This is a genomic window from Alkalimonas amylolytica, assembly GCF_900107845.1.
Classification (GTDB): Bacteria; Pseudomonadota; Gammaproteobacteria; order Enterobacterales; family Alteromonadaceae; genus Alkalimonas; species Alkalimonas amylolytica.
Genome location: NZ_FNRM01000001.1, coordinates 272,433 through 503,118 on the forward strand (window position 1 = coordinate 272,433; position 230,686 = coordinate 503,118).

Below are 230,686 nucleotides of genomic sequence, written 5' to 3' on the forward strand. Positions count from 1 at the left end.
ATAAAAAACCTTGCACCTCATCACAGCCCATCGCCAGAATCACCCGTTCCTGCGCCACTGTTTCTACCCCCTCGGCAATGGTATGAAGACCTAAGCGCTTGCCTAGATTAACAATGGTTTCAGCGATAGCCGCGCCATTAGGTTTTTCAATATCATTGACAAAAGCACGGTCAATTTTGATGCGATCCAGCGGCAGCTGCTGCAAATAACTGAGCGATGAAAAGCCAATACCAAAATCATCAATAGCTACTTTGATGCCAAAACTTTGCAGCTCTTTTAAAGCAGAAATTACCACTTTAGGATCGTCCATCACGACCGATTCTGTAATTTCCAACTCCAGCAACTCCGGCTTGACCTGGTATTCAGTAACACAGTTGATCACCGACTCGACAAAATGTGGGCTGCGAAACTGCGGCATGGAAACATTCACTGCAATGCGTAACTCCTTGAAGCCCATCCTCTCCAGTTCTTTTAACTGCATACAGGCCTGTTGCAACACCCAGGCACCAATTTCGACAATCAGTCCGGAGTACTCAGCCAGCGGAATAAACACCGCAGGGGAAACGAAACCACCACCTTGCTGCGGCCAGCGCAACAAGGCTTCCATGCCTATCGCCTTGCGGCTTTTCAGACAGATCTGGGGCTGAAACCACAGCTGCAAGCGATCCTGAGCAAAGTCCTGCCGTAAAGTTCGCAGTAAAGCCAACCGTTCAGCGGTTTCGTCTTCCATCTGTTGCTGATAAAACTCATAATTACGGCTAATATTTTTCTTTGCCCGGTTCAGCGCAATATAAACATGCTTTAAGATGGTCAATCCCTGCTCGCTGCTTTCGGACAAGCGGCAAAAACCATAGGTGGCGTCTACCTGCAGGCTATGCTCCGAAGCCTGAAATGGCTCCAGGAAAAGTGCATCCAGCGCTTGCGGTGTTAATACCTGCTCCGAGCCAATCATACCGAACACATCGGCACCGATACGACCGATCTGAGCGTCATTGCCAAACTCCTGTACCAGGCGCTGGGTGATAGCAATCAGCAACTCATTGCCAACCTCCTGCCCCAAGCCATCATTGACATCCGAGAAGTGATTAATATCAATCAAAACAGCGACGCTATCTTGAGCGCCAAGCTGTCTTGTATCGGCCAGCAGGCAGGTAAATTCATTGCGATTGGGTGTTTTGGTTAGAGGGTCAATGTAGGCTGCATGCCGTAACTGCTGGAACAAAGTGACATTTTCATACCCAACAGAAATATTGCTCAGAAATACTTCGATCAACTGACGGTCAAAATCTTCGATAGCACGGTTGGTTTCAAGATATACCGCAGCACCATGGTGTTCAGCACCCAAATAAAGCGTCGTATCTTTTTCGGTAAAAATATTCCGCTTACTGCGCAAGCAATCGTTGATTTGATGAATGATGCGCTTATTGTCTATCCGTTCGAGCCGACATTTGATAAATGGAGCATAATGACCAGCAGCGCCAAGTACATAGATGCTATCGGCATTGCTACCATCATCTTCTATTTGCGCACAAAGTACCCCTTCAGCATCCAGACCAATCAAGGAAGCAATCTGTGTCACCACACCTTCAGAAAACTCATGCAGCGAGTGCTGCTCCAGCAGGTTGGCACCTGCATTGATAATTTTTTGCAAGCCAATGCGATTCTGGTTAATGGTACGAATTTGCTGATAGGAACGAATCGATGCGATAATAGTGGTAACGAGTTTACTTCGGGTCAGCTCTGTTTTGGTCTTGTAATCATTGATGTCGTATTCTTTGATCACACTTTCTTCTGGTGCATAACCTGGTTGACCGGTCCGAAGTATGATGCGGGTATCTTCCAGTTTGAGTTCATCCCGAATCTGCTCCACCACTTTCAGGCCAGCATCATCGGTTTCCATCACTACATCCAGCAGCACCAGTGCGATGTTGTCATGGTTCCGCAAAAACTGCACAGCCTCTTTACCGGAATAAGCATGGTGAAACACCAACTTACGGCCTTCCACAACCACATCAGAAAGTGCAAGCTTGGTAACTGTATGGATCTCCTCATCGTCATCAACAATAAGTAACTGCCATTCACCAACCGTATGGTCTGTTGCTTCCGATGCATCTTCATCGTCTGCCAGGAACAGGAAATCATCTGGGTTTGCTTCAGGCACCATGCACAATCCTTAGTTACTACTAGAATTAGATTTAGAGAGCATTCTCAATACGAAACTCCTCAATTAATAATATACAGAGTTCCGTCAATCGCAATGTATTACCGACTCTATCGTTATAAATATCACTGAATTACTCGCTTTGCCACCTTGCAGTACATCACAGGGCCAGAAAATAAGCTCAGCTGACAGAGCTTGCACTTCAGCATGACAACTGCCAGTATCAAGAACAGATCAATAAAACTGTGTGTTGTAATGAGTAAGCTGACAATACCCAAAACCAGCAACCAGCCCGTTGTTGTCTCAACCCCGGCACAGACTATCAACAAGCCAGCCAGTAAAAAAGCCACAGGCTCAACGAGCAGCGCAAAGCGATCGCAGCGTTTTTTTGCGAAATACCGACGACTCACTGCCTATGCGGGGGTACAACTCAGCCAGCAAACCGGGCTGGACTAGCTGCCTTTATCGCAACGCTTGCAACGTCGCTTACGGATGCAGCAAGAGCGTCAGCAGCTTAATTTGGAACGGATTATAGCGTTAAGTGCTGATTATGCACCCGAGCAAGTGATAGAAACAGAAGTAGATCCAGATTGGTTTCATCATTATTGTGAGCTGGCACTCAATATCGCCAACCCGAGTATGCAACAGCTGTGGGCAAAGATCCTGGCCTGTGAAATTGCAGCACCAGGTCAGTTTTCGTTAAAAACCCTGTATATGCTTAAGCAAATGAGCCACAAAGAAGCGCTGGCACTGCAACAGGCAGCAAGTTTATGCTGCCGAAATAGCAGCGAAGGATCGGGTCGTATCTATTTTGGTGTGTTTCGACGGCCATCGCTGTTCCAGTTACTGACTGGCCGTGGCAAGGCACTGCTTAATCTGAGCCAATATAAGCTCAGTTATCCGGCTATTCTCAGCCTGATGGACACCGGACTACTGCACCATGCTGAGATTGAAAGTGGTGAGCTGGCAAAAGGCGATAGCATTCAGCTCTGTATTCAGCAACAGCGATTGCATTGCACTGCCAGACACAATGGCTTGGTATTGCAATATTACAAATTCAGTCCGCTAGGGGATGAGCTATTACCCTTGCTTCATTTGCAACCACAACCGCACTACCTGGAGGCACTGCAACAGCTTCTTAGCAGTCACTTTGAAGTCAGCCGGATCCGGGCGGACGAGGACGACACCACTTCATCAGATTAGTCAATTTAGGTGCATCGAGCGGCTTTATTACCACATCATTCATGCCAGCTTGTTTGAACAAAGCAATTTCATCCGGTAATGCATGGGCGGTAAAAGCGAGGATAGGCACCTGCTGGTAATTCGCTAATTGCCGAAGTTGTCGGGTTACCTCTACTCCGGAAAGATCGGGCAACTGAATGTCCATCAAAATTAAATCGAATACTTGTTGCTGACATAACTCCAATGCTTGCAGCCCTGTCATAGCCGCAGTAAGTTGCAGCGGAAAGCTAGCCAGCATTGCCTGAATAAACGCTTGATTGGTTTCATTGTCATCGACCACCAGTAATCGCACCGCAGCAGGCGAATACGCCTCAAGCTGCTGCAAAGCAGTGGCTAATTCTGATGCCGTCTGTGGCAAAGGCAACACCGGTGATGAAGCGAAAGGCTGCCAGCTATCCAGTTGACTGGCCGTTGACAGAGCAAGACAGCCTGGCCTTGCTAATAGACTTTGGTAGCCATGGGCCTCCTGATGCTGTGGCTCAGGCAACACTACCAGCAGCGGCTCGGTGGGCTCAGATTGTGCAGCCTGCCATTCGCCAAGGCTGTGGTGATGCTGTAGTTGATGGCAAACCAGCTTCAGGCTTTGCAACTGAGCAGGGGATATCAGCTTAGGTTCAGCCAGCAGATGAACTTTAGCAATCTGACTGGGTGGCGCACAGGGCTCATAGCGGCAGGGGATACAAAGCTCAATCGAGCTACCTAACTCATCAAGACACGAGGCCGTCACCTGAGCAGATAACTGCTTACAACCAAAGCTAAATAGCTGAATATCAAGTGCCAGTTCCCTGGCAGGTAGTTCAGTTGCCATCTCCAGTTGCTGGCATACATCAGCCGGTAAGGACTCTCCTTTCAGTAACAACAGAAAGTGCAATTCCTGCTTTGCAACCGCCAGCCGCCATTGCAAACTCAACTGGCTATGGCAACTGTGCTGTGCAGCCAAACGTAACAATGCCCGACAACACAGCGCCAGGCTATCGGCTGCCAGATGCAGCTGATATTCACTTGCCAGATTGTCCTCTTCCAACAACAACGTCTGCTCAGGCTTTATAAGCTGACGCCATTGTTCAGCTTGCTGTGCCAGCCAGTCGGGCAAATAGCTCACCTGTACAGCCACAGAACCCTGCCGTGTATAGAGTACATCTTGCAGCAAGGAAGACTGCCAGGGTTGCGCTGTCTGCACCAGCAAGCGTAACAGCTGGTTGGTTTCTTGCTCTGTCTGGGCTTGCTGCTGGCTCAGTTGCTGCATGACCTGCTGCGCTTGCTGTTGTTGTTGCTGCAAGGCTACTCTGGATTGTTCGATGCCCTCCAGCTGCCTGGCGAGCTCCTCCCCTTGCTGTGCGTGAGCTTGTTGTTTCTGCTTCATCCGCTCTGTGAGCTGATTGAACAACCCAGTCATTGGATGCTGTTGCGTCAATGGCACGTCAGGCTCGCCTTCAAGCCAACATATCATTGCCTGCTTCAGCTCTTGATAGCTTTGCTCTAACAGCAGGCGCTGCCGGTTCGAGCGTCGCCAAAGCCACAGCAACAGCAAGCAAGGCAAACAGAGCCAGATAGCAAGCTGCCATAACCAAAGGGCCCAGGGGAATGGTGGATTGCCTGCTTCCAGCAGCAAATACCCCCTTACCTGCTGATCGAGCAATAAAGGCTGGCTGGAAAGGATCCGGCCGTGGTGCAACCACAGAATTTGGTGCTGGTCGGCAAACCAATCTTGCTCCGGCTGCTGCAATAAAGTACTTAGCCCAGTGGAGCTGATCACGTCTTTATTTGCATCCAGCAAAGTGATGGACAAAACAGGAAAACCAGCATGATGTTGTGCCGTGGAGTAGAAGGCATTGATATCCTGCTCGGTATCATCCAGCAGCAGCAAAGTCGTTGCTTTCACCAACAACTGATTCATCATCGCTAGTTGCTGCTGAAAATCTTGACGTACCTGATGATGCACCTGATAAAACGTCAAAAAGGTGGTAAACATCAGCACCGACAGCATTCCAATACCAAGCAATCGATTCATCGAAGCATCCCCACAAGCAGCATAACAGTGGCCGCTACACTCAGAAGCTCAGTTCTAGCCCTAAAAAGACGCCGGAGTAATCCATGGTGCTGGATAGCCCTTGCAAATTGTCGAGCTCCAGTTTGCTGTCACGATAACCAAGCCGCAAGGCTCCATCCATCATCATGGTATCCATAAACTGAAAAGCGAAGCCCGCCGATACATCGTGCGCCTGATGCCGGCCTGGCGTAACCCCACTGGCCTGTGCAAAGAATTGCCAGCTAGTACCAACCAGGTTCAGCCGTGTCGCAGCATACAACATCGGAATACTGCCTTTAACACTCTGCTCACTTCGAAGTGCGGTCTGATTGCTAACTTCCGCAGTTCCATCAATGCGCTTGACCATGGCACCAAAATCCAGCTCAAACAAATTGTTATCGAGTAATTCGTAGTAAAGCACCAGATCAAGGTGCGACAGGTCTAGTTTGGAACTTAGCTGGGAGCCAATCGGGAAACTTTGTCCGGCCAGCGCGAAGGTTTGCGCTAGCTCAGCCCGCCCCAGATGCTTCAGGCTCTGGTAACGTACAGCCAGGTTTGGCAGTAATGGTATCGGATGCTCCAGAGCCAATCCCAAGCTCAGCTGATTCTTACTGCTAAAATTTTGAGGCAGGCTGCTCCCGGTCTGGCCAAAAGCACCATCTGCGCTGGCTTGCCAGCTATCCAACTGCACTTTTACAGCAAGAAAATCTGCCTGAACCGGAGTGCTTAACAGCAAAGGCAAGGCTAAGAAAACAGCAAATTTAGCTTTCATAACACCTTCCTTTAACGCCTGGGCGGCATTACTAAACGGGCATCCAGCTGCAATTGGCTACCGTCATCAAATTGCAGTTGCAAGGGTACAGACTGATTCTCTTCCAGCGACTGCTGCGGCTCAAACAACATCAAATGCAAACCACCGGGCTGAAGCGCTACTTTGCCAGACGCTGGAATATCAATTGCATCGACCTGCACCATCCGCATCATGCCATCGACATGCGTATGCGTGTGCAGCTCAATCCGGGCAAAGGCATCCGATTGTACCGCGACCAGTTGGCGCATCTGCTCACTTGGGTTGCGCAAAGTCAGATAACCCGCAGTGACAGTCCGGCCAGGCATAGGCACACGCACCACCACCTCATCGGCTTCGATACTCACAGGTTGGACGGCGGCAACAGGGGGAAGGAAAAAAAGAAAACTGCCAAGCAGTAATAAGCCAAGTGCTTTCATAGAACCCTCTTTATGATGAAATACAGAGGACTACAGCATATCCTTTCTACTGTCAGGGTACTAGTCTTTGCCTTGGTACAGTGAAGAAAAAGTCAATCGGTTAAGCCCGTACTGCAATCATGGGCTTAACCTTCCCGATTTGATAACAGCCAAGAGCATACAGCGACCAAAGGGATCATGCTCAATACTGGCGTCAATAACAACAGTAACAGTTGGTCGGCAAAAGGCATTATTCAGCAGCCTCTTCTTTGCTTTGCTCAGTAGACAATTCAGCTGTTTCGGTAACTTTCGGTACCAACTGCTCCATCATTTGCTGCAGGTTTTCTTTCACGGAATTACGCAATTGCTCTTGCAGCTCGGCGGCTTGCTTTTGCAGTAAATCCGCCATAATCTGGCTGACAGAGACCTCATTCGCTTGCACAGGTGCAAAGGCAGTAGCGCAGAATACAACAGCAGCAGTTAGCATCATTTTGGTGTTCATGGTCGTTCTCCTTGGTTGTTTGGTCTAAATGACAACCTAGGTAATTCAAGAGGCGTGCCAAGTTTTTAAACTATTTTTTCCCTCTATAAATCAATAAGTTGAAACATGATTATAAATTCAGTAGTGAGCCTGAGGAGGCGAGCAGTTTCTTCAATAGCGAATTTAACCACTGAATTGGTCAAATTCACTACTGGATGGGGGTTTGCGGAATGCCAGGCTTAGTGGCGCACGTGAGTCAATGCGGATAACAGCAATTCAGGTCCTGATTCCGGCAAGTGGCCGCGCTCGGACAGGGTACGTCGCCACTGCCTTGCCCCTGGCACGCCTTGAAAAAGCCCCAGCATATGACGGGCAATCTGCCAGAAACGTGCACCCTGCTGCATTTGCCGCTCAATATAAGGGATCATCTGCTCTACCACCTCAAAAGGTGTTTTGGCAAAAGCAGCCTCGCCATAGAGCTGCTCATCAACCTGGCTTAACAACCAAGGATTGGTATAAACCTCACGGCCTACCATCACACCATCCAAATCGGTCAGTTGCTGCTGGCAGGCCTCGATGGTTTTCAGACCACCGTTTAATGAAAAGCTTAAATGCGGATAATCCCGCTTAAGCTGATGCACCCGTGGGTAATCGAGGGGTGGGATTTCGCGGTTTTCTTTTGGGCTTAAGCCCTTTAACCAGGCTTTACGGGCATGAATGATAAAGTGCTCACAACCGGCGGCAGCACACTGCTCGATTAAGGTGGTTAAAAACTCGTAGCTGTCTTGCTCGTCGATGCCAATGCGGGTTTTTACCGTCACCGGAATATCGGCCTGTTGCCGCATTTCAGCGACGCAAGCAGCAACCAGCTCAGGCCGCGCCATCAAACAAGCGCCAAACATGCCATTTTGCACCCTATCCGACGGGCAGCCGACATTGATGTTCACCTCGTCGTAGCCGCGCTCAGCAGCGATTTTAGCGCAGTGTGCCATATCGGCAGGATCCGAACCGCCCAGCTGCAGTACCAGTGGGTGCTCTTCTTCGTTGTAGGCCAGGTAATCGCCCTTGCCATGAATAATAGCACCAGTAGTGACCATCTCGGTGTAAAGCACCGCCCGCTGCGACAGCAAACGGTGGAAATAGCGGCAATGCCGATCAGTCCAATCCAACATCGGGGCAATGGAAAAGGTGTGGTTAATGGCGGCGGTCAAGGCAATCTCTCGGGCGACAACAAAACAGCTGGCTATTTTACCATTGAATGACTTGGTGCTAAAGCAGCTAAAATTGCCGGATGCAACTTTAGAGCACTATGTTAAACTGAATGGAGTGAAATACAGGAGCCTGCAATGTCTGTTGAAGTTCTGGTCGATAAAGCCCGTTTAGTGTGCATGCAAAAAGGCAGTCGTTTTACCGCTATCCGTGAGAAGGTGTTCCGCCTGCTGGCAAAAACTGAGAGTGGCGTTGGTGCTTACGAGCTGCTGGAAGAGCTAAAGCAAACCGAGCCAGGTGCCAAACCTGCCACCATCTACCGGGCACTGGACTTCCTGACTGAGCAAGGCTTTATCCATAAAATCGAATCCAGCAATGCGTTTATGCTGTGTCAGCACTTTGATCATCAACACCCTGCGCAGCTGCTGATTTGCGAGCAGTGCGGTCATGTCACCGAGCTGCACTCGCATAGCCTGGATCACGCTTTTACGGAACAAGCTGCTAAAGAAGGCTTTAGTATCAGCCGACAAACCATTGAAGCCCATGGCATTTGCAATCGCTGCAAAGCGAACCATTAAGCTGATTTTGCCGTATCTGAAAACTTGTGTATTGGCTAAACTCTATTACGCTTAACCAATAACTTGTTGTCAATTATCAACATTAACCTGACAGGCCTAATTTTCATGAACGTTGAATTCGTTAATCCATTTCTGTCGTCTCTGGTCAATGTGCTGGGCACCATGGCCAATACCAAGATCGTCCCTGGCCAGCCACGGCTGAAAAAAGATGAGGTGGCGCGGGGTGATGTCTCCGGCCTAATCGGCATGGTGGGCAGTGAAACCAAGGGCTCCTTTTCCATTACCTTTGAAGAATCACTGGCGCTGGAAATTATGTTTCGCATGCTGGGCGAGCGGCCAGCAAAAATTAATGAAGAAGTCACCGATATGGTGGGTGAAATCACCAATATGGTGACAGGTGGCGCCAAGCGGATTCTGGGTGAGAAAGGCTATGAGTTCTCGATGGCCACCCCTGTGGTCGTCTCTGGCAAAGAGCACACCATTACCCATAAATGCGATGGCCCTAAAATTCTGATGCCCTTTACCTCTGAGTTTGGCAAGGTGCATATTGAGGTTAGCTTTGACAATATGGGCGGTTAAGCACCGCCCTCGTAGACAAAATCTACTCTGGGGGTAATGTTGCACAGCAGCTCATAGGGAATGGTCCCAACCAGGGTCGCAATCTCTTCCACCGGCAAGCCCTGCCCCCATAACACCACTTGTTCGCCTGGCCTGATGATGGCATCCCCAATCTCGACGGTGAGCATATCCATGGAAACCCGCCCAACAATCGGAAAGCGCCGGCCTTGCATCAGGACCGGGGTGCCATTAGGAACATTGCGCGGATAGCCATCCCCATAACCAATTGCCACCACAGCCAAACGGGTTGTTTGCTGCGCCTGCCAGGCCGAGCCATAGCCAACAGTTTCTCCGGCGGCAATATCCCGCACTGCGATAACCCGGCTGCACAGCGTCATCACCGGCTGCAAGCCATGTTCAGAACCTTGCTTGCCAAGCAAAGGCGAAACACCATACAGCATTAGGCCAGGTCGTACCCAGTGGCCATGGCTTTGCGGCCAGCCAAGCACGGCAGCAGAGTTGGCTAAGGAAACCTCCCCGGCAAGACCTTGCGACCAGGTACTAAAGCGTTGCAGTTGCTCGATGGTATCCGGGCATTTTAGATCGTCCGCGCAGGCAAAGTGCGACATCAACCGAATGCCAGGTAAGCAGTTCGGGCTTTGCGACAAGGACTGCCAGGCGGCCTGGTAGTGCTCTGGCGGCAAACCAAGCCGGTGCATGCCGGTGTCCATTTTCAGCCACACCCGGATCGGTGCATCCAGTTCGGCGGCCAGGATAGCATCGATTTGTTCTTGTTGATGCACCACCACCTGCAAATTGCTGGCAACGATTTGTGGCAGCTCGTCGGCATCAAAAAAACCTTCCAGCAAGACGATGGGCTTCACAATTCCGCCAGCACGCAGTGCCAGTGCTTCGTCCAGTCGGGCTACGCCAAAGGCATCGGCTTGTTGCAACTGCTCAGCAACTTGCAGCATGCCATGACCATAGGCATTGGCTTTGAGCACCGCCAGCACCTTAGCCCCAGGTACAACCTCGCGCACCCGCGCCAAGTTGTGTTTTAGTGCTCCTACATCAATCCGCGCTACCGGTTTACGCAGCATGCTTAATCCTCGTCGAAACGGTAGGTGCCGGCATAATTGTCAAAGCGCGAGTACTGACCATGGAAGGTCAGTCGGACCCGGCCTATCGGGCCATTCCGCTGCTTACCAATGATGATTTCAGCCGAACCTTTGTCAGCACTGTCGTCGTTGTAGACCTCATCGCGGTAGATAAACATAATTAAATCAGCATCCTGCTCGATGGAGCCGGATTCGCGTAAGTCCGAGTTCACCGGTCGCTTATCCGCCCGTTGTTCCAGACTACGGTTTAGCTGCGACAGCGCCACTACTGGTACCTTCAGCTCTTTGGCCAGTGCTTTTAATGAGCGGGAGATCTCGGCAATCTCCAGGGTTCGGTTTTCACTCATGCCTGGTACGGTCATCAGCTGCAGGTAGTCGACCATGATCATACTAAGACCACCATGCTCACGTGCTACCCGCCGTGCCCGGGAGCGCACCTCGGTCGGTGTCAGGCCGGACGCATCGTCGATGTACATCTTGCCTTTGGTGTTGAGCAGCTCAATGGCGGAGGACAGCCTCGCCCAATCCTCGTCTTCCAACTGGCCGGTTCGGATCCGGGTTTGATCGATACGGCCAATGGAGGCCAGCATCCGCATCATGATTTGCTCGGAAGGCATCTCCAGGCTGAAAATAAGCACCGGTTTATCGCTGGTGATAGCGGCATGCTCGCACAGGTTCATGGCAAAGGTGGTTTTACCCATGGATGGCCGTGCAGCAACGATAATCAAATCCGAGGGCTGCAGACCACTGGTCATTTTGTCCAGGTCGACATAGCCGGTGGAGACCCCGGTCACGCCATTGTGGGGCTTGCTGAACAGCTCATCAATTTTTTCAATAGTCTTGCTGAGGATGTCATGAATGGGCTCTGGCCCTTCGTTGGCATTGGCCCGCTGCTCCGCTATTTTAAACACCCGGGTTTCGGCAAAATCCAGCAACTCGGCACTGGTGCGGCCTTGGGGATCATAGCCGGCATCGGCAATATCGTGCGCCACACCTATCATGTCACGGATCACCGCCCGTTCGCGCACAATGTCGGCATAAGCCAGGATATTGGCGGCACTGGGCGTGTTTTTGGCGATTTCGCCAAGGTATGCAAAGCCACCTACGTCATCCAGCTTCTGGTTTTGCTCCAGAGCCTGCGATACGGTGATCAAATCCATTGGTTGGTTTTGTTCGGCAAGCTTGGTGAGGGCATTAAAAATCAGCCGGTGCGCCCGCAGGTAAAAATCCTGCTCCACCACTTTTTCCGCTACCCGATCCCAGGCTTCATTGTCCAACATCAAACCACCTAATACCGACTGCTCGGCTTCGATGGAATGGGGTGGCATTTTTACCGCAGCAACCTGCTTATCTTTTTGCTTTTGCATAATTCCAAAATACGATGAAGTGACCCCGCCATCCTACCCTGACCTTAGAGGAATAAAAAGTAGAGACATAAGAATTATGTATTTTGGAATGCGCAACCTATCTGAGGCATTCCACAAATGAGCTAGTTAAAACAGAAAGTTAGGCGAGAAGGTAACATTCATGCCCGTTCCCGATCTGATTGCTCGCCAAAACTAAACAAAGCCACTAACAAATCCGCCTCCGAATTTACCGGTGTGATTCACACATTTATTTACAAACAACAAACACACATTAGTATTTTAACATAAATCTTATAGCTCAATAGAGTAACACCAAAGTCGTTTCAACCCTGTGCTCGTCTCTCTGCTATAAGTTATACACTCAGGTAGTAACATAGTTACACCCTTTCGAGCTTTCCCCTCAAACAGCCAGTAAATACTAAATCCTAGAGATTGAATCTTTGTAGATAACGGAGACAAATAGATATTAGCATCAGGATAGTTACGATCAATGGTATCAACTATCTCTGAGATAACACCAGCGGTGGTAAAGGGATCGTTAGCTGGTGCAAAGTAACGATTATTAATCCATGCACTATCTAAAGCCGCACCGCCGCCATCAGATGCTCGTAAAGCACTTTGCTGGTACATATCAGGGCTTAATGATGGAAATGAAAATATAGGGTAAATAATCGCCCCTTCCTTGTTATCAGCAACCTCACCTATAAGTTTATGATCATAGCCAACATTAATGATTAAAAATTCTTGCCCGCTTTTATTACCATACAAACCATTTACAGGACGAGGCTCCCCTGTTGTTGCAGTAGTGAAAGTAGTATCTTCCTGCTTAGAGTAATATTTCGGTTCAGAGTATAATGCTGTAAATTCTTTAACTTCAAGATACGATAGTTTAGCAGTAAGGAAGATTAAAACATGGCGCATAAAACCAGTTGTATCTATACATATCTTCTTACCTTCTAAATCTCCTAACTCAGCAAGAATTGCCGTTACTTGAGAAATTTCGTCAGTCGAAGGTGGCGTTACTTTAATGCCCTCTGATGGGTATTCACCAATCGTATACTTATATTCTGGATGTATAACCCAAACCTTCTTCTCAGAGCGCACATCTTCGAAAACTTTATTAACTCTGAAACTTGAGTTATATGCAGATAGAAAAATATCAAACTTAGGTAATTCTTCAGGAATTTTATCCGTCCGAATAGGACGCCGATAATACAAAGAGTAATCAAGCATTTAAAATAAACTCCTTTGCGGAGTTGAAACTTCCCTTGCTACTGGCTTAGGAATGCCGTTCCACTTCATATCTAGTTTATTCAAAATTCTATCGAAATCATTCGATCCTTCCAAATCGAAAACTGATAATAGGGTTTCTCTGTTAAGACTTAGGTCGCCACGTCTTGAAATTGGCAATGACCATTTGGGTGCAAGCAAGGGGTTTAGCTGAATTTTCCTGTTAAGTTTTTGACTATTTCTATCAGGTCTACCTTCGTTCATTTCAAAGATCAAAGAATAATTTAACGCGTCTTGCAAAATTTTTTTAGCCGACACTGTTAAATCATCGTCTGAAAAACTAAATGTCAAAGGAGAAACTTCTGGAATATTCATTGAAAAACGAGCTGTACGCAGAATAGATGCTAGACGACTTACCGATGCAAGTGCTGTGTCAGAGTCTTTACCAAAATTCGTATCTGATTCATACATAAAACGAGCAGCTTCCATCACAGCTTCAGTTTGAAACTCTATAGGAAGAGACTGGCCAGATATAAAATCTATCCCACGAAAAGTGGAAATTTCGAAAGCTTTGCTGAGAATTATCAATAAATTTCGGGGATTACCTGACGCCATTTTAACAAATGAGTCAAATCCAGCATAAACTACACCTCTGTTGGAATTAGCTTCTCTGCAAACCTGCGCAAACAAATCTGAAGCATAATGTCCATACGCATTAGTGTAATAGTTTCTTGTGGATTTAATTGTTGGCGAAATAAAATTGTCAGCGTCGGTTCTTATAGTTTCAGAGAGTGGTAAAGGTTGAACACCTTTCTTCATCTTTTTCATGAAGACCAATATATTAAGTTTTTGAATTACAATTGGCAGACCTAAAGTAAGGTTATTAATAACTTTATAGCATAATTCAGCTGCCTCTGGGTTATCACCATTGGCATTCATGAAAGCATTTTCAAAAGATTTTCTAAATGATACTTCATTTACCGACAGGTTTAAGCGACTTATGGCGTCAACATAAAAATTAGAACTCTGAACTTCTTCAAAACATAAAGATGGGTCAAATGCTTCATTAGGTCCGACTACATTCGACCGAGGTGAGATACCTGCAGAAATTAACCTCTTAATAACAAACCTTTTAGCGAAATCAGGAAACCTTATCTCATCACTAAGTAATATACTATCCAGATACGTAGTCTTAAATTCAGCACCTTCGCGATTTTCCTCTCCGTCAGCTAAAGTTGCCTGAGTCTTTACCGCATAACGCCGTCCTGTAACACGAAATGTTGCAAGGGATTCGCCGTAACGAATCAAAGTATTTACTACTTGCTGTTGTCGACTAGAGAAGTTTTCAATCTCATCTATAAGATAAATAAGAGGAATATTTTCTAACTCCCTGTTCCACTTTTGCATTGCTTTGCTAATTCGAAGGCAAAGAGAGCCAATTGAAAAAGGGGCTTTAAGCTCAAGGTTTCCGCTAAACGCAGCATCATTCACAGCTTCATCAATATTTCTTCTTTGGAGAATTATCCAATTCCTGAAATCTTTAATCGATTGGCAATTATCAATTCCATCTCCAAATAGACTCTGTTTAATCTCATTGAGGAAATTGCTGTCATTAAAAACTTCTTCTGTGGAAGTATCCCGGATGTCACATAAGGCATCTAAGACACCCTCCGCTAACTTTAACTCCAAATAGACGCCAAAAAGCTGTTGCCAGTTTATGGGAATATTGGAGCTTGCTTCGAATCTAGTTGCATCTACTCCAGTTGCTCTAAGGAAAATGGCTAGAAACTTGTGCTTTTTTAAGATTGAAACACCGCTTTCACCTTGAGAACGAAGTCTTACTACTGGGTAAGAATAATATCTAAGTAAATGAGTTTTCCCCGTTCCCTTGCCACCTAGAATAAATTTTGAGACTTTTGAAGTTGGCTCAATAATAGTATTTATAATTTTTGCTGAACCAAGATCTGTCCATAAAGAATTGATCTGCTTGTCTGTAAAATCTGAAGCTCTTGCAAGTGTAAATGGGTTATCTGTCACCATTAGAACCATCCAAATAATTAATACTCTTTATGATATCTAAGAAACGCTGGAGCCCAAGGTAGATCCTTAACGTCAGCCCAATAAATTGGCGGCACATTGTCCGGTGTATTGTGCGAGAAACCAATAAGCAACTGACCGTTTTTATAGCCCAGCGGATGATTAGGCCAGATCCTTTTACCGTAGCTCTCAGTTATTAATGACATTTTCTCTTTATCAAACCAATTTGGGCATGTTGCGAAATATCGAGAGCCTTCATCGAAGGCTTGAAAAGAGCTATCAAGTTCAAATAAACACATCGCCTTCCCATTAAAAAGTTTCTGATTATTTAATTTTTCTAATCCAGACGTAGTTGCAAAGAGTGACATAAATCGAATGTCTAAGGTTGGATTTGATTGCCGTAAACCACTCAAATATTCACTCAGATAATCAGTCACTTGAGTTCCAGAGCCAACTAAATCGTCAAAAAATACTAGCCTGGTAATATTTTGACCTCGAAAATCAAAAACAACTTCATTTCTATCTTGAGCCTTACGATAACTCAGAGTTGAAGCGAGATCTGCGAATAAATCTTTAGGTAAAGAGTTTACTTGTCGGAAATAGTACAGTAAATGAGCTCCACTTTCTGACGGATTACCAACACCTATAAAACGGGTACTTCGAAGTTCTGCATCGAACGCATTATCGATTATTTTTTTGTCTAGAGTTCCACCTGAGTTGCGACGGATTCGCTGTCTAATTGGTGAAAAAAAGTGATCCCTATATAAGGACTTGAGCATTTCACGCACTAGCCTTTTACCAAAATACATAAATCTTGAAATCGCGAAAATGGCGTACAACTGCTCTTCATCACGATCAAAAAAGCTTCCATCAAAGTTTTTTAGCCAAGCATCAATCCCAGCCCAAGAGACTTCCTGATCCCAAGCATGGTTTATTAGGTTTCGAAGCTTAGATTCGAGGATTTTCTTTTCCATAATACTAGTTATTCACTTTGAAAAAACCAGGACACTCTCTCGGGATATAACTGACGCAGTTCTGTTTCTTTTTGTCATCAATCCACGTGACTTAATATGATCTATTAGACTGAGCTCTAAATTTAGCCCAAGAGATGTCAAAATAGTCACTATAAATTCGTCATTTCGAAGAGTCTCATTACAAACTTGGTTATTACCTGTAACTATAACAATGTGACCATTCTCCGAAGTTACACGTGCCATTTCCGCAAGGGCATCTTTCATTTCAAGTAGATATTGACGAGTGATAAATCCTCTGAGCTCGTTTTTTGCTTTTATTTTCCCAACAACATCTTCATAAGAATCAGGAAGTTCACCTTGAGGCATAACTCTCCTAAACTTGGGCGCGTGTTCTCTACCAATTGATTGATCCTCTAAGACGGTAAGCTTATCAGGCTCTATAAGGCCAAGCCAATTGAGAGAGATGCTTGAAGAACGAATATATTTCTGAGCACTGCCGTATGGGGGAGAAGTAACAATCAATGGGACTTGAAAGTTTTTTGTACCTAAACTATCACAGGCGAGTCGCCTTGCATCCCTGCTAATAATTGATGCTGACGCCCTGTCACTATTAAAGCGATTAGCAGATGCAACTCGCTCAATGTTTGCTAACGATATCCTTACAAATTCTTGGAGTGGAGAGGATTCTTCTAACCATTTTAGTTTCGAAATTATTTTATTATTTGTTGCATCGCTAAACCGCTCTCTAGTTTTCAACCTAACAGGTACTGATATAGCGGGATCGGCATTACTAAAGCGTTTAGCGGTGACTGAGAAGCAGACTCTAAAGAAATCTCTAATTTCATTACCTTTTACTTCCATAACAGCTCTGAGAATAATTTCCAGAGCTTTCTTTCTCTCAGCTGAATACCAAAGATTACTATTAACTATAGCAATCTCTGGAGCACTCCTGTATCGCTTACACCTATAAGTAATCGCCTGAAGCTCCTCGGACAATTCCTGTACATCATAGTTAGTTGTCTTAACTTTAGTAATCAATAATGCTAAGGGATTAGAATCGGAAACATATGGGGTACAACCTGCTAAAGATGCCTCAAGAGCAACAGTACCAGAACCACAAAATGGATCTAAAACTGCTTTTTCATTTTTGAACAAAGTAGATGCTTTGACAAAAAAGTTGGCTATATGTGGAATTAACTTTGCGGGGTAGGTATGAATTTGATGAGTATACTGGTCACCTAACTTAACCCATTCTACTAGAGTTCTAAAATCGACCTCAAGAGGTAAACCAGAAGCACGAAACTTAGCTATTAAATCCCTGTAGATTTCCGAAGAATCCTTGATTAACGATTTGGTTTTTGGCACCACAACCTTACCTTCGTCATCTTCAAATTTCAAAACTGCTCGCCTATTAACCAAATTCATTCTCTGGAACGACGCAAAATAATATTATTGATGATTGTATCTAGTGCAGACGTACGAGACAAATGTATTCTGTCAATTAAAATTTGATAGTGCTTGCAAAAGCAATATTGCAGGAAAAATGGTGCCTAGGGTCGGACTCGAACCGACACGTTGTTTCCAACGGTGGATTTTGAATCCACTGCGTCTACCAATTTCGCCACCCAGGCACTGGGGGAAAACGCAGTCATTATACGATGGCTTTTGTCACACGCAAGCGAATTTATCCATCGCCTTCATTGTTTGGCTATAAAATCACCGCTATAACCGCTGTTGTATGCGCAATTGCGATAAATGCTATGCCTCTGGGTAAACCGTAGCGCGGGATCCTCTACCGATCGCTCACACCGGGCAGACCATTGTAGCGGTAGCCCCCTATCCAACCGGCTGCTAATCATCCGCTGCCGAGGGTATATCTATACCCGCTGGTTGCCAAAGCTCGATAGGGTTGCCCTCCGGATCATGCAAACGCGCAAAACGCCCGTTGGGGTAGGTTTCTGGATCCAGCTGGACTTCGATGGCACTGGCAGTAAGCTGCGCGACCATTTTATCCAGATCCAGCACCCGGAAATTGAGCATCCAGGCTTGCTCCGGCTTGCCAAAATAGTCGCTATCGGCCGGGAAAGGAGCAAATACGGTCGGGCCTTTTTGCTGCCACCAGGGCGATTGCTGATACGTATCAGGGACAGGATCAATCCCAAGATGCTCTGTATACCAGCGCGATAAAGCGGCTGGGTCTTTGGCTCTGAAAAAAATGCCTCCGATACCGGTTACTTTTTCCATGTCGCTGCTCACACCATTTCGATGCTTCTACTATAGACCAGTTAGCACCATCTGGCGGCTGATGACATCCATTAAGGCGCAGCCGACAACTGACTCTCTATCTGCTCCACAATCGCCTGCTGGCACACCGGACAAAAGTGGTTGTCGCCCATATCCAGCAACATAATGCAGGCCAGGGCCGGTCGGTAGTAATGCTCAGCGCTGTAGTTGGCGCCCAGAAAAGCACCCACGACGCCCTGATGCGGCTCGGCTGTTAAGGTCGACATCTGCCGGTTTTGCATAAACGCCTGCTGGTTCCAGGGTGTTGGAATGGGAATGCCTTCGGTGGCAAGATGCTGCCACTTTAAAGGGGCTAACCCCGCCTTGCTGGTAATATTGGGCTGGTAAGGCTCAATGGTCCCGTCACTGCCGGCATAACCCGGGGTATCGTGAAAGTATTCATCCGCCAGGCCAGCCAGTGAGTGCCCGAGTTCATGCAGTAATAAAAACTCCCGCCTTGGGTGAAACGCCGGGGCAATGGCGTAGGTTTGGAAAATGCCACTGCCATGATAATCACTCGAATTAGTCAGGATCACGATGCTGTGATAGGGCACAGCCATAGCGGCGTTACGAATGGCGTGAACTTCCATACTCAGTGCATAGCGCGGCATGCCCAGGGCATTGGGGTTAACGGCAAAACGGGTATCCAGCGGCTGCCCGCCGTTGCGAAAGCCAATGCCACTGTCGGTGGACGGCGTCATCACTGCATGCACCTGCATACGTGGCCGCAAACGATCAAAAGGGGCGTACTGAAACAACGCCTGGCTTAGTTCGCTGGCCGCCTGAAAAAATGCCTCGACCTCACCAGCCTGAAAGCCTTCGGCAAGAAATACCAGGCCATAGGCCTGCTCCTCCGTATTTGCCGCCTGCAACAGCCGGATGCTGTCTGTGGCAGGAGGCATAGGCGCAGGCTGCGCTTGCGAGGGTAAATCCAGTTGCCAGACAGCTTGAAAAGGTTGGCCGGGCTTATCCAACTGCCGGCGAAAAATTTGCAAACGTGCTGGCACCTCAGGGGCAGGAAAACGCAGTGACTCTTCAAAATAACGCTCGTTGTGACTGGTATCAGAGCTAAGCGACCAATCAGCAAATAAGGATGAATAGCTTTGAGCATAGAGCAGCTCCCCAGTAGCGGACTTTGTGATTTCAAAGCGGTAATCACCACGATTCAGCTTATCCTGTAAATCCACCGGGCCTTGCCATAGCAGGGGTTCTTGCCATAAACCGCTTTTCCGGAACTGTTCCTTACCACCCTCAAGGCCATGCAGCACATCCAATCTCCAGGTGGCTGGCGCAGCTGCATCCAGTTGTCCTGCCAGACACAATAATCCCACCAAAAACCAAAATTTCATCAATGCATCATCCCACACTGGCTATCGTTCATCTGTACCCAAGCTAGCCTGCATTTTCAGCAGCGCCAGCGACAAAGTCATCGGTAGCCGCCATAGATGCATAAGCGAAAAAAATCCCAGCCAAACCGTTTATAGCAAAGATACCGCGACTGATACCTGAAGCAGCACCAACCAGACCCATGACGCTGGTCGATATTTACTCAGTTTGCTATCAAAAGAGGCTGCTAAAAAAACAACACTATGCAGCACTAACAAAAACAAAATAACAACATCATAAGGAAGGAACAGCGATGCCCACAGTCAATAATCCATACCCGATCGTCCATTCCAGGCTTCGTTACCCCCGTTTGACGCTGGCCTGCTTGTCTGCCTTGCTAACCCTGCCAGCCCTCTCTGCCGAGAATGAAACCGGGCCAGATAGTGAAGCAAGGCCGGAAGTCATAACCATCACCGGCAGCCGTATCCGCCGCACCGACCTGGAAACCCATACCCCTGTGGTCAGCATCAGTGCCGAAGAGATCCTTCAGTCAGGGGCCGTAGATGTCAATCAGTTGCTGAATCAATTACCGGCAATGGTCCCCGCCAGCGGGACTGAAACCAGCAACGCCAGAGGCTATGCAGGAACCAGCACGCAGGACTTACGCGGTATGGGTTCCATTCGTACCCTGGTACTGGTCAATGGTCGTCGTCATGTACCATCCATTCCCGGCACCAGCACCGTGGATGTATCGTCCATCCCAACCGCTCTGATTGAACGGGTGGATGTGCTAACCGGCGGCGCCTCCTCAGTTTATGGCGCCGATGCAGTATCTGGCGTAGTGAATATTATTTTAAAACAGGATTTTACCGGCACACAAATGAGTGCTTCCTATGGTGCCACCACCAAGGGTGATGCCAATCGCTGGTACGGCACTCTGACTCATGGCCAAGCCTTTGCTGATCAGGCTGGCTTTTTTAATCTGCATGTGAGTTATCACACGTCCAAGCCAGTGGAAGGCAGGGATCGCCGTTACATTGCCAATGATTTAACCTACATCGACAACCCACTGGCAGGGCAAGAGGGGGAGTACGATTTTATTCTGGGCCGACGCACCCCACTATATTCCAGCAGTTATCGCACTTTTTTACTGGACGGTCGCCCCTACCGGCTGGATAGTTCAGCTCAACCTCAGCCGCTGTTACCAGACTCAGCCGAAGTGTTTGGCAACAGCACTACCCAGTTGGCCGCTTTATCGGTAGATGACACCTACGGCTCTTTCTATTCACGTTATGAGTGGGCACGCCTGGCCGTGCCATTGCAAAAACTGAACCTGAGCAGCAACTTCAACCGTGAACTCAGTGCCAATACCACCCTAACCGGTGAATTGAAGTATGTCCGTTCCAATTCAGAAAGCCGACTCAGCCCTCTGGTGGAGTATGGAGTGGCGCGACTGCCGGTTGATTATGCGTTTTACACGCCAGAGCAGCAGGCAGAAGTATCACAGAGCGGTCAGGGGTTATTGTTTGGTGGTTACTTTCCGGAAATGGGCCGGATGGGCAGCGACCTTCAGTACGATTTGTATCAGGCCGTATTGGTAATAGAAGGCTATACAAGCAACCAACATCGCTGGCAACTCAGTGCCCAGCATGGTGCAACCCGACTACAAACCACGCACCTGAACTCCTACCGGGAAGAGCATTGGCGTAAAGGCGTTTGGGGCAGCTTTCGGGATCCACAAAGCGGTGAAATCCGCAGTTGTGATAGCGATTGTGTCCCTATCAACGTGTTTCAGCCGCTGACAGAGGAAGCTATGAGCTACCTGAAACTGGATCCGCACCAGAGCAGCGCCAAACTGCAACAAAGCATCCTGGCAGCCAACCTGGATGGCGACTTATGGCAGTTACCTGCAGGTTACATTAGTTACGCAGCTGGCGTTGAACATCGTCGTGAACAAAGCCGCAGTACCCCATCGGATGTGCAATTGACTGGTATTGGCCCCAGCAGCATGCGCAGTGAACCGCTGATTGGTAAATACCATGTCAGTGAGGCCTATGCCGAACTGCGCCTGCCGCTACTTGATGGCCTGCCCGCAGCAGAGCGACTGAGTCTGGATACCGCATGGCGCACCGCCCGTTACAACCTGGCTGGTACCAACCACAGCTGGAGTCTGGGCCTGGACTGGATGCCATTCGAGACCTTAAAAGTTCGGGCATCGCGCGCTAAAGCAGTGCGAGCTCCGAACATCAATGAAATTTTCCAGCCGCAAAGCCAGTTCCGCAACTATGTGTTTGAAGTCTGTTTTTCCGCCTACCGTCAGCTGGGTTCCGAATACCGCGAAGCCAACTGCGATGCACTTGGTTTAACCGATCCGGCCAACTACTATTGGGATGCGCTCATTGTCACCACCGGCAATGATCAACTTCGCGCGGAACGGGCCTATACCTTTACCGGTGGTCTGGTGTACTCACCCGGCTTTATCGACAACCTTAACCTGACCGTGGATTACTGGGACATCAATCTGGTCGATAAAATTGGTACTTTACCCTGGGGTGAAGTCTACCCAAACTGCATGGACAGCAGCAGCCTGGATAATATTTTCTGTCAGTTGATTGAGCGGCGCGATGACCTGATGGTGCTGAACCTGTCTTATCTGAACCTGGCCCGCCACCAAACCCGCGGCATTGATTATGCGCTGGATTACCATTACCCCATCCAGCAGCTCGGGCTCACACTGGGCTTGAACAGCAACTGGGGCCGCCTGATTGAACGCAAACTCCAATCGGATCCGGCAGCCTCGGTTCTGGAGACCGTCGGCGGCATGGCCTTTCCTAAATGGCGTGGTCGCAATCGCTTGAGCCTAAGCTCCCAAAAAAGCAGCCTGAACCTGACGGCTCATTACATTGGCCGGCAAAAGCCCAGTATTTCCCGCGATCCGTCTCGGTATGAGGTCACGGAAACCGGCCGGGTTTGGTACCTTGATCTGACACTTAGCCACCGCCTGACCGAGCAGTTGTCACTGTCGGCTTCAGCCTTTAACCTGACGGACCGGCAAACGCCGCAGATCCCAGGTGCCAGCACCGGGGGCGCCAGCTGGGAAATGGGCTACACCGCAGGACTGTATAATACGCTAGGGCGCTACTACAGCCTTGGCATTCACTACAGTTTCTGATACATCTGGCCGGGGCTCTGATCCGCAGAGCCCTTATTTGATGAGAAAACATGAAAACTCTTGCCATACAGCAACCGATCAAACAATTACGCCAGCGTTTGCGCCTGCTCGGTCCGGCAGATATGTTGGTGATCGCGCTTCTTAGTACCAGCTGTGCTGTACTCAGCGCGCTGCATCAGCAAGTGTACCAGCCAGACATTAGTCTGAGTTATCTGCTGGCCAGCTTTACCGAATACGCCAAAGTTTTTAACCTGATTGGATTTTCTCTGGTCTTCATTTACCTGCTTCTGATGCCAGCTCCCAGCCAGTCAGTATCCTTTTATCGCATGGCAGCTATCGGAACGCTGACCTTTTTGCTCAGCTGGGCACTGAGCATGCTGCTGTTTCCCTGGGATAAAACCTTGCTGCCCCCGCTTTGGGAAGCAGCCACTTACCTCCTGCGCATTCTGCTGTCCTCCGTTTGGGTGATTTTTGTATTGCTGTATCTAAAAAACCGCTTTACCCAACCTCAGTTTCAGCAGCTGCAACAGCAGATTCACGAAACCGCTCAACAGCGGGATCAGGCCGAAATGGAGCTGCACCTGCTGCAGGCTCAGCTGGAGCCGCACTTTTTCTTTAATACCCTGGCCAATATGCACAACCTGATTGATTTGGATCCAGAGAAAGCCAAGCTGTTGTTGGAAGAGCTGACCAGCTATCTGCGGGCCAGCATTCCGCAATTTCGTCAGCCTTTTATTCCACTGGCCGAGGAGGTCAGCATCATTGAACGCTATCTGGCCATCCAGAAAATCCGCTTTGGCAGCCGCCTGGAGTACAAACTGAACATCAGCCCAAATGCAGCGGATGCGATGGTACTGCCGATGTCGGTACTAACCCTGGTGGAAAATGCCATCAAGCACGGTTTAGAAAAAATCACCGGCACAGGCCAGATCCAGCTGAGTGCTCGTATCGCCCAACAACAACTTCAGATTGAAGTCAGTGACAGTGCGGCCCAACCGCTGCAAACTCAGCAGGGTACCGGCCTGAATAATTTACAGGCCCGTTTGCAGGCAGCCTATGGCCAGGCCGGGCATTTTTCCATCCGGGTGCAACCAGGGCAATGCACAATAGCTCAGTTAGGAGTGCCACTGCATGGTTAAACTGCTGATCGCAGAAGATGAAGAGATCTTACGCCTTAGCCTGCAAAAAAAGCTGGCCAGGCTTTGGCCCCAAGCAAAGCTGGTGGCTCAGTGCAGCAATGGGGAAGACGCACTGGCGGCACTGGAACAACTGCAACCCGATGTCGCCTTTTTGGATGTACAAATGGGCAGCCTGTCCGGGCTGGATGTGGCCTGCTTAAGTTCGCATTTATGCCACCTGGTGTTTGTCACGGCCTATGATCAGTACGCGGTAAAAGCCTTTGAAGCCGGTGCCATTGATTACCTGTTAAAACCCTATTCCGATGCCCGCCTGCAACAATGCATTACCCGACTGCAGCAGCGGCTGCATCAACCTCCGGCGCGATTGGACCGAGCCTCGTTACAGCCAACCGGAGGCACTTATCTGAACCAGTTAAAGCTGCAATTAGGCAATAAAATCTGGTTGCAAAAAACCGAGAATATTTTGTACTTTCATGCCAGTGGTCGTTACGTCGAAGTGGTCACCACCGAGCGTGAATTTGTGGTACGCACACCGCTCAAAGAGCTGGAGAAACAGCTGGACCCTCAACTATTTTGGCGGATCCATCGCAGTACCCTGATCAATATTCAGCAGCTCGATCATGTCAAAACCCTGGATTCAGAGCAAATGCAAGCCTGGATGAAAGGCTGCACCAAGCCACTCGCCATCAGCCGAAGTGGTCAGCACCTGTTTAAGCCAACCGAATGGTCCAATGGATGAAACCTTGCATCCAGCTTACAGTCGCTCTGCTGCTGTGCGCCCTTTTGAGCCATTGCAGCCAGTTACCACCCACCCCGACATCAGAGCTGCTGCCCCCTTCCGCAGTAGCCGTTCAGCAGTTCAATCAAGGTTTTCGCGTACAGTTGACGTTAAACAGTATGGAAATGCAGTTGGCGCCCTGGGCGTTGCAGTTTGATGCTGTCTCGTTACATGATCAGGATCTATTGCCCTACATACGCATGCTCACGCAGGAGCTGGGCAAATACCCGACCGAGCTGCTTGAGCTATCCGGGCTGCAGCAGATCCTGCTGGTGCGAAATCTGTCGGTCGCCGGCCAGCCCAGATTGGCTGTGCCCGATTATGTGCACGAAGTGCTGATCTACGACATTGGTCACCACGATATGGCCTTCAACCGTCATGTGCTGCATCACGAGTTTTACCACATGCTGGAAGAAGAGCTGTATGGCTCGGCGTATTACCGCGATCCACTCTGGCTGCCACTAAAACCGGCTGATTTTCGCTACGGTAAAGGCGGGGCCTACGCCAGAGCCAGTGAGGATGCCGCTTTCTCCCATCCACTGCAGGGCTTTATCAACCGCTACGCCATGAGCGGCCTGGAAGAAGACAAAGCAGAGCTTTGGACCATCCTGTGGGCCGATGCCAGCTGGCGGCAGGTAAAACCCATGCTGCAGCAAGATCAGCTGCTACGCGACAAGCTGCAACTGCTGGTGTATCAAATTGGTTGTTTGGCACCAGAGATCCGTCCCAGACTAGCGCACCGGCTAAGTAAGCTCGATTTACCGTTTATCGCCTGCGCTCAAAAGGAGTAGCGCAGGCCCAGGCATGATTTGCAGCCCTAGCACCAAGAATACAGCCCGTAAGCTTAGGCGGTGGCTGTCGGCAAGTGAATACCGGCAATCATGCAGCGTGCAGAGCCACCAGCCGATTCAATGGTCGGTACCTGAATAGACACCAAGCGGGCTGTGTGTTCGATGCGCTGTATTTGTTCGCCCGTTAAGGCATTACTCGCCGTTTCGGACATCACCAGCAAAGGGCCTTGGCTGCCTGTGAGCTCAATGGCATTGGCGCAAAAAGATTGGATCTGCTGAAAGGATAAATCAATCACCTCACGACCACTTTGCTGAAAATAGGCCAGCAGTTCCGCACGCTCTGGCTCAGGCACCATCTGCAGGCAAATAAGGACAAACTGGCTTGCCACGCACATCATCACATTGGTGTGGTACACCGCCACCCCTTGCTGATCAAAGGCATTAAAAATCACCGGCGTCAGGTTAAGCTGCTGACACACCTTGCGCACCAGGGCCGGGCTGGTGCGTTTTGATACAGCGGCAAAAGCCAGGTGATTGAGGTGATCAATCACCAGTGAGCCGGTCCCTTCCAGAAACAGCTGTTGCTGAACGTAGCTCGTGTAATCAACCACTTCCGCGACCTGATACTGCGCCTTTAGCAGCTCAATGATATCCGGCCGAACCTCAAGCCGGCGGTTTTCAGCAAACATAGGGTAAATCACTACCCGGCCATCGGCATGGGTGGAAAACCAGTTGTTTGGAAAGACCGAGTCCGGTGTTATCTGCTGTTCATCCTCAAATAAGTGCACCAGCACGCCATGGCGTTCGAGTTGGCGGACAGCAGCACTGACTTCCGCGTAAGCTTGCTGTTTGGCATCGCGGTTGCTATTGCTGGTTTGATAAGCATTGTCCCGCATGGTCTGAGGGTTTGAACAAAAATGATGGGGCCGTACCATCACTACAGCAGCTGGGGCCTGCACAGAATTACGCATCAGGCATCACCTGCTTCGCTGAAAAAATCAATGACTGCATACCTTTCCTTTTCAATAAACCATAGTAAGCCCGGAAACTGCGCTATTGTATTCAGTTCAACTGCCAGACAAAATGGCAAAAATTACATTTTTTTGCAGCGCCTTGATCCTGTTTCAAATGACACTGCCAACCGGCCCTGCTGTGCGATATACTGAAGCACCATCAGCGGAGTGAACCATAAATATGCTGCGGTCATGTATTTTATTTGCAGTCTTATTGCTGCTTGTGAGTCTGGTGCCCGCCAATGCCGACAACCGGATCCTGGACGAGCAGCGCGAGCGCAACAGACAGCATCATGAAGACATGCTGGCGCACCCCGAGGTGGAGGTGTTGCCTTCTGGTCTGGGTTTTCAGCAGATTACCGAAGGCAGTGGTGCCAGACCATCGGAGCTAAGTTCAGTGCAGGTGTATTACCGCGGCCGGCTGCTAAACGGCGATACCTTCGATGCGCAGCTACCACCGGATGAGCCCATAGAGTTTATCCTGCATCAGGTGATCCCTGGCTGGCAGGAAGGCTTAAAACGAATGCGTGAAGGCGGCACCGCCCGGCTGCATGTGCCGCCACAGCTGGCTTATGGCGACCAATCGATGCCTGGTATACCGCCTTTTAGCCTGCTGATTTTTGATATCGAGCTGGTACGGGTGATCGGCTTTCGTCGTGATGAGCCCGTTCAAAGCCACGGAGCTTACCAATGAGCCGATTCCAACAACGCAATCACCCGCTGCGCGATCTGCTGGATCAGGAGTTGCGCCAGCGCACTTTCCCCGCCCTGCAGGCGCCTTGTCGGCTGTGTCAGTTTGTGCTGACGGTCAGCCCGAGCAGCCGCAGTGAAGAGTTTCAGCAAATGCAACAATTGGCGTTGCAGCAAGGGGCGCAACTAAAAGAAACCGACAATGATTTGAATTTGTCTTTGTACGGCACGACTTTACGCTGGGAAAAACATGGCGAATTCTCCAGCTATACCTTTATCCAGCCAGGCAGTGGCACTGAGTTATTTGATGATCCACTGGATTTCCTACCCGCCAAAGACTGGCTGGAACCTTTCCCTGGTCAGGTATTCCGGGTGATCCAGCTGAGTGTGCTGGACAGCAAGAGCTGCACCAAAGAGCAGGACATTGCAACGATGTTCAATCCGGATCATTGCATCAGCAGTTATCTGGCGGATCAAAAAGCCCGCATCTGGACCGATTTTCAAAAACATGCTGAAGGCGCTGGACGGATGCTGATGCAAGACCGCGGACTTAGTCCGGCTCAGCTCGGTCGTCTGGTGCAGCAATTGTTTGATCTGGGCAATTACCGCAAGCTCTCCTTGCTAGGCTGGCCGCTGGCCCGCAAAGCCATCGTTAAACTCGATACGCTGGAGAAACAACTGTCCTACATTACACAGCGCATTGAACAGGCCGAAGAGCACGACGAACCACTTTTGGCCGAAATGACCCGCATGGCAGCACAGACCGAACACCTGATTGCCGAGAACAGCTCACGGCTGCAAGCCAGTGCGGCCTACTACCAACTGGCGCTTGATCGGATCAAAAGCCTGAATGAAACACCCATTGATGGCCTGCTGTCGCTGCAGGATTTTACCGAGCGCAGGCTAACGCCGGCTTACCGCACCAGCGAGTCGGTGCTGTTTCGTCAGCAAGGTCTCTCCAACCGCCTGGGGCGCTGCACTGAGCTGCTGCGTACCCGTATCAGTTTGAAACTGGAACAGCAAAACCAGCGCTTATTGGCGTCGATGGATCAGCGCGCCCGGCTGCAACTAAAACTGCAGCATATGGTGGAAGGCTTGTCGGTGGTCGCCATCAGCTATTACGCCATGCAGCTGTGTCAGCATGGTATTCGCGCTTTGCAGTATTGGTGGCCTGATCTCAATAAAGAGCTTTGGCACAGTCTCAGCCTGCCATTGGTAATAAGTTTTGTCGCGCTGTTGCTGTACAGTTTTCGCCGACGATTAAAGCGTGCCGAAGCGAACTAATTTCGCAGCCAGAGCGGCTATGCTACACTCTGGCGCATCTAAAGCAGGTGAGATTGTGCATGTTTGAACAAGCGCCCAGGGCTGGTTTTGCCCGTCGTTTAGCCGCCATTATTTATGATGTACTGGTGCTGTGTGCGGTGATTATGGCCGCTGCTGGTATGGCCTTTGCGCTGGTGATTGGCCTGGAGCATACCGGCTTGCTGGATTTATCTGCTTATGAAGACACCGCCGCGTTTTTTGGTCAGGGCCTGCAGCGTTGGCTCTATTTGCTGTACTTATTGTCGGCCGGAGTTGGCTTTTATGCTTACTTCTGGCTACGGGCCGGCCAAACACTGGGCATGAAAGCCTGGCGCTTACTGCTACTGCAGCAAAATGGCCAGCAGCTGACGCCTGCGCAAGCCATACTTCGTGCCTTATTGGCTGTGGGTGGCCTAGGTAATTTCTGGCTGTTTCTGCGCTGGGGTAAAGGGTTGGCACTGCAGGATCAACTGACCAACACTCAGATGGTGCTGATCAGCAAAGAGCAAAGCAAGCAGTTGAATTTGTACAAAACAGCGCGTTGACAGCGGTTGTTGGATTGAGCCCCTGCTCTGCTGGCGGCTCAAACCTTTTTACGCATCAGATAAATCGCCAACACGATAAACAACAAACTCGGCAACACAGCGCCGAGCAGCGGCGGCATCTGGTACACCAGCGCCACCGGGCCAAAGACTTCGTTACTCATGTAAAAAGCAAAACCGGTCAGCACCCCCATGATGCCCCTGGCTGCCATGGTCACGCTGCGCAGCGGCCCGAAGATAAAAGACAGCGCCATCAGCAGCATGGCGATAATGGTAATGGGCTGAGTTAACTTACGCCAGTACGCCAGCTCGTAGCGGCTGGTATCCTGCTGATTGGCGCGCAGGTAGTCGAGGTAATCGCTTAAGCCCCGTAACGACAGCATCTCGGGTTTGATGGTCACTACCCCCAGCTTATCCGGCGTTAAGGTCGAGCGCCAACGCTGCTCCTGCCATTGATGCCGCTCTATCCGATCCGGATGAAAATGCAACCGGCTGACCTGACGAAGCACCCAGGCATCCTGCCTGAAACGCGCCGACTCGGCATAAATGATGGCTTCCAGTTTCAGCTCATCGCTAAACTCGTAAATCGCCACCCCGGCCAGATCGCCACTGTCTTTCACCTCTTTGATGTTGACAAAATCATCGCCATCTTTGGCCCAAATGCCCTGCTGCACCGCAAAGAGGTTGCCGCCAGAGATCGCTTTAATCCGCAGCTCTCTGGCCGCACGATCGGTCGCAGGTGCCCCCCACTCGGCAACCGCCATCACCACCAGCATCATCAGTACCGCTGTTTTCATCACCGCATTGATGATATTCAGTCGGGATAAACCCGCCGCCTGCATCACCACCAGTTCGCTGTTGCTGGCCAACAACCCCAAACCGACCAAACCGCCGATCAGAGCCGCCATCGGAAAAAACATGACCAGATCGCCCGGCATGCTGTACAAGCTAAACAGCACCGCATGCAGGGTATCGTAATTGCCCCGGCCAATGGCGCGCAGCTGATCCAAAAAGCGGAATAAACCGGACAGGATCATCAAAACCACCAGCGTCAGAGCGGTGGTGGCCAGAATGGTTTTACCCAGGTAAATATCCAGGATGCGGATCATGCGGTCGCCTCCCGCAGTCGACGCTGCCAGCGTCGCACCCAAGGGTGTTGCTGTGCCATTAAGGCCAGCCCCATCACCAAAGCACTCAGGTGGATCCACCACATGCCAAGCCAACCCGGCAACTGACCATTTTCCAACGCCGAGCGGGTGACAATCAGCAGCATGTAATACCCCAGATAGAGCCCAAGGGCAGGCAGTAACTTACCAAATTTACCCTGGCGCGGGTTCACCCGACTAAGCGGCACCGCAATCAGCGCCAGCAGCACAATCGATACGGGAATAGCAATCCGCCAATGCCACTCGGCCATGGCTTCAGGATCGTCCAGTTGTTGCAACAATTGCGGGGTGGTCAGGCTACTGAGTTTTCGACGACGATGTTCAACTTCCTGCTCACGGATTTGCAGCTGGTAACGGCCAAATTCGATCACTTCAAAGGGCGGTGACTGCAGTTGGCCAGCATAACGACGGCCTTGCTCCAGCACCAGCATCTGGGCGCCGCTGGCGTCTTCCTGCACAGCGCCACTTTGCGCATAAACAATGGAATGATACGGTTTACCGTCACGAATTTCGCTTTGCGCCACAAAAACGCGCGATAATTCACCGCTGCCGCGGGCAATATCATGCACAAACAGCACGGCGCGCTCATTGGAGGTTTGTTGAAAACGCCCTGGCACCAGCGAGTAGAGCCCAACATCGCTTTCCACCCGTTCCAGCACTTCGTATTCCCGCTCCATCGACCAGGGACTCAGCGCCATGCTGACCCAGGCCGCAGCAACAGCCAGCAGCAGCGACCAGCTTAATACAAAAACGCCGATGCGCCGCTCACTCAGACCGGTAGCATGCAATACCGTCATCTCGCTGTCGGCATAAATCCGGCCCAACGCAATGAAAATACCCAGAAAGGCACTGAGTGGCAGAATAATCAGCGCCAATTGTGGTAGCTTCAGCCCAACCATCGTGAATACCAGCTGCGCCGGCAAATCGCCTTCGGAAGCATCGGCCAGAATACGCACAAAGCGCTGACTCATGATGATGGTCATCAGGATCAGAAAGACAGCCAGCTGCGACTTGGCCACTTCTCCAATCAGATAACGGAAAATAATCAAAAAATGCCCCCTGAAAACCGGTCTTTTTGCTGAAACCTCGGCCGTTTTTGAGTAAACTTGGTGTTTATCACAATTATTATCGACGAAAGCGCCGCAAAATCCGAGCATTTTCTTACCCAGTCTGCATTTTTCATGGCTGCGGTTGCTTCGAGTCGGTCCAGTTAGAACCAGGAGTCAACATGGAGTTCAGTGTAAAGAGTGGCAGTCCGGAAAAACAACGTAGCGCCTGCATCGTGGTCGGCGTCTATGAGCCACGCCGTTTGTCCGCTGTTGCCGAGCAGCTGGATAAAATCAGTGAAGGCTATATCAGCAACCTGCTGCGCCGAGGCGATCTGGAAGGCAAGCCCGGCCAGATGCTGTTACTGCATCATGTACCCAATGTGCTGAGCGAGCGGGTTCTGCTGGTTGGCTGTGGTAAAGAGCGTGAGCTGGACGAGCGCCAATACAAGCAAATCATTGCCAAAACCATCAGCACCCTAAACGAAACCGGCTCGATGGAAGCGGTGTGCTTTTTATCCGAACTGCATGTCAAAGGTCGTGATATCTACTGGAAAGTGCGCCATGCGGTGGAAAGCGCCCAGGACTCGCTCTACGTGTTTGATCAGCTAAAAAGCAAAAAAGACGAAACCCGCCGGCCGCTGCGCAAAATTGTGTTCAATGTGCCAACCCGACGCGATCTGGCATTGGGCGAAAGGGCGGTTGAACACGGCCTGGCGGTTGCTTCAGGTGCCAAGCTGTGCAAAGACGTAGGTAATATGCCGCCCAATATTTGCACCCCGGCCTATCTGGCCGAGCAAAGTGTGCAACTGGCCAGCCAGCACAGCAAATTGCAAGTTGAGGTGTTAGGCCCAGACGAACTGTCGGAGCTGGGCATGAATGCCTATCTGGCTGTGGGCAAAGGCTCGGTCAATGAGCCGCGGATGACGGTGATGCGTTATCAGGGCGGTGCCGATAATGCCGCTCCTATCGTGCTGGTCGGTAAAGGCCTGACCTTTGACTCCGGCGGCATCAGCATCAAGCCAAGCGATGGCATGGATGAAATGAAATACGACATGGGCGGCGCTGCGGCGGTGCTCGGCGCGATGAAAGCACTGTGTGAACTGGAGCTGCCACTGAACGTAATCGGCGTGTTAGCCGCCGCCGAAAACATGCCAGATGCCAACGCCTATCGTCCCGGCGATATTCTGACCACCATGTCGGGTCAAACGGTCGAAGTACTGAATACCGATGCCGAAGGCCGTCTGGTGCTGTGCGATGCCCTGACCTATGTCGAGCGCTTTGACCCGGATGTGGTGATTGACGTGGCGACCTTAACCGGTGCCTGCATCATCGCCCTTGGCAAACACGCCACCGGCTTACTGAGCAATCACAACCCACTGGCGCACGATTTGCTAAATGCCTCAGACAGCAGTGGTGATCGCGCCTGGCGTCTGCCGCTGTGGGATGATTATCAGGAGCAACTGGAGAGCCCCTTTGCTGATTTTAGCAACCTGGGCGGACGTGCTGCTGGTACCATTACTGCCGCCTGCTTCCTGTCGCGCTTTACCCGTAAATTCCATTGGGCGCACCTGGATGTTGCCGGCACCGCCTGGCGCAGTGGTGGTAAAGACAAAGGCTCTACCGGCCGGCCGGTCCCCATGCTCACCCAGTACCTGCTGCACCGCTGCGGTCAGGATCAGGACTAGATGCAGGTCCGCTTTTACCAGCTGGCGGAGGATGCCAAATCGCCGCAGCCGGATATTCCGGCGCACTGGCAACTGGCTTGCCAGCTGTGCGCTGAGGCCTACCGTCAGCAACAACGTGTTTTTATCCTGACCGCCAACGAGCAGGATGCACTTACCCTGGATGAGTGGCTGTGGCAATTTGAACCCGAGCGCTTTATTCCACATAACCTGCCGGGCGAAGGCCCGGCCCGCGGCGCACCAGTTGAAATCAGCTGGCAGCCGCCACGTCAGCAACGGCAGTTGCTGATTAATTTAAGCCGCGATGTGCCGGATTTTGCCCGGCGTTTCGCGCAGATAATTGAATTTGTTCCGGCCGACGAGCAGTTAAAAGCCGAGGCCAGAACCCGCTATAAACACTATCGTCAGCTTGGCATCACCCCAGAGATGATGTCCACCCGCTGATTTGCAGGTAACCCGATGGAAAAAACCTTTAACCCGAGTCAAATTGAGCAGGCCATGTACCAGGCCTGGGAAAGCAAAGGCTACTTCAAAGCTGGCAGCGATGACAGCCAGGATAACTACTGCATCATGATCCCACCGCCGAATGTCACCGGCAGTCTGCATATGGGCCATGCTTTTCAGCACACCATTATGGATGCACTGATCCGCTATCAACGCATGCAGGGCAAAAATACCCTGTGGCAGGTCGGCACCGATCATGCCGGTATCGCCACCCAGATGGTGGTGGAGCGCAAACTGGCCGCTGAAAGCCAGCCCGATCGTCATGCACTGGGCCGTGATGCCTTTATTGAAAAAATCTGGCAATGGAAAGCCGAGTCCGGTGGCACCATCAGCGATCAGATGCGCCGGCTTGGCAACTCGGTCGACTGGCAGCGCGAGCGCTTTACCATGGATGAAGGCCTGTCCAATGCGGTGCAGGAAGTCTTTGTCCGGCTGTATCAGGACGATCTGATTTACCGCGGCAAACGCCTGGTGAACTGGGATCCGAAGCTGCACACCGCTATTTCCGATCTGGAAGTGGAAAACAAAGATCAAAACGGTCATTTCTGGCATCTGCGCTACCCGCTGGCCGATGGCGCTGTTACGGCCGATGGTAAAGATTACCTGGTGGTCGCCACCACCCGGCCGGAAACCATGCTGGGCGATACCGCCGTGGCCGTAAATGCTGAAGATCCGCGCTATCAGGCCTTAATTGGCAAAGAAGTGCTACTGCCGCTGGTCAATCGCCGCATTCCGATCATTGCCGACGACCACGCCGATATGGAAAAAGGCAGTGGCTGCGTCAAAATCACCCCAGCGCACGATTTCAACGATTACGAGGTGGGTAAACGCCATCAGCTGCCGATGATCAATGTGCTGAGCACGCATGCCGCTATTCTGACCGAGGGCGAATGCTTCCACAGCAATGGCGAAGCCAACAGCGACCTTAGTGCCGCCATTCCGGCCGAGTTTCAGGGGCTGGATCGCTTTGTCGCCCGTAAAGCCATTGTTGCGGCCTTTGACGCGGCCGGCTTGCTGGAGAAAGTTGAAGCCATTACCAATACCCTGCCTTATGGCGATCGCAGTGGCGTGGTGATTGAGCCCCTGCTGACCGATCAGTGGTATGTCCGCACGGCGCCTTTGGCCAAAACCGCCATCGAAGCCGTAGAAAACGGCGACATCCAGTTTGTGCCCAAGCAGTACGAAAACATGTACTACAGCTGGATGCGCGATATTCAGGACTGGTGTATTTCCCGTCAGCTGTGGTGGGGCCATCGCATTCCGGCCTGGTACGACGACAGCGGCAAGGTCTATGTTGGCCGCAACGAGCAGGAAGTACGCAGCCAGCATGGCCTGGACGACAGCGTCAGCCTGCGCCAGGACGACGACGTGCTCGATACCTGGTTCAGTTCCGGCCTGTGGACTTTCTCCACCCTGGGCTGGCCGGAGCAAACGCCGGAGCTGGCGCGCTTTCACCCGACCAATGTGCTGGTCACCGGCTTTGACATCATCTTCTTCTGGGTAGCCCGGATGATTATGATGACAATGCATCTGATTAAAGATGCCGATGGCAAGCCGCAGGTGCCTTTTAAAACCGTGTACGTCACCGGCCTGATCCGTGATGAGAACGGCGATAAGATGTCCAAGTCCAAAGGCAATGTCATCGATCCGCTGGACTTAATCGATGGCATTGATCTGGAAGCCCTGCTGGCCAAGCGCACCAGCAACCTGATGCAGCCCAAGCTGGCCGAGAAAATCGCCAAGCAAACCAAAACCCAGTTCCCGGAAGGGATCCAGGCCTGCGGCACCGATGCGCTGCGCTTTACCCTGGCAGCTTTGGCCTCGACCGGCCGCGACATCAACTGGGATATGAAACGCCTGGAAGGCTACCGCAATTTTTGCAACAAGCTGTGGAATGCCAGCCGCTATGTGCTGATGAACACCGAAGATCAGGATTGTGGCCAGCAAGGCGGCGCCATGACGTTGTCACTGGCGGATGAATGGATCCTGACCCAGTACCAGCACACAGTGAAAGCCGTGCGCCAGGCGATGGACCATTACCGCTTTGACTTGGCCGCCCACACCCTGTACGAGTTTACCTGGAACCAGTTCTGCGACTGGTACCTGGAGCTGACCAAGCCGGTGCTGCAGCAAGGCGACGAAGCCGCCCAACGCGGTACCCGCCGCACTCTGGTCACGGTGCTGGAAAGCTTGCTGCGCCTAATGCACCCCATTATGCCCTTTATGACCGAAACTATCTGGCAGCAAGTGGCTCCACTGGCGGGCGTGCACGGCGACAGCATTATGCTACAGCCTTACCCCGAGTATCAGGCTGATGAAGTCAACGAGACGGCGCTGCAGGATTTAGAGTGGTTAAAACAGGTGATCCTGGCAGTACGCACCATCCGCGGCGAGATGAACATTTCCCCGGGCAAGCCGTTGTCGATTTTGCTGCGACAGCTTAGCAGCGACGAGCTGCGCCGGCTGGAGCAAAACCGCAACTTCCTGCAGGTGATGGCCAAGCTCGACAGCATTACTGTGCTTAGCAGCACCGATACCGCGCCGGCCTGTGCCGCGCAGCAAGTCGGCGCCATGGACGTGTTAATCCCGATGGCTGGTCTCATCGACAAAGACGCCGAACTGGCCCGCCTTGGCAAGCTGCTGGAAAAAGCCAAACAGGAACTGGCCCGGGTGGATGGCAAACTTGGCAATGAAAAGTTTGTCAGCAATGCGCCGGAAGCCGTACTGGAAAAAGAAAAAGCCAAACAGGCCGAGCTCAAACTCAGCCTTGGTAAGCTGGAAGCACAGGTCGAGGAAATCGCTGCGCTATAAAGCTGGTTTCCTCCAACAGACAACGGCAGCCTCGGCTGCCGTTTTTATTGCATCATTCAATCTTCGCAACACCAAAATACATTCAACGCCCTCACGCTAAACGATGAACGCAAATCAATAAGAAAAAACTCATGTTAATTTTTTAATTCTATTTATTTACTGAATTTGATAAAGTTTCACAAATCACAATCCACAGAGGACGTTTTGTGTGGCACCTACAACGCAGCACCTTAGTGTGCATCTTAGTGGGGTTGCTGGCCCTGTTTACCCACAACCCTGCGGAGGCCGGTATGTTTGGCTGGTTTAAACGGATTGATGTGCAGGTATCCCCAGAAATTAAAGGTGCTATCACTCTGCACGATAAGCCGCAAGCGGATATGGTTATCAAGCGCGGTACCTTCTTTGAAGACAGCTGGAGCTGGGACAGCACCCGCACCGATGCGGACGGCCACTTTTATTTTGCGGAAAAAACCGTTAAAGCCCGCGAGGTACTGCATGAACGCCAGGTGGCGGTGCGATTGCTGGCGCTGGATTACCCCACTAAGGGGGATGAGGACCTGTTTTTTAGATTAAGCTCATCGCACAATTTAAAAAGCCGCTCCAGCGATTTATTAACCGATGGTATGCACTGCGAGCTGAGTGCTGAGTACACCATGAGTTATCTTAAATCACTTGAATACCCCAATATGGATTGGCATGGCTTTCAATCCAAATGCCGCTTTTTGCATGCCGATAAAGTTATTGTATCGCAGGCAGAGCTGGATGCGGCAGAGCTTGAGGAGACCTGGAGAGGGATTCATAGCCTGCTTGCCTATATAACGCAAAACGCATCCGAAATGGATACAGATGACTTTATTCGCTTTCACGTCCGTAGTAGTGCTGAGAGTGGCCTAGCCATGCTACACAAAATTCGAGAGCTCGAAACCGATATAGACAAACTTAACACCCTGCCTAATTTTGAAAAAAAATTTCAGCACTATTTGAATAAACTGAACAAGGAAGATCAACGATGAGCATCCCTGTTTTAACACCCAATATAGCCGCAGCTTTGGCTGCTGATGTCTATGACACCATAGAAATGCCTGCAGGTGCAGAATTTACTCCCGCAACTGGAGTTTTAAAGACATTCTTTGATTTTAGCCGTCAGGGCGGTGCTATCCATGGCCGCAGTGGGGGCCTGTTATTCCGGCGCGACTCGGGCTTTGCGGTGATTGGTAAAGGGAAGTCGCTCACGCCCTATGCCAACTCGATTGCCATCGCCTTTCGTGGCACCCAAACCGGCTACGATTGGCTGAGCAACACCAACACCCGCACCGTCACTATAGAAAACCAAACCCAGGCCCATAAAGGCTTTTACGAGCTGTTTAAAAGCATGCGCCCGGCAATGGAGCAGCAGTTAAACCCGTTATTGCGCAACAATGCCCATGCCATTGTGCATTGCGCCGGCCATAGCTTAGGCGGCGCCTTGGCGCAGCTGGCAGCCATTTGGATTAAAAAGTTTTATGGCAACAAAGTAGCTTTATACACCTTTGGCGCCCCACGGGTAGGGCTAAAAAACTTTGCCCTCCAGGCACCAGGCAGCGTGGACGCCACCTACCGCTGCATTCATGGTGATGACCCAGTGCCACTGGCCCCGGTATGGCCCTATTACCATGCACCTTACAATGGCCAGGTGGTGCGCTTAACCGCCGATACCGGCATTCGTGTAAGCTCGCATAAGATGCGGAAGGTACCCCATTGTTACCAGAACAGTGCCCGTGGCGATTGGGCCAATCTGATTAGCCGCGAACGGCTGCAGCGCCAGGTTTTTCTGAAGCGTGAAGATCACCATAAAGTTACCTTTAGCGAATACTGGATGAACCAAATCTGGGATGCACTGACCACCCTGCTGCGCCAGTCGGGAGGCGCATCTGCGTTTGTGTTTGGTTTACAAGGGCTGGGCGCTGGTGTGCATAGCTTTTACGATAATCTGGCCATAGAGTTGGAAAAAAGTGGCATGAACCAACAACATAGTGTGCATTTGGAAGGACTACTGGCCTGTATGCTGGCCTTTGCAGGTAAAAGGGTGATAAGAGCCATTGAACTTACCGCCCGCTTTATCCGCTGGGTATTCCGGCAGGTGCTCTCTGTACTGGACCGAGCTGTGCGCCAGGCTATTCAGCAAGTTAAGTAAAACCCTGGCTTTTTTAACAGCCTGACAGCATCACATGCTTTCGTTGGTAACGCTGCCCCGACACCGTTACCAACCTAAAAACCGATTTATTGCTGCAAAAAAGTAAAAAAACTTCGAGTAATCACTTTAAACAGTGTTCCTGCCATTTAACCAGCCAGGGCCTTTGTTCTCGCTTCGCTGTTCCGTTTTTACTGAAACGCACCACGGCTAAACACCCATGGTTAGCGGCTTTGACGCCAGTTTGGTGCCCTTGCAATCTGTGGCAGCTGCTCTAGATTAGACAGGTCGGACATCAAACCACCTGTTCAGGGAAGCAGTATCGAACAACAACAATAAACGATAGAGGCTTGCATGAAATACATACTCTCTACCGCTGTTTTAGCGGCCACGCTCTGGCACAGCTCAGCCGAAGCCAGCGATTACCCCATTGTACTGGTGCATGGTTTTCAACCCGCCCAACTGGCCAGCAGACCAAACCAAACGGAAGTCGAACAGGATGGTGCCAACTACTGGCAAGAATTCTGGTTGCCCAAAGCCAGCGCCCGTATCGACTGGCCTTCGCATGAGCGCATTACCGGCCGGATCATCAGCGACTATGCCTGGCCGGTGCTACAGCAACTTTCACAACAAGGCACCTGCCACAGCGGCTGCATCTTTGTCACCCACTCCACCGGTGATCTGGTGACCCGTTACATTCTGGATCATCAGGCTTTATGGCTGCAAAATGCCGGCCTGCAACCGCTGAACATTGTCGCCACACTGGATTTTGCCGGGGCGGGTGGCGGCTCTGAGCTGGCCGACTTAGCCATCAATGTTGCGAACGGCGGCAGTTGGATTGATGCCACCCTGCGCTATGCCATCTCGCTGTGGCTCGGTGAAATTCCTTCACCTGGTAATCTGGGAGTATTGAATGATTTGCGCGTGAACAGTGCCCGCCAACTGGCTGCCTTTCCGGATGCGCGCATCCCACGCATTCGTATGGTTGCAGCCAGCAATGATTACTTTGGCACCACAGGTTTGTTCTTGCCTGGCACCGACGACGGTGTGGTTGCCAGCCACTCCAGCTGTGGTGCTGCAAATGTGGCCGCCTTTAACAGCTGTGCCAGCCAGCTGGGCTTTGATGGTAAGCTGGCGGCGCAAAGTCAGCCGGTAACCAGCTTTATGCCCTACCACTACCCAATGCTGATGAGCGATAACTACAGCCACAATGGCATCCTGACCGATCGTCAGCGCGGCCAGGTGACACTGGCCAATGCGTCGGTCAATTTTACCGATCAGACTGGCTATGGCTTTGACAGCGACGATATCAGCTCGGGCTGGTGGCTTTTCCGTTCCACCTATCGGGTAGTGCGTGGCTCGGATCAGTTCAGTTTATCCGAGCTGGTGTATCAGGAGTTACTGGATTGAACAAAGCTCTGTTACTGGCAGCTGGAACCCTCAGCTGCCTGTTGTTGGCATGGTGGCTGTGGCCATCTGCTGCAAGCGCCCCTGCAGCTGCAGCAAATACCCCAGCCGCTATCACCAAGCCAAGCCAGGCAGCAAGCCCGGTAGCGGTGGCGCACCCTCTGCCCATTCAGGCAGAGCCTGAGCAAGCGCCGATGCAGCAGCAACTGCAGTGGCTGGCAAGTGCATACGCCGATGAGATCGCCATTCCGGCTTATTCGCGCCCGCTGACAACGGCAGATAGCCAGTTGCTGGAACCCAACCGATTTATTGCCCAGCCAGTACCGCTGAAACATGGTGCCAGCGTCAGCCTGTTTCCCAGTCAGTACCGTTTTATCTACCCGGAGCCCATCCACATCAAGCTGCAACTGCAGGGAGTTTCGGCCCAGGGCGCTACCTTGCGTTTGCTGCATGAATGGACAGGGGAACAGCTGGCCGAACAGGCGATGCAGCCAGCACAGGACGGCTTTCAGCTGCAACTGTCCAGTCAGCAAAGCTGGGATGGCAGTGTTACCGCCGAAGTGCAATTGCATGGCAGCACCGAGCCATTGTTGCTTCGTACCGGCTTTGAAATCAGCGCGCCGGTTGCGCACATCACCGGCATAGCAAGCAGCTATGGGGAGGGGCCCGATATGGTGATCCCGGTGCAATTGCAGGCAGAACTGGCCGGCCATTACCGGCTAAGAGCGAATTTATTGACGGCCGGACGTCAGCCAATAGCCGTGCTGACGGCCAGAGCAGAACTGCCGTCTGGTAACACTACGCTGCAGCTCAGAGCACACCGCTCGGTGCTGCCCGACACAGACGAGCCTTTCTGGCTCACCACCTTTCAACTGGAGCGGCTATCGCCAGCCCCGGGGCAACCTACCCGTTACGGCGACTCAGCCGAGCCGGAGTTCCTATTAGAACCCTTCTCGCTGCACCAGTTGAGTAACGATCCTTACCGGGCTGATGAGCAAGAGCAACAACGACTGCGCCTGCTGCAACAACTGGCACAGTAACGAGCACTCAGCTCTGTTTTGGCCCTCGAGTGCACACCGTTTTCAGGCGCAACCAGCCGCCATCCAGCGCAAAAGGCTGCCAGCTTACTGCAATTGTCATCGCAATGTCATAGACTGCCGCTAGCATCCATGGTTTTTCAGCGCAGCTTATGACTGCGCCTTTGCAGTTAAAAAGACAGGTAGCTTTTATGACCAAGGCATCCAAAAACCCCTTATTTGATTTATCAGGCGCAGAGCCGCAAGCCAACTTCTCTGCCAACCCGGACTTTTCCGAAGTGTTGGATAAACGCCTGAACCGCCGCCGTTTTTTGCAAGGCAGTGTAGCACTGGCTGTGTCCGGCTTTTTAGGGCAAGGCTTGCTTGGCTGCAGCAACCAAAGTGCAGCTCCGGCCCTGCTGCAGCAACCAGCCGGCTTGCTTGGTTTTGATGCCATCCCAATCAATCGTTTTGATACCGTCACCGTGCCCGCTGGTTACCGCACGCAGGTGTTTTTGCCATGGGGCACGCCACTCACGGCCGATGCGCCAGCCTACCGGGCCGATGCCAGCCACAGCGCAGCCGATCAAGCGAAACAAATGGGCATGCACCACGATGGCATGCACTTTTTCCCGATCGATCTTAAAAAAGGTGGCCAAAGCTCGGATGAAGGTTTGCTGGTGATGAACCACGAGTACGTCGATCCCAATATTTTGCATGCCTTTGGTGGCAAAGGGATCCCTCGCGATCACGAAGAAGTCCACAAAGAGCTGGCTGCTCATGGCGTCTCCGTAGCTCATATCAAAAAGCAGGCCGATGGCACCTGGCAGTTGCTGCAAGATAGCACACTGAACCGTCGCATTACCGGCCATACGCCGATGGAATTGACCGGCCCGGTACGTGGCCACGCCAAGGTAGTCACCAAGTACAGCCCGGATGGCACACGCACCCGTGGCACCCTGAACAACTGCGCCCATGGTGTCACCCCCTGGGGCACCTACCTGACCTGCGAAGAAAACTGGGCGCTGCTGTTTGTGAATCATCAGCAACCGATGCCGCGCGAGCATCGCCGCTACAGCATTGCCGATGAGCACAGTATTTTGCACTGGGAAACTGCCGGTCGTAGCGACGATGCCATCAGCCGTTTCAACGCTACCCCTTTTGCCGACAAGGCCAGCGACGATTACCGCAACGAACCGAATAATTTTGGCTGGATTGTCGAAATCGACCCCTTCAATCCCAAAAGCACGCCGGTGAAACACACCGCCATGGGTCGCTTTGCTCATGAAGGGTTGATTTTCGCTAAACCAGAAAGTGGCAAACCGCTGGTGGCTTATTCGGGTGACGATGCCCGTTTTGAATACATTTACAAATATGTTTCGGCCAAGCCGTACGATCCGGCTACTGCAGGGCCACACTTGCTGGATGAAGGCACTTTGTACGTGGCCCGCTTTAATGAAGATGGCAGTGGCGACTGGCTGCCGCTTAAGATTGAAGATGCGGATTTTCAGGCCAAAGCCAAGGCTGCCGGCCATGTCTTTGACAGCCAGGCCGATGTGTTGCTAAACACCCGGCTGGCCGCCGATATCATGGGCGCCACCAAAATGGACCGGCCGGAATGGGGCGCGGTGCACCCGATCACCAATGAGGTGTACTTTACTCTGACCAACAACAGCCGCCGCCATAGCCCGGATGCCGCCAACCCGCGCGCCAACAACCACAGTGGCCATATCATCCGTTGGCGTGAAGGCACCAGCCAGCGTTTTGACTGGGATATTTTTCTGTTATCCGGCGATGCCTATACCTACACCCCAGCACACAATGCCATGCTTACTGAGCAGAATCATCACGCCTCACCCGATGGCCTCTGGTTCGATCCCAACGGCTTGCTGTGGATCCAAACCGATATGTCCGGAGCGCAGATGCGCTCAGGCCCTTTTGGCAACAATGCCATGTTAGCGGCTGACGTGAACACTCACACCATCAAGCGCTTTTTGGTCGGCCCGGTCGATTGCGAAGTCACCGGGGTAGTGATGACACCGGATTGCAAAACCATGTTCGTCAATATTCAGCACCCAGGCGAAGGCTCTGGCCCCTACAGTTTCAGCAGCACCTGGCCGGATCGGCGCACCAACCGCCCCCGCTCCGCCACAGTGATCATCACCAAAGAGGATGGCGGCATTATCGGTAGCTAACCCCTTTAAATTGCTAAAGATTTAAGGCATAAAAAAACACCGGCTCTGGCAAGAAATTTTCACTTGTCAGCCGGTGTTTTTTTGCTATGATTGCCGCGCAAAAAATGGCCTTGGCCAGCTTGTACTTGCGCTGCATCTTTTTCCCGCAACTCATTGCAGTTCGCGTTGGATCTTGGCAGGATAGTCCGGTTAGCTTTTGAGATGATTGCAGTTTCTCAGAGTCCGTGGCTGGAAAGAGCAAGGTTTCGTTCCGTGCTCAGGATCCTGCATCCCAGTTCACGGTTTTTTCGATCTTTTTCCGCCCGCCGGAATCAAATTGAGAGACGTCCTATGTCCATAGAAACCACTGCAGAAGCGTTAGAAGAGGTTGTTGATCCCCTGGCCGCTGCCATAGAAGCAGCTGTGGTTGAACCAAGCGCCATTAGTTTGCTCCCCCCCCTGGTGGTATTGATTGTTGCGATTTGGCTAAAGCGGCCTATCTTTGCCCTGATCATGGGCGCAGTGGCCGGTTTACTGTTAATTTCCCCCAGTGAGAGTCTGTTTACCTTTGCCGAAACCACCGAACGGGTGATGCAGGACGAAACCATTGGTTGGCTGATTCTGGTAGTCGGTGGCTTTGGTGCCTTGATCGCACTGTTGGTGCATACCGGCGGTGCCTTTGCTTTTGGCCGGGTAGCCCAGCAGTATGCACAAGGTCGCAAGCCTTCGCTGCTGATGACCTACTTCCTTGGTATGCTGATTTTTATCGACGATTACCTCAATGCGCTCACCGTTGGTGAAACCATGAAGCGCATCACCGACAAATTCAAAGTGTCGCGCGAAATGTTGGCCTATGTGGTTGACTCCACCGCGGCACCTATGTGCGTCATTGTGCCGATTTCCACCTGGGCAGTGTTCTTTGGTGGCTTGCTGGTAGCCAATGGCGTGGCGCCAGATACCGATCCGAACGGCATTATGACCTACATCTCAGCCATTCCCTACATGTTGTATGCCTGGCTGGCGATGATTATGGTGCCACTGGTGATCTTAGGTGTGGTGCCGCTGATTGGCCCGATGAAAAAAGCCGAACTGGCCGCCCGTGGCGGCGCCATTCAGCAGGATGCGCCGCAGCAGGAAACCCACACCGGCGATGATTTCGCCATGCAGGCGATGGAAGAAGAATTCGAGCATGCCGATCGCAAGCACGGCAAGCTGATTAACTTTGTGCTGCCGATGGCGATGCTGGTTGGCTTTAGTATCTGGTTTGAAGCCGCCATTTGGCCTGCGCTGATCCTGACCTTTGTTCTGACTCTGCCACTTTATATGGCACAGCGCCTGATGCCGTTCAATGAAATGATGGATCAGATGATGCACGGCTTTAAAACCATGCTGCCGGCTATCTGCACCGTGATTGCCGCCTTTACCTTCAAAGATGTCTGTGATCAGCTTGGTTTGCCACTGTACGTCATAGACAACCTGGCGCCTTATATGTCGGCTGAGATGCTGCCGGCACTGGTGTTTGTTGCTATGGCGCTGCTGGCTTTTGCCACCGGCTCGTCCTGGGGGATTTTTGCCGTTTCCATCCCGATCGTGATGCCGATTGCTTTGGCGGTGGATGCCAATGTGCCGCTGGTGATTGGTGCGCTGCTCTCTGCCAGCTCGTTCGGCAGTCAGGCCTGTTTCTACAGTGACTCGACGGTACTGGCAGCACAGGGCTCAGGTTGTGATCTGATGAGCCACGCCCTGACTCAGTTCCCGTATGCCTTAATGGCTGCCATTCTGGCCTTCTTCGGCTTTATTGCCCTTGGCATGATGTAATCCAGCTATCGCCAGACAGACCTGCTGTTTCAGAGGTCTGTCTGGTGTTTATCGATTGCCCCCCTATTTTGGGCGCACATCTTTTAGACGCACAGATAAGGGCCTTGGTCCGACAAAGCCGCTGCACGGATTGGCATCCTTGCCCAGCTCAGGTAAAGTAGCGCCATTTTTGCACTCCAGGAAGACAGGGCCTTGAAACCTCTTCATTTTTTCATCTCGCTACTAACACTCGGCCTGCTGCTGTCTTCATCCCTGGTCCTGGCAGCAACAGATACCAGACTGCATATTCCTGTACTGACCGATGGGCCAGCCATGGTACTGGATGGCACCCTGGATGAGCCGCAGTGGCAACAGGCCCTGCAAGTTCCTATTTATTACCTGACCGCCCCGCTGGATGAAGGCAAAGCAGAGGTTTATACCATGGGCTATCTGTTTGAAGATGGCCACACACTTTATGTCGCTTTCGATGCCCATGACCCCAATCCACAGCAAATCAGGGCAGCCTATCGGAACCGCAACCAGATTTGGGGCGACGATGTGGTTGGTTTAAAGCTCGATACTTACGGCAATCAACAACGCGCCTATCAGTTTTTTGTCAATCCTTTGGGCAGCCAGGCCGATTCGATTGAAAACGCCGTGACCGGCACCGAATCATCAGCCTGGGATGGCCATTGGCAAGCGATTGGCCGTATTACCGAGCACGGCTACCAAGTGGAAATGGCCATCCCTTTGCACATTCTGAATATGCCCACCACCGAAGGTGTCAAGCAGATGGCATTTGAACTGGTGCGCTTTTTACCACGTGACCAACAGCTGCGGATCTCCAGCGCGCCAATTAAACGCAGCAATCGCTGCATGGTCTGTCAAATGACCCCCATCACCGGTTTTGCCAGTGCCGAGCAAAGCCGCTCATTGATCATTGCCCCGGCGCTGGTCACCGGCATCGCGCAACAGCGTGATCTGGCCAGCGACCAGGGCTGGCAAAGCGAAAGTAGCACCGACGTAAGCCTTGATGTGAAATGGGGCATCACCCCGGACATGACGTTCAATGCCACTTTAAAGCCGGATTTTTCCCAGGTCGAAGCCGATGCAGCTGAGCTGACCATCAACAACCCTTTTACACTGTTTTTCGCCGAAAAAAGACCATTTTTCACTGAAAATGCTGACTACTTTGCCACTCCACTTAATCTGGTACATACCCGCAATATTGCCGAGCCCAATGCCGGTGCCAAACTCACTGGCCGTATCGAGCAGCATACTTTCGGCCTGTTCAGTACCGACGATCAACAAAGCACCCTGCTGATCCCGGGCAACCTGGGCTCGCGGATTGCCCGGCTGGAAGGTAGCAGCCAAAATCATGCTCTGAGTTACAGCTATGCGCCCAGTGCCGATCTGACCTTTGGCTCCTTAATCACTCAGCGAAGCGCCAGCGATTACCGCAATACGGTGCTGTCGGCAGACAGCAACTGGCGCATCAGCCCGCACGATACACTGAGCATCCAGTGGGTGGGCAGCGAGACCCGCTATCCCGAAGCACTTTCAGCACAGTTAACGGCCGAAGCGGCACTGCGTACCACAGCCGATAGCGCACTGCAGGGCCAGGGCTATCGACTGAACTACCTGCATCAGCAACGCAACTGGCACGCCTATGTTCGCTACCAGCATCGGGATGAGGACTTTCGCGCTGACTTGGGTTTTTTGCCAGAAACCGACTGGCAACAACTGGCCATCGGCGGCGATTACACCTGGTTCTTCGACAACCCACAGCGCTTCCATCGCTTTCGCATTTTGCATCATGCTTTTTACACCGAGAATGCGGCCGGCGATTTGCTGGCCAAAGAGATAGAAAGTTATGCCATCCTGTCCGGCCAGATGAACAGTACGCTGGAGCTGGGCGGCTTTGTGCGGGATCGGGTGGGCAACCGGCTGGATACCAGCAGCCTTAGCATCGCTGGCAATACCGAGCGCTTTCGCGAGCAAGGCCTGCATTTTTTTGGCGAAATACGACCGCAGCGGGATTTATCCACCTACCTGTACTGGCAGGAAGCCAATATACTGGATCTGACCAATCAGCGCCTGTCCGATCAACGTCGGCTGATAGCCAATGTTCAATACAGCGCCAATCAACATCTGCAGTTGCGCTTACGCCATACCCATACCGCTATGCGGTATGCCGCCGCTCAGGTCTTTACCGCTGATCTCAGCGATGTGCGGCTAACCTGGCAGTTTAATAACCAAAGTTTTCTGCGTCTGGCGCTGATCTACACCCAGATCGACCGCAACCTGGCCAATTATGAGACCGGCTGGCAAGCTGTCTTGAACAGCAAACAACGCACTCTGACCAGCCAACTGCTGTATTCGTACCAGCTAAACCCGCAAACCGTGTTCTTTGTGGGCTATGGTGATAATGCCATCGAAAATGATGAGCAAACGGAGCTAAAACGCAATCAGCGCAGTGCTTTTATGAAGTTTAGTTACGCCTGGGTTTTGTAGCAGCTTCATAATAGTGTCACTGTATTCAAACGCTTTTTTCTGGTTTTATGGTAAGCTTATACCCTTTCATGCTGTTGGTTGTTTAAGGAGTGAACCATGCTAACCATGCTCGCGCGCATCCTCAAAGTGCTGAACTCGGAAGCCTCGCCCTGGCAAATTGGCTGGGCGGTGGCACTTGGCCTTTGTGCCGGCCTGTTGCCGTTCGGCTTGCTGACGGTGTTGATCCTGCTGATCGCCTGTTTGTTTACCGTCAATCTGTCGACCTTCTTGCTGGTCTGGGGCTTTAGCAAAGCCTTGCTCTGGCTATTGGCAGCGCCTTTAGAACAGCTGGGCTGGAACATCGGCCAACAAGACTGGTTACTTAGCGTACTGAGCCATAGCGAAACCCTGCAACTGCTGCACCTGCATCACAGCCTGGTGTTGGCGGCCTTTTTGCTCAGCGTGCTGATCCTGTTCCCGGTCGCCTGGCTCACCACCCGGCTGGTGCTGAAATACCGCCATGTACTGATGCCTCACCTCAATCAATGGAAAGTGGTGCAACTGCTGAAAGCCAGCAAGCTGGCACAGCTGTATCAGAAAATGAATTAAAGGAGTGCTGTGATGATCCGTAAATCCGGTTGGTTGATATTTTTAAGCATACTCGGCGCCATCTTCCTGTTGGTTTATGTGTTTGCCGGCACTGCCATTCGTTTTGGCATGGTCTACAGCCTGGAAAAAGCAGCCGGGGCCGAAGTAAACATTCAGCGGGTGTCGCTGGGGTTGTTTCCGCTGTCGCTGACCATTTCCGACCTACAAATCACCGATGCCAAAGCACCCGAGCAAAACCTAGTAAGCTTTGCCCGCGCCAATGCCGAGTTAGAGCTGTGGCCGGCCCTGCTTGGCTATTACGTCATCAGCGATGTGTCGGTCGAGCAACTGGCCTATGGCAGCGAGCGCCGCCGCCCCGGTAAGGTGTTTCGCGGTGAGCTGGCCGATACCGAAGACTCCGGTTTTGATTTTGCCAGCCTGTTTGCCATTGAACTGCCGGATGCCGATGAACTTTTGGCCCGGGCCAATTTAACCTCCGTCGCCAAAGGTGAAGCCCTGCAACAATTGGCACAAAGTGAACAGCAGCAAGTGCGGCAATTGCGCCAGCAACTGCCAGATAGTGAACGGCTGCGCGAGCTGGAGCAGCAAATTAAAGCCCTGACCGATGGCGATATCCGCGATGCGGCCGATTTAGCTGCCAAAACCGAGCAGCTGCGGCGGTTAAAAGCGGAGCTCGAGCAAGACAAAGCCAAGGTCGAGCAGGTGAAAACCGCCCTGCTGCAAAGCCGCGAGCAATTGCAAAGCGCGGTGCGCGATTTTCAGCAAGCCACTCAGGCCGACTGGCAGCAAGTGCAGTCCTACGCCAATCTGGCCGATGGCGGCCTGGCCGGTATCAGCCAGTTGTTATTAGGCGATTTGTGGACCGAGCGCTTGCAGCAGCTGTATACCGTCTATCAACTGGTTGCGCCCTACCTGCCGGAAGGGTCACGATTGGAAGAGCAGCCCGAGCCGCGCGAGCTACCAGGCCGGATACTGCCGCTTAAGCAGCAGCCTTACCCAAACTTCTGGATTAAAAATGCCAGCATCAGCCTGCTGATTGGTGGCGGCAATGCCGAGCTTCGTATCGAAGACATTACCGCGCAGCATCATATCATTGATGCCGCCACCCGCTTTGTGCTGGATGTGCAGCAACTGCCGATGCTGCAGCAGTTCCGGCTGGATGGCAACTTTGCCATCTTCGACCAGCTGCAATCGGAAGTAAACTGGCAGCTGCAGGGCCTGCAACTGGCTGAGCGGGTATTTGGTGAAGGCAGCACCCGCTTTGGCTTAGAGCAAGCCTTGCTGAATTCGCGTGGTGGATTAAGCCTAAGCGGCACAGCACTTAGCCAGCAAGCCAGTGTAGCGCTGCAAACCCCACGCTTTAGCAGTGGCGACAACCGCTATGTGCAGCAGCTGACCCAGCTGATGAACCAGCAAGCAGAAATCCCGTTTCAGCTACGCGCCAACGGCACCGTTACCCGGCCTAATGTCCGGGTCAGCTCACCGCTGGATCGCATTGTGGCTGACGCGGTGATGGGCGAAGCCCAGGCCCGCTTTGCCGGTTTTGAGCAGGATTTACGCAGTAAGTTCAATGCCAAGCTGCCAGATACCGCCGGCGATCAGCAAGCCCTGCTCAGCCTTTTAGACCGCGAACAAGCCAGCACCGAGCAAATGAGCCAGCAGATTGAAACCTTGCTGCAAGCCCAGCTCGGCGACTTACGTGACCGGGCGCTGGACCGCATCCGCGGCCGGATTGGCGGTTAATCAACGACAGGCCCCAATGGCTGACATGGTACAGTCATTGGGGTTTTGCTTCCGGCAACGATTAACTTTGCCAAACAACATCACCTTCTTTGAGCAAGAAACGGACGTTTAGTTAAGTTTTGTTCTAACAAAGTCTGTTCTCAAACTCAAAGGATATAGAGCTTGCGCAGCTATAGACTAAACCTCAAGGCTAGGCAGCTTTGCCCTGACACCAGTTTATTACAGAGTCACCTAACTCTATCAAATTCCCATGAGATTCCATATGGATATCATGTCGCCGCACAAATGCATAAAACTCCTCAAACTCCTTCTCTAATGATTCGAATGCTTCCTTTGATAAACCTTCACCGGGTAGTACAACGAAAAGAGCTGCACCTTTACTAATTTTATTCTTTAGCGCAATCTCGACAGAACGAAACCCTTCATATAGCTGACTCTTTACTCTATAGGGATCTGCATAAGCTGCAGAAGCCAGAGTCGCAACACCTTCTTCTTTTTGGAATGGTAAATATAGTTTTTCACGCCCGAAAGAATCATTAATTTCCAGAAATGGGTTCTTTGGAACATGTCGTTCATAATCTAACTTTAAAGATTTCTTTAGGTATACCTTTAAAGACTCATAAGCGGTATCACGAGAAACTGGAGAAAACGGTTTTCTTTTCCCTTTAACAGAACGAGGTTTGCCCAATGTAATAACTTCGGAGTAGAGTCGCCCAACAATGCTCTGATTATCCGACCCTTGCGCAAACCCCCGATCATCAATAGTAATACCAGCGAGTAATTTACCACGACGATATGGATTTGCGCGCAGGCACTCCTCAACTACCTGGCATGCGAGCTCAGCATGAAATGCTGCATTACTAGAATCGAATAGACACTCCAATCGACTAAAATCATTTAATAGTTTAAGAGTCAGATCGCCTTCGCTTGATACAAAACCTACACCAATATTAAGCATCTCTCCAGTCGCAATATCGGGTTGCCAGCGAGCGGCGAACCAAGTTCCTTGAATACCAGCTTTTGGAGCTGCTTTCTCAAAGAGTTCTTCGAGACCGTTCATTTTACACCGCCATGAGATAGAAATTTGAGCTCAGCCGACTATGTCCATCCGCAGCTCTTATACGTAAAAAGTCATCAATTGCCTTGCGCCTAGATGAATCAGCAGATAGAAACTGCTCCCACCAATACTCAAGCTCATCAATAATGTTATTATAAGCATCTGAATGCTGAGTTGCTGCGACCGCTATCGCACGCTTTTGCGGCAATTTACCGTCTTGAACTATCTGAAGTATATCAACAAGAATATTTCTGTATTTTTCATGTGGTTGCAGATCAGATGCAGACCAATTTGGTTTTACAGGTAAATTCGAGTGATCAATCAAATAGATCTTACCTGGTCCATCGACCACAATATTCTGGAGATTACGATCAGTATTCGCTGCCCAGTCATCAAAGGCAATAGTATCGTTTAACTTCGGCCAATCTCGTAGCATCCCCATGACAGCGTTCAGCTGTTGGTTTGTAATCGGATCAGTGAGCTGGCAAATAGTTGTTGGCGTTTTCCCTGGCGCTTCGCTCACAACAAACGCATGAGGAAGGAAATCATCTTGATTTTCTATCAACCCTTTCGGAACCTTAATGATCCCTGCATGGGTAGGAAGTGGTAAGCCACATGATTTGGCCAACAAATAACCAGTAATTTCATTTAGCAAACCAAGGGGTAACGACTTATGAAACATTTTGAAGTATGTACGCCGAGATTTTCCATCATCCCAAACAACTGAGACTAGCAGTGTAGACGCCGTGCGCCCTTCTCCAACAATTTCGAATACATTTGCTAAACGACTTTCGTGGAGAACTTCTATCATTCTTTCCATGAGCCAATCCTAATTCATCAAGGCATCCAAAAATCTCAATGCCATTGTAGACCTATATCTTACTAATCACCTAAGTCAATCTGAATATAAACAACCAGTAACATTACCTAAACTACGAAATAAGGGTCAGGCGAAAATAAAGTTAGAATCCATCGCGATTTAGTCGCTTGTAAACGGCCATGTGGCACTGGCGGCGCTTAAAAAATCGGGGTCATAAAGAAATCGGGGGCAGATGAAAATAATATTAAAATCAAACCCTTTCAAGTGATGAAAGGCCGCATCCGCCAGTAAAGAAATCGGGGTCAGATGAAAATAATATTAAAATCAAACCCTTTCAAGTGATGAAAGGCCGCATCCGCCAGCACAAACTCTGCAGTTAAAGGTAATTAAAATCCCTCGAGGTCTAATCGCGAGGCTGCAGCTTTTAAACGACTATATGGCACAGGTGGCGCTTCACAAACCTGCGTGAACTGACCAAACTGGGCTGACGTCAATTCAATAGCCGCCTGCGCCTGCAAAATCTGCGGAGCATTGTCTCGAATAAGCCCAACCATAAACTCGGCCAGGGACGCGCAGCCTGACGCAGCCGCAGTGCGCTCCGCCAACTGCTTGGTTTCTGCATCCACCCACATTTCTATCCGTTCTCGGGGCCCTGCTGCCATGGCTTTCGCTCCTGTACAAAAAAAGCCTAAACCAGTGTAGGGTTAAACGGCATCATGCCACAATTTAATAGCTACTATTCTACCGATCCAGGCAGTAGCGCACGCCATTACTGCGGATGAGTAGCCAGCCACTCTTTCAGTGCGTTATTCATCCGGGTTTGCCAGCCTTTGCCGGTGGCTTTAAAAGCGTTGATGACTTCAGCGTCGAACCGTACTGTGGTCGATATCTTGGGGTTGTCGGATACTGGCCGCCCTCCCCGCTTCATCTTGTCCATGAAACTGGCTGGCAACACTTCTTCAGCAGGCCGGAATCTGGCCAGCTCTTCATCGGATAAATCTTCCCGCAACTCGCCGTCTGGCGTGGTTAATGGTTTATTTGCGGTTGCCATAGGCTTGTACCTCTCGTTTATTCGCCTTGCGAAAGCTGATCACACGAATACCGTCCGTTGTTATGGTAAACACCAGCGCATGTACACGCCCATCTAGTAACCCTAAAGCGGAGTAACGTACTTCGCCGTACTCTTTACGGTCATCCTTGGCAATTAAGGCTGTCTCGAAATCAAAGTATGCCACGTCATCAAAGGACAAATCGCGCTCTTGAATGTTGCGCTGGTTTTTAGCCGGGTCGTAACTAATACGCAATCGTCGCATCCTGCCGATCTTTTATACGGTTATTGTAGTAACAAAAACACCTCTCTGCAAGCTACTCCATATGCCTGATTCATTCAACCCAGTCTTCGCAAGTAAGCGTAATATCAGCCTTTCAGAGCGTGGGCAAGCTAGTCATAGGAAAAAGCACGGGCAGCCGGCAAGGCGGTGGTTAATAACAGCACCGGCAAGGCGACCAGCTGGGTTGCGATGGGCAAGCTGGCGGTAAAGTTGATCCAGAATATGGCCGACCAGCTGACAGCAAGTAACAGCACACTTATCAGGGCACGATGTTGATTGTTCATGGTTGCTCCACAGTCACAATGAATACGGAGCTCAGTGTAAAACTTGCACAATTGAAACAGCAGTGTCACTATTGATAAAAATAAGGTCGATAGTGACAAAGCATGAAAACCATCGCCATTCTCGCTCATCCCAACAGCATCGCCAGTGATGTGCTGACCTTGCTGGATTATTTTGAGTTTAGCAATGCACTCTGGCGCTTTTTGCAGCCCGAAAGCCAACAACAGCTGTTTCATGCCTATGTGGTCAGTCCCGACGCGAAGCCGCTGCAACTGCGCCATGGCCTGCAACTAGCCGTGCAGCCTCATGACTGGAGCCAGGCCGATGCCGCTGTTTTTACGCCGGGCTATGCGTATGATGCCCAAGGCCTGCAGCAACTGGTTGAGCAGTCCAGCTGTTATTATCCGAAGTTGCCTGCGCTGCTGGCAAAGGGGGCTCTGCTTGCTGCCAGTTGCACCGGCACTTATGCGCTGGCCGGCAGCGGTTTACTCAATCATCGGCAAGCCACCAGCAGCTGGTTTTTTAAAGATGTGTTTAAAAGCATGTTCCCACAGGTGCATCTGCAGCTGAATAAAGTGCTGGTCATGGATCAGCAACTGCTAACAGCAGGTGCCACCACCTCGCATCACAATTTGTGCCTGGCCTTGACCGAAAAACTGGCCGGAGAACAATTTGCCCGCCAGATGGCGAAACTGATGCTGACCGATCCGAATCGCAGCTCGCAACTGCCTTACATGGATGCAGACCTGCTGCCCGCCAATCCAGTCTTGGATCCGCTGATGAAACAAGCCCGGCGCTATTTGCTGGCCAATCTGGCCGAACCTTTCTCGTTGCAGCAACTGGCCGACCAACTGCATCTGACCAAGCGTACCTTGCTGCGCCGCTTTAAAGCAGAGCTGCAAGACACGCCCTTAAACTACTTGCAGCGTTTGCGCATTGAGCAAGCGAAGCGCCTGCTGGAAACGAGCCGAATGCCGATTGAACAGGTGGTACTGCAAGTCGGGTACGAAGATGTTAGCTCGTTCCGAAAGTTATTTCTGCAGTACACTGAGCTGACGCCTAGTCAGTACCGACAGAAGTTTCTGCTTGAACCGAACTGGAGCTGTTGCCCGCAAAATCTCGACTAAACTAGCCAGCCCGGCATTCATCTTGATGCAAATTGCTACTATTGTGGCATTACGCTACAATTATTGAAAACTCTACAAGGAATTCATGATGTCCACTGCCAGCATACGTCTTGACCAAGAGCTTATCGAGAAAGCAGCGATAATGGCCAAAGCATTGAACCGCACTACCCCCAAGCAGATTGAGCATTGGGCTAAGATCGGTGAAATGATGGAAGACAATCCAGATTTACCCTATGAATTTGTTCGACAAGCCATTATCGCCAAAGCTGAAAAAGAAGCCGGTAAACTGGAGGCCTACCACTTTGGTTAAGATTACGCAGGTTCTTCAAACACCATCATTCAAAAAAACCGTTAAAAAGCTGCATCAAAACCAAAAAGCGGATCTCGACCGTGCCGTCAAAGCACTTATCGAGAATCCGCTTTTAGGTGAACAGAAAAAAGGCGACTTATCCTTTCTTCGGGTTTATAAGTTCAACATGGTGAAACAACTGACTCTGCTGGGCTACAGCTACCAGGATGGCACAGTCACACTTGAACTGATAGCACTGGGTAGCCATGAAAACTTCCATCGGGATATCAAATCGAGTTACTAGGTCGCAGCCTCTCCTTCAACCTGCCGCCATTTCTGAGCATCCAGCCCTTTCACAATCAGCCATAGCGCAAAGGTCAGCTCACCAAGAAACGAAAGCACCAGCATGGGAAATACCAGGCCGGACAGCGATGGTGTCCGGTCAGGCCAAGAGCGATCATCAACAGAGAGGAAAAACCAACACAGGTCTCAGCGTGCCGTGCTTGACTGGCTAACGCAAGAATCCCGCTCAATTACCTTAGGTTCAAACACCAATTGCAGCTGCAGCGACTGCTGCTGATAAATATGTTTTAACACCCAGCGGGCAGCCATTTGACCCATGGCGGCGATCGGATAATCGATGGTGGTGAGCTTGGGGTAGGTGTAATGACTGAGCATCACGTTATCAAAACCAATAATCGATAACTGCTGTGGAATACTGAGCCCCTGCTCGCGCGCTTCGGTCATGGCGCCGGAGGCCATTTCATCGTTGGCGCAAATCAGGCCGGTAAAAGCCAGTCCTTGCCCCAGCAAGTACTTGATGCCATCGCTGCCGCCACTTTCATGGAAGTCACCTTCAAACAAACGACGCTCATCCCAGTCAATGCCGGCTTCTTGCAACGCCAGTTTGTGGCCACGGTAGCGATCCTGGGCATCGGCCTTCCACAAAGGGCCAGAGATGTAACCCAGCTCGCGATGGCCTTGCTTAAGTAAAACCTGGGTGGCCAGATAGCCACCCAGCTTGTTGTTCAGGCTGATGCAGTGCCCTTCAATCGCCGGCACCTGGCGGTTAATCAGCACAAAAGGAATTTCCTTGGCTTTTAATTGCACCAGATACTCATCGGACACGGCTTCCACATGCAAAATCAAGGCATCGCAATTGCGGCTAAGCAAAAACTCAATGCCATCCCGCTCGGTCGCTTCTTCACTGTGGCCTGCAGCGATAATCACGTGCTTGCCGGCCGTGCGAAACTCGGCTTCGATGCTGCTGATCATGGCGCCATAAAAAGGACCATGCAGCTCGGACACCAGAATGCCAATGCTGTTGGAGCGGCTGGAAGCCAGCGACTGGGCAATGGAGTTGGGCCGGTAGCCAAGCTCGGCCATGGCCGCTTCCACTTTTTTCCGGGTTGACTCCCGCACCGGCGTATTCTTGTTCATCACTCTGGACACAGTGGCTAAAGAGACACCGGCCAGTTTCGAGACTTCGTAAATGGTTGCCATCAGTGGTCCCTGAAAAATCCCTGCACTAAGCGCTTTGAGTTAGCTTACCATGCCCGGTTCAAACTGAGCCAGTGCCAGCCTGACGTTGCTGCAAATCGTCCGCTACCTGGTGGACCCGCTGCCGGGTCAGGATGTAACGACTCATCACAGCCGCCACCAACAAAGAAGCAATGGCTGGCCAGATGGTAAAAGACCAGAGGATCCCTTGCTGCGTCTCCACCGTCTGGACCACATTGGGCTGGTACTGATGAAAAGCCAGCAGCCAGCCTGCCAGAGCACCACCGACCGCCAGGCCTAACTTAATGAAAAAGATAATGGATGAATACACCAGGCCGGTGATGCGGGTGCCGGTTTTCCAGTGACCATAATCAACCGTATCGGCCATCTTAGCCCACAACATCGGTGTTGCCATTTGCAAAAAGAAGCACCAGGCAAAGTACAAACCAAAGGCCAGCAGCCATTGCTCGGCACCAACAAAGAAACTGAGCAGGCAAATCAGCGCAGCGACGCACTGCAGACCAATGTAAGCGCGTACCTTATCCATGCGTTTACTGACAAACTGCGCACTGGCGCAGCCGAGGATATTGCCAATCATACCCAGTGTCATAAACCAGGTAATCCAGTCGTCCCGGCCGAGATAATACTTCACGTAATAAATCGCTAAAGTGTTGCGCAGCACCATGCCGGTTAAAAGCAGCACCGCGGCCACACAAAGTACCCGCCAGGCTTCGTTTTGCCAAAGCTGGCCTAGACTGCTGAAGAACTTCAGTTGCTGATCTTTGGGTGGCTGCACCCGCTCTTTGGTACCAAAGAAACACAACAAAAACAGCACCAGGCCAAAGATACTCATCAACAGCATGGTGAGCTGATAGCCGCGGGCGGCATCGCCCTGCCCCAGCCAGTTCACCATCGGAATGGTGCAGGCCGTCACCAGCAAGCCACCGAGCATACCAAACACAAAACGATACGACTGCACCGAGACCCGCTCATCCGGATCGCTGGTCAGCACACCGCCCAACGCGGAATAAGGAATATTAATAGCGGTATAAACCAGCATCAACAGGGTGTAGCTGACAAAGGCATAGATCACCTTGCCCTGCTCGCTGAAATCCGGCGTGGTAAAGGCAAGTACACTGACAAAGGCAAAAGGCAGCGCCAGCCACAGCAAGTAAGGCCGGTACTGGCCATGCCGGCTGTTGGTGCGATCAGCCAGCGCGCCCATCAAAGGATCGGTCACCGCATCGATCATGCGCACCAACAAGAACATGCTGCCAACGATGGCCGGCGAAATGCCAAAAATATCGGTGTAAAAAAAGGTCAGAAACAGCATCACCGTCTGAAAGATAATGTTGCTGGCGGTATCACCCAGGCCATAGGCCATTTTTTCTTTTTTTGTCAGCATACCCTGCCCTTACTGGCTTATCGCGCTGTGCGTTGTTGTTTATACCTGAACAGTTGCTGCAAGGCCAGACCACTGTCTTTGAGGATCCGTTGCTGGGTCGGGTAATCGACATAGACAATGCCAAAGCGCTTGGCATAGCCCTCGGCCCATTCAAAGTTGTCCATCAGACTCCAGGCAAAATAACCGGCCACCTGCACACCCTGCGCCATCGCTTGCTCGACGGCCTGTAAATGCTGCTGGAAATAAGCGACCCGCTCCGCATCCTGTACCCGGCCATCCAGCCCCCCACCCACCTGCAAAGTATCCACCATCGCCGCGCCATTCTCGGTAATGTACACCGGCGGCATCGCATACTGCTGCGGCAAGCCACAGAGGATCTCGGTCAAACCTTGCGGATAGATTTCCCAGCCCATATCGGTCAGGGGCGACACACTCGGCTTCACATCGCGAAACCAGCCGCTATTGGTCGCTTCGAACACGGTACGGGTGTAGTAGTTAATGCCAAGATAATCCAGCGGCTGGGCAATCAATGCCAGATCGCCTGGCTCAGTATCCGGCCGCTCCGTCTCAGGCAGTTCATCCAACAGAGCAGGATAACGCCCTTGCAGCAAGGGCTTAAGATACCAATGGTTGTGATAGGCATCGGCCATGGCCGCTGCTCGCTTATCGGCCTCGCTGTCCGATGCCGGATAGCAAGGGCTGAGGTTCACTACGATGCCGTTTTGTGCCGATGGGCAATTGCGTTGCAGGACCTGCATCGCCAACCCATGGGCCAACAACAAATGATGGGCTACCTGGCGGCCCTGCCGCCGGTTTTGCACACCGGGGGCATGAATGCCGGCTTCATAGCCGAGATAAGCACTGCAAAAGGGTTCATTTAAGGTGGCGTAAGAATACACTTTATCGCCAAATGCCCGGCTGACCTTATCGGCATAATCCTGAAACAGCCAGGCCGTTTTGCGGTTCAACCAACCACCTTGCTGCTGAATATGCTCGGGTAAATCCCAGTGATACAAGGTGACAAAAGCTTTGATATTGCGTGCTTGCAGAGCATCCAGCAACTGCAGATAGAAATGCATGCCTTCGTGATTGACCGAGCCATCGGCATGCAAAACGCGCGCCCAGGAGACCGAGAAGCGGTAGGCATCCACACCTAAACTTGCGATCAATGCGATGTCGTCTTGCCAGCGATGGATATGGTCACAGGCTATCTGGCCATCCGAGCCATCTTTGATACGGCCTGGCTGAGCACAAAAGGTATCCCAGATGGTCGGCAGCCTGCTACCGGCCCCGCCCTCAATCTGAAACGCGGCGGTAGCAACCCCAAAAATAAATCTAGAATCAAGTAGTTGCGATGATTCAGCTAAGGTTATTTTTTTCATAGTCTTATCGTTGTTCTCGTCAATGGCTGGCAAAAAAATCGACAAAAAGCATTGCCATCAGCCTGAGTTATGCTATAAATGAAAGCGCCTACATTTAGTCTAGACGGTCACCTGGTCAGCGTCAAATGCTTTGATGAACATTGAAACAATATCAGGTTACCAGCAACTCACCTCAGGGCGCACAGCCGCTGCTGGTGCATAACAATACAGAGACAGGGGGAACTTATGGCCACTGCACCAGTAATGGTTACCGAGGCTGAGCCGACAAAGCAGCCAGGGAATTTACGCTTTGCACTGACGTCACTTACATCGTTATTTTTTATCTGGGGCTTTATCACCTGCCTGAATGATATCCTGATCCCCTACCTGCAACTGCTGTTTGATCTCAGCTATACCCAGGCCATGCTGGTGCAGTTTTGCTTTTTTGGCGCCTATTTTGTCGTGTCTGTGCCAGCAGGCATGCTGGTGGGACGCATCGGCTACCAATCCGGCATTGTCACCGGCCTTTTAGTGGCAGGTGCCGGTTGTCTGCTGTTTTATCCGGCCGCCGCCATTCAGGTCTATGGCCTGTTTTTGTTTGCCTTGTTTGTGCTGGCGTCAGGCATCACTATCCTGCAGGTGGCAGCCAACCCCTATGTCAGTGTACTGGGTAAGCCTGAAACCGCCTCTTCCCGACTGACGATGACCCAAGCCTTTAACTCACTGGGCACCACAGTCGCCCCCTTCTTTGGGGCCTGGTTGATTTTCTCCGGCATGGACGTCTCGGCCGATACACAAGTCTCGTCCACCTCCGTGCAGCTGCCTTATCTGTTGCTGGCAGCATCCTTAATTGTGCTGGCGATTATCTTTGCTTGGATCAAACTACCCAAACTAGGCCAAAAGGACCGCAGCAACCCGATCCACTTGCAGGGCTCTGCCTGGCAGTACCGCCATCTGGTACTGGGTGCTGTCGGTATTTTTGTTTATGTGGGTGCTGAGGTGGGTATTGGCAGCTTCCTGGTCAGCTACTTAGCCATGCCCCACATTGGCGGCATGAGCGAAGCGCAGGCAGCCCATTACATTGCCTGGTACTTTGGTGGTGCTATGCTGGGCCGCTTTATTGGCGCCGCTGCCATGCAAAAAATCAATGCCGGTAAGGCGCTGGCGTTTAATGCTGTCTGCGCCGTATTCCTGCTGGCGATCACCATTTTAAGCGAAGGCAAACTTGCGATGTGGTCCCTGCTGTTGGTTGGCCTGTGCAACTCCATTATGTTCCCTACCATTTTCAGCCTGGCGATCCATGGTCTGAAACAGCACACCAGTCAGGGCTCCGGCATACTGTGCCTGGCCATTGTTGGTGGTGCTGTACTGCCTTTGTTGCAAGGCGTACTGGCTGATACCTTTGGCGTGCAGCAGGCGTTCTTACTGCCCCTGCTATGCTATATCTACATCGCTTATTACGGCCTGAAAGGCTGTATACCTCAATCGACCGCAGAGCAATCCTAAGGAGCTTCCATGACTTTTCTGCCGAACAATACCTCTGGCCGAATGCGGAGAATACCAATGGCACTTGTAACGGCCAGCATGCTGGCGCTGACTGGCTGTAGCCAGCAACAACCCAGTAGCGATGCTGCCCAGACGCAGCGAGGTGATCTCACCATCTGGCCAGTCATTGAAAGTCCGGTGGCCAAAGATCCGGCTATGGAACAAGCCATTGATGCGCTGCTGGCACAAATGACGCTGCCACAAAAAATTGCTCAGATGATCCAGCCGGAAATCCGCGATATTACTGTGGAAGACATGCGCAGCTATGGTTTTGGCTCCTTTTTAAATGGTGGTGGTGCCTTTCCAAATGACGACAAATATGCCACGCCGCAGGATTGGATAGCGCTGGCCGAAGCTATGTACCAGGCTTCCATGGATGACGCCATCAATGGCATCAGCATCCCGACCATGTGGGGCACCGATGCAGTGCATGGCCACAACAATGTGATTGGCGCAACCATTTTTCCGCACAATATCGGCCTTGGTGCAGCCAAGAACCCCGATTTGATTGAACGCATTGCAGAAGTGACCGCCCGCGAAGTGATGGCCACCGGCATTGACTGGGTGTTCGCTCCCACTGTGGCGGTCGCCCGCGACCCACGCTGGGGCCGAACCTACGAAAGCTACTCGGAAGATCCGGAGATAGTGCGCAGCTACTCAGCGGCTATTGTCAGAGGCTTGCAAGGCGCCGCCGATGCTGATTTTCTCAGTGATCGCCGGGTGATCAGCACAGTAAAACACTTTGTCGGCGATGGTGGCACCACCCATGGTATTGACCAGGGCGATGCCGAAGTGTCCGAGCAGGAGCTGTTCGACATTCATGCCCAGGGCTATGTCGGCGGTTTATCGGCCGGTGCTCAGACGGTGATGGCTACCTTTAACAGCTGGAATGGCAAGAAAATTCACGGCGATCATTATCTGCTCACCCAGGTATTGAAAGAGCGGATGGGTTTTGATGGCCTGGTGGTAGGAGACTGGAATGGTCACGGCCAGATCCCAGGCTGCAGCAACGCCGACTGCCCACAAGCTGCACTGGCCGGGCTGGATATTTTCATGGTGCCAACCGATGCCTGGAAACCACTGTACTACAATCTGATCGAGCAAGTAGAAAATGGCGTGATCCCAATGAGCCGAATAGATGATGCCGTGCGGCGGATTTTGCGGGTGAAAAAACGCGCCGGCCTGTTTGATAAACCAAGCCCGGCCAATCGCCCACTGGCTGGCCGACTGGAACTGATTGGTGCTGCTGAACACCGTGCGGTAGCGCGTGAAGCCGTGCGTCAGTCGCTGGTGCTGCTGAAAAACCAAAATCAGTTGCTGCCACTGGATCCACGCCAGCATTTGCTTGTTACCGGCCCTGGTGCCGATAACATCGGTCAGCAATCCGGTGGCTGGACCATCAGCTGGCAAGGCACCGGCAACACCAACGAGGATTTCCCGGGCGGCACTTCTATCTATGGCGGCATTGCTCGTCAGGTGGCAGCAGCCGGCGGCTCTGTTGAACTGAGCGAAGACGGCAGCTATCAGCAACGACCGGATGTTGCCATCGTGGTGTTTGGTGAAGAACCCTATGCCGAAGGCAATGGCGATATCGATAATCTGGAGTATCAGCGCGGCAATAAAACCGACTTAGCGCTGCTGCAACAACTGCAGGCCGAAGGCATTCCGGTGGTAGCGCTTTTTATCAGTGGTCGCCCAATGTGGGTGAACCCGGAGCTGAATGCCTCCGATGCCTTTGTCGCTATCTGGCTGCCTGGCAGCGAAGGCGAAGGGGTGGCGGATGTGATTCTGCGTGATGCCAATGGCGCTGTGCAGCATGATTTTCATGGCCGTCTGACCTTCTCCTGGCCAGCCACACCACAACAAGCCGTGGTGAACCGCTTTGATGCCGATTACCAGCCACTGCTGCCCTATGGTTTTGGCCTGCGTTACGGCGATGCCGACGTACTTGGCGACAGTCTGCCGGTTGAAGTCACTCAGGATGAAACCCTGAGCGATCTGGTGGTGTTTGAACGCGCCCCACGCAGCCCATGGCAGCTGTTTTTACACAGCGGTGAGCAGAGTGCTGCGGTTACCAGCAGTGTGCAGGAACTGCCGGGCCTGTACAGCCGTACCTTCGACCGACTGGTGCAGGAAGATGCCCGCCGCTTTGTATTTGACGGCGGCCAGCTGGCACGCCTGAGCTTTATCAGTGCCTTCCCGCGCGATTTACGCGGCTACGGTGAAGCCAACAGCCAGTTGGTGGTGGAACTGCAGCGTCAGGGCGCAGTACCGGATGAAGTCTGGCTGGGCATGCACTGCAACGCCGACTGCCAGGGCGCGGTGAATATTGCCAACGAACTCAAGGCTGCCGCTGACGGTGAATGGACTCAACTGGCAGTGCCGCTGCAATGCCTGCAACAGCAGGGGCTATCACTGCAGCAGGTGTTCTCTGCGATGTATCTGGAAACCGAGGGCGCACTGACACTCAGTCTGGCCGATGTAAGGATCGTCGCTCAGCAGCAAGCCGCTGACAACATCAGCTGCCCGTAAATGTAAAGTGCTCATGCTGAAGCGGGCTTTCGCATGAGCACTATTTTTAAATTGGTAACTTTTGAAATTTTTAACCGGCGCTGCATTGACCTTGGTCACAATTTGCACTACGCTCAATGTAAGCGCTTACATTTCAGCTTGTGTCACGATTGCTAATGACAGGTATGGCAACAAAACCAGGAACTCAAGTTATGACCACAACAACGATAAAATTAAAACAACTATCAGCCGCGTTGGTGCTTTGCGGCTTGATTGGTTGTGACGGGGATGTAAACACCAATTCCGACTTTACTGCGGTAGATCCGACCGAGCCAGTCAGTGACTGGCAGCTGGTCTGGAGCGACGAGTTTGAAGGCAACAGCATTGATTTGCGTAAGTGGACCTTCGAGGTCGATTGCCGGGGCGGCGGTAACGAAGAGCAGCAATGCTATACCGACAGCCCGGACAATGCTTTTGTTTCTGATGGCACCCTGAAAATTGTTGCCTTACCGGCGGAAGAAGCTGCAGCCAAACCCTACACATCCGCCCGCTTGAATACCAAAAACCAGGGCGACTGGCGCTATGGCCGCATTGAAGTGCGGGCCAAAATGCCCTACGGGCAGGGCAGCTGGCCGGCAATCTGGATGATGCCAACCGACTCCGTGTATGGTGGCTGGCCCAAGTCGGGCGAAATTGACATCGTTGAAGCGGTGAACCTGAAAGTCGCCGATGAAGATGGCACTATCGAGTCGCGGGTGCATGGTACCCTGCACTATGGCCGAGATTGGCCCAATAATGTTTACTCCGGCAAAGCATACACCCTGCCAAATGGCGCCAACCCGGCCGATGGTTTTCATACCTATGCCATTGAGTGGGAAGAAGGTGAAATTCGCTGGTACGTCGATGGCTATCTGTATCAAACGCAGATGGCCTCGCAACTGCGCTTTAACAGCCGCGGTGAAGTGGTCGGTTTACGTCACCGCGGTTGGTTTGCGGAGTACTACAATCAAATCACCGGTGCGCTGGAAACCCAGTACAACAATGCGCCTTTTGATCAGCGCTTTCACCTGATCCTGAACCTGGCAGTGGGTGGCAACTGGCCGGAAAACGTCAATAATGGCGGCATCGATGCCGATGCCTTTGCCAATGGCCAGGTGTTTGAAATTGATTATGTACGGGTGTACCAGTGTGCCTCCAACCCCAAAACGGGCAAAGGCTGCGCTACCGTGCGGGCTGGCTACAAAGATGAAAATACCCTGGTTACAGGCATGGCCCCAATCCCATCGCCACCATCGACCGGCATTCCGCAAAACCTGACCATTTTTGCCAATGGGACCACCAACCCTAGCTGGCCGGCCTGGGATTGCTGCGGCGGCTCAACGCCACAACTGGTTGAGGATAACGAACGTGGTAATGTCTACGAGTTCTTGGTAGGGGCTTCCCCAACTGTGAATGGCTTTATCAGCCGCTCCGCCTTTACTTCCAGCCCGGCAGCTTTTGATGCGTCGCCGATTCTGGAGACAGGCGCGATCCGCTTTGATATGAAAGTGGTCTCGATGCCCAACAACCCGTCAGCAGACTGGTTATTCAAAGTAGAAAGCAATGAGAATACCACCTTTGCCGAGCTACCACTGGATGCCAGTGTCGAAGGTATGATGCCGGTAAGCGGCCAGTGGCAGACCTATACCTTTTCACTGCAAATGCTGGCCGATATGGGCCTGGATCCAAGTGCCATTGATGTGATTATGGTATTCCCGGCCTGGGGAGCCGGCGAAGGCGCTGTTTACCTACTGGACAATGTTGAAATCAGCGGTGCTGACCAGAGCTTTCCTGAACTGGTGATCTTCGACAACGAGCAAAATCTGGATTGGCCAATGTGGGACTGCTGTGGTGGCAGCACCCCGCTTGAAGTGATGGATGATGAGCAAGGCCTGGTTGCTGAATTCCAGATTGGTGCAGCGCCCACGGTGATGGGCTTCATAGGCCGGGCGCCTCTGGGTGGTGGCAATCCATTTGATGCCTCAGCACTGCTGCACGAGGGTGTGGTGCAATTCGATCTGAAAGTGGTGAATGCACCAGCAAACCCGGATGCGGTCTGGAAGTTTAAAATCGAATCCGACAACACGGCCACCGAAGTCGAACTGGATTTAGCCGCTGGCAACGGTGGTCAGAACCCGGTGACTGGTCAGTGGCAAACCTATACCTTCAGCTTGCAAGCATTGTCCGATGCTGGCCTGGATCTGAGCGCCATTGATGTCATTATGGTCTTTCCGGCCTGGGGTACAGGAGAAGGTGCTGTCTATCGCATGAACCAGGTGCGGATATACAACCCCAATGCAGCTGGCAGTAACCTGGTGCTGTTTGGCAACTCGGTCCATGCAGACTGGTCCATCTGGGATTGCTGCGGTGGTTCCACACCAACCGTCGAAGTAGACGATGAAAAAGGTCCGAGCGCTCAGTTTGTGATTGGCAGCCAACCAACCGTGATGGGCTTCCTGGCCAATGAAGGCGTGTCTTTTGATGCCACCGCCCTGCTGGCCAATGGCGCTGTGAGTTTTGATTTGAAAATAGTTGACCTGCCGAACAATCCGGCTGCGCCCTGGCTGTTTAAGATTGAATCGGTTGGCGCTGCCACAGCCGTGGAGCTGCCTTTGATCGAAGGCGGTGATGCACCGGTTGCCGGTCAGTGGCAACGCTACAGCTTCCCGCTGCAGCGCCTGTTTGATGCCGGCCTGGATATCAGTGCCATCAATGTACTGATGGTATTCCCGGCCTGGGGTGAAGGCGATGGTGCTGTCTATCGCATGACCAACGTCGAAATCTCCAACAACTAAAACAGACCGACAAGAGTAGAATGATGATGAAAGCAAAAATCTTTTTGAAAAACCGCATCGCAGCCGCTGTCTCTGTCGTGCTGTCCACAGCTGCCCTCCAGCCAGTTCTGGCGGGCGAAAATGACGCTACCACGCAAGCCGACGCCATCGAGATCATTGAAGTACGAGGCATTCGTGGCAGCTTAGCGCGCTCCATGGATTTCAAACGGGAAAGCTCAGGCGTAGTGGATGCCATCTCTGCTGAAGAAATGGGTAAGTTCCCGGATACCAACCTGGCAGAATCGCTGCAACGTATTACCGGTGTCTCGGTTAGCCGTGCTAATGGCGAAGGCAGCCAGATCACGGTACGGGGTTTTGGCCCCGAGTTCAACCTGATCACCTTGAATGGCAGGCAAATGCCCGGCTCCGGTTTCAGCCGCTCTTACAATCTGGAGAATTTATCCTCCGAAGGGGTCAGTGCTCTGGAAGTGTATAAAACCGCTCGGGCTGAAAACCCAAGTGGTGGCTTAGGTGCAACCGTAAATATCGTCACCACACGTCCGCTGCAACGGCCAGGTGAACAGTTCGCTATCATGGGGAAGGCGCTGTACGATAGCTCCAATGAAAAAGGCGACGACATCACCCCTGAATTCGCTGCCGTGTACAGCAACACCTTCTTTGATGATCGTTTCGGTGCTGCCTTTACTTTTTCCCATCACCGCCGTGATTTTCAACGCCAACAAGCCAATATTCAGGGCTGGCAAGCCAATGTGCCTTTGCCATCGTTGGATAGTCAATTTGTTACTGATGCCCGGCCGCGGGATGCAGAAGGCAATCCAATCGGCAATCATTTCTTCCCGAAAGACATGAACTACAGCATCGAAGACTTACAGCGTGAGCGCACCAATGGTCAGCTTACTTTGCAGTATGCGCCTACAGATAATCTGACCTTGACCATGGACTACACCGCTAGCCGGGCAGTGACGGGCTTGGAAGTGATTGGTTGGGGGATTTGGAATGAATTTGGCGGTAACATCAATGCCTATGAGCTGGATGAGCGTGGCACTGCCATTTTTGCCGATATTGGTGGCAATGATGGCTCCTTTACTGCCAGCAAAGGCACCACCGAAGTAACAGCCCGCTCCATTGGTTTTAACGCCGACTGGCAGCTGCACGATGATTTCCGCCTGCAACTGGATTATCACGACTCCAACAACAAAACCGACAATGGCGCTGATAAAGGCAGCGGCAACTGGGGTCAGGTGATCTTAGGTTCAGACCAGCTGGTCACCAAGATTTACGATTACCGCACCGGTGATATCCCGCAGATGGAAATTTTGTGGCGTAACGGCACCAATGTACTGCAACCAGGTGAAATCGACTCCAACTTCGGCCAGTTTATCCACTCACCAGGCGAGTCGGAGATCAAGCAGCTGCAACTGGACGGCACCTGGTTTAACTCGCGCTTTAATCTGCCGCTGCTGGAAATTAAAGGCGGCGTTGCCCGTACCGAGCAAAACTTTGGCGGCTGGAATGCCTGGAGTGGTCTGCGCGGCGGCCCGGGTTTTAACCCCAGCTTTAAGGAAATTTTCCCGGACAGCATGTATACACTGAACAGCACCCGTAACTTCCTGGATCAATTTCAGGGCGGTGGTGCCAATATGTTGACCAACTATTACTACACTTTTGATTTTGACGAAGCGGTCGCACGGCAAATGGCTTTTTTAACCGCCGATGTGATGGGCAGCGATGTGTTTGTACCGGATGCCTACTTTAATGGCATTACCAGTCAAAGCTCGGTCAAAGAAGTCACCAACAGCATCTATCTGCAATCAGCCTGGGAGTTTGATATTGGCTCCTATCCGGTGCAATTAAATGCTGGCCTGCGCTATGAAGAAACCGATGTCACCAGCACGGTACGCCAACGGGTAGAACGTCAGGTGAACTGGGAAAGTGCATCCGAGTGGATCATGCAGTACCAACAGGGCGAAGATACCTTCTTGACCCTGACTGGCAAGCACGATGTGTTTTTACCCATGTTTGATCTGCGGGTGGAACTGACCGAGGATCTGATTGGCCGTTTCTCCTGGGGTAAAACCATTTCCCGGGCACCTTTGGGGGCTCTGGCTGGTGGCCGAAGTTTAAGCGGTAGTCCACGCCCTGGCGCGCGCAGTGGCGGCCAGGGCAACACCAATCTGCAACCCTTCGAGTCCAGCAACCTGGATCTGACCTTGGAGTACTACTACGCCGAAGGAAGCTATGCAGCCATTGGTTACTTTCGCAAAAACGTCGACAACTTCATTCAAACCACCATCACCGACATTACCATTGATGGCTTGCACGATATCCTGAATGGCCCGCGCTACAACCAGGCAGTGGCGGATATCGAAGCGCGTGGCGAGCAGGCCACCAGCACCGCCATTTTTGAGCAAATGCTGGCCAATGGTCATGGCAATGCCGATGGCCGGATTGAACCCACAGCACAAGATCCGCTAATCGTTTGGAGTATCAGCCAACCGCAAAATACCGACAGTAAGTCGGTCGATGGGGTCGAGATTGCCTGGCAACACCTGCTGGGTGACACCGGCTTTGGTTTTGGTGCCAATGCCACCTTTGTGAATGGCGATGTCAAGTTCGACACCGAAAGTTTGGAACAACAAGCGCCACTCAGTGGCTTGAGTGACTCAGCCAACTTGCAAGTGTTCTATGAGAAAGATGGTTTATCGGTGAAAGTGACCTACGCCTGGCGTGATAGTTATCTGATTGGGGTTGGTCAGGCGCAAGGATCCTCGGATGCACCACCACAATTCGCCCGCCAGTACACCCAATGGGATCTGAGTGTGAATTACGACATCAATCCGCAACTGACGGTATTCTTTGAAGGCATCAACATCACCAACGCCACCGAGCGTGGCTATGGCCGTTACGAAGAACAGTTCCTGTTTGCCCGCCAGTATGGCCCGCGCTACGCGCTAGGCGCACGCTATCGTTTCTAAGCTGCCGTCCCTGGCACCATGCAAAATGCCCGCGAATGCGGGCATTTTTATCGCTGTATCTTGGCTTCGTTAGAAATCGTCGTCCTCATCCTGCTCGTAGCCATCTTCGTCTTCGAAGTACGTGCCCCAACCATCGTATTCAATGCCATGTTCGGCCGCGACCTTCTCCAGCCGGATAGCATCGGCAGTGATGGCATCGGCATCCAGCGACTGTTCGCGAATGGCATCAAACACCCAGGCCAGACTGCCATCATCCAGTTCAATTTCTTCCGCATCGGTCACTTCAAACCCTAACTTAAACACCTCGACCGCCAGTTGCTCCAACTTCTTGAAGTCAGCATGGTAAAAGTGGTGCTCAATGGTATAAAGTGCATCCGGATCGCTGCCGTCTTCCAGCAATGCTGCGATGGTCTCTTCAGTAAATTCTTGCCAGTTTTCCATAGGGTTAATTCCGCGCAGTAAGACTTTGGGCAGTGTAGTCGCTGCTAAGCTCGCTATCAAGCTCGGCCAGCTTATCGGCCATCATTTGATGCACTTGCCTGGTCAGTGGACGAATTTGAGTTTCTGGAGTCACGGCAACTGGCTCCAGCATGGCAATGATGACCTTGCCATTGCGCCAGCGATTGAGTTTGATGTGGGCAGTCGAACTCATGCAAACCGGAACCACCGGCACCCCAGCTTGCTGGGCAATATGAAAAGCGCCGGTTTTAAAAGGCAGCAGACCGCGGCCGTAGCTGCGGGTACCTTCCGGAAACATCCAGACCGACAATTGCTCTTTACGAATGCGATCCACTGAACCCTGCATGGTTCCCACGGCCCGGCTGCGGTTGTCTCTGTCCAGCAGAATATTACCGCTTAGCCAATACAACTGACCGAAAAACGGGATCAGTCGCAGACTTTTTTTGCCGATAGTGACGGTGCGGTGCAACAAGGCATTCGGCATCAGAAACAAGTCGTAATTGTTCTGATGGTTAGCTACATAGACGCAAGGGTGGGCATCAGGCACCGCTGGATGCCGCCTAACCTCCACTTCCACACCAAAGATGCGGCCACACCAGGCATACCAGCGACCGAACAAGACCACATTATTGGCGTGAAAAGGCCGAAAGAGACAAATCAGCAGGCCAACCAAAGTGCTGAGCACAATAAAGCACAGCACCAACAACAAACGAACCACAGCAATCACAGGCAACTTCCTGATTCTTTAAAAAGCGCACAGTATAGCCGGATGCACATCACAGGCTGGTTTGATCACTGCTTGCGGCGGCGCCCGGCAACAACTCCATTTGATCAATGCGTTGCAAGCCACGCGGTAGCTTATTGCCCCGTCGGCCACGCTCACCACGATAATGCTCCAGGTCGGCAGCTTTTAAACTCAGCTTGCGCTTGCCCGCTGTGAGTACCACACCGCCATCGGCCGGGATCACCGTCATCAGGCGGACATACTCTTCCCGGCTGGCCGCTTTGGCAGACGGGATGGACAGCATCTTATTGCCCTTGCCTTTGCTCAGCTGCGGCAAATCCTGCACCGGGAATACCAACATGCGCCCTTCGGTGGAAACACAGACCACCAGATCCGTTTCCGGCTGACGAATGGGCACAGGTGGCAGTACCTTGCTGCCAGTCGGCAAGCTGAGCAACGCCTTACCGGATTTATTGCGGGTCAGCATGTCATCAAAGCGGCCGACAAAGCCATAACCAGCATCGGAGGCAAACAGCAGCAGTTGATCGTCTTTCGCCATAAACACATGCTCAAAGGCCTCACCTGCCACCAGGTTAAAGCGGCCGGATAATGGCTCGCCCTGACCTCGAGCTGATGGCAGCTCATGCGCTTCTACCGAGAAGCTGCGGCCAGAGCTGTCTAAAAAGGCCGCATTTTGGTTGCTCTTACCGCTGGCGGCCGATTTAAAGCCATCGCCTGCCTTGTAACTTAATGTGGTGCCATCGACATCATGGCCTTTGGCGCAGCGCACCCAGCCTTTTTCCGACAGCACTACGGTGACAGGCTCACTCGGTAGCAGTTCTTTTTCAGACAGGGCTTTGGCTTCACTTCGGGCCACGATCGGGCTACGCCTGTCATCGCCGTATTTCTCCGCCGCTTCCAGGATCTCTGCCCGGATCAGCTTGGTCAGCTTGGCGTTAGAGCCCAGGATACCCTGAAGTTTGTCACGCTCTTTGGCCAGCTCGTCCTGCTCGCCGCGGATTTTCATTTCCTCCAACCGGGCTAAGTGCCGTAACTTTAATTCCAGCACCGCTTCGGCCTGACGATCCGAGATGCCAAAACGTTCCATCAACACCGGCTTGGGTTTATCGTGCTCGCGGATAATAGCAATGACCTCATCGATGTTTAAGAAAGCAATCAGCAAACCTTCCAACACATGCAAGCGGTCCAGCACCTTATCGAGCCGGTACTGCAGCCGGCGACGCACCACATCACGGCGAAACACCAGCCAGTCTGTCAGAATGGCTTTTAAATCGCGCACACCGGGGCGGTTATCCAGCCCGAGCATATTCAGATTAACCCGGTAGCTTCTTTCCAGATCGGTGGTGGCGAACAAGTGCTGCATCAACTGCTCGATGTCGACCCGGTTCGATCGCGGAACCACCACAATGCGGGTTGGGTTTTCATGATCGGACTCATCACGTAAGTCGGTCACCATCGGCAGTTTCTTCGCCTGCATCTGGGCAGCAATCTGCTCCAGGATTTTGGCACCGGACGTCTGATGCGGCAGTGCAGTAATCACTACATCGCCATCTTCCAGCAGATAACGGGCACGCATGCGAATGCTGCCTCGACCACTTTGATACATGGCCACTATGTCGTCTTTGCTGCTGATGATCTCGGCATCGGTCGGGTAATCCGGCCCCTGAATGAACTGCATTAGATCAGCAATAGAGCTGTCTGGCTGATCCAACAGCAAAGCGCAGGCGTGGGCTACTTCCCGCACATTGTGCGGTGGAATATCGGTGGCCATACCAACTGCAATGCCGGTGATGCCATTCAATAAAATATGTGGTAAGCGTGCCGGCAGCACTTTCGGCTCGTCCAGGGTGCCATCAAAGTTAGGCGTCCAGTCGACCGTGCCTGCCCCAAGCTCTGATAACAATACTTCACTAAAACGTGATAAACGTGACTCGGTATATCGCATGGCTGCAAAAGACTTCGGATCGTCCGGTGCCCCCCAGTTACCCTGACCATCCACCAACGGATAGCGATACGAAAACGGTTGTGCCATCAACACCATGGCTTCGTAGCAGGCGGAGTCACCATGCGGATGGAATTTACCCAGCACATCACCGACGGTACGAGCGGATTTCTTGTACTTGGCAATATGGCTTAACCCAAGCTCAGACATGGCATAGACAATTCGGCGCTGTACTGGTTTTAAGCCATCACCAATATGCGGCAGGGCCCGGTCCATAATGACGTACATGGAATAATTGAGGTAAGCCTCTTCCGTAAAGCGGCGTAAGGACAGCTGCTCTACACCGTCTGCGGTAATGATGGTGTCGGTCATAACGACTTGGTTTCCTCTTGATCATGGGGAGAGTCTGGCGCAGTGTCACGGCGAGCCATGCGCTGCCATAGCAACAAAATAAACAGCACCAAACTGGTAATAGCAAACACTGCGGTCCAAAGCCACTGGATCAGGCGTTTGCGATCAGCTTCCAACAAACGCAAGGCCTGCAATTCATTATCTTTCAACAACAAGGCGCGTTCAGCTTGCTCTCGCTCCTGCGCGAAGCTTAGCCGTAAACTACTCAGAGCCAGTTCGCTTTCCTGATTAAACCTTTCCTGGAATAGAAAAAAAACTTCCTGCATCGACTCGTAGGCTTGCTCATACTGTCCGAGACTGGCCTGCAAATGTGCCTGCATAAATTCAATATTCAGTCGCATGGAGTCACTTTCGGCATCACTGAGTTGTTGCAGATGCTGCCTGGCTAGCATGAGTTGTTGTAGTGCCATTGAGTGTTGCTGCAAGCCGCTATAAATTAAAGATTTTTCATAGTAATGCACTATTTCGCTTAGTGGTGATTGCAACAAATGTTTAAATTCTTCGGCTTTTTGTATGTAGGTCAACGCTGCGCTGTAACGGCCCGATTCATGACTGCTGAGTGCTAATCCAAAATAGGCATAGTACAAATTCAATTGATCATCGTACTGCTGACTGACCGTCAGCATCCGCTGGTAAGTAGCAAACGCCTGCTCGTATTGCTCCAAAAAACTGTAACTACGTGCCAGATTGTACAAGACAGCTATCTTGCTTTTACGCCATCCCCTTTCTTTATACATGGCATAGGCTTTATCAAGGAACTGCACCCCTTCTTCTTCAAACGTGATGGTGGCATACAACAAACCGAGCTCTGCGTTGACTTCCGCTTCCAGCTCCCAATCGTCCAAGGTTTCGACCTGCTGATAGACCTGTTGCAGCAGCGCTAACGCTTCCTGATAGTGCTCCTGGCCACTTAAAGCTGCGGCCTGATTGATCACGCCCCTTAAGCGCAGCGATTCATCGCCCAACTGCTCAGCCAGTTTCATACCCTGCTGATAGTATTGCTGTGCTTCCAAGTAGTTGCTTTGCATCTCGGTAGCAAAACCAAGGTTGTACATCAACTCCACACGCAGGGTATCGGCCGCATCATCCAGCGCCAACCCTTTTTGAGCATAAGCCAGCTGCTGCTGATGCTGTCCCATCATGCCAAACAAGGTGGCAAAATCCTGATAAGCTCTGCGCTGCACTTGCCGGGGTAACGATGGAATGCTGTCTTCGTGCTGTTGCAACAACGCCAGCATAGCTTCTGGCGCTAGTCGCTTTTGCTCATGCACTTGCTGCAACCAGTTTGGCGCACCAGCCGGTACCGCTACCAGTTCCAGACAGTACAGGCCAAGCAGAGCAACCATCAGCTTTGCAATGATTTTCATCCGTACTCCAGCGAACAAACCTTGTTAACGAGCCAGTATACCTGCATCAGGCAGCTAGGCAAGAATCGCCTTGTCGCCTTTTTGCTCTAGCCACTGGCGGCGGTCGGTCGAGCGCTTTTTGGCCAGCAGCATGTCCATCAACTCCATGGTTTGCAGCTGGTCATCGATGGTCAGCTGCACCAGGCGCCGGGTGTTCGGGTCCATGGTGGTTTCCCGCAATTGCAGTGGGTTCATCTCACCCAGGCCTTTAAAGCGCTGCACATTGACCTTGCCTTTTTTCTTCTCGGCTTCAATCCGATCCAGGATGCCGTTTTTCTCGTCTTCGTCCAGCGCGTAATAGACATCCTTGCCAATATCGATGCGGTACAAGGGCGGCATGGCGACATAGACATGGCCGGCTTCTACTAAAGCAGGGAAATGGCGCATAAAAAGGGCGCACAACAAGGTAGCAATGTGCAAGCCATCGGAGTCGGCATCGGCCAGAATACACACTTTGCCGTAACGCAGCGCCGATAAATCGGTGGAGTCCGGGTCCATGCCAATGGCAACTGAAATATCATGCACTTCCTGCGAGGCCAGGATCTGGCCGGATTCGACTTCCCAAGTATTCAAAATTTTACCACGCAGTGGCATCACCGCCTGAAACTCACGGTCCCGCGCTTGTTTGGCCGAGCCACCGGCTGAGTCTCCTTCCACCAGAAACAGTTCGGCTCGCTGCAGGTCCTGCGCTGAGCAATCCGCCAGCTTGCCGGGTAAAGCCGGGCCGGAGGTGACTTTTTTCCGCACGACTTTTTTTGCTGCTTTTAGTCGTTTTTGGGCATTGCTGATGCAGAGCTCAGCCAGCGCTTCAGCTATTTCGGTATGCTCATTCAGCCACAGGCTGAAGGCATCTTTGACAATACCAGACACAAAAGCCGACGCCTGGCGCGATGATAAGCGTTCTTTGGTTTGGCCGGCAAACTGCGGGTCCTGCATTTTCAGCGATAAAATATAACTGCAGCGATCCCAGACATCTTCCGGTGATAGTTTAATACCCCGCGGTAGCAGATTACGAAACTCACAAAAATCACGCAGGGCTTCCAGCACCCCCTGGCGCAGGCCATTGACATGGGTTCCCCCCTGCGCTGTCGGGATCAGGTTGACGTAACTTTCGGTGACCAGCTCGCCGCCTTCCGGCAGCCAGAGCATAGCCCACTCCACCGCTTCCTGGGTACTGTTAAAGTTGCCAACAAAAGGCTGCTCTGGCAGCGCGACAAAGTCTTTCACCGCTTCAGCCAAGTAATCGCGGATGCCATCCTGATAACACCAACTGTGACTTTCTTTGTTGACCTTGTCTTCAAACTCGATACTTAGCCCTGGGCACAGCACCGCTTTGGCTTTTAACACATGCAACAAGCGTGGCACCGAAAAACGGGCGGAATCAAAATAGCCGGCATTGGGCCAAAACTGCACCCGGGTACCGGTATTGCGCTTACCCACCGTGCCGGTGATGGTCAGCTCCTGGGTTTTCGCACCATCGGCAAAAGCCATCTCATAGACATTACCATCCCGCCGCACAGTCACATCCACCCGGCTGGACAAGGCATTCACTACCGAGATCCCGACACCATGCAAACCACCGGAAAACTGATAATTTTTATTGGAAAATTTACCGCCGGCATGCAAGCGGCAGAAGATCAGCTCGACACCAGACACCCCTTCTTCCGGATGAATATCAACCGGCATACCACGGCCGTTATCGATCACTTCCAGTGACTGGTCTTCGTGCAACACCACTTTAATCTGAGTAGCGTGCCCGGCCAGGGCTTCATCCACGCTGTTATCGATGACTTCCTGCGCCAAATGATTCGGTCTGGAGGTATCGGTATACATGCCCGGACGGCGCTGCACGGGCTCAAGCCCGGTAAGGACTTCTATCGAATCGGCGTTATAGCTTTGAGCTGTCATGGTCGATACATTACCTGTTGTGTTCGAAATTCATCGGCTTGCAAACAAAAGCGCACGATAGCTGGCAATTGTTGCACGTAATTCTGATAGCTGTGATCGCCGCCCTGCTGCACATTCAATTGGCAGTGCTGATAAAACTGCAGGGCCTGACGGTAATCCAGTACTTCATCACCACTTTGCAGTAGTACCAGATAATTCGACGGCTTGGCAAGTACTGAAGGCTCCAGTTGTTGCAACTCCGTCATGGCGTGTTCCGATACCTCGTAATGGCATTGACGCACCGGGTGAAAATAGCGGCCCAGATGCTGGCGCAACAGTCGATAAGGAGCCACTGCCGGGTTAATTAAACAAGCACGACAGTCATGCTGCTCCGCCAGCCAGGTGGCAAGAAAGCCCCCCAATGAGCTACCAATCACCGCCGTTGGGACCCGACCGTCCAACACCTCGCTGACTTCGGCCAAAGCTTCGGTCGGGGTATAGGGTAAATCCGGCACCAACAATTCAATCTCCGGGTGGTGTTGCTGAAAATAAGCCCGGGTTTGCAGCGCTTTATGTGACTGCGATGAGCTGGCAAAGCCATGCAGATAGAGTATCAAACTCATGGCATGATCCTTTTAAAATCAAGCTGAACACTGCCATCGTGATGAAAAGACCATTCGCACCATTGCGGCCCTTGTAGTTGCGTTTGCCATTCAATCGTTTGCTGGAACTGCACCGAAGTCGCCGGACAACCGACCAACTCAATGCCCTGCTGGCGACGCCGATAGGCATGATGACAATGCCCATGCGCCAGACCGCGCACCTGAGGATACTGCTGCAGTAATTGCCAAAAAGGTTCCGCATCCTGCCAGCCGTGGCGATCGATTGAGCTACCAATGGGCCAGGGGTGGTGGTGTGCAAACAACCAACAAGGCTCGCTGTGCTGCTTCAGTTGTACTGCCAATTCAGCCCGGCGCTCATGCGGGAAGTAACCGGCAGGGGTCGGCCCTGTGCTGTCCAGCAGCAGCAATTGCCAGCCGGCGGCATGCAAAGATTTGTGAGGTAAAAACGGCGCTTTAGCCAGTAACTGACCAAGTTGCTGGCTATCGTCATGATTGCCGGGCAGCCAAAACACCGGCACTGGCACCTGTTGCATCAAATCCTGTAAATGCTGATAAGACGCCAGACTGTGATCCTGACTTAAGTCACCGGTCAGCAGCACGGCATCTGGCCAATTGCCGGCAAGCTGCTGCAACACAGCCTGCAACTGATGGTAGGGCGACACGCCTTGGTACAGCGCAGATGGCTCAGCCAATAAATGGCAATCGGTCAGTTGTACCAAACGAAGCTGGTCTTGCTTAGGGAAGTGGTAAGCCAACATCAAGCGCCCGCTGTCAACTCAGTACCGGCTCAGCGCGGAAGCCTTGCTGGCGACACAGCCGAAGCCAGTCACTGAGCAAACGGTTCACCTGACGTTTTTCATCCGGTTGCAGCATCTCGGTATTGGGGTAATCGTACACCGCTTTCAGGCCGCGGCGACCATGGCAGCTGATGACCTCGGCCAAGCGGGCGTCGTGATACAAACGCACATCAAAAGCAGGTTGCGGTACCGGCCAGTCACTCTGCTGCAGCGGCACAATGCGCAATACCGTGGTATAGGGGCAAACCTCCAGCACTTCGAGCCGGAAATAACTGGTATCGTCCAACCCTATCAGCTGGCGCTCACCCACAGCGTGTTCTGCAGGCAGCAAAGGGCTCAGCTGGGCGAAATTACGTTCGCACAAGCTAAGAAAGTCTGGCAGTTTTGGCCGGTACTTTGGCTTTGCTGTCATAGGTACTTTGAACACCCCTTGTCATTGGTCCCAGCCTGCTACAGGGTTGCACACAGTGCGCCGGTCAGGCGGGAAACAGCTGGTTATAATGCAGTGCCAGCCACTGCAATGCAATCACTGTCGCTGCATTATCTATGCGGCCTTCTTCAAGCCATTGCAAGGCTTGTGGCCTTGGAATCAGGTGCACCCGGATATCTTCATGCTCGTGTGCTAAACCAAAAATACCTTCGGTTGGCAAAGTGTCCAGTGTAGCAAAGTACAGCTGAATGCGCTCGGTGGTGCCTCCCGGGCTGGACAGATAACTGAGCATTGGTGTCAGCTCCGTTATGGTCAGCCCGGCTTCTTCACGGCTTTCCCGCATTGCCACCTCGGCCATGGTTTCCCCTGGCGCTACCATGCCAGCAATGATTTCCAGCAACCAGGGACTGGGCGATGATGCTAAAGCGCCGGCGCGAAACTGCTCGACCAACACGATTTGGTCGCTGGCTGGGTGGTACGGCAGCACGGCAGCAGCGTGACCACGCTCAAAAATTTCCCGCTGCATCCAGTCGCTCCAGCCACCACCGAACAATTTATGCCGTAAGGTGTAACGATCAATTTTGAAGAAACCCTGAAAAACCGTGCTTTGGTCGCGTATCTCTACATCTTTTACCGAAAAAACAGGATACTCTATGGCCTTGAATTCTGACATCAGCGTACTCACATTCTGTTACATTTGAAGGGATAACTTTACGGTTTACGATTTCACTCTCAAACCACAAACAGGTTATCATTTACTCAATTTGATTCACTCAGGATCCCCTGCTCATGCATAAAAAATTAGTCGCTACCCTGTTGTGCTCGTCGTTTGGCGTCTTTAGTCTGCCAGCTCTGGCTGACAACCTGCAAAGCGTTTATCAATTGGCCACGCAAAAAGATCCGGTGATCCAGCGTGCCGCGGCCAGCCGCGATGCTGCTGTTGCCCGTATTGATATTAGCAAGGCCAGTTTACTGCCTGACATTGGCTTTAGTACCAGTCTGACCCGTGCCGATCAGCGCGACTGGACCTTTGGTGATGACAGAACTACGTTAAGTGCAGGCTTTCGGTTGGATCAAAGCATTTATGACCGCCGTAACTGGCAAAACCTGGATATTGCCGAAAAACAGGCACTGCAAGCCCAGACTTTTTACAACAGTGCTGCTCAGGCTCTGATCGTACGGGTGACCGATGCCTACTTCAATGTGCTAAAGGCCAAAGATGATTTAACCTTCATCCAGGCCGAAAAACGCTCGATTGAGCGCCAGCTGGAACAAACGAAACAGCGCTTTGCCGTCGGTTTAACCGCCATTACCGATGTGCATGAAGCCCAGGCCCAGTTTGATAATGCGGTAGCGCGTGAAATTGCCACCGAAAACAATCTGGAAATCGCCCTGGAGCAATTGCGGGAAATCACCGGCCAATACCACAGCCAGCTGGCAGGCCTGAATACAGATTTATTCAGCACAGCACCGCTAAACCCGGCCGAGCCTCAGCAGTGGCTGAGTATTGCCGAAGAAAACAATTTCGAGCTGCAAGCCCAGCGTATTGGCCTGGAAATCGCCCGTATAGAAATTGATCGGGCCCGTGCCGGCCATCTGCCGACCGTTGGGCTGGAAGCCAGTATTGGCAGCAGCAAAGCCAGGGGTTACGATCAGAACTTTATAGAGCGCGGTACAGGTCCGCGCCAGGATAATAGCAACATTGGAATTACTGTCCGAGTCCCCATCTACCGGGGTGGCTCGGTGAACGCTGGCGTCAATGTGGCCCAGGCTAACTTTGTTGAAACCAGTGAGCTGGTGGAGCAAACCTATCGCAGCACGGTGCGCCAGGTGCGCAGCTCCTTTAACAATGTGCGGGCGCTGACCTCGTCCATCCGAGCCTTTGAGCAAGCCGTGGTCTCAGCGGAAAGTGCATTGAAAGCGACTGAAGCCGGTTTTGAAGTCGGTACCCGTACCATTGTCGATGTACTGGTCAGTACCCGTAACTTGTTCGATGCGCGCCGTAACCTATCGCGGGCCCGTTACGATTACATCTTATCGGTGCTGGATCTGAAACTGGCGGCTGGCAATCTGACCGAGCAAGACCTGGCCGATATCAACCGCGCCCTGACCTTGTAAAAGTTTCCTATCTTTGTCCACTGCAAAGAACGCAGCATATGCTGCGTTCTTTGTTTTGCGGCGCTAACCTTTTGTCTGACCATTATTTTCCGCTACAATAGCCCCTTTCTGACAAACTGAGGGTTTGGGGTGGTTAAAGCGCCGCAATTTCAATGGTCTTTTCTGCATCCCCGCTACTGGGGTATCTGGCTGGGTTGCGCTGTGCTGTGGCTAATCAGTTGGCTGCCTTATGCCGTGCTGATGAAGCTCGGCGATGGCATCGGCATTTTGCTGTTAAAGTTGCTTAAATCACGGGCCAAAGTTGCCAGACGCAATCTCGAACTCTGCTTCCCGGAAAAGACGGCCGCTGAGCGGGAGCAATTGCTGCAGGCCAATTTTAAAGAAAGCGGTCGCGCCCTGTTTGATACCATTATCGGTTGGTGGTGGCCTGCCTGGCGTCTGAAGCGCTTTGCTGTATTGAAAGGCTTTGAGCACATTCAGGCAGCACGCGAGGCAGGTAAAGGCGTGCTGTTACTGGCTTCACATATGCTGCACTTAGAAGCGGGTGGCCGTATCTTTGGCTTTAGCCTACCAAGCGTCGGTTTTTATCGTCCGCACAACAACCCCTTGATGGACTGGCTGCAATACCGAGGCCGTATCAAAGCCAACAAGTACATGATTGGCAAGAGGGAAGTCAAAGCTCTGCTCCAGGCGCTGGATGAAGGCGAAGTCTGCTTTTACTTACCGGATCAGGATTATGGCCGTAAAAAAGCCGAATTTGTGCCATTCTTTGCGGTCAAAGAAACTGCCACCACCACCGGCACCCTGCTGTTCGCCAGCAATGCCAACTGTCAGGTGATCCCGGTCTATACCCGCCGGTTACCGGGCAATCAGGGCTATGAAGTCGAATGCCTGCCAGCGCTGCAGCAGTTTCCTTCCGGCGACGATGCAGCCGATGTGCGCCGGGTCAACGCCTGGGTTGAGCAAGCAGTATTGCGTGCTCCTGAGCAGTACATGTGGTTGCACCGGCGCTTTAAAACTCGTCCCAATCCGGACGATCCGGGGTTATACTAAACCAAAGCCGATGCATGGCGAAGTACACGGGGTAAGTTCAATGTGGTTCTGGATCCGTAGTCTGATTATTACAGTGCTGTTATCTGGCTTGGTCTATTTGCTGTTGTTTCGGCCCGACTTTTTTAACCTGGAGCGTGAACAAAGCAATCGTGCTGCCGAGGGGCTGAGCAGCTTTTACGAACGCATCCGCGGTACCATCGCCGATATACAGCTCAGTGACTTTGTCATCAGCCTGCCCGATACCAGTCACCGCCTCACACAGCAACTGCAACAACGGGCTATGCAAGTCTCACCTTTGGCTGAAAACTGGCAGGGCCGTGAAACCGACCGCCGCTTTCGCGAAGGCGATACCGTCAAAACCAAACTGGAAGAATACGCCAGGGCCGAAGGCCTGGAACTCTACTGGACGCTGCCGCGGGATTATGTGGTAAAGCACTACTTTCAGACCAATGGCAGCATGACGGCGGCCATCAGCGAAGTAGCGGCGGCTATTGAACCTGATTTTCCCAGCCCCATCCTCAGTTATATTTGCCATAAAGAACGGGCACTGGTGATTACCGATCAACCCAACTCGTATGTGCAGCAAAACTGCCAGCTTTTAAGCCGGCGCTAACCCTTAAACAACTTTTGCCAAACTGCCTGTACTGCAGCCTTGGCATCCTCCAGCCCAGATAGCTCTGGTGGTAACACCGGCTGCAGCGTCAGACGGTGCTGCATGGCCCGCATCAACTGATAAGCCTGTTGCAGCGCTTCTACCTCGCCTGCAGATAAAAGCCCTGCCTCACTGGCAGCCTGCAGAATACGAATATTGTCGCTGTACTGATAAAGGCCAGCATGGCTGCTGGCATGCGCCAGTACCAGGTACTGGCTGATAAACTCCAAATCAATCAAGCCGCCATTGGCATGCTTGAGCTGCTCGTTGTCACTGCCATGGTGCTGGCGCAACTTGTCGCGCATGCCGAGCACGTCCTGTTGCAAGCTGGCAATGACACGTTCTTTGCTTAAGATCTCAGCCCTGATCTGTGAAAACTGCGCGGCAATGACAGTATCGCCATACACCAGACGCGCTCGCACCAGCGCCTGATGCTCCCAGGTCCAGGCTTCCGTTGCCAGATAGTCGCGGTAGGTATGCAGGTGAATGGCTAGTAATCCTGCATTGCCGGATGGCCGTAAACGAGTATCCACCTCGTACAGCACACCACTGGCGGTGCGGGTGGTACATAAATGCAGAATACGCTGCACCAGCTTCAGATAAAACTGTCTTGAGTCGATGGCTTTATCGCCCGAGGTGGGCGCCAGACTGTCGCAATTGTGCACAAACACCAGATCCAGATCGGAGCCATAACCAAGTTCCAGCCCCCCCATCTTGCCATAGGCCAGCACAGCAAAGCCCTTGTCACTGCCCATGGTTAAGCCTGCCGGGTAGCCATAACGAGCCACCATTTGCTGCCAGGCAAGCTCCACCACCTGTTCCATCATAGCCTCAGCCAGCCAGGTCAAATGATCGCTAACCTGCATAAGCGGCAAAGCACCACTGATATCGGCCGCCGCAATCCGCAACTGCTGGGCCTGTTTGTGCTGACGCAGGCTTTCCATCAACAGTTCCAGATCTTCTTCAGGTACACGCAGCAACCGTTGTCGCACTCTATCCTGGTAATCGGCTTTAGTTTGCACCTGATACAGCTGTGCCGGGTCAATCAATTCGTCCAACAAAATAGGGTAACGTGCCAATTGCTCTGTCAGCCACTGGCTCTGACTACACAGGGTCACCAGTTGCTGCATGGCAGACGGGTTTTCAAACAACAGCTCCAGATAAGCAGTACGGGTCATCACACTGCGAAAAACCAGCAAGATCCGCTCCAGCACCGAAACACCGGCCTGGTTGGAGGCGAGCAAATGCAGCACTTGAGGAATAAGGCGGGCCAAATAATCGCGGCCTCTTGGGCCTACCGCCCGGCGCTGAGACTCCTGACGAAAATCCAGCACCTGGGCCACCAGCTTGCCAGCCTGTTCGGCACTTAACCAGTCCACCTGCTCGGCCAACTCTTCGGCACTTTGCGCGCTGTCCCATAGCAGCCTGCCGACCAAGAGCTCATCCGGTTCGGCCGCCTCTTCCGGTTCAATCACCTGCAAAAATTCCTGGTGAATACGGCGCATGGCATCGGTAATTTGTTGCTGCAGCTCGCTCCAGTCGCTGAGCTGCAGCATCGCCAGCAGACAAGCTTGTTGCTCCGCCTGGTCTGGCAAAGTCTGGGTCTGCTGGTCATCCATGCCTTGCAATAACTGCTCGATCCGGCGTAAAAACAGGTAGTCGTTGGTCAGTTGCTGCTGCTGGATTTCATTCAGCAAACCATGAGCGGTCAATTGTGGTAACGCCTGCAAGATGGACGGTGTTTGCAATTGTGGAATACGGCCACCTCGGATCAGCTGCAGCGTTTGCACGATAAACTCCACTTCGCGGATGCCACCGGCTCCCAGCTTGATATTATCGCTGCGATTACGACGGCGGTTTTCCTGCTCAATCAGTTGTTTCATCCGACGCAGCGACTCGATGGCCGAAAAATCAATGTAACGCCGATAAACAAAAGGCCGAAGTAATTGCTTGAGCTCAGCACTGTACTGGCCATCCGGGTTCATCACCCTGGCTTTGAGCATGGCATAACGCTCCCAGTCCCGACCCTGCTCCTGATAATAATCTTCCATAGCGGCAAAACTCAGCACCAAAGGCCCGCTGTCACCAAAAGGCCGCAAACGCATATCGACCCGGTAGGCAAAACCATCGGCTGTGACCTGATGCAAAGCAGCGATCAACTTCTGGCCAAGACGTAAAAAGAACTGATGATGTTCGGTACTGCGCCGCCCGCCCTGGGTTTCACCATTGTTTGGATAGGTAAAAATCAGATCAATATCGGAAGAGAAATTCAGCTCACCACCGCCTAGCTTGCCCATGCCCAGGATTAACAGTGGCATCGGCTGGCCACTGTCGGTCAAAGGTGTGCCCCACTGCGGGGTTAATTGCTGATAGGCCCAGTGATAGGCACTGTTGATGCAGCGCTCAGCCAGTGCCGACACTTCCTGCAAAGCCTGAGCAATAGGTTTTAACTCTAGCAAATCAGCCGCCAGCAGCTGCGCGAGGCTGCGATGGCGAAACAGACGAATGCTTTTAAATACGCTGGCTTCATCCTGCTCAACCAAGCATGTCAGCGGATCGGTCACATCCAAGGGGGCAGCCAGTACACTATCATCCAACAGCAGTTGCATCAGCTCAGGTTGCTGCTGCAGGCAACGGCTTAAAAAAGGGCTGCAGCGACACAACCAGCCTAAGCGTTGTTGCTGTGGTTCAGTCAGCTCGGTAAAACCGGGCAGCTGCTGGCAGAGCGCCTGTGCTTTATTGAATGCATTCATTTGGGGTGTTACGGCTCTGCGTTTAGGAAGTACTCCGACAATGCCAGCAACAGCAAATTGTAGTCGGAGCCATAAAATAACTGCTGGTCGGCTTTGCTTTGCGCCGCTTTGGCAGATAACTGGGTACAAATCGGCTGCCAACGCTGCAAAGCCGGCTGTGTTTTCAGCCACTGAGCAATCCGGTTCAGCGCCAGTGAGACCGTCAACATGGCATCAGGACTCTGTTCTTGCATATAGCAGGCTTCATTGTGTTGCAGCAGCCGCAGCAGCAACGCTGGACTAGCTTCTGTTGGCAATGCCTTCACCTGCAGAGGTTTGGAGCCGGTCAAACGATAGCCGCGCTCGGCTTTGGATTGCACACCAAGGCGCACTGGCAAGGCCGCCACCACTTGCCGGGCCAGCACAAAGACCTGGCTGACATCACCAGATTTCAGTTCCAACTCCAGTTCACAAATTGGTTGCTGACTATCGGCAGTGACGATCTGTCCTTCATCCTGCACCAGCTCAATTTGCGTATTCTGTGCCAGCGTTAGCAACCAGGGCTGACGGCAAAAATCAGTACGGAACAATTCGGTCAACTGTTGCTGCAAAGCCTGAACATCGGTGTGCTCCGGCCAGATAGTGGCCGGAAAAGCTGCCAGCTGAGGCACGAGCTGACTGGCCTTCACGTTGTATTCCTGGCGGGCATGCAGGGCACCGTGCTGCTTCCCAGCCAATTTGATGGTGTGCTCTATATCATCGTTTTGCTGACGGCTGCGTAACCCCATACCATGCTGTTGGAACCAGTGCTCTGGCGTATCGTAGTAGCCATTGCGCAGATGTAAGGCCTTACCAGCTTGCAGCTGCTGCACCATGGGTTTTAACAGGATCTCCAACTCGGTAGCAGGCACCGATTGCAGCAAAAACTTCAACTCAATTTCCATCGCCATGGTCATTTTCCGCCAGCTCTGTTTCTGTTACCTTAAAATAACTGAGCAAGGCCAACAAGACTTTTCCTGCCAGACTTGTCAATTCGATCACAACTCCCTATCATCCTGATACGAACTCAGTAGAACCAAATGATTACCGTCACGGGATGGCCCATGTTCAGAACCACCGCTTTTGTCTGCACACTGTTGTTAAGTGTAGCTCTGATTTTTCCTTCGCACAGCTACGGCGACACTGCCGAACCCGCTTTTATCAGCGATGCCTTGTTTGTTTATGTTCACTCAGGACCAAGTAACCAGTTTCGTATTATCGGTACCGTCAATGCTGGTGATGCCATCCAGCTGCTGGATAGAGACGCAGACTCAGGCTACGTCCAAATTCAGTTTGAAGGCAATCGTCGTGGTTGGCTCCCAGGCCAATACGTTTCAACCTCACCCGGTATGGCGGTTCAGCTGCAACAGCTGAATGAGCAATTGGCTGAGCAACAATCGGAACTGAATCAGTTACAGCAACAAAACCAGCAGTTAAGCAGCGAACTGTCGGCCCGGACCGAAGAGTACAACCGGGTGCGTGATCAGCTGCAGGTTGCCAATAGTGCTTACGAGCAGCTCAAAATGCAATTTGATGCCGAACACAGCAGTGTGTGGCAAAACCCCAAAGTGCTGGGTGCTGCCATTCTGGGTTTTGGTCTGTTGCTTGGTTTATTGTTGCCATTGCTGATGCCACGGCGGAAAAACAGCGAACGTTGGATGTAAGTCGTAAGGCCTGTCTGCAAAGACAGGCCCTTTAAAGCTGCTCGTTGGCTTTGAGCGGCAGCCCCTCGTCTTTTTTTACCTGCTCTATCACCACATAGGTATGGTTTTTAATCACGCCAGGTAAGTCGACAATCTCGGCCAGAATAATGCGGTAGGCATCCATATTCGGCAAACGAAGCTTCAACAGATAATCAAAGCCACCTGCCACCATATGGCACTCCACCACATGCGGAATTTTCAGCACATCTTCTTTAAAGCGATCAAACACATCGCTGGTGGTATTATCCAGCGTGATTTGAATAAATACCGTGGTGCCAAAACCCAGCCGGCTGGCATTAAGCTGGGCACCATAACGTTCGATGTAGCCTTCCTGTTCCAGCTTCTTCACCCGGTCGATGCAGGGACTGGCGCTTAAGTTCACCCGCCGCGCCAACTCGACATTGGAAATGCGCCCTTCACGCTGCAGGGTTTCCAGAATATTCATATCTATCCGATCGAGGGCACGTACTTTCACCATGGGCAGGCTCACAGTAATTTTTAGGGCAATTTCGCCATTTGGCCGAATTATATCCGGTTTAAAGGCAAAATAAACCACCCTATTTGGTCAACTTTTTCCTAGAATGCGCGTCATACTTAGCTATGGTTTTTATCGGGAGGTTTTGATGTTATTTCGTGACTCACTGGAGGCCACCAACCCTCTGCGCCAAACAATTCGTGACTTCTACCGGGCCGATGAAGATCAGGTGCTGGATTTCTTACTGCCACAGGCCGATATTGGCAACAATGCCCGTAGCCGTGCCTGGGAGCGGGCCCGCCAGATGGTACTGGCTATTCGCAAAGCCCAGACCGGTAAAGGCGGCGTCGATGCCCTGCTGAATGAATTCTCTTTATCGACCGAAGAAGGCCTGGTGCTGATGTGTCTGGCTGAGGCCCTGTTGCGGGTTCCTGATAACAACACCATGGATCGCCTTATTCGCGACAAGCTGGCCAAGGGCAACTGGAGCTCACACCTGGGCAACAGCTCGTCGATTTTTGTCAATGCCTCGGCCTGGGGCTTGCTGATGACCGGCAAAATGGTCAACTACAGCGATGAGCGAAAAGCCCAGCAGTTTGGTCTGTTAAAGCGCACCTGTGGCCGCTTGGGCGAGCCAGTGATCCGCCAGGCGGTGCGCTATGCCATGCAAATCATGGGCACCCAGTTTGTGATGGGCACCACCATCAGCAGCGCCATTGAGCGTGCAAAAGAGCAGGAAAAGCGCGGCTACACCTATTCCTACGACATGCTGGGTGAAGGCGCCCGCACCATGGCCGATGCCGAGCGCTATTTCCAAAGCTATCTGACTGCCATCGAGACCATTGGTAAAGCAGCGGTTGGTAAAGGGCCCTTCAAAAGCCCGGGTATTTCCGTGAAGTTGTCGGCCATTCACCCACGCTACAAATTCGCTCAGCGCGATCGGGTTTTAACCGAGCTTATCCCGCGTCTGAAGCAACTGGCCGTAGCAGCCAAGCAATACAACATTGGTTTTACTGTGGATGCCGAAGAAGCCGACCGGCTTGATCTGTCACTGGATATTATTGAAGCAGTTTTCAGCGATCCGGCGCTGGATGGCTGGGAAGGTTTTGGCCTGGCGGTACAAGCCTACCAGAAGCGTGCGATTCATGTGATTGACTGGCTGCGTGAGCTGACCGAAAAAGTTGGTCGCAAGATGATGGTGCGGCTGGTGAAAGGTGCTTACTGGGATACTGAAATTAAACTGAGCCAGGTTGAAGGCTTGCACGATTTCCCAGTGTTTAGCCGCAAACCATCCACCGATGTCTGCTACCAGGCCTGTGCCAAAAAACTGCTGGCCTACCGCGATACCATCTATCCACAATTTGCCACCCACAACGCCTACACCGTGGCCACCATTTTGGAAATGGCACCGGATCGTAGCGGTTTTGAGTTCCAGCGCCTGCATGGCATGGGCGATGCACTGTACGATCAGGTGGTACGTGATGACAAAGTACCTTGCCGCATCTATGCCCCCGTCGGTGAACATGCGGATCTGCTGGCCTATCTGGTGCGTCGTTTGCTGGAAAATGGTGCCAACAGCTCTTTTGTCAATAACATCATCGATGAGACCATTCCGGTGGAAAGCCTGCTGGCTGACCCGCTGGAAACCGTGCGTAACTGGCGGCAAAAACGCAACCGGCAAATCCCACTGCCCGCTGATGTGTATGGCAGTGAGCGCCTGAACTCGCGCGGCACCGACATCAGCGACTGCGATCAACTGATCCCAATCAAACAAGCGATGGAATCCTGGCTGGCCGTCATTGCCAAACTGGAGCAGCCAATCAATGGGCATCCGGTCACCAATCCGGCCAATCTGGACGAGGTGGTAGGTTACATTCAATACGCCGATGCCGACGCCATGCAGGCTATCCTGGCCAGAACACAGCAAGCCTTTGACAGTTGGTCGCAAACCCCGGTAGCAGTTCGTGCTAACTTACTGCGCAAAATCGGCGATGCGCTGGAAAGCCATCAGGATGAATTACTGGCTATTTGCATCAAAGAAGCCGGTAAAACTCTGCAAGACAGCATTGCCGAAGTGCGCGAAGCCGTCGATTTTTGTCGTTATTACGCGGCCAGAGCGGAAGAGCTGCCCGAAGACAGCGAGGCGCGCGGTGTGGTGCTTTGCATCAGTCCCTGGAACTTCCCGCTGGCGATTTTCCTTGGCCAGGTCGCCGCAGCTATCGTCACTGGCAATACCGTGGTGGCGAAGCCTGCCGAGCAAACCAGTCTGATAGCAATCCGCACGCTGGAAATTATGCAGCAATGTGGTTTGCCTGAAGGTGTAGTAGAGTTGGTGATCGCTCCGGGACGTCAGGTCGGTGAGCACATCGTGCCAGACGAACGTATTCAGGCGGTGATGTTTACCGGCTCCACCGAGACCGGTTGCTGGATTGCCCGTAAGCTGGCGGAGCGGGTCGGCGAGCCGGTGCCTTTGATTGCCGAAACCGGTGGTCAGAATTGCATGATTGTCGACTCCACCGCTCTGCCCGAGCAAGTGGTGGATGACGTGATAGCATCTGGCTTTCAAAGTGCTGGTCAGCGCTGCTCGGCACTGCGGGTCTTGTTCCTGCAAGAAGACATTGCCGATGACGTCATCGAGATGGTGGTTGGCGCCATGAAAGAGCTGACTGTAGGCGATCCGGCCTTTCTGTCCAGCGATTTAGGCCCGGTGATCGATGCCAAGGCGCATGAGCGTCTGAGCAGCCATGTGCAGTACTTAAGCGATAAAGCCACGTTGCATTATGCCTGCCCGATCCCAGCAGGCGATCGTCACTTTTTCTTCGCACCGCACTTGTATGAGATCAGCGATCTGACCTTGCTGGAGCGGGAAGTGTTTGGCCCTGTGGTGCATGTCATCCGCTTTAAAGGCCCGGAGCTGGATAAGGTAATTGAGCAGATCAATGCCACCGGCTATGGCCTGACCATGGGTGTACACAGCCGGATTGAAGAAGTGACCGAGCGGGTCGCCCAGTCGATCAAAGCCGGGAATATCTACGTCAACCGCAACATGATTGGTGCTGTAGTCGGTGTGCAGCCATTCGGTGGCCGCGGCCTGTCCGGTACCGGCCCTAAAGCCGGTGGCCCTTTCTACTTAAGCCGTTTGGTCAAAGACAATCTGACGATAGAAGATGCCGAACTGACTGAGCAAAAGCGCTCCCTGTTGCTCGCAGAAACCACAAGCCGGGCGGTTGCTTACGCCATGCCAGCGGCGGCTACAGCCCAGGCCATTTGGCAGCAAACACCGATTGTGCAGCGCAGCTCGGTATTGCGTCAGTTCCTGGCCTCACTGGCCGCCAATACGGTGGTAGCTAAACTGGAGCCGGATCTGGAGCAGGTGATTTCTGTTGCCCGCAGTCAATTGCGGCTGATTGAACAGGAGCTTGCTCAGCCTATCCGCTTGCCTGGGCCAACGGGTGAAAGCAATACCCTCTGGCTGGAGCCTCGCGGTACCCTGGCCTTGCTGCGCGACGAGACAGCGGATTTCAGTCACTGGTTACTCAGTGCCCTGACAGCTATTGCAGCTGGCAATGCGGTGATCACAGCCGTGGAAGAACAAGACCTACCTGAAGCAGAAGCCGTGGTGAAAGCCTTGGTTCAAGCGGGCATGCCGGCTCATTTGATGGCAGTCATCAAGCTAACCAGCATGACCACCCTGCTCTCTGCACCAGACCTGGCGGGTGCCATCGTGCAATCCGGTACAGCCATCAAACCGCTGGCCGGTGAGCTGATCGCCAGTCGTGAAGGTGCGATTTTGCCGCTGATCACCACACCGGCGGATCATCGCTTGTTACATCGTCTGGTGACTGAAAAAACCATCACGGTTAACACCACAGCAGCCGGTGGCAATGCCTCGCTAATGACGATGGCGGATAATATCTAATTGTTCTCCTGAAATGCTAGCCATGTCATTTCGTGCCCTATTCCAGCCAGCCCAACCGGGCTGGCTGTTTTTCTTTCTGACGGCACTGGCCCCTACTGTTAATTTAGCGTTACTGAGCTACACTATAAGCTGACTTGTAGCAGTTTGAGGAACCTCAACCCTATGGCATTACAGGAAGTAACCTTGCAGCAGTTGCAACCGGGTGATTTTGTGGTGCGTGTCAGCCAGCAGACTGGCGATGTGTTGATCAAAGAAGCCGGCCTGGTGCGAAGTCAAAAAACCATAGAGCTGTTACGTAAAAAAGGCGTGCTCCGAGTCTTGATCGATCCTGATCTGGCCGCGCATAAACCACCCCCCTCAAATGACGATGCCACAGGGACGGATAGTCAAACCACCGAAGCCCCGGATGAGAGCGAATTCACTCGTGTCGACTTTTCCACCGAGTTACCCAAGGCTGAAAAAACCTGGCAGCAGCTCAAACAAAAGCAAAGCCGGCTGTTTGATAGCTGCCGTCGTCAGCAACCGATCGATTTGGAGCTGGTACAGGAAGTCAGTTGCGGCCTGGCGGATTCAGTCAGCCGCAATCAGGATGTGCTGCTATGTTTAAGCCGTATCGCTCAAAGCAGTGATGATTTACTGCAACATGCCATCAACTGTGCGGTCTATATGGCCGCTTTTGGTCAGCAACTGCAGCTATCGAAAGGTCAGCTGCAGGATCTAATCATGGCTGCTTTGCTGCACGATATGGGGAAAGTCACGCTGGGCGCAGCAACCAGCGATATCGACGCTATCCCGGCTAGCCTAAAACTGCTGGCACCAATGAACCGCTTACCGGCAGAAGTATCGTTATGGGTAGCACAGCACTGTGCTTATTTGGATGGCAGCGGCTCCCCTAAAGGTTTAAAAGGCCACCAGATTAGCCAGGGCGGCCGTATGCTGGCCATTGTCAATCAATACGATAATTTGTCGCACCCCATCGGTAAAAAGCCTCTGAATCCACAGCTTGCCAGCAAAAAATTACTGGAAAAAACGCCCGATCAGCTTGATAGTGAATTGACTCAGCGCTTTATCCGCTGCATCGGCATTTATCCACCCGGCAGTGTGGTGAAACTCCACAGTGGCAAACTGGCGCTGGTACTGGAAAATAATCCGAAGAAACCGACCCAACCCAAGGTCAAAGTGTTTTACCACAGCCAGCATCAACATCATTTACCGGCCAAAGTACTGGATTTGGCGAAACATCAGGAAGAGTACATCGACTACTGCATCGATTTGGAGCAATATGGATTGCAAGCCAGTAATTATCTCTGACTCACCTCGACCATTCACTTAACGCCGCCATACTGAACTCCTGCTGCCGATAGCGTAATACCACATGGTTTGGATGAATTTCAACCACCTGGATATCGGTGCTCAGCCACTGGCCTTGCTGTAAAGTACGGCCATTCACTTTCACCCAGCGCCGCGAGGGCACACTGGCAAACACATGAGCTTCAAAACGTATCGGCGGCAATTGCTGCTGCACCTGTGGCGCCAACTCGGAAATATCCCGGGCCGGGGCATCGTGCATCCGAACATGCTCACGGCGCGGCCCGGCTTGCTCCAGTTCATCCACTATCTGAGAAAAGCGTTGCTGCAGCTCTGCCGATACTTCGGTGGCTTCCAACTCATCGAGCGATGGCAAGGCAGCACGGGCAGGACGAGACTCAGGCGCTTCGGCAATAGCAAGTGGTGCAGGCTCCACAGTTACTGGTTCGATGACCGCTGTTCGCTCTGTAGCAGTGGCCGGTTTTACTGCCTCAGACTCGCTGGTGGTGACCGGCAGTTCGGATAAGGCCGCCAGGATCTGTTGCTGACTAGCCACCACCACTGGTTCAGCGCTCTGACCCGCTCCCATCGTTACCGCAGGCTTCTGCTGCATCCCCAGCCAATACCCTGCAGCCAGGGCCAGGCTAAGAATAGCCGCACCAGCCAGGACACCCAGCCAGAAAGGTGCTACCCGGTTGGACGCTGCAGTATTGGCAGCGATATTTTGTTGCTGTTTTAAAGCATCCATCAAAATGGACATCCGTCACTCCTGCAAAGCCGAACGCTTTGTCTTGCTACATGCCATCTACACTCTTGGTGTTAGCTGGCGAGGTATGCGACCCAATACACCTAGCCCAATACGCGGGCCAGAACAAAGCCAAGCCCCGCCATCAGCGGAACCAACGCCAGCAACCAGAGCCACAGTCCAGGCTGAAGCGCCGAAGCAGGACCGGCACTGGCCGGTAAAATTTCTCTGGCAGCCTGCTGCACTTCCGCTTTACCCACCAAGGGTTTCTGCCGGGCAAAAGCCGCCAACATGGCTCTGTCGGCCAGCAGGTTCAATAAACGCGGAATGCCCTGACTGCGCTGATACAACTGGCGAACTGCAGCAGCTTCAAACACAGGTCGCTCAGAGCCCGCCACTTTCAAGCGATAGCTTAAATACTGTTGCACTTCAGTTTCAGTCAGCGGCATCAGATGGTAACGCGCCGTGATGCGCTGCGCCAGCTGCCGTAAGTCAGACCGCTGCAATAATTGCTGCAACTCCGGCTGGCCAATTAAAATCACCTGTAACAGTTTACGACTATTGGTTTCCAGGTTGGTCAGTAGGCGCAGCTGTTCCAGCACCACCGGTTGTAAATGCTGGGCCTCATCAATAATCAGCAACGTTTGTTTGCCCGATTGATGATTCTTCAGCAAGCGGTTTTTAATTTTATCGCCCAACAGCTTCAAACTGGCATCGGATTTTTTGTAACGAATACGCAGTTCGTCGCAAACGGTCGCTAAAAGTTCCAGCTCGGACAAGGTTGGGTTTAAAATAAAAGCCAGCTCGGTGTTTTCGTCCAGCTCCTGCAGCAAGGCGCGTGAAACCGTGGTTTTGCCAGTACCTACTTCACCGGTTAACAGCACAAAACCACCAGCATCGCCGAGGCCATAGCGCAGGTGTGCCAATGCCTCGGCGTGGCGTCCGCTCAGGAACAGAAAATCCGGGTTCGGAGCAATGGAAAAAGGCTGACTGTGCAGGCCAAAAAAGCCGGTGTACATGCGCGCATCCTGTGCTTATCGCTGAAAAATTTCAGTGGTTCGGTATAATGGCAAAAAAAGCGACGTTGGAAAAGCCTGTGCAACTATATCTTGTCGGTGGTGCGGTCCGCGATGAACTGCTTGGTTACCCTTTTCATGAGCGGGACTGGGTCGTGGTAGGTGCGCATCCACAGCAAATGCTGGATCAAGGCTACCAGCAAGTCGGTAAAGACTTCCCGGTATTCTTGCACCCCAAAACCAAAGAAGAGTATGCGCTGGCCCGTACCGAGCGCAAACAAGGCTCGGGCTATACTGGTTTTGTGACCTACGCTGCGCCCGATGTTACGCTGGAGCAAGATCTGGCAAGGCGCGATCTGACCATCAATGCCATCGCCAAAGCCGAAGATGGCACCCTCATCGATCCTTATGGCGGCGTAGCGGATCTTCAGGCGCGGGTTCTGCGTCATGTCTCGCCGGCTTTCGCCGAAGATCCACTGCGAGTGCTGCGGGTGGCCCGCTTTTATGCCCGTTATTACCATCTGGGCTTTCAGGTAGCCGACGACACGCAAGCATTGATGCAACAACTCAGTGAGAGTGGCGAGCTACAGGCACTGAGTGCAGAGCGCATTTGGCAGGAGCTTAGCAAAGCCCTGAGCACCCGGCATCCCGAGGCTTTTATTGAGCTACTAAGACGCTGCGGCGCATTAAAGCAGCTGATGCCGGAGCTCGATGTGCTTTGGGGTGTGCCCCAGCCGGCCAAATGGCACCCGGAAATTGATACCGGCGTGCACACCTTGCTGGTGTTGCAGCAAGCCAGCCAATTGTCCGAGCGCATCGATATTCGCTTTGCAGCTTTGGTACATGACTTGGGAAAAGGCGTCAGCCCGCCTGAGCACTGGCCCTCTCATCATGGCCATGAGCACACTGGCCTGCCGCTGATCCGTCAGCTGTGCGCGCGCTTAAAAGTGCCGAACGACTGCCGGGATCTGGCGCTGTTGGTCTGCCAATACCATCAACTAATCCACCGGGCTGCGGAGCTGAAAGCCAGCACCGTCTTGAAACTGTTCGACGGCATTGATCTGTGGCGCAAACCCGAGCGGCTGGATGCGATTATCTGCTGCTGCATCGCCGATTTACGTGGCCGCACCGGCTTTGAAAAGGCCGACTACCCGGCGAAGCGGCTGCTTCCCAAACTCGCTGCTGCCGCCCAGGCCGTCGATGTCAAAACCCTGATTCAGCCAGGCATGAAAGGCGATGCCATCAAGCAAGCGCTGCAGCAGGCTCGTTTGCAGGCGATTCAACAGGCAAAAAATACATAGCTCATGACATAATTACCGGCAACCAGAACATCATACTGACCGCAGTAATACCGATAAGCGTCACTGCAGATCCCAGCACCATAACCAAAGTAACGCTCCATTTTATCCGCTCACTGGATTGACGCTGTGCCCAAAAAACCAGCTCTGCCACCAACATCGGCAGCAGATAACAGGCCACCGAGAAAAACAAATCAGCCGGACCATCCAGGGTGCTATTATTGCCCTTCGGTCCCTGATTCAGCATCAGCCAACCAAACAAAAATAGCCGGAATGCCCACACGGCATTGATCAACAAAAAACTGTGCACAGCCCAGCGCTGATGTGCTTTGAAGTTGCCCGCCCGGGCAAAGCGCCAGGCCATGTAAACAGCAATGGGGATCAGCAAACCATTCAAGGTAATACCTAAAGCGCCCAAATCACTCAGCCGGCTGCCACGAACCCAGCTCAGGTAAAGCCCGGTCAGCGCGCCAAGCAGACCCAGCGTTAGAAACATCCGGCCATTCCAACGATGTAACCGGGACAACTTACGGCGGATCTGCGGCACAAATTGCACGACCCCACCAATACTCAATAAAATAGCAGGCAAAATATGGCCAAAATAAATCAGGTTATCCAAACCAGCGCCGGCTTGATAACCATCCATATGCAGCCCCTGATTCACTGCGCTGTAATCGCCACTGACTACCGGAATGCCGTAACGGATCGCAATATAAAGGGCAAATAACCACTGGCCAATCAGTGCTAGTGCCAACCAGCACATCACACTGGTTGCTAATGCCGTGCTTGCCGTCGTGCTGATACCGGTATGTACTCTGTTGTTATACGATAGTGTATTCGAGCTTTGCTCAGTCATCTTTCTTCCTTCACCTTGCTAAACCACAAAGCATTAGCATGGCGTTTAAAGCACGCTGGATCGCGCCGAATTTGAAATTCGGCGCAGGGTTTTTGTAACAAATACCGCGTTGACGCGCAGAGAAACGAGCTGCTAGCATGAAGCGTCCGTGAAAAATGGAGTTCGCAAGGTGGCTCAGGTAATTTTCAGTGCGCTCTTACTGATCAGCTGCAGCTTGCTGTGTTTGCAACTTGGCGTGCGCAAAAAGCAGGCTGTGCATGTGTTGTTCGCTATTTTTTGCGGCTCGATGGCAATTTTTGCCCTGCAAGGTTTAGGCGGCGATGCGCTGGGTTCCTATCATTATCTGCTTGGCATGGCCCTTTGTTTCACCTGTAATGGCTCTTGGCTGGTCACCCGGGCTTTGTTCCGCCAGCAGAACGCCATCCAACTGGCTCATATTCTGGTTGCCGTCTGTATTGGCTTATTGATCGTTAGCAGCCAGGCGATTTTGCTGCTGCAATCACTGTGGCAGGATTTACCGCCAGCGTTACTCTCTGCCCGTAGCGTCGGCAGAGAACTGCTAATCTTGTTGTCTTCTGCCGTGCTGATGCTGACCCTGTGGGAAGCCTGTCGTGGTTTTAGTAAGGCGACTCAGCATGAACGCAAGCAACGTGTCATCTTTTTGGTCACCTACGGCGGTGCCATCCTGGTGTGCGGTGTACTGGCCAAAACAGTTCTGACAACGGCTCAACTAACTCAATGGCAAGCAGCGCTGAATGCGACAGCCGCTTTAAGCATTCTGCTGGTAACGCAATGGCTGATTTATCAACGCTTTGCTCGCGCGCCCTCGACGGCGGCAAAGCCACAGCACCTTACGACGGAGCAATCATCAGCAACTATGGCTTTACCGGCAACTGATCTGGAGCTTTGTCAGGCACTCACCGATCTCTTATTCCAGCAACAGTGCTTTTTACAGGCCAATTTGCGGGTGGCCGACGTGGCAAGACAACTGGATGTGCCTGAATACAAAGTCAGCCGTATACTCAAATCACAGTTTCATGCCAGTAATTTCAATCAGTTTATTAATACCCTGCGCATTGAATACGCCAAAAAACTGCTGGCCGATCCAGGCAAAGGCCACTGGCCAATTGTGGTGGTGGGATTGGAAAGCGGCTTTGCCTCTGTTGGGCCTTTCACCCGGGCTTTTAAAGCCATCGAAGGCGCTACGCCACATGAGTTCCGGCAAGCCACCACAGCAGGAACCACCGCTCCAACAGCAACCGCCTAAGGTAGCCTGTGATTGGCCTCGGGGACGAAATCAGCAGCACGCTCAACGGCCATGCAATGTCAGCACCAGCGTTCTGCCGCTGGCATGATCGCGGTGCTCGCCCAGATAAATGCCCTGCCAGGTTCCAAGATTAAGCCGTCCTGCCGTCACTGGCAGCGTCACGCTGCTGCCAAGCAGGCTGGCTTTGAGGTGGGCCGGCATATCATCGGGGCCTTCATCGGTGTGTTGATAATAAGGCTCGTTTTCCGGCACTGCCCGGTTGAAAAAACGCTCAAAATCGCCGCGCACGGTCGGATCAGCATTTTCATTAATGGTTAGCGACGCCGAGCTGTGTTTAATAAACACATGCAGCAGCCCCTGCTGCAGCGTTGCTAACTCCGGCATCGCGCGGCTGATGTCATCGGTGATCAGATGAAAGCCTCGCCGATAGGGCGATAACTGTAATTCTCGTTGCGTGTACTGCATTGCAATCCTGCCTGATGATTAGACTGGTCATAGTGTACAACAAGGAACCAAGCGGTGCTCAATGGCCAGGGCAGAATCACAGGCTACAAACAAAACGCGACACTTGTCGCAGATTCAGCTTGACACAACTGTGATAGGTGTCGCAGTATAGCTACACTTGCTGATTTGCTAACGTCATTCTATGCACCAACCTACGGCACCTGAACTGGAAATTCTGAAATTACTCTGGTCTAAACAACCACTGACTGCCCGTGAGTTGCATAACGAACTGGAGCCATTGCTCGGCTGGGGCTATTCCTCCACCCGCAAAACACTGGAGCGTATGGGCGTCAAAGGCTTTATCGCTTGCGAAGCGCATGGCAATAAAAACAGCTATACGGCACTGCTGGATAAGATGCCCACCCTGGCTGCTTATGCCCAGGATTTTGCCAGCCGGGTGTTTGAACTCAACGGGCCTTTACCAGTAGCTATGTTTGCCAACAGTAAGCTGGTCAATGCCGACGAAATCGCCGATCTGGAAAAACTGCTGACCGATTTAGCGCAGCAGAAACCCCGCTCACAGCAAGACAAGGACGCTTAAGATGGCACAGCAGCTGCTGATTTCATTGTTGCTATGCAGTCTATGGACAGTGCTGTTGTGGCAGGCCAGTCAATTCCTGCTGAAAAAATACAGCGCCTTGCAGCAATGGCCGCCCTTCTTCTGGTGCCTGCTTGGCTTATGCTTTCTCCCTTTGCTGCCGCTGCCTGAACTGGGCCAACAGTGGACTATTCCGTCGGTGCTACTGCAAGATACCCTGCATAGCATCCAAACCGAGACCGCCCAACCGCAGCACCCAGGCCTGATACAACCGCCAGCAAACAGTCAGTCGTTGTGGTGGTGGCTGCTTGGCTGCGTGTTTAGCATCAGTCTGTGGCAGTTATGCCGCATCGCCCGGCAATGGCAACGACTGCAGCAGTTGATCCGGCATGCGGAGCCGCTGCCAGCAACACGCCTGTTCAGCCCGGCGCAGTTGGCATTGCTGCCCCCTCAGCTTGAGATCCGTCAGACCGAGGCAGCCATCTCGCCTTTTATTGCGGGCTGGAGCCGCATGGTTTTGGTGGTACCGGCTTATATTTGGCAATTCACAGCGCAGCAGCGTCAGTTGCTGTTGGAGCATGAATTGGCACACCTGCAACGGCGCGATCCACAACAGCTGTTGCTGCTGCGCATACTGGTGGCTGTGTGCTGGTTTAATCCACTGCTACGGCAGATAGAGCAGGCTTTTATCCGCAGTATGGAGCTGGCGGTGGATCAGGCCGTGCTAGCCAGACAGCCTGATTTGGCGCTGCTTTATGGCCAGACGTTACTAAGCAGCCTGAAACTTAGCCAGGCCACACCCCAGCCAGCCCTCACAGCCGCTTTGATCCACACCAACACCGGGCACAGCTTCTATCAACAGCGTTTGCAACAGTTGTTTCAGCCCTGCTCAACCTTGTCTTCCTGGCAACGCTGGCGCATCCCACTCGCGGTGGGCGGCGCAGCCATGCTGCTGAATTTGGGCGGCGCTCAACTGAGCTACAGTGCCCCGCCAGAGGACTGGCTGCTGCCTGTTGGCCAGGTGCCGATAACCTCCGCTTATGCCACACAGCATCCGCTGCGGCAAAACCGGCCCCATCAGGGCGTGGATTTTGGCGCCGCACAGGGTTCTGACATCACAGCCGCGCAAAAAGGCAAAGTATTGATTGCCGATGCGACCAGTTTGCACAGCAGATACGGCAAGGTGGTACTGATTGACCATGGCCATGGTTATCAGACGCTTTATGCCCATCTGGATGATTTTTACGTCACTGCCGGCCAGAGCGTCGCAGCTGGTGAGGCCATTGGCACCGTTGGTGCCACCGGGCGGGTCACAGGGCCACATTTACACTTTGAGTTGCTGCGCAATGGCCAGCACCAGGATCCGGCCCGCTATCTGACATTGCCCTAGCGGTTATTTCTGCTCAAATAAATAAGGTATACGATTTTTTTCAATATCATGAAATTAGCTCTGGCAGGGCTCACGCATTACAGTGCCTTTGCGGTGTTATTAACCGATGGCCTGAAAAACGCCATTCCCAGGGAACATAAAAAATAGTTATGGAGCGCTCCCCCATGCCTGGACTCGTGTCTCAGCTTACTGCAAAGCTTCCTCAACAGCACCGCTGGGCCTTGCTATCGCTGGTGCTGTTATCAGCCACCATTGTGTTCTGGCCAAGGCCGTCTCACACGCCAGCTGCGGTATCGGCGGCATTGCTGCCGAGCCAGCTGCAAGCAAGCTGGCAGCCCTGGTCGCTGGAACAGAAAGTACAACGGCAGCTGCAGAAGTTGCAACAGGCGATGGCAGCAGAACTCTCTTCGCAATCCACAAATGCCCTGGTACGTCACTATACCATCGAGCCCGGAGACAGCTTAAGCCGGATCTTTTCCCGGCAGGGGTTAAGTCAGCAGCAGCTGCACCAACTGATGGCAGCCGATCAGTCGTTATTGGCACTGGATGTGATACGGCCGGGCCACAGCCTGACCTTCCAACTGGATAAGCAGCAACAACTGCAGTCGATGGAGCTGTTGCTGCATGCTGGTCACCGGGTGCTTTATCAACGCGAAGACGACGGCGATTTTAGTTACCAGGAGCTACTGAATGCCGGTGACTGGCACAGTACAACCCTGGTGGGTGACATTCAGGGCAGCTTTTATGTTTCAGCGAAACATGCTGGCTTAACCGATGCTGAGATTGCCACTGTCCAGCAGCTGTTTCGGGATCGGATTAACTTTTCCCGCGACATTCAGACAGGAGCCCGGTTTCAGGTAGTGCGCAGTACCAACTATGTCGACGACCAAGCCACGGGCCAAAGCCGGATTGAAGGTGTGCGGCTCTTTAATCGCCGCCAACAGCTCAGTGCCTTCTTGCACGACAATGGCCAGTTTTATGATGCCAACGGCGAAAGCTTAGAGCATGCTTTTATGCGTATCCCACTGGATCGTACTTTTCGGATCAGCGATGATTTTAACCCTCGCCGCCTGCATCCTGTCACCGGCCGGTTGCGGCCACACAATGGCACCGACTTCGCCACCCCTATCGGTACTCCGGTGCTAGCGGCAGCCGATGGCACCGTGATCCGGGTAGAAAACCATCCATTTGCCGGCCGTTACGTTGAAATTCAGCACCATGGACACTACAAAACCCGCTATTTGCATCTGGACCGGGCTCTGGTGCGGGCTGGTCAACGCGTTGGGCGCGGCCAGCGCATTGCCTTGTCGGGTGCAAGCGGCCGGGTAACAGGTGCCCATCTGCACTACGAATTGCATATCAGTGACCGACCGGTCAATCCAATGACCGCCACCATTCCATTGGCACAACCGCTGCCGGAGGACGGCCGTGCTGCTTTTTTCCAGCGCGTGGCTTTTATGGTAAAACAAATGGATGAAGAAACCTTATTGGCGCAGCAGCACTAAGCCAGCAATTGGCGTTTGATAATCATCGGAGTTTAAACAAACATACCTCCTTAATTCGAAAGGACCCATCATGAAATTAGCTATCGCAATACTGGCATTTCTCAGCCTGAACCTGCTGGCCACAGAACCTTTGGCTGAGCTCTCCTCCACAGGGACCAAAAGAATTGCCATTAGTTTTGACGATGCACCAACGCCAACACATGGTTACTTCACGGGTCCGGAAAGAACCAGCTTACTGCTGGAGTCCCTGGAAAAAGCAGGCATACAGCAAGCCGCTTTTTTTGCTGTTAGCGAGCACATCACTTCTGAGGGGCATCAACGACTGCTGGCTTATAGCAACGCCGGGCATATTATTGCCAACCACACCCATAGCCATCCGAACTTGAATAGCACCAGTCTCGCGTACTACCTAGCAGACATAGCGCAAGCAGATAGCGCCTTGCAACACTACCCTACCTTCAGAAAGTGGTTCCGTTTTCCCTACTTAAGGGAAGGCGATACACTTAGCAAACGTGATGGTGTCAGGCAGTACCTCGCTGACAATCACTACATCAATGCTTACATCACGCTCAACAATTACGATTGGTATCTGGACCAGTTGTTTCAACAGGCCATTCAGGCAGGGGAAGCGGTTGATCTCGCAGCCATGCGCAGTTTTTACGTGGATACCCTGATGGCAAGTATTCACTACTACCATGAGCTTGCACTGCAGTACCTTAATCGCTCGCCACACCATGTGTTATTGCTGCATGAGAATGACCTGGCGGCCTTATTTATCCACGATCTGATAGCTGAGTTGCAATTACAAGGCTGGAAAATTATCCCAATGGAGCAAGCTTATCAGGATCCTTTACTCAGTTACCAAAGCAGCCGCTGTACCAGACCATCCGCGAATTGGTACAGCAAGCACGCCAACAGGTCCAGCGCCAGATCAACAGCGCTATGGTACACACCTATTGGCAGATTGGCCGGCTAATTATCGAACAGGAACAGCAGGGTGAACAGCGCGCTGCTTATGGTAAACAACAGTTGGAACAGCTGGCTAGCAGGTTGACCGGTGAATTTGGTAAAGGCTTTGATGTCACCAACCTGCGCAATATGCGCCGGTTTTATCAGGCCTTTCCAATTCGAGAGACAGTGTCTACCGAATTGAGCTGGTCGCACTACAACCAGCTGGCCCGGTTGGAAGATCCGGCGGCACGTCACTGGTATCAGCAGGAAGCGATTCAACAACATTGGAGTGTGCGTGCTTTGGAGCGTCAGATCGGCACCCTCTATTACGAACGCTTGCTATCCAGCCGTGAAAAAGCTCCTGTAGAAACGGAGGCGCAAGCCAATACCTTGCCGTTGGCAGACAACCCCAAGGATTACTTGCGCGATCCTTATATTCTGGATTTTCTCAATCTGGAGACCAGTCGCTATCAGGAAGCCGATCTGGAGCGCGGCATTATTCAGAACCTGCAACAGTTTCTGTTGGAAATGGGCAAGGGTTTTGCCTTTGTCGAGCGTCAGCAACGCATCCGCACCGACGATGGCGACTATTACATCGATCTGGTGTTTTACAACTACCTGCTGAAATGCTTTGTGTTGATCGACCTGAAGCTGAACAAGCTCAGCCATCAGGACGTTGGCCAGATGGATATGTACGTGCGTCTGTACGAAGAACAAAAACGCTCGCCCGACGACAACCCCACCATAGGCCTGATCCTGTGCAGCGAACACAACCACACCGTGGCGCAGTATTCGGTGTTGAAAGACAGCCAGCAGTTGTTTGCCTCCCGTTACCTTACTATTTTGCCCAGTGAAGAAGAGTTGCAGCGTGAACTGGAACGAGAACGACGCAACATAGAGCAACAGATTAAAGAGCAGCGCGGTGAATACCGCATAGTGCAACAGCCTTCGCAGCTGAGTGGTTCGGTTTGAAACAAAAAGACCTGCCGCGGCAGGTCTTTTTAGGATTGCAGGTGCTGATTACACCGCTTGCTGAATAATCACATTGTCCGCTTTTTTGGTGTACTGCGGCATTTTGTGGAAATTCAGGTAGCGGTAAGTATCGGCCGCTGTCGCATCAATCTGCTTGGCGTACTCCAGGTACTCGGCAACGGTTGGCAGGCGACCAATGATGGAGCTGACGGCAGCCAGTTCAGCTGAAGCCAGGTAGACGTTCGCGCCCTGACCCAAGCGGTTCGGGAAGTTCCGGGTAGAGGTCGATACGACCGTGGAGTTCTCGGCTACGCGCGCCTGGTTACCCATACAGAGCGAGCAACCAGGCATTTCGGTGCGGGCACCGACTTTACCATAGATGCTGTAGTATCCTTCGTCGGTCAACTGGGCCTGATCCATCTTGGTCGGTGGTGCAATCCACAAACGGGTTGGCAACTGGCCTTTGTATTTATCCAGCAGCTTACCGGCCGCACGGAAGTGTCCGATGTTGGTCATGCAGGAGCCGATAAAGACTTCATCAATCTTATCGCCAGCAACTTCCGACAGCAGACGGGCGTCGTCCGGATCGTTCGGCGCACACAGGATAGGCTCATTGATTTCGCTCAGATCGATGTCGATCACGGCGCTGTACTCAGCATCGGCATCCGCTTCCATCAGCTCTGGCTTAGCCAGCCATTGCTGCATCGCCTGAATACGACGCTCGATGGTACGGCGATCGCCGTAGCCTTCGGCAATCATCCACTTCAGCATCACAATGTTGGACTCCAGGTACTCAGCAATGGACGCTTCCGACAGCTTGATGGTACAACCGGCCGCAGAGCGCTCGGCCGAGGCATCGGACAGCTCAAAGGCCTGCTCTACCGTCAGGTTTGGCAAGCCTTCGATTTCCAGAATGCGGCCAGAGAAGATGTTTTTCTTGCCTTTTTTCTCTACCGTCAACAGACCCTGTTGAATGGCGTAGTAAGGAATGGCGTGTACCAGATCGCGCAGGGTGATACCAGGCTTCATCTCACCTTTAAAACGCACCAGCACCGATTCCGGCATATCCAGTGGCATGACACCGGTAGCAGCAGCAAAGGCTACCAGGCCAGAGCCGGCCGGGAAGGAGATACCAATCGGGAAACGGGTGTGGGAGTCACCACCGGTACCGACAGTATCCGGCAACAGCATACGGTTTAACCAGGAGTGAATGATGCCATCGCCCGGGCGCAAGGATACACCGGCACGGTTCATAATAAAATCTGGCAAGGTGTGATGGGTGTCGACGTCCACCGGTTTTGGATAAGCGGCAGTGTGACAAAACGACTGCATCACCAGGTCGGCTGAGAAGCCCAGACAGGCCAGATCTTTTAGCTCGTCCCGCGTCATTGGGCCGGTAGTATCCTGCGAGCCGACGGTGGTCATTTTTGGTTCACAGTAGGTACCAGGGCGCACACCGGTCACGCCACAAGCTTTACCGACCATTTTCTGGGCCAAAGTGAAGCCTTTGCCGCTATCGTCTTTTGCGCTTGGACGACGGAACACCGTCGATGGGGCCAGCTTCAGGAACTCACGGGCACGGTCAGTCAAACCACGACCAATGATCAATGGAATACGGCCACCGGCTTGTACTTCATCCAGCAACACTTCGGTTGCCAAGCTAAATTCAGCGACTACTTCATCGCTGCCATGTCGGCAGACTTTGCCCTGATACGGGTAGATATCAATCACATCGCCCATGTTCAGGTTGCCCACATCCACTTCGATCGGCAGAGCGCCAGAATCTTCCATGGTGTTGAAGAAAATCGGGGCAATCTTGCTGCCCAGCACAAAACCACCGGCACGCTTGTTCGGCACATAAGGAATATCATCGCCCATAAACCACAGCACCGAGTTGGTGGCAGATTTACGCGAGGACCCCGTACCAACCACATCACCGACATAAGCCAGTGGGAAACCTTTTTCTTTCAAGGCTTCCAGCTGCTTGATTGGGCCACGTACCCCTTGCTCTTCCGGCTCAATGCCTTCGCGGCTGTTTTTCAACATCGCCAGCGCGTGCAGCGGGATATCCGGCCGTGACCAGGCATCCGGCGCCGGTGATAAATCATCGGTGTTGGTTTCACCGGTGACTTTAAATACGGTCAGGGTAATTTTTTCTGCCAGCGCAGGCTTGGCTTTAAACCACTCGGCTTCAGCCCAGGATTCCACCACTTGCTTGGCAAACACATTACCAGCTTCGGCTTTGTCAGTCACATCGTGGAAAGCATCAAAGATCAGCAAGGTATGCGACAAGGCTTTGGCAGCCAGTGGTGCCAGCGAAGCGTGGTCCAGCAAGCTGATCAGTGGCTCGATGTTGTAGCCACCCATCATGGTGCCCAGCAGCTCCGTGGCACGCTCTGGGGTCACTAAAGGAGAGTTGGCTTCGCCCTTGGCGACAGCAGCCAGGAAACCCGCTTTGACATAAGCCGCTTCATCCACACCGGGCGGAATGCGGTTTTCCAGCAGATCGACCAGAAAGGCTTCTTCACCCTGAGGTGGATTTTTTAGCAACTCGACGAGAGCTGCCACTTGTTCAGCATTCAGCGGCTTGGCCGGGATGCCTTCTGCCGCGCGCTCGGCGACGTGATCACGATATTCTTGTAGCACTGTAGTGTCCTCTTGGTCGTTGGTGACGCTGCTGGTTCAGGCTGAAACTGCGCTGCCTGCTGGCGTCGACTCTGGAATTGTACCTGCGTGATTATAAGAAATTAGCTGCCGGATTAACATTCGCCTGTGGTCGTATCCGGTTATAGCCGGTATAAACTGGCTGAATAAAATGGTTAGACCAGTTTAACGAAAAGTGCAGGGAGTGTCGGCACGCAAACAGGCAGCCGCGACGCGACTGCCTGTTAACCGATGGAAGTATAACAGAAATTCTTTACCAGATCTTGACCCGTTCCTCCGCTGGTAAATACATGTTATCGCCTGGCTGCACATCAAAAGCCTGGTAAAACTCCGGCATATTCGGCAGCACACCAATCACCCGGTAGTATGGCGGTGAATGTGGCCCGGTACTTAATTGGCGACGCAACGCCTCTTCACGGTAGTTGGAGCGCCAGATTTGCGCCCAACCGATAAAGAAACGCTGCAAGCCGGTAAAACCATCCAGCACCGGCGCTTCTTCGCCACCAAGCGACAGCTTGTAGGCGCGAAGCGCTACGGTCATGCCGCCCAGATCGCCGATGTTCTCACCCAAAGCAACATCGCCATCGACAAAAACGCCCGGGAAAGGCTCAAACTGACTGTACTGAGCACTTAAACGAGCACCGAGTTGCTGGAAGCGCTCTAAATCTTCGGCGGTCCACCAGTCACGCAGATTGCCATCACCGTCGTACTTGGCGCCCTGATCGTCAAAGCCATGGCCAATTTCATGGCCAATCACCGCGCCAATACCACCGTAATTGACCGCATCATCGGCATTCATATCAAAGAAAGGCGGCTGCAAAATAGCGGCCGGAAAGACGATTTCATTCATCACTGGGTTGTAGTAGGCATTGACGGTTTGCGGCGTCATAAACCACTCGTGACGCTGAATGGGCCCGCCCAGCTTGCCAACCATCTCATCGTAGCCGCGATGGCTGGCACGGATACTGTTGCCAACCAAATCATCGGCTTTAATGACCAGCTCCGAGTAATCCTGCCACTTATCCGGGTAACCAATTTTGGTGGTAAAGGTGCTGAGCTTTTCCAGTGCTGCCACTTTGGTTGCTTCCGACATCCACTCCAGCTCTTTAATCGACTCGCCAAAGGCCAGCAGCACATTATCGACCAACTCTTCCATTCGCGCTTTGGCGGCTTCGTTAAAGTGGCGCTCCACATACAACTGCCCCACCAGCTCACCCAACACGGAGTTGGTGGTATCCACTGCACGACGCCAGCGTGGTTGCTGCTCTTCGACCCCTTGCAGCGTCTGGCTGTAAAAAGCGAAACGACGATCGGCCACGGTTTCGCTCAGCTGCGGTGCAAAACTGTGAATGGTACGGTAGGTCAGATACGCTTGCCAGGTGCTAAGATCAGTGCTGCTCACCAGTTCAGCCAGCCCCTCGAAATAGGATGGCTGAGCCACAATCACATCCTGCTCCGCCGGTAAGCCAAAAGCTGCGGCATACGCTTGCCAGTCAAAAGCACCCATTAAGGATTTCAATTCATCGGCTGATTTTTTGTTGTAGGTTTTATCGGCATTGCGGCTGTCTAACCTGGTCCAGTGGTGACCGGCCAGTGCATGCTCCAATGCCAGGATCTGCTCTGCCGCAGCAGGCGCATCGGCAAAACCGGCCAGTGCCAGCATATCGGCGACGTACTCCTGGTAAGCCGCTTTTAGGCGCAGAGAATCCTCGTCTTCGTTAAAGTAATAATCCCGATCCGGCAGACCTAAACCGCCCTGAAACAAATAAACGGCGTATTGGGTCGACTCACGGGCATCATTGTTGACGTACCAGCCAAATAAACCAGCCACGCCATCACGCTGCAGCTCAGCTTTTAAGCCGGCCAGCTGCGCGCTGGACTCCAGTGCCGCAATTTTATCCAGCAAAGGCTGGATTGGTTGAATGCCCAAAGTATTTAGATGATTTTGGTCCATAAAGCTGTTGTAGAAGCTGGCCAGCTTGTGCTCGTTGGAGCCTTCAACCAAATCAGTGCGGGATGCCACGGCTTCAATGATATCCAGCACTGCCTGCTGGGCTTGCTGGTGCAAGATATCAAAAGAGCCGATGCGCGAGCGATCAGCCGGGATGGGGTTGTTCTCAATCCATTTGCCATTGACGGCGTAGTAAAAGTCGTCCTGAAAACGCACACTGCTATCAAAATTCTCCAGCTCCACCCCCGAAGTTAGCGCTGCTTGCGCAGGTACCGCAGCACGTTGCTGCTCGCCAACCGGCGAACGGTTGCTGTCACAGCCAGCCAAACCTAACGCCAAAGCGACGCTGAAAGCCAATACACTGAGTTTTTTCATTGTTATAAATCCTGTCAAGGTCGAGGTTGCGTCTAAGCATAGTACGAAGCTGGGCGCAGAAGCGCAAAAAAGTTTTGTAACAAAAGCTGACAAGCCAGTTACCTGTCTGGCAGCATTGCCTGACAGGCTTTGCTCCGCTACAGTGTCTTTCTAACAATAACAAAGCATACGTTGCACCATCGTTGAGAACCTAACTATCATGAATCAACCACTCTCGGCCTTGCCAAGGCCTACCCCACTGCACCGCTGGCTGGTGTTGCTGTTTGTTAGTCTGGCCATGTTTGGCAACTATTATGTCTACGACTCGCTCGGTCCGGTGATTGATCTGCTGCAAAGTGATCTCGGCTTTAGTAACCAGCAAACCGGCTTTTTGATTTCCATCTACAACCTGGGGGCCATTGTTGCGCTGTTGATTGGCGGCATTATCATCGACCGTTATGGCACCAAGCGCGCCTTGTTGCTGTTTGCCAGCATCTGTTTGCTGGGTGCCGTAGTGACAGCGCTAAGCCCTCGTTATGAAATCATGGCCAGTGGCCGCTTGCTGCTTGGACTTGGTTCCGAGCCGCTGATTGTAGCGGCTACTACGGTGCTGGCCAAATGGTTTAAAGGCAAAGAGCTGAGCTTTGCTTTTGGTATCAATTTATCGCTGTCACGCTTAGGCTCTGCCTCGGCCGATTGGTCGACCAACTTCGCCAGTCCACTTTATAGCAACTGGCAGGATCCCTTATGGCTTGCTACCGCCTTTGCCGGTATTTCGGTGGCCGCCGCCATGCTGTACTGGCTGCAGGAAAAGCGCTGCGAAGGTCGTTTTAATTTGGGCGTTACCGAAAAAACGGACCAATTAAAATTTAAAGAATTGTTTTTCTTTGGTCAGCGTTACTGGTACATAGTGGCACTGTGCGTGGTGTTTTATTCCACCATTTTTCCGTTCCGTACCTTTGCTATTATGTATTTTCAGGAAGCGCACGGCATGGCACGCGAAGCCGCCGGTATGCTCAATAGCATGATGATGGTATCGGCCATTATCGCCACGCCTCTATTTGGCTTGCTGATTGATAAAGTAGGCCGGCGAGGTCTCTTTATGACGTTGGGTTGTCTGATGATGCTGCCGCTGTTTCTGGCCGTCACTTACCTGCCAGCCGGTGCACCGGTGATGGTGTTTGGCAGTGCCATTCCACTGACCTTGTTGCTGGTGATGCTGCTGCTTGGCTGTGTATTCTCGCTGGTACCAGCGGCGATGTGGCCTTCCGTTGCCTATACCGTCGATCAGCGCCGCTTAGGCACCGCTTATGCCACCATGACGCTGTGCCAGCAAATTGGCTGGTCCATTGTACCGCCGGTGATTGGTTATCTGAACGATCTGAATCAGGCCAGTGCTGACAATGTGGCAGGCTATGCGCCTGGCATGTGGTTCTACACCGGCCTGGCCGTCACCGGTCTGGTATTTGCGCTGTTGTTATGGCGTCATGAAAACAAACCGATGGCAGAGCCAGGCCATCACAAGGAAACCGCCGCCGAGCATCAGCATCCGGGCTAAAGGGGATAAAATAATCAGCACGCCCTAGAAACCATTCAGTACCAAAGCGGCCAGCAAGCCCAGCAGGCCGCCAAAGAAACCACCCCACACCACCAGCCAGCCCAGATGCTCTTTGATCATCTGCTGCAGCATCTGCTTGACCAGTTGTGGGGTGAGTTCATCCAGCCTGGCCTCGACGATGGTTTCAATGTGCTGTTGAATTTGCTGCATCTGCTCTGGCCGCTCCAGCTGCAGTAAGACTTGCTGCTGGAAATCATCGGAGTCGGCAATCTCGGTCAGAGCAGCTTTCAGTTCCGAAATAAAAGGCTCGCGCAGTGGCAGCAGCACCTTTTTACCACCCACCATCATCAGCATCGAGCCAAAGGACGACTCTTCCACAACTTTTAACAGCGCATCAAAAGCCGGATCCAGCTCCACCTGCTCGATGACCGGGCCAAGCTCCAGCTTCATCGGCTCACCGTATTCATTGTGCTGATGCAAAAAGCGATCGATGTTGTCGCTGCTGAAAAACTGCGTCATCAACAGCTGTTGCAAACTTTGCTTTAATTGCTCAAAACGGGCCGGGATCACGCCAGAGCCATACAAACCCGGTACTTTTTCAAACAACATGTGCACGGCCAACCAGTTGGTCAGGCCGCCGGATAAAGCAAACAAGCCGGTGGTCAGCAACCAGGGCTGGGCCAGAGTAAAACCTGCGATGGTCAATGCCAGCGCCACGCCATTGGTCAACACACTTTTATTCATCAATGACTCCTAAGATAAAAAATACACGACTACGGACGCTGATCCTGCCAGCGCCCCCACTGGTAATACAGCCACTGGCCTAGCCGGCGCCAGGGCGCAAACGGAAAGGCAGGCAATGGCCGCTGATAACAGGGCAGGTTCGGGATGGATTGTCCCATCGCCTGCTCGGCCAGCCTTTGTCCGGCCAGGGCAGAAAACGACAAGCCACTGCCGCAATAACCGGCGGCGTAACTTACCCCGGCATAGCAGCTGTCCTTCGGCGCCTGATACAGATGCGGCATGTCGTCCAGCGAGACGGCCACCCAGCCGCTCCATTGATGATCGATGCCAATACCGTTAAGTGCCGGAAAACTGCGGCACATCGCTGCCAGCAAAGCTTGTTGATAACGTGGTTTATCGGCATCACGCCCTTGAATGGCCCCGCGACCACCGAACAGCAAACGACCATCGGGCAGTAAGCGGTAGTAATATTTGAGCGCCCGGGTATCCATCACAATGGGCTGGTCACGAAAACCACAAGCGTTTCGCTCAGCCGCCGTTAGCGGCCGGGTAACAATAATGCTGCTTTGTACCGGCAGTATGCGCCCATTGAGCAGTGGATGAAAATCTTTCGGGGTATAGCCATTGGTGGCAATCAGCACTTTTTTAGCCGTCACCGAGCCCTCGGGAGTCTGCAGCCGGTGCAGGCCTTGCAACGTCTGCCACCCCAGCACTGGCGAGCCGCCATAGATGGTAGCACCTGCCTGCTCTGCCAGCCGGCTGTAACCAAGCGCCAGTTGCAGCGGGTTTAACCCAAAGCAGTCCGGGTCCAGCAAGGCACCACAGGCCTGCTGATCGGCCAGATGCGCCTGCTGCAACTCAGCCTGGCTCAGATACTGCAGCTGCTCACCAAAGTACTGATTCAGCAGCTGTTGCTGCTGTTCAAACAAGGGTAAAAAGCGTGGCTGATGCGCCAGCTTGTAGTAACCTGGCGACTGAGCCTGACAATCGATAGCGCCCTGCTGGCAAAGGGTGGCCACCTGCTCAAAGGCCTGCCGGTATTCCCGGTAGCAGGCCTGGGCGGTTTCAAGGCCAAAGCGCTCAGTGAGCTGCACCGCCCCAAGCCGGCCGGTGCCTTTTAGCACAAAGCCCGCGTTACGACCGCTGCAGCCCCAGCCGGGCTGGTGCGCTTCGAGCACCACCACCTGCTGCGAAAAACGCTCGGCCAGGACCCGGGCAGCATTTAAGCCGGTATAGCCGGCCCCTATCACCACCACATCGGCCGTACAGTTTTGCTGTAAGGCCGGACAACTGGCCCTATCCTGCCCCAGCTCTGCCCAGTAAGATGCTGGATAAGGGGCATTGCAGCCGGGATTTTTATCCCGCAAGGGATCGTACATGACTGCTTAGCCAGCAAACCAGGTTAAGAAAATCACCAGGCCAATGCCCAGTGCCAGCCGGTACATCACAAAGGGCAACATGCCCATCCGGCTAATGATTTTTAAGAACAAGTGAATGCACACCAGCGCACTGAAAAACGACAGCAGCATGCCCATGCCAAGCGCAGGAATGTCGTATATTTGCGGGTTTTTAATTAATTTGCTGGTTTGGTAGAGCCCAATCAGCACAATAATCGGAATCGACATTAAAAACGAAAAACGGGCGGCACTGGCGCGATCCAGCCCCATCATCAGGCCGGCCGTCATGGTAATGCCAGAGCGTGAGGTTCCCGGAATTAACGACACCGCCTGTGCCACCCCAATCACCAGCACCTGACGCCAGCTTATATGCATGACATCGGTTTGCTGTTTGGCGGTGCGATCGGCGTACCAAAGCAAGCTACCAAAAATCAGCGTGGTGCAGGCAATCACCCAGGGCGAGCGCAACACGGTTTCAATCAGGCCGGAAAACAGCAAGCCGGCCAGGCCTGCCGGTATGGTGGCCACAATCAGCATCCAGCCCAAAGTGCCATAGGTACTGTGCTGACCGCGTAAGGAGTTGAACCAACCCAGCAAAATCTGTCCGACATCGCGACGAAAGTACAGCACCACCGCCGCCAAAGTGCCGACATGCACTGCCACATCAAAGGCCACACCTTGATCCTCCCAGCCTAAAATGGCTGAAGGCAGGATCAAATGAGCAGAAGAAGAAATAGGAAGAAATTCAGTAATACCCTGAATAATGGATAAAATAAGGATTTCGATGGTACTCACTTAGTCTTCACTCCATGAAAAAGGCACCGTCCACAACTTTTGCTGCTTCGGGTAGTCTTGCCATAATTGGCGATACGTCAGGCCACTGGGCGGATGGATTTGCTCCGGCACCAGCTCAGCCAACGGCCAGAGTACAAAGGCATTTTTGGTTATTTCATCACGTGGAAGTTCAATCGGCTGTTGGCAAACCTGCTGATCGTAAGTCAGCAAGTCCAAATCCAGCGTCCGGCCGGAAAAGCGAGCCACATTGCGCTTACGGCCATGACGATCTTCAATCTGTTTAAAAAGCTCAACGCAGGCTTCAATCGATAAATCGGTGTTGGCGCCAACCACCAGATTGTAAAAGGGTTCACCGTCAAAGCCGACGGCTTCGCTTTCGTACACTGAAGATATCTGCAGGGCACCAAAAGCTTGCCTGAGCTCACGGATCGCTACCCGAATATGCTTTTCCCGCTCGATATTGCTGCCAATGCTGATCAGAATAAAGGCCATCAACCAGCCTCCCGCACAATGCGCACACCAACGGTTTCAGCAGTCGGCACAGCACCAGGCTTGCTCACGCTGACCTGCACCCGACAGGTCTTAAAATTCTGCAACAACAAAGCGGCTACTCGCTCTGCGACGGTTTCTATCAGCTCTATGGGTTCGCGCTGCACCAGCTCGGTCACCTCGGTCGCAATCACACTGTAATCCAGCGCCTGGCGGATATCGTCGCTGGCGGCGGCCTGACGGGTATCGCACTGCAGCTCCAAATCCAGCTCCAGCCGCTGCTGAATGGATTTTTCCCATTCGTACACACCAATCACCGTATCGATGCACAACTTTTTAATAAAAACAGTATCCATCAGTTCATTCCGCAGCAGGTTCAGGGTAAGATGAAGACAGAAGCCAATTGGGTAGATAGCCGCCACCTTAAGATCAGGCGAGGCCGATCTTATCGTAAAAAGCCAGGCTGAGGAACCGCATTGATGACACCTATGATCCTGACACTTATGTTGCTGGCATATCTGCTGGGATCCATCTCATCGGCGGTGCTGATTAGCAAGCTGTTCCGGCTGCCTGATCCCAGGACCACTGGCTCCAACAACCCTGGTGCTACCAATGTGCTGCGCACCGGCGGCAAACTGCCGGCAGCGCTGGTATTGCTGTTTGATATCCTAAAAGGGACAATTCCGGTCTGGGGCTCCTACTTTTTAGGCGTAGAACCCTTTTACCTTGGCCTGATTGGCATTTGCGCCTGCCTTGGCCACATTTATCCACTGTTTTTTGGCTTCAAAGGCGGTAAAGCCGTCGCAACGGCGCTTGGCACCATGATGCCGATAGGGCTGGATTTGACCGGCCTTTTGCTGGCCAGTTGGGTGCTGGTGCTGGCCATCACTGGCTATTCGTCGCTGGCAGCCATTATTACGGTGGGCTTAGCGCCGGTATTTACCTGGTTTATCAAGCCGATGTATACCCTGCCGGTGCTGATGCTCAGCTTGCTGATCATTGCCCGCCACCACCAAAACATTGCCCGGCTGCTGCGTGGCAACGAAAGCCGGGTCTGGGATAAAGATAAAAATCTTAAAGAATAATCGTTAGATGGGTGACAACTGTTCCATCGGCCAGCGTGGCTGTACAGCAATTGCCAGATCCTGCTGTTGCCCTGCCACCAGACGCTGATGGCCGGCAAAGGCAATCATGGCGCCATTGTCGGTGCAGAATTCTTTGCGTGGATAAAACACCTGGCCACCGCGCTGTTGCAACAGCACGGCTAATTGTTGACGCAGTGAGGTATTGGCGCTGACCCCGCCCGCTACCACCAGACGGTTCAGACCAGTTTGTTGCAAAGCCCGCTCGCACTTCGCTACCAAAGTATCTACCACTGCTTGCTGAAATGACGCGGCAATATCGGCTCTGGCCTGATCATCGGTACCAGCTTTGGCAATGACATTAGCAGCAGCGGTTTTCAGGCCACTGAAGCTAAAATCCAACCCAGGCCTGTCCAGCATCGGCCGCGGGAAGCGATGCGCTGTCGGGTTGCCTGCAGTGGCCATCTTCGCCAGCAAAGGCCCGCCGGGGTAATCCAGCCCCATCAATTTGGCCGTTTTATCAAAGGCTTCACCAGCGGCATCATCAATCGACTCGCCCAAAAGCTGGTACTGACCAATGCCGGCTACCGCCACCAACTGGGTATGGCCACCGGAGACCAGCAGCGCCAGAAAAGGAAAGGCCGGCGGATTGGCTTCCAGCATCGGTGCCAGCAGATGCCCTTCCATATGATGCACCCCTATGGCCGGCTTTTGCCAGGCCAACGCCAGGCTACGACCAATAGCAGCACCTACCAACAAAGCACCTGCCAGGCCTGGTCCTGCGGTGTAAGCCACGCCATCGATATCGGCAGCGCTGCTGCTGGCTTCTTTTAACGCGGCCCGGATTAACGGCAGGGTTTTACGCACATGATCGCGCGATGCCAGCTCCGGCACCACACCACCGTAATCAGCGTGCAGCTTCACCTGGCTGTACAGCTGATGGCTGAGTAAGCCCAGCTCACTGTCGTAAATCGCTATGCCTGTTTCGTCACAGGATGTCTCAATTCCCAGTACCCGCATCGTTTCCTCCTGCCCTAAAACCCGCGAATTGTACTGGGATCCAGGATAAATCACCAGCGATCCACAGAATCCCTTTACAAGGCCCCCGGCTTTTGAGTAAAATACGGCACCATTTTTAATCGTATTGGTCGCTGACTGACCAGATAAACCGAGGTGAGAATTTAATGCCTGTTGTTAAAGTAAAAGAAAACGAACCCTTTGACGTAGCTTTGCGTCGTTTCAAGCGCTCTTGTGAAAAAGCTGGCATCCTGGCTGATGTGCGCGCGAAAGAATTCTACGAAAAGCCGACCTGGATTCGTAAGCGTAAGAAAGCTGCTGCGGTAAAACGCCACGCGAAAAAGCTTTCTCGCGAAAACGCTCGTCGCATCCGTCTGTACTAATCAGTACGAAAGACGTCACAGCGACGGCTGCGTTTCATTGCCTGGCAGGCAGCAGCTGTTCCCAAACAGCTTTTGATTGCATTGAAACGCCCCCTGCTTTCTGGCTGCAATTACGCAGCAGAGTCAGGAACTAGCATATGCTGACCACACCGTGCTTCCAGGCACGGTTTGTCTTTTTCTGAGCAAAGTGAAACTATCCAGTGGCCGGACAAATCCCGCGACAGTTCATTGATGATTTACTGGCTCGAACCGACATCGTCGAGTTGATCGATCAGCGCGTTCCTTTGAAGAAAAAAGGCCGGAATCATTCTGCTTGCTGCCCTTTCCACAACGAGAAAACACCGTCTTTTACCGTTAGCCAGGATAAACAGTTTTATCACTGTTTCGGCTGTGGCGCCCATGGCAACGCCATCACTTTTTTGATGGAGTACGAGCAACTGGAATTTCCGGAAGCCATCGAAGAACTGGCGGCGATGCACCATCTGGAAGTGCCTCGCGAAGGCGGTGGCCCAGCCAGGCCCAGTGGCCAGGCGGATGATTATACCTTAATGCAAAAAGCCAGCACCTTGTGGCAGCAGCAGTTGCAACAAGGCCCGGCCAGCGCACAGGCGCAAGCCTACATAAAACACCGGGGTTTAAGCGCTGCCACCGTGCAAAAATTTGGCATTGGGGTGGCACCAGATAGCTGGGATTTTCTGCTGCGTCAGCTTGGCACAGATAAAAAAATCCGCGATCAGTTGTTTGAGCTCAAGCTGACCAATCGCAATGAACAAGGCCGCGAGTACGATTTTTTTCGCAACCGCTTGATGTTTCCCATCCGCGATCGCCGTGGCCGGGTCATTGCCTTTGGTGGCCGGGTGTTTGACGATGGCACGCCCAAATACCTGAACTCGCCGGAAACTCGTTTATTTCACAAAGGCCGCGAACTGTATGGGTTTTATGAGGCTCGCCAGCAGCAGGAACGGTTGGAACAGGTACTGGTGGTCGAAGGCTACATGGATGTGGTAGCGCTGTCAGAGCAAGGCATCGACTTTGCCGTCGCCAGCCTGGGCACCGCCACCACCAGCGAGCATATGCAAACCTTGTTTCGCTATTGCCGCTCTGTGGTCTGCTGTTACGATGGTGACCGGGCTGGTCGCGATGCAGCCTGGCGCGCTCTGCAAAATGCTTTGCCGCAATTAAAAGATGGCGTGGAGCTTAAATTTGTATTTTTACCGGATGGCGAAGATCCGGATAGCATGGTGCAACAAGAAGGCAAAGACACCTTTTTGCAGCGCATAGCCGCTGCCGATAGCTTGCAACATTATTTCTTTGAGTACCTGTTGGCACAACACGATGCAGGCTCCGATGCCGGCAAATCGGCTTTGCTGGCTGAGGGAAAAGCCTTGATTGGCCAGATCCCAAGCGAATTTTACCGTGAACAGTTAAGCGACAAACTGCACAGCCTGATTGGTAAACCAAAAGGCGAAAAGCCTGCCCCGGGCAAAGGCAGCGCCGCCCGCTCTATGCCGAAGGCTCAAAGCATGACGCCGATGCGCCGCGCCATTGCCCTGCTGCTGCAGTACCCGACACTGGCCAATAGCATTCCTCAGGCGAAAGAACTGGCTGGTGCCAACTTAGCTGGCATGGAATTATTGCTGGCCTTGCAGCACAAAATCTTAGCGGCACCTGGCATCCGCACGGCTCAATTGCTGGAGCATTGGCGTGATAGCCAGGAATATCCGATACTGAATAAACTGGCGATGTGGGATCCACAGCTGGAACCAGAGCAAGTCGAACCAGAATTTATCGATACCTTCGGCGCCATTGAAGATCAATACCTGCAACAACGGTTGGAAGCGCTCGAGCGCACCGCCAAGCTGCAAAAATTAACCCCTGTCGAACAACAGGAATACGTATTGCTGCTAACAGCACTAAAAAGCAGAAAACCGCGATCGGCACCAAGCTAATTGCTGGCTAGAAATGCCGCAGTTTGTTATAATTGCCAGTTCGCAATTCGTTTATTAATTAACTTGAGTGGAAGAACAGCCTCTATGGAGCAAAGTCCTCAGTCGCAACTCAAACTCCTGATCTTGAAAGGTAAAGAGCAAGGGTACCTCACCTTTGCCGAAGTCAATGACCACCTTCCACAAGACATTATCGACTCGGAGCAAATTGAAGATATCATCCGCATGATCAACGACATGGGGATCCAGGTGTTTGAATCTGCCCCCGATGCCGATGATCTGATCATGACCGATGCCGCCGCCGATGATGACGCAGCGGAAGAAGCAGCGCAGGCCTTGGTCAGTGTTGATAAAGAACTGGGCCGAACCACTGACCCGGTACGGATGTACATGCGGGAAATGGGTACCGTCGAGCTGCTGACCCGGGATGGCGAAATTGAAATCGCCAAACGCATTGAAGATGGCATCAACCAGGTTCAAACCTCGGTTGCTGAATACCCTGAGGCCATTACCTATCTGCTCGAATTGTGGGATAAGTACGAAGCTGATCAGATGCGGCTGAGTGATATTGTTACCGCTTTCGTCGATCCGAATGAGCTGGAAGAAGCCCCGGTTATTGCCACCAACATTGGTTCGGATGTGCCTGAGTCCAACAATGATGACGACGATGATGACGATGACGATGACGATGACGATGATGCCGATGATGGCGACAGCGGTCCGGATCCTGAAGTTGCACGGGTCAAGTTTGCTGAACTACGCGATCAGTACGACGTCACCCGCAACTCCATCGTCAGCAATGGCCGTGAGCACGATACCACCAAAGAAGAAATTCTGAAGCTGAGTGAAGTATTTCGTTGTTTCCGCCTGGTACCGAAGCAGTTCGATCGCCTGGTAAAAAACATGCGCGAAATGATGGACCGGGTGCGGGTGCAAGAGCGCCTGATCATGAAGCACAGCGTCGAGCATGCCAAGATGCCGAAAAAGGCGTTCGTCAAAGCTTTTACCGGCAATGAAACCTCGACCGCCTGGATCGACGCTGAAATTACGGCTAAGAAAGCGCATTCAGAAAAACTGACTGATTTCAAAGACGATTTGTATCGCTGCATCGAAAAACTGAAAAAGGTCGAAGAAGAAACCGGCCTGAGCATTGCCAAGATCAAAGACATCAACCGCCGGATGTCGATTGGTGAAGCCAAAGCGCGCCGGGCCAAGAAAGAGATGGTCGAGGCCAACCTGCGTCTGGTAATTTCAATTGCAAAAAAATACACCAACCGCGGCTTGCAGTTCCTCGATCTGATTCAGGAAGGCAACATCGGACTGATGAAAGCGGTCGATAAGTTTGAATACCGCCGTGGTTATAAATTCTCAACCTATGCCACCTGGTGGATCCGTCAGGCCATTACCCGCTCAATTGCCGATCAGGCCCGCACCATTCGTATTCCGGTGCATATGATCGAAACCATCAACAAGCTGAACCGGATTTCCCGTCAAATGCTGCAGGAGATGGGCCGCGAGCCAACGCCGGAAGAATTGTCCGAGCGCATGCAAATGCCGGAAGACAAAATCCGCAAGGTGCTGAAAATCGCCAAAGAGCCGATTTCGATGGAAACACCGATTGGTGATGATGAAGATTCGCATCTGGGTGACTTTATCGAGGACACCAGCGGCGAATCACCACTGGACTCGGCCACCATGGAAAGCCTGAAAAACGCCACCAACGAAGTACTGGCAGGACTTACCGCCCGTGAAGCTAAAGTACTGCGGATGCGTTTTGGTATCGATATGAACACCGATCACACCCTGGAAGAAGTCGGCAAGCAGTTCGACGTCACCCGGGAGCGGATCCGGCAAATCGAGGCCAAAGCCTTGCGCAAACTGCGCCATCCATCACGCTCGGAAGTGCTGAAAAGCTTCCTTGACGAGTAAACAACCAAGGCGCCTATCCGGCGCCTTTTTCATGCTTCCATCATTAAAATGTAGCAACCACTCGCACTGAGTCATCAACCATACTCAAGGGCACATAACCGATAATATTGGGGTTTTTAGCCACCAAAGTGAGTACTTCACTATCCGAACCCACTTCTTTCGGTGGTGTGCCCTTGCCGGTAAACACCAGCCTGGACCAATACGCCTTAATCTGACTCGAGGAACGTCCCAGCACCGCCTGATCAAAATGCGCCTTGGCGGGATGCGAATCGGCCAGGTTAACTGGGATAAAGGTTTCACCAGCAATGTCTCCGGAGCGGCCCATAAAAACACGGCTGATATCATCCTGACTGATTGCAGCGCCCTGGGATGGGTGCACAATCACCGCAATCTCAGCAAAGGCAGCTCCTTGCATAACCACAAACAGCGCCATCAATAGATTTTTCAACATAAGTCCTCCCGCCCTTTTCAGAACACCAGGTTGTAGTTTGCACTCAGTAAGGTGGTTGCCCCGACAAATTGAAACTCAGAACGATCAGAAAACCGGTTTATTTGAAACTTGAATGCACTTGAAGACGTGATGTCGTACCGCAAGGTCGCAGACAGATCTATAAAACGTTCATTTTCATAATCAGCATCTTTGGATTTTTCCCAAAAGCGGGCATAGTTGATAAACGGCGTCCAGGCGCCGATCCGCCTACCCACCCCAACACTCATAGCCGGTGCCGGTATGCTCAACTCTTCATCCCGACTTTTACGGGTATTGGTATTAAACTCCGACAAGATCAGCCAATCATTAAAATCTGCATTCAGCGCCAGACCAAAAACACGCTGTTTATCCGCCGGACGACTAAAATCTGCCGAGTCTGGTTTATCGGTGATGGAGTTATCAGACTGCAAATAGACAACTCTGGCGGTAAACCAATCTCGGGTCACTTCTAAATCGGCGCCCAAAATATTCCGCCAACGGATATCCTGGTTAACCTCGTCGTAAATACGGGCAAAACCAGATTTTCGCACGGTTTCATTGCCTGCAAAGGCACTGGCCTGGATCTCCCAATGCCCGGAGAAAGTAGCGTAGCGCACGCTGGCACCGTTGTAGTTACTTGCCTCCCAGCCATACAAAGCCTGTGTTGGACGAGCCCAGATGTAAGCCAGGCCGACATCCTGAAAATCTGAATAGTAATACAGCGGGATCCGTTTGCGGCCAACCTGTAAGGTAATTTCATTGGTTAGATCGTAACTCAGGTACAGCCATTCAAGGTTCACGCTGGAGTCTGATCCACGAGCTACCCCCTGGGCTGTCAGCGACAGACCGGGCTGAAAACGTACCGTTCCCTGCAAACCTAATCGGGTATCCTGCTTCCAGCCAATGTCACCTCGCTCATACAAACCTGCGGTATTAAAGTCGGAAATAAAGCAGGGACAGTTAAACCCTTCATAGTCGTAAGCGCTTTCTTTTTTATCAATGATAGTGCCTGCTCCAACGGTCAAAAAACCACCATACTGGAAGTCTACCGCACTTACTGTAGATGCAACAAAGAGCGCAGGAACCCAGACAAACTTAGTGCACTGCATAATTAAACCCTTCATTCAGCCGTTATTAAATTAGAGTTTAGTTAGATTTAGCCCATGCAACCAATAATTTGAAAGAAATAATGAAAGTAACACTTTTCAGGAACAGGTGAGAACCTGCAGGTTTTTGTATGGAAAATAGCCAGGCAAGCTGAAGATGCCAAAAAAGCCAGATGACAACACCGGTAAAACTTTCTATACTGCAAGCCGTTTTTCGCTTCGCTAAAATTTCTGCACAGATGGCCCTATAGCTCAGTTGGTTAGAGCGCTCGACTCATAATCGATCGGTCGCTGGTTCGAGTCCAGCTGGGGCCACCATTTTTAAAGGCTTGTCGTTTTACCCTACTTCCTGAAAATAGCTCGGTGCTACCTCTGTGCTACCGAGATACTACTAAACAAACTACAGCCTGTAAAACGTTAGGATAACCACCAAATCAAACTGGTCCGATGTGTTGACCGTCAACTATAGTTTATACTGTCGTTGTTAGCGTATAAACAGGACTCGAGAGAGTGCGCTAATGTCGCCTTATTAGATTAAGGTTACCGCCCAAGAGCGTGATACCCAAAGACCCTGATTAAACTAAAAAAGCGCCTTTTGGCGCTTTTTTAGTTTCTAGCGTTTATGTACCTTAATTGGTTTATTTGCTTTCGTGTTGTATGCAATAACAGAAAATCGAATCTTACCAGCCTTTGGGCTACTTCCTCTGGTTCTCAGGTAAGCAGATTGAACGTATAGCTGAAGATCGACACCTTTCTCTTTTGACTTCATGAGCGTAAAAAACACTTCATACTCCGAGCCTGAAGTGCTCCTTATTCTTAGAAAATTTTGTCGCCCCGTATGGTATACATGCCCTTCATCCAGGTTTTCAATGACCTCGTTCAGAAGCTTCGACCACTCGTACCTATCGAAACAAAAAGTTCTTACTTCTCTGTCGTCTGAATAATCCAGCTTAGGCTTTGTCTCATCCCTCATCACAGTAAAACAATGCAAACTATAAATAACCCTAATCCGATAAGGTATAGCAGGCTTAGTGTCTGTTGCAGCTTGTTCATAGAGCCATATTTTGGGATGTAGATGTTCAAGACTAAACTCATTCCCCTGATGTTGAAACGACTTCCAATAGATCACACGCTAACCTCGGTAACGTAGGGGAAAAATACCGCAAAACTCTTCATATACAAGCTACCTATGCTGTTTTTGTATTTCTGTCTCAACGCGAAGATTATCATGATCTAGAATTAACACTCTATAGCCATCAAATACCGCTAGACTTTTAGCTGACACCGTTACGATCTTACCTTCAGCAATCAAATCAGTACCAGAGAAAATCCTGGTACACCTTGCTTCAGGATGATCGCATTGAACAAAAGCTTTGATTTCATCAGCTGCCCGATTAGCCCCTACTGTGTAACTATTAAGTACCACTAAAACAGCAAATGCTATTATCGAAATAAACACTAGCGGCACTCCTACTCCAACCCCTGCAATTAAAGTCGGAACCATTATCCAGCCTAAATGCTCCCTGCCCCGATATTTCTCTTTCAAACGTTTCTTCCAAGATACCACTTGGAAGCTTAATTCATACATGCCATATAAAATGAAGCCATAAAGAAAAACAAATACACCTGCAGCCATGATCGTTGAAGCGCTAGTTGTCAGTTTTAACACCACAGAAAATATATGGATGAAGAATAAGAAAAATTTCACCAAGTACGCTTCAAATCCCAGCTCAAAATAGTCTTCGTTGATGCCATACCCCCCAAGATATCCAGCGTGATACAAGTAACCACAAAGGTACATAATAGGAATTACAAACGTCAGTGATGCTATGACGTAACTGAGAGTAAATTTCGAAGCTTGTTTTTCTGAACTATCCATCTTTCGATTACCTATCATGACACCTTAAGAGTTGAATAAGCTAAATGTATCAAATTTGTATATTGCTGACATGCTGAAGTTATATGCGTTATCAAAGCTATCAGTGAGTCGTCCCTACAAAAGAGGTAGGGACGACTCGAAGAGTCGCCCAGCAAGGCTCCTGCTCATGATGCCTTGCAACCAGAATCTCCCTCTCCAACAGTTGGGACAGAAGAGGGATGCTAAATTTCGGCTATTGCAATCACTGATCAATATGGTATCTTTATCTGGCAACTGCTCACTAAGAGCCAAACCAAAAAGGGCGCTCCCGCTGCCCGCAACACGTATCTGAAGGGCTACATTCGTAGCTAAGGTCTGAAAAGACCAAATCCAATATTATCGAAACCACAGTAGTCTGTGTTGCCTTCAGCAGAAGCCAGCCAGCTCAGCTTGTTTTGCTTCAGATCAGTTAGCCCACGTGTCTTTACGACAACTTACCCGGTTATGACCGTGTTTGTGGCTTTAAAACTCACCTAATTTGGCTGACGCCCCCTGATCTCCGGTTTCGATTTCCTTTCTTGTTAAACAACACTGGTCGTCAATCAACTGAAGGAAAAGAACATGAGTCAACTGGGCTATATGCTGAATTACATGGTTAAAACCACTCACAAAGAAGGTGGCTTTAACACCCGTGACAGCAGATCAAAACTGTTGAACCTTGCAGCAAAACAATTGCTAGCGAAAGGCTTCAAACTGCGAGATCCAAAAGGACTTAAAACCAAACACGTCAACTACCTGGTTGAAAAGTGGCAAAGCGAAGGTATTGCGCCAAAAACGATGAAAAACCGCCTATCTGCTCTCAGGTGGTGGGCTGATAAGATTGGAAAGCGTAATGTTGTCGCAAAAGACAACGACAGTTACGGCATACCCAGGGTTCGCAGTAACCCAATTGGTAAATCCAAACAGCTGGATCAGGAAAAGCTGACTCAGATACCCTGTGATAGACTTAAGCTATCACTGCGTTTGCAGCAACAGTTTGGTCTACGCCGGGAAGAAAGTATCAAGTTTGACCTCTCCTACGCCATGCGGAGTGATCATATTCGAATTAAAGGTTCCTGGGCTAAAGGTGGTAAATATCGTGAAATACCAATTACCCGACAGTCCCAACTGGATTTACTTAAAGATATTAAGGCCCTACCCCAATCAACGCTAATACCGGCTGATAAAAACTATAAGCAGCAACTAGAGCGGTATGAACGTGAGACCGATAAAGTAGGGCTAAATAAAAACCACGGCCTGAGACACCACTATACGCGAGAGCGCTATTTAGAGCTTACTGGCTGGCAGTGCCCTGCCGACGGAGGCCCAAGTCGGAGAGCTCTGTCAGCAGAGCATTACGCGATAGATACCGCTATCAGACTACAAATATCTAAAGAGCTTGGCCATGAGCGATTAAACATTACCTATTCTTACCTTGGTAGTTAGTCTTCTCTGTCATTACATCGTTGGCGAGTACTAATTTGGCCTGCCAAATTAGTACTCGCCAACATCTGTAGCTTTCCCATCGACAAAAACCCACTTGTGGTAAAAATCTCTATGGTTGCGTGAAATCTTGATAAACCCTTGTTTAATTTCAATAAGAGACGTTTCAGAAATTCCTGGTGCTTTTAAAGTGCCTATTAACTCCCAGTTCTTCTGTCTTGCTATATCTTTTTCAAAATGTGGTGGAAAATACTTATAAACCTGTAATTCAACATCTATCAAACCTGAACTGTTATCAAGTATCCCCAGGATAACTTCTTCAACCCCATCTGAGTCGATATCAGCCTGAGCAATGAAGTACCTATTGGACTTTAAGGGTGCTTTGTATTCTTCACCTGTTTCATAACCCAAGCTAAAGCAATGCTCAAGCCGAGTTCGGCTTCCATTGTGAAAATCGGCCTGGAAGGTGATATCACTTTGTTCAAAATATGCACGAACAACTTTGGGGTAATTCGTAAAAGATTGCTTCACAAGGTTTAACTTTACGGCACCGCCTCTGAACAGATCGTCATAAGTAAATTCAACCGCATTAAGCTTGGATTGCCCAGTCAAGAAGCTAAACCCTCTTTTTCTCAACCGTTTATGTTCATACCAAGGTAATAGTTCAGTCCTGATAAGCGGAGCGATACCGGTCATAGCAGCTAGAAAAACTATTAAGGGCTCTAAATTCGTTTTTGGGAAAAACAGCCAAATTATGGCAACTGAAACTACAAGTATAGATAACCAAAATGCAGGAGTTAAACGTTTCAAATTAAGTCCTTTAGAGTTTACCTAATTATTAGCCTTGAGTTTTCCAATCCATAATCACAGTTGCCAACTCGTCTTCTAGGCAATAGAAGAACGCAGTTGGCACCTCAAGCACTCTACTTAAAGCAATAACCGTTTTGAAATCAGGGGAGTGAACACCACGCTCATACTGGTTCATTCTGGCTGAAGCAGCAAAACGATCCATACCGGCCAAAATACCCAGCTGCTTCTGAGATAGCCCTTTTCGTTTTCTTGCCTGCTTTAACCGCTCAGGGAGCGGCGAACCATCGTTAGTATTCAATCTTAGTGTGAGACATTGGCTATTGAAAACTAAGATTGTCTTAGCTTTAATAGAGGCTGGATACTAAGGAATCCTTAGCAAATTTGGCATGCCAAATTTTTTAGAGCGAAAACGAGGGCTATGAGTGAAAATTACCTTATTAAGCTTAACCTGTGCGGCATTGCTGGCAGGCTGTGTCACGGTAACCAACAGCAAAGGCGAGCGATACGAGCTAACCAGGGACGGTTTAAATCCTATCGGCCCAACAAATACGAATCGGTATGCACAAGCTAAATTTTGTACCGGGCAAGTTGGATTAGAGCAAGTACAAACTAACCCTCAATTTACAGATGGAGCGTATGTAGGCTATTACAACGAGCATAACAATGTAGGTATCAGCCTGGATGAGTTTATCAATGCAAAAACCGCGAGAATGAATGAGTTCGACCGATCACGAAGTGAGCGTGCTTACCTGGAATACTATAACGAGCGCCAGTACATTCGGGAGTATCACCTTACAGGATTTGCAGAACTCGGTGAGTATGACTTTGATAAAGAAACCTTCCATCTTCACTTTTACAATCGCTATGAGATTGACCTCGGAGCAATGGGAGAGCATACATTCTGGTTGCAGTTGGAGAAATTTGCAGAGCTAAATGTGCCCACCAAACATGCTGAGGATTTCCTAAAGCAATTCACTAAAAAGCGGCCTGGCCAATACGAGATTGATCCATCCTTATCGGTTGCCCTCGGCGGCAGAAGCAACCAACAAGCCAACTCGAATAGACGGGTCCGCTACTATGCGTCTTTTTCACAAGCGGAAATGCAGGATAGCGAGCTGCATTTTCAACCAACCAAAGTGATCATCGAAAATATCGTTGGCGATTGCAGCTATGCATTACCGCAAACAAAAAACTAAGTAATTCTTAGTAAAAAATTTGGCATGCCAAATTTTTTTGATAAATCGGAGGCAGAAATGTGGGGTAAAGTATTAAAAGTAACTGGCTTGGTAGCCCTTGGAGTCCTTGATGTTGTGCTATCAAGCGATGATAGTGCCGATCAACACCAGCTGGATATGCTTAACGATGGTATGGGTAATATTAATGCTGATGGCGAAAGTATGACCCGGCAAGAGGCGGAGGATAAACAAGCCCTTGGTGAGCTGTACGATACCTACTATTAAATTTGGCATGCCAAATTTAATAGTAGGTATGTTGGGCATAGCCGACAAAAGTGTGGAGTGCGAATGAATCTTGAAAACCTGCAGCAAGTTGCTGAATTAAGGCCTTTTATTCCGGCTATTAAAGAGCTACGGCAGCGAATGGAAGGCATTGAGCTGTACAGGGAGCCATTGGCATTTCAGCTGGCCAATAGCTATCAGAAGGAGGAACAGCTTTATTTAGACCTGATGAAGCAGAAAATCTTTGCCTTTCAGATCACCAATGAACGAAATGAACATTGGGATATCTTAGAGGAGCCTTTTAATCAATTCGCTAGCAGGAGCGCTGAGCTAATTTTTGCTGCCAAAGGCGCATCCTCTGACAGGTTACACAATGGCTGATCGATTTGTGCGACTGGGGGCAAACTGGTTTTTCAAATATCACTCGTCACTAAATTTCTGATGCTTCAGCCTAGAGCTATAGCTGAAACCCAATTTTCTATGTCAATAAAAAGCTCGCCACACTGGCAGAAAGGTACTGAAAATGCCCAGCAAAAAATACTGGGCAAAGTACGTATCTCAATAAAATCTGATGATATTAAGCTGTTAGGTTAGTTGTGGAGTAAGGGGTAACAGCAGACTTCCACAGCCGGTAATATTTCACGCTAAGCGTCGGGCTTACTCACAGCCCATGATATGACATCAGATTTATTGATTGCGATTCTGATCTTGTCTTTCTCAATGTAAAACTCTTCACCAAGCCTCGAGAGTATTGTTAGCTCAGATACCTTACAAGGAGCTTCGGCCTCGAAACTCTGAATTACTCCCTGCATTTTTAACGGTAGACATGCTTCAGATTTAAAAACAACAGATGCATTTTTTATCGCACCAAATTTATAAATTTCCATTACCCTCTCAGGGATCCTGTGAAACATTTCAAAGGAAGAAAAAAGTATAAAAAATGCAGTCAGCCCAAGGACAGAATAGTAAATAAGCCCATTTTGAGATTTTCGCTTCATAATTGCGAGCAAATTAATAAATCCGATTGCGAAAGCTACTAAGAACCCGACAAATATTGAGCTACCTTTTGTAGTTTCAACTCCTGAGAAGGTGAGAATAGAAACGATATAAATTGGAAAAAAGGCTAAAAAAGTACAGCCTATCGACGTAAAAACCAACCTTCCGTACTCAGTAGCAAGTTCTTTACCTGTTAACTGAGATTTCTTATTTAAAATCCAACCAACTAATATCAAAACAATGAGGAAAACAGGTAGGTAAATAGGCTTTTCGGAAATGATCACCACCACTACACCGAGCCAAAATAACAAAGGAATTACAAACCACCCAACCACCCTAAGAAAATTTTTGCTACCATCCTCTTTTTCCCAATAGCGTTTGAACTTAGAGTCGTTTGACCAAGTCTCAACCCAGAAAACACCGGGGATAATCAGAGACACCATAAATAAAATAACAAGTAAGGTTGCAGTAATTGATGCAACAGCCAGAAACGTAACAGCTGATTGGAAATCTAAGTCGGGCATGTAACCAATATTAGAATAATATAAAGAATAGACAGCCCCGCCCAAAGATAAAAATGAAAACCAAAAAACAGTAGAAATATTACCGTACAAATATTGTTTTATTTTTGATGCATCCATGACAAACCCTTATTTAAAAATCAATAATCATTGATAAATTTTCGTTCCAAAAGGCTCTTTGTGCTTTGGTACTCCTCTAATGCTCTGTTAAACCCATTATTTTTATAACGCTTTTGCCGGATAGCTGTGCGCAACTGCTGGATCTTTGCAGTGCCAAGTGTTGCGACCATCACCCCTTCAATATCGACACAAACGCGATCTACCGTGTCTAGGTATTCCTGTTCGCGTAGTTCCAACATGACCTTTTCCAAAGTCAGCGCAGCTTGCAGGAGTCTGACCCGGTTTTTGCCCTTTGTAATTGTGGTATCACAGCTGAATGCACGGCGTGAGAAAATAAACACCAGCAGGTATTCAATGACATACTCCAGATCCAGAACGTCTATTTTGGTTGATGCTACTCTTGCCATGCTGAATACCAAATTACCGTTACTTAATTAACGTCTGAAAAATTTGGCATGCCAAATTCTCAATAATGATAAATAAATAGCTAAACTTTATTGTCAAATTCATTTTTGGCACTAGCAACGCTAGCTACAGACTTAGAATTCTTGGTCGGATTAGTTCAATCCTTGCCAAGACTTTACAATATATACTCTCATATTTTAGATCAGGTAATTAACAGCCAGATTGAGCTCTAAGAATATCCTCTTCAAGCATCAAAGATTGGATCTCAATGATTGCTTCGATTCCGGGAAGAATTTGGCCATGAGTTGCAGCTGCAACACTTTTTGCCAAAGCTATTTGTCCGTTGAGAACCATTTCATTTAATTGACGCGGTAATGATTGGACAGAAGTTTCCGATGCAAGCTCCTCAAATCGAAACAACTCTTCCGAAAGTTGTTGCTCAGTATTTTCACGCACAATTTGTTCAGCAACAGGACGTCCCTCAACTCCCAGGCCAAAACAACGTAAGTTATCGAGTTCAACAATGAGGTTAACTACACGCTCTGCATTATGGGCAAAAGAATCATTTAAACGAGGCACTTTTAAAATATCCAACCAGTCATCAACAGCGTACTGAAACGGGAATAGCGTACCTACACCTCCCACTGTAAGTCTTGACACCATCCAACCGTTGATTCTTGGGGCTATCCAGATGCGACGAGACTCACCAACAATATTACGAATCTGCTCGCCATTTTCTACAAGCCACACCGGCCAATCGACGGGTGAACTTATATCTACAATTATCAGGATTGCCAACGCAGGCCAAGGTAATGGGCTGTCCCAGTTCGGACGAGTATAAAGCTCAGCATTAATACCAACCTTTTCCAAATTGGTTCGCACTTGATTGATGTAACTGATTGATCTCGTCCGAAGCTGTTCATCAACTGAAAATTTCACTATTCGCAAGGCATTGCCAAGACTTGCTTTTCGGGCCTTTTCTGACCAAAGATGCACAGGATTACTACTGCATGAACCAGCCTCAGCTGCCAATAGGCGTAGCGATTCAATGACCCATTTAAGACGCTGCAACTGGTCGTCAGGTGACTTTCCAATTAACTCCCATGGCTCACTCTTTGCAAGCTCAACGCTCTTCAATAAATCTTCAACCCAAAAAATATAAGCCGCATAGTCATCAGGCAATTTAAGAAAGCGCCTGATAAGTTCAGACGAACAATTGAATAATATATTCTGGATTGGTGTGCTAAATTTTTCTGGCTCCTTTCCTGAAGCCCCATCGCGTGGTGGCGTCAATAGTCGAGAAGCATCATGTACTTCACCAAATTTAACCAAAATCTTCGACGGAGTTGCTTTGCGACGCAATGTGAAGTCAACAATTCGTTCCAATACAGGTACTAACTTCCCCAACAACTCTTCTGCGCGCTTAAGATATGCTGAGTAGCTCTCTGCCCCAACCAAACGTGCAGCAGCTTCAGTCCATAGCTGATTCCATTCAGGCAACGTAGTCGGTGGAGAATTTTTGCGAGGGATTCGCTTGGTTGCAATGGGAGGTCCTCCCTCAAGGCCGAGGGGTAGCCCATCAGCAGCAATAGCATCTACTGCAACCACTGTTACCGTTGGATCAAGACCAAATAAATGCTTACAGAGCTGCACAGTCTCCTCGTGTATATCTCTCTGTATGGAATCTGATACATGGAATATGGAACTACGTAATAACCGTCCCTCAGGAGCGGCCTCAACTTCAACTGGAGCTGCCCAAGATATCTCTTCTGGAACACGAGCTAGTAAACGTTTTAGAACTTCACCTTTCGTCCAAGCAACTGCAGTCTGATGATCAATTAATTGCACAGCACTCAGAAGATCTGCTGCTCCTTCAATATCTATATCATCGAATTGTGGGCTAATAGCTCTAAGTGCCGACTTAACGTACTCGGGAATAACGAGTCCTACCATTGCTGCTAGGTAAGCTCGAAGTTGTAACGGGTCTGCTTTTAGTATAAAAGCGTTTGTAGAGCTGTCCGATAGCATGGATAAAAGAGATAAACGCGGATCATCATGAGCACTACTTTTTAATTTGAGAGTCGCGGCTTTTAGACGCTCGGGAAGAGGTAGCGTGGAAAAATCTAAATCTGATACAGCAAACATTACTGCAAGATTGACTTGTGTTGGTTCCAGCCCAGCCGAAATCGCTTTAGGCAGCCATTCCCTCAAAGTCATTTCGACATGAACATGACCAAGGCCCGAGAATGCTGCAATTGCAGCAGCTGGGTCTTGGTCACATTCAATACGCTCAGCAATATGACTTATAAAATTTCCTGCCTCTGCTGAATAATTAATTCCTATATGGGCGATTAATAACTTCAGAGTATCTGATGTAACTGCATTAATTGCCTCTGTGACTGTGTCTGATATTAAAGGGGGTGGGCAAGTGTGACATAGTTCAAAAAGAACGGAGGATCGAAACTGATGTAATCCTTTTATTTTTCCTGAGACAGGTTCAGAAATAAGGTGTTCATCAGTTAATCGACGTAGTGCTCTATTCAGGTTTCCCAACGAAATACTGAGCACTTTAGCCAATCGGTTAGCTTCAATAGTGGCACCAGCCGAGCCTGCAAGTGCAGCGACTCTTAAAATGGCAAGCTCGTCATCGCGCTCCTCACGCAGCCTGCGTTCAACCTGTTCACTTAGAATGGACTTTAAACGCTCACCACGCGTCAGTATGTGTGTATATTCAAGTAAAAGCCCATTACTCCGAGACCACGGTTCCCGCCATCCACTCCACGATGTTTTCCCTTGAGCATAAAGTTGAGACCAGGTCCTCTCCGCTATCGTTACATTGCCTTCCAGTCGAATCTCAGCTGCGCGAGCCCTGGAGTCGAGCAGAAAAACGTCTTCTTCTCTAATGGAGCCTAATAACAACACTCCACCACTAAGCGAAAAATCCCGGGTTAGTTGATTCCAACAGTCGCTTAAGCCACGACCAACGTCATCGAGAATAAAGCCTATCGGTGCAGACGAGGATGCACGCAACATTTGTGCTAGTCGGATAAATAAATGAGCATCAGCAGCATGGCCTCGCTTGACTTCAAACCATCGGATGTTGTGCCGTACACATGCTGCTGCTTCCCACATTAATGCAGATTTACCAGTACCTGATGCACCTATAATCAACGCTGCGCCACGAGACTCCAGTGCAGAAATGACCTCTAAACGAGCTTCAGGCCTTTCGACAACGAGACCGGCAGCAAAATGGCTTGGACGCACATCGACGCCTTGATAGAAAGACGGATCATTAAATGGTGTGAGAAAATCAATTGCAGCACAGTAACCTTCCCGTAGCGCCTCTTCCATTCCAGCAAAATCCAGAAGTGGCTCCAGCCTGCTGATGGTTTCTTCCAAATCTGATACGGTAATACCTTGAAATCGGCCCCCTTTAACCAAGCCATTAGCATCAGCCAACGCACCAACTTTTTTTAACAGATCACTACAATAAATCTGAGCTGCTAAATGAACACAAGACCTGTTCTGCGTTACGATATCTAATGCAGATTCAGATGGTGAAGGCACTATACAAATTCTTGTGAGTGGAGAAAACAGTGAGGATCTGGGATCGCTACGAAGTGCTTTACGCAGCTCAGAATGTTCATCAACCCAATAGTCAACTGTTGCTCCGTTAGCAACAGGTCGTTCCAGGATCAATATCAAACATTTTGGTAAATCTTCACAGTCTTCGACCCGTTGCCATAAAGCCCGGATGAAACTTGCTGCGTCTGAAACTGGAAAAGGCCCCAGATGATCACGGCGGGATTTTACCTGTATCAACGAGCGGCCCTCTGTACAACGGATTTCATAATCATCTATCCCTTCTGGGATAATTTCTCCGTGCGGCAGTTCGTCTGCCCATGATTTAATCAGCAACCAAACTCCGACTGCATCTTGATAGCGAAAACCACGCCCTGCATGCGATCCCGATCGTGACATAATTATTAAATGACCTTATTTCGATTTGTGGAAACTGATATCAAGTTCCTTTTCTAACCATTGTAATGGTTTCACAGCACATTCCCACCTACCAAATGAGGGTTGCAGGTTTTAATCCTATATTTTGACTTTCCTGAACCCATATCCCTCGACATGAGCGCGTTCAGCAACGCGAGGGGCAGTGTTAAATAGCAAGTAGCGCTAGGTAACAGCAACGAGATCGAATAACATCAGAAAAGTCGAAAAAAGAATGTTGTTGGAGGCATCATGACGAGCCTTCATTTCTTCGAGCAACATTTACATCTCCATTTTCTCACTTTACTCGACCAAGCTTGTCAGCCCTACGGACAGTTATAGGGCAAATACTTCCAAAAATTTGGCATGCCAAATTTTTTATAGGCTAATTTATGTGCCTAGATCTTAATAGTCTAAAAACCCCGATTAATTGACCTGGGTTTTTACCAGCAATTTTATAAAAAATACTAATAATGGGAGGCACTTTGATTAACTAGTAAGGGAGGTGCTAATGAAACCCTTGTTTTACCGGATAGAAGAAGTTGCAGATTTGCTGCATGTTTCTAAACAAACTTTATACAACCACATTAACCACAACAAAAAATCGGCAAATCAGTATCCGATCCCTCCCCACATCCGGATTAATGGCCGGCTGCTATTTCCGATCAACGATTTTGACAGCTGGGTTAAAAACCAGCCCAGAAACTAAGGTGGGCTCCCAAGACAATACAATCTATTTCAAAGCAGTCATAAGATCAGCCATTGATGCCATCGACAAAATATCAACAATTTGTAGAGCCTTGATAGCTTGACATCTGAGGGAACATTTGGGACTTTAGGTACAAATTGGGTTTAATAATACATGGACGAGTATATGGCAGACGTATCAAATGACGTGGTTAATTGGCTAAAACAACAACCCATATGGTTACAGCTGATAGCAACCAAGTTAGTTACAACTGGCACCATATCAGACAACGATTTCAATGAAGCTATAAATTTATTAAAAGGTTTAGCACCGACAAATCCAATTAAATTTGATTGGGAACGTTTTTCCGTTACCCCAAATATCGCTGCTCTAAAGCTAACTTCAATATCCGATGTCCAAGGTATCGAAAATTTGTCGCCAAGGACACCATTGCAACTTGGTACTGGTAATCTCACAGTCATTTATGGGCATAATGGCTCTGGAAAATCCGGATATACCCGACTACTGAAAAAGGCATGTGGGAAACCCAGGGCATCAGATTTAAAATCAAATGTTTTTCTTCCAGAACCCGAGAAGCGAGGCTGTAGAGTCTCTTTTATCTGGGGGAATGATGAAAAAACGATTGCTTGGCCGGCAAACTCACTTGCAATCCAAGAGCTAACGGCTGTAGATATCTTTGACAACGACGAAGCCCTAAATTATCTAACAAAAGAAAATAACGCATCTTACATCCCCCCTTTAGTGGCACTATTCGAACGATTAGCCGAGGTCTGTGAAAAGTTAAAAACGTCGTTGCAGAACGAGCAAAATCAATTGACGAGTAAACTGCCCGATTTGCCACATAATTTTCAAAGAACAGAGCCAGGGTCAGTGTATACATCATTACATTCAGTTTTAAATACACAAAGAATTCAGAATTACCTAAATTGGTCTACTGAAAATGAGAGTGCATTAGCGCTAACAGTAAAACGTTTGAATACAGATGATCCTGCAACTTTGGCAGTCCAAATCAAAAATAAAAAGACCTCACTGGATAACCTGATAGCTCAGGCTAAGAATGTCTCACTTTTATTAAGTTCTGATAAATTAATTCATCTTAGAATTCTTAGAAACACTGCTATAGAGAAAAGGCGTATTGCAATAGAGACAGGGAATGTTGCTTCTGCAAAGCTTGAGGGAGTTGGCACTAAAACTTGGTTGGCGATGTGGGAAGCAGCGAGAGAGTATTCAGCAACTGCCTATCCAAAGCGGGATTTCCCTGTAAATGACACTGAAGATTCTCGCTGTGTATTATGCCATCAAAAATTGGATGATGACTCAAGAAAAAGACTTGATGATTTTGAATCGTATGTCAAAGGACAATTAGAACTCGCAGCACAAGCTGCCGAACTGGAGTATTCGACTGTACTAAATAGTTTAACCGCTCCTCCTTCACCAGAGCAGCTAAACATGCAATTGAGTGCCGCAGGTTTAGCCTCAGATGACTGGCAGCGTTTTTTTATTTATGTTTGGCAAGAATATCAAAAATGTCGCAATGCCCTTTTAAACCATGAGTCAACCGGAACGATAGAGTTTTCCGTTGATTTAGCTGAAACTCTGTCTTCACTAAATACTTACAGCAAACAGTTAGACATTGAATACAATCAGCTCGCTGAAGATGCAAAGCAGTTCGACAGGCAATCAGCCACTAATCAAAAAACGACATTAGAAGCTCATAAGTGGGTATCTCAACAGAAGGAGGCAGTAAAAGCTGAACTCGTTCGTTTAACGCAGTTTAAGCAATTCGAAACCTGGAAGGAGCAACTTAACCCCCGCAAGTTAACTATGAAAGCCGGCGAGCTATCTTAAGCGCTTATAACAAAAGCTTATGTTTCGAGATTTAACGACGAGCTAAAAAAACTTGGTGCCGAAAGAATTCAAGTAGAACTAGTAAAAACACGCGCTACAAAAGGCGCTGTCCTCCACCAATTAAAACTCAAGGGAGCTCAAAAGCAGAAAGTATCGCCTGAAAGTGTATTGAGTGAGGGTGAGCGCAGAATTATTAGTTTGGCAGCATTTTTGGCAGACGTTTCTGACAAGCCAATTGCTGCACCATTTATTTTTGATGATCCAATATCGTCTCTAGATCATGACTTTGAGTGGCATGTTGCAAACAGATTAGTGCAGCTTGCAACCAAAAGACAAGTTCTCATCTTCACACATCGCTTGTCACTCTATGGCGCACTTGAAGACGTGGCCAAAAAAATGGGAGACAAGTGGAAAAAAGATCAGTTTTCTCAGATATGTATTGAAAAATATGAGGGCGTATCAGGTCAGCCAGTAAACCAGGCAGTTTGGAATGCAAAAACTGAAACCGCCAATAACATTCTTATAGAGCGCCTTCACCAAGCGAAAAAAACAGGGCAAGAATACGGAGCTGACTCATATAAGGCACTCGCGCAAGGTATATGTAGTGATTTCCGTAAGTTACTAGAGAGAACTGTTGAAGAAGATCTTCTATTCGAAATAGTTAGAAGACATAGAAAAAGCGTGACCACTGATAACAAACTTGCAGCTCTGCATGTAATTAATCCCAGTGACTGCAGTTTAATTGATGGACTGATGACCAAATACTCATTCTACGAGCATAGCCAATCACAGGAACAGCCGACTTCTATTCCTAATCCCGAAGAACTAAGTACAGATTTAGAGCTTCTAAAAAGTTGGCGTCGAGATTTTGTGGACAGAAGGCGCAAAGCCCTATCCGACGTTTTAACATTCAATAAATAATTTGACCAATTAAATGGCCGACCCAATATAAAAATTAGAAAAAATAAACCGATACTTTAAATAAGGTATATTAAATGCAGAAAACACTTGAAAGGATAGAAATTGACAAACTTTTCGGGAGATTTGATTACTCAATAAAATTATCAGACCGAGAAAATAATATATCTATATTAACGGCACCAAATGGATATGGTAAATCTACAATATTAAAAATAATAAATAGCTTTGCACTTGGCGACCATTACTATTTTATTCGCGAAAACTTTAAAAGCATTAGATTTTACTTGTCTGATGGTGACATGATCGAAGTGATTCACTTAGAAGACGATCGTTCAAACAACCAAGTTACCATTAGAACAAAATCAAACTCTACCAAGGTTAAAGACCCTTTTGGCGACGGTGATGATAGGACATTCATTATAGAACGAAATTTTCCATTTTTAACAAGAGTCGGCCCCAGAACATGGAGGCATGATCGAACTGGCGAAACATTCAATCCCTCAGATATTTTATCAAGATATGGTGATCACCCTGTTTTTAGACGAAATCAGAAACGGGATGAATGGCTTGAAAAGCTTAGAAAATCAGTAAAAGTTTTCTCCATCCCTACAAACCGCTTAAAATCTGAAGAAGATTATGATGTAAGAGGACACTCAGCACAAAGAAATAGTTTGATGGTAGGTGCTCTTGCAAAAGAAATCCAAGAAAAAATGCAATCAGCCATAAGAAACCAGTTTGAGGAAGGACGAAAAAAAGAAACTAGTTTTCCTACAAGACTAATTGAATCTCTTAAAGGAGGTGTATCCTTATCACGTGAGTCTGTATTTGAGTCTATAAAGGCAATTCAAGAGTATGAAGAAAGATACGGAAGGCTTGGTCTTGTGCCACATACAGAAACAACTAAACAACTTAACGTTCATGCCGAATCTACAGAAAGTGCGGGAATGCTTGTATTAAAAACATATCTCGATGATATACGTGAAAAATTTTCTTCTTTAGAACATTTAGCACAGAAACTCGATGTATTTTGCAGTTCAATCAATAGACTAATTGCTTTCAAAACAGTAAGCACTTCAGCTGATGAAGGGATAATTGTAAGAGTAATCGATGGGGATAGAGATCCACTTTCTCTATCTGTACTCTCATCTGGCGAGCAACACCTAATAGTATTAATAGGGAAATTAGTCTTTAACACAAATCAAGGGTCACTTGTTTTAATAGATGAGCCCGAGATTTCTTTTCATCCTGAATGGCAAGAAAAATTCTTGTCTATTTTAGAAGAAATTCAGAAAGTTAATGACTTTACAGTACTTGTAGCAACTCATTCTCCTATTTTAATTGGTGACAGATGGGAAAGTGTCATCGAGCTAGCGGAACAGCATCAAGTAAATATAATTGGTGAATAACATGAGTACACTTAGAAGATATCAAAAAGATCCTCGAATTTTATTGAATAGTGCGCTTCATATGTTTCGCAGCAAAAAAATAATAACTACAATCGTTGAAGGAATCTGCGATAAGAGATTTCTTAGCCAGTGGACAAGCATTGACTCTGAGATAAGATTTGATGGTATGGATGGTAAGCCATTAGTTGAAAAAGCTTTCTTAGAATCTCAGAAAAAGCCGTATTGCGATTTTGATTTCTTGTTATTTTTTGTAGATATTGATTTTGATTACATACATCAAAAACAGTTGAACCTACATAATTCCTTCATTTACAATGCTTACTGTTCAGAAGAAAAAAAGTTGCATTATAATGATTTAGAGTGCTACTTATTAAATACCTCTGCGCTTGCAAAAGTTTTGGCCAACTTCGATATTGAACCTTACGAAGTAGATACTATTAGAGATAAACTGAAGACTGGGTCTCGTGCAATAGGTAGCTTACGTGCTGCTGACTATATAGCTCAAAGAAAATTTGGCCTTTCTAAATCTATTTTAAATGGTTTAGAAATTGACGATTATTTTGATCCATCCAATATTTTTATTAATCTCAAGGAGATTAAACAAGATCTACCTCGGTGGTCAAACTACAAGGAACATGTTGAAGATCTAGTTAGTATTGCTGAAAAACTTGATCGAGAGACACCCAATGACTGGTCTCTTTCGAGGGGGCACGATGTTACTAAAATGCTTTCTATGCATTTGGAGACCAGATCAAGAAGGAAGGTAACGACTGAGTCTATTGAAATGATGCTTAGATTAGCATGTGAAAAATTTGAGTTCGAAAATAGTCCGATGGGAAAGCGCTTCATTAAAACTGCGTGTGTAGCTGCTTAGCTTTAGTTGATATATAGCGGTCTGAAATACTAGCGGACCCAAGGTCCGCTAGTAATATTAAAAGTACACGAAAGTTACGTCTGAGCTAATACACTTAATACTGGTAGAGTTACTCTATACTTGAGTTTAAGTAACCAAGCTAGCCAGCAAAGTAAGCTTTTGCTCCTTGGTCATTTCAGAGAACAAAGCCTTGATATTATCCATGTCAGCCACAGGAGCTTCAACTGCAAGCCCAGCATACTGATTTATCCGCGCTACAATCCTCTGCGCAGGCTCTTTCAGCTCCTCCGCAGTGAGCACTGTGTAACCTGCGGTAACATCGTTACGGCCTGTCTTGTGATTTAACAGCCGCTTAATGGTATAGGTTCCAATACCCAGGCTTTCCGCAATTGAACAGTAGGTTCTTCTTAGGTCATGCAGGGTAAAGCTGAGGCCTGCTTGTTCGTTGATCTTTTGAATCACCTTTTTCGGCTCTGTAATGCGGCCCAAGCGATTTTTAGCCCCAAACACGAAGTCTGTTACCTTGTATTCCTTACGTCGCTTCAGAATGGCTTTTAACGGCGCGGTTATTGGCAACTCAAGATCATCATGGTTTTTGGTATCTCTCAGGATAAACAGCTCATCTTTCAGATAAACATCCTGCCATTTCAATTCCAGCAGCTCGGTGCGCCGCAAGCCTGAAAAGGCTGTAAACTCTACATAGTCACATACAGCAACAGTGAAATCCTGCCGGTATGCAATGGCTTCATCGCGTATCGTATTTATCGCTTGCAGAAACGGCTTTAACTGCGATGGTCGTAATCTCGTCTGGCGACGGGCAACGTTATTCCAGGCTCGTTTTTCAGATAACACCACGACAGGGTTTACTAGAAACAAGGTACGGTTGGCTGAATCTTTATATTCAGCCCTGGCAAAGTTAAACAAGGCTCGCAACGTGCGCATGGTGTAATCGGCTTGTGCCCTGCTCGACTGGCTAAGCTTCTGATGGCGTTTGTACACCATATCTTCACTGATATCGGCCATCCGCTTTTGCTGCCAATCTGCGAGGTAGCATTTCATTAATTGCTGATAGCCTCGCAAAGTGGTGTCTTTTAAATCACGCTGTTCAAGAAAACGCTGGAACACTTCTGACAGTTTGACCGAGGCTGCGCGAAACTGCCGCTTGCTGTCATTCGGGTTGATACCATCAGCCATATCCGCCATCGCTTTTCGTGCCAAGCGACGGGCGCTTTCTATGGTTAATGCCGGAAAGTCACCCAAGGTTACTGACAGCGGCGTTGGCCTGCCTGCCAGCTTCTTATACACACGAAAGGCCTTTTTGCCCGCAGTGATATCCAGCACTAAGCCTGGCATCTGTGTGTCATGCCAGCGGGTGCGTTTTTCGGTGACGGGTAAGGCTGAAATTTCAGCTTCAGTAAAGCGAATATGGTTGGTTCTGGTCATAGCTGTGCTACCTCTGTGCTACTTTCAATGCAAAATCGACGGCGTTGTTTTGCAACGCCTTTATGCATCAGAGGTAGCTAACCAAGCAATAAGCTGCTGAATTAGCTATGTAATTTAGTAAAAGTCTATTTCAATCAGTAAACAACGGTAAAACGCCTTAGAAGGCCTCATAATCGATCGGTCGCTGGTTCGAGTCCAGCTGGGGCCACCATTTCACACTTCGGTTTGCAGCTACTCCTGCCGCGCCCATTGCTCCAACCGTTCAATCAAGTACTCCGAATAAACTGGCTGATACAGCTGGCGCATGCTGCCATCGAGGTAACTTTGTTGCAGCGCCTGTTGCCAGGCTGCAATTCGTTCTGGGGCTACGTCCAGTGAAAAGGCGAGATACAGCTCCACTTCACGAATTTGTTTTAGCCGGTAAAGCCCGGTTCCCGCCTGTGCCTGCAGTTGCTTTTCGCGCTCCGCCACCACAGCATCATGCAACACCACTAAATCGACCCGACCGCGCAGCAGCATCTGAAAACAATCGCCATGGTTTAACGTAAGTACCAAGTTCTTTCCTTCGACATAACCATGATGCTGCAGTAGGTCAACATGAAGCGAATATCGGTATTCACAGGCAATCAGGCCAGCATTCAAACCCGTATCCAGCGGGTTCGCGCCTAATCGATCGGCCCGGCCATAGATAGCGGTCTGAACATACTTAAGCGGCCCAACCCACTGAAACCAATGCTCGCGCTCTGCGGTGCGTGCTGTTTCAAACAAAGCGATATGAGCGTCTTGGCGGGCTATGGCAAAAGCACGCGCCCAGGGCAAAAGCTCGATGTCAGCTGGTTCATTCAGTCGCTGTTGCAATTGCCGAATCAAGGCAACGGTCACGCCGGCCAGTTTACCTTCGTCGGTCAGGTACTGTCCTGGAGGATTGTGTTCCGTAAGAATACGCAGGTAAGGCGCTTCATTCTCAGCACGCACCTCTATCGCGTATAGAATAAGCAAAAACAGCCACCCTGCTTTCATAGCCTTCAACCTTCAAGGGCTCCGTACTTCAAGTATAGACTAAAACCCTTTGCAGCTTTGCATGGCGCCAGCAAGCTGATTTCTTTATGATGTGACAACGCTTGCAGCCATTGAAAAACAACCACAGGGCACTCTATGAAAATCATCGCCAAAAGCCTGGCCAAAGGCCTCGCTATCATTCTCCCTTTGGTCATTACCATCGAGCTTATCCGCTGGTTACTGACCACCATTGAAACCTGGTTGGCGCCAGTGCTGCAGTTGGTTCTGGCACTAGAGTGGTATATACCCGGTATGGCGACCGCTGCCTTTATTCTGATTTGTATAGCTATTGGGTATAGCGTACGTTGGCAGGGGTTTGCCTGGTTGTGGGAGGTACCTGGACGCATTTTGATGAAACTGCCAGGCACCAAGCAGGTGTACGGTATTATTCAGGATATGATGGAAGTGATGTCCGGCAAAAATTTTGCCGATGAATCAGTAGTGTTAGTGCAATTGCCACCATCAGAGGTTGCCTTGATAGGCATTGTCACCAAAAAAGGTGGCATTGCAGGGGATAAGATGTCTTCATTAATGAATGAAGACCAGCTCGCTGTCTTTATTCCTATGGCGTACAACATCGGTGGTTACACCATCATCGTGCCCCGCTCCTGCACCACCAACATCGAGATGAAGCCAGCTGAAGCCTTGCAGCTGGTGCTTAGCGGTGGTTTGGGCTCTGCTAAAATGGCAACAAAAGAATAACAACAAGCTGCATAGGCCCATTAAGCACGCTATCAAATGGCAAGTTATCTACGCAGTCATTGATAAGAAACGCTGCCGAATGATACCACTGACAGCGGTGAGTGGCACCACGATACTCAGCTCGTACGCCTGGCCAAAATCATCGTCCAGCGCCGCATCGTCAAACCAGATGGCATTGCCCACACTCAAGTACGATTGCAAAATCGGCGGCAGGCGGCAGCCATAGGGTTTGAGCAGTTGCTGCAGCTGGCGAATGCGCCCGTTAGGGTCCAGCTTTGCCCAGCCGCGGCTATCCAACGTTTGTCCTGCTGCGTAACTCAGGCCGGTTTTTGCCCTCATCATCGGCTGCGGCGGGGTATAGAGCTGTTGGCAAAATTGCACCATGCAGGCAATGGCTTCATTACCCAAGCTTTGATAAAGCGAGACATTGCCAAAAAAATACTGCAGCTGTGGGTGGATGCGGGCCAAGGCTCCCAGCCCGGCCCAAAGCGCAAAGAAACCCAGGGTACGGGCCTTGGCACTGGTATTGACCACCGAGCGGCCCAGTTCAATGCTATAAGGCAACACCTGGCGACAAAAGGTCGTGCTGTATTCAAACAACTGGCTGGTGCGCAGCAAGGCATGGCCATGCTCTGCCGCTTGCCAGCCTAACTGATACCGATAAATAGCCACCACCTCTTGCCGGGCCGGATCCCACACCAGCAACTGGTGATAGGCATGCTCGCCATAATCCAGTGCATCCAGATCGCGCGCGAGGTTACGCCCGGCGCCAGCACTGCGAAACATCAATTCGCGCAAACGGCCAATTTCCAGCATGGTCACTGGGATCCTGTCTGCCTGAGCGCTGAATACCAGCAAACCGCGCACGCTGGCAATTGGCTTTAGCTGTGCCAGCTCCTGTGCAATCAACTCAGCCGGCTCGGCGGCTGCAACTGGGCTTAACTGCGGCATCGGGTGCCTCCTGATAAATGGTCGGTAATTGATAGCAGCGGCGTTTCAGCCAGGCGATGCGCTGAAGATCGCTGTCGGCCAGAGCGTCCAGTTCAACGGCATGCATCGGAATATCCACATACAGCCGTGGTGTGCGGTTGGCTGGCTTTAACATTTCCCGCACCAACAACAGCATTTCCAGATTGGCTGTCATGCCAAGCTGATTGCGCAGCCAGGCCAGGCTATAAAACCAGCGGGAGTTATGATGTTGCAGATGCAACACGGTCAGGCTGCGTTGCTGCCGCCTGGCCAGTGTCACCGCCAGTTTGGCCCAGGCACCATCATCCAATGTACCTGTAGCCGACTTTCTGGCGGTGCGACCAGCCGGAAAAATCAGCAAAGGCGCATCGCTGGCAAAAGCGGCCTGCACCGCCGGGAGTGCATCTTTAGGGCGGGCAAACACCGGGATCGGCACAATGCGCCTGGCCAGCTGCTGCACTTCAGTAAGCGCTTCATTGGCCAGCACCTGCAAATTTGGATAGCGCTTTTGCAGCACACTGATCAGCAACAAGCCATCAATGCCTCCGGTCGGATGGTTGCAGACAAACACCGGCCTGTCTGCCGCCGCTGGCCAGCGGCAGGCGATGACGTCCGGAGTTAACTGCAAACGCTGCAGGGCTACATCGCAAAAGCGCTCAACCGGCAGCCGGTTGAGCAGCTCCAACCCCTGATTTAACGCCTTTTCCGCCAACAGCCAGCGCAGCAAAGCCCACTGCCAGCCTTTTAGTTGGCTCGCTAGCGTTGGGTTATAGCGGCTAAGCAGGGCCTGCACATCCAACCGGCTGCTAAAATAGTCTTCGGATACTGCAGGCTGTTTCAGCGGCAGTTCCAGACAGTGGCTGGCATCCGCCTGATGGGTGGACGGATGCCCATCCCAATACTGCATGCTGATCTTGCCTGCTTCGATAGTCAGTTGCGTGATGCTGACGGTCTGTACCTGGCTACGCTGCATGGCAATGCCGCTAAAGGCGCTGAATGGTCCGGGCTGGCGATGCAGTTGCTGCTGGGTTTGCAGTGACGGTGAGCGGGCCATCCCCCGCTGCCAATGCCAGGCTCTGAGCCTTGGGATCACCCCAGGTAAAGCACTGGAGCTGGATAACGGCGATGTCGGTGCCAGTTGCTGACGAAGCTGGCTGCCATCCCAATGCCACAGCAGCGGCTCCTGTTGCCCAACAAAGAGCAGCAAGCGAAAAGGGGCATAGCAGCGTAACTGCTCTGGTTGCAATAAAGCGTCCAGCACTTGCCAGTCCGAGCTATGCGCCAGTGCCCGTAGTAGCAGACCACGACTGCGGCGGATAGCGGCATCCGGCTGATACGCGGCAGCATAATCGTTGAGCAGACAAAACACCCAGCCTTGCTCATTGGCCGCTACCCAGCTGCCACCACCGTCTGGATCGATGGGCATGATGGCGTCCACACCCTGCTGACTAAAGCGCTGGGGCGCATGCGCCCGGGCGCGGATTTTTCGCTCATCCCGGTTAAACAGGATATGCAGCTGTCCTTGCTGGTACCACCAGCTCAGGGTGCACATCGTTTGTGATACTCCCGGGTCGAGCTGTGCACGCCAGCCTCCTCTGGCCAGGGGTAGCCCCAGGGCTCCAGCATGGCATGGATCAACGCCAGATGATGCACCGCATGGCTGGCAACAAAATCCAGCTCGCGCTGCAGGCTGGTGAAGGTGGTGCCTTCGGCAAATTGATAGCTCAGCTGGGTATCCAGCTCATCGGCTTCCAGGCACTGCAGCCAGGTTTGCAAGCGCTCTATCCAGTGCAGCGCTTTTTGCGGATCGCTTTGCGTGCCTTCATCGCGCAACCGCAGCCGGTAGTCCAGCTGCTGACTGTCCGATGCCAGCCACAGCTGCTGGTAGTGATCCAACACATGACGAATATGCTTGCCGACTGAAGGCTCACCGGGCCAGTCTTTGACCTGCCGGTAATGTTCAGGCTGCACCTGCCGTAGAATAAGACGGATTAAGTCCAACTGATGCAGGTTTTGTTCAATCACCGTCATGCGATTCTGTCCTTTGAATGGTTAAATCGTTTAGCCGCTGTTTGGCGGCGCTGTAGCTGGCGACCGAAAATGGCACCAGATAATTAAGCAGGGCCAGTCCAAAGCGCCAGGGCGCTTCGCCGGTAATAGCATCCCATTGATTGATCAGGTTCAGCAAAGTCCCTACTACCAGCGCCACCTTGATGGCATTTTTGCACACATCGGGGTGGCGCAGTTGTTTCAGCAAGGCTTTCATCAGCGTTCAAACCTTACCAACTGCTCCAGCGGGATATGCGATACCGACTCTTCAATCAACCGCTTAATTAATTGCTTATCCGCTTTAGGTTGCAGTTGTTCGGCCGAAGCTTTGCGACCGGTCGGCTTGATCGTCCATTGGTCGTGCTCAGCACACAACTCCATCTCGCTGTGACAGACACCACAAGCCAACAGATCACCCGGCTTGTCCTCGCTGTGTTGCAGTACCGTCGGGCCACAATGCGGGCAGATATGCAAGGGAATGCCATCATCACTGTGCCCCATAATGGCATTCAGTTCACCTCGTTCAGCCAACACCAGCAACTGGTTGCACCAGAACTGGTTAAACTGTCGGCCGGACTCGTCACGAAAGATACCAAGCACTTTATCCAGCGGCATCGGCTTGCGGTAGGAGCGTAAACTGGTCATCGCATCAAAGGCATCACAGACCCCGATGATGGCCGCATCGGTTGGGATCATGCTGGCAGTCAGTCCATGCGGATAACCACGGCCATCCGGCCGCTCATGGTGCAACTCGACTGCAGCGGCCACCAGATGCCCCAGCGGATGCCCTGCCAGCATGCGGCCACCAGCCTCCGGGTGCGTTTGGATCACAGCAAACTCACTGTCATTCAACTTGCCGGTCTTATTTAAAATTGCATCCGGGATGGCGACTTTGCCCAGATCATGCAAAAAGCCGCCCAGGGTCACCCGGGCGATATCGGCCTCGGGCAAACCACCGGCTCTGGACAAGAGATTGGCATAACGTGACACCCGCCACAAGTGCCCGCCGGTGTAGGGATCCTTGGCTTCGACAAACCAGGCCATCACCATCAGACTGGCCAACAGATCTTTGCTTAACTGACCGGCATCCGCCGGTAACGCTTTTTCTGCTTGAAACTGCTGAAACCATCTGAGCATGATAGCTCCCTGTTAAGTAAACCCTGCTTATCTTTTTGCATGAATCTTCAAAAGCTTAGCAAAAGACTCCCGCTTGACTGCATCGGCCAGATCATCTTTGCAAAAATACAAAGCCGTGCCAGCCTGCCCGGGCTGGGCAGAACCAATCACCTGCCCAGCGGCAGCAATGGCTGCCGCTGCGTGATGCTGCTGCATCAGATGCAGAATAGTCTTTTGCACCCGCTCCAGTGGCAGCAAACTGGCAAACACCACCGGCAGGCTTGGCTTAAGCTGACGTATTGCCAGCAGTATCTCTTCGGCCGATTGCGGCAGCGGCGACGACAAAGCCAAAGAAATAACGGCAGCATTAGCGTTGGCCAGTTCATCATTCAGCGCATCCAGCTGTGACAGACGGTTAAAACTAAAGCCCTGCTGCTGCAGAAAAGGAGCCATCTCACTAACAATAAAAGGATGGGGCCTGGCAAGTAAAATATGTGGCATGCTGTTTCCTAAGGTTAATTTGTAGTTGCAATGTCCGGCAAAGGCCTTAGACTGTCTACTGATTAAGCTTAGGAAGTTCTGTTGCTGCCAACAATGACCAAAACACCGGCCTTATCTACCGAAACACCAGAACCCTTAGAACAGTTGTTAGCACAATTGGCTTTTGGCTCGGAGCTACATTTTGAATCTGGCTTTTGTGACTACTGGAACCTGCTCACCACCAAATCCAGCAAAGCAGCCCTGCATGTGGTGACGCAGGGCCAACTTTGGATGGCGATTCCTGGTCGGCTTCAGGAACAAGTGCTACTGGAAGCCGGCGATGCTATTTTTTTCAGCCACAGTTTCCGGCATTGGCTAAGCGACGAGCCAGTGGATGAACACACCAGCGAAGTCGACTTTGCCAACTTCTGTGTGCCCGATCATGTTGAACGTGGTCTGGTCTGCTACGACATCGCGGTCGAATCCCCTCTCACCGCCAATCTGTTTCAGGTGATGCCGGACTACATTCACCTGCCTGCCAACCAGCAATCCGGCCGGCTCAGTCCATTAATCCAGCTGATCCGGCAGGAAGCCCAAGCCCGTCAGCCTGGTTATCAGGCGGCTATCAGTCGCTTGAGCGATGTGGTGGTGTTGCACTTATTGCGTCAGGTGCTCAGTGACGACAGCATGCAACAAGGCCTGCTGGCGGCACTAAAAGATCCGGCGCTACGCCGGGTGGTGCTGGCCATCATGGATGAACCGGGCGCTGACTGGACGGTAGAGACCATGGCCGCACTGGCATTTCTGTCCAAAAGCGCCTTTGCCGAGCGCTGCCATAAAGTGATGGCTATGACGGCCAAGTCCTTGCTGGATGAACTGCGGCTGCAACGCGCACGCTACTTACTGATCCACTCCGAACTGAGCCTGGAACTGATCGCTGAGCAAACAGGTTACCAGTCTGCCACTGCCTTTATCCGCTTTTTTAAACAGCATGAAACTCTGTCGCCGGGTGAGTTCAGGACTTTACATGCTTAAACTGCGATTTTAACGATCCAGCTTAACAACACGATCCAGCGAAAGCACACCGGGCCCACGAGCCAACAGGAGCAATAGGACACCAGCCCACCAGGCGGCCGGATTCCAAAAATGCGCCCAATCCGGATACACCGCCAGCTGAATAAAGAGCGTCATGCCCAGCAGGCCGAAGGCGGCAAAACGAGTGAGCAGCCCCAGGATCAACAGCAGTGGCAAGAATACCTCCACCACACCGGCCGTCACCGCCATGGTTTCAGCCAGCCAGATGCCCAAACCACCTTCCGTGTACTCCAGCGTTTCAGGATTACACAGCAATAAAGCGCCGGGCCGCACCGGATCGGGGCAAAAGAATTCATACATAAAGAGTTCATACTTGTTGGCATCAAATTGCAGAAAACCATCCCATTTCGACAGCCCGGACATTAAAAATACTCTGGCAGCCAACAAGCGCAGGGCCAACAGGGCAAAGGGCTCCAGCCAGCGCTCCAACCCTATTGCCATGCGGTGGTAGTAGCTTGTGAAAGCGCTCAATAATTTCATCGATTCCTCTCCTTAGTGTGACACAGCAGGCCCTGCGCCAGTGCATTAGCAAAACAGGTACTAAGATCAAAGCTGTCATCCACTGCAAGTGCAGCGGCAGCCGCCTCCCCCAGTGGGCAGTTCCCGTTGCTAATGGCCTGGAAAAAGGCCCACTCCGCGGCATTCAGCTGGCGGTGTTGCAGGCTAAAGTCAGCCTGGCGCCACAGCAGACGCTGACTGTGCTGCAAAAACACCGGCGCATGATCCGGACTACCGAGCTGATGGCGCTTTTGCAACCATAAGTCCCAGACAGTAAAGTTGCTTTCCAGCAGTTGCACACAGGGCCGCAACCCCAGCCGCAGCGTCTGAATATCCTGTCCTTGCTCAGCCAGCAGCGCCAGCTGCTCCGAACGGATGGCAGCCTGCTCGGCGGCCAGCACGCTATTTAGCCAACATCGCTCCAGCCGGGCTAAATCGGCCAGCCAGGGGCAATGATGCTGGGACAAACACTGCTGCAGCCAATCCGGAAACTGCTGCCCATACCAGGCCAGTACTGCATGAGCCGGCCGGTGCTCAAGCACATAAGCCCGTACCAGCTGTCGCAACTGCTCCGGTGGCAGCAGTGCCTGACAGACAGGGAAATTATCCAACACCGCCTGCACCGAGGCTTTGATGCTGCTGTTACGATACACCAAGAGCCGCCGCCATTTCGTTGGTGGCTCTGCCAACCAGGGTGCCAGCCGGGCTGCCTTCTCACCTTGCAAAAACTCGACAAACTGGGTTTGGAACAGCAAATCAGCCGGCTGCATGCAGAACCTCCTGGTAAGGCTGCAGCACTTTTGCTACCCGAGCCCGCTGCCGCAACAGCTCTTGTAAGGTAGGGATCTGATCATCCCACTCCAGCAACACCGGCCTGGCACCAAAGCGTTGCAAGGCATAGTCCAGTAACTGCAGCACAGCTTGGTTCGGTGGATGATCATGGCTATCAATCAACAGGGCATCCCCTTCCACCGGATCAGCCGAGTAACCGGCAATATGCAGCTCCCCCACCAACTGAGGCGGGATCTGATCCAAATACTGCCGGGCATCCTCGGCGCAATTGTTCTGGCTCAGATACAAATTGGTGATATCCAGCAGCAAGCCGCAGCCAGTGCGCCGGCACAGCTCCGTCATAAAGGCTGGTTCCGGCATCTGCTGCTTCAGACGCAGGTAATGGGTTGGATTCTCCAGCAAGATAGGTCTGGCCACCGCCTCCTGATACTGCTGCACCTTGCTGCACAACTGCTGCAAAGCCAGCTCTGAACGCGGCATGGGCAACAGATCAGCAAAATAGGCCTGGTCAAAAGCGGACCAGACCGCATGCTCAGAAATCAACGCTGGCTTGATTTGCTGCACCAGAGCCCGCACCCACTGCAAATGCTGTGGGTTCAATGGCTCCGGCCCGGCCAGCGATGCCCCGACCCCATGCAAGCTGATGGGGTAGTGCTCGGCCATCTGCTGCAACGCCGCCAGGCGGGCACCGCCGATAGCGCAAAAGTTTTCCGTATGCGCTTCAAACCAAAGATCGGCCTGCTCCGCTGTCAGCACCTCGGGGCTGAGCACTTCCGGATAGTGCTGCAGTTTCAGGCTGATGCCAGTAGCAAGCAACTCTGGTGGCAGGCTGTCTGCGTGAAAGTCTGCCATCAGGGATTGTTGCGATCCAGCTCAGAGGTGGATGCCGGACCATGCGGCGTCACAATGTACTCACAGGTACCTCGTGGCGTGTAAGTCCAGGCATTGCCCTGAAAATCGACCGTGGACGTCCCTTCACAGCTGGTGCCAGCTCCGGCCCGGCAATCGTTCTGCCCCGCCAGGGCAATGCCATAGCATTTGTCACGGCGGCCCCGTACCCGCTCGCCGGCCATCCATTTCTCAAAGTTTTGTTGCACTGACTCAGGCGCATTTTCTGCCAGGCTAAGCTGAGCATTCGGTCCAGCCTGTGCCACACCCACCACACTGGCCATAGCCACACCTGCCAGCAGTAATTTGGTTAAATTAGGTTGTTTCATGTGTATTTCTCCTGTTGTGAATACACTTAAAGTCTAGTCAGGTCGTGCAAGAGCCACACTAACCAAAACACCGCAGCAATCGACCAAAACACTTTAACCATCACTGAACAAAGCGAACCGGTGTTTTGGTGGATGCAACGGGTGCGGTGGTTGATGACGAAAATCCTTATTTCTCTCACACTGGTTGGCGAATCATCCACAACCTGAAGAGGACTTCATTATGAAAACCATGATTACTGTCGCTATTGCAGTCATCTCCCTGGCTGCAGCGGCATTTTTCCTGCTGACACCAGCCAATGCTTCCACCGAGCATCTGGTCAAACACAAACAAGCCTTTACTGAAACCGCGTTTCGGCAAGCGCAAGCTGAAAACCGGCTGATTTTGATCGATGTGTATGCACCCTGGTGCCCGACCTGTCGCCGTCAGCACACCGTATTGAATGACTATTTTGCCCAAAACCCCAACAGCGACATCCTGGTGCTGCAAGTAGATTTTGATAACCAGAAAGACTGGGTCAGTTACTTCAAGGCGCCACGTCAGTCGACCTTGGCGCTGTATCGTGGTGAAGAGCAGCTCTGGTTTAGTGTGGCCCAAACCCGTGAAAGTACCATCTTTGCCGAACTGAAAAAACACGACCAGGGCGCTGACTGATTATGGAGTTTACCGCCATCCCACTGGCACTGATAGCAGGCGTGCTGAGCCTGTTATCACCTTGCGTTCTGCCAATGATCCCGGCGGTGACGGCATCGGCCATGCGGGCCTCCAAAACCGGCGTCTGGTTTTTGGCGGCAGGTTTAGCCTTTACCTTTGCCCTGGGTGGCTCTTTGCTGACCTACCTGCTGCTCAGCGCCGGTTTATCGCCCGATATTATGCGTACCTTTGCCGCAGTCTTTATGCTGGTGATGGGGTTGGTGCTGGTGGTTGGCTGGCTGAATCAGCAATTTAGTCTGCTGTTGTCACGCCTGACCAGCCGGCTGCCGGCTGGCGGCCAGTTGGCAGACTCCTCAGACCGCCCAGCCTTTCAGTTTGTGATCGGTGGCTCTCTAGGTCTGGTGTGGTTGCCTTGTGTTGGCCCAACGCTCGGAGCTGCCATTGCACTGGCATCTACAGGCCAGAATATGCTGATGTCGTTTAGCGTGATGCTGGCATTTGGCCTTGGTACCGCTTTGCCATTGGTGGGTTTGGGGTACGCCGCTGGTACCCGACTGAACACCCTGCGTGCTTCCGGCAAAGTTGGGCGACTGTTGCTGGGTTATGCCCTGCTGCTGATTGCCCTGATGATCTTTACCGGTTTTGACAAGGTGATGGAGCTCTGGGCCATTGACTATCTGCCGGATTGGGTGACCACCCTTTAGTCCTTTGGGTGGTGGGGTGAACACCAGGCAGCAACCGACCTCGCCACCCTTTTTTGGAGACAACGATGAAGAACACAACACTATTACGAGCCGCCCTACTCATCAACAGCGCTTTCTCGGCGCTGAGTGCACTGTTGATGCTGCTTTGGACCGACACCATCGCCAACCTGCTCGGTTTGTCAACGCATGGCCTGCTGTTGCTGGTCTCTGCTGGTTTACTGCTATTTACCGCCGACTTGTTGCACCAGGCGCTGCAACCCCGTTTGGCCAGTTGGCGTGCCCTTTATGCCAGCATGGCGGATCTGCTCTGGGTTGTCCTCTCTGTACTGCTTACTGTGGTTTTTTATAGCGCCATACCCACAGCTGGTATCGTGCTGGTGATCAGTATCGCCGGATTCGTGCTGTTATTTGCCTTGTTGCAGCTTTATGGCATTCGTCAACTGCACCTAAACCCGGCTACCGGCCTGTATCGGCATTGTCTGGTGGTCCGAACTCAGGCGCCAGCAAGGCAGTTATGGCCAGTGATCGCTGATTTAGGAAGTATCAGCCGTTTCGTGCCGATGTTAGCGCACTCTGAAGTGCTCAATGATCTGCCCGCAGCTCAAGGTGCCGTCCGTCGCTGCACCAATCAGAAAGGACAAAGCTGGAGCGAGCTTTGCACCGACTGGCAGGAAGGGACCTCCTTTTCGTTACGCTTTCTGACCGATGAACCAGGCTTCCCATTCCCCGCCTCTGTCATGCTCGGCGGTTGGTCCGTGCAGTCAACCGATCAGGGCTCAGAAGTAACCATCTGGTGGGAGTTGATGCCAAAACCAGCCTGGATGGCTCCGGTGATGCTGCCGATGTTGGCTTTTGGTGCGGATAAAGATTTTCCTGGTGTGATTGCCAAAATGGCAGTAGCTTCACAGGAACAGTTGGAGGAACCCATTTCTCAATTCAGAGCAAGATTATTGCCGAGGCTTTGTTAGTTTCATAGCTTGCCGTAGACATCAGCGAATGAAGCAAGCTTGAATGATTTCAGGCTTGCTCTTTTGCAACGGCAATCGCGACAATACCAACTTTCTGACCTGTTTCAACATATTGATATGCTGCAGAAATTTGCTCCAACGGATACACCCGGTCGATAACCGCACGATAGCGAACATCTTTAAGGTAACCTGAGAGGTCAGTAAGCAGATTTTCTCTGATATCCGGGATTGCGAACCTCACCTTTTTACTGCCTGTAAGTGTGCAAAATAAAGCCAATAATGGGTTTTGCCAAAATCGTCCAACATCGGTGGCAGCAAAGCGACCGTCTTTTAACAAAAGATGCCGACACCGCCCATAAGAAGTTTTCCCCACCGCATCCAGAATGCTGTTAAAACGTTCTGGGGTAGCAGTAAAGTCTTGTGCCGTATAATCAATGACCACATCAGCACCGAGCTGCCGGGCAAGCTCGACTTGCGCACTCGCCACCACGGCAGTTACCCTTGCTCCCTGCAGCTTTGCCAGTTGCACAGCAGCAATGCCTATGGCCCCTGATGCACCATAAATAAGAATATGCTGCCCTGCTTGTACAGCTAAACTCCGAAGAGCGACATCTGCATACCAAGCACCTTCTGTAACAACGCAATCAAGATAACTCAAGTTGTCTGGTATCAAAGCTATCGGTGACTTTTCAGATAGGCAAATGTACTCAGCATGCGCCCCATAAGATGAAGGAGACATACCAAACACAGGATCCCCAACCTTAAAACGCTGCACAGCAGGCCCTGTTGCCACCACCTCACCTGAAAAATCCAACCCTAAAACCTGATGCTTGGGCCGAAACAAACCAAGTGCTAATCTCGCTATATACGGATAACCCCTCAATAAGCCCAGATCTGTGCGATTCACCGTGGTCGTCTGAACTTTTATTAACAGCTGATCGGCTGAAGGCTCAGGTACCGGCAAACCTTTCAGTTTCAGTTGGTCGGGGCCGCCATATCGTTCACAGACTACAGCTTTCATGAATTCATCACCTCTGCTTCAGAGTCTCATCTGCTCATTAAAACCACTATGCCAGCAATGGCTCACGACCGCTATGGTCGTTTTAAGTTATTCAGAACATCTCGTTTCCCGGCCAGACAACGGAACAATGACTTCGCAGTAAGACCTGCTTCCCGACGGCTGCTGGCTGCTTTACATCTACTTGCCAGCACCCTGGATCAATGGTTAACAATCTCGACTTCAAACACATTAAATTAACACCATTTATTTGCAACAAATAAACAGGTCGCGTTAGAATATTGCAAATTTTAACTTCAATGGAAATGAATAATGCAAGCAGAAGGTGTTAAAGTCTGTGCAGAACTTTGTGAGGACCAAGCGTTTATCCGCGTGTTAGATCAACTGGCGTCCAGTATTGCCATGAAAATTGGCATTGCTAATGATAACCTGAGCCGTGATAGTACCCGACAAAATCAGGAGTTAGGGGCAGTTATTTATCACCGTTCTGCCCGCAGAGGGTTATTGGGCATAGGCAGCAAGCCAGAGCGTTATGAGGTAAGCCGGGTTGGAACCGATGTCCCCCTACTGGCTAGTGTAGGTGTGCAAAATGGCTTTGCAACAAGCTACACCAAAATTTCTGAAAGCGAGCATGTGGTTGCGGTCGTCATTGGTCTGCCGTTAAATGCAAAATTGCATATTTTAAGCATGTCTAGTCATCAAAACTACTGGATCTCTTATGCAAAAAAGGTAGATAAGCCAGTTTTTCTGGTAGGGACGGGGCAAATGGCTGGTACTCGTTTTATCGTGCACAATGGGCAATTTAAACGTTTAAGGTAACATCATGGCGAACCGACTGCTTATCACAGTTTTTATTCTGCTATTTATGCAGGGGTGTAAGCCCACACAGCAGCAAACCGTATTTTATGGCCAACCCTATGTTTACGTCAGTATGTTTGAATTGTTGGTGCATACTGAGCGCTTTAACTGGCGCGACTTTATTATTAGAGGCTATTTGGCCGATGGCTATCTTTATCTAAGCCCTGAGCAGGCCAAGCATCGAGATACCAGTTATGCCATCGCCATTCACCCAGACTTATCGAGTCCAGCTATTAACTTTAGCGATTTTAACGAGAAGTGGGTTTTTATCAATGGAAGGCTGTTATTTGAATACGATTCAAAAGCTTATGCAGGCTACAGCACCCTAGTTGTCCGTGAAATTTCAAGCCGCGATTAAGGAACCCAAAGAAATGCGCAGACCATTAATTCAGACCTTAATTACTGCTGCTGTTCTGTACTGCCACTTCAGCAGCTATGCAAGTGGCAAGGATGCGCCACCGATTCAAGCTGCCAGTCTTCCCTATACTCAAACCTCGTTACTGCAATTAATTGCTCATCCAGAACGCTTCTACAATACTAACATCCAGGTGAGTGCTTTCTATTACTTCGACAGACTAACGATTAGTTTGGATTCATCTTTACGTGATGAGTTCAGAGTGAATTTAATGATCGATGACTATGAACTGAGGGGGAGTCAGTGCAATGAACAGTGGATTGTTCTTGAAGGCCATCTTTTACCCGTGTTTGATCAAGAGCGCAGGTATACCTATGGACGAGTCATCCCTGATCGCCTTACCATCAGAGAAAGTGGCGTTGTCTGCTGGCAACGGACTGAACCCTACCAATACCCACTGGTCAGCAACTAATTAATGCAGCAAACCAAGATTGGCACAGCCGTTTCAAGGAGCCCAACAGCATATGACTACATTTTTTCTTCGACTCGCAACCATCACCAGTACAGCCATCTTCGCCGCCAGCCTCGGGGCTGTTAACGCTGAGCCACCCTCGGTGCAAGCTGCCAAACTGCCTTATACCCAAACGTCCGTGCTGCATTTACTTGTGCACCCAGAGCGCTACTACAACCGCAATATCCGCGTCAGTGGGTACTACCTGCCATCGGTTGGTTTAACCATCAGCAAAGACGCACAATTGCAGTATGAATTTGCCGCCCCTTTGCTAAATGAAGAGACTGAAACCGGACTCACAGCCTGTAACCAACAATGGGTGGTGCTGGAAGGCCACTTCCTGCCTGTATTTGCTCAAGAAGAACGCACAACTCAAGGGCGTATTATTGCCGATCGTCTTACCGTCATGGCAAGCAATCAGATGTGCTGGCAGCGTACTACGTCTGTCGATCTCAAACAGATTAGCAGCTAATTCAACCATCAAGTTAAAAGCGGGTCACTGAGATTTAGCAAATCTGTGAGTGGCCCAGCATTCGGAAGTAGCAGGCTTCACTACTGCCTAAAGGTACGCCAGGCGTACCTGGCCGTGAAGAAAGCAAAGCCAAGGTGCAGTACAATGGAAAACCAGAAAATAGAAGGGTCATCCTGCAACGTATGGACAGGCCCGGCGAGAGCGGCGTGATGCAAACCAGGAGCAACACCTGTTATAAGGCCTTTCGCTGCCCGGTAAAAAAGCATCAGGGATAGCACTGCACAAACTGCAGCGATAAGGTAAGGGTCCAGCGCGGACTCACGGTATCTTTTGGGCATGCATTCTCCTGGCTAAACATCGTCTCATTTGCTGCGCTGTTCTGCAGGCAATTATACACCATCAACTTTGGAAAACATGCGGTGTTTCAGTTCCGAGCATTCGCCTGCTACACTGAGCCCTAACTAAAAAAGGTGCGGTAAAGACCCCGAGGTATGGTGTGCGCTTTTTGATCCTGACTCCAGTTTTACTATTAGCCATGCTGCTGGCAGTCTGGCCGGAGCATGCGCTGTTCACAGCACTGCCCTTCCCGCTCACAGCCTGGCTGGCGCTGGCTTTTGTTGCCTCGCTGGCGCTGTTGATGCGCCAAACCGATTGGCTGTACTGGCTGGCTTTTTTGGCAGGCCATTACTACGCGGTACAGCAAGGCTTGCAGCGCCCGATCAGTGAGCCTGCGGTTGCCCTGTTGTACAGTTACCTGCCAGTGCTAAGTGCGCTTTGGCTGGGCTTTCTGGTGCTGCTGCCCCGACCGCCTCTGCTCACTAAAGCCGGCATTGCCTTGTTCGTATGCTCAGCCTTGCTGCCGGTCTGTTTGTTGTATTTGCCTTTGCCCAACTGGCAGGATGGCCTGCCCGATTACCACTGGCTGCTGCAACCGGTGCTAAGCGCCAGCCCGTTAAGTTGGCTGCAAGCAACGGTCCTATTGCTGGTCGTTGCCATGTGGCTGGCCTTGCTGAGTTACCGCAACTGGCCCAAGCCGATGCTGGGGCAACTGGCAGTGCTGCTATGCCTTACGCTGTTTTATCTGTGGCTGGCACAGCCAGAACTCTCTGGTTGGGCCACCCTGATAGCCAGCAGTTGTTTGCTGCTGACCCTGGCGCTGCAAATGCTGCAGCTGGCCTATATTGATGAGCTGACCCAGTTACCGCAGCGCCGGGCACTTATCGGGCATTTAAACCGGCTCGGTAAGAAAAGTGCCGTGACCATGCTGGATGTCGATCATTTTAAGAAGTTTAACGATACCTATGGCCATGATGTCGGCGATCAGGTGCTGCGCCTGCTGGGTGCCATTCTGGCTAAACAACGCGGCATGACGGCTTACCGTTATGGCGGTGAGGAATTTACCCTGGTGTTTCACCATGCCAACCCGAAAAAGTTAAAGGAGCAACTGGAGCAGGTACGCCAGCAGGTGGCCGATTACCCGCTGGTGGTACGACAAGCCGGCCGGCCAAAAGACAGCGACACCGGCAAAAAACAACGCAGTTCGGGCCAAAAGAGTGGCGGCAGTAAAACAGTACAAATTACCATTAGCCTAGGCTGCGCCATCCGCCAGCCCGGTGAAAAGCCAGAGCCGCTTTTAAAAAGAGCCGATGAAGCGCTGTACAAAGCCAAGAAAAAAGGCCGAAATTGTGTCGTACTGACATCCAGCTAACAAAAAGCCAGGCAAAAGCCTGGCTGGTTTGAGGTCGTAGCACTGATCAGCTGGTTTTAAAGCGGGCCACTTGCTGCCCTAAGCCGCTGGCAACCCGCTGCAACGCAGCAACAGCACCACGGTTTTGCTGCATCACTACGGCATTATCCCGCGACATACTGGCAATTTGTTCAATGTGTTTGGCAAGCTCGGTCACTGCCGTCGATTGTTCATTGGTTGAGCGGGCGACATCACGCACATTGTTCAGCGAGTCCATCGCCTGACTGCGAATTTGCTGCAGCATACTGGCAGCATCATTGGCTCTGGATAGCCCTTCCGCTACTCTGGGTGCTGCCGTTTCCATCGAGGTAACTGCCAATTGAGTATCATCCTGCACCAGCTGTATCATGCCGGCAATTTCAGTAGTGGCTTTGCTGGTGCGCTCGGCCAGTTGCCGCACTTCATCGGCTACCACCGCAAAACCCCGACCAGACTCACCGGCTCTGGCTGCTTCGATGGCTGCATTTAGCGCCAATAAATTGGTTTGTTCGGCAATACTTTTAATCACATTGGCAATACCAGCAATTTCCTTGGAGCGCTGTTGCAACTCGCCAATTTTGGTGGCCGATTGCTCCACCGTCTCAGCAACAACAGCAATCTCAGTGGCAGCGTCTTGCACCAGCCGTGCGCCCTGATCCGACAAATCTGCTGTTTTTTGCGAGTTTTGTTCAGTTAAATCAACCACGCTGGCCACCTGCTTTAGGCTGACTGTCATTTGCTCGATACTGGCCGCCGATGCGGTGGATGAATGGGCCTGACGCTCGGTAGCCTCTAGCGCCTCCAGTGAGGCCTGGTCCAATTCATCTGCCTGAGCAGAGACCGTCGTGGCAGCATCAACTACTTCGCTCAAGGTCTGGCGCAGCTGCAACTGCATATTCGCTACGGCCGCCAACATGCTGTTTGGCAGACTGTCGCGGATCTGCGTTGTCAGATCGCCGGCTGCGATCTGGCTGACCAGCTCGGCGGCTTCATCTGGCTCGCCTCCAAGTGCCTTTCGCAGATAACGCTGAATCCAAACCGCCATGGCGACGCCGATGAAAATAGCCACCAGAGTGAGGAGCACCATGGTCAGGGCAAAGGCACCAGCCACGCCTTGCGCGCTGTCGGTTGCTTGCTGATTTTTCGCTTCCTGATAATCGATAAAAGCATTGATGCTAGCCAACCAGTCGACAAAAACCGGACCCGCTTGTGCCAGCAACAAACGCTGTGCTTCACTTTGCTGGCCTTGCTGGCGTAACCGAATCACCTGGCTGGCTAATGGCAGAGCTCTGGCTTCGACAGCATCGATTGCCTGCAACAGTTGCCGCTCCGTCGGGCTAACGCCATTACGCTGCGTAAAAATATCATCCATCAAGCGCCTGGAGTCGCGGTAAAAGCCTTCCAGCCGTTCGATATCACGTTGCAACACCGGGACATCACGCAGGTTCTCTACCAAAGTGACATCACGCAGCGAAATGGCCCTGTCGTGCACACTGCCACGAAAGTTAATGGCATAGCGCTGTTTCACCGAATTTAACTCGGTCATCTCGGTCAAGGTTTGATTGATACGCTGGACGCGCTCTACCCCAATCAGAGTGAGCCCCACCATCAGCAACAGCACGATGCCAAAACCCAGGCCAAGTCGCTTGGCCACCGTCATCGATTGCTTCTTTTGCATCACACACCTCATTACTACTTAAAGGCGACATGCCCATAATGAGGTGCACTCTAGCTGCAACAGTCATCCGTGACTATTGAATTAAACGCAAAGGCTCTTTCGAAAAAGACGACTGATCCGATGTGTTAATGTCGCCGTAGTGCAAAGCAATTCTTTTGGGATTACTTGGCCAACAATGGCGCTAACGCCTCTGCCAGCAAGGGCGCCATACTGATGGCATTGCTGGGGTGTGCGATGCAGTCGGTACTCCAGACGTGCCGCACTCCGGCTGTCTGGATGGCGCTAAGCGCATCGCCAGCGAAAAGAGCATGCGTCACGGCTACATCCACCGACGCCGCTCCGGTCGCCAGCAGTTGCTGACAGGCCCCGGCAAGGGTACGCCCGGAACTGGCGACATCGTCCATTAACACCAGCTGACGCCCTGTCACCGGCATATCGGGCAGCGCAATCACCACGTCTTTATCACCATGACGTACCTTGCTGCAGACGCCAAAATCACAGCCAATGCGGGCAGCTGCCAACTCGACCCATTGCCGTGACTCAGCATCCGGTCCCACCAGCAAAGGCTGTTGACACTTTTCGGCAATCAGATCAGCCAGTCTTGGCGCTCCGCTAAGTGCAATGGCATCGCCTTTGGGAATGGCTTCGCCTAAGTGGTCGATGCGATGCAGGTGAGGATCGACCGTGATCACCGCATCAAATAAATCGGCCAGCAAGCCGCCAATGATTTTTTGGCTGACAATTTCACCGGGATGAAAAGCAATGTCCTGGCGCATATAGGCCAGGTAAGGCGCAACCAGCAGCAGCTGCTGTACGCCAGCGCCTCGCAGATGCTTTGCCAGTAAAATCAGCTCAACCAGCTTGTCGTTGGGTCGGTCCAGGCTGCGGTACAGCACCAGTTGCTTTGGTGCATCGCCATCCGCAAAGGGTAAAGTTAGCTTTAGTTCCTCATCCGGAAATTGATGACGCTGGTAGCGCAAAAGCGACAGGCCAGCAGCTTGTGCCAAACGCCCGGCCGCCTCGGCTTCATCCGGGGCACAGAGTAGATAGCTCGACATCAGAATTTAATACTCCACATGCAATGACACCAGTTGGTCGGCCTGACCAAGCTGGTAACCGATACAGCGCTCACAGGCCTGACGGGCAAAAGCCAGCTCGGTCGGGTAAGCAGCATAGACCTTGTACAGCGGTTGGCCAGCTTCCACCGCGTCCCCCAGTTTTGCCAGTAAATCCACGCCCGAGCCTCTGGCACGTGGCGCTCCGGCGGAGCGGGCAATCCGTGCCAACTGCACATTATCAATGGCAACCACGGTGCCACTAACGGGTGCTGTCACTTCGAATGATAACGGCGATAGTGGCGGATGCTCAGGGTCAAAGTCACGCTGGCCCTGAGCGGCGATTATGGCCTGCATTTTTTCCAGTGCCCGGCCCGAGTCCAGAATATCCCGGGCAATGCCAAAACCATCCCCCCCACGTACATCCGGATCAAACTCCAGCATGCGGCCAGCCAGCCGCAAGGATTTTTGCCGTAAATCATTGGGCGCCAGCGGGTGATTTTGCAGGACCCGCATCACATCCCTGGCTTCCAGCGCCGGGCCTATGCCGTTGCCAATCGGCTGGCGACCGTCCGTAATCACCACATCGATGGTCAGCCCCATTCGTTTGGCGACAAACTCGAACAATTTACGCAGCCGCTGTGCTTCCGGCATGCTGCGCACCTTAGCCGTTGGGCCAATCGGAATATCCAGCAGCAAGTGACTGGAGCCTGCGGCTACCTTTTTCGACAAAATAGAAGCCACCATCTGGCCCGGCGAATCGATGGACAAAGGGCGCTCCACCGAAATCAGCACATCATCGGCCGGTGATAGATCGCTGGTACCGCCCCAGGCCAAACAGCCTCGATGGCGGTGCACTATCTCCGTTAACTGTTCAAACGGCATTTCCACGGCTGCCAGCAGCTCCATGGTATCCGCCGTCCCCGCTGGCGAGGTAATAGCACGTGATGAGGTTTTGGGGCATAGCATGCCATGCGCTGCCACGATCGGCACCAGCAGCATCGAGGTGCGGTTACCGGGAATGCCTCCGATGCAGTGTTTATCCACCACCGGATGTTCGTGCCAATCCAGCCTACGCCCCACTTTACTCATGGCATCGCTTAAAAAGAACACCTCTTCGCGGTCCAGCTCGCCCTGATTGCACGCCACTACAAAGGCGGTCAGTTCAATTTTGGAGTAGCGATGGGCTGCAATGTCTTTGACGATGTGGGCAAAGTCATCCCGGGTTAGGCGTTCACCGGCAATTTTACGATGCAATGCCGGAATAGAGTGTGGTGGCTCAGCCGGTGATACGGTGACTGCACCGCCGTCGGGCACTCCCAGCAAACTAAATGCCTCCTCCGACAAGCCCAGCTGCTGACCATTGACGATATTGACATCGTCCACCACGTTCAAACTGGCCAGTATATGCTTGCCGTTGGCAGCGACTTCCACCTTAGCCAATGCCTGAAAGCCCTCAGCGCGGTAGATTTCACAATCACGATGCAGGTAAGCAACGTTTTCATGGTAGGTATCAATGCCCACTCGTTTCAACGCTAATTGTTTCGTTGTATGCGGGCTTTTGTCAGCAGGTGATTTCATCGTAAAACTCAGCACCATAAAACAACTACTCTAGCTGCCTGACCGCCTGGTGCCAAGTTTTAATCCTGCCGCTAAGTTGATGCAGATCTAATTCTGTTGCTTGTATTGGGTGGGACAATAGGCTCTTAAAATGCCATCCGGTCGAAGCATGGCATGTTTTGTCACACGACCGCTGACGCGCTGACGCCAACGACGGAAGCTTGCAGCTTTGAGCTCCCGGCGCATAATACGAATCACCTCGGATTCAGTGAGTCCGAAGTTCTGGTGGATCGCTTCAAAAGGCGTCCTATCTTCCCACGCCATCTCAATGATGCGTGATAGCTGTTCTTCGTTAAACGAATGTGGCATGGTGTTGGTATCCTTATTTACGATGCAACCGATTACGGCTCGGGTTCGTATCTGGATGCATCATGCCAACAACCCTGAAGGCTCTTCCCATGCGATTGTTTTTTGCTGCTTTGATCTTGCTGGCAGGCTGCACCGGCACACCCAGCTCCGTACAACCAGTATCCCCCTTTGAGCTGGAGTCGTATTTAGGCCAGTGGCATGAGATAGCCCGCCTGGATCACCGCTTCGAGCGCGGCCTTAGCGAGGTCACCGCCCATTACAGCATGCGCGACGATGGTGGTGTGCGCGTACTGAATCGAGGCTACCACCAAAGCCGCGGTGAATGGCGTGAAGCCGAGGGACGTGCGTACTTCGCCAGTGATAGCGCGACAGGCAAGCTGAAGGTGTCTTTCTTCGGGCCCTTTTTTGCCAGTTACAACATTGCCAAGCTGGAGCCGGACTACAGCATGGCACTGGTGGTTGGCCATAATCTTAATTACGCCTGGATTTTAGCCAGAAGCCCCACCCCGTCTGCCGATGACTGCCTGCGTTACCAGCAAAAAGCTGCTGCCATCGGGGTGGATACTGAGGCTTTGATCTGGCTTAGTGACTGCCTAACAGCAACACAGCCGAATTAAGCCAGCCCTGGTATTGCCAATGCCGACGGTACGGCTCTGTGCTCTTGATAAGAAATATTACAATTTTGTACTTTCTCAAGGAGCTCTGCTGGTTCATAGTTTGTGGTACGGCTTGGGATGTGTGGCCGGAAGCGACAACCGCAAGCTGTCGCACAAGCGAAGAGGAACCACCGGATAATGGCAGGAATCTAACATGGCAATTGATACCTCAGGTGTAAAACTGGAAGACAGACCCATCGCCCAAGTACGCGAAGCCGTCATTGATCAGCTGATCATGAACTACAGCCACAGTGTGATTTCTGAGCAGGCCTTTGAACGCCGGCTCGATATTGCTACCAACTCCGACGATCCCTATGTACTGATTGAGCAAGTGGCGGATCTGACCTTAGAGCCGGATGCCAAGTACCGGGCCATGTGGTCACAAAACTTTGCTGCCTCTAACACAGCGCCCAGCACAGCCAAAACAATAAGTGCCAACGAATCGTCGGATAAAGACCGCCTGGTGTCAATCCTGAGTAGTGATGAGCGCTCCGGGCCATGGCGGGTGCCGCAACATCTTACGATTGTCAATGCACTCTCTTCCGTGGAGCTGGATTTTTCCGAGGCGCTGTTTGAGCACCAGCAGGTGACCCTGCAACTTTCCAACTGGCTGGGTAGTATCTCCATCAAGGTACCAGAACATGTGGCGGTGTTAAGCGATGTTAACAACATTGCCGCTTCGACCGACAACTCGGTTGGCTCCGGCGAGCCACGCAGTGGCAAAACCCATTGCATCCGCATTCAGGGCTATTCGGTGCTGGGTTCGCTGGATATTGCCATTAAACGCAGCCTGAAAGAGCGTTTCACTGATTTTGCCAACACAGTCCGCTCCGCACTTGGACTGGATAAAGCCTAACCTTTGTTGGGGCCTGTAAGGGCTGGCTTAGTGCCACAAAGCAGGATTAAGCCGGTAAAACTGCTGCAATTGCAGGTACAAATCAGGCTCTTGCTGTTGGAAGGCTAAAGGCTGCTCAAAGAATACTTCACTGGCAACGGCAAAAAACTCGGCAGGATTGGTAGCGGCGTATGGATCAAACAAGCTGGGCTGCCCCAAACTCAGTTGCTGCTGCAACCGGTTAAATGCCTGTTGAAATACCTGGCTCCAACGCTGGATATCGCCTCCCTCACCCAGTACAGGCGCGCCATTGGCATAACCTTTTTGCTGATCCAACTGATGAGCGAACTCGTGGATCACCACATTGTGGCCATCGAACGGATCGGCAGCACCTTTGAGTGAGTCTTGCCAGGATAAAATCACCTGCCCCTGGCCCCAGGATTCACCCAACAATACCCCTGCCCCGTCATGCATCACACCTGCACCATCTGGCTGGCGGTTCGGTACCACGAAGGCCGCTGGGTACACCAGAATTTGCCGTAATCCAGGGTAGAGATCATGTGGCCGGCCTAACAGCAACAAACAAGCCTGGGCGGCAATGGTGACCCGGATTTCATCATCCATCACCAGGCCGGCACAGCCGACAAAATCTTTTTCTGCCACAAACAGCTGGATCAGCTTTTTTAGCTTCAGTTGCAAGTCGGTCGGTAAAGCTCGAAAATAAGGCAGCCGGCGTTTTAAAATCTGCCGCCAGCTGTGTGGAAAAGGCTGTTTAAGTAACCGTTGACGCTGCCAACGTCGCCAGTAAGGTTGCCCCAGCAGCCAGCCAAGCAACAACAGCGTAATCAACGCCAGCAGAACCATTGCCATAAAAAGCACTCAGATAATCATGAACTGATCTGTACAATTGGGTAACAGCGTAAAAAAATCAAGCGGCTGCCCGCGCTGACAGGAGTAGATATGTTTCAATTATTTAAGCAATTGCTGGATCGCAGTGGTGCAGAGCCGGTTGCCGATTGCCCGGCGCTCAAGCTGGTAAACGAAGCGCAGTTGATGTCAGTAGTGCTGATGCTGGAAGTGGCGGCGGCTGACTTTCAGGATGCCAGTGCCGAACACGATTTGGTGCTTAATTACCTGACCGGTGAGTATCAGTTAAGCAAAACAAATGCCGAGGTGGTGTTCAGCCGGGCTAAGGAGTTAAGCAGTAATTCGGTCTGCCTGCACCGCTTTACTTCTAAAATGAAAGACCTGAGCTATCCAGAACGGCTGGATCTGCTGGAACAGCTCTGGCGCATTGCCTACCATGATGGCGAATTGGACCCACACGAAGAAGCCATGCTGCGTAAAATTGCCGATTTACTTTTTATTCGCCACAGCGATTACATTCAATGCAAACTGGCGGTACAAGCTTAACGAAACGGTTTTCCTGCCGTTTCGTTACTCTTCTTTTTTGCCAACAACTTCGCCTTCAATCACGCGATGCCCGGTCGGGCTCTGCTGATCCGCCTGCTGTTGATATTGCTGCTGAGCTTGATTGGCCGCCTGCTGAAAGGCCCGCATTTTGCGGCGATAACGCCAGTAAAACAGCGGAATAAGCAACCAACTTAACACCAGCATCAGCAACAACAGGAAAAAACCAGCCACCAGTAAGACACCCATGACCAGCCAGGCCAGAATACGCTGCAGTGGGCCTGCCGCTTGCTGCTGTCGCCAGATTTTTTGCCACTGGCCGTTTTGACGCTGAAATGAAAACATGATCCTACCTTTTCTTAAAGGCCTGCCAGCAAACATGACTGGAACACGGGCATCACCAGAGCACCCATTGTACTGCCTTAGGCTGAGCGGCTACTGAACAAAGCAGCCGCTGAAAAACTCTTGATATGGGCTAAGTACACGAAAAACAACTCAGGCTTGCCGCGCCAGTATACCAAGTTTTTGCATCGCCCGCTCCAGCTCCGGCTGCCAGCGCACACCAAAACTCAGCCGGAAGCAATTGCAAAACTTTTGCGAAGGCGAGAATAAGGTGCCTGGCGCTATGCTGATGCCCTGCTGCAAGGCCTGCTGAAACAAGCGACTGCAATCCGCCTGCTTAGCCAGCTCTACCCAGAGCACAGCGCCCCCCTGCGGATTGCTGACCTTGGTCCCTTCAGGAAAATACTGCTGCACCAGCGCCATCATCCGCTCTTTATTCAGTTTAAGTACCTGCCGTAGTTTTTTCAGGTTTCGATCGTAATCACCACTGGCAATAAACTCAGACATGGTCCACTGGTTGAGCAAGGAGGAGGCAAAGGACAGCGCCCGCTTTAAGCGCCATACTTCAGTGCCAAAACGCCCCGGTAGCAACCAGCCAACCCGGTAACTGGGCGCCACGGTTTTGGAAAACGAGCTGCAGGTCAGCACCAGCCCCTTGCGGCTAAAACACTGCGCCGGCCGGCCGCGGGCAGCGCCAAAATAGAGCTCACCATAGACATCGTCTTCAATCAGCGGAATGCCGCGCTGCTCCAGCATTAGCACCAGTGCTTCGCGCTGAGCATCTGGCATAAAAGATCCCATCGGATTGCTAATGGACGATGAAAAGACACAGGCACGGATAGGCTGATGCGCCAGCGCATGCTGTAAATCATCCAGCCAGATGCCATCGTCCGGACAAACCGGAATTTCCACTGCCATCATGCCCAGGGTTTCAATCAACTCCAGCACGCCAAAGTAAGTCGGCGACTCCACCGCGATCACATCCCCTGCTTTGGCTACAGCCTGCAAAGCGATGGCCAGCGCTTCCTGGCCGCCATTGGTGATGATCAGCTCATCCGGTTGCAAGGACAAGCCAACATCCAGATAACGAAAAGCCAGTTGACGCTTGAGCGGCGCAAAACCATCGATAGGGCCATAATGCATCACCTGCTGACCGGCCAGGGTTGTGACCCGGCGCATGGTGCGCAGCAAGGCTTTTTCTGAGGGCTGCGCCATACTGGGCTGGGCAATACCCAGCGGCAAAATGCCCGGTTGATGCACCGCCTGATAAAACTGCTCCAGCAAACTTTGCTGGCGCACCGGCACCGGCTCACTGCTCAGTGGCAAGCGGGCGGGCCGACACGTCGGCCGGTTTTCTGCCTTTAGGTAATAGCCCGAGCGGTCCCTTGCTTCAACCATACCCAGCCGCTCCAGCTCCTCATAGCCCTGGCGTACCGTTGGGATGCTGATGCCAAGCTGCTGACTGAGTTGACGTAAGGAGGGTAAACGGTCACCGACCCGCAGCAACTGTTGCTGCTGCAACTGCCGCACCAGCCGCACCACCTGCTGGTACAAAAACTCCGTTTGATCACGCTGAATCGCCAGGTTCATCATCACCTCAACTGTATAGGTCATATTTCTTTTTTTCTGTACATGGTGAGTATACAGAAATTCGCTACCATACAAAGGCCTGCTTAGCCCGCTTCGGAGATTTTATGCAAACCGCTTTGCTGTACTTGCTCACTGTACTGATCTGGGGATCCACCTGGTTTGCCATTGAATTCCAATTGGGTGAGGTAGCGGTTGAAGTATCCCTGGTCTATCGCTTTGGCCTGGCCGCACTCTTGCTCTGGCTGTGGTGTCTGTGGCGTAAGCTACCGATGCAAATGCCTGCACCCATGCACCTAAGTGTCGCCCTGATGGCGCTGCTGAACTTTGCCCTGAATTATTTCCTGTTGTATCAGGCCCAATTGCACCTGACCTCAGCAATGGCAGCCATTGCATTTTCAACCATGTTGTTGATGAACATCATCAATACCCGGCTGTTCTTTGGTCAGCCGATCGCCAAACGGATTTATGCTGGCGCTTTGCTTGGTATCGCCGGTATTGCCGTGCTGTTTGCGCCAGATTTAACCGAGTTGTCGCTGGCCAATACCAGCCTACTGGGTTTGCTGCTGGTCCTATCCGGCACTTTAAGTGCCTCATTTGGCAATATGCTCAGTGTACGCAACTCACGGCGTGGTCTGGCTATCTTGCCGATGAATGCCTGGGGCATGCTGTACGGTAGCCTGGCGCTGGCGGCCCTGGCGCTGCTAAACGGTAAAACCTTTACCATCAGCAGCGAGCCGACTTATTTGTGGTCACTGCTCTATCTATCGGTGTTTGGCTCGGTCATTGCTTTTGGCAGCTATTTTGCGCTGTTAAAACGAATGGGTCCGGAAAAAGCCAGTTACGTTATTGTGCTGTTCCCTTTAGTGGCTGTGGTGTTCAGTTCTTTGTTTGAAGGTTTCCAGTGGCAAGTGAGCACTGTGGTTGGTTTTTGTCTGGTGCTCACTGGCAATGCACTGGTACTCACTCCGTTTTACAAACTGAAACTGCTTTGGTTGCGCTTCAAGCCAGGCAAGCGCTTACCTGTCGTTACTTAGGGCTATACATAGTCTGTTACAAAGGTTCACAAAATGAATTCTTGATCGTTTTTTGAATCTGATTCAAAATATGTCACCTTTTCAAATGAGGTGGTTATGGGTACATCCGAACGCAAACAACGGGAACGGGAAGAGCGGGAGCAGCTGTTTCTCGATGCTGCTGAGCAATTGATTGCCGAAGAAGGCTTTCTTCAGCTGCAAATGGCCAAGCTGGCCAAAGCCTGTGATTACGCCACCGGCACCTTGTACCAGCATTTTACCTCGAAAGAGGATCTGCTGATGGCACTGATGGCCCGCCAATCTGCGCTGCACCTGGAACTGTTTGAGCGCATTGAGCAATGGCAAGCGCCCTCCCGCCAGCGCATTTTTGCCATTTGTGTGGCTGAGCAGGATTTCAACCAGCGCCAGGCCAATTACGTCAAGTTATCGCAGTACGTGATGACCGAAGCGGTGTGGGAAAACGCTTCCGAAGTCAGACGGCAGCAATTACTGCAGTGTGGTCAACCCATTTGCCGCATTGTCAGTGGCATCGTGCAACAAGCCATCGATGCCGGTGATCTGGATCCTCAGGGTGCCAGTACTATGGAGCTTGCTTATGGTACCTGGGCCTTGTGCCAGGGCAGTCATACGCTGGATCACACTCAAGGTCTGCTGGAAGCCTTCTCCATTCCTCGCGGACCTATGACCATGTACCGCAATATGAACCGGTTACTGAATGGCATGCAGTGGCTGCCGCTGCTGGATTTCAGTCAACCCAAAGTGCTGCAACAATTGGTGCAGCATATAGAACAGCATTTAGGGATTGCATAACAGCCTGGGAGTCTCCCCTGGCCCTGCATCGTTTTTTTTGAATCAGTTGGCTGCATGGCAGCCTATCAAGGAGTCATCATGTTTAAGCGCATGAGTCTGATGTTGCTTGCCGTGCTCATCGTCTTTGGCGGCATTTTTGGCTACAAAGCCATCGGCAATCACTTTATGAATCAGTTTTTCGACACTATGCCGATGCCAACCGCCAGCATTACTGCTGCCAAAGCAGAACCGGACCGTTGGGAAACCGCGATCAGCGCAGTGGGTAGCTTTGTTGCCAGGCAAGGTACTGAACTAACCAGCGAGACCAGCGGTATCGTACGGGAAATTTTGTTTGAAAGCGGTGCCGCTGTTGAACAAGGCCAGCTGCTGGTCAAACTGGATGACAGCATCGACCAGCCCGAGCTGGCCCGGTTGCAGGCCGCCGAGAAACTGGCACACATCGAGTTAAACCGCAACCAGCGCTTGTTTCAGGAGCGCAGCGTGTCCGAGCTGGATCTGCGTCGTCGTGAGAGCGAGGCCGAACAGGCAGCCGCTGCAGTTCGAATGCAGCAAGCCCGCATTGCGCAAAAAGAAATCCGTGCGCCTTTTAGTGGCATTCTTGGCATTCGCCGGGTGAACTTAGGCCAGATGCTATCACCAGGCTCGGCGGTGGTCTCACTGGAGGCACTGGATCCGGTCTATTTAAACTTCACCCTGCCAGAGCAGCGGCTGTCACAAATTCATGTAGGCCAGCAGGTCCGGGTGCGGGTCGATGCCCATCTGGAACAGGCGTTTGAAGGTGAAATCACCGCCATTGCACCTGGTGTTCGCCCTTCCAGCCGCAGTGTGGAAATCCAGGCCACACTACAAAACCCAGAGCACCAACTGCGCCCGGGCATGTTTGGCCGGGTCGAAGTGCTGACTGGTCAGGTGCAGGAGGTGTTGCTGGTGCCTCAGACGGCGATTCAGTTCAATACCTATGGCAATTCAGTCTTTGTGCTGCGCGAAGAGGACGGTCAGCTAAAAGCCTTCCAGCGCTTTGTGCAAACCGGCGAGACCCGCGGCGATTTAATCAATGTGTTGGGCGGTCTGGAGCCGGGCGATCAGGTGGCAACCTCTGGCCTGTTGAAGCTGCGCAACGGTGCGGCGGTCAAAGTCAGTGACAATGGCAATGCGCAACCAAGCGCAGAGCTGAACCCCCAACCGGCCAACCAATAAGGAATGTAAAGATGCGTTTTACCGACGTCTTTATCCGTAAGCCCGTACTGGCAACGGTGGTTAGTCTCTTTATTGTGCTGCTGGGGCTGCGTTCTTTGTTCGATATGAATGTGCGCCAGTTCCCGGAGATTAAAAATGCCGTGGTCACCGTATCTACCACCTACATTGGTGCCGATGCCGACCTGATCCAGGGCTTTATTACCAGTCCGCTGGAGCGGGAAATTGCTGCGGCAGAGGGCATTGATTACATTGTATCTACCTCTGTGGCTGGCATGAGCTCGATTGAAGCCTACCTGCGGCTGGATTACGATCCAAACGAAGCCCTGACCCAGATTGCCGCTCAGGTGAACAAGGTACGCTCCGAGCTGCCGGAAAATGCCCGGGATCCTGTGGTCAATCTGAAAGTCGACCAGGATGTAGCCGCCATGTACCTGTCGTTTTACAGCGAGGTGCTCGGCAATAACCAGATCACCGACTATCTGGTACGGGTGGTTGAACCTCAGCTGGCGACCATTCCCGGTGTGCAACGGGCAGAAATCCTCGGTGCCCGCACCTTTGCCATGCGGATCTGGCTGGATCCGAGCCGGATGGCCTCGCTGGGCGTGACCGGCAGTGATGTCACTCAGGCCCTGCGAAGCAATAATGTGCTGGCAGCGCTTGGCCGCACCAAAGGCCAGATGGTAGCGGTAGATTTAAATGCCGCCACCGATCTGCGCAGTGTCGAAGAATTTGAGCAACTGGTGGTTCGCACCGATCAGGATGCACTGGTGCGTTTAATGGACATTGCCGAAGTCGAGCTCGGTGCCGAAAGCTATGAGAGTTCAGTCAGTTTCAATGGCCTGGCCGCCACCTTTATGGGGATTGAGATTGCACCGGATGCCAATGCACTGGATGTGATTGCCGATGTGCGCCGCATTTGGGACAACGACATTATCCCACAGTTGCCGGAGGGGTTAAGTGCCGATATTCCGTACGACTCCACGGAGTACATTGAAAACGCCATCAACGAAGTGGTGGTGTCCATCGTGCTGGCACTGTTGATTGTGGTTCTGGTGATCTATGCCTTTTTAGGCTCGATGCGCAGTGTCATTATCCCAGCCATCGCGATTCCGGTGTCCCTGGTCGGTACCTTCTTTTTAATGTGGCTAATGGGCTTTTCCATCAATCTGCTGACCTTGCTGGCCATGGTGCTGGCCATTGGTATCGTGGTGGATGATGCCATCATTATGCTGGAGAACATTCACCGCTTTATGGAAGAAGGCAAGTCGCGGATAGAAGCGGCTATTTTGGGTGCCCGTCAGTTGGCCTGGCCCATCATTGCCATGTCCACTACCTTAGTGGCGGTCTTTATTCCGATTGGATTTGTCGGTGGGCTGACCGGTGTACTCTTTGTCGAGTTTGCCTTTACTCTGGCTGCCACGGTCATTTTATCCGGCGTAGTGGCGCTGACACTATCTCCTGTGATGTGTGCCTATATTTTAAAAGCCCACTCATCGGAAGCAGAAAAACCCCGATTGGAAGCCTGGCTGGATCGACGCTTTACCAGCTTACGTCACGGTTATCAAAAACAGCTGCATGGTGCTCTCAATTACCTGCCAGTGCTGCTGACCTTTGGCGCCATTGTGCTGGTGTCCTGTTACTTCTTGTTTGTCACCAGCCCATCTGAGCTGGAGCCAGCCGAGGATCAGGGCTTTGTGTTTTCAATTCTGTCGGCCGACAGCTATGCCACGCTGGATTATCTGGAGCGCAATACCAAGGAGCTAAACCGACTGCTGGATGATATTCCTGAACTGGAAAACGTATTTATCATCAATGGTATGGGTGGTACCAATACAGCCATTGCCGGCCTGGTACTCTCCCCCTGGGATCAGCGCAGCCGCAGCACGCAGCACATACTGGAAACACACATTCAGCCATTTCTGGACAAGCTGCCTGGCCTGAACAGCTTTGCCCTGGTGCCCCCATCCCTGCCCTCGCCAGGTGGTGGCCTGCCGGTGGAATTTGTCATTGGCTCCACCCAGCCGTTTGAAGCCCTGCAGGAAGTAGCACAACAGGTGATGGGCCGTGCCATGGCCAGTGGTCGCTTTATCTTTGTCGACAACGATCTGAAGATCGACCGGCCACGCCAGACCGTGCATGTGGATCGCGATAAGGCTGCCCTGATGGGTGTCAGTATGCAACAAATCGCCGCAGATTTAGGCAGCATGCTGGCCGGCGCCGATGCCGGACGCTTTGCACTGGATAACCGCTCCTACCGGGTGATCCCACAGGTCGAACGGGTTGAACGTTTAAACCCGGAGCAGCTGAAAAACTACTACACCCGCAACCGGGATGGCGAGCTGGTGCCTCTGTCTACCTTGATCACGCTGGAAGAAAGCGTGCAACCACAAGCACTGAAAGGCTTTCAGCAGCTGAACGCAGTGAAGATTTCTGGCCTGCCCCGCCCTGGTGTGCCTTTGGGCGAAGCCTTAGCCGTGCTGGAAGACATTGCCGCCGAGGTGCTGCCAGCCGGTTATACCGTGGATTACGCCGGTCAGTCACGCCAGTACAAAGCCGAAGGTCAGCAACTGGTGATCACCTTCTTCTTTGCTTTGATTGTGATCTTCCTGGTGCTGGCCGCCCAGTTTGAGTCCTTTAAAAATGCGGTGATCATTTTGGTGACGGTACCGATGAGTGTGTGCGGTGCCTTGATCTTTATCAGCCTCGGCTTTACCAGTCTGAATATTTATACCCAGGTCGGTTTGCTTACGCTGGTGGGTCTGATCGCCAAGCACGGTATCTTGATTGTGGAGTTTGCCAATCAGCTGCAACAGGAAGGGCGAAGCAAACGTGAAGCCATTGAAGAAGCGACCGCGGTGCGTCTGCGGCCTATTCTGATGACCACTGCCGCCACCGTACTGGCCATGATCCCACTGCTTATTGCCAGTGGTGCTGGTGCCGCTTCGCGCTATGCCATGGGGCTGGTGATTGCCAGTGGTATGACCATAGGCACGGCTTTCACCTTGTTTGTGGTACCAGCCATGTACTTGTTATTGGCGCGGGATCTAAGCACCGATCCGGATCACAGTGAGACCGTAACAGCAAGTTAAGCGTTAATTTTGGCCGGGGTTTTGCCCGGTTTTGCCCACACCAGCGACCTGTTCGCTGGTTTTTTTATCTTGAAATCATGAGATTAACGACGAGCCAGTTGCTGCATCAACCGTTGGCTGTGCTCCAGCACCTTGGCATTGGCTGTCGTTTTACTAAGCTGCAGATACAGCAGGTGGCACACATGTTGAGCACCAAGCTGCTCCAACAGTGGATCAAGTCGCGGGCTGCTGTCGCCAGCAAGCACATACAAAGGGGTTTGCACCAATAGGCTTAAAGGGTTGGTTTTGAAAGCAGTCAACGATATCAGCTGGACTTTCTGCGACTTCAGTCCGCGCGCCAGTCGCAACACATCCTGATTTTCACCGCTTTGCGAGATGGCAAAAAGCACACTCCGCTCAGACAGTTGAGCACTGTATTGCATTTGCACTGCAGGGTCCGGATGATAGCAAACGGTTTTACCCAGTTGCTGCAATCGAAAAGCAAAGTCAGCAGCTACCAAGCCGGAGCCGCCAAACCCTACCAATAAAATTTTATCTGCACTATCGAGCAGTTGCGTTGCCCGCGTTAGCGTTTTTTGTTCGTTGATTTCCAGCAAAGTACGGTAACTGGCCTGCAGTTGCAGCTGGAACTGCTCTACTTCAGCTAAGGGTGCTTTCTTTTGGTCACTACTCTCTTCCCGGCTCAAACTGGATTGCGCGACCAAAGCTTCGCTGACCGCCAGCTTGAAATCCGGATAGCCTTTGTAACCAACTTTCTGGCAAAACTTCACTACGCTGGATTGACTCACGCCCACAGCATCCGCCAATTGCTGCGATGAGTAGTCACGAAGTAAATGCGAGTTATCCAGAATAAAGTCAGCAAGTTTGCGTTCAATGGCAGACATCTGGTCTTGCAAACCTCTGATTTTCAGTAGACACACCATATTGTTTTTGTACTCGTGTTAAGCCAGGGCCAGCAGCGCTACTATAACCTGAACAGCCAGCTCCGGTAAACAATGTTAAAAATCTGGCATCTGATCCCAACTCAGCTGCTCCTCAATCTCAATACGACGACGCACCAACGCCGACTGCTGGCCGGATACCAGCACTTCAGGCACCAATGCCCTGGTGTTGTAGCACGATGCCATCACGGCGCCATAAGCCCCGGCCTGACCTATCGCTACCGCCTCACCCGGTGCAAGCTCAGGCAACGTTTGCCCCATACTGAAGGTATCACCGGTTTCACACACCGGGCCGACCACATCATAGCGTTGGCTGGCACGCTCTGGGTGGAGTTGCACCGGCCAGATAGCATGCACAGCACCGTACATGGCAGGACGCAGCAAATCATTCATCGCCGCATCCAGAATCAAAAAAGTTTTGCCAGGCCCTTGCTTGACATATTCTACCTGGCACAACAGCACACCAGCAGTGGCTGCCAGTGAACGTCCTGGCTCTAAAATCAGCCGGCAGCCTTTATTGGCAAAATGCTGCCGTACCAGCGCCATGTAATCGTCAATCGAAACCGCTTGCCGGGCATCCGGGTACAAAATGCCAAGACCTCCGCCAAGATCAATGGTATCGATGGTATGACCTAGCGCTTGCAAACGTTCCACTAATTCCAGCATACGCTGAAATGCAGCCTGGTAAGGCGCTAAGTCGGTAATTTGCGAGCCGATATGCATATCGACGCCCTGAATACGGATCCCCGGCAACTCTGCCGCCAGCGCATACACTTGCTCCACCTGCTGCCAACTGATACCAAATTTATTTTCAGCTTTGCCGGTGGCAATTTTTTCGTGAGTACCGGCATCGACATCCGGATTGACCCGGATAGCAATCGCAGCCTCCAGGCCAAGGGCTGTCGCCACCTCACTTAACCGCTGCAGCTCGGGGATGGACTCGACATTAAATTGCAAAATCCCGGCTTTCAGTGCCAGCGCCATATCAGTCTTGGTTTTACCAACCCCGGAGTAGACAATACGATTGGCAGCAAAACCGGCGGCCAATGCCCGTTGCAACTCACCCACTGAGACCACATCAGCGCCGGCACCCGCGGCGGCAAACAACTGCAATACGGCCAGATTGGAGTTGGCTTTGACGGCAAAGCAAATCAGCGCATCCAAACCGGTTGCTGCTTGCTGATAGGCCTGCAAATTGGTCAGTAGCTGGGCTTTGGAATACACATAACAGGGGGAACCGTATTGCTGCAACAAATCCTGAGCAGACAGCTGCTCGATATGCAGCTGTTGCTGCTGGTAGCCAATGGCCATGGAGGGACTCCTGAACGGGCAGAATTATTTATTCTAGATAATAGCTGTATAGAATAAATTATTCCACCCTAGTGCAGGGGTAATCGATTGTTTTTTAGTTATGGCATCAGGTTGGCGTCTTGCTGATGCTGAGTCAGCGCCTGGCGCAAAAAGCCGGCTTGCTGTGCCAACAAAGCGGCCGCGTCTGATTTGGCTAAACCGGTCAAAATCCGCAGTATCGCCAGCTTGGCATTGTAATCGGACTCACGCAGCATTTGTTTGGCCTGCTCATGGCTGCAGCCCGTGGCTTCAGCTACAATGCGCGCAGCCCGTACCAATAGCTTTTGATTGCTGGCATGCAAATCCACCATCAGATTTTGATAGACCTTACCACTTCGCACCATACTGGCGGTTGATAACATATTTAGCAGCAGCTTTTGGGCGGTGCCGGACTTCATCCGGGTCGAGCCAGTTAATACCTCAGGGCCTACCGCAGCGCACAAGGGGATATCAGCCGCCTCAAGCACCGCCGTATCGGGGTTGCAGCTGATGCCAATGATGGTAGCACCCAGCGCTTGCCCCTGCTGCATGGCAGCCACCACATAGGGGGTACGGCCGCTGGCAGCTATCCCTACCAGTACGTCTTTGGAAGATAAAGCGATCGCCTTTACATCGGCTACGCCCTGAGCAGCATCATCTTCAGCCCCTTCCACCGCTTGCAAAATAGCAGCTGGACCGCCGGCAATCAGTGCCTGCACCTGCTGTGGCGGGGTACTGAAGGTGGGCGGACATTCGGCCGCATCCAAAATGCCTAAGCGACCACTGGTGCCGGCACCGATGTAGATCAGTCGGCCGCCAGCAGCAAAGGCAGCGACGATGGCATCAACCGCTTCAGCCACTTGCGGCAGGATCCCGGCGATGACCTGGGCGACCTGCTGATCGGCCTGATTGATGCGTTGCAACAATGCCAGGGTATCCAGCTGATCCAGATCCATGCTGTCCGGGTTGCGGCTTTCCGATAAAAAGCTGCCCAGCTGTTGCAGTAATTGCTGTTCCTGCTGGCTATCCAGCTCTGGTTGCTTGCTCATAGCCGGGGCTCCGTTTTTTCCAGCTCACCACTGCGCCATTTTTTCGCCAGCAACAAGGCGCCATCCACCGAGGTGCCTGCCGCTGGAATGATGTGCTGGCGTATTCGCGCAGGCAGGTGTGGTATGGTCCCTTCTGCCAGTCCCCCCAGAATGACGATGGGTAAGCGCACCTCCAGGCAAGTCAGGTCGATCAGCTCCACCACGTCCTTCAGGTAACGGGCAAACACCTTGGCGGCTTGCGGGCAGTTCGCTGCCAGCGGCAGCACCAGTGGCGCCAGCCTGGAAAAGTCATTGACCGCGGCATGCTTGAGCCAGCCCAGGATGTTGGCCGGATCGGTGCCGATCACAGCGGTCACTGCTTTGGCGAGTGCAGAAGCAAAACCGCGGCTGCGGTCAAACTCATCCAGCACTTCGCGTACCGCCATTTTGCCTAAGATAGCGCCACTGCCTTCATCACCAATATTAAAACCCCAGCCGCCAAACTGCCGTTCTTCCCCGTTGGGTTCAAGCCGCATGCCGACCGAGCCGGTTCCAAGCGCTACCACCGCCACCGGCTGGCCATTGTTGGCGCCCCAGACCGAGGTTTTTGCATCAGTGGTGATCCAAAGCTGCGGGCATAGCTCTGCCAAGTGCAGCTCCAGCGATTTTCGCAGTTGCAAGTTGCCAGCCCCGGGCACCCCGGCCACCACAGTGACCTGATCCCCAGTACAGCGCGCCTGCTCAAACAGATTGCTGATCAGCTGATACAGGGTTGCGGCTGCATTGTTGTAGTCGTTGGTCAGCGAGGCTGAGCCCATTTTTAGTTGCCAACTGCGGCCAGACGCCAGATGCAGCAATCGGCCGAGGGTTTTTGTGCCACCGGCATCAATACCAAGTATAAAATCCGTCACGCTGCATCTCCTGTTGCTGCGGCTGATAACAAAGACTGCTGTGCTTTTGGCCTTCCCAAACAGCAGACAGCAAAGGCTAATAAAGTACCCAGACAAAGCTGCCAGGTAAAGCCCAGATCCCACTCAGCCAGGCTGGGGCCAAACCATTGCAGCACATAGGGCTGAAAAAACAGCGGCACTAAGAAACCACAAACCAGCGCCGCAGCCACACTTTGGGCATTACCGCGACGGGTGAACAACACGGTAAAATAAACGCCCAGTAAGCCGCTGTAAGAGAACACCATTACACTTAGGGCAAAAGCCAGCAATGGCATATCACTAAACTGCTGCCAGTAAAAACACAGCACCGCCATCGCCGACAGTGCCGTTGCTGTCAGCAGCATGCCAAACTGGCCGGCGCGCACAAAGTGTCGCTCAGAGCTTTCTGGCTGGTGCCGCAGCCGCCAGGGCCGGTACAGATCTTCCACCAATACCGAGGACATCGAGTTCAGGCCAGAGGTCATGGTGGAAAGCGCCGCAGCCACTACCCCGACAGTGACCAAACCGCGCAAACCAGCCGGCATTTCATTGAGTACAAAGTACATAAAAACCGTGACGGTTTCACCGGCAAAACTACTGGCCAACGGAGCACCGCCTTGCTGCATCAGATCGGGTCGCAGATAAAAGATATAGAGCAACATGCCGATGGCAATAAACAACAGCATCACCGGAATAATTAGCACCACCGATAACAGCATGGCTCTGGCGCCCTCTTTGGCAGTTTTACAGGTCAGCACCCGCTGGGTCATGTCCTGATCCAGCCCAAAAGCCGCAATGTTCAACAACACAAAGCCGGTAATGGCCGACCAAAAGGTAAAAACCCCGGAGGCACCAAAATCCAGCGAAAAATCCAGCAACTGCAACTTGGAACCAGCGCCATCGAGCGGCTGCCTGAGCGCCGCTACCATGGCAGCAGGTTCGGCCGGGATCAGCCACAGCAGGTAGATCAATACGGCCAGCGCCGCCAGCACATAGACAGCACACTGAAACGCATCGGTGTAAATCACCGAACGAATGCCACCCACCACCGAATAGGCCAGGGCGCCAAAGGCCAACAAGACAATGGACAACACCACGCTGCTGGCTTCAATGTTATGAAAAATCACCATCGACACCGCAATCGCTGCCATGTAGAGGCGGGCCCCACTGGCAAAGACCCGGCCAAACAAATACATGCTGCCAGCCTGGCGCTTGGCGCTGCCACCAAAGCGTTGCTGCAGTAAGCCATAGACGGTGCTCACCCTGGCCTGATAATAGCGCGGGATCAAGTAGATGATCACCACGAAAGCCGCAAGAAAGGCACCGATATTGGTGGCCAGATAGGTCAGATCGCCACGAAAGCCCTGATCCGGCCCACCCAAAAAGGTAGCCGCCGACTGGGAAGTCGCCATTACCGAAATAGCCACCGCCCACATCGGCATCTGATTACCACCAAGAAAGTAATCACGGGCATTGCCGGCGCGGCGCTGACTTAATACCCAGCCCATGGCAGCCAGCAGAACAAAGTAGCCGGCAAACACCAGCCAGTCTAGCGCTGTCAATTTTATATCCATCGGTTGTCCTTTTGTGCTGCGCGCTCTGTTGCGCCATGCTTCGTGTGCTGCATGGTGTGGCTATAACCCCAGCATGGCCTGATACACCAGGCTCATCACGCTGCCATACATGCCGGTTTGGAATCGATCACCGCTAAAATAGTAGCCGCTGCCATCCCGCTGGATCGGTGAATGCTTTTTGTTGGTTAACAGCACCACCAGCAAATCGTACTGGGGATCGATCAGCGTGGCAGTGCCTGTCCAGCCGGTATGACCAAAAGCATATCGACTGGCATAAGGGCCAAAATGCCAGTCCAGATCGCCACCAACCGCCGTGCGCCAGCCGAGGCCAAAACGATGATCCCGGCTCGATGGCCGCACAAACTGCTGGATCACCGGCTGGCTAAACACCGGCAGATCGCCATAACCACCATGTTGTGCCAGCATCATCAGCACGGCCAGCTCGCGGGCTGTGCTGAATAAACCGGCATGGCCAGCCACCCCAGCCAACGAGTAAAAGGCTTTTTCATCATGCACTTCACCGCGCAGTACGCCCCGTCGCATCGCCGGAAACTGCTGGCGTAAGCCCCCTCTGGTGTTGCCATCCAGTTCAGTAGCTGCAATCCGACTGGCCGAAATGCCTTTTTGCAACGGATTGAACATCGTACTGCCTAAGCCCAGCGGCTGGTACAGTTGTTGCTCAAGGTAGCTGTCCAGCGCCATGTCAGCCACCCGTTCTACCAGAGCCCCCAGCAGCATAAAACCGGTATCGCTGTAGACAGCGCTTTGGCCTCGTGGCCGCTCAAAAGGCACCTTTTCTATCAACAACTGCTTAGTACGCGCAGGCTCTATCGAATAAAAAGCAGCCCCTAAACGGTTATCAGGCCGGAAGAAATGCAACTCCGGGCCATAGCCAGCCGTGTGATCCAGCAGATCCCGCACCAGCCGCAGCTCACGACCATCCCCCTGATACTCCGGCAGGTACTGCACAATTGGTGCATTGATATCCAGCAGGCCATCGCTGACCAGCTTCATCACCGCATAAACGGTTGCGTACATCTTGCTGTTGGAAGCAATATCAAACAGCGTATCGGTTTGCATCAGCTCGGGCTCTGCCAGGGGCTGTCCGGCACTGTCGTAGCGCTTGGCATAGCCATAGGCCGTTTCTTTAATCACCCGGCCGTTTTTGGCAATGAGCAGCACCGCCCCCGGAAAACCAGCCGCAACTTCCTGCTCAATCAGTGCATCCAGTTCAGCCAGCCGCTTTGCTGAGAATCCGGCTTCGTCGGCAGAACCCTCTACCAAGCTTGGGTAATCAAAACGCAAACGAATAGCGGCCCCAGACGGCTCGACAGCTGCGACATGCAATTGATTCAGCCCATCGCGGGTGTACTCGGCCAGTGACAGTATCATCGGCTGCTTCGATAGCTCAGCGGGCAAAGCCAGCTCACGACCATTGATCTCAATGCGAGCCGCCGTAGCTTGCTGCAAATCCAGCCAGAGTGCACCCTGGCCCTGATAGCTGTAAAAAATTCGCTGGTCATTGACCAAAGTACGCTGACTGCGCTGCTCTGGCAGCTCGACACTTAGCTGAGCCGGTTCACGTACCCGGATATCCCAGTCGCTGCTGGCCATCGCAGGCCAGACGATGGCCGCCAATGACAGCGCTAGCAACCCAAGCCTAACTAATTGCTTAGCCCGCTGATCAGAGTCAGTCATTCACGCGCCTCCCTGACTACCAAGTCTGGCACAGTCAGTCGAACCGGCAACTCCCCATGCATGGGGGTATGCCCCAGTAAGGCTTCGGCAACTGCCTGATAGGTGGGTCCATACAAGAGACCAGACCCATGCTGTTCAATGCCATGATGGTAGGCCAGCATACTGATATCACTAAAGGGCATTAAAGGGATAAGCTCATAGGGCGTTCCAAAGCCCAGCAGGATTACCTTTGTGTCAGCGTGCTTGGCCGCCTGCAGCACCTGTGCACTGGCTTGCATCGCAGCAGCATAACTCATTGCAGGGCGCTGCTGGCTGGCTGCATCGGCCATACCGCCCAAGTCAACCAAGCTGGCCAGCCGCTGCCAACCAGCATGGATCACCAAATCAGCCTGCTGACTTAGCTGCAGTGCCTGCTCCGGTTGCCAGTCATCAAAGCTGGATTCTGTCCAACGCAACTGCTCTTTGGCCTGCTCTGGCCAATGCTGGCTCAGAGACTGCCTGAGCATCCGCGCCTGCAACGGAGTAGCGGCCAGTAGATGGATGTGTGACAACTGCTCAGTTACTAAAGGCAGCATGCCAGGCTCTGCATGCAGCAGCGTCAGTGCCTGCCGGGCCAACTCCTGTTCTAACTCCCTATGACGCGGTTGACCAAGCTGCTGACTTGCCGCCTGATACAAGGCACTGCGATCAACAACAGGCTGGGTGTTTGCCAGCCAGCGCTGTTTTACGCTGCGGATGCGCTGCCAGGACGTTTCCAGTTCGGCGGCACTGAGCTCTCCTTGTCGCACCGCACTCGCCAGCTCAGCAATCAAGGCTTTGAACGCCACCAGATCTTCTGGCCGCCTGATCGGATAGGGCATCAAAGCAATATCAGCTCCGGCAGCAAAGGTTTCTTGCACTGCCTGGATGGGCGTAAAATAGTGACTGATGGCTGCCATATCCAGCGCATCGGTAATCACCAGACCTTCAAACCCCATCTGCTGGCGCAATAAATCCGTCAGAATTGCGCGCGACATAGTAGCAGGTCGTATCATGCTCTGCCCTGCTGTACTGAAGATGGTACTGGCATCCAGCGCCGGATACTGAATGTGCGCTGTCATAATCATCGGTACTTCGGTGTGCTCTATGGCCCACTGAAAAGGTGCTAAATCCAGTTGCTCAATGTGAGCATGTGTATGGCTCACCAACGGCAAAGCCAGATGACTGTCGAGATAGGTATCCCCGTGACCAGGGAAGTGCTTCAGCGTGCCCAACACGCCTTGCTGTTGCATACTGCTAAGCAGCGCAACTGATAACTCAGCCACGGGCTGAGGGTGCTCACCAAAAGCACGCACATTGATCACCGGATTGGCCGGATTGCTATTCACATCCACCACAGGGGCATGGTTGGTATTGATGCCCAGCACTGCCAGTTCTTTGCCAAGCACCGTCCCGACTTGTTCGGCATAAAACACACCATGCCGCGCATAGGTCGCCCCTATCGCCATGTTGCCGGAAAAACCGGTACTAAAACTACGCGGGGTACGAAATACCCGGCCGCCTTCCTGATCTACCGATATAAAAAGCGGTTGACCAACCGGGGAATTCATAGCGGCTTGCTGCAAGTCCTGCGTCAGATCGATGATCTGCTCTGGCGTTTGCAGATTCTCGGCAAATAAAATGACCCCACCCAGACCAGTATCGCGAATCAGTTGCCGGAGCTCATCCGGTAAACGGGTCACTGGCTGACGACAGGCTTCTTCGCCTGGCTGGGGGCAAAAATAGCGCACATCAATCATCAGCTTCTGAGCGATTTTTTGCTCCAGCGAAAGTTCAGTTTGCACAGCAGTCAATCCCAGATAAAGGCCAATACCAGCTATAGTAGCAATCCAGCCAAAATGCAGTACACGTTTTTTCATCAGCAACCTGATAGTGCAGAAATTTTCAGCACACCATAACAAAGCCTTTCGGTTTCCACAACGGCCATTATTCCAAAAAGAATAGTGTAAATTGAATTTTTTATTCCTAATGAATCCTTCTTTTAGTGAGATTCTATCTGACATTGATGAAAAACAGACCAAAGAATCAGCAGGAAGCATTTTACATTGGAATAATTTATGCTAATGTTGCTGTATAAATAGAATATTTAATTACACCGCTGTGGATAGCTGATGATCACTGATGGTTTTTTATTTCTGACGGTTTTACTGCTGATTGCTGCAGCTCTGGGGTTGTTGGAGAAATACAGCGGCTGGCGCCTCTTTACCATTTTACCTGGCATTGTGCTGCTGTATTTCGGCGTGATGCTGGCATCCAGTTTAGGCCTTTGGAGTCAAACCGACAGTATTCGGGCAACCTACAGCGCGGTTCGCAATAACTTGCTACCTGCCATGATTTTCCTGATGTTGTTGAAAAGTGATTTACGAGCGATTGCCCACCTTGGTCCCCGCATGTTGGGGGCCTTTTTTACTGCTGTAGTCACTATCATGTTAGGCTTTGTGATCACTTTTGCCCTGTTTCATCGCTGGTTGGAACCCGATAGCTGGAAAACGTTTGCTGCCTTATCGGGCAGCTGGATGGGAGGCACCGGCAATATGGCCGCCATCCAATCTGCATTGGATGTGCCAGACAGCCGCATGGGTTACACCTTACTCATGGACTCGATTGACTATGCCATCTGGGTGATGATTTTGTTGGCGCTGGTACCCTTTGCCGGCCTGTTTAATCGCTGGACTAAAGCAGACAGTAGTTTGCTGGCAAAAGCAGGCGAGCGCCTGGCGCTGCAGCAAGATGAGAAAGCCGTGACACAATTAAATTTATTGGTACTACTGAGCCTGAGCTTTCTGGTCTCTGCTGTCAGCCAACACCTGGCAAGCTGGTTACCAACCACCGCTTTTTTAACCACCATGACCTGGACCATTCTGTTGGTTACCCTGGCCGGTGTGTTAGCAGCCATGACCCGACTTGGTAAGCTATCTGGCTCGGTGGAGTTGTCACAAATCATGCTACTGGTGATTATCGCCTTGATTGCCTCCAGAGCCGACTTTGCTGATTTAGCCAAGGCCCCCATTTATGTGACCGCAGGTTTAATGATCCTCTGCATTCATGGCGTGTTGATGGCGCTGGTCGCCAAGTTATTTCGGTTGGATTTATTTACTTGTGGTGTGGCCTCACTCGCTAATATTGGCGGGGTGGCTTCGGCTCCAATACTGGCAGCGGCTTACTCAAAGGCGTTGATCCCGGTTGGTGTATTAATGGCCATGCTGGGTTACGTGGTCGGCACAGCGGGCGGCCTGTTGGTCGGTAAAATGCTGTCTTGGCTAGCCTGATTACAACGCAGTCATTATAGTGGTATAGCAAGCAACTGCTTTCTTGCGCTCGAGGTTTGACATGAAAATAACTGATATCCGTTTGGGCATGCTGAAAGTGCCGCTGAAAACGCCGTTTAAAACGGCACTGCGCACGGTGCATGAGATTGAAGATGTCGTGGTGATCATCGAAACCGATACCGGCCATGTCGGTTATGGGGAAGCGCCGGCCACCGCCGTGATCACTGGTGACATTCATGGCTCCATCATTGAAGCCATTCGCACAATAATCAAGCCCAAGCTGATTGGTCTCGACATCTCCGATCTGAATCATGTCACCCGGGTGATTCAGGGCTGTATTATGAAGAATTACAGCGCCAAAGCGGCGGTAGAAATTGCTATCTACGATTTGTTTGCTCAGCTGTACGGTGCCCCTTTGTACAAAATGCTGGGCGGCGGAGTGCCGAAACTGACCACCGATCTGACCATCAGCGTGGATTATATTGATAAGATGGTAGCGGACTCGCTCGAAGCCGTTGACCGTGGCTTTGAGACACTCAAAGTAAAGGTAGGCAAAGACATTGGTGTTGATATCGAGCGGGTAAAAGCCATTTATGCCGCGGTAGAAGGCCGGGCGCTGATCCGGCTGGATGCTAATCAGGGCTGGACGGCCAAAGAAGCCGTGTATGCACTGCACAAGCTGGAAGATGCCGGTGTGCGACTGGAACTGGTAGAGCAGCCGGTGAAAGCACTGGATATTGATGGCCTGAAATACGTGACTGACCGAGTGCATACGCCGGTAATGGCCGATGAAGCTACCTTCAGCCCTCGAGAAGTGATTGAGCTTATAAAAATGCGCGCCGCCGATATCATCAACATCAAGTTGATGAAAACCGGCGGTATTTCCAATGCGATCAAAATTGCTGATATCTGCTCTTTCTACGATATGCAGTGCATGATTGGTTGCATGCTGGAAACCAGCATCAGCGTATCTGCAGCCGTCCACCTGGCAGTGGCAAAATCCGATGTGATCACCAAGGTCGATTTAGATGGGCCTTCGCTCTGTGCTTTTGATCCTGTTGAAGGCAATGTGCTATTTGAGGGTGCTGATATTAGCATTCAAGACACGCCAGGCCTCGGCATTCGGAGCATCAAAGGCCTACAAATGTTAGCTTAAACGGCACCTCCCTGCCGATACCACCGCCGGTAGCCGCAAGGTTACCGGTTTTTTTGTGTCAGAGACCGATGCATTCAACCAAGTGACCAGCTATCAGGCAAAAAAAACCGCAGCACCAGGGCTGCGGTTTTACTCGTTTCATGGCTCTACCTTAGAAGGTGTACTCTACCAATAAGGTGTAAGCACGGCCACGAGGATCGGCCACACGAGGCTCCCAGGCTGAGCCAGCTGCCGAGTCCATATTGTGTGACGAGAATGGTGGATCTTGGTCAAACAGGTTCTTAATCCCCATGGTAATTAGGGTATTCTCCAGACCACGGTAAGTCAGACTGTAATTATAGGTGGTGTAGCTTTTCACCCGATAATCAAAGTTTGGTGGGTTGTGGACGCCACTGGCAATCCTGGCAAAGACCGCACTTTCATAACCATGACGGTAAATTTGCGTCAGGCTGTGCATAAAGTCGCCATGGGTATAGCTGAAATTGACTGTATGTTTCCACTTGATAGGCAGGTTGTTGTTGTAGACAAACTGACCTACTAGATTCTCGCTGTAGGGCAGTGTATCCAGCGCTTTGGTTTTAAAGCTCTGCAGGTAGTTACCATTTAACCGCAGCCGCCAGCTCCCGCCGGCCAGTTCACCGGTCAGGTTGGCATCCACTTCAATACCACGGGTTAAGGTACCGCCCGAGTTAATAAAACGGGCATCAATGGCCGTGATCTCACCTGCACTGTTGCGGATAAAGTTGTCCTGGAAGGACTGGTAGTTTTGCAACAACACATTCTGGGTCGCAACCCGAATGGTATTGGTACGCTCAATCTCCCACCAGTCAACACTGATGTTGAAATTATCGGTAGGGACCAATACCACTCCGATGCTCTTTTGGGTGGACTCTTCCGGCTGCAAATCCACCTTACCACCACGGATCAGGTTTGGTTGAATCGATTCACACCCAGGGGTATCACTCACCTGACCATCCGGACAACGGGTCGGATCAAACCAGGTATCGACCGTGATCGGCTCCGAGCGCTCGCCTTCAAACAACTGGTTGAAGTTTGGCACTTTAAAGCCAGTGCTGTAAGCAGCACGCACCATCACCTGCTCAACTGGCTGGTACTTTAACGAGACTTTTGGATTGGTGGTGCTGCCAAAACCACTGTAATGATCATAACGGCCGGCCAACGTCAGATCCAGGTTGTCCAATACCGGGAAATACACTTCCGCAAAGACCGCCTTGATGTTACGACTAACTTTATCCAGCGCATTTTGATCATCAAACGGCGCTAATGGGACGGTCCGGCCAGGCTCTAAATCCGAGCCATTAAAGCGGTATTCCTCACGGCGCAAATCGGTACCGACCGCAGCTTGAATAAAACCACCTGGCAGTTCCAGCCCTAAATCACCAGAAATGATAGCATCAAGTTGTGTTAAGGTTGTGGTGCCATCATACAGTTTTACACCAGCAGCAGAGGCGGCCGCTAAGCCATCCAGCGCTGCTTGTGATTGCTGACCTGGGAACATGAAAGGATCCAAAGTACCACTACCCAACAGTGTTTGCAGTTGATCCAGATAGTAGTAACCATCCACCAGTTTCGTTTTGGAGCTATTTTCTGAACGCGACAGGCCAATGGTGTAATCGTAATCAGCGACCATGCCCTCAAAAGCCAGCAAAGCCCGGTAGGAAGTAGTGTCGGTGTCGAAAGTCCGAGGTCCACACTCAATACAACGCCAACGATAGGCAATGGGAGCTCCATAGTTCAGACCATCGTAGCCAAAATAACCACCCAAAGTATGGAAAATACGGTCATAATTAACTCCGGTACTTGGGTACCAGGTCGATGGATTGAACTGTGCTGTCGCCAGCGCACTGGAACTGATCTGATATTGCTCAAAACTCTTTCTGGATTCAACATGAGCGGCGGATAGCTCAAAAAACATTTCATGGCTATCGCCTAAGTTAAACGAGAGCCGACCAACAAAGTCCAGGCTCTCCAGCGGCGACTGCAGCATGCGGTGGCGGCCATACTCCCAGGCACAAGCATACTGAGACTGAGGCGACCATGGGTACAGGTTCGGATCAAAGCGCCCCATAAAATCGCCACCGGCCTCACAACCCGGACCACCCGGTAAAGCCAGAATATTGATTGCATCCTGGCGGGCTACAGGGCTGTTTGGATTAGGGTCAATCAAGCCAGAGCCTATCAAGCCTGGCGCTGTAGCAGTGCTGACATTAAAAATGGTCGCAAAAGGCGTACCACGCGTATCCGGCGATAAGCCCCTGTCCTCCTGGAAGGAGTTGGTGAAATCACGTTGGGTGCCACGAATGCCCAGGTTACGCTTGGCGGTAATGGTACCAAAGGCGTTCCAGCCATCCTGATCAAAATCACCAACACCAAAAAGTGCATTGGCACGATAGATATGGCCTGCACCCGCCTCGGTCACATCGGCAAAACCAGAGACCTGGGCACCCGTATAATCACGGCGGGTAATAAAGTTAATGACCCCGCCAATGGCGTCGGTGCCATAAACAGCAGAGGCGCCATCACGCAGGATCTCTACACGGTCCAGGGCTGCAAATGGAATGGAGTTTAAATCGACACTGCGTCCTTTTAAGCCGTGCGGTGCCAAGCGACGACCATTGAGTAAGACCAAAGTTGCATCCGAGCCCTGACCACGCAGGTTGGCGCCCGAATTGCCATGGTTAGCACGGTTATCCGCCGTCGATATGCCTTCGTTACTGGCCATATTATCGACGCCATTACCGGCAATGTTGAGTTGCATTAACAACTGCTCACCCGAGGTAATACCGGCGGCATTGATGTCTTCACGGGTGAAGACGGTAATAGGTAATTCACCTTCCAAGGTCGTACGTTTGATACTGGAGCCGGTGACCCGAATTCGTTCAACGGCGTCTTCGGCCTCAGCGACAGACAGATTGTCGTTCGCTATCGCGTGTGTGCCTAGCCCGGCCAAGGCTAAACAACCGATTAATGGTTTCAACTTCACGTGCATCTCTCCTAACTGGTCACCTGGATTTCTTATAATGCGCTGTTCGTTTTCCGAACAGTTTTAACATAGCAAAGATTCACGCAATTTGAAATAAATTATGCTGAATAATTTAAAATCAAAGAATATTTCATTCCTAATGTAGGGTAAGGGCATGTTTCAAATAGGAATAGATAATGACGCCAGCTAAATTATTTCAGCTGCAGCTAAGGAAACTCAGCGTTTTTCATTGCCAATTGGACGGCTTTTTTATGCAAAGCTGCTTCATTTGCCGTAGAATGTGCCGCCAATCATCTGCCGGTTGTCAAAAGTCCTGAACTGCATGCTGTAAGGAGTCTTTCGTGGAATTAGTTGTTTCGTCCATCTTTTTTACGTTTATCGTACTGGGTCTGACTTTTGGTCTGAGCTGTCTGATTTATGCCTGTTTGTTGCCGGCTGGGCTTAGCCCAGAGCGAAAAATGGAAGTGCGCATCGAGTTCGCCATTTTCAGCGCAGGAAGCTTTGCTATGCTGGCGGTGATGCTGTTTGCGATGTGCTATCACTAAGACAGGCGTCATCGGTTGCTCCCTCATCCAGCTGGCTTTGGCTCCCGGCTGGATGCAACTCCAGCCGGGCTTTTTCCAATAGCTCTGCATCCAATTCACTTTTTACCGCCACGCCTAGCTCTTTAAACTCAGCAGCTTGCTTAATCAAGTTACCCCGACCGCTATACAACTGACCAAAGGCTTTGTCATAACTTTCACGCGCTTTATCCAGCTGTTTACCCACGCCCTGCATACTGTCCAAGAACAACTTCAACTTGGTGTAAAATTTCTCAGCCCGATTGGCCAGCTCAGCGCTGTGTTTGCTTTGATCTTCAAAACGCCACAGTTGACGCACAATATTAAGGCTAGTGAGTAAGGTAGTCGGGGTCGCTACCAGCACATTGCGCTCAAGCGCTCTTTGATACAACTCCGGATCGTATTTCAGTGCTTCGACATAGGCCGATTCAATCGGGATAAACAGAAACACCACTTCCGGTGAGTTTAACCCTGCTAGCTGGTAATAACTTTTATCTGCCAGCTCCGTAATGCGATCCTTCACCGCCTGACAGTGCTCTGCCAAGGCGCGAGCCCTTTCGTTGTCGTCTTCCGTATTGACATAACGCGTGTAAGCAGCGAGTGAGGTTTTGGCATCAACCACCATATGCCGCTGCTGTGGCAAATAGATAATGGCATCCGGCCGGCGCTTGCCATCGTCACTGTCGAAACTAACTTCGCGTTGGTAGTCGATTCCGGCGCGTAAGCCAGAGTTATCCAACACATTCTCCAGCATCAGCTCACCCCAGTTGCCCTGCACCTTCTTCTGCCCTTGCAACGCCTTGGTCAATTGCTCAGCCTGATCGGTAATGCGGTTATTGAGTTGCTGCAGATTAATCAACTCTGTTTTCAGCGCGCTACGCTGCTGCAGCTCTTCGCTGTGAATGCGTTCCATTTTGTCACGAAAACCTTTCATATCCTGCTGCAATGGAGACAACAGCTGCTGCAGCTGCTGCTGGCTCAGCTCGCTGAACGCCTTTCCCTTGCGCTCAAGCACCTCTTGCGCCAGCAACTCAAACTCCTTTTTCAACTGATCACGGCTGTCTTTAATCAGCGCCAGCTGTTCCGCAAAATGCTGCTCCTTCGCGGTGAGGGTACTGTGCAAGCGGTCGTGCTGCTCTTTCACCGCCAGGAAGTCACTCTGCAATGCCTTTTGCTCAGCTTTTTGCTGCTGCAATGCCTGTTTTAGCTCAGCAAGCTGTAGCTCGCGTTCACGCAGCTCAATCTGGCGTACCTGGACCAATTCGCGGCTACGCGCAGCCTGCTCCGTTTGTGTCTGAAGTTCCTGCTGATGCTGTTGCTGCCATGCCTGCAGCACCAAACGCCGCTTATGCAGCATTAACAACATGGCTGGAAGCAGCAACACAATCGCTGCGGCAAAGCCAGAGAAGACGTAAAGGTAGAGTTCACTCATGGGATGCAAGCTAACGATTTTAGATAGCCACTATGCTGACCTATATCGCACCAGACAACAAGCCGTTATCACGAAGGTTTGGTTTGATGCTGAAAGATTGATCTAGATCAATGAATCCCTAAATTAGATTGATCGTTAATAGGGACAAATTGGTATAAGCTTTCAACAAATAACCATTATAAAAGTAAGGACTTGATATGCGCAGGAATCAGGATGTCACTCAGCGCGAAGCCAACTTTCCACGAGATGCCCATCTTATCACGACCACCGATAAGCGCGGTGTTATCACCTATGCCAATCCAGAATTTATTGCCGTCTCCGGTTATCAAAAAGACGAGCTGCTGGGTAAAAATCACAATCTTATACGTCATCCTGATATGCCAGCAGCAGCCTTTAAAGACATGTGGCGCACTATCCAAAGTGGCCATTCCTGGCGTGGCGCCGTCAAGAACCGCTGCAAAAATGGCGATCATTACTGGGTGGATGCCTATGTCACTCCGGTAATGAAGAATGGCGAAATTGCCGAATATCAGTCCATTCGCACCGTATTACAAACCGAGCAAAAACAGCGGGCCGAACGTTTATACCAACAGTGGCGGCAGAAAGAGCTACCAAAGTGCATCAGCGCTTCACCTTATCAAACTGTGAATTTGTTATTACTTGGGTTACTACTGTGCTTGCTCGGTAGTGGTGTTGCTTTGTTTTTCGTTGCCGGCTGGTGGTCTTTTCTGATGGTACTGCCTGCCATCATGACTTGGCTGCTTATTCGCTATCAACAGCAGCAGTGCCGACGACTCCTTCAAATCGCCGATAAGACCTGTTTCAACCCGGTGATGAGCTGGGTCTATTCTGGCGGTGTCGATTTTAAAAGCCGGGTATCTTTTGCTCTATCCACCCAGCGTCAGGAAAACCGGGCACTGATGGCTCGTCTGGTCAACAGCTCCGGTTACCTGCATCAGGCCAAGGAGCAGGCCGCTACCGCGATAACCAAGGCCTCGATACAAAGTTTGCAACAGCATCAATCCACGGATGGATTTTTACAACAACTCGCTCAACTTAGAGCCCAACAAAGTCAAGTGGATGCCGCCGTATCAGAGATGGAGCAGTACACAGGCGAATCGGAACAGGCAGCACTAGCAGGTAATCAGCAATTGCAGCAGATGCTGGCAGCCAGCCAAAGTATGCAGCACCAACTGAATGAGTTAAGCCAACGCTTTGCCGAAGTCAATAAACAAGGTGAAGCCATTGCCAAGGTGGTCAAGGTTATTCGCGAAGTCGCAGAGCAAACCAATTTATTAGCATTAAATGCAGCCATCGAAGCAGCCCGTGCTGGCGAAATGGGACGGGGGTTTGCTGTGGTCGCTGATGAGATCCGCGCCCTTGCCAGCCGTACCCATCACTCTACCCATGAAATTCAGACCATTATTCACCAGCTCTATCAAGGCATCCAGCAAGCCGATCAAGCGCTGCTTCAAGGGGTGAGTGCCTCAGAGCAAACAGCACAAAGTGCAGCAAGTACTGCAGCGGGTATGACGCAAATTCAACATGGTATCAATACAATGCGAAGCAAGGCGCGTCAAATCAGCCAAGCGAGCCTGCAGCAGCTCTCGACAGTCGAGCAATTGAACGTTGAAACGCAAAAGTTGGCAGGGTTAGCCCAAAGCTCAGCCCATGCTGCCGATGAAGCAAAACAACAAGGTGATCTGCTCTCTGTGCAACTCAATCAGCTAACCACATTGGCACAACACTTTTTGCACGCTCAACAGAAGGCACTTACCAATGCTGACTGACTTACCGAACATTCATCAGGACATTGTTGAACAGCTGGATTATTTTATCAGTACCGTAAACACAGATTTCCGGCTACTGACGCTAAACCCCTTTGGCAGAAAACTGTGTGGTATCGCTGCAGAACTAAATTTAATGCAACATCCACTCTATGTGCATCACTTTCACGATAAAGAGAATTACCACTACCTGCTCAACACAGTGTTTCCGCATGTACAAAAACATTCGTATTGGCAAGGCCCACTCTGCTTTTTCGATCAACAAAAAAACTGCATTCCTACCCAGTTAAAAGTGCTGGCACACCGCGATCTGGCTGGCAACATTATCAGCTACACCGGCATAGCGCATTCACTGCCTAGCCTGCCCGAGCAAACCCTGGATGAATTGAACAAACAGATATTCGATGATGCTATTGAAGGCATTATGGTGACCGACGCTCAGGCACGGATCCTCAAAGTCAACCCAGCTTTTACTTCGATTACCGGCTACAAGGCTGCAGAAGTGATTGGCAAAACACCGGCTATTTTGCGTTCTTCGCACCATGGCCCTGACTTTTACCGCCAGATGTGGCAAACCATTGAGAAAAAAGGCTACTGGCAAGGCGAAATCTGGAACCGAAAAAAAGATCTGACGGTGTATCAGCAGTGGTTAAAAATTTCACGCGTGCAAAGCAGCGATGGCGCCTTGAGCCACTATTTGGCTGTTTTTCAGGATCTGAGCGTTATACGTTCCAAGGATCAGCAAATTCATCAACTTGTGAACTTTGATCGGCTCACCAGACTGGGCAACAGAGAACTGCTGGTAAGCCGTTTTCCACAGACACTGGCACAATGCAAGCAACAAAAAAGCAAACTGCTGATCTGCTGGATTGATGGCGGCCAGCTCAGTGATGTGAATCAGCAGCTTGGTCTGACTTATGGCGATCGCCTGATCCAGCTGCAAGCAGAACGCTTGCAGCATCTGGCTGGGCCAGAAGATACGCTAGTACGAATTTATGCAGACGATTATATCCTGTTGCATCAGACCTCAACCAATTTAAGCCAAAGCAATAAACTGATCAGTCGTTTGCTGGAGGAGTTAAAGCAACCAGCCAGGCTCGGCGATGAAATTCTGCTGCCTACTCCGCATATTGGGGTTGCCTGCTACCCAGAGGATGGCGAGCAAGAAGAGGATTTATTGCATGCGGCCGAGTTGGCGATGTTTGCAGCCAAAGAAAAAGGGGGACCCTGTCTAAATTTCTACAACAGACAAGCCGGTGCAGACTACCACCGCAAAGCACTGATTCGTCAAAAGCTACTGACAGCCTTGCAAGCGGATGAGGTGCACTTGCAGTTGTATTTCCAGCCTAAAGTAAAACTGAGTAATGGCAGCCTTGCCGGCGCAGAAGCCTTAATACGCTGGCAGGACCCGGAGCTTGGGGCCATTTCCCCGGCCGACTTTATTCCGATTGCAGAACAAAGCAGTCTGATTATTGAATTGGACCGCTGGGTGGTCAAACAATTATGTCGGCAACTGGTTTCCTGGCAACAGCAACATCTTAGCGTGCCGGTGATTTCATTTAATATCTCAGCCAGGCATTTAGTAGAGCCGGACTTTACCAGCTGGCTGCTGGCTTGCCTGCAGGAGTATCAAATTTCGGCTTCAGCGCTGGAAATGGAAATTACCGAAACGGCCCTGATTGATAACGAAGCCAATGCCATCAGCAAACTGCAATTGTTAAAAGACAACGGCATGAAAATAGCCCTGGATGATTTCGGTACCGGCTACTCCAGTTTGTGTTACCTAAAAAACATGCCCTTGGATACCGTCAAAATTGATCGTTCTGTAGTGTCGGATCTTACCACCAACGCCAAAGCCTTGTGCATTATTAAAAGCATTCAATTGCTGGCCAGCGAGCTGCAGCTAGGGCTCGCCGTAGAGGGTATTGAAAATCAACAGCAGCACCAGATCCTTGTAGAGATCGGTTGTCCGCAAGCGCAGGGTTACTGGTACGCCAGGCCCATGCCAGCCAATCAAATGGCGTTGCAGTTAAGCGGTAGCCTTTAAAGTCATGCCGCTTCCTATTACACTGAAGCTTTGACGGTTTAGCAGGATGCAACCATGCCACCTATTTTTATCATTCTGGCCTTACTCTTTGTTGCCCTATTTATTTTGGTGACGGTGTTAGAAAAATACGGCAAACGCCGTAGTGACGAAGAGCTGAGCAAAATTACCCGCTATATTTTTCCACTGGTGGGTATCGTGCTACTGGCGCAGCTGCTTTATATGCTGTTTCGCTAACTATCTCAGCCAGCGAGCTAGCAGCCGGTTTTGACTTGCCTGTCGGCCGCTGGTGCGTTGCAATGGGCGCATCCCGATACAGGAGTTTACTGATGTTCCGACTTTTCCTTGCACTTTGTCTGTTCTTGCCACTAATGCTGAGCGCCGAGCCCCGTGGTATGCAACCCGAGGATTACTACCGCTTTGTATTTGTCGCAGACCCTCAGCTGACTCCCAATGGCCAACAGGTAGCTTTTGTCCACAGCACCATCGCCGATGATAAGCGCAGCCGCCACAGCAACCTTTGGCTGGTAGCTACCGATGGCAAATCGGAACCCCGCCAGCTCACCTTTAGCAACAAAGATCGCAGCCCACGCTGGTCACCGGATGGCCGCCAGTTGGCCTTTCTTTCAGGCCGCGGTGATGGACAGCAGCTCTACCTGCTACCGATGGCCGGTGGTGAAGCGAAGGCAATCACCCGATTAAAGCAGGCCAGCATTCGTGATTTCAGCTGGTCACCGGATGGCAAGCAGCTGCTGCTTACCCTTGCTGCCGACCCCGCCATCGAGGATCCAACGGCAGAAAAAGCCAAAAGTGACGCACCTGAAGCCGATGTGGTGGTCATTCGTCATGCTCTGTATAAAAGTGATGGCAGTGGCTATCTCAACGAGCGTCGCTCCGGTCTTTGGCTACTGGATATCGGCACCCAGCAGCTCAACCGTCTAACTGGCGATGCCCGCTGGCACGATCACTCCGCGCAATTCTCTCCCGATGGCAGGCAAGTCGTCTTTGCTTCCGATCGCAGTGAAGATGCTTTGGAAGGCAGTATGCAACAGGATTTGTTTGTACTGGAGCTAAGCGATGGCAACCTCTCCCGTCTGACTACCCTGCCCGGCCAAGCCAGCTCACCGCAATGGTCGCCGGATGGCCGTGAACTCTTGTACCGCCATCAGGCCGATTACTTTGAGCCAGAGCAGCTGTTCATCCACCGCTTAAGCGATGGTCACAACAGACGCATTGCCAAGGACTGGGATCGCTCAGCCTCCACACTGCACTGGCCGGAGCAGGGCCGGATCTTGATGGGTGCCGATCACTTGGGATCACGCCCTTTGTTTGAACTCCATTTGCGTCGCGATCGAGCCAGTATCCGTCTGAGCGAGCAAGGCAGTGCAGGCAGCTTTAGTTTTGCTGCCAACGGCAAGGCTCTGAGCTACCTGTGGCAGGATGAGCAACACCTGCCGGAAGTCTGGTTCCAGGATGGCACCAAAGCGCCACGCCAGCTGACCCGATTCAATCAGGAGCTTCTAGGCGAGCTGCAGCTGCAATCATTGCAATCTTTTTGGTTTGAACACGAACAAGGCCAAAGCCAGGGCTTTTTGCTCAAACCTGTTGATTGGCAAGCCGGTCAGTCGTATCCGCTGGTCCTGAACATCAAAGGCGGCCCAGGTGGTATGTGGGGCCATCAGTGGTTCCATGAGTTTCAGATGATGGCCGCCGCTGGCTATGCTGTGGTGTTTACCAACTACCGTGGTAGCACTGGCTACGGCTATGCGCATCAGAACGCGGTGCATGCCGATTACGGCGGTGTGGATTACCGCGACAACATAGCCGTCCTGGAGCATGTGTTGCAGCAACACAACTGGCTGGATAGCTCGCGGCTATACCTGACTGGCGGCAGTCATGGTGGTTTTTTAACCAACTGGATCACCACCCAGACCGATCGCTTTAAAGCCGCGGTAACCCAGCGCAGTGTCAGCAACTGGCTGTCTGAAGCTGGCACCCAGCAGTATCCTCCCAACTCGATGCGCCGCGAATTCGCCGGCACTATCTGGCAGAATTTCGAACTATACTGGAACCGCTCACCATTAAAGTATGCCAATCAGGTCCGTACCCCAACGCTGATCATTCACAGCACCGAGGATCACATCACTCCTATTGGCCAGGGCGAAGAATGGTTTTTCGCGCTCAAAGCCAATGAAGTGCCGGTCGAGATGGTGGTATTCAAAGGTGAAGGCCATAGCCTGTCCAGAAATGGCACCCCGGTCAATCTGGTAGAGCGGCTCAAACGCATCCTGGAATGGTTTGAGCGGTATGCCGACTAACCTAAAGTGGTGGAGGCCTTATCGCTCAGCGAATGATGCGTCCTTGTGGCAGTCGTTAGAAGTTGTGCCCCAGCGATAAATACCAGGAGTCAATTTGGCTGCGCTCATCACTTTGGGCGCGGCCATAGCCAAAGAACAGTGGCCCCAGCGGACTATCCCAACCCAAGAACAAACTACCTGCCCAGAGCCAGGCATCGGTTTGATGCGCCTGATTCAGGTTCAGCACATCGTCCTGCACCCGGCCCCGCTCAATCGAGCCGCCGATATACCAGGGCATGTTTAAAAACGACAGCTGTGGTTGCGTCAGTTGATATTGATAGACCAGGCTGCCAAAGCTGACCGTACTGCCATACAAATACTGATGCGGATAACCGGATAAATTTAAGAAGCCACCCAAACTAAACTGCTCCAAAATCAATGCAGGATCATCATTACGATAGCGCTGCCAGCGCCAACGGCTATGCAACCGATGCGCCTGCCAACTTTTGGCGGCTAGTATATCCAGGCTTAACGTTCGGCTGCTGCCACGCTCAGAACCGGATCGATCTTGCAGCCATTGCACTTCCGAATTTAGCCGAATGCCCCGCCCCGGGAAATTGATGTTATCGAGCGTATCCCAGTGCCCCTGCAGCACAGGGCCCTGTCGTTGGTAGGAAATACGCTGACCGGCCCCAGTGTCATGGAGCGAACCCGGAGCCCGGTAGCGACCCACGCGGCGAGTCCAGCCACTGGCTAAGGTCAGATGATCACTTGGATGCCAGCCGGCCAGCAATGTGCTGATGAACTCACTGTGATTCAGATCGCCCAACGAGCGCCGATTCTCATCCTCCAGCACCTGCCGCTCACTGAATGCCGCCAAGGTACCACGAACAAAGGTAGCAGGGCCTCCCAGGGGCCAATACAACTCAGTGCTAATCAGTTTGTCGCTGCCGATACCGAGCTCCGAATACCACTCGGCGCCGAGTGGGCTTAGATTGGTATACAGGTAGCTGGCGGCAAGTTGGTAGTGGTGTTTGTTCTGAAAATCATCTTCAAAGCGCAAACGAAAATTCAGATAACCAGGCCCCCAGCTTTTTTCCTGCACCTGCACCTGTAGCTCGGTAGTGTCGTCATCTAAAATAGTAAGTTGCTGTGAGACCCGCTCAAACTGATCCAGGCCATACAAACGCCGGATGCCTTTTTCTACCACCTGACTGTCGTAAAGCTCCCCAGGTGCTATGCCCAGACGCTCTAATAGGATGCTATCGGCCAGCGCCGAATGATTGTGCAGCACAATCCGATCGATCGACTGTTCAGCAGACTCAGGCAATCGATGTGCCAGCAACCACTGATGGTAATACTCTGCCGGCACGGACAGCTGATGCAACAAAGGCGCTGCTGCCGCTGTCTGATAGCCGATATCGGCCCCTGTTAGCAGACGGTCAAAATCAAGCGTACCAATGCCACTCAGCTCAGGTTGCAGTAAGATATCTTGCTCCGTCAACAAGGCTAGCTGCACTGCCAACCCACGACGAACCAAAAAGTTGGTTAACTGCTCAGACACACTAAAGGCATCGGTCAAATCTTCTTTTTGCAGCAAAGGGGCATCAATGCTGACCGCTATAATCCGCTCTGCGCCCAGGGCTTTGGCGACATCGACCGGCAGATTGTTAGCTACTCCACCATCGACCAGAATGCGTTGATTGATTTCCAATGGGCTCACCACCCCTGGGATCGACATCGAAGCCTGTACCGCTTGCAGCAAACTCCCTTCCGCCAGCACTACCGCTTCTCCGCTGACCAAGTCAGCCGCCACCGCCCGAAAAGGGATCGCCAGCGCATTAAAATCCAGTTGATTGGCCTGCAGGCCATAAGCCCGTTGCAACAACTCAGCCATGGCCTGACCATGCAACACCCCTTTAGGCAGATGCACGCCATCGAGCCGCACGCCTAATTCCAGTTGGATCGGGTAAGCATCACGCTGCTGTTTGCGCCGGGCCGGCATCTCATGGCGCTGTACCCGATCCTGAAAGCCTTCGCCCCAGGGCAACTCGGTTAAAATACGCTCAATTTGATCGGGGCTTTTGCCACTGGCATACAAACCACCGACAAAAGCACCGATGCTGGTTCCTACCACCAGATCGACCGGGATTTGTTGCTGCTCCAGATACCGAATCACCCCAAGGTGGGCACCACCGCGGGCACCGCCCCCGCCGAGTACCAGCGCTACACAAGGTCGCCCCTCTACCTTGTCACATGGCCCAACCGGGGACTGCAGCTCTGTTGCCTGAGCACTCTGCTTTGCCAGACTCAGAAAGAAAACGCCTGCCAACCAACAGGTTTTTTTGTGTTTTACCATGCGGTTAAGTTGTGCTCCAAATGAAAATCAATTTGTCATGATGAACAGAACCTTGCTAAGGTTAAGGCAGCCACTACCGCCATATGATGAGGTTTCACGATGACATCCTGCCTGAGAGTCTTTTGCGCCTGCGCCTTAGCTAGCTTAGTGCACTTCAGCGCTACTGCCAATGACTGGCGAATCACCGTTGTGGATCAGGCTGGCAAGCCTTTGGACGATGCAGTGGTAGAACTGGTCGCTCTCGACGCTGGCTCCGAGGCCGTTGCAGCCGATGTGCAACAAACCAGTATCAGACAACAAGGTTTAAACTTTGTGCCTTTCGTCTCAGCCGTGCAGGTCGGTACCGAGATCGACTTTCCCAACCTGGATCGTACCCGACATCATGTGTATTCTTTTTCCCCTGCCAAGGTGTTCGAGATCCAGCTGTATCATGATCGTCCAGAGCAACCCATCGTATTCGATCAAGCGGGCATCGTCGCACTGGGCTGCAATATCCATGACTATATGGAGGCTTATGTCTTTATCAGCGAAAGCAATCTGGTGGGGGTAACGGATCCGGACGGCCAGTTTCATTTCAGTCAGCTCAGTGCTGGGCGATATCAGCTTAGGGTATGGCACCCTTTCCAGTTGGATGAAATGCTCACCGTCATTATTACCCTGGACGGCAGCAGCGAGAGTGCTCAATTCAGCTTAAGCGTGCAACACCGGCCAAAACAACCCACGCCGCAACGTGGTTTTGGTGCATGAGTTATTTCGCATGCTGAGTTCTTTACGCCATCGCTTACTGCTGGTCATTATTACCTTGCTTGGCGCACTGGCACTGGCTACCGCACTGGCCAGTCTGACCGCCATGAAACAGGACAGTCAGCAGCAGGCACGCCAGGTCTTGCAAGTGGGTGCCAATGTCTTTAGCCAATTGCTGTCCGACCGCACCTTACAGCTCGGTCAGTCGGTACAGGTACTGGCCGCTGATTTTGGCTTTCGCCAGGCGGTGGCCACCTCCGAGTCGGCTACCATTCAGTCGGTATTAGAAAACCATGGCAGCCGGATTGATGCGCAGTTGGTGCTGCTACTGAGTCCACAAGGCGACTTACTGGCCAGCACCCGTAGCGAGCTCAGTGAACACCAGCTCAGTCCTTTGCTGCAGGCCGCACAACAAACGTCTACCAGCATGCTCAGCACTATTTTGCCACTGACTGAACAAGCCTACCAATTGGTGCTGGTGCCGGTGCGGGCACCTAATATCATCGCCTGGGTTGGCATGGGCTTTGTGCTGGATGACGCCCTGGCTGAACAGCTCAAAGCCATCACAGGTCTGGATATTAGTTTTGTACGGCACACCGCAGGGCAGGATATTCGCTTACTCACCTCCACCTTAAACGCGCAGAGTGAAGCGGACTGGCGGGCTGACACTATGGCCTTAGCCGATTTAACCGATGAGCCCTCTGCCAGTCAGGATCAGCGTTATCTCACGTTAAGCAGGCCCCTTGAACATGCCGAGCTTTGGGCCTTGTTGCATTTACCAAACAGCCGCTGGCTGCTGAACTACCAAAGCATGCGCAGCCAATTGCTCGGGATCTTCGGAGTTGCATTGACGATAGCCTTGCTTGTGGCATTTTGGCTTGTCCGCAGCATTACCGAGCCGCTGCAACAGCTGACCAACTTTGCCAGACAACTTGGGGAAGGTAAAACCACGATCGATTTACCACAAGCCCGCGGTGAGGTGGGTGTGCTCAGTAACACCTTAAGTCAAATGCAGCAACGGTTGGCTGAACGGGAACGTTTACTGATCGAGCAAGCCGAGCAGGATGCACTCACTGGCCTGTATAACCGTAGCGCGGCCGAATGCTGGCTAAAAGACTTTGCCCGGGAGCATGCTGGCGTCCTGCTACTGCTGAATATTCGCAGCTTTCGCCATATCAATGATGCCTTTGGCCTCGATACTGGTGATCAACTCTTGCAGCTGCTGGCAGGCCGTATTCAACAACTTTCACCTACCCCACTGCTCAGTGCCCGGGTTGGTGGCGATGAGTTCCTGCTGGTCTTTGCGGAGTTGCCAACCGCACTGACAGAGTTAATGGCCCCACTGCAAGCACCTTATCAACTGCAACAGAGCAGTATCAGCTTGCAGCTGACGCTCGGCTATTATCGCTTTACAGCGCACACAGCTGAGCCTGTTGTAGTCAGCACCTTGCTACGCCGGGTCGATATCGCCAGTGCCAATGCCAAGCAGCTAAGTGAAGGCATTGCAGGCTACCAGGCTGGTCAGGATGAACGCCACCTGCGTGAACTGACCATTATCCAGGACTTACCAGCCGCTTTGGCCGCCGATACACTGAGTATCTGTTACCAGCCCAAAGTATCGCTGCGACAGCAAAACTGCCGGGCAGCAGAAGCCTTAATCCGCTGGCAGCACCCAAGTCTGGGTTTTATCCCACCAGACGAATTTATTCGCTTAGCCGAACACACCGGCCATATCGAGCTGGTAACCGACTGGATGCTAAGCAAAGTGATTGCGCAGGCTGCACTATGGCAAAGCAGTTACCCTGGCCTTAAGCTGGCGGTGAATCTTTCACCGGTGGATCTGATCGATGAGCAGTTGCCAGCACGTATCCAACACCTGTTGGATCAAGCCAGGGTGCCGGCTAAGGTGCTGGCACTGGAGGTCACCGAAGGTGCTGTGATGCAAGACCCGGAACGGGTCATTCGGATCCTGCGTCAGTTGGCAGAGCTGGGTATCGAGCTGGCGATTGATGATTTTGGTACAGGCCACTCATCGCTGGCCTATCTGAAATTGCTGCCCGTGCATGAAGTAAAAATCGACCGGGCTTTTATCAAAAACATTGAGCACAACAGCGATGATGAACTGATTGTCGAAGCTACCAGCCGTTTAGCCAAAGGTTTAGGCTTTCGGGTCACTGCCGAAGGACTGGAAAACCGCGAAGGTCTAGCCAAATTAATGACACTGGGCTGTGATACCGTGCAAGGTTATTATTTCGCAAAGCCCATGCCTGCATTGGATTTTGAGCGCTGGCTGCAGCAGTTTCAACAAACAGCCGTCGATTATTTTAGCGAGGACCGTGCATGAACAACCTGGTGATGTGTGTTTTTTTTGCTTTGCTGGCACTGCCGGTTCAGGCAGGCAGTCGAGTGCTGGCGACAGGCGGGGCAACCACCATTGAAGGCAGTGCCGGTGGTGGCATTGTGCCTTGGGCGGTTATCAACGGCTATGGCAGTGATGATGAATGGAGTGTGCAGGCTTTTGGTAGCCGGGTTGGAGTCGATGACTTTACCCTGCACTCAGCCGGTGTGGGGCTAAGTTTTGATAATCGCTGGGAGCTGTCCTATGCACGGCAACAATTTAAGCTCGATACCATTGGTGGCCAATTGCGGCAGGATATTGTAGGTGTCAAGTACCGTCTGGCTGGCCAGTTACTCTATACCTCCCTACCCCAAATCAGCCTGGGCCTACAGTACAAGCGCCATCTGGACTTTGAGCTGCCCTCCCTGGTCGGAGCCCACTCCCGCAGTGGCGTTGATCTGTACCTGGCGGCCAGCAAGGTCTGGCTGGATGCCATTGCAGGCCGTAACTTGCTGCTAAACGGCACCATCCGTGCCACTCAGGCCAACCAGACGGGTTTACTCGGCTTTGGCAACGCGGACCAACAGCGTCATCAGCTGATGTTTGAAGGCTCCGCAGCTCTGCTGCTGACACATCACCTGGCCGTCGGTGTTGAGTTCCGCCAAAAACCCAATCGGCTGGCATTTGCCGATGAGCAGCACTGGCGTGATGTTTTTGTCGCCTGGTTTGTTAACCCAAACCTGTCGGTAACAGCAGCCTATGTTGATTTAGGCGACATTGCTGGTCTGCCTTCGCAACAAGGCTGGTATCTCTCTCTAGAAGGAAGCTGGTAATGAAGTCTCTGCTTATTTTACTGAGTATGGCCCTGCTACTGGTAGCGTGCAGTCAGACACCTAAGCCTAGCTTATATCAACAACTGGGCGAAGAAGCCGGCATCACTGCAATTACTGATCACCTGCTCCATCAGATTGAACATGACCCACTGATCGTCCACCATTTTCGCGATACAGATATCCCACGCTTCCGGCGTTTATTGATGGAGCAACTGTGTGAGCTCTCCGGTGGCCCTTGCGTATACAGCGGTGCCACCATGGAAGAAAGCCATACTGGCCTCAACCTGAACACCCGCGATTTTGACCGGCTGGTCAATCACCTGATCAGTGCCATGCAACAGCAAGGTATTCCCTATGGCGCACAAAATCAGTTGCTTGCCTTGCTGGCCCCGATGTACCCAGAAGTGATTGGCCGCTGAGCCCTTCTTTATGGCTGACGGATCAGCTTAGCTGTGAGGCGCCGGCTAAGCGGGGCAAAAATCAGCACCAGTGGAAATGCACAAGCATGAGCCACCAGATAAGCTTTCAGCCAGCTCAGTAAAAAGCCACTGAACCAACCAAGATTCAGTAGGGTCAGTATGCCTGACATCAAAAAAGCCATAAAGCCAGACATAATAAAAGCAAACACCAGCGGCTGAAATTTCGTGGGCAACATAAGCAATACCTGATAAAAACGGTATTATAGCGCAGAAGAATTGGCAACTACACAGCAGTTTCTACCCGCAGCCTTGGCTTGATACAAAGCCTTGTCGGCAAGCTGCAATAACTCGGTCAGGGTTTGTCTCGGTTGCAGCTCTGCTACCCCGATGGATAACTGCAAGGGTAAGGTTTGATTGCGGTAACGTATCGGGTGAAGCTCCAGCTCTTGCTGAATACGCTCAGCAACTTGGACCGCCTCCTTGGCCGGAATATCAGCCAGCAAAATTACAAACTCCTCACCACCGTAGCGGGCAAATAAATCATAGTCTCGCAACTGCGACTGAATATGCTGACAAATATACTGCAACGCTTTATCACCAGCCAAATGACCATGAGTATCATTCAATTGTTTAAAAAAATCGATATCCAACATCAGCAAGCTGCAAGCTGCACCGGTTCGCTGCTGATGTTTGAGCACCTTGACAGCTTGCTGCATAAAATAGCGGCGGTTGGCAATGCCAGTAAGAACATCGGTGTTGGCTTGGCTTCTAAGCAGCTGCTCTGCTTGTTGCAGAGCAAACTGCAAGCGCTTTTGTTCCGTGATATCTTTGGCATGCAACAAGATGGCCCCCTCCGCATTGCATTGTTCTGACATCAAATACCAGTGTCCATTGACTGTATCGGCTTCAAAAATTCGAAAGGGAACACTCCGCCGGCGTTGTGCTGCATAGAGCAACCAATCATCCAGATCGGTTGCTTCAATATTTAAACCTAATTGTTGCTGGTGGCAGTGGCGAATAATCTGCGCAAAACTCATGCCTATAAGCTGCTGCAACTCAATGGCAAAAATTTCCCCCAGTGCTGGATTGGCGAATACCAGCTGATCCCTGGCATCAAAAATGCCGTAGCCATCGCCACTGACATAGAGGAAATCAACAAGGGCTTTATGCATTAGGGCCGCCGTTTTTGCATAAAAATACAGACTACTTCAATACTAGCTTACGTCATGCAAAGCAGTTAGGATCATGCCATACCAATATTTCTTAAGGCACTTATGACCTTCACAGCTGCTTTTCTAGATGCAGGCTCAGTTGGCAAAGCGGTGTTAAGTCCTTTGCAACAGTTGCCGATTCAACTGAAGTTGTATCCCAGCACTGACCCAGAACAAGTGCTTCTCCGATTGCAAGGTTGCCAGATAGCCATTGTTAATAAGGTAGTACTGGACGAAACCACTCTGCGACAACTGCCAGAGCTGCGTTACATCGCTGTCACCGCGACAGGCACCAATACTATTGACTTGACTGCCGCGGCCGCAGCTGGCATCAGAGTACAAAACGTGGAAGACTACGCCAGCGCTGCCGTTGCCCAACATGTTTTTGCCTTATTGCTGTACTTTACCAACCATTGCCATGCCTATCAGCAGAGCGTGCAGCGAGGCGACTGGAGCAAAAGCCCACATTTTTGCTTGCTGGATCATCCGATGCAGGAATTAGCAGGACAAACCATGACCATTCTGGGCTACGGCACACTCGGTCAAGCCACAGCAAAGCTGGCGCAAGCTTTTGGTATGCACATTTGTATTGCTGAGCGGCCAGAGAACACCAGCTGCCGTCCAGGGCGAACACCCTTTAAACAAGCACTAGAACAAGCCGATGTGCTGTCATTGCACTGCCCACTGACCATGGATAATCATCATTTGATTGGCGCCGAACAACTGGCATGGTTAAAGCCAACAGCCATCCTCATCAATACCGCCAGGGGCGGCCTGCTCGACCCTGCGGCCTTGCTGAGTGCTCTGCAGCAAAATAAGCTGCAGGCTGCAGCACTCGATGTCCTGGAACAAGAGCCACCTGCCAGTGATCATCCGCTATTGCAACACCCTCATCCCAGGTTGCTGATAACCCCCCATGTCGCCTGGGCAACACAGGCTGCACGCAATCGGCTGATTGCCAAAACTGCACACCAACTTGACGATTGGCTGAAGCAAGAAGCCGGATAAAGCTGTACAGCCCTCCTAAACTGACGCACAATGACCATAATAAATTTATGACACCTGCTTGATGCTTATGCATGCTGCTTTTATCCTGCTGCTGTTATTTTTCCTGAGTATTGGCCCTGCTTTTAGCGCAGCGCCCGAATTCAGATCAACTCTGATCCGCCAGGATCCGGAGCGTTTCCTTGAGCAGGCCCTGCAACAACCAGCACAGGGCTCCAGCAGCTACTGGCTTGAGCTTGCCTATGCTCAGATGCTGCTGAATCAAAAGGAAAGTGCCTTGCTCAACATTGAGCAAGCCATTGAGCTGGCAGTTCTGCTGGATGACCATCCGCTGTATCAGGCTCAGCTGTATCATATCAAAGCCCAAATCTACGGCCGTTTGTATCGCAATACCGAGCTGGGTATCGAGGCTTTACTGCGAGCAGTGCAATGGCTTGAGCCCTTGCAGGATGAGCGGGCACGTAAAGAAAAAAACGAGCTGTATGAAAGCCTTGCTCAAGCCCACCTGCAGAACAGCGATTACCCACAAGCCATCTACTATGCTGAAAAAAGTCTGGCCGAAGCCTTATTACCGCAACAAGAGTTAAATGCTCATTTTTTGTTGGGGCGTTTGCATCTGCAAATGAACCGAATCAATCAGGCTTTTGCCCATCTCCAATCCACTCTGGAACTTGCTACCCAACTGGAGGCCTTTCATGCCTACCCATTGGTCCAGTTACGTTATGGTATTGGCTATCAAAAAATGGGACTGCCCGAACAAGCACTGCAAGCTTTTATGCAAGCAAAAGAAGGCTTTGCCAAATATCAGCACGAACGTAGTTACATCAATAGTCTTTTACGGGTAGTCAGTGTCCAGCTGGACCAAAACTGGTTCGATGAACACACATACGCTTATCTGCAAGAAGCGCTGCAATACAGTCACCAGCATGGTGATGCATACAGCATAGCGGAAAGTAAATTTTACCTTGGGCAATGGTATCTACTGCATCAAGATCAAACTCTAGCCAATGACTATTTTGAGCAAGCGATCAGTATTGCCTTTCAAATCAACAACCGTGACTTATTGAACAGAGTGCAACTGACGCTGGCAGAAAGTCTGGTCCAGCAGCAGGAGCTTGAGCATGCGGAGCAGCTGTTTCAGCAACTGGCTATTCAGCCAGAGGATCACAACCAAGCCTTATTTTTGCGCTACCGGTATGCTGAATTGGCTGCCGAGCTAGCAGCTTGGAAACACGAATGGCAGCACGCTTTCCAATACAGCCAGCTGGCACGCGCACTGCGCTTTGATGATTTGCATGAGCAGTACAATCTAAAACTGGACTATTTGCATCAGAACAATCCAGCACCTTCAACGACAAGCCCGCATCAAGCCACACCTCCTCTTTATTGGCTGCTCAGCACCTTAACTGCCTTGTTCTTGCTGACGGGGGCAGTCAGCTGGCTAGCATGGCAGCGGCGTCGCCAGCAAGCCACTCCAAATCAGCTGATTTTCTCCAGACAATGGATCCAGTTCAGTGAGAAACTTGCGGCTGAGCAACGACAAAAGCAACCATTGCAGTTGATGGCCGTGACGTTACGAGGTTGTCAGCAGTATAAGCAGCGCCATGGTGAGGTTCAGCTACGCAGGGCCTTGGTTAGCTTGCTACAAAGCCTGAATTCACCTGAAATTATTCAGATGACCATTCACAGTGATGTACTTTGGTTGGGCCTGAGCTGCCAAGATGATAAACTAGCGGCACTGGAACAAAAAGTGCTGTTGCATTTGGGACAGCAACGTAAAGCTTTAACACCCACCCCTCAGTTACAAACCCTGGTGTTGCCTTTGCAGGCATTGTTGGGCCAACAATTCAAAGCACAGCATCTGCAGGCACTGCGTGAAGCGGTTTGGTTGAGCTGGTACCTGGCAGAACAGCTCAATCCAAGTGATGATAACCTTTATTTGCAACTCAAAGTGCTGGAGCAACGCCCTTGTGAGTGGATGGCAGAAAACATTCGGCAGGATTTACTCAATGCGTTGCAACTGGGCAGTATTGAGCTCTGGCAGCAACAACGCTTGCTCAATACCAGCATCAAAGAGCTGCTGGACTGACACACATCTGGTCCTGACACTACTCGTGAAACAAACGCATCGGCCCTGGTAAGCTGATGGATTTCGTCGTTTTATCGCGTGGACACTGCCACGACAACTCAACAGCTTGCAACGCTAAAGTATCTGCAGCCGAAGTGCCATTTCCGTAGCGGGGATCGCCCATCACCGGGTGGCCGACAGCAGCAAAGTGACGACGGATCTGATGTTTCCGACCAGTTTGTAAGTCAACTTCCAACCAACTCAGACCGCTCTCGAGCTGTTTGCAAACGTGAAAACGCGTCACGCTTTCTTTGCCATCCAGTGTCAGCCTGATCTCCCCGGTATTTTTCTGAGCATCCGATAACCAACCTTGCACCGCCACATGGTATAGCTTCTTAACCTGCCCCAGTTGAAATTGTTGACTCAGGCTGGCCGCAGCCTTGCCATCATGCGCCAGCAACAACAAACCGCTGGCTTCACGGTCCAGCCGATGCACCAGAAATACCGGACGCTTAGTTTGCAGCTCGGCCTGGCGCAGTAACGACACATGATCGCCCCACAGACTTCCCTGTGACAAGACTCCTGCGGGCTTCCACCAGACAGAGTAGGAGCGCTGATCCAACAGCAACTGGCTGTTTTCCGCTGAGCGTTGCAGGATATCTGCATCGTAATGCAGCGCCAGTGTTTGCCCAGGCTGCACTTCAGCTTGCGCCCTACGCAGCCTTTTTTGTTTTTTACCCTGCTGCAACCAGACAGCGCCTTTTAGCATGGCATCTTTCAACCTGCCCTTCGATAACTCAGGCACCTGCTCAGCTAAAAACTGGATCGCCACAACTCTCTTGTCAATCAGCCAACTGCGGCTTAGCTTGGTCACCTTCATTCCTTATAGTTCAGCAGGGATTCATACCCTTCATTCTATACCTGGTATTGTACGCAAGAGTGAAAGGAAGGAATAGCCATGAAATTGCTACTAAGTGTCTTGCTGTTTTTCTCCACGGTTAGCCTAAGCGCTGAACAGCCTATCAGTACCACGACAGAGCAACGTGGCTCTGAACAATCAGAAGCCATGAGTGATACATCCGAATGGGTCAGCGCACAAAGTTACAGTACCGATGTTTGGTTTCACCGCCTTGAGCTGGAGCTTAGTGGCGATATCAACAACAACGGCTTTTATCATCAGCTGTATCTGAAGTTTGATGCAGACACCAATCGCTCCAGCCAACCCGTGTGGGCTGAGTTTAGCTTGCAACGCCCTGGCCGGGCAGAGCAACTCTTTCATATCAGTTCGATTTTTACTTTGTACCGTCAAAGCCGTAATGACTGGTTTGCCATCGATACCACCCTGGAAGAAAACTATCCAACCGACTATTACGACCTGATTATTCGTCTGTATGATGCCAACAGTGGCTGGTTAGTGGCGGAAATATCCGGCTATGACGAGCTAATTCTGGCTGACTTGCCGCTGGAAGATTACCGACGCGATCAGCAGGTACTGACGGTGGTAGAAAGCTATGGGGGAAGTCTTGGTGTTTTTGCCCTGTTCGGGCTAAGCTTACTGCTCTGGCGACAAACAATAACAAGGTGCAAGTGAGCCGAATTCTAGCGCTTTCTCTCTGTTTTTGGTTGCTGGTTTGCCTTGCCCCATCGGGAACAGTAGCAGCCAGCATGCAACTGCAACGTAGCAGCTCTCAGGATGGCGAGTTGCAGTTCCACTATCGCTGGCAACAGCAGGGTCAGACGGTAGACTTCTCATTTCAGCTCCCAGAACAAAGTGTGCAACAGCATCTGAGTAGCTTTCGCCGTTACTCACCGCAACTGGCCAATACCTTGATGCGACAGGCCCTGCAGCAGGAGCTGGGTAGGCGTAACACAGCTGGTATGCAGGTAGAGTTGCCACCAACAGGCTCCCCTTTCCCTCTAAAGGTCAAAGCCCGCCGAGCTGCTGATGCACGCGAACTTCAGCAACAACTAACCGCTCAGCTGCAACAAGCCAGGCAAGACTACCTGCAGCAGATTTATCATACCGAACTGAGGCTCCAACCCAATCGGCAGGTCATTATGGTGGATCATCAGCGCATTCTGGCCGACAGCCTGCAAGACTTACTACCCGTCGCTGGCGCACTGCAACAAAAGTTTCCTTACACCACCACCCGCGAAATCAGTCAGTTTCTGCTGGACTGGCTGCAGCGCATTCCTTATCAATCACTCAATGAGCGCAGTCAAAGTTCTGCTGCTGGCTTTTTACCCCCGCTGCAACTGATCCAGCAGCACCGGGGCGACTGTGATAGTAAAGTGGTGTTGATGGCAGCCCTTCTCCGCTTGCTGCTGCCTGATGTCCCCCTAGTGATTGTTTACTTACCTAACCACGCAGTGCTCGGCATCGGCATGCAAAGCCAGAGCAGTGATCAACAGCTGCGTCTGGATGGACAAAACTTTGTGCTGGCCGACCCAACCGGACCGGCCTTGCAACCGGTTGGTGAAATTACAGCACGCTATCATCTGTATCTGCAACCGGGTATCGCTAACTACCGAAGACTATAGATTCTCTTCAGCAAAGGATGCTAAGCGGCTTCGTACCACCCCATTCAAATTAATGGTGGCACTTCCAGGGAAGTGCTTAAAGCGCTCCACAATATAGGTTAAGCCCGAGGTGACAGCCGTCAAATAATTGCTGTCGATCTGGCTGAGGTTACCCGAGCAAATCAACTTTGTGCCTTCGCCACAGCGGGTAATAATGGTTTTTAATTGGGCCGCACTTAAGTTCTGACATTCATCCAAAATAACTATGGCATTCTGAATACTACGACCACGCATAAAGTTGACGGATTTAAACTGGATATTGGCTTTATCCATAATGTAACCCACACTGGCATGAGGATGCTCGTCTGTTTTGTGCAGCACTTCCAGCGAGTCGGTAATAGCCGCCAACCAAGGTGCCATTTTCTCTTCTTCAGTACCGGGCAAAAAGCCTATAGATTCAGCAATTTCCGGCGTATTTCGTGTCACGATGACTTTGTCGTACACGCCCTTTTCAATCACCAGCTCCAGGGCTGCGGCCAGCGCAATCAGGGTTTTGCCACAACCCGCAGGGCCTGTCAGGATCACCAAATCCATGTTGGGATCGAGCAAAGCTTCCAGCGCCATCGCCTGATAAATATTTTTGGGGGTTATCCCCCAGGCATGACGGTGCATCATGCGCTCATAGCCCAGGTCCCGAACCCGGATTTGATGTTCATTGATACCAACCACCTGACCGGCAAAAGACTCGGCTTCATCAATCAAAAACTCATTGATGTAGGCGTCAGGCAACAATTTACGCTCCAGTAAATGCAAAATATCCCGGTCTTTTTGTTCGGTTTGACATTCTTTTACCTGGCTCCAGAACTCACCTGGAAACCGGTAATAGCCTTTGTAGAGAAAGCGCACATCGTCTATCAACTGATCGGTGCGGTAATCCTCCACCAGCTTCAAGCCTGCACCTTTGGCTTTTAGTCGCATATTGATGTCTTTGGTAACCAGAATCACTTTTTGTGGGCTGCGCTCACGCTGTAAATACAAGGCAGTATTGATGATCAAGTGATCATTTTCTCCACCTGGCAAGCCCGGCAACTCATCTTTCAGATGATGATCATTGATGATGGTCAGATGACCCGATACCTTCTGCTCACCATGCAGTGGTAAAGCTACCCCATGCAACATTTGCTCTGGGCTGGCATCGCGCAATACATCCTCCAGCGCTCGTATCGCCACCCGGGCATCCCGGCTAACATCTTTGTTGCGGTCTTTAATATGGTCCAGCTCTTCCAACACGGTCATCGGAATAACGACATCATGCTCCTGAAAGTTTAAAAATGCGAAGGGCTCGTGAAGAAGTATATTAGTATCAAGCACATATATTTTTTTACTTCGTTTTCTCGCCATGAATATCTCCTTGAGGGCGCAGAGGGCAGCTAGCAAGCTTCCTATTAAGGATAGTGGAAGCTGTCAGGGACGCTGGCAATTTTCAATGCAACCGAACAAAAAACCAGCAAACAGTGCATGACAAGCCTAAGACACCCTCATGACCAAATAATGACAGCGATGGATTTCAGGATGCAGAACAGCCGATTTCGCTGTACCATAGCGCCCCCTGCTCGTTACTGGATACATCATGTCGTTTGCTTTAGGTCAGCGCTGGATTAGCGAAAGTGAATCCGATTTAGGTTTAGGCGCAGTGGTCGCATTGGATGACCGCTCAATCACCATCTTGTTTCCTGCCAGTGGTGAGCAACGTTGCTACGCCAGACAGCAGGCTCCATTATCCCGTATTCGCTTCCTGCCAGGCGACCGGGTACGAAGCGCCGAAGGCTTTGAGCTGGTCATCAGCCATGTCGAAGAGGTTACTGAAACACTGGTGTATCATGGCAGCCGCGTTGATACCCACGAAAGCATCCAACTGCGTGAAATCCTGCTCGATCACTTTCTGAGCTTTAGTCAACCACAAGACCGCATGTATGCCGGCCAAATCGACCGGCTGGAAGCCTTTAGTTTGCGTTATCAAAGTCAGCAACAGCTGCATCGCCTGCAACAAGATCCATTACGGGGGTTGTCCGGTGCGCGTATTAGCTTGATACCACATCAGCTGTACATTGCGGAGGAAGTCGCCAAACGACATGCACCCAGGGTAATGCTGGCCGATGAAGTAGGGCTTGGCAAAACCATTGAGGCAGGCCTCATCCTGCATCAGCAGTTGATAAGTGGCCTGGCCCAGCGTGCGCTTATTCTGGTACCTGAATCCCTGCAACACCAATGGTTGGTCGAAATGTTGCGCCGTTTTAATCTGACGGTGGCTATCTTTGATCAGGAGCGTTGCGAACAAAGTGCCATCGATCAACAAAATCCGTTTGAAACAGCGCAAATCGTTTTATGCAGCTTGGAGTTTTTGAGTAATGCACCTGAATGGCTGGCGCAAGCTGTTGCCGCCCCCTGGGATTTGTTGGTGGTCGACGAGGCGCATCACCTCAGTTGGGATGCTGACACCCCAAGCCTGGCTTATCAATGCGTTGCCAAGCTTGCGGCGCAAATCCCGGGTATGATCCTGTTGACCGCAACCCCGGATCAATTAGGGCATCGCAGCCACTTTGCCCGCTTACAGCTGCTCGATGGCGATCGTTTTTACGATTATCAGGCTTTTTTAGCACAAGAAGCGCAGTTCCAACAGATAGCTATGTTGGCCGACCAGTTGCTGCACCAAGAGCCACTGTCAATTGACACGGCGGCAGCCTTGCACCAGCTGCTGATGGATCCAACCCTATCGGCGCCGCTGCAACAATTGCAACAAGCAGGTCTTACCCTGAGAGAGCGTGAGCAACTGCAGCAAATAATTCTACAACCGTTACTGGATCGCCATGGCACAGGCCGGGTTCTTTTTCGGAACAGCCGCCGCACCATCGCCGGCTTTCCGCAACGTATCCCGAATTTTATTGGGCTTGATATGCCAACTGCATATCAGCACAGTGCGGGGCGGTTGTTGCACACTGCCTCCGAGCCAAACGAGCTAAGTGCTTTACTGACCCCGGAGCGCCTGTACAGTCAGCACAGCCAAGCCCCCGCCTGGCATGAGCTTGACCCGCGGATTGATAGCCTGATCCAACTGTTAAAGCAGCATAAAACAGAGAAGTTCCTGCTGATCTGTGCTCATGCTGAAACGGCCATGGAGCTGGACAAAGCATTAATGCAACGCGAGGGTATTAGAGCAGCAGTGTTTCATGAGCGCATGAGTATCATGGAACGGGATAAAGCAGCAGCCTATTTTGCTCAGCAAGACTACAGTGCGCAAATTTTGCTTTGCTCAGAAATAGGCAGTGAAGGCCGTAATTTCCAGTTTGCGCACCATTTGGTATTATTTGATTTGCCACTGAATCCCGATCTGCTGGAACAACGCATTGGCCGGCTCGATCGGATTGGCCAGCAGCAGGATATCCAGCTACACATTCTGTATTTCAAACAATCGGCTCAGGATTACCAACAACAATGGTACCATCAGGTCCTCAATGCCTTTGCACACACCTGCCAGACAGGTGCTGCTGTGTTTCAGCAAACAGCCGCTTTATTCTGGTCGCTGCTACAAACCCCCGGCTGGCAACCTGAACAACTGGCGCAGTGGCTGAGTCAAAGCGCTGAGCTGCAACACCAGCTGCAACAGCAACTCGAACAGGGCCGTGATCAATTGCTGGAACTAAACTCTTCAGGTGGCGCAAAGGCCAACGCGCTGAGTCAGCAATTAGCAGCGCTGGATAATCAGCCCGATTTGGCACTGTTTATGTGCCAAAGCTGGGATCAGTTGGGTGTGCAACAGGAAGAACGCTCCGATACCTGCTTGATCCTTAAACCGTCCGAACAACTGGAAGATAGTTATTGCCCTGGACTGCACGACGATGGCGTGAGTATTACCTTCGATCGCAGCACGGCTTTGGCTCAAGAGGACATTCAATTCTTAAGCTGGGACCACCCGATGGTACTGAGCACTCTTGATTACCTGACGGAACAGCAACGAGGCAATAACAGCGTTGCCCTGTTGCACAATCCAGCGCTTCCCGCCGGTAGTTGGTTCCTGGAGTTAATTTATCTGGTTGAAGCCAGCGCACCAGCCAAGCTCCAGTTAGGTCGGTACCTACCAGTCACACCAATCCGCTTGCTTATGGACCCCCAAGGGAGGGATCTGGCAAAAGCAGTCTCCTTTGCGCAACTGGAAAAACAACTGGCACCACTTGCCAGGCAAGGGGCGGCAAAAGTGGTCAAAGCATTGCGTAAACAACTGGATATCACGTTGACACAGGCCGAACAACTGGCACTGCAACAACTGCCAGCCATTCAGCAGCAAGCCCAGCAAAGCATGCAACACGCCCTGGGGGGGGAGGCTGAGCGCTTACAGCAACTTCGTCAAGTGAATCCCGCGGTGCGCCAGGAAGAAATTGCTTATTTACAACAACAGCAAACTGACCTAAGCAATTACATTGCCAAAGCCCGCCTCAAGCTGGATGCCATCCGTTTGGTGGTAGTCAGTCATGACAGGCCTTAAGCCAAGATGTTGATGGATTACCAGCCCCCCTTACAGCCTTATCTGGATATTCAATATCAGGATGAGGATATTCTGGTATTGAATAAACCGAGCGGCTTGTTATCGGTACCCGGTAAAGCACCAGAGCATCTGGATAGTCTAAGCTGGCGAGTGCAACGGGTTTTCCCGACAGCCCGGGTGGTCCATCGGTTGGATATGGCAACCTCAGGCTTAGTTGTCATGGCCATGCACTTGCAAAGCCAACGGCATTTGAACCGTCAGTTTGCCGAGCGACAAGTGCAAAAGCGCTATATTGCCTGGTTGGAAGGCCAATTAACCATCCAGAAAGGTACCATCGAAGTTCCCCTTATTTGCGATTGGCCCAAACGCCCACAACAAAAAGTGTGCTTTTTACATGGCAAGCCGGCCTGCACCCACTTTCGGCTCCTGACCCATAACGATACAGCAAGCAAGGTGGCACTCATCCCGGTGACCGGTCGCTCGCACCAACTGCGGGTGCATATGCAGTGGCTTGGACATCCAATTATTGGTGATAAATTTTACAGCAAACAATCTACACCTTCTGCGCAGCGACTCCTATTGCATGCAGAGTCACTGGGGTTTCGTCATCCGGTTCACGGCAACTGGCTTCAATTCCATAGCGACTGCGTATTTTAACTGAATACGCTCACAGAAATCGTAATGCCAAAACCATAAAAAACTGCTACACTTAGCGCATTTTGTTAACCTAGGGTTCAGCTTCCTTGCTTAAGATAGCTGTGACTATCAGAAACTGTTGTTTTTCAGCATTTGCCTGCTTTATTTACGGGATTGGTTTGTTAAATAACCAATTTCCCTATAAAATTGGCAAGTAAGACTTCACCTAAAGGAGAAATGGATGAAACGTAAAATTTGTTCAGTAGCTGTAGCTGTTGCTTTGCCAATGATGGCCGGCACTGCTTATGCTAACACCCCATCAGCCGCAGAGCTGCAAGAGCGCATGTTTGGTTCTGTGTTTGCAGAATACTACATGCCAGATCGTAAAAAAACCCGCGATGTTGAGTTCGATTACCTGACCCGTGGACCTGGTGTAGGTCTTGAGCTGGGTTACCGCTTTGATGACAACTGGGCAGTTCGTGCCGATTACGCTCGCCAGCGTCTGAAAAACAAGTTAACTGGTGATCGTATTACTGGCAACCGTTTTGGTATTGATGCTATGTACCATTTAAACGATAGCAACATTTACCTGGTCGCTGGTTTAAACCGTCATACCATTGACAAAACCAACTCTGCCAACGTTGGTATTGGTTACCGCGCTTTCCTGAATGAAAATGTGGCTTTCTTTGCAGAAGCCAACCGTTACCAAGGCCTGAATAAAGGCACTTGGGCGGATGCAGGTATCAAAGCAGGTTTGACCTATGTGTTCGGTAGCTCTTCTGCTGCAGCGCCAGCACCTGCTCCGGCACCGGCACCAGCTCAGCCAGCCGTGGTTGATTCTGATGGTGACGGCGTACCAGATCATTTGGATCAGTGCCCGAACACTCCACGCGGCCACAAAGTAGATGAGCGTGGTTGTACTGTGTATCAGGAAGTTCAGCAACGTGTTGGCAGCGCAGAAATCCGTGTTCTGTTTGCATTCGACTCTGCTGAAGTATCCCGCGAGCAACGTGCTGATGTTGCCCGTCTGGCGGATTACCTGAAACGTTACCCAACAGCTACAGTGGAAATCGAAGGCCATGCATCACGTATTGGTGCCGCCGATTACAACCAGCGTCTGTCTGAGCGTCGTGCAAAAGCAGTTGCTGATCTGTTGGTCAACACCCATGGTATTGAGCGTTCACGCATCAGCACTGTCGGTTACGGCTTCACCCGTCCGCGGATGGAAGGTGCAACCCGTGAAGCACATCGTGCTAACCAGCGTATCGAAGCTCTGGTTACTGCCCGCATTAAAGAGCCGGTAATGCGTTAATCGCTGCTCTCTTGCCTAAAAACCGCTGCCAGTCAGCGGTTTTTTTTTAATTTTTTTCCATGCTGGCCGATACAAGGGACTCTAACCACATACTCAGCCGGAGCTTCAGATGCAATCATTTGGTTTCGTAGTGCTTATGCTGTTGCTACTGTCTGGCCTCACAGCAACAGCACAAACCCAACCAAATTGGCTGCAGGCAGATCTACAGCATTACCTGCCAGAGTGGGAGCTACGACTTCTTGGTGAAGTACCAAACGCTTTATTGGTTGTGCATCGGGAAGGCATGACACCCTATCAACAAGGAACACTGGTTTTATTGCCGGATCCAAGCCAGCATCCTGCCTCACCACGCCAAATCAACTTCCTGCGCCAAGCAATGAATGAGCATGGCTGGTCGACCGTTGCCATCCTTCCAAACTATCCTGTCAGTTCAGACTCTGCGACTGAAATAGACCATGACGAGACGTTAAATCATTTCCAACAGCAACTGCAGCTGGTACTGACTCAGCAGGATTGGCAAGCAGGTCACCTGGTGATCCTGGCACAAGGGCAAAGCGGTAGCTTACTCAGCCAGCTGGATTGGGCCCAGCTGCCCAGACAACCAGAAGCATTGGTATTCCTTAGCAGTTACCATACCGACCCAGCCAGTAATCGTCAGTTGGCGCAACGGATCGCTCGCCAGACGATCCCTGTACTCGATCTGGCGCATCATCACGATCACCTGCATATAGCCAGTACCTTTGAGCTGCGACGACAATGGAGTCAGCGACATGCAAACTTAATGTACCGTCAGCGCTTGCTAACAGGCCATGCCGAGCTGGAAACCACGCAACAAGTGATGTATAAAGAGGTGTATGGCTGGCTCAGCTATCTCGGACTATAATCTGTAGCGAGTGTTCCCCAACACATTCTTTTGGTATCAGTGATGAAAAATACAACCCGTATCCTGTTTACTCTGGCAGGCCTAGGCCTGTTGCAAGCGTGCTCTTCCCCTGCTCCCGTGGTCATTGTGCCGATCGAAGTGATTCCGGAACCAGTCAGCAGTGTTGGCAGTACCATGACGTTGATTGAGCAAGCTCATATTTGCCACGATGAAGCAGAAACACGTCGCCTGGCGGCCAGCTCCCAGTTACGCGCCATGGCTCGCTACCTGGCAGAGCTCCTGCCAACGGATCAATGCACCATTCACTCAGTAACCAGCGAAGTGGTGGTGCTGGAAGAATCCGAAGGGTACCGTAAAGTCTCGCTGGAAAGCTCCGAAGTGTTTACCTTTGATAATTACCTGCTGCCAGCCGCAGCAACAGCGGCTCAACCATCCCCGGCTCTGCCCGCGACGGTATCCTGCTGCTGATCCAACCGACTGTTTAATCGGGCCACCTGTTGCTGCAGTGCGGTTAGCTGCTGCAGCAACTCAGTGTGGTGGTTCTCTTGCTGCTGATGATCTTCTTTTCGGGTTTCGTTGGTCATAATTTCCAGAATCACCCCCACCATCATATTCAGAAAAATAAAGGTGGTCAGGAAAATAAACACGATGTAGTAAATCCAGCTAAGCGGATATACCTCCATGGTGTCGTACATTACATCAGTCCAATCCTCAAAGGTCGCGACCCGGAACAGGGTCAGCATGGAAATCGCAATATCCCCCCAGAGGAATTCATCAATCTGCGCAAAGAAAATAGAACCTACTGCCGCAAAAATATAGAAAATGATAAACATCAACAGCGCGATATAGCCCATCTTAGGGATGGCTTTCAGCAAAGCATTGATTAAAAAGCGCAGCTCCGGAACAATGGATACCAAGCGCAGCACTCGCAGCACTCGCAGCAAACGACCAATGACCACCATCTCACTGTCTGGCAGCGGAATCAAGCTGGCCACAACAATTAAGGTATCAAACAAATTCCAACCGTCATGAAAGAACCTTTTTTTCTGCTCAGCCGATAAAAAACGGATGCTGATTTCGACCAAAAAGAATAAGGTAATCGCCACATCAAGCACACTGATGCCTTGTTCAAGCCACCCGGGCAGGCGATAGGTTTTAGCGCCTACGGCTAACGCCGCAATGACAATAACCGCAATCACAAAACCTTGAAAGTAATGGCTTTGCTCAATTTTTTTCAAACGCTGCAGCCAACTGGCATCCATTTGCATGCACGCTACCTCTGAAAAAGTAAATGAAAAAAGTAATCAACGCGCCCGATTTTGCTTGATAAGCGCATAGGCTGCCTGTATCTCTTGGGTTTTTTGCTTGGTCAGCTCCAACATTTCCTTCGGCATCCCCTGAGCGATTAATTTATCCGGGTGATGCTGCGCCATCAATCGTTTGTAGGCCTTCTTCAACTCAGCTTCACTGCAGTCATCGGATACACCGAGTAAAGCATAAGCATCCGCCAGGCTCGAGCCCGACGGTTGTGTGCTTCGACTTTGGTGTCGACGATGGGTAAAGCGAGCCTCCGCTTCATAGCGCCCAAGGATTTGTTCAAACTGCAAGGCTGAAAAATCCAATTGCTCTGCTATAAGACTCAAAAGCGCCCGCTGCCGTGGGGTGATTTTGCCATCAGCCAAAGCAATGCCGAGTTGAATTTCCAAAAACAGCATCAGCACATCAGGCCGGTTACGGTATGCCTCTTTTAATTCCTGCAGTTGTTGTTGCCAGGGGAAGTGGCTGGCCTTGCCATCCCGAAAGGCATCTTGTGCCTCTTTTCGCTGAGCAGCGTTCAGGCCAAGCTGCTCCATAAAGTGCTGGGCCTGACGAATGTGGGCCGGGGTCACCACACCAGATGACTTCGCCAGATGTCCCATCACGGCGAAGGTACTGAACATAAAAATGCCCTGCGCTTCTTGCTGATTGCGGAATAAACGCTGGAAGCCACCCTGACGTTCAAATTGCCGGCTAAGCGCCCGATCAAACCAATGCCCTATCAATAAACCGATAAAGAGACCGGGTAAGCGCAAAATAGCCATACCAAATAAGGCTCCAAGAATTTTACCCCACACCAGAGAACTCCTTCAGAGCCTTGGGAAGTTTTCCAGCTAAGCAGATAGTCAGACAACCCCCGTATAACAGCCAGTATCTAGAATCAAATGGTAGCCATTATACCAGTACTACGTGACTGTACCAGTCTCTAACATAGCGTTTGTGCGGCTTGGCAACAGAACAGCATAGCGGGGTACAACAATTTGCTTTATCATAAGCACTCGCGCATTCTTCCAAAGACAGATCAAGGTTTAACAAACAGATGACGTTTCGCTTGACCAGCCTGGCGATAGGCTGCCTGATGGCCCTACTTTGTGTTCAGCCCTCTGGTATAGCTGCAAAAATACCGGAAACGCTATCGGAAGCGACACCGTCCAGTTGTTATGCGCCGCTGGTTCAACCTGCAGCGTTTGCCAAGCTTGATCGTACCAGCAATCAGGTGCGTATCGAGTCCGAAGGATTGCGGCTTAGCAATAATCAATATGCCAGCTTTGATGGGGCTGTTCAGGTCAGCTATCGTGATACCTTGTTGCAAGCACCTCAAGCAAGTTACGACCAGAGTAGACAACAAATTCTGGCTCAAGGAGGCATTGATTATTTCAGCTCCGCCATTGCCGTGCGTAGTCAACAATTTCAAGCTGATCTCGCCAGTAATCGGGTCGAATTATCTGAAGCGCATTATCAGTTGGTTGAGCAGGCAGGCCGAGGGGCGGCGGAGGTTCTGTCAGTCACTGAGCGACAGCTAGAATTGCAGCGCGCCAACTTTACTGCCTGTCCGGACGGGGATAACAGCTGGGCTTTGCATGCAAACCGCATTCAACTGAATGCCGATGAAGGCTGGGGTGAAGCCTGGCATACCGTATTTCGAGTTCATGATGTTCCAGTCCTTTATTTGCCCTACCTGTCATTTCCTATCTCCGATGAACGTCGCTCAGGCTTACTTTTGCCCAAGGTGAGTAACTCGCAACGGTTGGGGGTGGATTTAGAGTTACCCTATTATCTGAACCTGGCACCACATTACGATATGACGTTAACGCCTCGCTTGATGACGAATCGTGGCTTTCAGTTAAAGTCTGAGTTTCGTTATCTGACGGAAGCGCATCAGGGACTGATGCATCTGGAATACATGCACAAGGATCAGGATAGATCAGAGCTGGGCAAACGCTACCTGGGGCACTATCAGCAACTTAGTGATTTAAACCCTCGCTGGCGCGCGACTGTCGATGTGACCGAAATAAGTGATGATGCATATCTCACCGAGCTGGGCTCCGATCATGTTAACCCCAGCGATACGCAATTACTAAAGCAAGCGAACCTCTCTTATTTTGGCGATCAAATGCTAGCACGCTTGCAGTTGCAGGGGTTCTCAGTACTGGGCGACTATGACAAAGCTTATATGGCGGTACCTCAACTGGAAGTTCGGGCAGCAGAGGCCCTGCAACTTGCCTGGTTTGAATTCGATTGGCAGGCAAACTACGCCCACTTTCGCAACGATGCCGCCCTGATCCATTCTGCGCATCGCACCCATCTGGAACCAGAGCTCAGGCTGCCCTGGATCACTCCGGGTGCAGAGTTGGTAGCCGAGGCCAGCCTCATGCACACCCGCTATCAACAGAACAGCCATCATTTTTTATCGCAAGAAGATAGCCGGGTTCAACGTACCTTGCCAAAACTCCGCTTGCGTGCTCAACTTAACTTTGAGCGTCCGTTGCAAGGCGGCTCAGAAGGCGGCATCCAGACATTGGAGCCACAGCTGCAATATCTTTATGTACCTTACAGAGACCAGCGCAACATAGGCTTGTACGACACCACCCGGCTGCAGGATGACTACTATGGACTTTTCCGTCAGAACCGCTTTTCGGGCCTGGATCGCATTAACGAAGCGAATCAACTGACCTTAGGCGCTACCAGCCGAATTTATGATGGCGCTGATCGAGAGCTGTTTCGTTTTAGTCTGGGCCAGATTATTTTTCTGCAATCACCCACAGAGCAGGATGATCCCCACCAGCAAAATCTGACCGGTATTGAGTCGATGCTAGCAGCGGAGGCCATGTGGCAATGGCACCATCGTTGGTTTGTCAGTGCCGGTGTGCAGTACGACAGTGACAGTCGCACTCTGGTAAAAAGCAATGCCACCCTGGATTATCGGGGCAGTGACAAAAAGCTGTTTCAGTTGAACCATCGATACAGTCAGGCAGTCTCAGACTACGAAATCAGTCAGCTTGGTTTACTGGGTACCTTGCCAGTTGCTGATGAATGGCAACTGGTAGCCAGTTATTATTACGACCTAAAACGCAGCCAGTTACTGGATGCGCATCTCGGGTTACAATTTGAGTCCTGTTGCTGGGCAGTCCGTGTTGTCGCAAGGCGACAAATTATGGCAGAACTGGGTAGAGAGCCATTTGACTTCGCTGCCCCCAGACGCTTTGATCACGGTATTTCGCTGCAATTTGTGTTAAAAGGCTTTGGTGATAATGCTGGTTTTGCCGTCACAGACATGTTATCTAATGGCATCTTCAGCTATCGCCGTCCATATTTATTGAATAATTAGTGTAGGGGTTTATGAGATTATTGTCCTGTATTGTACTTGTCGGTTGCTTGCTGTCCGGGCCTCAGAGCCATGGCGCTGAGCGGGAGATCGATCGGATCGCAGCCATTGTTGATAGTGGTGTAGTGCTTGAGTCCGAAGTCCGGGAAGTCGTGGATCGCGTGAAGCGGAATGCTGCCTCACAGGGCCAGGGTTTACCCTCGGATCAAGTATTACGAGTACAGGCCTTGGAGCGCCTAATACAAACCAGCTTGCAAATGCAGATGGCCAATCGTATGGGCCTGCAAATCAGTGATGCCCAGCTGGATCAAACCATTCAGCGCATTGCTGCAGGCGAAGGCATGAGCTTGGATCAGTTCAGGGTGCAGGTTGAGCAAGAAGAAGGCAGCTATCAGCAATTTCGTGAACGTTTGCGCGAAGAGATCACCACCAACGAAGTGATGCGCAATGCTGTTCAGCGCCGCATTTACATCAGCCCGCAAGAGGTTGAAAGCTTACTACGGGTGATGCAGGAACAAGGAGCCACATCCGAACAATACAACATTGGCCATATTTTAATTGGCTTACCCAATCAAGCCAGCACCGATGATATTGAGCAGGCCCGTCGACAGGCTGATCGTGTTCTCGAGTTGCTAAGAGAGGGAACTGATTTTCGCCAGCAGGCCATTACGTCATCATCAGGCAGCCGAGCCCTTGAAGGCGGTGATATGGGCTGGATGAACATCAATGAAATGCCAACCTTGTTTGCCGAAGCCATCCGCGGTAAGCGTCGTGGCGACATGATAGGCCCACTTCGTTCAGGCGCAGGCTTTCACATCCTGACCATCTTTGATATCCGGGGTGAGAATGTCGCTGAAATCGAGGAAGTTAAATCACGCCATGTGCTGATCCGGCCGTCCATTATCTTAAGTGAGGAACGCGCCCGTGATAGGCTAGCCCGCTTTGTCACAGATTTCCGTAATGGCAATGTCAGCTTTGCCGATTTTGCACGCGAGCATTCAGAAGACCCTGGTTCACGCAATAATGGCGGTGATCTGGGCTGGGCTGAGCCTGATATTTTTGTGCCTGAGTTCCGTGATACCTTACGCAGCCTGGATCTGAATGAAATCAGTGAGCCATTTCGGACTGAACATGGCTGGCACGTGGTACAAGTGCTAGAGCGCCGCTCGGTCGATGCCACGGCGGATCGGCAACGTGAGCAAATCTACCGAATGATTTTTAATCGCCGCTTTAGTGAAGAGTCTACCACCTTCCTACGTGAGCTTCGTGATGAAGCCTACATTGAGGTTCTGGATTAAAGCATGACGCAGCGTCTTGGTATTACTCCGGGCGAACCGGCGGGCATAGGTCCTGATTTAGTACTGCAGCTGGCCAGTCGTGACTGGCCGGTTGAACTAGTGGTCTGTGCTGATGCCGAGCTACTTCAGCAGCGGGCGAAGCTACTGGGGCTGCAGGTCGAGTTGCTCCCCTATCAACCGGACCAAGCGGCCCGTCCACAAAGGGCTGGTAGCCTGACACTGGCTCCTTTTCAAACTGCTGAAGCCGTAGCGCCGGGTATCCTGAATGAGGCCAATGGTCCTTATGTAGTTGAAACGCTCCGTTTTGCCGGGGAGCAAACCATCGCCGGAGCTTTTGCCGCTATCGTAACCGGCCCGGTTCATAAAGGTATCATCAATCAGGCTGGCATCCCGTTTAGCGGCCACACCGAATTTTTTGCTCACCAGTGCAACAGCAGCCACGTCGTGATGATGCTGGCGACAGAAGGTCTCAGAGTCGCACTGGCAACCACTCATATCCCGCTGGCTTATGTCGCGAAAGCCATTACCAGTGAACGTTTGCAAGTGGTGCTGCAGGTTTTGCATCAGGATCTGCAGCAAAAATTTGGTATTGAGCAGCCCCGTATCTATGTCTGTGGCCTGAATCCTCACGCAGGTGAGAATGGTCATCTTGGGCGCGAAGAGCTGGATATCATGATTCCTACCCTGGAAATGTTGCGACAGCAAGGTATGGACTTGGTAGGTCCCTTACCGGCTGATACCTTGTTTCAACCGAAATACCTGAACGATGCCGATGCCGTGCTGGCTATGTATCATGATCAGGGTCTACCAGTACTCAAGCACATGGGGTTTGGTAAGTCGGTCAATATCAGCCTGGGTTTACCCTTAATTCGTACCTCGGTCGATCACGGCACAGCCCTTGATTTGGCAGGAACTGGCCAAGCCGATCCAGGTAGCTTGCTGCATGCCGTCGAGCAGGCCATTCAACTTATTCAGCGTGCATCTGCTCGCACCGCCGGAGCAACCTCAAGCCTATGAATCAACCCGAACACAAAGCCAGAAAACGTTTTGGTCAGAACTTTTTGCACGACCCCGTCGTTATCGAGCGCATTGTCAAAGCCATCCGACCACAAGTCGGTGAAATACTAATAGAAATTGGCCCTGGCCTGGGTGCTATTACCGAGCCGGTGGCTGAACGCACAGATCGACTCACAGTCATTGAGCTGGATCGGGACCTTGCTGCACGCTTGTCGCAGCACCCATTACTGGCAGATAAACTAACCATCATCCAAACTGATGCGATGAAGTTTGACTTTGCCAGCCTGGCTGAGCCGGGCAAGAAGATGAAAATCTTCGGTAATCTGCCGTACAATATTTCTACCCCCTTACTGTTTCATTTATTCCACTTTTGTCCCTTGATTGAAAACATGCATTTCATGTTGCAAAAAGAAGTGGTACAACGCATGACCGCAGCTCCCGGCAGTAAAGCATTTGGCCGTTTAACGGTAATGACGCAGTACTATTGCGAGGCCTTACCTGTAGTAGAGGTAGGCCCCGGCGCGTTTAAACCTGCTCCTAAAGTAGACTCCGCTGTGGTCCGACTCCTGCCTCGCAACCGCCCTGAAACGGAGCAGGTGCCAGTGCACATTTTAAACCAGGTCTGCCTGGAAGCCTTCAATCAACGCCGTAAAACGCTTCGCAATTGTCTGGGTAATCTGGCTACGGCCGAGCAACTTGAATCCCTTGCTCTTGATCCTGGGCAACGTCCGGAACAATTATCGGTTGATGACTTTATTCGCATTGGCCGTTGGTTAGCCACGCAACAGGAAAGCAAAGCCTCATGAACCCAGCAGACATACGGGTGACAGCAGAAACCTTTTACATTGCCGCACAGTCCGTGCCTGACGAGCACAAATATGTGTTTGCCTACAGCATCCAGATAGAGAATACCAGCACTGAAACCATACAGCTTCTTCGCCGGCATTGGTTAATAAGCGATGCCAACGGCAAGCAAGTAGAGGTCGATGGTGAAGGCGTGGTTGGTGAACAACCCGTGTTGGCGCCCAGTGAAAGTTACAGTTACACCAGTGGTGCTATTTTGGAAACACCGGTAGGCACCATGCAAGGCCACTACATTATGCTGGATCAAAACCAACAGGAGTTTCAGGTGGCGATCCCACTGTTCCGCCTGGCACTGCCCAATATTTTGCATTAACAGGGACCATTGTGGCTAGTTACGTCATTGGTGATATTCAGGGTTGCTATGACCAGCTGCAGCATTTGCTGACTGCTATTGATTTCAATGAAAAACAGGATCAACTGTGGTTGTGTGGTGATTTAGTTGCCCGGGGCCCAAAATCACTTGAAACACTGCGTTTTATCCGCGCTCTAGGCTCTGCAGCGGTTACTGTTCTTGGCAACCATGATTTAAATCTGATTGCCAGTGCCTATGGCTACGGCCGCATTAAAGTCAGTGATCAGCTGGATAATCTGCAACAGGCAGCAGATTTTGACGAACTTATTCATTGGTTAACCCAACAGCCACTGATCCATAGCCCAGATGAACAACACTTACTGGTGCATGCTGGTATTCCGCCAGGTTGGGATCGTACTCTGGCTCTCGCGCAGGCCCAGAGAGTGTCTGAAGCACTGCAACAGGATGCAAAGTCACTAACAGCCACTATGTATGGCAATGAGCCCAGCAGCTGGTCTGCCTCAGACAACCAGGATGATCAACTGCGCTTTACCATCAATGCACTGACCCGAATGCGGTTCTGCCATCCGGATGGCAGGCTGGAGTTCAAAGAAAAAGGCGAGCCCGACAGCAACAGCCCACTCAAACCCTGGTTTGATTTTTGGCCACAGCAGGCTACCACCACGATTTTGTTTGGTCACTGGGCGGCATTAAATGGCACCTGTCTTCACCCAAAAGCCATCGCGCTTGACACAGGCTGCGTCTGGGGGAATCTCTTAACCGCCTATTGTATTCAGACAAAACAGCGGTATAGTGTCAACGGATATCAGAAAAAAACCATGCTGATCGACTAATACGGCTCTCAGCTTGCTATAGCCTTTGGTATTCAGCATGAATTTAGCTAAACTAATGGCTGATTCATCAGACTTTTTTCTAGAAATGTCTGACTGGCCAGTCCATCGGGAGTTTTTATGAAGTTAACTGTAGCGCTCAGGGTCATTGGTGGCTTCGGCATCATCTCCTTACTACTGCTGATCATTGGTATCTCAGCATACTTTAGTCTGAACAGCATCAATAACTCCACCACCCAGGTCAACAACGTATCCATTCCAGCTCTGGAGAACAGTTCGGCGTTGCAGAGCCAGTTTGTTATTATGAGCAAAATTAGCCTGCAGGCTTTTTATGCCGATGAGCTGGATGAGATCAGTCGTTTCCAACGCCAGTTTAATCAAGAGCGCGAAACCTTCAATCGCTCAGCGCAGAACTTACAGCAGGCGATTGAAAATGAAGAAGAACTAAGAGTTGCCTACACCCAGGTACGTGACGTCTACAATCAATTCCTACCAGCCAGTGATCGTTTATTTGATCAGCTAACCAATCGTCTGACTTTACGCGACAACCTGAATCAACGGATGGAGGCGCTGGAAACTGCATCCGACGACGCCGCTATGTTTATTCTGGATTTTACCGATGTCCGCGATGTACGCACTCGGTTTCCAGATGCTTATGAGTCAGCAACTCAGATTGAAATGGGTCTGAATACCTTGATAAGTACAGCCGTCGATCTGATTCGTACCGAAAACCCAGTCATTGCTAATACGGTAGCGAATGAACTGAATTTTCGCTTAGGTGAGTTAACTCAAAATTTTGCCACTGTACAACAACAAGCTGGCAGCCTTGATTTAGTTTCTGATTTGGCAGAGAAAGTAGCAGAAATTGAACAACTTTTATCTGGCAGTAGCGGACTGATCCGTTTGAAAGAACAGCATCTACAATCGATTGAGGCTGCAGAGACTTTACTTACCCAGACAGATCAGCATACCAATGCAGGCTTAACGCAACTGAATGCGCTGCTTAGCCAAGCCCGCAGTGCAGCCGACGATATTCAGCAAGCTTCTGCCTCGAATGTCAGCAATGCGGTAACCTTCAACTTTGTGGTGATGTTTATCTCTGTGGTGCTGGCGGCTGGTATTACTATTTGGACAGTTCGCAGCATAACCCAACCGCTGCACCGGGTTAATGAGATTCTGGGCATCGTAGCTTCCGGCGATTTGACTCGTAAGCTCGAAGTGAAAGGCCACGATGAGTTTGCCGAGCTGTCGCGCAATTGCAATAAGGTCATCGACAGCCTGCAACAACTGATTAAAGGCATCATTTCCCGCTCTACCCAGCTGGCAGCGGCCTCAGAACAAACCTCAGCGATCACGGTTCAAACCAGTGGCGCCATTAAGGAGCAAAAGTCTCAGGTTACGCAGGCTGCGACCGCTACCACTGAGATGAGTAGCACCTCACAAGGTGTCATGCAAAGCGCTGGCGACGCCCTGGCTGAAATTAAGAATGCCGATAGTGAAGCCGAACGCGTTAAAGGGATCTCACAAACCAACAAGCAAATCATTACCGAACTGTCGCACGAAGTTGAGCAAGCCTCTTTGGTCATTAACAAGCTGCATCAAGACAGTGCCTCCATTGGTAGCATTTTGGATGTGATCCGTGGTATTGCCGAGCAAACTAACTTGCTGGCACTTAATGCTGCCATTGAAGCTGCGCGGGCAGGCGAGCAAGGCCGAGGCTTTGCCGTAGTTGCCGATGAAGTCCGCTCGCTGGCCAGTAAAACGCAGGCGTCAACGCAAGAAATTCAGGCGATGATTGAAGTGCTGCAAAAAGGTGCGCAGAATGCGGTAGAAGCCATGAAGAAAGGTAAGAAGCAAGCTGAGAACTGTGTTTCTCAGACCGATATTCAGGACAAGGCGCTTGATTCGATTACCCATGCAGTGCACCAGGCGCGGGATATGAGTGAGCAAATCGCCCATGCAGCAGAAGAGCAGAACCAAGTGGCCAATGATATCAGCCAGCTGCTTGAGTCGATTGTATCCATTGCTGAAGAAACCGCATCGGGTGCAGAGCAAACCTCAGACTCCAGCCATGAAGTTGCTCGCTTGGCTGAGGAACTAAGGCAGTCAGTCGATCAGTTTAAAGTCTGATCCAGGCTGCTCCGCCCAATAAAAAATCCGCCGATTGGCGGATTTTTTATTGGGCGGAGCCTTGCTATTAGCTGCCAGCACGATCCTGCAGTGACGCAAACAATGGCGTATCACCAAAGCCATTGGCCTGTGCCCACTCTATATCGCCTGAGTCAGCAATTTGCGAGCCCGGTAACTGACGAATAATAAATTCGCCAACATCATTCGCATTACTGCGAAATGCATGCCGAACCAGGCTTTCACCATTACAAACAACACCATCGTATATATTACGCAGTCGTAAACGGTAGTCACTTAATACTTTCCGAAAGCGATTGCGATCATCTGCAGCCACGTAGTCACACATGGAGGCGGCCAGTTGCTGATCGGCTGAAGCTACAGGTGCAAACACCATGGCTCCGGCAAGCACAGCACTACAAACCAAAGTAGGCAACAACTTCATCTACGTCTCCTCAAATACACATCAGCTTTGAAATCATAGTAGCAATATGTAGCAGCCTGCGCAAATGTTGATCAGCTAAACCACTCGTTGCAGAGTAATAAATTGATACGCATATGGATTTTTGCTATCAGCTGGATGCTTTTCTTCCCTAAGCAACTGCCAGCTGGCAACAGCAAGGTAATCTGGGAACCAGGTATCGCCTGGCAACTCAGCATCAATCTCTGTCAGATAAAGTCGCTCTGCTTTTGGCAGACACTGCCGATAGATTTCCGCCCCACCCATCACCATTATTTCTTCATCTGCGCTGGTTGCAGCTAAAGCCGCATCCAGGCTATTAAACCATTCAGCATCAGTGCTCTCAGGCGCCAGCTGACGGCTTATCACCAGATTACGGCGGTTTGGTAAGGCGCGACCAATGGAATCATAGGTCTTACGGCCCATCAGCACGGTTTTACCAGTGGTAAGACGCTTAAAGTGCTGCAAATCGGCCGGCATATGCCAGGGCATATCGTTATCCAATCCGATCACCCGATTGTGTGCCATAGCAGCGATCATCGAAATCATGTCGCCTCCTGCTAACGCTGGTAAATGACTTCGACCTCGTAATCATCGTCGTCGTCATCATCAAAATCGTCATCGCTGTCGTCGTGTGGTTGATGTACCGCCTGACCATGCACCGGCTCATCATCATGCCATTTAAACTGCTCTGGATCCGCAACGTCCGCATGTTCTTGCTCTCTGGGCAATTCATCCAGATAATCAAATACCGCTTTGGCCAGCTCTTTAGTGCCGGTACTGCTAGCAGCAGCAATGCTATAGACTGGGTTCTGCCAATCAAGCGCAGCGACCACCTTAGCTTGGATCTCGGCCAACTCATCCTCGAGTACCAAATCGGTTTTGTTAAAGACCAACCAGCGCGGCTTATCAGCCAGCTTCGTGCTGTACTTTTGCAGCTCCTCAACAATCACTTTGGCGTTATCCGCCGGATCCGACCCATCGGCTGGCAACACATCAACCAGATGGATCAGCAGGCGACAGCGCTCCAGGTGACGCAAAAACTGAATCCCCAAGCCAGCACCTTCGGAGGCACCTTCAATCAATCCTGGGATATCTGCGATGACAAAAGAGCGATGGGCATCCACCCGTACCACGCCCAAATTCGGAACCAAAGTGGTAAAAGGATAATCAGCGACTTTGGGCTTAGCCGCTGATACAGAGCGTATCAAGGTCGACTTACCAGCATTGGGCAAACCAAGCAATCCCACATCCGCCAGCAACATCAGTTCCAGCTGCAAATTACGGATCTCACCGGGCGTACCATTGGTTTTCTTGCGCGGGGCCCGGTTGGTACTGCTGGTAAAGCGGGCATTGCCAAGGCCATGCCAGCCACCTTTTGCCACCCGCAATCGCTGACCAGCTTTCGTCAGGTCACCAATCACTTCGTTGGTATCAATATCAATGGCCCGGGTACCGACCGGCACACGTAGCTCAAGATCCTCACCACGTTTACCCGTGCAGTTCTTGCTCATACCGTTCTGACCACGTTCAGCGCGGTGAAAACGTTCGAATTGATAATCTACCAAGGTATTCAGATTGGTATCTGCCACCAAATACACGTCACCACCATCGCCACCGTCGCCACCATTCGGGCCACCTTTGGCAATAAATTTTTCGCGCAGAAAACTGATTATTCCGTTCCCACCATCGCCGGCTTCTACCCGGATCACGGCTTCATCAACAAATTTCATCTGTGGTTACCTGATTCAAAGAATATGGGGTGCATCACGCTATGCTCAGCACTAGTATATACCAAAGTACCCGCAGCAAAACCTTCGCAGTATGTTTCACGGTTAGCAGATACAAAAAACCCCGCACCAGGGCGGGGTCTTGTCGCAGCAGGAAGCTTATTCAGCAACAATGCTGACGTATTTGCGATTGTGCTCGCCTTTGACTTCAAACTGAACTTTGCCGTCAGACAGTGCAAACAAGGTATGGTCACGGCCAATTCCTACGTTAGTACCGGCATGGAACTTGGTTCCACGCTGACGAACAATGATGTTACCCGCTAAAACAGACTCACCACCGAAGCGCTTAACACCTAGGCGTTTAGCTTCTGAATCGCGACCGTTACGGGTACTACCTACACCTTTTTTACTTGCCATGGTTTAGTACTCCTCGATTACGCGCTGATGCTGGTAATTTTCACTTCAGTGAACCACTGACGGTGGCCCATCTGCTTGCGTGAATGCTTACGACGACGGAATTTCACGATCTTGATTTTATCGTGACGGCCATGACTGACCACTTCCGCAACCACTTTGCTGCCTTCGACAACAGGGGTACCAATGCTGATGTTCTCACCATTTGCTACCATCAAAGGGGTAAATTCGACTGTGGCGCCGGCATCTAAATCCAGCTTTTCCAGACGCAGGGTCTGACCTTCAGTCACACGGTGCTGTTTACCACCACTTTGGAAAACCGCGTACATAGTTAACTCCGTACAAAGCACGCCTGTGCATAATAGAAGAGGCGTGTTAATTCAATTCACAGGGCGCGAATTGTACGCAATTTCCCCTGACCTCGCAAGTGCAAATTCGAAAAAGATCCCTTCGCTGGCAAAAGGATCCCGTTTTGCTTGGAGTCCCTCTGGCCCATGGTGTAGAATTGCGGCAATTTCATCCCTTTAACAAAGCGGTTTTTTGATGTTACCAGAGCAGATCCGGCAGTTATCTCAGGACGATATGACTGCAGTCAATCAACATATTTTTTCCCAGCTGACATCGGATGTAGCTTTAATTAACCAGCTAGGCATTTACATCGTCAATAGCGGCGGCAAACGACTACGTCCATTACTTACCACGCTCGCTGCCCGCGCAGTCGGTTATCAGGGACAGGATCATATCACTCTGGCGACCATCATTGAGTTTATTCATACTGCTACCCTGTTGCACGACGATGTGGTGGATGAATCCAC

At 51.4% G+C, this 230,686-nt stretch carries 201 protein-coding genes and 2 tRNA genes (2 of these 203 only partly in view); 102 read left to right on the forward strand and 101 right to left on the reverse strand.

Going from position 1 to position 230,686, the window contains the following annotated elements; genetic code table 11:
- On the reverse strand, nt 1-2,164 hold the 5' portion of the coding sequence (locus tag BLW37_RS01220) for a two-component system response regulator (RefSeq protein WP_091338217.1). The gene continues 59 nt to the left of window position 1, outside the view; the window shows 2,164 of its 2,223 coding nt (coding positions 1-2,164); the start codon lies at nt 2,162-2,164; its stop codon lies beyond the left edge, outside the window.
- Nucleotides 2,165-2,635: 471 nt separating this feature from the next.
- Between BLW37_RS01220 and BLW37_RS01230 the strand changes: the two genes are divergently transcribed.
- Nucleotides 2,636-3,364, forward strand: a complete 729-nt coding sequence (locus tag BLW37_RS01230; protein WP_245785570.1) for a TIGR03899 family protein — start codon at nt 2,636-2,638, stop codon at nt 3,362-3,364.
- Here BLW37_RS01230 and BLW37_RS01235 read toward each other — a convergent pair.
- The 5 genes from BLW37_RS01235 to dusA all read right to left on the reverse strand — a co-directional run bounded on the left by BLW37_RS01235 (nt 3,318) and on the right by dusA (nt 8,330).
- Nucleotides 3,318-5,414, reverse strand: a complete 2,097-nt coding sequence (locus BLW37_RS01235) for a response regulator (protein WP_091338223.1) — start codon at nt 5,412-5,414, stop codon at nt 3,318-3,320. The genes BLW37_RS01230 and BLW37_RS01235 overlap by 47 nt on opposite strands.
- A gap of 40 nt (nt 5,415-5,454) precedes the next feature.
- Nucleotides 5,455-6,204 carry a TIGR04219 family outer membrane beta-barrel protein gene (locus tag BLW37_RS01240; RefSeq protein ID WP_091338227.1) on the reverse strand — a complete coding sequence of 250 codons (750 nt, stop codon included), beginning with the start codon at nt 6,202-6,204 and terminating at the stop codon, nt 5,455-5,457.
- An 11-nt stretch (nt 6,205-6,215) separates the two neighbouring features.
- Nucleotides 6,216-6,659, reverse strand: coding sequence for a copper chaperone PCu(A)C (locus BLW37_RS01245; RefSeq protein WP_091338230.1), 444 nt, complete (start codon nt 6,657-6,659; stop codon nt 6,216-6,218).
- Between the two features lie 229 nt (nt 6,660-6,888).
- On the reverse strand, nt 6,889-7,140 hold the full coding sequence (locus tag BLW37_RS01250; RefSeq protein WP_091338232.1) for a hypothetical protein: 252 nt from the start codon (nt 7,138-7,140) through the stop codon (nt 6,889-6,891).
- Nucleotides 7,141-7,358: 218 nt separating this feature from the next.
- Entirely contained in the window at nt 7,359-8,330 is a 972-nt protein-coding gene (dusA, locus tag BLW37_RS01255; protein ID WP_281248641.1) for a tRNA dihydrouridine(20/20a) synthase DusA, read from the reverse strand.
- Nucleotides 8,331-8,465: 135 nt separating this feature from the next.
- Here dusA and BLW37_RS01260 point away from each other — a divergent pair, with 135 nt between their 5' ends.
- Nucleotides 8,466-8,906, forward strand: coding sequence for a transcriptional repressor (locus BLW37_RS01260; protein ID WP_091338235.1), 441 nt, complete (start codon nt 8,466-8,468; stop codon nt 8,904-8,906).
- 105 nt (nt 8,907-9,011) lie between these two features.
- Nucleotides 9,012-9,485: a chemotaxis protein CheX gene (locus tag BLW37_RS01265; protein ID WP_091338238.1), complete on the forward strand. Its 474-nt coding sequence runs from the start codon at nt 9,012-9,014 to the stop codon at nt 9,483-9,485.
- On the opposite strand, the gene alr is transcribed toward BLW37_RS01265, so the two are convergent.
- From alr to BLW37_RS01310, 9 genes are all read right to left on the reverse strand, one after another.
- Nucleotides 9,482-10,564, reverse strand: coding sequence for an alanine racemase (alr, locus tag BLW37_RS01270; RefSeq protein ID WP_091338240.1), 1,083 nt, complete (start codon nt 10,562-10,564; stop codon nt 9,482-9,484). The genes BLW37_RS01265 and alr overlap by 4 nt on opposite strands.
- Before the next feature lie 2 nt (nt 10,565-10,566).
- Nucleotides 10,567-11,949 (reverse strand): replicative DNA helicase, encoded by a 1,383-nt coding sequence (gene dnaB / locus BLW37_RS01275; RefSeq protein WP_091338242.1) that lies wholly within the window; start codon nt 11,947-11,949, stop codon nt 10,567-10,569.
- 291 nt (nt 11,950-12,240) lie between these two features.
- On the reverse strand, nt 12,241-13,182 hold the full coding sequence (locus BLW37_RS01280) for a hypothetical protein (protein WP_091338244.1): 942 nt from the start codon (nt 13,180-13,182) through the stop codon (nt 12,241-12,243).
- Nucleotides 13,183-15,219, reverse strand: a complete 2,037-nt coding sequence (locus BLW37_RS01285; RefSeq protein WP_091338246.1) for an ORC-CDC6 family AAA ATPase — start codon at nt 15,217-15,219, stop codon at nt 13,183-13,185.
- Between the two features lie 17 nt (nt 15,220-15,236).
- Nucleotides 15,237-16,190, reverse strand: coding sequence for a phosphoribosyltransferase-like protein (locus BLW37_RS01290; RefSeq protein WP_091338249.1), 954 nt, complete (start codon nt 16,188-16,190; stop codon nt 15,237-15,239).
- Nucleotides 16,191-16,202: 12 nt separating this feature from the next.
- Entirely contained in the window at nt 16,203-17,588 is a 1,386-nt protein-coding gene (locus BLW37_RS01295) for a class I SAM-dependent methyltransferase (protein ID WP_171907510.1), read from the reverse strand.
- A 146-nt stretch (nt 17,589-17,734) separates the two neighbouring features.
- Nucleotides 17,735-17,821 (reverse strand) — tRNA-Leu (locus BLW37_RS01300).
- Between the two features lie 220 nt (nt 17,822-18,041).
- A complete protein-coding gene (locus tag BLW37_RS01305; RefSeq protein ID WP_091338255.1) occupies nt 18,042-18,434 on the reverse strand; it encodes a VOC family protein in 393 nt (130 codons plus the stop codon).
- Nucleotides 18,435-18,505: 71 nt separating this feature from the next.
- Nucleotides 18,506-19,822: a M64 family metallopeptidase gene (locus BLW37_RS01310; protein WP_139243639.1), complete on the reverse strand. Its 1,317-nt coding sequence runs from the start codon at nt 19,820-19,822 to the stop codon at nt 18,506-18,508.
- Nucleotides 19,823-20,112: 290 nt separating this feature from the next.
- Between BLW37_RS01310 and BLW37_RS01315 the strand changes: the two genes are divergently transcribed.
- Genes BLW37_RS01315 through BLW37_RS01330 form a run of 4 tightly spaced genes read left to right on the forward strand, consistent with a single transcriptional unit; the run spans nt 20,113 to nt 25,679 of the window.
- Complete coding sequence (locus BLW37_RS01315) at nt 20,113-22,971, forward strand: TonB-dependent receptor plug domain-containing protein (RefSeq protein ID WP_091338260.1); 2,859 nt, start codon at nt 20,113-20,115, stop codon at nt 22,969-22,971.
- Between the two features lie 50 nt (nt 22,972-23,021).
- Nucleotides 23,022-24,110, forward strand: coding sequence for a sensor histidine kinase (locus BLW37_RS01320; protein ID WP_091338262.1), 1,089 nt, complete (start codon nt 23,022-23,024; stop codon nt 24,108-24,110).
- Nucleotides 24,103-24,849, forward strand: a complete 747-nt coding sequence (locus tag BLW37_RS01325) for a LytR/AlgR family response regulator transcription factor (protein ID WP_091338263.1) — start codon at nt 24,103-24,105, stop codon at nt 24,847-24,849. The genes BLW37_RS01320 and BLW37_RS01325 overlap by 8 nt, the downstream gene beginning before the upstream one ends.
- Nucleotides 24,846-25,679: a zinc-binding metallopeptidase gene (locus BLW37_RS01330; protein ID WP_091338267.1), complete on the forward strand. Its 834-nt coding sequence runs from the start codon at nt 24,846-24,848 to the stop codon at nt 25,677-25,679. Before BLW37_RS01325 ends, BLW37_RS01330 begins: the two co-directional genes overlap by 4 nt.
- Before the next feature lie 53 nt (nt 25,680-25,732).
- Here BLW37_RS01330 and ctlX read toward each other — a convergent pair whose 3' ends face one another.
- The gene (ctlX, locus tag BLW37_RS01335; RefSeq protein ID WP_091338270.1) at nt 25,733-26,650 is read right to left on the reverse strand and encodes a citrulline utilization hydrolase CtlX; all 918 of its coding nucleotides are present in this window, start codon (nt 26,648-26,650) and stop codon (nt 25,733-25,735) included.
- Between the two features lie 265 nt (nt 26,651-26,915).
- On the opposite strand from ctlX, the gene BLW37_RS01340 reads away from it, so the two are divergent.
- From BLW37_RS01340 to BLW37_RS01350, 3 genes are read left to right on the forward strand one after another with little or no spacing between them, the layout of a single operon-like run.
- Entirely contained in the window at nt 26,916-27,386 is a 471-nt protein-coding gene (locus BLW37_RS01340; RefSeq protein WP_245785595.1) for an FKBP-type peptidyl-prolyl cis-trans isomerase, read from the forward strand.
- Nucleotides 27,383-28,666 (forward strand): DUF3422 family protein, encoded by a 1,284-nt coding sequence (locus tag BLW37_RS01345; protein ID WP_091338278.1) that lies wholly within the window; start codon nt 27,383-27,385, stop codon nt 28,664-28,666. Before BLW37_RS01340 ends, BLW37_RS01345 begins: the two co-directional genes overlap by 4 nt.
- Nucleotides 28,667-28,725: 59 nt before the next feature.
- Nucleotides 28,726-29,229, forward strand: coding sequence for an RDD family protein (locus tag BLW37_RS01350; protein ID WP_091338281.1), 504 nt, complete (start codon nt 28,726-28,728; stop codon nt 29,227-29,229).
- Nucleotides 29,230-29,267: 38 nt separating this feature from the next.
- Here the strand turns inward: BLW37_RS01350 and lptG are convergent, their stop codons facing one another.
- Together lptG and lptF are read right to left on the reverse strand one after the other, a co-directional pair.
- Nucleotides 29,268-30,335 carry an LPS export ABC transporter permease LptG gene (gene lptG / locus BLW37_RS01355; RefSeq protein ID WP_091338285.1) on the reverse strand — a complete coding sequence of 356 codons (1,068 nt, stop codon included), beginning with the start codon at nt 30,333-30,335 and terminating at the stop codon, nt 29,268-29,270.
- Nucleotides 30,332-31,441, reverse strand: a complete 1,110-nt coding sequence (lptF, locus tag BLW37_RS01360; protein ID WP_091338291.1) for an LPS export ABC transporter permease LptF — start codon at nt 31,439-31,441, stop codon at nt 30,332-30,334. The genes lptG and lptF overlap by 4 nt, the downstream gene beginning before the upstream one ends.
- Nucleotides 31,442-31,620: 179 nt before the next feature.
- Here lptF and pepA point away from each other — a divergent pair, with 179 nt between their 5' ends.
- The 12 genes from pepA to BLW37_RS01420 all read left to right on the forward strand — a co-directional run bounded on the left by pepA (nt 31,621) and on the right by BLW37_RS01420 (nt 49,847).
- Nucleotides 31,621-33,126 (forward strand): leucyl aminopeptidase, encoded by a 1,506-nt coding sequence (gene pepA / locus BLW37_RS01365; protein ID WP_091338294.1) that lies wholly within the window; start codon nt 31,621-31,623, stop codon nt 33,124-33,126.
- Nucleotides 33,127-33,567: a DNA polymerase III subunit chi gene (locus BLW37_RS01370; protein WP_091338299.1), complete on the forward strand. Its 441-nt coding sequence runs from the start codon at nt 33,127-33,129 to the stop codon at nt 33,565-33,567.
- A gap of 15 nt (nt 33,568-33,582) precedes the next feature.
- Nucleotides 33,583-36,438: a valine--tRNA ligase gene (locus BLW37_RS01375; protein ID WP_091338303.1), complete on the forward strand. Its 2,856-nt coding sequence runs from the start codon at nt 33,583-33,585 to the stop codon at nt 36,436-36,438.
- Between the two features lie 206 nt (nt 36,439-36,644).
- Nucleotides 36,645-37,451 (forward strand): DUF6795 domain-containing protein, encoded by an 807-nt coding sequence (locus BLW37_RS01380; protein WP_091338308.1) that lies wholly within the window; start codon nt 36,645-36,647, stop codon nt 37,449-37,451.
- Nucleotides 37,448-38,611 (forward strand): lipase family protein, encoded by a 1,164-nt coding sequence (locus BLW37_RS01385; protein WP_091338312.1) that lies wholly within the window; start codon nt 37,448-37,450, stop codon nt 38,609-38,611. The genes BLW37_RS01380 and BLW37_RS01385 overlap by 4 nt, the downstream gene beginning before the upstream one ends.
- Nucleotides 38,612-38,962: 351 nt before the next feature.
- Complete coding sequence (locus tag BLW37_RS01390) at nt 38,963-40,018, forward strand: hypothetical protein (RefSeq protein ID WP_091338316.1); 1,056 nt, start codon at nt 38,963-38,965, stop codon at nt 40,016-40,018.
- Nucleotides 40,015-41,055: a hypothetical protein gene (locus BLW37_RS01395; protein WP_091338321.1), complete on the forward strand. Its 1,041-nt coding sequence runs from the start codon at nt 40,015-40,017 to the stop codon at nt 41,053-41,055. Before BLW37_RS01390 ends, BLW37_RS01395 begins: the two co-directional genes overlap by 4 nt.
- Before the next feature lie 188 nt (nt 41,056-41,243).
- Nucleotides 41,244-43,226, forward strand: coding sequence for a PhoX family protein (locus tag BLW37_RS01400; RefSeq protein WP_091339535.1), 1,983 nt, complete (start codon nt 41,244-41,246; stop codon nt 43,224-43,226).
- Nucleotides 43,227-43,628: 402 nt separating this feature from the next.
- Nucleotides 43,629-45,023, forward strand: coding sequence for a Na+/H+ antiporter NhaC family protein (locus BLW37_RS01405; RefSeq protein ID WP_091339537.1), 1,395 nt, complete (start codon nt 43,629-43,631; stop codon nt 45,021-45,023).
- 192 nt (nt 45,024-45,215) lie between these two features.
- On the forward strand, nt 45,216-47,516 hold the full coding sequence (locus BLW37_RS01410; RefSeq protein WP_091338326.1) for a carbohydrate binding family 9 domain-containing protein: 2,301 nt from the start codon (nt 45,216-45,218) through the stop codon (nt 47,514-47,516).
- 96 nt (nt 47,517-47,612) lie between these two features.
- On the forward strand, nt 47,613-48,104 hold the full coding sequence (locus BLW37_RS01415) for a TIGR03546 family protein (RefSeq protein ID WP_091338330.1): 492 nt from the start codon (nt 47,613-47,615) through the stop codon (nt 48,102-48,104).
- 12 nt (nt 48,105-48,116) lie between these two features.
- A complete protein-coding gene (locus tag BLW37_RS01420) occupies nt 48,117-49,847 on the forward strand; it encodes a TIGR03545 family protein (RefSeq protein WP_091338336.1) in 1,731 nt (576 codons plus the stop codon).
- 190 nt (nt 49,848-50,037) lie between these two features.
- Here BLW37_RS01420 and BLW37_RS01425 read toward each other — a convergent pair whose 3' ends face one another.
- The 6 genes from BLW37_RS01425 to BLW37_RS18685 form a co-directional block, all read right to left on the reverse strand.
- Nucleotides 50,038-50,907 (reverse strand): hypothetical protein, encoded by an 870-nt coding sequence (locus tag BLW37_RS01425; protein WP_091338340.1) that lies wholly within the window; start codon nt 50,905-50,907, stop codon nt 50,038-50,040.
- 1 nt (nt 50,908) lies between these two features.
- Nucleotides 50,909-51,724 carry a hypothetical protein gene (locus tag BLW37_RS01430; protein WP_091338345.1) on the reverse strand — a complete coding sequence of 272 codons (816 nt, stop codon included), beginning with the start codon at nt 51,722-51,724 and terminating at the stop codon, nt 50,909-50,911.
- A 386-nt stretch (nt 51,725-52,110) separates the two neighbouring features.
- The gene (locus BLW37_RS01435; protein ID WP_171907512.1) at nt 52,111-52,386 is read right to left on the reverse strand and encodes a type II toxin-antitoxin system TacA family antitoxin; all 276 of its coding nucleotides are present in this window, start codon (nt 52,384-52,386) and stop codon (nt 52,111-52,113) included.
- Between the two features lie 107 nt (nt 52,387-52,493).
- Nucleotides 52,494-52,775 (reverse strand): BrnA antitoxin family protein, encoded by a 282-nt coding sequence (locus BLW37_RS01440; RefSeq protein ID WP_091338353.1) that lies wholly within the window; start codon nt 52,773-52,775, stop codon nt 52,494-52,496.
- A complete protein-coding gene (locus tag BLW37_RS01445) occupies nt 52,759-53,028 on the reverse strand; it encodes a BrnT family toxin (RefSeq protein ID WP_091338357.1) in 270 nt (89 codons plus the stop codon). The genes BLW37_RS01440 and BLW37_RS01445 overlap by 17 nt, the downstream gene beginning before the upstream one ends.
- A 137-nt stretch (nt 53,029-53,165) precedes the next feature.
- The gene (locus BLW37_RS18685) at nt 53,166-53,339 is read right to left on the reverse strand and encodes a hypothetical protein (protein WP_171907513.1); all 174 of its coding nucleotides are present in this window, start codon (nt 53,337-53,339) and stop codon (nt 53,166-53,168) included.
- A 102-nt stretch (nt 53,340-53,441) separates the two neighbouring features.
- On the opposite strand from BLW37_RS18685, the gene BLW37_RS01450 reads away from it, so the two are divergent.
- From BLW37_RS01450 to BLW37_RS01460, 3 genes are all read left to right on the forward strand, one after another.
- Entirely contained in the window at nt 53,442-54,464 is a 1,023-nt protein-coding gene (locus tag BLW37_RS01450; protein WP_091338361.1) for a GlxA family transcriptional regulator, read from the forward strand.
- An 88-nt stretch (nt 54,465-54,552) separates the two neighbouring features.
- Complete coding sequence (locus tag BLW37_RS01455) at nt 54,553-54,774, forward strand: TA system antitoxin ParD family protein (RefSeq protein ID WP_091338365.1); 222 nt, start codon at nt 54,553-54,555, stop codon at nt 54,772-54,774.
- Nucleotides 54,767-55,057, forward strand: a complete 291-nt coding sequence (locus BLW37_RS01460) for a type II toxin-antitoxin system RelE/ParE family toxin (RefSeq protein ID WP_091338368.1) — start codon at nt 54,767-54,769, stop codon at nt 55,055-55,057. Before BLW37_RS01455 ends, BLW37_RS01460 begins: the two co-directional genes overlap by 8 nt.
- A gap of 185 nt (nt 55,058-55,242) precedes the next feature.
- Here the strand turns inward: BLW37_RS01460 and BLW37_RS01465 are convergent, their stop codons facing one another.
- Genes BLW37_RS01465 through BLW37_RS01475 form a run of 3 tightly spaced genes read right to left on the reverse strand, consistent with a single transcriptional unit; the run spans nt 55,243 to nt 59,040 of the window.
- On the reverse strand, nt 55,243-56,256 hold the full coding sequence (locus BLW37_RS01465; RefSeq protein ID WP_091338373.1) for a LacI family DNA-binding transcriptional regulator: 1,014 nt from the start codon (nt 56,254-56,256) through the stop codon (nt 55,243-55,245).
- 58 nt (nt 56,257-56,314) lie between these two features.
- Complete coding sequence (locus BLW37_RS01470; protein WP_091338378.1) at nt 56,315-57,658, reverse strand: glycoside-pentoside-hexuronide (GPH):cation symporter; 1,344 nt, start codon at nt 57,656-57,658, stop codon at nt 56,315-56,317.
- 17 nt (nt 57,659-57,675) lie between these two features.
- Nucleotides 57,676-59,040, reverse strand: a complete 1,365-nt coding sequence (locus BLW37_RS01475; RefSeq protein WP_091338382.1) for a GH1 family beta-glucosidase — start codon at nt 59,038-59,040, stop codon at nt 57,676-57,678.
- Nucleotides 59,041-59,265: 225 nt separating this feature from the next.
- Between BLW37_RS01475 and BLW37_RS01480 the strand changes: the two genes are divergently transcribed.
- The 4 genes from BLW37_RS01480 (at nt 59,266) to BLW37_RS01495 (ending at nt 68,884) form a co-directional block, all read left to right on the forward strand.
- Nucleotides 59,266-60,525, forward strand: coding sequence for a sugar MFS transporter (locus tag BLW37_RS01480; protein ID WP_091338385.1), 1,260 nt, complete (start codon nt 59,266-59,268; stop codon nt 60,523-60,525).
- Nucleotides 60,526-60,582: 57 nt separating this feature from the next.
- Nucleotides 60,583-63,096 (forward strand): glycoside hydrolase family 3 protein, encoded by a 2,514-nt coding sequence (locus tag BLW37_RS01485; protein ID WP_425426589.1) that lies wholly within the window; start codon nt 60,583-60,585, stop codon nt 63,094-63,096.
- Nucleotides 63,097-63,287: 191 nt separating this feature from the next.
- On the forward strand, nt 63,288-65,909 hold the full coding sequence (locus tag BLW37_RS01490) for a glycoside hydrolase family 16 protein (protein ID WP_091338388.1): 2,622 nt from the start codon (nt 63,288-63,290) through the stop codon (nt 65,907-65,909).
- A gap of 23 nt (nt 65,910-65,932) precedes the next feature.
- Nucleotides 65,933-68,884 (forward strand): TonB-dependent receptor, encoded by a 2,952-nt coding sequence (locus BLW37_RS01495; protein ID WP_425426590.1) that lies wholly within the window; start codon nt 65,933-65,935, stop codon nt 68,882-68,884.
- Nucleotides 68,885-68,953: 69 nt separating this feature from the next.
- Here the strand turns inward: BLW37_RS01495 and rraB are convergent, their stop codons facing one another.
- The 9 genes from rraB to nudF form a co-directional block, all read right to left on the reverse strand.
- Nucleotides 68,954-69,325 (reverse strand): ribonuclease E inhibitor RraB, encoded by a 372-nt coding sequence (gene rraB / locus BLW37_RS01500; protein ID WP_091338392.1) that lies wholly within the window; start codon nt 69,323-69,325, stop codon nt 68,954-68,956.
- A gap of 4 nt (nt 69,326-69,329) precedes the next feature.
- The gene (locus BLW37_RS01505) at nt 69,330-70,070 is read right to left on the reverse strand and encodes a 1-acylglycerol-3-phosphate O-acyltransferase (protein ID WP_091338395.1); all 741 of its coding nucleotides are present in this window, start codon (nt 70,068-70,070) and stop codon (nt 69,330-69,332) included.
- A gap of 49 nt (nt 70,071-70,119) precedes the next feature.
- Nucleotides 70,120-72,402, reverse strand: a complete 2,283-nt coding sequence (gene parC, locus BLW37_RS01510) for a DNA topoisomerase IV subunit A (RefSeq protein ID WP_091338398.1) — start codon at nt 72,400-72,402, stop codon at nt 70,120-70,122.
- Complete coding sequence (locus tag BLW37_RS01515; protein WP_091338401.1) at nt 72,399-73,808, reverse strand: tetratricopeptide repeat protein; 1,410 nt, start codon at nt 73,806-73,808, stop codon at nt 72,399-72,401. The genes parC and BLW37_RS01515 overlap by 4 nt, the downstream gene beginning before the upstream one ends.
- A 54-nt stretch (nt 73,809-73,862) precedes the next feature.
- Complete coding sequence (gene parE / locus BLW37_RS01520; RefSeq protein WP_091338406.1) at nt 73,863-75,755, reverse strand: DNA topoisomerase IV subunit B; 1,893 nt, start codon at nt 75,753-75,755, stop codon at nt 73,863-73,865.
- Nucleotides 75,752-76,357, reverse strand: coding sequence for a YqiA/YcfP family alpha/beta fold hydrolase (locus BLW37_RS01525; protein WP_171907514.1), 606 nt, complete (start codon nt 76,355-76,357; stop codon nt 75,752-75,754). The genes parE and BLW37_RS01525 overlap by 4 nt, the downstream gene beginning before the upstream one ends.
- Nucleotides 76,354-77,115, reverse strand: coding sequence for a metallophosphoesterase (locus tag BLW37_RS01530; protein WP_091338409.1), 762 nt, complete (start codon nt 77,113-77,115; stop codon nt 76,354-76,356). The genes BLW37_RS01525 and BLW37_RS01530 overlap by 4 nt, the downstream gene beginning before the upstream one ends.
- 13 nt (nt 77,116-77,128) lie before the next feature.
- Complete coding sequence (locus BLW37_RS01535) at nt 77,129-77,566, reverse strand: DUF1249 domain-containing protein (protein WP_171907515.1); 438 nt, start codon at nt 77,564-77,566, stop codon at nt 77,129-77,131.
- 64 nt (nt 77,567-77,630) lie between these two features.
- Complete coding sequence (nudF, locus tag BLW37_RS01540; protein ID WP_091338413.1) at nt 77,631-78,257, reverse strand: ADP-ribose diphosphatase; 627 nt, start codon at nt 78,255-78,257, stop codon at nt 77,631-77,633.
- 116 nt (nt 78,258-78,373) lie between these two features.
- Here nudF and tolC point away from each other — a divergent pair, with 116 nt between their 5' ends.
- The 3 genes from tolC to BLW37_RS01555 all read left to right on the forward strand — a co-directional run bounded on the left by tolC (nt 78,374) and on the right by BLW37_RS01555 (nt 81,368).
- Nucleotides 78,374-79,702: an outer membrane channel protein TolC gene (gene tolC / locus BLW37_RS01545; RefSeq protein WP_091338416.1), complete on the forward strand. Its 1,329-nt coding sequence runs from the start codon at nt 78,374-78,376 to the stop codon at nt 79,700-79,702.
- Nucleotides 79,703-79,831: 129 nt separating this feature from the next.
- On the forward strand, nt 79,832-80,755 hold the full coding sequence (lpxL, locus tag BLW37_RS01550; protein ID WP_091338419.1) for an LpxL/LpxP family Kdo(2)-lipid IV(A) lauroyl/palmitoleoyl acyltransferase: 924 nt from the start codon (nt 79,832-79,834) through the stop codon (nt 80,753-80,755).
- Between the two features lie 40 nt (nt 80,756-80,795).
- The gene (locus tag BLW37_RS01555; protein WP_091338422.1) at nt 80,796-81,368 is read left to right on the forward strand and encodes a TcpQ domain-containing protein; all 573 of its coding nucleotides are present in this window, start codon (nt 80,796-80,798) and stop codon (nt 81,366-81,368) included.
- On the opposite strand, the gene glnE is transcribed toward BLW37_RS01555, so the two are convergent.
- The gene (gene glnE, locus BLW37_RS01560) at nt 81,365-84,160 is read right to left on the reverse strand and encodes a bifunctional [glutamate--ammonia ligase]-adenylyl-L-tyrosine phosphorylase/[glutamate--ammonia-ligase] adenylyltransferase (protein WP_091338424.1); all 2,796 of its coding nucleotides are present in this window, start codon (nt 84,158-84,160) and stop codon (nt 81,365-81,367) included. The two genes, BLW37_RS01555 and glnE, sit on opposite strands and share 4 nt — an antisense overlap.
- A gap of 8 nt (nt 84,161-84,168) precedes the next feature.
- Nucleotides 84,169-85,089 carry a CYTH domain-containing protein gene (locus BLW37_RS01565; RefSeq protein ID WP_171907516.1) on the reverse strand — a complete coding sequence of 307 codons (921 nt, stop codon included), beginning with the start codon at nt 85,087-85,089 and terminating at the stop codon, nt 84,169-84,171.
- A gap of 153 nt (nt 85,090-85,242) precedes the next feature.
- On the opposite strand from BLW37_RS01565, the gene BLW37_RS01570 reads away from it, so the two are divergent.
- Nucleotides 85,243-85,842, forward strand: coding sequence for a TIGR04211 family SH3 domain-containing protein (locus BLW37_RS01570; RefSeq protein ID WP_171907517.1), 600 nt, complete (start codon nt 85,243-85,245; stop codon nt 85,840-85,842).
- A gap of 31 nt (nt 85,843-85,873) precedes the next feature.
- On the opposite strand, the gene BLW37_RS01575 is transcribed toward BLW37_RS01570, so the two are convergent.
- Nucleotides 85,874-86,359, reverse strand: coding sequence for a winged helix-turn-helix transcriptional regulator (locus tag BLW37_RS01575; RefSeq protein ID WP_091339548.1), 486 nt, complete (start codon nt 86,357-86,359; stop codon nt 85,874-85,876).
- A gap of 145 nt (nt 86,360-86,504) precedes the next feature.
- On the opposite strand from BLW37_RS01575, the gene putA reads away from it, so the two are divergent.
- Complete coding sequence (gene putA, locus BLW37_RS01580; RefSeq protein WP_091338434.1) at nt 86,505-90,275, forward strand: bifunctional proline dehydrogenase/L-glutamate gamma-semialdehyde dehydrogenase PutA; 3,771 nt, start codon at nt 86,505-86,507, stop codon at nt 90,273-90,275.
- Nucleotides 90,276-90,437: 162 nt separating this feature from the next.
- Nucleotides 90,438-91,586, forward strand: coding sequence for a cyclic di-GMP phosphodiesterase (locus tag BLW37_RS01585; RefSeq protein WP_091338437.1), 1,149 nt, complete (start codon nt 90,438-90,440; stop codon nt 91,584-91,586).
- A gap of 1 nt (nt 91,587) precedes the next feature.
- On the opposite strand, the gene BLW37_RS01590 is transcribed toward BLW37_RS01585, so the two are convergent.
- Together BLW37_RS01590 and BLW37_RS01595 are read right to left on the reverse strand one after the other, a co-directional pair.
- Nucleotides 91,588-92,343, reverse strand: a complete 756-nt coding sequence (locus BLW37_RS01590) for a general secretion pathway protein GspB (protein WP_091338442.1) — start codon at nt 92,341-92,343, stop codon at nt 91,588-91,590.
- 89 nt (nt 92,344-92,432) lie between these two features.
- Nucleotides 92,433-93,347, reverse strand: a complete 915-nt coding sequence (locus BLW37_RS01595; protein WP_091338445.1) for an ExeA family protein — start codon at nt 93,345-93,347, stop codon at nt 92,433-92,435.
- A gap of 77 nt (nt 93,348-93,424) precedes the next feature.
- Here BLW37_RS01595 and BLW37_RS01600 point away from each other — a divergent pair, with 77 nt between their 5' ends.
- Nucleotides 93,425-94,645, forward strand: coding sequence for a multifunctional CCA addition/repair protein (locus tag BLW37_RS01600; RefSeq protein WP_171907518.1), 1,221 nt, complete (start codon nt 93,425-93,427; stop codon nt 94,643-94,645).
- A gap of 1 nt (nt 94,646) precedes the next feature.
- On the opposite strand, the gene BLW37_RS01605 is transcribed toward BLW37_RS01600, so the two are convergent.
- Entirely contained in the window at nt 94,647-95,498 is an 852-nt protein-coding gene (locus BLW37_RS01605; protein ID WP_245785571.1) for a DUF2306 domain-containing protein, read from the reverse strand.
- 148 nt (nt 95,499-95,646) lie between these two features.
- Between BLW37_RS01605 and BLW37_RS01610 the strand changes: the two genes are divergently transcribed.
- Nucleotides 95,647-96,765, forward strand: coding sequence for a helix-turn-helix transcriptional regulator (locus tag BLW37_RS01610; RefSeq protein WP_139243640.1), 1,119 nt, complete (start codon nt 95,647-95,649; stop codon nt 96,763-96,765).
- Between the two features lie 42 nt (nt 96,766-96,807).
- Here BLW37_RS01610 and BLW37_RS01615 read toward each other — a convergent pair whose 3' ends face one another.
- On the reverse strand, nt 96,808-97,230 hold the full coding sequence (locus BLW37_RS01615; protein ID WP_091338459.1) for a secondary thiamine-phosphate synthase enzyme YjbQ: 423 nt from the start codon (nt 97,228-97,230) through the stop codon (nt 96,808-96,810).
- Between the two features lie 181 nt (nt 97,231-97,411).
- Here BLW37_RS01615 and BLW37_RS01620 point away from each other — a divergent pair, with 181 nt between their 5' ends.
- The 5 genes from BLW37_RS01620 (at nt 97,412) to BLW37_RS01640 (ending at nt 102,625) form a co-directional block, all read left to right on the forward strand.
- The gene (locus tag BLW37_RS01620; RefSeq protein ID WP_091338464.1) at nt 97,412-97,810 is read left to right on the forward strand and encodes a BlaI/MecI/CopY family transcriptional regulator; all 399 of its coding nucleotides are present in this window, start codon (nt 97,412-97,414) and stop codon (nt 97,808-97,810) included.
- Nucleotide 97,811: 1 nt separating this feature from the next.
- Nucleotides 97,812-99,197 (forward strand): M23/M56 family metallopeptidase, encoded by a 1,386-nt coding sequence (locus BLW37_RS01625; protein WP_091338468.1) that lies wholly within the window; start codon nt 97,812-97,814, stop codon nt 99,195-99,197.
- Nucleotides 99,198-99,361: 164 nt separating this feature from the next.
- Complete coding sequence (locus BLW37_RS01630) at nt 99,362-100,702, forward strand: peptidoglycan DD-metalloendopeptidase family protein (RefSeq protein ID WP_091338472.1); 1,341 nt, start codon at nt 99,362-99,364, stop codon at nt 100,700-100,702.
- A 70-nt stretch (nt 100,703-100,772) separates the two neighbouring features.
- Nucleotides 100,773-101,678, forward strand: coding sequence for a polysaccharide deacetylase family protein (locus BLW37_RS01635; protein ID WP_091338475.1), 906 nt, complete (start codon nt 100,773-100,775; stop codon nt 101,676-101,678).
- Nucleotides 101,645-102,625 (forward strand): PDDEXK nuclease domain-containing protein, encoded by a 981-nt coding sequence (locus BLW37_RS01640; protein ID WP_245785572.1) that lies wholly within the window; start codon nt 101,645-101,647, stop codon nt 102,623-102,625. Before BLW37_RS01635 ends, BLW37_RS01640 begins: the two co-directional genes overlap by 34 nt.
- Before the next feature lie 48 nt (nt 102,626-102,673).
- Here the strand turns inward: BLW37_RS01640 and acnB are convergent, their stop codons facing one another.
- Nucleotides 102,674-105,271, reverse strand: coding sequence for a bifunctional aconitate hydratase 2/2-methylisocitrate dehydratase (gene acnB / locus BLW37_RS01645; RefSeq protein ID WP_091338481.1), 2,598 nt, complete (start codon nt 105,269-105,271; stop codon nt 102,674-102,676).
- A gap of 271 nt (nt 105,272-105,542) precedes the next feature.
- Nucleotides 105,543-107,615, reverse strand: a complete 2,073-nt coding sequence (locus BLW37_RS01650) for a M13 family metallopeptidase (RefSeq protein ID WP_091338484.1) — start codon at nt 107,613-107,615, stop codon at nt 105,543-105,545.
- Between the two features lie 199 nt (nt 107,616-107,814).
- On the opposite strand from BLW37_RS01650, the gene BLW37_RS01655 reads away from it, so the two are divergent.
- A complete protein-coding gene (locus tag BLW37_RS01655) occupies nt 107,815-109,152 on the forward strand; it encodes an MFS transporter (RefSeq protein WP_091338486.1) in 1,338 nt (445 codons plus the stop codon).
- Nucleotides 109,153-109,176: 24 nt separating this feature from the next.
- Here the strand turns inward: BLW37_RS01655 and BLW37_RS01660 are convergent, their stop codons facing one another.
- The 5 genes from BLW37_RS01660 to folB are packed head-to-tail and all read right to left on the reverse strand — an operon-like array spanning nt 109,177 to nt 112,933.
- Nucleotides 109,177-109,896 carry a DUF445 domain-containing protein gene (locus tag BLW37_RS01660; RefSeq protein WP_091338487.1) on the reverse strand — a complete coding sequence of 240 codons (720 nt, stop codon included), beginning with the start codon at nt 109,894-109,896 and terminating at the stop codon, nt 109,177-109,179.
- Between the two features lie 29 nt (nt 109,897-109,925).
- A complete protein-coding gene (locus tag BLW37_RS01665; protein WP_091338489.1) occupies nt 109,926-111,275 on the reverse strand; it encodes an NAD(P)/FAD-dependent oxidoreductase in 1,350 nt (449 codons plus the stop codon).
- A 6-nt stretch (nt 111,276-111,281) separates the two neighbouring features.
- On the reverse strand, nt 111,282-112,088 hold the full coding sequence (locus tag BLW37_RS01670) for an undecaprenyl-diphosphate phosphatase (protein ID WP_091338491.1): 807 nt from the start codon (nt 112,086-112,088) through the stop codon (nt 111,282-111,284).
- The gene (gene folK, locus BLW37_RS01675; protein ID WP_091338493.1) at nt 112,089-112,580 is read right to left on the reverse strand and encodes a 2-amino-4-hydroxy-6-hydroxymethyldihydropteridine diphosphokinase; all 492 of its coding nucleotides are present in this window, start codon (nt 112,578-112,580) and stop codon (nt 112,089-112,091) included. It lies immediately after the preceding gene.
- Entirely contained in the window at nt 112,580-112,933 is a 354-nt protein-coding gene (gene folB, locus BLW37_RS01680; protein ID WP_091339552.1) for a dihydroneopterin aldolase, read from the reverse strand. The genes folK and folB overlap by 1 nt, the downstream gene beginning before the upstream one ends.
- A 123-nt stretch (nt 112,934-113,056) precedes the next feature.
- On the opposite strand from folB, the gene plsY reads away from it, so the two are divergent.
- Entirely contained in the window at nt 113,057-113,662 is a 606-nt protein-coding gene (gene plsY, locus BLW37_RS01685; protein WP_091338495.1) for a glycerol-3-phosphate 1-O-acyltransferase PlsY, read from the forward strand.
- A 3-nt stretch (nt 113,663-113,665) separates the two neighbouring features.
- Here plsY and tsaD read toward each other — a convergent pair whose 3' ends face one another.
- Nucleotides 113,666-114,679 carry a tRNA (adenosine(37)-N6)-threonylcarbamoyltransferase complex transferase subunit TsaD gene (gene tsaD / locus BLW37_RS01690; RefSeq protein ID WP_091338498.1) on the reverse strand — a complete coding sequence of 338 codons (1,014 nt, stop codon included), beginning with the start codon at nt 114,677-114,679 and terminating at the stop codon, nt 113,666-113,668.
- A 164-nt stretch (nt 114,680-114,843) separates the two neighbouring features.
- Between tsaD and rpsU the strand changes: the two genes are divergently transcribed.
- The 3 genes from rpsU (at nt 114,844) to rpoD (ending at nt 118,934) form a co-directional block, all read left to right on the forward strand.
- Nucleotides 114,844-115,059 (forward strand): 30S ribosomal protein S21, encoded by a 216-nt coding sequence (rpsU, locus tag BLW37_RS01695; RefSeq protein ID WP_091338499.1) that lies wholly within the window; start codon nt 114,844-114,846, stop codon nt 115,057-115,059.
- Nucleotides 115,060-115,259: 200 nt separating this feature from the next.
- Nucleotides 115,260-117,008, forward strand: a complete 1,749-nt coding sequence (gene dnaG, locus BLW37_RS01700; protein ID WP_091338501.1) for a DNA primase — start codon at nt 115,260-115,262, stop codon at nt 117,006-117,008.
- An 84-nt stretch (nt 117,009-117,092) separates the two neighbouring features.
- Nucleotides 117,093-118,934 (forward strand): RNA polymerase sigma factor RpoD, encoded by a 1,842-nt coding sequence (rpoD, locus tag BLW37_RS01705; RefSeq protein ID WP_091338504.1) that lies wholly within the window; start codon nt 117,093-117,095, stop codon nt 118,932-118,934.
- Nucleotides 118,935-118,977: 43 nt separating this feature from the next.
- Here the strand turns inward: rpoD and BLW37_RS01710 are convergent, their stop codons facing one another.
- Nucleotides 118,978-119,385 (reverse strand): type 2 periplasmic-binding domain-containing protein, encoded by a 408-nt coding sequence (locus tag BLW37_RS01710; protein WP_091338506.1) that lies wholly within the window; start codon nt 119,383-119,385, stop codon nt 118,978-118,980.
- A 17-nt stretch (nt 119,386-119,402) separates the two neighbouring features.
- Nucleotides 119,403-120,512 carry a TonB-dependent receptor gene (locus BLW37_RS01715; protein ID WP_091338508.1) on the reverse strand — a complete coding sequence of 370 codons (1,110 nt, stop codon included), beginning with the start codon at nt 120,510-120,512 and terminating at the stop codon, nt 119,403-119,405.
- Between the two features lie 238 nt (nt 120,513-120,750).
- On the opposite strand from BLW37_RS01715, the gene BLW37_RS01720 reads away from it, so the two are divergent.
- Nucleotides 120,751-120,827 (forward strand) — tRNA-Ile (locus BLW37_RS01720).
- Nucleotides 120,828-121,692: 865 nt separating this feature from the next.
- Here the strand turns inward: BLW37_RS01720 and BLW37_RS01730 are convergent.
- Entirely contained in the window at nt 121,693-122,388 is a 696-nt protein-coding gene (locus BLW37_RS01730; protein ID WP_139243641.1) for a hypothetical protein, read from the reverse strand.
- Nucleotides 122,389-122,988: 600 nt separating this feature from the next.
- Here BLW37_RS01730 and BLW37_RS01735 point away from each other — a divergent pair.
- Nucleotides 122,989-123,852, forward strand: coding sequence for a phage integrase N-terminal domain-containing protein (locus tag BLW37_RS01735; RefSeq protein WP_091338514.1), 864 nt, complete (start codon nt 122,989-122,991; stop codon nt 123,850-123,852).
- 48 nt (nt 123,853-123,900) lie between these two features.
- Here the strand turns inward: BLW37_RS01735 and BLW37_RS01740 are convergent, their stop codons facing one another.
- Nucleotides 123,901-124,659 (reverse strand): hypothetical protein, encoded by a 759-nt coding sequence (locus BLW37_RS01740; RefSeq protein WP_091338516.1) that lies wholly within the window; start codon nt 124,657-124,659, stop codon nt 123,901-123,903.
- Between the two features lie 28 nt (nt 124,660-124,687).
- Complete coding sequence (locus BLW37_RS01745; protein ID WP_091338520.1) at nt 124,688-124,957, reverse strand: helix-turn-helix domain-containing protein; 270 nt, start codon at nt 124,955-124,957, stop codon at nt 124,688-124,690.
- Nucleotides 124,958-125,081: 124 nt separating this feature from the next.
- Between BLW37_RS01745 and BLW37_RS01750 the strand changes: the two genes are divergently transcribed.
- From BLW37_RS01750 to BLW37_RS01760, 3 genes are all read left to right on the forward strand, one after another.
- Nucleotides 125,082-125,855 carry a hypothetical protein gene (locus BLW37_RS01750; RefSeq protein WP_091338523.1) on the forward strand — a complete coding sequence of 258 codons (774 nt, stop codon included), beginning with the start codon at nt 125,082-125,084 and terminating at the stop codon, nt 125,853-125,855.
- 57 nt (nt 125,856-125,912) lie between these two features.
- Nucleotides 125,913-126,119, forward strand: a complete 207-nt coding sequence (locus BLW37_RS01755) for a hypothetical protein (protein WP_091338526.1) — start codon at nt 125,913-125,915, stop codon at nt 126,117-126,119.
- Between the two features lie 63 nt (nt 126,120-126,182).
- A complete protein-coding gene (locus tag BLW37_RS01760; RefSeq protein WP_091338529.1) occupies nt 126,183-126,497 on the forward strand; it encodes a hypothetical protein in 315 nt (104 codons plus the stop codon).
- Between the two features lie 263 nt (nt 126,498-126,760).
- Here the strand turns inward: BLW37_RS01760 and BLW37_RS01765 are convergent, their stop codons facing one another.
- The 3 genes from BLW37_RS01765 to BLW37_RS01775 form a co-directional block, all read right to left on the reverse strand.
- Nucleotides 126,761-127,753 carry a hypothetical protein gene (locus BLW37_RS01765; RefSeq protein ID WP_091338533.1) on the reverse strand — a complete coding sequence of 331 codons (993 nt, stop codon included), beginning with the start codon at nt 127,751-127,753 and terminating at the stop codon, nt 126,761-126,763.
- Nucleotides 127,754-127,773: 20 nt separating this feature from the next.
- Complete coding sequence (locus tag BLW37_RS01770; RefSeq protein ID WP_091338537.1) at nt 127,774-128,160, reverse strand: hypothetical protein; 387 nt, start codon at nt 128,158-128,160, stop codon at nt 127,774-127,776.
- Between the two features lie 208 nt (nt 128,161-128,368).
- Nucleotides 128,369-132,139: a hypothetical protein gene (locus tag BLW37_RS01775; protein WP_139243642.1), complete on the reverse strand. Its 3,771-nt coding sequence runs from the start codon at nt 132,137-132,139 to the stop codon at nt 128,369-128,371.
- Nucleotides 132,140-132,665: 526 nt separating this feature from the next.
- On the opposite strand from BLW37_RS01775, the gene BLW37_RS01780 reads away from it, so the two are divergent.
- From BLW37_RS01780 to BLW37_RS01800, 5 genes are all read left to right on the forward strand, one after another.
- Nucleotides 132,666-132,863 carry a helix-turn-helix transcriptional regulator gene (locus tag BLW37_RS01780; RefSeq protein ID WP_091338544.1) on the forward strand — a complete coding sequence of 66 codons (198 nt, stop codon included), beginning with the start codon at nt 132,666-132,668 and terminating at the stop codon, nt 132,861-132,863.
- A gap of 165 nt (nt 132,864-133,028) precedes the next feature.
- On the forward strand, nt 133,029-134,711 hold the full coding sequence (locus tag BLW37_RS01785) for a hypothetical protein (protein WP_091338549.1): 1,683 nt from the start codon (nt 133,029-133,031) through the stop codon (nt 134,709-134,711).
- A 6-nt stretch (nt 134,712-134,717) separates the two neighbouring features.
- Nucleotides 134,718-135,632, forward strand: a complete 915-nt coding sequence (locus BLW37_RS01790) for an AAA family ATPase (protein WP_139243643.1) — start codon at nt 134,718-134,720, stop codon at nt 135,630-135,632.
- A gap of 74 nt (nt 135,633-135,706) precedes the next feature.
- Nucleotides 135,707-137,038 carry an AAA family ATPase gene (locus BLW37_RS01795; RefSeq protein WP_091338553.1) on the forward strand — a complete coding sequence of 444 codons (1,332 nt, stop codon included), beginning with the start codon at nt 135,707-135,709 and terminating at the stop codon, nt 137,036-137,038.
- Between the two features lies 1 nt (nt 137,039).
- Complete coding sequence (locus tag BLW37_RS01800; RefSeq protein WP_091338556.1) at nt 137,040-137,912, forward strand: DUF4435 domain-containing protein; 873 nt, start codon at nt 137,040-137,042, stop codon at nt 137,910-137,912.
- A 126-nt stretch (nt 137,913-138,038) separates the two neighbouring features.
- Here the strand turns inward: BLW37_RS01800 and BLW37_RS01805 are convergent, their stop codons facing one another.
- A complete protein-coding gene (locus BLW37_RS01805) occupies nt 138,039-139,355 on the reverse strand; it encodes an integrase family protein (protein WP_091338559.1) in 1,317 nt (438 codons plus the stop codon).
- A 231-nt stretch (nt 139,356-139,586) separates the two neighbouring features.
- Nucleotides 139,587-140,375, reverse strand: coding sequence for a substrate-binding periplasmic protein (locus BLW37_RS01810; protein ID WP_091338560.1), 789 nt, complete (start codon nt 140,373-140,375; stop codon nt 139,587-139,589).
- Nucleotides 140,376-140,510: 135 nt separating this feature from the next.
- Here BLW37_RS01810 and BLW37_RS01815 point away from each other — a divergent pair, with 135 nt between their 5' ends.
- Nucleotides 140,511-141,116, forward strand: coding sequence for a DUF502 domain-containing protein (locus tag BLW37_RS01815; protein WP_091338563.1), 606 nt, complete (start codon nt 140,511-140,513; stop codon nt 141,114-141,116).
- Between the two features lie 48 nt (nt 141,117-141,164).
- Here the strand turns inward: BLW37_RS01815 and BLW37_RS01820 are convergent, their stop codons facing one another.
- From BLW37_RS01820 to BLW37_RS01845, 6 genes are read right to left on the reverse strand one after another with little or no spacing between them, the layout of a single operon-like run.
- Nucleotides 141,165-142,067 carry a GNAT family N-acetyltransferase gene (locus BLW37_RS01820; protein ID WP_091338568.1) on the reverse strand — a complete coding sequence of 301 codons (903 nt, stop codon included), beginning with the start codon at nt 142,065-142,067 and terminating at the stop codon, nt 141,165-141,167.
- The gene (locus BLW37_RS01825) at nt 142,027-143,637 is read right to left on the reverse strand and encodes an NRDE family protein (protein ID WP_091338570.1); all 1,611 of its coding nucleotides are present in this window, start codon (nt 143,635-143,637) and stop codon (nt 142,027-142,029) included. Before BLW37_RS01825 ends, BLW37_RS01820 begins: the two co-directional genes overlap by 41 nt.
- Nucleotides 143,625-144,116: a DinB family protein gene (locus tag BLW37_RS01830; RefSeq protein ID WP_091338573.1), complete on the reverse strand. Its 492-nt coding sequence runs from the start codon at nt 144,114-144,116 to the stop codon at nt 143,625-143,627. The genes BLW37_RS01825 and BLW37_RS01830 overlap by 13 nt, the downstream gene beginning before the upstream one ends.
- Nucleotides 144,103-144,351, reverse strand: a complete 249-nt coding sequence (gene nrtS / locus BLW37_RS01835; RefSeq protein ID WP_091338574.1) for a nitrate/nitrite transporter NrtS — start codon at nt 144,349-144,351, stop codon at nt 144,103-144,105. The genes BLW37_RS01830 and nrtS overlap by 14 nt, the downstream gene beginning before the upstream one ends.
- The gene (locus BLW37_RS01840; RefSeq protein WP_091338577.1) at nt 144,351-145,271 is read right to left on the reverse strand and encodes an HD-GYP domain-containing protein; all 921 of its coding nucleotides are present in this window, start codon (nt 145,269-145,271) and stop codon (nt 144,351-144,353) included. The genes nrtS and BLW37_RS01840 overlap by 1 nt, the downstream gene beginning before the upstream one ends.
- A 27-nt stretch (nt 145,272-145,298) precedes the next feature.
- Nucleotides 145,299-145,751: a hypothetical protein gene (locus tag BLW37_RS01845; RefSeq protein WP_091338578.1), complete on the reverse strand. Its 453-nt coding sequence runs from the start codon at nt 145,749-145,751 to the stop codon at nt 145,299-145,301.
- A gap of 81 nt (nt 145,752-145,832) precedes the next feature.
- Here BLW37_RS01845 and BLW37_RS01850 point away from each other — a divergent pair, with 81 nt between their 5' ends.
- A complete protein-coding gene (locus BLW37_RS01850) occupies nt 145,833-146,765 on the forward strand; it encodes an AraC family transcriptional regulator (protein ID WP_245785573.1) in 933 nt (310 codons plus the stop codon).
- A 9-nt stretch (nt 146,766-146,774) separates the two neighbouring features.
- Here BLW37_RS01850 and BLW37_RS01855 read toward each other — a convergent pair whose 3' ends face one another.
- The 4 genes from BLW37_RS01855 to BLW37_RS01870 are packed head-to-tail and all read right to left on the reverse strand — an operon-like array spanning nt 146,775 to nt 149,332.
- Nucleotides 146,775-147,305, reverse strand: coding sequence for a DoxX family protein (locus BLW37_RS01855; protein ID WP_091338583.1), 531 nt, complete (start codon nt 147,303-147,305; stop codon nt 146,775-146,777).
- The gene (locus BLW37_RS01860; protein ID WP_091338585.1) at nt 147,302-148,093 is read right to left on the reverse strand and encodes an HvfC/BufC N-terminal domain-containing protein; all 792 of its coding nucleotides are present in this window, start codon (nt 148,091-148,093) and stop codon (nt 147,302-147,304) included. The genes BLW37_RS01855 and BLW37_RS01860 overlap by 4 nt, the downstream gene beginning before the upstream one ends.
- The gene (locus BLW37_RS01865) at nt 148,080-148,967 is read right to left on the reverse strand and encodes an MbnB/TglH/ChrH family RiPP precursor modification enzyme (protein WP_091338588.1); all 888 of its coding nucleotides are present in this window, start codon (nt 148,965-148,967) and stop codon (nt 148,080-148,082) included. Before BLW37_RS01865 ends, BLW37_RS01860 begins: the two co-directional genes overlap by 14 nt.
- Nucleotides 148,967-149,332, reverse strand: a complete 366-nt coding sequence (locus BLW37_RS01870) for a BufA1 family periplasmic bufferin-type metallophore (protein WP_091338591.1) — start codon at nt 149,330-149,332, stop codon at nt 148,967-148,969. Before BLW37_RS01870 ends, BLW37_RS01865 begins: the two co-directional genes overlap by 1 nt.
- A gap of 220 nt (nt 149,333-149,552) precedes the next feature.
- Between BLW37_RS01870 and BLW37_RS01875 the strand changes: the two genes are divergently transcribed.
- From BLW37_RS01875 to BLW37_RS01885, 3 genes are all read left to right on the forward strand, one after another.
- Entirely contained in the window at nt 149,553-149,984 is a 432-nt protein-coding gene (locus BLW37_RS01875) for a thioredoxin family protein (RefSeq protein WP_091338594.1), read from the forward strand.
- Between the two features lie 2 nt (nt 149,985-149,986).
- Complete coding sequence (locus tag BLW37_RS01880; protein ID WP_091338597.1) at nt 149,987-150,688, forward strand: cytochrome c biogenesis CcdA family protein; 702 nt, start codon at nt 149,987-149,989, stop codon at nt 150,686-150,688.
- Between the two features lie 65 nt (nt 150,689-150,753).
- On the forward strand, nt 150,754-151,656 hold the full coding sequence (locus tag BLW37_RS01885) for an SRPBCC family protein (protein WP_091338600.1): 903 nt from the start codon (nt 150,754-150,756) through the stop codon (nt 151,654-151,656).
- 49 nt (nt 151,657-151,705) lie between these two features.
- Here the strand turns inward: BLW37_RS01885 and BLW37_RS01890 are convergent, their stop codons facing one another.
- Nucleotides 151,706-152,677, reverse strand: coding sequence for an NAD(P)-dependent alcohol dehydrogenase (locus BLW37_RS01890; protein ID WP_091338603.1), 972 nt, complete (start codon nt 152,675-152,677; stop codon nt 151,706-151,708).
- A gap of 309 nt (nt 152,678-152,986) precedes the next feature.
- Between BLW37_RS01890 and BLW37_RS01895 the strand changes: the two genes are divergently transcribed.
- The 4 genes from BLW37_RS01895 to BLW37_RS01910 are packed head-to-tail and all read left to right on the forward strand — an operon-like array spanning nt 152,987 to nt 154,870.
- Complete coding sequence (locus BLW37_RS01895) at nt 152,987-153,493, forward strand: hypothetical protein (RefSeq protein ID WP_091338605.1); 507 nt, start codon at nt 152,987-152,989, stop codon at nt 153,491-153,493.
- Nucleotides 153,494-153,497: 4 nt separating this feature from the next.
- A complete protein-coding gene (locus BLW37_RS01900) occupies nt 153,498-153,890 on the forward strand; it encodes a hypothetical protein (RefSeq protein ID WP_091338607.1) in 393 nt (130 codons plus the stop codon).
- A gap of 13 nt (nt 153,891-153,903) precedes the next feature.
- Complete coding sequence (locus BLW37_RS01905) at nt 153,904-154,359, forward strand: hypothetical protein (protein ID WP_091338610.1); 456 nt, start codon at nt 153,904-153,906, stop codon at nt 154,357-154,359.
- 52 nt (nt 154,360-154,411) lie between these two features.
- A complete protein-coding gene (locus BLW37_RS01910; RefSeq protein WP_139243644.1) occupies nt 154,412-154,870 on the forward strand; it encodes a hypothetical protein in 459 nt (152 codons plus the stop codon).
- 80 nt (nt 154,871-154,950) lie between these two features.
- Here the strand turns inward: BLW37_RS01910 and BLW37_RS01915 are convergent, their stop codons facing one another.
- Nucleotides 154,951-155,208: a hypothetical protein gene (locus BLW37_RS01915; RefSeq protein WP_091338615.1), complete on the reverse strand. Its 258-nt coding sequence runs from the start codon at nt 155,206-155,208 to the stop codon at nt 154,951-154,953.
- Nucleotides 155,209-155,375: 167 nt separating this feature from the next.
- Between BLW37_RS01915 and BLW37_RS01920 the strand changes: the two genes are divergently transcribed.
- Nucleotides 155,376-156,578, forward strand: coding sequence for a GGDEF domain-containing protein (locus BLW37_RS01920; protein ID WP_425426591.1), 1,203 nt, complete (start codon nt 155,376-155,378; stop codon nt 156,576-156,578).
- 46 nt (nt 156,579-156,624) lie between these two features.
- On the opposite strand, the gene BLW37_RS01925 is transcribed toward BLW37_RS01920, so the two are convergent.
- The 4 genes from BLW37_RS01925 to BLW37_RS01940 form a co-directional block, all read right to left on the reverse strand.
- The gene (locus BLW37_RS01925; RefSeq protein ID WP_171907519.1) at nt 156,625-158,274 is read right to left on the reverse strand and encodes a methyl-accepting chemotaxis protein; all 1,650 of its coding nucleotides are present in this window, start codon (nt 158,272-158,274) and stop codon (nt 156,625-156,627) included.
- A 161-nt stretch (nt 158,275-158,435) separates the two neighbouring features.
- Nucleotides 158,436-159,332, reverse strand: a complete 897-nt coding sequence (locus BLW37_RS01930; RefSeq protein ID WP_091338627.1) for a ribose-phosphate diphosphokinase — start codon at nt 159,330-159,332, stop codon at nt 158,436-158,438.
- A 6-nt stretch (nt 159,333-159,338) separates the two neighbouring features.
- Nucleotides 159,339-160,910 (reverse strand): thymidine phosphorylase family protein, encoded by a 1,572-nt coding sequence (locus BLW37_RS01935; protein ID WP_091339554.1) that lies wholly within the window; start codon nt 160,908-160,910, stop codon nt 159,339-159,341.
- 87 nt (nt 160,911-160,997) lie between these two features.
- On the reverse strand, nt 160,998-161,258 hold the full coding sequence (locus BLW37_RS01940) for a TIGR03643 family protein (RefSeq protein WP_091338629.1): 261 nt from the start codon (nt 161,256-161,258) through the stop codon (nt 160,998-161,000).
- Nucleotides 161,259-161,347: 89 nt separating this feature from the next.
- Here BLW37_RS01940 and BLW37_RS01945 point away from each other — a divergent pair, with 89 nt between their 5' ends.
- A complete protein-coding gene (locus BLW37_RS01945) occupies nt 161,348-161,875 on the forward strand; it encodes a lipocalin family protein (protein ID WP_091338632.1) in 528 nt (175 codons plus the stop codon).
- A gap of 193 nt (nt 161,876-162,068) precedes the next feature.
- On the forward strand, nt 162,069-162,770 hold the full coding sequence (locus tag BLW37_RS01950) for a LiaF domain-containing protein (RefSeq protein WP_091338635.1): 702 nt from the start codon (nt 162,069-162,071) through the stop codon (nt 162,768-162,770).
- Nucleotides 162,771-162,797: 27 nt separating this feature from the next.
- Here BLW37_RS01950 and BLW37_RS01955 read toward each other — a convergent pair whose 3' ends face one another.
- Complete coding sequence (locus BLW37_RS01955) at nt 162,798-163,619, reverse strand: M90 family metallopeptidase (RefSeq protein ID WP_091338639.1); 822 nt, start codon at nt 163,617-163,619, stop codon at nt 162,798-162,800.
- A 90-nt stretch (nt 163,620-163,709) separates the two neighbouring features.
- Here BLW37_RS01955 and BLW37_RS01960 point away from each other — a divergent pair, with 90 nt between their 5' ends.
- On the forward strand, nt 163,710-164,162 hold the full coding sequence (locus BLW37_RS01960; RefSeq protein ID WP_091338642.1) for a tellurite resistance TerB family protein: 453 nt from the start codon (nt 163,710-163,712) through the stop codon (nt 164,160-164,162).
- Between the two features lie 24 nt (nt 164,163-164,186).
- Here BLW37_RS01960 and BLW37_RS01965 read toward each other — a convergent pair whose 3' ends face one another.
- The gene (locus BLW37_RS01965) at nt 164,187-164,504 is read right to left on the reverse strand and encodes a hypothetical protein (RefSeq protein ID WP_091338645.1); all 318 of its coding nucleotides are present in this window, start codon (nt 164,502-164,504) and stop codon (nt 164,187-164,189) included.
- Nucleotides 164,505-164,654: 150 nt separating this feature from the next.
- A complete protein-coding gene (locus BLW37_RS01970) occupies nt 164,655-166,115 on the reverse strand; it encodes an aminotransferase-like domain-containing protein (protein WP_245785574.1) in 1,461 nt (486 codons plus the stop codon).
- 80 nt (nt 166,116-166,195) lie between these two features.
- Between BLW37_RS01970 and BLW37_RS01975 the strand changes: the two genes are divergently transcribed.
- The 4 genes from BLW37_RS01975 to BLW37_RS01990 all read left to right on the forward strand — a co-directional run bounded on the left by BLW37_RS01975 (nt 166,196) and on the right by BLW37_RS01990 (nt 172,221).
- Entirely contained in the window at nt 166,196-167,125 is a 930-nt protein-coding gene (locus BLW37_RS01975; RefSeq protein ID WP_091338647.1) for a DMT family transporter, read from the forward strand.
- Nucleotides 167,126-167,221: 96 nt separating this feature from the next.
- Nucleotides 167,222-167,935, forward strand: a complete 714-nt coding sequence (locus tag BLW37_RS01980; protein ID WP_091338649.1) for a TetR/AcrR family transcriptional regulator — start codon at nt 167,222-167,224, stop codon at nt 167,933-167,935.
- 78 nt (nt 167,936-168,013) lie between these two features.
- Nucleotides 168,014-169,132: an efflux RND transporter periplasmic adaptor subunit gene (locus BLW37_RS01985; RefSeq protein ID WP_091338652.1), complete on the forward strand. Its 1,119-nt coding sequence runs from the start codon at nt 168,014-168,016 to the stop codon at nt 169,130-169,132.
- Between the two features lie 11 nt (nt 169,133-169,143).
- Nucleotides 169,144-172,221, forward strand: coding sequence for an efflux RND transporter permease subunit (locus BLW37_RS01990; protein ID WP_091338655.1), 3,078 nt, complete (start codon nt 169,144-169,146; stop codon nt 172,219-172,221).
- An 83-nt stretch (nt 172,222-172,304) separates the two neighbouring features.
- On the opposite strand, the gene BLW37_RS01995 is transcribed toward BLW37_RS01990, so the two are convergent.
- The 7 genes from BLW37_RS01995 to BLW37_RS02025 all read right to left on the reverse strand — a co-directional run bounded on the left by BLW37_RS01995 (nt 172,305) and on the right by BLW37_RS02025 (nt 181,618).
- Nucleotides 172,305-173,105 carry a MurR/RpiR family transcriptional regulator gene (locus BLW37_RS01995; RefSeq protein WP_245785575.1) on the reverse strand — a complete coding sequence of 267 codons (801 nt, stop codon included), beginning with the start codon at nt 173,103-173,105 and terminating at the stop codon, nt 172,305-172,307.
- 114 nt (nt 173,106-173,219) lie between these two features.
- Complete coding sequence (lysA, locus tag BLW37_RS02000) at nt 173,220-174,473, reverse strand: diaminopimelate decarboxylase (RefSeq protein ID WP_091338662.1); 1,254 nt, start codon at nt 174,471-174,473, stop codon at nt 173,220-173,222.
- Nucleotides 174,474-174,571: 98 nt separating this feature from the next.
- On the reverse strand, nt 174,572-175,540 hold the full coding sequence (gene murQ / locus BLW37_RS02005) for an N-acetylmuramic acid 6-phosphate etherase (RefSeq protein ID WP_091338665.1): 969 nt from the start codon (nt 175,538-175,540) through the stop codon (nt 174,572-174,574).
- Complete coding sequence (locus tag BLW37_RS02010) at nt 175,537-176,430, reverse strand: glucosamine kinase nucleotide-binding domain-containing protein (protein WP_171907520.1); 894 nt, start codon at nt 176,428-176,430, stop codon at nt 175,537-175,539. Before BLW37_RS02010 ends, murQ begins: the two co-directional genes overlap by 4 nt.
- A complete protein-coding gene (locus BLW37_RS02015; protein WP_091338670.1) occupies nt 176,427-178,022 on the reverse strand; it encodes a sodium:solute symporter in 1,596 nt (531 codons plus the stop codon). The genes BLW37_RS02010 and BLW37_RS02015 overlap by 4 nt, the downstream gene beginning before the upstream one ends.
- Nucleotides 178,023-178,082: 60 nt before the next feature.
- On the reverse strand, nt 178,083-179,720 hold the full coding sequence (gene pbp4b, locus BLW37_RS02020; RefSeq protein ID WP_091338673.1) for a penicillin binding protein PBP4B: 1,638 nt from the start codon (nt 179,718-179,720) through the stop codon (nt 178,083-178,085).
- Nucleotides 179,717-181,618: a glycoside hydrolase family 3 protein gene (locus BLW37_RS02025; protein WP_171907521.1), complete on the reverse strand. Its 1,902-nt coding sequence runs from the start codon at nt 181,616-181,618 to the stop codon at nt 179,717-179,719. The genes pbp4b and BLW37_RS02025 overlap by 4 nt, the downstream gene beginning before the upstream one ends.
- Before the next feature lie 252 nt (nt 181,619-181,870).
- Here BLW37_RS02025 and BLW37_RS02030 point away from each other — a divergent pair, with 252 nt between their 5' ends.
- Together BLW37_RS02030 and BLW37_RS02035 are read left to right on the forward strand one after the other, a co-directional pair.
- Entirely contained in the window at nt 181,871-183,028 is a 1,158-nt protein-coding gene (locus BLW37_RS02030) for a DUF819 family protein (RefSeq protein ID WP_091338678.1), read from the forward strand.
- Between the two features lie 61 nt (nt 183,029-183,089).
- Nucleotides 183,090-184,184, forward strand: coding sequence for a dipeptide epimerase (locus BLW37_RS02035; protein ID WP_091338680.1), 1,095 nt, complete (start codon nt 183,090-183,092; stop codon nt 184,182-184,184).
- A gap of 151 nt (nt 184,185-184,335) precedes the next feature.
- Here the strand turns inward: BLW37_RS02035 and BLW37_RS02040 are convergent, their stop codons facing one another.
- Nucleotides 184,336-187,194 (reverse strand): TonB-dependent receptor domain-containing protein, encoded by a 2,859-nt coding sequence (locus BLW37_RS02040; protein ID WP_245785576.1) that lies wholly within the window; start codon nt 187,192-187,194, stop codon nt 184,336-184,338.
- Between the two features lie 335 nt (nt 187,195-187,529).
- On the opposite strand from BLW37_RS02040, the gene BLW37_RS02045 reads away from it, so the two are divergent.
- Nucleotides 187,530-187,733, forward strand: coding sequence for a hypothetical protein (locus BLW37_RS02045; RefSeq protein WP_091338683.1), 204 nt, complete (start codon nt 187,530-187,532; stop codon nt 187,731-187,733).
- Here the strand turns inward: BLW37_RS02045 and BLW37_RS02050 are convergent.
- Nucleotides 187,693-189,180 (reverse strand): DNA recombination protein RmuC, encoded by a 1,488-nt coding sequence (locus tag BLW37_RS02050; protein ID WP_091338686.1) that lies wholly within the window; start codon nt 189,178-189,180, stop codon nt 187,693-187,695. The two genes, BLW37_RS02045 and BLW37_RS02050, sit on opposite strands and share 41 nt — an antisense overlap.
- 197 nt (nt 189,181-189,377) lie before the next feature.
- On the opposite strand from BLW37_RS02050, the gene BLW37_RS02055 reads away from it, so the two are divergent.
- The 4 genes from BLW37_RS02055 (at nt 189,378) to BLW37_RS02070 (ending at nt 195,329) form a co-directional block, all read left to right on the forward strand.
- On the forward strand, nt 189,378-190,970 hold the full coding sequence (locus BLW37_RS02055) for a methyl-accepting chemotaxis protein (RefSeq protein WP_091338689.1): 1,593 nt from the start codon (nt 189,378-189,380) through the stop codon (nt 190,968-190,970).
- Nucleotides 190,960-193,014: a putative bifunctional diguanylate cyclase/phosphodiesterase gene (locus tag BLW37_RS02060; RefSeq protein WP_091338691.1), complete on the forward strand. Its 2,055-nt coding sequence runs from the start codon at nt 190,960-190,962 to the stop codon at nt 193,012-193,014. The genes BLW37_RS02055 and BLW37_RS02060 overlap by 11 nt, the downstream gene beginning before the upstream one ends.
- 54 nt (nt 193,015-193,068) lie before the next feature.
- Complete coding sequence (locus tag BLW37_RS02065) at nt 193,069-193,248, forward strand: hypothetical protein (protein ID WP_091338694.1); 180 nt, start codon at nt 193,069-193,071, stop codon at nt 193,246-193,248.
- Between the two features lie 92 nt (nt 193,249-193,340).
- Nucleotides 193,341-195,329 carry a S9 family peptidase gene (locus tag BLW37_RS02070; protein WP_091338697.1) on the forward strand — a complete coding sequence of 663 codons (1,989 nt, stop codon included), beginning with the start codon at nt 193,341-193,343 and terminating at the stop codon, nt 195,327-195,329.
- A 55-nt stretch (nt 195,330-195,384) separates the two neighbouring features.
- On the opposite strand, the gene BLW37_RS02075 is transcribed toward BLW37_RS02070, so the two are convergent.
- Complete coding sequence (locus BLW37_RS02075) at nt 195,385-197,667, reverse strand: patatin-like phospholipase family protein (protein WP_091338699.1); 2,283 nt, start codon at nt 197,665-197,667, stop codon at nt 195,385-195,387.
- 99 nt (nt 197,668-197,766) lie between these two features.
- Between BLW37_RS02075 and BLW37_RS02080 the strand changes: the two genes are divergently transcribed.
- From BLW37_RS02080 to BLW37_RS02095, 4 genes are read left to right on the forward strand one after another with little or no spacing between them, the layout of a single operon-like run.
- Nucleotides 197,767-198,414: a carboxypeptidase regulatory-like domain-containing protein gene (locus BLW37_RS02080; RefSeq protein ID WP_091338702.1), complete on the forward strand. Its 648-nt coding sequence runs from the start codon at nt 197,767-197,769 to the stop codon at nt 198,412-198,414.
- A gap of 10 nt (nt 198,415-198,424) precedes the next feature.
- Nucleotides 198,425-200,755 (forward strand): putative bifunctional diguanylate cyclase/phosphodiesterase, encoded by a 2,331-nt coding sequence (locus BLW37_RS02085; protein WP_091339560.1) that lies wholly within the window; start codon nt 198,425-198,427, stop codon nt 200,753-200,755.
- Nucleotides 200,752-201,582: a DUF3034 family protein gene (locus tag BLW37_RS02090; protein ID WP_091338706.1), complete on the forward strand. Its 831-nt coding sequence runs from the start codon at nt 200,752-200,754 to the stop codon at nt 201,580-201,582. Before BLW37_RS02085 ends, BLW37_RS02090 begins: the two co-directional genes overlap by 4 nt.
- Nucleotides 201,582-202,001: a group I truncated hemoglobin gene (locus BLW37_RS02095; RefSeq protein WP_091338709.1), complete on the forward strand. Its 420-nt coding sequence runs from the start codon at nt 201,582-201,584 to the stop codon at nt 201,999-202,001. The genes BLW37_RS02090 and BLW37_RS02095 overlap by 1 nt, the downstream gene beginning before the upstream one ends.
- Before the next feature lie 8 nt (nt 202,002-202,009).
- On the opposite strand, the gene BLW37_RS02100 is transcribed toward BLW37_RS02095, so the two are convergent.
- Together BLW37_RS02100 and BLW37_RS02105 are read right to left on the reverse strand one after the other, a co-directional pair.
- Nucleotides 202,010-202,237, reverse strand: a complete 228-nt coding sequence (locus BLW37_RS02100; RefSeq protein WP_091338712.1) for a DUF2798 domain-containing protein — start codon at nt 202,235-202,237, stop codon at nt 202,010-202,012.
- Between the two features lie 24 nt (nt 202,238-202,261).
- On the reverse strand, nt 202,262-203,173 hold the full coding sequence (locus BLW37_RS02105) for a GGDEF domain-containing protein (RefSeq protein ID WP_091338715.1): 912 nt from the start codon (nt 203,171-203,173) through the stop codon (nt 202,262-202,264).
- 102 nt (nt 203,174-203,275) lie between these two features.
- On the opposite strand from BLW37_RS02105, the gene BLW37_RS02110 reads away from it, so the two are divergent.
- Together BLW37_RS02110 and BLW37_RS02115 are read left to right on the forward strand one after the other, a co-directional pair.
- A complete protein-coding gene (locus BLW37_RS02110; RefSeq protein ID WP_091338717.1) occupies nt 203,276-204,220 on the forward strand; it encodes a D-2-hydroxyacid dehydrogenase in 945 nt (314 codons plus the stop codon).
- Between the two features lie 58 nt (nt 204,221-204,278).
- The gene (locus BLW37_RS02115) at nt 204,279-206,306 is read left to right on the forward strand and encodes a hypothetical protein (protein WP_139243645.1); all 2,028 of its coding nucleotides are present in this window, start codon (nt 204,279-204,281) and stop codon (nt 206,304-206,306) included.
- 19 nt (nt 206,307-206,325) lie between these two features.
- Here the strand turns inward: BLW37_RS02115 and BLW37_RS02120 are convergent, their stop codons facing one another.
- On the reverse strand, nt 206,326-207,159 hold the full coding sequence (locus tag BLW37_RS02120) for an RluA family pseudouridine synthase (RefSeq protein WP_245785577.1): 834 nt from the start codon (nt 207,157-207,159) through the stop codon (nt 206,326-206,328).
- An 84-nt stretch (nt 207,160-207,243) separates the two neighbouring features.
- Here BLW37_RS02120 and BLW37_RS02125 point away from each other — a divergent pair, with 84 nt between their 5' ends.
- Entirely contained in the window at nt 207,244-207,876 is a 633-nt protein-coding gene (locus tag BLW37_RS02125) for a choice-of-anchor H family protein (RefSeq protein WP_091338724.1), read from the forward strand.
- A gap of 74 nt (nt 207,877-207,950) precedes the next feature.
- Nucleotides 207,951-208,826, forward strand: a complete 876-nt coding sequence (locus BLW37_RS02130) for a hypothetical protein (protein ID WP_091338726.1) — start codon at nt 207,951-207,953, stop codon at nt 208,824-208,826.
- Here BLW37_RS02130 and BLW37_RS02135 read toward each other — a convergent pair.
- A complete protein-coding gene (locus BLW37_RS02135; protein WP_091338729.1) occupies nt 208,821-210,206 on the reverse strand; it encodes a PhoH family protein in 1,386 nt (461 codons plus the stop codon). The genes BLW37_RS02130 and BLW37_RS02135 overlap by 6 nt on opposite strands.
- 229 nt (nt 210,207-210,435) lie before the next feature.
- On the opposite strand from BLW37_RS02135, the gene rapA reads away from it, so the two are divergent.
- The 5 genes from rapA to BLW37_RS02160 all read left to right on the forward strand — a co-directional run bounded on the left by rapA (nt 210,436) and on the right by BLW37_RS02160 (nt 216,644).
- Entirely contained in the window at nt 210,436-213,345 is a 2,910-nt protein-coding gene (rapA, locus tag BLW37_RS02140) for an RNA polymerase-associated protein RapA (RefSeq protein WP_091338730.1), read from the forward strand.
- Nucleotides 213,346-213,351: 6 nt separating this feature from the next.
- Nucleotides 213,352-214,002, forward strand: coding sequence for a pseudouridine synthase (locus BLW37_RS02145; RefSeq protein WP_091338733.1), 651 nt, complete (start codon nt 213,352-213,354; stop codon nt 214,000-214,002).
- Between the two features lie 220 nt (nt 214,003-214,222).
- Entirely contained in the window at nt 214,223-215,293 is a 1,071-nt protein-coding gene (locus BLW37_RS02150; protein ID WP_091338735.1) for an OmpA family protein, read from the forward strand.
- 109 nt (nt 215,294-215,402) lie between these two features.
- Complete coding sequence (locus BLW37_RS02155; protein ID WP_091338738.1) at nt 215,403-216,176, forward strand: DUF3530 family protein; 774 nt, start codon at nt 215,403-215,405, stop codon at nt 216,174-216,176.
- Nucleotides 216,177-216,218: 42 nt separating this feature from the next.
- A complete protein-coding gene (locus BLW37_RS02160; protein ID WP_091338741.1) occupies nt 216,219-216,644 on the forward strand; it encodes a hypothetical protein in 426 nt (141 codons plus the stop codon).
- Here BLW37_RS02160 and BLW37_RS02165 read toward each other — a convergent pair.
- Nucleotides 216,602-217,444 (reverse strand): ion transporter, encoded by an 843-nt coding sequence (locus BLW37_RS02165; protein ID WP_091338743.1) that lies wholly within the window; start codon nt 217,442-217,444, stop codon nt 216,602-216,604. The two genes, BLW37_RS02160 and BLW37_RS02165, sit on opposite strands and share 43 nt — an antisense overlap.
- A gap of 36 nt (nt 217,445-217,480) precedes the next feature.
- Nucleotides 217,481-218,290 carry a co-chaperone DjlA gene (gene djlA, locus BLW37_RS02170; protein WP_091338746.1) on the reverse strand — a complete coding sequence of 270 codons (810 nt, stop codon included), beginning with the start codon at nt 218,288-218,290 and terminating at the stop codon, nt 217,481-217,483.
- A 242-nt stretch (nt 218,291-218,532) separates the two neighbouring features.
- Here djlA and BLW37_RS02175 point away from each other — a divergent pair, with 242 nt between their 5' ends.
- The 7 genes from BLW37_RS02175 to BLW37_RS02205 all read left to right on the forward strand — a co-directional run bounded on the left by BLW37_RS02175 (nt 218,533) and on the right by BLW37_RS02205 (nt 227,270).
- Nucleotides 218,533-220,821 carry an LPS-assembly protein LptD gene (locus BLW37_RS02175; protein WP_245785578.1) on the forward strand — a complete coding sequence of 763 codons (2,289 nt, stop codon included), beginning with the start codon at nt 218,533-218,535 and terminating at the stop codon, nt 220,819-220,821.
- Nucleotides 220,822-220,832: 11 nt separating this feature from the next.
- Nucleotides 220,833-222,116 carry a peptidylprolyl isomerase SurA gene (gene surA / locus BLW37_RS02180; protein WP_091338749.1) on the forward strand — a complete coding sequence of 428 codons (1,284 nt, stop codon included), beginning with the start codon at nt 220,833-220,835 and terminating at the stop codon, nt 222,114-222,116.
- 3 nt (nt 222,117-222,119) lie between these two features.
- Nucleotides 222,120-223,133: a 4-hydroxythreonine-4-phosphate dehydrogenase PdxA gene (gene pdxA, locus BLW37_RS02185; RefSeq protein WP_091338752.1), complete on the forward strand. Its 1,014-nt coding sequence runs from the start codon at nt 222,120-222,122 to the stop codon at nt 223,131-223,133.
- On the forward strand, nt 223,130-223,939 hold the full coding sequence (gene rsmA, locus BLW37_RS02190; protein ID WP_091338754.1) for a 16S rRNA (adenine(1518)-N(6)/adenine(1519)-N(6))-dimethyltransferase RsmA: 810 nt from the start codon (nt 223,130-223,132) through the stop codon (nt 223,937-223,939). The genes pdxA and rsmA overlap by 4 nt, the downstream gene beginning before the upstream one ends.
- Nucleotides 223,936-224,310, forward strand: a complete 375-nt coding sequence (apaG, locus tag BLW37_RS02195) for a Co2+/Mg2+ efflux protein ApaG (protein ID WP_091338757.1) — start codon at nt 223,936-223,938, stop codon at nt 224,308-224,310. The genes rsmA and apaG overlap by 4 nt, the downstream gene beginning before the upstream one ends.
- Nucleotides 224,311-224,321: 11 nt before the next feature.
- Entirely contained in the window at nt 224,322-225,143 is an 822-nt protein-coding gene (locus BLW37_RS02200) for a symmetrical bis(5'-nucleosyl)-tetraphosphatase (RefSeq protein ID WP_091338759.1), read from the forward strand.
- 117 nt (nt 225,144-225,260) lie between these two features.
- Entirely contained in the window at nt 225,261-227,270 is a 2,010-nt protein-coding gene (locus BLW37_RS02205) for a methyl-accepting chemotaxis protein (RefSeq protein ID WP_091338761.1), read from the forward strand.
- A 67-nt stretch (nt 227,271-227,337) separates the two neighbouring features.
- Here the strand turns inward: BLW37_RS02205 and BLW37_RS02210 are convergent, their stop codons facing one another.
- The 5 genes from BLW37_RS02210 to rplU all read right to left on the reverse strand — a co-directional run bounded on the left by BLW37_RS02210 (nt 227,338) and on the right by rplU (nt 230,200).
- Nucleotides 227,338-227,712: a DUF3718 domain-containing protein gene (locus tag BLW37_RS02210; protein ID WP_091338765.1), complete on the reverse strand. Its 375-nt coding sequence runs from the start codon at nt 227,710-227,712 to the stop codon at nt 227,338-227,340.
- Between the two features lie 75 nt (nt 227,713-227,787).
- Nucleotides 227,788-228,276: a type 3 dihydrofolate reductase gene (gene folA, locus BLW37_RS02215; RefSeq protein WP_245785579.1), complete on the reverse strand. Its 489-nt coding sequence runs from the start codon at nt 228,274-228,276 to the stop codon at nt 227,788-227,790.
- Nucleotides 228,277-228,287: 11 nt separating this feature from the next.
- Entirely contained in the window at nt 228,288-229,460 is a 1,173-nt protein-coding gene (gene cgtA / locus BLW37_RS02220) for an Obg family GTPase CgtA (RefSeq protein WP_091338767.1), read from the reverse strand.
- A 156-nt stretch (nt 229,461-229,616) separates the two neighbouring features.
- Entirely contained in the window at nt 229,617-229,874 is a 258-nt protein-coding gene (gene rpmA / locus BLW37_RS02225; protein WP_091338769.1) for a 50S ribosomal protein L27, read from the reverse strand.
- A gap of 17 nt (nt 229,875-229,891) precedes the next feature.
- Nucleotides 229,892-230,200, reverse strand: coding sequence for a 50S ribosomal protein L21 (gene rplU / locus BLW37_RS02230; protein WP_091338772.1), 309 nt, complete (start codon nt 230,198-230,200; stop codon nt 229,892-229,894).
- Between the two features lie 214 nt (nt 230,201-230,414).
- Here rplU and ispB point away from each other — a divergent pair, with 214 nt between their 5' ends.
- Nucleotides 230,415-230,686, forward strand: partial view of an octaprenyl diphosphate synthase gene (gene ispB / locus BLW37_RS02235; protein ID WP_091338775.1) — the 5' portion only. Its footprint extends 700 nt past the window's final position; only the first 272 of its 972 coding nucleotides appear in the window; its start codon is at nt 230,415-230,417; its stop codon lies off the right edge, out of view.

Excerpts from the sequence above, each read along its gene's own strand:
- nudF (WP_091338413.1), bottom strand. The coding sequence starts at position 78,257 with ATGTCAGAATTCAAGGCCATAGAGTATCCTGTTTTTTCGGTAAAAGAT.
- BLW37_RS01320 (WP_091338262.1), top strand. The coding sequence starts at position 23,022 with ATGAAAACTCTTGCCATACAGCAACCGATCAAACAATTACGCCAGCGT.
- BLW37_RS01950 (WP_091338635.1), top strand. The coding sequence starts at position 162,069 with ATGGCAATTGATACCTCAGGTGTAAAACTGGAAGACAGACCCATCGCC.
- BLW37_RS01930 (WP_091338627.1), bottom strand. The coding sequence starts at position 159,332 with ATGTCGAGCTATCTACTCTGTGCCCCGGATGAAGCCGAGGCGGCCGGG.
- BLW37_RS01350 (WP_091338281.1), top strand. The coding sequence starts at position 28,726 with ATGTTTGAACAAGCGCCCAGGGCTGGTTTTGCCCGTCGTTTAGCCGCC.
- folA (WP_245785579.1), bottom strand. The coding sequence starts at position 228,276 with ATGATTTCGATGATCGCTGCTATGGCACACAATCGGGTGATCGGATTG.
- tolC (WP_091338416.1), top strand. The coding sequence starts at position 78,374 with ATGCATAAAAAATTAGTCGCTACCCTGTTGTGCTCGTCGTTTGGCGTC.
- BLW37_RS01455 (WP_091338365.1), top strand. The coding sequence starts at position 54,553 with ATGTCCACTGCCAGCATACGTCTTGACCAAGAGCTTATCGAGAAAGCA.
- BLW37_RS01980 (WP_091338649.1), top strand. The coding sequence starts at position 167,222 with ATGGGTACATCCGAACGCAAACAACGGGAACGGGAAGAGCGGGAGCAG.
- rraB (WP_091338392.1), bottom strand. The coding sequence starts at position 69,325 with ATGGAAAACTGGCAAGAATTTACTGAAGAGACCATCGCAGCATTGCTG.
- BLW37_RS01635 (WP_091338475.1), top strand. The coding sequence starts at position 100,773 with ATGAAATTAGCTATCGCAATACTGGCATTTCTCAGCCTGAACCTGCTG.
- BLW37_RS01585 (WP_091338437.1), top strand. The coding sequence starts at position 90,438 with ATGGCATTACAGGAAGTAACCTTGCAGCAGTTGCAACCGGGTGATTTT.
- BLW37_RS01900 (WP_091338607.1), top strand. The coding sequence starts at position 153,498 with ATGGCGAACCGACTGCTTATCACAGTTTTTATTCTGCTATTTATGCAG.
- BLW37_RS01860 (WP_091338585.1), bottom strand. The coding sequence starts at position 148,093 with ATGCAGCCGGCTGATTTGCTGTTCCAAACCCAGTTTGTCGAGTTTTTG.
- BLW37_RS02055 (WP_091338689.1), top strand. The coding sequence starts at position 189,378 with ATGCGCAGGAATCAGGATGTCACTCAGCGCGAAGCCAACTTTCCACGA.
- BLW37_RS01465 (WP_091338373.1), bottom strand. The coding sequence starts at position 56,256 with ATGGCAACCATTTACGAAGTCTCGAAACTGGCCGGTGTCTCTTTAGCC.
- BLW37_RS02040 (WP_245785576.1), bottom strand. The coding sequence starts at position 187,194 with ATGCACGTGAAGTTGAAACCATTAATCGGTTGTTTAGCCTTGGCCGGG.
- BLW37_RS01390 (WP_091338316.1), top strand. The coding sequence starts at position 38,963 with ATGAAATACATACTCTCTACCGCTGTTTTAGCGGCCACGCTCTGGCAC.
- nrtS (WP_091338574.1), bottom strand. The coding sequence starts at position 144,351 with ATGAAAGCCTTGCTGAAACAACTGCGCCACCCCGATGTGTGCAAAAAT.
- BLW37_RS01415 (WP_091338330.1), top strand. The coding sequence starts at position 47,613 with ATGCTAACCATGCTCGCGCGCATCCTCAAAGTGCTGAACTCGGAAGCC.
- dnaB (WP_091338242.1), bottom strand. The coding sequence starts at position 11,949 with ATGCAAAAGCAAAAAGATAAGCAGGTTGCTGCGGTAAAAATGCCACCC.
- BLW37_RS01960 (WP_091338642.1), top strand. The coding sequence starts at position 163,710 with ATGTTTCAATTATTTAAGCAATTGCTGGATCGCAGTGGTGCAGAGCCG.
- BLW37_RS02130 (WP_091338726.1), top strand. The coding sequence starts at position 207,951 with ATGCAACTGCAACGTAGCAGCTCTCAGGATGGCGAGTTGCAGTTCCAC.
- BLW37_RS01595 (WP_091338445.1), bottom strand. The coding sequence starts at position 93,347 with ATGTACACCGGCTTTTTTGGCCTGCACAGTCAGCCTTTTTCCATTGCT.
- BLW37_RS01420 (WP_091338336.1), top strand. The coding sequence starts at position 48,117 with ATGATCCGTAAATCCGGTTGGTTGATATTTTTAAGCATACTCGGCGCC.
- BLW37_RS01570 (WP_171907517.1), top strand. The coding sequence starts at position 85,243 with ATGTTCAGAACCACCGCTTTTGTCTGCACACTGTTGTTAAGTGTAGCT.
- BLW37_RS01235 (WP_091338223.1), bottom strand. The coding sequence starts at position 5,414 with ATGAATCGATTGCTTGGTATTGGAATGCTGTCGGTGCTGATGTTTACC.
- BLW37_RS02065 (WP_091338694.1), top strand. The coding sequence starts at position 193,069 with ATGCCACCTATTTTTATCATTCTGGCCTTACTCTTTGTTGCCCTATTT.
- BLW37_RS02135 (WP_091338729.1), bottom strand. The coding sequence starts at position 210,206 with ATGGCGAGAAAACGAAGTAAAAAAATATATGTGCTTGATACTAATATA.
- BLW37_RS02155 (WP_091338738.1), top strand. The coding sequence starts at position 215,403 with ATGCAATCATTTGGTTTCGTAGTGCTTATGCTGTTGCTACTGTCTGGC.
- BLW37_RS02030 (WP_091338678.1), top strand. The coding sequence starts at position 181,871 with ATGATCACTGATGGTTTTTTATTTCTGACGGTTTTACTGCTGATTGCT.
- BLW37_RS01475 (WP_091338382.1), bottom strand. The coding sequence starts at position 59,040 with ATGAAAAAAATAACCTTAGCTGAATCATCGCAACTACTTGATTCTAGA.
- BLW37_RS01870 (WP_091338591.1), bottom strand. The coding sequence starts at position 149,332 with ATGAAACAACCTAATTTAACCAAATTACTGCTGGCAGGTGTGGCTATG.
- BLW37_RS01555 (WP_091338422.1), top strand. The coding sequence starts at position 80,796 with ATGTGGTTCTGGATCCGTAGTCTGATTATTACAGTGCTGTTATCTGGC.
- BLW37_RS01865 (WP_091338588.1), bottom strand. The coding sequence starts at position 148,967 with ATGGCAGACTTTCACGCAGACAGCCTGCCACCAGAGTTGCTTGCTACT.
- BLW37_RS01530 (WP_091338409.1), bottom strand. The coding sequence starts at position 77,115 with ATGTTGGCTTACCACTTCCCTAAGCAAGACCAGCTTCGTTTGGTACAA.
- BLW37_RS01935 (WP_091339554.1), bottom strand. The coding sequence starts at position 160,910 with ATGAAATCACCTGCTGACAAAAGCCCGCATACAACGAAACAATTAGCG.
- BLW37_RS02050 (WP_091338686.1), bottom strand. The coding sequence starts at position 189,180 with ATGAGTGAACTCTACCTTTACGTCTTCTCTGGCTTTGCCGCAGCGATT.
- BLW37_RS01760 (WP_091338529.1), top strand. The coding sequence starts at position 126,183 with ATGAATCTTGAAAACCTGCAGCAAGTTGCTGAATTAAGGCCTTTTATT.
- tsaD (WP_091338498.1), bottom strand. The coding sequence starts at position 114,679 with ATGCGGGTACTGGGAATTGAGACATCCTGTGACGAAACAGGCATAGCG.
- BLW37_RS01875 (WP_091338594.1), top strand. The coding sequence starts at position 149,553 with ATGAAAACCATGATTACTGTCGCTATTGCAGTCATCTCCCTGGCTGCA.
- BLW37_RS01710 (WP_091338506.1), bottom strand. The coding sequence starts at position 119,385 with ATGTTGAAAAATCTATTGATGGCGCTGTTTGTGGTTATGCAAGGAGCT.
- BLW37_RS01975 (WP_091338647.1), top strand. The coding sequence starts at position 166,196 with ATGCAAACCGCTTTGCTGTACTTGCTCACTGTACTGATCTGGGGATCC.
- BLW37_RS01765 (WP_091338533.1), bottom strand. The coding sequence starts at position 127,753 with ATGGATGCATCAAAAATAAAACAATATTTGTACGGTAATATTTCTACT.
- BLW37_RS02210 (WP_091338765.1), bottom strand. The coding sequence starts at position 227,712 with ATGAAGTTGTTGCCTACTTTGGTTTGTAGTGCTGTGCTTGCCGGAGCC.
- BLW37_RS01815 (WP_091338563.1), top strand. The coding sequence starts at position 140,511 with ATGAAAATCATCGCCAAAAGCCTGGCCAAAGGCCTCGCTATCATTCTC.
- BLW37_RS01575 (WP_091339548.1), bottom strand. The coding sequence starts at position 86,359 with ATGGTGAAAGTACGTGCCCTCGATCGGATAGATATGAATATTCTGGAA.
- BLW37_RS01245 (WP_091338230.1), bottom strand. The coding sequence starts at position 6,659 with ATGAAAGCACTTGGCTTATTACTGCTTGGCAGTTTTCTTTTTTTCCTT.
- parE (WP_091338406.1), bottom strand. The coding sequence starts at position 75,755 with ATGACAGCTCAAAGCTATAACGCCGATTCGATAGAAGTCCTTACCGGG.
- BLW37_RS01775 (WP_139243642.1), bottom strand. The coding sequence starts at position 132,139 with ATGTCACGATCGGGATCGCATGCAGGGCGTGGTTTTCGCTATCAAGAT.
- BLW37_RS01440 (WP_091338353.1), bottom strand. The coding sequence starts at position 52,775 with ATGGCAACCGCAAATAAACCATTAACCACGCCAGACGGCGAGTTGCGG.
- rplU (WP_091338772.1), bottom strand. The coding sequence starts at position 230,200 with ATGTACGCGGTTTTCCAAAGTGGTGGTAAACAGCACCGTGTGACTGAA.
- murQ (WP_091338665.1), bottom strand. The coding sequence starts at position 175,540 with ATGAGCAAGCAACCAGAGCTGGATAGCCAGCAGGAACAGCAATTACTG.
- BLW37_RS01755 (WP_091338526.1), top strand. The coding sequence starts at position 125,913 with ATGTGGGGTAAAGTATTAAAAGTAACTGGCTTGGTAGCCCTTGGAGTC.
- BLW37_RS02070 (WP_091338697.1), top strand. The coding sequence starts at position 193,341 with ATGTTCCGACTTTTCCTTGCACTTTGTCTGTTCTTGCCACTAATGCTG.
- parC (WP_091338398.1), bottom strand. The coding sequence starts at position 72,402 with ATGACCGACACCATCATTACCGCAGACGGTGTAGAGCAGCTGTCCTTA.
- BLW37_RS02095 (WP_091338709.1), top strand. The coding sequence starts at position 201,582 with ATGAAGTCTCTGCTTATTTTACTGAGTATGGCCCTGCTACTGGTAGCG.
- BLW37_RS01615 (WP_091338459.1), bottom strand. The coding sequence starts at position 97,230 with ATGCAGTACACGCAACGAGAATTACAGTTATCGCCCTATCGGCGAGGC.
- BLW37_RS01325 (WP_091338263.1), top strand. The coding sequence starts at position 24,103 with ATGGTTAAACTGCTGATCGCAGAAGATGAAGAGATCTTACGCCTTAGC.
- BLW37_RS01430 (WP_091338345.1), bottom strand. The coding sequence starts at position 51,724 with ATGGAAAGAATGATAGAAGTTCTCCACGAAAGTCGTTTAGCAAATGTA.
- BLW37_RS02175 (WP_245785578.1), top strand. The coding sequence starts at position 218,533 with ATGACGTTTCGCTTGACCAGCCTGGCGATAGGCTGCCTGATGGCCCTA.
- BLW37_RS01810 (WP_091338560.1), bottom strand. The coding sequence starts at position 140,375 with ATGAAAGCAGGGTGGCTGTTTTTGCTTATTCTATACGCGATAGAGGTG.
- BLW37_RS01375 (WP_091338303.1), top strand. The coding sequence starts at position 33,583 with ATGGAAAAAACCTTTAACCCGAGTCAAATTGAGCAGGCCATGTACCAG.
- BLW37_RS01625 (WP_091338468.1), top strand. The coding sequence starts at position 97,812 with ATGGCACAGCAGCTGCTGATTTCATTGTTGCTATGCAGTCTATGGACA.
- BLW37_RS01590 (WP_091338442.1), bottom strand. The coding sequence starts at position 92,343 with ATGTCCATTTTGATGGATGCTTTAAAACAGCAACAAAATATCGCTGCC.
- folB (WP_091339552.1), bottom strand. The coding sequence starts at position 112,933 with ATGGATACTGTTTTTATTAAAAAGTTGTGCATCGATACGGTGATTGGT.
- BLW37_RS01480 (WP_091338385.1), top strand. The coding sequence starts at position 59,266 with ATGGCCACTGCACCAGTAATGGTTACCGAGGCTGAGCCGACAAAGCAG.
- BLW37_RS01795 (WP_091338553.1), top strand. The coding sequence starts at position 135,707 with ATGCAGAAAACACTTGAAAGGATAGAAATTGACAAACTTTTCGGGAGA.
- BLW37_RS01825 (WP_091338570.1), bottom strand. The coding sequence starts at position 143,637 with ATGTGCACCCTGAGCTGGTGGTACCAGCAAGGACAGCTGCATATCCTG.
- BLW37_RS01820 (WP_091338568.1), bottom strand. The coding sequence starts at position 142,067 with ATGCCGCAGTTAAGCCCAGTTGCAGCCGCCGAGCCGGCTGAGTTGATT.
- BLW37_RS01240 (WP_091338227.1), bottom strand. The coding sequence starts at position 6,204 with ATGAAAGCTAAATTTGCTGTTTTCTTAGCCTTGCCTTTGCTGTTAAGC.
- BLW37_RS01425 (WP_091338340.1), bottom strand. The coding sequence starts at position 50,907 with ATGAACGGTCTCGAAGAACTCTTTGAGAAAGCAGCTCCAAAAGCTGGT.
- apaG (WP_091338757.1), top strand. The coding sequence starts at position 223,936 with ATGAACCCAGCAGACATACGGGTGACAGCAGAAACCTTTTACATTGCC.
- lptG (WP_091338285.1), bottom strand. The coding sequence starts at position 30,335 with ATGATCCGCATCCTGGATATTTACCTGGGTAAAACCATTCTGGCCACC.
- BLW37_RS01285 (WP_091338246.1), bottom strand. The coding sequence starts at position 15,219 with ATGGTGACAGATAACCCATTTACACTTGCAAGAGCTTCAGATTTTACA.
- BLW37_RS02125 (WP_091338724.1), top strand. The coding sequence starts at position 207,244 with ATGAAATTGCTACTAAGTGTCTTGCTGTTTTTCTCCACGGTTAGCCTA.
- BLW37_RS01940 (WP_091338629.1), bottom strand. The coding sequence starts at position 161,258 with ATGCCACATTCGTTTAACGAAGAACAGCTATCACGCATCATTGAGATG.
- BLW37_RS01955 (WP_091338639.1), bottom strand. The coding sequence starts at position 163,619 with ATGGCAATGGTTCTGCTGGCGTTGATTACGCTGTTGTTGCTTGGCTGG.
- BLW37_RS01780 (WP_091338544.1), top strand. The coding sequence starts at position 132,666 with ATGAAACCCTTGTTTTACCGGATAGAAGAAGTTGCAGATTTGCTGCAT.
- BLW37_RS02080 (WP_091338702.1), top strand. The coding sequence starts at position 197,767 with ATGACATCCTGCCTGAGAGTCTTTTGCGCCTGCGCCTTAGCTAGCTTA.
- glnE (WP_091338424.1), bottom strand. The coding sequence starts at position 84,160 with ATGAATGCATTCAATAAAGCACAGGCGCTCTGCCAGCAGCTGCCCGGT.
- BLW37_RS01805 (WP_091338559.1), bottom strand. The coding sequence starts at position 139,355 with ATGACCAGAACCAACCATATTCGCTTTACTGAAGCTGAAATTTCAGCC.
- BLW37_RS01630 (WP_091338472.1), top strand. The coding sequence starts at position 99,362 with ATGCCTGGACTCGTGTCTCAGCTTACTGCAAAGCTTCCTCAACAGCAC.
- rpsU (WP_091338499.1), top strand. The coding sequence starts at position 114,844 with ATGCCTGTTGTTAAAGTAAAAGAAAACGAACCCTTTGACGTAGCTTTG.
- BLW37_RS01450 (WP_091338361.1), top strand. The coding sequence starts at position 53,442 with ATGAAAACCATCGCCATTCTCGCTCATCCCAACAGCATCGCCAGTGAT.
- BLW37_RS01305 (WP_091338255.1), bottom strand. The coding sequence starts at position 18,434 with ATGGAAAAAGTAACCGGTATCGGAGGCATTTTTTTCAGAGCCAAAGAC.
- BLW37_RS01770 (WP_091338537.1), bottom strand. The coding sequence starts at position 128,160 with ATGGCAAGAGTAGCATCAACCAAAATAGACGTTCTGGATCTGGAGTAT.
- BLW37_RS01330 (WP_091338267.1), top strand. The coding sequence starts at position 24,846 with ATGAAACCTTGCATCCAGCTTACAGTCGCTCTGCTGCTGTGCGCCCTT.
- BLW37_RS01905 (WP_091338610.1), top strand. The coding sequence starts at position 153,904 with ATGCGCAGACCATTAATTCAGACCTTAATTACTGCTGCTGTTCTGTAC.
- BLW37_RS01880 (WP_091338597.1), top strand. The coding sequence starts at position 149,987 with ATGGAGTTTACCGCCATCCCACTGGCACTGATAGCAGGCGTGCTGAGC.
- BLW37_RS01855 (WP_091338583.1), bottom strand. The coding sequence starts at position 147,305 with ATGAAATTATTGAGCGCTTTCACAAGCTACTACCACCGCATGGCAATA.
- plsY (WP_091338495.1), top strand. The coding sequence starts at position 113,057 with ATGACACCTATGATCCTGACACTTATGTTGCTGGCATATCTGCTGGGA.
- rsmA (WP_091338754.1), top strand. The coding sequence starts at position 223,130 with ATGAATCAACCCGAACACAAAGCCAGAAAACGTTTTGGTCAGAACTTT.
- BLW37_RS01435 (WP_171907512.1), bottom strand. The coding sequence starts at position 52,386 with ATGGCAGCAGGGCCCCGAGAACGGATAGAAATGTGGGTGGATGCAGAA.
- BLW37_RS01800 (WP_091338556.1), top strand. The coding sequence starts at position 137,040 with ATGAGTACACTTAGAAGATATCAAAAAGATCCTCGAATTTTATTGAAT.
- BLW37_RS01910 (WP_139243644.1), top strand. The coding sequence starts at position 154,412 with ATGACTACATTTTTTCTTCGACTCGCAACCATCACCAGTACAGCCATC.
- BLW37_RS01345 (WP_091338278.1), top strand. The coding sequence starts at position 27,383 with ATGAGCCGATTCCAACAACGCAATCACCCGCTGCGCGATCTGCTGGAT.
- BLW37_RS01915 (WP_091338615.1), bottom strand. The coding sequence starts at position 155,208 with ATGCCCAAAAGATACCGTGAGTCCGCGCTGGACCCTTACCTTATCGCT.
- BLW37_RS01490 (WP_091338388.1), top strand. The coding sequence starts at position 63,288 with ATGACCACAACAACGATAAAATTAAAACAACTATCAGCCGCGTTGGTG.
- BLW37_RS01470 (WP_091338378.1), bottom strand. The coding sequence starts at position 57,658 with ATGCTGACAAAAAAAGAAAAAATGGCCTATGGCCTGGGTGATACCGCC.
- BLW37_RS02060 (WP_091338691.1), top strand. The coding sequence starts at position 190,960 with ATGCTGACTGACTTACCGAACATTCATCAGGACATTGTTGAACAGCTG.
- BLW37_RS01290 (WP_091338249.1), bottom strand. The coding sequence starts at position 16,190 with ATGGAAAAGAAAATCCTCGAATCTAAGCTTCGAAACCTAATAAACCAT.
- BLW37_RS01665 (WP_091338489.1), bottom strand. The coding sequence starts at position 111,275 with ATGTACGATCCCTTGCGGGATAAAAATCCCGGCTGCAATGCCCCTTAT.
- pepA (WP_091338294.1), top strand. The coding sequence starts at position 31,621 with ATGGAGTTCAGTGTAAAGAGTGGCAGTCCGGAAAAACAACGTAGCGCC.
- BLW37_RS01310 (WP_139243639.1), bottom strand. The coding sequence starts at position 19,822 with ATGAAATTTTGGTTTTTGGTGGGATTATTGTGTCTGGCAGGACAACTG.
- putA (WP_091338434.1), top strand. The coding sequence starts at position 86,505 with ATGTTATTTCGTGACTCACTGGAGGCCACCAACCCTCTGCGCCAAACA.
- BLW37_RS01525 (WP_171907514.1), bottom strand. The coding sequence starts at position 76,357 with ATGAGTTTGATACTCTATCTGCATGGCTTTGCCAGCTCATCGCAGTCA.
- BLW37_RS01785 (WP_091338549.1), top strand. The coding sequence starts at position 133,029 with ATGGCAGACGTATCAAATGACGTGGTTAATTGGCTAAAACAACAACCC.
- BLW37_RS01280 (WP_091338244.1), bottom strand. The coding sequence starts at position 13,182 with ATGCTTGATTACTCTTTGTATTATCGGCGTCCTATTCGGACGGATAAA.
- BLW37_RS01485 (WP_425426589.1), top strand. The coding sequence starts at position 60,583 with ATGGCACTTGTAACGGCCAGCATGCTGGCGCTGACTGGCTGTAGCCAG.
- BLW37_RS01640 (WP_245785572.1), top strand. The coding sequence starts at position 101,645 with ATGGTACACACCTATTGGCAGATTGGCCGGCTAATTATCGAACAGGAA.
- BLW37_RS02145 (WP_091338733.1), top strand. The coding sequence starts at position 213,352 with ATGTTGATGGATTACCAGCCCCCCTTACAGCCTTATCTGGATATTCAA.
- BLW37_RS01660 (WP_091338487.1), bottom strand. The coding sequence starts at position 109,896 with ATGAATAAAAGTGTGTTGACCAATGGCGTGGCGCTGGCATTGACCATC.
- BLW37_RS01990 (WP_091338655.1), top strand. The coding sequence starts at position 169,144 with ATGCGTTTTACCGACGTCTTTATCCGTAAGCCCGTACTGGCAACGGTG.
- BLW37_RS01895 (WP_091338605.1), top strand. The coding sequence starts at position 152,987 with ATGCAAGCAGAAGGTGTTAAAGTCTGTGCAGAACTTTGTGAGGACCAA.
- BLW37_RS01890 (WP_091338603.1), bottom strand. The coding sequence starts at position 152,677 with ATGAAAGCTGTAGTCTGTGAACGATATGGCGGCCCCGACCAACTGAAA.
- BLW37_RS02150 (WP_091338735.1), top strand. The coding sequence starts at position 214,223 with ATGAAACGTAAAATTTGTTCAGTAGCTGTAGCTGTTGCTTTGCCAATG.
- BLW37_RS02085 (WP_091339560.1), top strand. The coding sequence starts at position 198,425 with ATGCTGAGTTCTTTACGCCATCGCTTACTGCTGGTCATTATTACCTTG.
- rapA (WP_091338730.1), top strand. The coding sequence starts at position 210,436 with ATGTCGTTTGCTTTAGGTCAGCGCTGGATTAGCGAAAGTGAATCCGAT.
- BLW37_RS01535 (WP_171907515.1), bottom strand. The coding sequence starts at position 77,566 with ATGACAGCAAAGCCAAAGTACCGGCCAAAACTGCCAGACTTTCTTAGC.
- BLW37_RS18685 (WP_171907513.1), bottom strand. The coding sequence starts at position 53,339 with ATGAACAATCAACATCGTGCCCTGATAAGTGTGCTGTTACTTGCTGTC.
- cgtA (WP_091338767.1), bottom strand. The coding sequence starts at position 229,460 with ATGAAATTTGTTGATGAAGCCGTGATCCGGGTAGAAGCCGGCGATGGT.
- BLW37_RS01925 (WP_171907519.1), bottom strand. The coding sequence starts at position 158,274 with ATGCAAAAGAAGCAATCGATGACGGTGGCCAAGCGACTTGGCCTGGGT.
- BLW37_RS02100 (WP_091338712.1), bottom strand. The coding sequence starts at position 202,237 with ATGTTGCCCACGAAATTTCAGCCGCTGGTGTTTGCTTTTATTATGTCT.
- surA (WP_091338749.1), top strand. The coding sequence starts at position 220,833 with ATGAGATTATTGTCCTGTATTGTACTTGTCGGTTGCTTGCTGTCCGGG.
- ctlX (WP_091338270.1), bottom strand. The coding sequence starts at position 26,650 with ATGCGTAATTCTGTGCAGGCCCCAGCTGCTGTAGTGATGGTACGGCCC.
- lysA (WP_091338662.1), bottom strand. The coding sequence starts at position 174,473 with ATGGCCATTGGCTACCAGCAGCAACAGCTGCATATCGAGCAGCTGTCT.
- BLW37_RS01260 (WP_091338235.1), top strand. The coding sequence starts at position 8,466 with ATGTCTGTTGAAGTTCTGGTCGATAAAGCCCGTTTAGTGTGCATGCAA.
- BLW37_RS02105 (WP_091338715.1), bottom strand. The coding sequence starts at position 203,173 with ATGCATAAAGCCCTTGTTGATTTCCTCTATGTCAGTGGCGATGGCTAC.
- BLW37_RS01315 (WP_091338260.1), top strand. The coding sequence starts at position 20,113 with ATGCCCACAGTCAATAATCCATACCCGATCGTCCATTCCAGGCTTCGT.
- pbp4b (WP_091338673.1), bottom strand. The coding sequence starts at position 179,720 with ATGACTGACTCTGATCAGCGGGCTAAGCAATTAGTTAGGCTTGGGTTG.
- BLW37_RS02160 (WP_091338741.1), top strand. The coding sequence starts at position 216,219 with ATGAAAAATACAACCCGTATCCTGTTTACTCTGGCAGGCCTAGGCCTG.
- BLW37_RS01605 (WP_245785571.1), bottom strand. The coding sequence starts at position 95,498 with ATGACTGAGCAAAGCTCGAATACACTATCGTATAACAACAGAGTACAT.
- BLW37_RS01370 (WP_091338299.1), top strand. The coding sequence starts at position 33,127 with ATGCAGGTCCGCTTTTACCAGCTGGCGGAGGATGCCAAATCGCCGCAG.
- BLW37_RS01385 (WP_091338312.1), top strand. The coding sequence starts at position 37,448 with ATGAGCATCCCTGTTTTAACACCCAATATAGCCGCAGCTTTGGCTGCT.
- alr (WP_091338240.1), bottom strand. The coding sequence starts at position 10,564 with ATGCTGCGTAAACCGGTAGCGCGGATTGATGTAGGAGCACTAAAACAC.
- BLW37_RS02015 (WP_091338670.1), bottom strand. The coding sequence starts at position 178,022 with ATGGATATAAAATTGACAGCGCTAGACTGGCTGGTGTTTGCCGGCTAC.
- BLW37_RS02165 (WP_091338743.1), bottom strand. The coding sequence starts at position 217,444 with ATGCAAATGGATGCCAGTTGGCTGCAGCGTTTGAAAAAAATTGAGCAA.
- BLW37_RS01715 (WP_091338508.1), bottom strand. The coding sequence starts at position 120,512 with ATGCAGTGCACTAAGTTTGTCTGGGTTCCTGCGCTCTTTGTTGCATCT.
- BLW37_RS02035 (WP_091338680.1), top strand. The coding sequence starts at position 183,090 with ATGAAAATAACTGATATCCGTTTGGGCATGCTGAAAGTGCCGCTGAAA.
- folK (WP_091338493.1), bottom strand. The coding sequence starts at position 112,580 with ATGGCCTTTATTCTGATCAGCATTGGCAGCAATATCGAGCGGGAAAAG.
- BLW37_RS01840 (WP_091338577.1), bottom strand. The coding sequence starts at position 145,271 with ATGCTCAGATGGTTTCAGCAGTTTCAAGCAGAAAAAGCGTTACCGGCG.
- BLW37_RS02075 (WP_091338699.1), bottom strand. The coding sequence starts at position 197,667 with ATGGTAAAACACAAAAAAACCTGTTGGTTGGCAGGCGTTTTCTTTCTG.
- rpmA (WP_091338769.1), bottom strand. The coding sequence starts at position 229,874 with ATGGCAAGTAAAAAAGGTGTAGGTAGTACCCGTAACGGTCGCGATTCA.
- BLW37_RS01995 (WP_245785575.1), bottom strand. The coding sequence starts at position 173,105 with ATGTCTGCCATTGAACGCAAACTTGCTGACTTTATTCTGGATAACTCG.
- BLW37_RS01830 (WP_091338573.1), bottom strand. The coding sequence starts at position 144,116 with ATGACGGTGATTGAACAAAACCTGCATCAGTTGGACTTAATCCGTCTT.
- BLW37_RS01655 (WP_091338486.1), top strand. The coding sequence starts at position 107,815 with ATGAATCAACCACTCTCGGCCTTGCCAAGGCCTACCCCACTGCACCGC.
- BLW37_RS02205 (WP_091338761.1), top strand. The coding sequence starts at position 225,261 with ATGAAGTTAACTGTAGCGCTCAGGGTCATTGGTGGCTTCGGCATCATC.
- BLW37_RS02090 (WP_091338706.1), top strand. The coding sequence starts at position 200,752 with ATGAACAACCTGGTGATGTGTGTTTTTTTTGCTTTGCTGGCACTGCCG.
- BLW37_RS01945 (WP_091338632.1), top strand. The coding sequence starts at position 161,348 with ATGCGATTGTTTTTTGCTGCTTTGATCTTGCTGGCAGGCTGCACCGGC.
- BLW37_RS02110 (WP_091338717.1), top strand. The coding sequence starts at position 203,276 with ATGACCTTCACAGCTGCTTTTCTAGATGCAGGCTCAGTTGGCAAAGCG.
- BLW37_RS01985 (WP_091338652.1), top strand. The coding sequence starts at position 168,014 with ATGTTTAAGCGCATGAGTCTGATGTTGCTTGCCGTGCTCATCGTCTTT.
- BLW37_RS01650 (WP_091338484.1), bottom strand. The coding sequence starts at position 107,615 with ATGAAAAAACTCAGTGTATTGGCTTTCAGCGTCGCTTTGGCGTTAGGT.
- BLW37_RS01495 (WP_425426590.1), top strand. The coding sequence starts at position 65,933 with ATGATGAAAGCAAAAATCTTTTTGAAAAACCGCATCGCAGCCGCTGTC.
- BLW37_RS01730 (WP_139243641.1), bottom strand. The coding sequence starts at position 122,388 with ATGGATAGTTCAGAAAAACAAGCTTCGAAATTTACTCTCAGTTACGTC.
- BLW37_RS01265 (WP_091338238.1), top strand. The coding sequence starts at position 9,012 with ATGAACGTTGAATTCGTTAATCCATTTCTGTCGTCTCTGGTCAATGTG.
- BLW37_RS02025 (WP_171907521.1), bottom strand. The coding sequence starts at position 181,618 with ATGAAAAAACGTGTACTGCATTTTGGCTGGATTGCTACTATAGCTGGT.
- BLW37_RS01400 (WP_091339535.1), top strand. The coding sequence starts at position 41,244 with ATGACCAAGGCATCCAAAAACCCCTTATTTGATTTATCAGGCGCAGAG.
- BLW37_RS01885 (WP_091338600.1), top strand. The coding sequence starts at position 150,754 with ATGAAGAACACAACACTATTACGAGCCGCCCTACTCATCAACAGCGCT.
- BLW37_RS01515 (WP_091338401.1), bottom strand. The coding sequence starts at position 73,808 with ATGAAAATCATTGCAAAGCTGATGGTTGCTCTGCTTGGCCTGTACTGT.
- BLW37_RS01845 (WP_091338578.1), bottom strand. The coding sequence starts at position 145,751 with ATGCCACATATTTTACTTGCCAGGCCCCATCCTTTTATTGTTAGTGAG.
- rpoD (WP_091338504.1), top strand. The coding sequence starts at position 117,093 with ATGGAGCAAAGTCCTCAGTCGCAACTCAAACTCCTGATCTTGAAAGGT.
- BLW37_RS01965 (WP_091338645.1), bottom strand. The coding sequence starts at position 164,504 with ATGTTTTCATTTCAGCGTCAAAACGGCCAGTGGCAAAAAATCTGGCGA.
- BLW37_RS01620 (WP_091338464.1), top strand. The coding sequence starts at position 97,412 with ATGCACCAACCTACGGCACCTGAACTGGAAATTCTGAAATTACTCTGG.
- BLW37_RS01970 (WP_245785574.1), bottom strand. The coding sequence starts at position 166,115 with ATGACCTATACAGTTGAGGTGATGATGAACCTGGCGATTCAGCGTGAT.
- BLW37_RS01565 (WP_171907516.1), bottom strand. The coding sequence starts at position 85,089 with ATGGCGATGGAAATTGAGTTGAAGTTTTTGCTGCAATCGGTGCCTGCT.
- pdxA (WP_091338752.1), top strand. The coding sequence starts at position 222,120 with ATGACGCAGCGTCTTGGTATTACTCCGGGCGAACCGGCGGGCATAGGT.
- BLW37_RS01735 (WP_091338514.1), top strand. The coding sequence starts at position 122,989 with ATGAGTCAACTGGGCTATATGCTGAATTACATGGTTAAAACCACTCAC.
- BLW37_RS01250 (WP_091338232.1), bottom strand. The coding sequence starts at position 7,140 with ATGAACACCAAAATGATGCTAACTGCTGCTGTTGTATTCTGCGCTACT.